Raw genomic sequence first — 230,686 nt, 5'->3', positions numbered from 1 at the left:
TCACCGATTTTATGTGTGAACCCTTGGCCCGGATGGTCTCTGTCTTCAGTTGGGGCAAAAAGCGTACCCAAAAACAGCATAAAGCCATCAGGATATTGATGGTGGCGACCAATGACCTGAGATACGAGATCGGCAGGATCTCTGCTGATTTCCTTCATCGAACTATGACCACGCATCACATAGTCATCGTCACCCTCGACAAGAAGATCGACCTCGGCTTGTCGGATGTCATCCAACGAAAAAGTATCGTCGAAAAGTCGAATAAATGGTCCAATTGCGCAAGAGGCGTTATTGTCTTTTGCTTTGGACAATAAAAGCGCAGACCTACCTTCGACATCTCTTAGGTTTACGTCGTTCCCAAGGGTTGCACCCTTGATTTCACCTGTTGAAGCAACGGCCAACACAACTTCAGGTTCAGGATTGTTCCAGTTCGAGATTGGATGGATGCCAACCTCTGCACCTGATCCAACTGCTGAAAGCGTTTGAGCTTTGGAAAACACTTCCGCATCAGGTCCAATTCCAACCTCTAGATACTGGCTCCAAAGCCCTTCATTTTGCAGTGCCTGTTTGACTTTTTGCGCTTCGGGCGAACCTGCTTTTACGTTGCGTAGGTTCGCACCGATTGCGTTGCCAATCCTTGCTCTTATGGCATTGGCCTTGTCGGCATCACCTGCAGCCTGCTCTTCGATCACGCGTTCTACCATGGAACTTGCAAAGGTAACGCCGCACGCCTTGACCGCTTGTAAGTCGCACGGAGCAAGCAGATGGAGATCGTTTTTGTTCACACTATTCGCAGCGGCCAATTTTTCGACGGTGCAAAGCTCGGCGCCGGCAACAGTTCTTATATAGTCCGCAGGATTAGGCATTTCCAAAACGTCTCGGACTGTCGGCGCCTCAAATGAAGTGATATCAAAAACGATACCACCGCGAACGGTGACTACCGATGGCCCCTGGACTTCTGGATTCCAAACGCGACCAACATGAAGGCCTTTGCGATCTAACGTGAACATTTTTCCATTCCAGTTTGCTTTCTTTTTGGCCTGTTTTGTTACTAGTGGTTGTTGCGAGGCATTGATTTTTTAGCGACAGAGCGGAACTCCGTAGCGCCTTCGAAGACCATGCCTTCGTCGAACTGTTTAACGTTCTCACGAAACAGTTTTTGCCATGGCGTCTGGCTTTCTGGCACTTTAAATCCCCCGGCTTTTTCAAGTTCCGCATATCTGCGATCAATTTCGTCGTCGTCTAACAGGACGTTTACAGAGCATTCATTGAGGTCAATTCTGATTGGGTCACCGGTCTTAAGAATGCTAAGCCCCCCACCTGCCGCAGCTTCGGGTGCCGCATTTAGAATTGATGGCGAACCTGAGGTGCCTGACTGACGACCGTCACCAATACAAGGCAAGGCCGTTACTCCACTTTTGAGCAGATAGGCCGGCGGTCTCATGTTCACGACTTCGGCCCCGCCCGGATATCCCAGCGGCCCTGTTCCCCGCATGACAAGGATGCTCGAGGCGGTTGCATTGAGGGCAGGGTCGTCTATTCTTTTGTTGAAGTCTTCGGGCCCATCAAAAACAATAGCGGTGCCTTCAAATGTCCCAGGCTCACCCACATTGTTAAAGTATGTCTCGTGAAACTCGTCAGAGATCACACTCGTTTTCATGATGGAGCTTTCGAATAGATTGCCCTTTAGGTTCAGAAAACCAGCTTTGGATTTCATCGGTTTAGAAACCGGACGAATAACGTCTTCGTTATGGCTTGGCGATCCGGCATAGTTTGCGGCCAGTGTTTGCCCATTACAGGTGATCGCATCCGGGTTAGGAATAAGGCCGGCAAAAAGCATGTTGCCTGCAACAGCGGGAACGCCACCCGCCCTATAAAAATCTTCGGAAAGATATTCCCCGGCAGGTTGGAGATTTACCAATAGTGGAATGTCATATCCGAAACGTTGCCAATCGTCATTCGACAGCTCGCACCCCAAATGGCGCGCTATCGCGTTCAGATGTATGGGGGCATTTGTCGAACCGCCTAACGCGGAACACATAACAATGGCATTCTCAAATGCTTCGCGCGTCATGATATCGGACGGCTTAAGATCCTCCCAAACCATTTCGACAATTCGCTGGCCAGTTTGGTATGAGACTTGTCCGCGCTCACGCAATGGTGCTGGGATAGATGCAGATCCGGGCAATTGCATTCCCAAAATCTCTGCAAGAGAATTCATCGTGCTCGCAGTACCCATTGTGTTGCAATATCCAACCGAAGGGACAGATGCAGCAGCCATCTCGAGAAACTGCTGATCGTCAATTTCTCCAGCGGCGAGTTTCTTGCGCGCCTCCCAGACAACTGTCCCTGAGCCCGCACGTTTTCCATTCAACCAACCGTTGAGCATTGGACCAACAGAGAGTGCAATGGCGGGTATATCTACGGTTGCGGCTGCCATCAGCAATGCAGGAGTGGTCTTGTCACAACCGATATTTAAAACAACGGCATCGATCGGATACCCATGCAAAGCTTCCACCAGCCCCAAATATGTTAGATTGCGATCAAGGTTGGCGGTTGGGCGTTTGCCCGTCTCTTGAATTGGGTGCACTGGGATTTCGAGCGGGGTTCCCCCCGCTGCAATGATCCCATCTCTCACCCGTTTCGTGAGTTCCAAATGGTGTCGATTGCATGGGCTGAGGTCGCTACCAGTCTGAGCGATGCCGATTATTGGCTTGCCGGACCGTAGCTCTTCCCAGGTTAAGCCATAGTTGATGTATTTTTCTAGATACAGCGCCGTCATTTCAGGGTCGTCTGGATTATCAAACCACTGCCGAGAGCGTAATTGCTGCGCTGTTATTCTTTTTGCAGACACTTTTGGACCCATTTTCTAAACTACGAAAGCATCGCAACCACAACTGGTATCGATACCGGTATCGATACATTTACCCCTACGGCGATGCGTGGTCAACACATTTTTCTGGCAATGCAACCAAACAATGTGGTCTAAAATCTCAGAAACATGCGTGGGGAGGCGATTCACCTCCTATCCGTGAAGGACGAGAATTTGAAAAAAGAAATAACGTTGAAGGATGTTGCTGAGGCTGCAGGAGTAAGTAAGATGACGGCCTCGCGCGCGCTCCGCGGCGCAAACGATGTTTCTAAGGTGAATGTTGAGAAAGTCAAAAAAGCCGCAAAAGAAATAGGTTACGTCGGCAACCATCTCGCCGCATCTTTGACGAAAACCAATTCAAATCTCATCGGCGTGGTCCTTCCAAACCTAACCAACATCGTTTTTTCTCATGTCATGAGCGGCATCACGGGTGCGCTGGACGATACAATTTTCCAACCTGTATTTGGCGTGTCGGACTACGATGAGGAAAAGGAGTACGAAGTCATCAAGAATATCCTTTCTTGGAGACCGGCTGGACTAATTGTCACTGGAACCAATTTTCCTGAAAGCACAAAACTAATCTTGAGGCAGGCAAAAATACCGTTGGTTCAAATTATGGATACGGATGGAGATATCATCGATTCTGTTGTCGGCTTCTCGCATGAAAAAGCTGGCTACGATATGGCTAGGGCGTTGTTAGAAACCGGTCGAGAAAGAATTGGGTTTATTGGTTGCATTATCGAGAATGATTTTCGCGCTGCCAAACGAAAAGCCGGATTTATACGCGCGCTTGATGAAGCGGGGCATAACCTGGTTTGCGACTACAATGTCGATTCTGTATCCACCATTTCTGTCGGCCGTGGACTTGTCGATGAAGCGTTATCAGCTCATCCAGAGTTGGACTGCATCTACTTTTCGAACGACGACATTGCAGCCGGTGCATTATTCAGGTGTATCGAAAAGCAGATTGCAGTCCCAGAAGATTTGGCATTGATCGGTTTCAACGGCATGGACATCTCAAATTGCTTTCCCGGCAAACTAGGCACTTCCGTAACGGACCGCGCAGGCATCGGGTCGGCAGCCGCGAAGATTCTATTGAGAAGGTGTACCGGCGAGATGAGCATTGAATCTGAAAAAATAGTTCTTGAACCACAAATTCGATTGGGGAACTTGCTGGAAAATTCATCTAGTTCGTAAAAAAGCATCAGCCAATCGGAGCAGTCTCTTGTTCGGCCTGCTTACAGCAAAACAACGCCTAAACAATCGATTAGTGTTAATATGGTGAGAATACTTGCCCCTCGTCACATAAGTATATGGGAGCACTAAAGGAACTAGTTGCTAGCTTCTTCCACATCGTGGATAGATTCGTCGAGCTTTTGTCGCAAGACTGGGTTTTGCCGCCAATTGGTGCGATTTTGCGCACCACCGTAGAAAGATATTTGCGTAATCATAAGATGGGCTATCCAAAACGCGTTCTGTCAACTTCGTCCTTTTTATTTACCTTGGCTACCATACGGAACACCAATGCTATCGCTCCCATTGCGAAGTCAGTGGCCGATGAATTCATGCGCCAAGGTGCAATTGCCCAAATTGACTTGGACTTAGATATTAGCGTTGAGACCTACTCGCTGTTAACTCGTCATGATCAGGTGCTAACCCCTGCTGCGAAGTTAGCTAAAGGTGAAGTAGAAAAAGTCTATGAGCTAGACAGCGCCATTTTTGAACAAATGAAATACAAAGGGCTCGCCGACTTGTCTTAGCAACCCCGTTAGCTGCCGAAATTGATAACCAAATTTACTCGCACTTGTTCACGAACATGAGTGAAACTATCGCATCCTTACACCCATTCAATACAGGCGAAAGCTGTGTTTCGGAGAGTAATAAATCAAGAAATTTGTTAGGGAAGGATTCCGACGAGGCTAACATGACAAACAGTATTGTTCACTACTTACAGCGAGACTGAGTTCGACATCTGGCGAACACTGATCACTAAGCCAAAAAATGATTACAGATACGAGCAATGTAGCGGGGGCGGCAGCGTCCCTACCAACAAGCACAACTTCACGTAAAAGTAATGGCGGAGAGGAAGGGATTCGAACCCTCGAGACAGTTACCCGCCTACGCCCTTAGCAGGGGCGCGCCTTCGACCACTCGGCCACCTCTCCACGGGCGCTTAAATCTCAATCCGGCATGCAAATCAAGTCTCTCGTCATATTTTTATGCAGATTCTGTTCAATTATTTTCGCGCGTTGCAATTTAGGGCAAGCGCAATCATATCATTGGATTATCGAGGCATGCATTGCCGCAACAAATGGGTCACTTAGCGAACGTTGAAATTTGGCCAAGTTTGAATGCTGATACAGATCAAGAAAAAGCCTTGTTTGGAGAAAAACTTTATCGAAATTCAATTGCTATCACTATGCTATTGCTAGCAATTCTGACTTCACCAGCTGCGTTGGCGAACGACCCAACTGGTACTTGGCTGACCAAAGACAAAGCCGAGATCACAATAGAGAGATGCGGGGACGATTTCTACGGCATAGTCTCTAAGCCGGCCAAATCGGGTTTACGCGACATTCGCAACCCTGACCCGGCGCTCGGTGGCCGACCGATATTGGGCATGCCTTTGCTTCGCGTGAGTGCAGATATAATTCAATGCAAATTGCCGGGAGAGCTCCACAATCCATTTGACGGCAAAATGTAACAAGGCAGTTTAGAGCTGCTGAGCGAGAATGAGCTGCGCGTGCGTGGTTGTGTCTTGAGAGTTTTGTGTCTTCTTGAAGATTGGGTCAGAATTGGATTCTGACCCCCTCTCCTGAATTCTTAGCGCTGGCCGAACAAAACCTTTTGAGCTTCTTTGTCAGATGCAATGTTCAGCTGCTCCCGTTCCTTTTTGCCAACGGCTAGCCCAACTTGCACGGCAGGACGCGCCAACATCCGATCAATCCAGTTTTTGACGTTTGGGTGTTCATTGATGTCAATTTGTTGACCTTCATGGCCAAGCGCCCAACCGATAATAGCCATGTCCGCAATTGAATAGTCATCAACCACAAAATCACGGCCTTCAAGGCGACGATTTAGTACGCCATATAGCCGGTTGGCTTCGTCGACATATCGCTTGATTGCATAAGGAATCTTTTCTGGCGCATATTTGCCGAAATGGTGGTTTTGACCGAGCATTGGGCCAAAGCCGCCCATTTGCCACATCAGCCATTCATCAACGGCAACCCGTTGGCGCAAATCGGCGGGGTAGAACTTGTCAAATTTCTCGCCCAGATATTTCATAATGGCGCCAGATTCGAAAACAGAGATTGGCTTGCCGCCCGGACCTTCAGGGTCAATTATCGCAGGCATTCGATTATTCGGCGCAATCTTGAGAAAATCGGGCTCAAACTGCTCGCCTCGACCAATATTCACCAACTTCAATGTGTAAGGCACACCCAGTTCTTCAAGTAGTATCGAGATCTTAAAGCCATTGGGGGTTGGCCAATAATATAGCTCGATCGGCTGCGTCTGAATTGCGGACATAATCTACCCTTTTCAAATAATACTCGTCTATTTATCGTACAATTACGATAAAGCTTCAAGTGACGCATAGACACGTTTTTGTGTTTGGACGATTTGTCACAACTTCGTCCTATCTATGGACGCGAACGATGGGCTATTGTGGGCCGAAATACACGTACGAGGCAACAAACGTGGAAATACTAATTCTCTTTGCCGCGGGCCTTTTGGCCGGCGCGCTGAATTCTTTGGCCGGCGGTGGCTCTTTTGTAATATTTCCAGCGCTTTTGTTTGTTGGCGTGCCACCAATCATGGCCAATGCCACCAACACTTATGCATGTTTACCAGGATATGGCAGTGGCGCTATCGGCTTTTGGCAAGATATTTTGCGTCACAAGGACAAACTGCTTGTCTATTCCATTATCGCACTTGTTGCTGGATTTTTGGGTGCCGAAGCATTGCTGCGGGTTTCAGACGCGCAGTTTGAAGGACTAATCCCCTGGTTGATGTTATTTGCGGTAGTTGCTTTTACTTTTGGTGGACAGTTCAATCAATGGATGGCGAACCGCCGAACAACCAGCAAAAATGGTGCACGTACTGGCGCGATTGTTACGACGGTATTCTTAGCGCTTATTTGCTTTTATGGCGGCTTCTTCAATGCAGGACTGGGCATAATCCTGCTGGCCTATTTAGTCCTTGCCGGATACCAAGACTTAAATGCCATGAATGGTCTTAAATTGCTCATCTCGTTTCTAGTGTCAATTACCGCGGTCGTACGCTTTTCAATGAGTGGCTCGATTGAGTGGCAAGCGGGCACAATTGCGTTGATCGGCGCAACAATTGGCGGGTTTGCAGCAGCAAAGCTCTCCTACTTATTGCCCGCATCGTCGATCAGAAACTTCGTTGTTGTTTATGGTTTCGGGCTTACCGTCTATTTCTTCTACACAACGTACTTCGCGTAAACAAAAAACCCGGCAACAAGGCCGGGCTTCAAAGCATCTAGCAATGGAAATTATTGGCTATGCATCACATTCGGTGCACTCAGGCTCAGATTCGGCAGGCAGTGTGCCGATGAACATGTCCAAGCCAAGATTTCTTGGGTCATCCTGACGGTGGCGATCGATCAAGGATTTACCTTCGTCGCCGAAGTAGGACTTGAACCCAACCGTTGCCCGCGTACCAAAGCCCTCGTCCCAAGCCAGTTTACCCGTCAATGAGAATGGCAAAGCAGACTCTACAAACGAATGCTCGACCGTGAAGTTGATGGTCTCTGTTCCCAAAATGGTGCCGCCGCCAACGCTGAGGCGCGTATTGTCGGTTGCATAGTACGCAATGTCGGCCAAAGCAAAATATCCACTCGCATCGGTTCTGAAGGGCGACACATAGTCAACGTTCGCCCAACCTGCCCAAGCTTCCAGCGTCAATTGATCGACATAGAGCTCAACCTCAGGGCCCACTGCGAACAGCTTCGCAGCATCGGTCATTACATAGCCAGCAGCGGCACCTGCCAAATAGCTTTCAGGGTCGCGTGTAAACAGGTGAATTGCACCGCCGGTGGTAACAGAGTTTGATCTGTTGTGAATTGCAGCATCAACTTGAATACCAAACTGATCACCCATCGGCGCAGCGAAGGAAACACCTGCTGCATATTGCCCCGCAAACGGATTTAAGTATCCGCCGCCCTCAAACTCAATTTTTCCGTTTGGTTGCGATACGGCTTGTTGTCCAAATGCGCTGGTTGACATCAACAATGCTGTCGCCAAACAGCCGAATGCAAGCGACGTCTTTTTCACTGAACAGCGCCTCCCTTGATTATTGTTAATCAAAAGTAACCATACATATTCAAAAATGTGAATAGTGAAATTGCTTAGTTTTTGCCAATTTCTGCGGTTTCTGGCCGCCGATTCCGTTTGGGAATGCATAGAGAATACAAATTAACTAGCTTCTACTTACCCACACCGCACAGTCATGAAAAGCAGCGCCACCAAACGGAGGCACCGGATCCGAGCCGATCAACGTGTTAATTCCGGAACTATCTGGATGTGAATCGTTCTTGTGGAGCCCTTCAACAATGATTACGCTCGTTTGGATTCCGTCGTAAAGCACAGCGGATAGAGTCACTTCCCCGCGTTTGTTGCCAACTTGAATCCAATCGCCGTTCCCAATTTGTAGTCGTGCAGCGTCTAGTGGATGCAACAACGCCTTTGGCTGCCCCTCCCGTTTTTGCGACCCGGGGGTTTCGTTAAACGAAGAGTTCAAGAAAGCTCGTGCTGGACTCGTTGCCAATCGGAATGGGTGCAATTCATCGCACTTTTCGTTAACATCCCAATGGTCCGCAAATTTTGGCATAATTGAAGGATCGCAAACCCACTCGACGCCTTTTGTTTGACGTGTTTCTTCCCAATTGGGGGCAAACCTATACTTACCGTCCGACCAAGCAAATCCACTACGGTAATGCGCAATGTCTTGCGCATTCGCCCGATCAACAAACCGAGTTTCCGCAAAATTAGACAGCGAACCGATGTCGGATTTAACAAAGGTGTGATCAATTAGCTCATCATCTGACATTTCAAACACATCAGAACTGACGCCTAGCCGTCGCGCCAATTGGGCAAAAAGCCAGTGATTTGATTTTGCTTCACCCGGCGCTTCAATCAGTTTCGGGCCGTATAAAATGCGCGTGTGTCCACCGCGCGTATAATAGTCGCTATGCTCTAAGAACATGGTGGCGGGCAACACATAGTCCGCCATTTTGGCAGTTTCTGTCATGAATTGCTCATGCACTACCGTAAACAGATCTTCACGAGCAAAGCCCTGTTTGACCTTAGCTTGCTCTGGCGCAACAACCATTGGATTGGTGTTCTGAATCAAAAGTGCTTTAACCGCACCGCCACCTTTGAGCGCTTGCTTCTCGCCGGTAAGGATGGGCCCAATCTCGCACATATCGAGCAAACGCGCAGATCCATCGGTCAAGTCTTTACCTTCAAGGTCCGTCTTATCAAGCGCCCAAGTGCCTGAGTTTGAATGGAAAGCGCCGCCGCCCTCTTCCATCCAAGCTCCGGTCATCGCGGGAATAGACAAAGCAGAATGCATTGCCACCGCACCATTGCGTTGCCTGGTGAAACCATAACCAAGCCGGAAATAGCTCTTGCGATTTTGCCCCACGAGCGCGGCAAACTCTTCAATTTGCTCAACTGCTAGGCCGGTGATTTGAGCAGCCCATTTTGGCGTTTTATCTTCTAGATGAGATTCAAATTCTGGATTGAAGTCTGTGAATTTACTCATATATTCACGATCGGCGAGCCCGTCGCGTAGGAGAATGTGCATCACCGCGCAGGCTAAGGCACCATCAGTGCCGGGTCGCAAAATCAATCCCAAATCGGCCTGCTGCATGGTTGCCGTATTGTATATATCAACCACAACAATCTTTGCGCCACGTTCTTTACGGGCACGCATGGCGTGAGTCATCACATTGACTTGTGTATGCACCGGGTTGGTTCCCCAAATGACCACCACATCGGATTTGGCCATTTCTTCTGGGTTTACGCCCATTAATTTGCCTGTGCCGGTAACAAACCCCGCCCAAGAAATCATGGAACAAATAGTGCCATATTGGCGCGAGTAGCTTTTTGCATTGCGCAGTCGCTCGATGCCGTCGCGCATCACATGTCCCATTGTGCCGGCGTAGAAATATGGCCAAATTGCTTCTGCGCCGTGCTCTTTTTCTATTTGCAGAAAACGCTCAGCAATATCATCTAGCGCTTCGTCCCAGCTCACTTGCTTCCAATGCCCCGCTCCCTTGGCACCGACTCGTTTCAATGGATGCGTAACGCGATTAGGGTGGTGCACGCGCTCAGCATACCGCGCCACTTTTTCGCAAATCACACCTGCCGTATAGGGGTCGTCTTTCGCCCCGCGTACCCGGCCAATTGTGTGGTCATCAAGAATTTCGACATCCAGCGCGCAGGTGGATGGGCAGTCGTGCGGACACACGCTACGCTCAACAGAGCGCACGATTGGTTTGTTCATTTGGGGTGCCTGTTGGCAAATTGGGTTTCGACAAGCCCATAGAGCCAATTTGAAGCTTGATTTGTCAAGCACGACGCATAAAAAAGGGCTGCAAACCCAAAGGAATGCAGCCCCACAAATTTTTGCAAGATACCTTGGCTAGTTAGCCAACGATCTCGTCGTCCGAGAAGAAGTATTTGATTTCTTCAGCAGCTGTCTCTGGTGCATCTGAACCGTGTACAGAGTTTTCACCGATTGAAAGCGCGAATTCTTTGCGGATTGTGCCGTCGGCAGCTTCTGCTGGGTTTGTTGCGCCCATAACTTCGCGGTTTTTCGCGATTGCGTCTTCGCCTTCAAGAACCTGAACAACAACTGGCTCAGAAATCATGAATTCTACAAGCTCACCAAAGAAAGGACGTTCTTTGTGTACAGCGTAAAAGCCTTCAGCTTGCTCTTTTGTCATGTGAATGCGCTTTGAAGCAACAACACGAAGGCCAGCCTCTTCAAATTTAGCGACGATTTTGCCAGTTAGGTTACGCTTTGTTGCGTCAGGCTTGATGATTGAAAATGTGCGTTCCAGAGCCATTTTATGTCCTTAAAGGTTCGGGGAAGAATTTGGCGGCGGTTTTACGCTGACTTTTGCCAAGACACAACCCTTGGAATGCCTCATTTTCAAAGCAAATTTCCAATCGCCTATTCGTTAGGTTCGATCCAAAGCTCGTTTCGCTCGATCTGCCCACCCTCCGGGTGCTCAACAACGACCGCAAGCACCTCGATTTCCTTTTTAATCTCAATTGCTTGGTCGTAAGTTAGAGCCGTTAGCACCTGCGCGCAGATTGCTTCTTTTATGCTTGGGACGATGGTAAGCACAGCCATGTCATCTTGCAAAGTCAAGGATTGGGTGTTGCCGTTTTGCCAACATTGGTTGGGCGCTGAATAGGTATATTGCAAAAACACTGTGTTATCGGCAGTGCGCCATGCGCGCTGAATGGCTTCTTTGGGCGCTTCATTTGGATTGAAATCTGCCCGATCATTCTGGGATATTCCCGTACTTTCCTCAGAACCGTTCCAAGCCAGCTGTGCGACCAAAAGTGCGAGCACCACCAGCCCTGTTGCGATGCGTATAATTTTCATATCTTTGGTCCCACGCAGGTAAATGCCTTTGTTTTCGCGAGGTTGTGGCAGAAAAACAATGGCCAACACCCCCTATCTTCACGTAAAAGCGCAAAAATCAAACATAATGAACTCTCGCCATACGTCTGGAACTGTTCCGCTTAGTTTCTTGCCGTGTGCCGCAAAACAAGCAAATTGGCCGCCATGCTGCAAATCACAAACCTGACATATCTAATTGAAGGTCGCACGCTTTTTGAGAACGCGACGCTGACTTTGCCCACCGGTGCCAAGGCAGGATTTGTCGGGCGCAATGGCTCAGGCAAAACCACGCTGTTTAAGATATTGCAGGGCGAAATCGCGGCAGATGGTGGTGACTTTGAAATTCATCAACGTGCGCGCATTGGCGCGGTTGCGCAAGAAGCGCCCGCAACGTCCGATAGTGTGATGGACATCGTTTTAAGCGCCGACAAAGAGCGACTGTCTTTGTTGCAAGAAGCTGAAGTAGCCACCGACCCGCTTCGGATTGGCGAAATCCACACTCGTCTTGCGGAAATAGAATCCCATTCTGCGGAGGCGCGCGCCAGTTCCGTACTAAAGGGTCTTGGCTTTTCGACCGAAAAGCAAGGCGAACCTTGTGCTAATCTTTCTGGTGGTTGGCGGATGCGCGTGTCGCTTGCTGGCGTATTGTTTTCAAAGCCCGATCTTTTGTTATTGGATGAGCCGACCAACTATTTGGACCTTGAGGGCACACTATGGCTAGAGCGCTATTTGGCGAACTACCCCTACACTGTTTTCATGATCAGCCACGATCGGGATTTGCTCAACAAGGCGGTGAATTCGATTGTGCATTTGGAACGCGGCGGCCTGACATTTTATCGCGGCCAATATGACCAGTTCGAAGCCAATCGTCGCCTGCAAATGGAGTTGAACAACAAGCAGCGCGAAAAGCAGCTCGAACAACTCGAGCATATGCAAAAATTTGTGGAGCGCTTCCGTGCCAAAGCCACCAAAGCCAAACAGGCTCAGTCGCGTCTAAAACGCATGGAAAAGATCAAACCGGTTTCCGCTTTGTTTGACGAGCATGTGTCGCCCTTTAGCTTTCCTCAGCCTAAACGCGCGGTGTCTGCGCCACTTATCGATCTTGAAGATGCCGCGACTGGCTATGGCAATACACGCATCCTAAGCAATATCAATGGACGCATCGACCCAGAAGATCGCATCGCTCTTGTGGGGATCAACGGAAACGGTAAATCGACTTTTGCGAAATTGCTCGCAGACGAGTTGGAATTGCAGGATGGGCGCCTGACCAAAGCGCGAAAGCTTGAGGTGGCGCACTTTGCACAGCACCAGATGGACAAGCTGAACCCAAAACAGACGCCACTTGAGCATGTTGAACCGCTAATGCCTTATGACAGCGAAGCTAAGCGCCGTTCGCGTGTCGCACAGATGGGACTTTCCACGTCGCGCATGGACACTTTGGCCGAAAACTTGTCTGGTGGTGAGCGTGCGCGTCTTTTGATGGGGTTGATTACATTTTCGGGTCCAAACATGTTGATTTTGGACGAGCCGACCAACCACCTCGACATTGATAGCCGCGATGCGTTGGTGCAAGCGCTAAACGAATATGAAGGCGCGGTGCTGATCATTTCGCACGACCGGCACTTAATTGAAGCCACTGTGGATCAGCTTTGGATCGCTGAAAATGGCACCATTTCCGTGTGCGATTACGATCTGGATACCTATCAGCGCTCGATCATTGGCAACAAGTCAGAAAAAAGCGACAAAACAAAAGACCAAAGCCCAGCCGACAAAAAGGCTGACCGCAAAGCGGCTGCCGCCCTCCGGGCCGAGCTTTCGCCTTTGCGCAAAGAAATCAAAGGCTTGGAAACATCCATTTCTAAACTGAATCAAAAACTTGAAAAGCTAGATCAGCAACTAAGTGACCCTGATCTTTTCCAGAAGGACCCGGACAAAGCTGTGCAATTGGGTAAAGACCGCGCCCAGTGCGAACGAGAAATAGAATTGGCAGAAACCGATTGGATGGATAAAGTCGAGGCGTTGGAAGAAGCAGAACAGGCGCAACAAGCGCGTTAGGGAGAAAATGATGAAAAAGCTGATTGCAGGATTGGTGTTTGCTGTTGGGTCACTGTTTGGCGCGGCGAGCCATGCGCAGGAATTGACTGACGAGCAAACGACTGAGGCGATCGCTTTTGCACAAAACGCAGCAGCTTATGTGCTTTATCATGAAGTCGGCCACATGTTCGTTTCCCAATTTGAGCTTCCGATTTTGGGCCGCGAAGAAGATGCGGCAGACAATATTGCCACCCTAATGCTGCTGCATGCCGAAACGGAAGAAAAAGACAATGTGCTGCTGGACGCTGCGCACAGCTGGTTCTTGTCCAACAACTCAGCCACAGATGATGTGATTTCAGATGCAGAGTTCTACGACAGCCACAGCCTAGACATCCAGCGCGCCTTCCAAATTGTTTGCCTAATGGTTGGCGCGGACCCTGACCTTTTTGCCAAAGTCGCCACCGACATTGGCATTGATGAGGATCGTCAAGAAGGCTGCGCGTTTGACTATCAACAACTCTCAGGGAATTGGATCAGGCTCAGCGACGCCTTCGTTAAGCAAGGCAATGCGGGCCAGCGCATTACGGTGGAGTACGAACCATCGGACCCTGAATTTGAGTATGCGGCAGAAATTTTCAAAGACGCGCAGATGCTTGAAGTTGTGTCAGAAGAAATCATGCAAACTTTCGAATTGCCACAAGCTGTTAAGTTTGTCGGCCGTTCATGTGAAGAACCAAACGCTTACTTCGACCCTGAGGCCAGCGAAGTCATCATGTGCTATGAACTCACCGCGATGTTCTTGGACCTGATTGTTGAAGATATTTTGGAAAACCCTGAAGGGTGATGGATTTCGCTGAGAATGAGCAAAGCTGAATCTACGGCCTTACTTGCTCGTCATACTACGCCCTAACCCGTCATACTCGGGCTTGACCCGAGGTTGACGAAGGATGTCATCTAGTGGTTGGGCACAATGACCGTTCTGGCGTTTGGGCAAAGCATCATTTCGCAATGGTTTGGCCAACGCCTGTATGTATGCGCATAGCAAGCCGAATAAGAAAATCTGAAAACCACTTCGGTGCCCAATGTCATAGATTTCACACCTGAAACGACAGTGACACCGCTGCATCTGCACCATCGCAATCACTTCTTAGGTATTTCGCCCGATAATTTGCCCTTGAATAGATTTGCTTGGGTTGGTTATTTTGGAAAAGTCCAAACTGGAAGATCGCTATAAGTTGCTTCAGATGCTGCAAAATCCAACAGCAGTGGTGAATGCGCATGGTGACGTCAGGGCAGCAAATGATGCCTTTTCGGCCCTACTCTCAACCAATATTTCTTACGAAGCGAGTGTTTTCGGCGAAACCTTCAAAAACTGTCACAATGTAAGCTTCCATTCTTGGGTGCTCGACCAGGAGTTTGGATCGACAAAAGACAGCAGAACCATCGTGCTCGAACTTGACGATGCGACCCAGGCATTTTCGATTTGTCCATTCGAAACGGGCAGCCAAAATGTTGAGTTCCTTATTGAGCGCTGCTCCCTTTGTGATGCAGACATCCGCCTCCAATATCTTCTTCGTCATTTGGAGCATGGCATCTGGGATTATGACGTTTCCAAGGAAATCTTCAATGTAACCAACGCTTGGAAAAGAATGCGTGGTTTCAACGAGAAGGACGACGTGAACGAAGAAGACCCGAACTGGTTGAACGATATACATCCCGAAGACAGAGAAGACTTGCAGGGGCTCTTTGAGGGCCAAATTGCCGGAGAATCCAGAAAACTTGAGCTCCAGTACCGCCGTTGGCATAGAATTGAAAAGCGTTGGGTTTGGATACTCTGCCAGGCCGGAGTCATGCAATACAGTTCTGACGGTAAACCGCGTCACATTGTTGGCACTGACACCGATATAACAGAGCTAAAACGTGTGGAGTTTGAGCTCAAGCAATTGCACAACAAAACGCGCCTCGCCATCGCAGCCTCAGAAATGGGTCTATTCGAATTCGACTATGCCAAAAACAAGGTTTTTTGGGATGATCGAATGCTCGAGATTTATGGCGTTAAGGACCGTGAAAACGAAAGAGAAGGCGACTATTGGGCCAGTAGAATCCATCCGGATGACCTGGCAGAAACGCTTTCAAAGACAGAACAAGTGCAAGTTGGTGTCGACTTGAATGCTGACTATCGCATTTTGCGCACTGACGGCGAGACGCGATACATTCGCAGCAAGGCCCAGTTCATTCCAGATGCAGGCGATAAGGGCATGCTGATAGGCGTGAATATCGATGTAACTGACGATGTTGAGCGGAGCAAAGAATTAGAGCAAATGCGCGAAAAGCTCGTTTATGAGTCCCGCCATGATTCGCTTACGGGCTTGGCCAACCGGAGGTTGCTCGATGCCAAATTGGATGAAATATCAGCAAGCATGGATGACAACGAACATGTTGGCATACTGTCTTTCGATTTAGACCATTTCAAAGCAGCAAATGATCGATTTGGACACGCGGTCGGCGATGACCTTTTACGTCAAGCAGCGACCCTGCTCGCTGAATTGTGCGGTGAAAAAATGCTAGTATGTCGTCTTGGCGGCGACGAATTCGTGGCCCTGTCCGGACCACAAAAAGAAAAACCGGATTTCGCAGACCTTGCGGCTACGATCATTCGTCGTTTCAGCAGTCCTTTTAGCGTTGGCGATCACTATTGCAAAATCGGTGTCAGCGTTGGTTCAGCCGTGGTTAGCGGCAAGGAACTAAATAAGGATGCATTGCTGGTTGAGGCAGACCGTGCACTGTATGCCGCAAAAGCCGCTGGGCGAAATTGTTTTCGAGAGCTCGTTGCGAACAAAGACTTGGAAACGCCAAGACATGACCCCAAGCGACCTGCGAGCATAGCTTAGCCGATCGACAAATTTGATTGTCGAGACAGTGTTTTAGTTTGCCAATCAAACAAAGCTGTCGATCTCGCGCGCGCCTTGGTTTCTGCAAAACACACAGAAAAACAACGGCCTTAGGAACGACAATACTTCTCAGACAAGGTGACCTGCGCTACCCTCTATCTTGTGATAATGAGGAAGACCCCATATGACTGCCTATCCCAATCTGCTCGCGCCGCTTGACCTTGGCTTTACTACGCTGAAAAACCGAGTGCTCATGGGCTCGATGCACACTGGTTTGGAAGAAACCAAGGACTGGCAGCGTGTCGCCCAGTTCTACGCCGAACGAGCCCGTGGCGGTGTGGCACTGATCGTAACTGGGGGTATGGCGCCGTCGAAAGAGGCTGGCGTATTTCCCGGCGCTGCGGGACTTTTTACGGATGAAGACATAAACAACCACAGGATCGTGACTGACCGCGTGCACGCCGAGGGCGGCAAGATTGCCATGCAAATCCTGCATGCGGGGCGGTACGCGTATGGTCCCGATTGTGTTTCGGCGTCACCAATCAAGTCACCGATCTCGCCCTTTCCCCCAAAAGAGTTGGATGAAGAAGGCATTGAAAAGCAGATCCAAGACTTTGTGACAGCCACCGTTCGCGCGCGTCAGGCGGGCTATGACGGCGTCGAGATTATGGGTTCCGAGGGTTACTTCATCAACCAGTTTCTCGTCACCCACACCAACAAACGATCCGATCGCTGGGGTGGACCATACGAGAACCGGATGCGCTTGCCGATTGAAATTGTGCGCCGTTGCCGCGAGGCAGTTGGCGAGGATTTCATCATCATCTACCGCTTGTCGATGATCGACCTGATCCCCAATGGCTCAACCCATGACGAGGTGGTGCAATTGGCGCAGGCAGTTGAAAAAGCGGGCGCGACGATACTCAACACAGGAATTGGTTGGCATGAGGCGCGCGTTCCAACCATTGCCACCTCGGTGCCGCGCCGTGCCTTTGCTTGGGTCACTAAGAAGTTGATGGGCAAAGTCGACATCCCGGTGATCACCTCAAACCGGATCAACATGCCAGACGTGGCTGAAGAGGTGCTAGCGGAGGGCTGTGCCGACATGGTGTCGATGGCACGCCCATTTCTGGCCGATGCCGATTTCGTCGCAAAGGCAGCGGCGGGCAAAGCCGAGTTGATCGCCCCTTGCATCGCCTGCAACCAAGCCTGTTTGGATCACACCTTTTCAGGCAAATTGACATCCTGTCTGGTCAACCCCCGCGCGTGTCACGAGACCGAACTCCGCATTGAGCCGACGACGAAAAAGAAGAAAATCGCTGTGGTTGGCGCAGGTCCAGCCGGGCTTTCAACTGCGATCACCGCAGCGCAACGCGGCCATGATGTTACCCTGTTCGACCGCGCTGATAAGCTTGGCGGGCAGCTCAACTTGGCTAAGCAAATTCCTGGCAAAGAAGAGTTTTGGGGACTCGTTAGCTGGTACGAAGAGATGGTAGCGGCAGAAGGCGTAACCGTGCGGCTTAACACCGAAGTAACAGCGGATGATCTGACCGACTTTGACGAAGTAATCGTTTCAACGGGCGTCGTACCGCGCGCGCCCGGAATCCCCGGCGAGGACCGTCCAGAGGTGCTCAGCGATCTCGACGTGCTGCGCGACAAGAAACACGTGGGCAAACGCGTCGCCGTTATCGGTGCGGGTGGGATCGGCTTCGACGTCGCCGAATTTCTGGTTCATGAGGGCAAAAGCTCGACCGAAAACCTTCAGGAATGGCGGAAAGAATGGGGTGTAGGCGATCCAGATGAGACACCCGGCGGTCTCGCACCTGCTGGACCAAAGCCACACGCTCCTGCGCGCGAGGTCACGTTGTTGCAGCGCAAAGCCAAAGCACTTGGTAAGGATTTGGGCAAGACCACGGGTTGGATACACCGCGCCGCGCTCAAGATGAAGAATGTCCAAATGATTGGTGGCGTCAACTATGAACGTATCGATGACGATGGCCTACACATCTCCTTTGGTGAGGAGCGCGAAAACCCGCAAGTGATTACCATCGACAATGTGGTGATTTGCGCCGGACAGCTTCCAGAACGATCTCTGGCTGACACGCTTAAAGCACGTGGCGTCAGCTGCCACATCATTGGGGGCGCAGATGTTGCCGCCGAACTGGATGCCAAACGCGCCATAAATCAAGGCACACGCTTGGCCATGTCGCTCTAACAGTTGGGAGTTACATTAAGGCATATTTTGCCGTTTAAGCTTTTTTCACCCATTTGCCGTTTGGCTCTTGCTGCCAATAGGTAAGATCATGATCCGGCTTTAGCGCTTTCCATGCCTCACGAGCGCGGGTGACTGCGTCTGGGTCGTGCCCATCAAACATGTAAACAACCCGCTCATAGTCGCCACCTTCTGATGGCACAGCGCCTTTGGCGTAGAACCGCAATTGTGCGCCGTTGGGGTTCACCTGACCTGCCACCAGCGCAATTGGGTGATCTGCAGCCCGCTCCCCGTCCCCAATACCATGGGGCAAAAAGCTATCATCACGATAGGTCCAAAGCGCAGCATCAAGCGGATCAAGTGCGCTTTCATCGCCCACTTCAACCACGGCTCGCCAACCACGCTCCAGTGTTTTTTCAAGCAAAAGGGGCAGCACCGCCTCTGCGGGGCGCTGCTCCAAATGGTAGAAAAGAATTTCGGTCAAGTTCGTTTACCGATCCTTTTTTGATTACTCAGCCTACTCGTAGTGGTCACGCACCATCTTGTCGAGCAGTGCCACGCCAAAACCTGTGCCCCAGCTTTTGCAAATTGGGGTGGCTGGCACATTCATTGCTGTCGACAAATCAATGTGCGCCCAAGGCACCTCGCCCACAAAACGCTTGAGGAATTGTGCTGCGGTGATCGCCCCTGCCCAACGGCCACCGATATTCTTCATATCCGCAAACTTTGAATTGATCAGCTTGTCATATTCTGGACCCATCGGCATGCGCCAAACGCGCTCGCCAGTGTCCAAACCGGCTTGGGTTAGATTTGCAGACAAGTCATCATCATTTGAGAAAAGACCCGCATACTGGTCACCCAGCGCCACCATGTTTGCGCCAGTCAATGTTGCCAAATTGACCATGAATTTAGGCTTGAAGTTCTCCTTGGTGTACCAAAGCGCATCGGCCAACACCAGGCGACCCTCAGCGTCAGTATTCAACACTTCGATGGTTTGGCCCGACATTGAGGTGATGATGTCGCTTGGGCGCATGGCGTTACCGTCTGCCATATTTTCGACCAAGCCAATGACGCCCACAGCGTTCACTTTGGCTTTGCGCAGCCCAAGGGTTTTCATAATGCCGGTCACGGCCGCCGCGCCGCCCATATCACCCTTCATGTCTTCCATGCCGCCGGCGGGCTTAATCGACAAACCGCCACTATCAAAAACCACGCCTTTACCCACAAAGGCGATTGGCGCATCGCCTTTTTTGCCGCCATTCCATTTCATGATGGCAAGATGTGAAGGGCGACGAGAGCCATAGCCTACCGCCAACAGGGCGCCCATGCCCAGTTTTGTCATCTGCTTTTCGTCAAGAATTTCAACTTCTAGGCCATGTTCTTCTAAGTCTTTTGCCGCCTGCGCAAACTCTTCCGTGCCGAGCACGTTGGCAGGCTCGTTGACCAAGTTACGCGCGCAAATGGTGCCTTGGGTCACCGCATCACGAATCTTGTCAGCTGTGGTCACAGCCTTTTTGTCCGCCACTTGCAATGTCAGCTTCAGTTCAGCTGGCGGCAAATCATCTTCTTTTTTGCCTGGATTGGTTTTGTATTTGTCAAAACGGTAGTGGCCAAGACGAAGCCCGGCCGCAAACGCGGCAATTTGTTCAGCGCTTGCCTCGATATCAAAAACAATTTCAGCACTATCAACGTTAAGTCCGCGCAGTTTGTTGACAATGGTGCCGCCTGCAGAAGCAAATTCTTTAATGTCTGTCTCAGCGCTCAAATCGCCTATACCCGCCAAAATCACATGATCGGCATCCAAACCATCCGCGGCGTAAATATTGAAAAAACTAGACTTTTTCGCTTCAAACTTCGCGGCTTTTGATAGCGTTGCAAGGTCAAGCCCGGTTGCGCTCCAAAGTTCGGCGCTCTGATCCGCCATTTTCAATTCATCTGCCACCAGCAAACACACATGTTTGGCTTTTGGCGCCTTAAAGCTATCGATTTTGAGCTTGAGAGTTTGGTCCATTTATCTATCCCGGAATTATTGGCTGGCCACGGTGTTGCGAGAACTCGCCACCAATGTTCGTTTTTCCACATCCTGCGCTGCGAAAATTGAAAGTTCAATGGCCAAATCCGCTTATCAACTTGTGTGATTGCAAATTGATGGCTTTCCCTTACTGAACCTTCATGGCAAAACAGCAAATATGACTTTGATTGCGCGTTATTTATTTTCAAAATATGTAGCCACTTCATTTGGCTTTATTGTGCTCTTGGCCTTTTTGGGCTGGATGGTGCAATTGTTACGCACGATTGATGTTGTCACCTCCAAGGGGCAAAGCATTGTCACCCTATTTACCCAGTCCGTTTTGGTCATTCCAGAAGTCATCAGCATCATATTGTATCTATGCGTCGCGCTTGGTGTCGCGCGCGGTTTAAAAGCCCTGCAAATCAGCAAAGAGCTGTTTCCAATCCACTCAAGTGTCGGCCTAAAGCCGCTGTGGCAATCTATCGGGTTGTTTTTGCTGGTTGGCGTCATTTTTGACGTGACGTTGGCACATCAATTGGTGCCAAAAACCAACCAACTCGCGGCGTTGCGAGCAGATGAAATCAATGCGGATTTGATTGCAAACTCCTCCCGCCCTGGGCAGTTTACAAGCATTGCCCCGAATTTGACTTTGATGATTGAGGGGCGCGCTGAAGACGGGACGGGTTTGGGCTTTTTCCTGCATGACAGCCGAAATCCTGAGAAAAACCAAACGACATTTGCTGCGCAATCGCAGCTATCCCGGGCCGATGACACGCTCTACATTAAACTCAAAGATGGCGCGATCCAGTATTTCAATACTAAGACGAACACAATGTCGACGTTGGAATTTGGCACCTACAGCGTTGCAGTGCGTGAACTCGCTTCTTCCAACCTTTTTGCAGCGGTTGAACCTTCCAGCTTAGAAGTTATGGCGCTCATTCAGGCAGGTGCGGCGAACCAACGTCATGTTGCCTTGCTGCATGACCGTTTTGCCTCTGCGATCTATTTGTTCTCGCTTGTGCTTTTTGCCTTCGCGGTAACCATGACCCCTCGCCCTATGCGATCAAAACGCTGGATAAGCGCCGACGTGGTCATATTGGGCACGGGCATATTTGTAAAAGTGCTTGGCGCCACCGCAAAGCAGCTTGCCGGCGGTGATGCGGGATATGTGGTTTTGATCTATCTGATCCCGCTGCTGCCGCTGATCCCAACGGCAATCATTGCTTGGAGAAATGGCATTTTTACAATTCTGCCCAAATCGCTAAAGGGGGCCCTACATGCTTAGACTTGGCCGCCATTTTGCTACCAACATACTACGCTCCGTTCTTTTGGTTACATTCTTGTTCTTCTGCTTGGTGGCACTGATCGAATTAGTGGAGGTTGGCAATCGCGCCGATCTTGGCTTATTTGAACGTCCTTGGCTAACGCTGTCATCCGTCGGATTGTCCGCAATTAGCTGGGCAAATGACTTGCTACCAATCTCAATTTTGGTTGGCTCTGTTTTGGCGCTTATTGACTTGCAAAACAACCGCGAATTGATCGTGGCTAAGTCCAGCGGCGTTTCCATTTGGGGCATATTGGCGGTGCCAGTCGCGACAATGGTTTTACTTGGGTTTTTCCTGAGTTATATCGGCGAATCCGCAATAATTTTGGGAAAACAAAAGGTTGAAGAACAGCTTGGGGTCGTAAAAGAATCGCAGCTTATCAGCCAAGGTAGCGGCCGCTGGATTGCGCAAAAAAATGGCAATCAAGCGTATTTCATTCGCGCAAAGCATTTGTCGGACGATGGTTTGCTAATGCGCGATGTCTCAGTCTACGAATACAGTGCAGAAAATGAGCTTGGGCGGCAGATTATCGCCGAAGCCGCAACTTATCAAAACAACAGCTGGATTTTGGAGCGCGGCATCAACATCACCACTGATGGTGAGCAACAACAGTTTAGCCGTTTGGAATTACCGACCACCGCCAGTAAAGAATCGATAAATCTGCAAATTGGTTCAATCCATCAAATGGATATATTTACGCTGCGCGAGTTCATCCAAACCGTTGAAAAAGATAACAATAACGTCGCTCAGGCATTTACAAAACTACGTCGTAGCGAAGCACTGCCTGCACTGTTTGTTGGTTCTTTGTTAATCGCGTTTGCATTTACCGTGGGCTACCGGCGGCATGGCACTTCCGGCAGCCAAGTTCTGTATGGTATTGTGTTGGGGTTTGTGCTTTATGTTGTCACGAAATTGCTTGAACGGGCGGGAAGCTCGGGAGTGATGGACGCAACATTGGCCGCATGGGGACCTGCAATAGTCGCAATTGTTATCGGGACAAGCGTGCTGTTGTGGAAGGAAGATGGATGAGTGTAGCGCGTAACCACGCGGGTTGGAGTAGCTGGCGACACCTATTGCTCAACACAAGTGCTGTGTTGGGTTTTGTTGTTGCGTCTACTCAAATCGCAAGCGCTGATCAGCTTCTTCCGACAAATTTCTTTGCAAATCAAAAGCTCTCCACCACCAGCCAAATGTTGGTTTCGGCCAACCATCTCACCGTAAACAATGTTACGTCGTTGGTGATTGCAACTGGGGATGTACGTCTGTCAGCCGATGGTTATTTGGTTGCAGCTGAGCGCGCCGAGTACAACCAAAAAACAGGCAAAGTACTACTCATTGGCGCTGTAGCAGTGCGTGGCCCAGATGGCCAACAATATATTGCCGAACGTGCTGAGCTATTCGGTGGATTCCGACAAGGCTTTTTAAAGTCGCTTGTTTTTGAGACCGGCGATGGGCTGCGTCTGACTGCTGCCGACGCTGAAATCCGACCAGGCAACACACTATTGCTTGATGACGCATCCGTGACGCCTTGTGGCAACTGCGTCGATTCGAATGGCCGACAGATTGGATGGCGCATCCGATCTGCGACGGTCGTCCGAGATACGGAAAAAAAGACCATCCACTTTGCGCAGGGCTCGCTAGAAATTGCAGGCATTCCGATTGCCTACTTACCTTGGTTGACGATCCCAGACCCCTCGCTTACCGACATAGAGAATCTGATGCGTAGCCGCGTTTCCTATAGCGCGGAAAAAGGGTTAGCGGTTGTCTATCCTGGATTTGTATTCCACTCGCCGGAATTGGGCGTAACGTTAACGCCTGAAATCTACACGCGCCAAGGCGTTTTGGGTGAGCTGAACTGGAACAAACAAATAGGGTTTGGAAACTACGCGGTTGACGCCTGGGGTATTTATCAACTCGACCCATCTGCATACGCTGGCAAGAATGGCGACACAAATTTTCGCGGTGGCGTGCAAGGCCGGGCCGATTTTTCGTTCAATGGTGGGTGGACAGCAGGCGTCCAAGCTTCGACATTTTCAGACCGCTCATTTCCGGTTGACTATACGAAGGGGCGTCGTGAAGGCGATTATGCGACACAACGCATTTTTGCAACCCAGCTCACCGACAACGCATATCTAGACGCACGTGCTGAGTACTATGTTGGATTAGGCGAAAGCGGTGCCACCATCGAAAGCCAGCAGGGTCAAGTCCTCCCCTCAATTGCTGGCCATCACGTCACGAGTGCCCCAAATGGATTTGGCGAGTTCTTGCTGGATGGTCAACTCATCCGAATTACGCGCGATGCCGATACGTCGTCGACCGTTGGCGGCACCGAATATGTTCAGGGGTTTGCGGGTGAAAAGACCCATGCCATGGTGCAGGCCGCCTGGCGCGATCAGTGGACCATGCCAGGCGGTGTTTTGATTTCACCCTATATTGGCGTTCGCGGTGACATCTCACAATATGATGGTGCAAGTGGTCATGCAGACGCTCCAGCTGCTGCTGTTACGCATTCCATCACGCCTATTGCCGCACTGGACGTTAGCTGGCCGCTAATGGGCAAAACGCAAGAAGCAACACACTTTGTGACCCCTCGCCTGCAGGTTGTATCGCGCGGCGGGAACGCGACACCTGGCATCACGAATGAAAATGCGCAAAGCTTTGTGTTCGACGATACCAACCTATTTAGCTTCAACCGCTTTTCCGGCACTGACCGTCAAGAAACAGGTACACGAGCGAGCTTTGGCGTCACTTATCACGCCGATCTAGCAGATGGTCGCTGGTTTGATTTGACGATTGGACAGTCCGTCCAAATTGGCGGCACCAACTCTGCCACAATTGCAAATCCAACTCAGACAGGCATAGGGTCTGGCGTGGTTGATGGCCTCTCGCACATTGTTATTGGCGCAAAGGGCGCGCCCCTCGTTGGTGTTGAGCTGGGCGGAAAAATACTTCTAGACCCAAGCGATGCGACAATCGAACGAGGCATGATCGCCGCAAAATACTCAGGTGAATACTTCTCAGGCGGTATCGACTATGCATATCAATCACAAGATATGGCACCTGGGGTCACGGCAGATCGACATGAAATCGGTGGCAACATCACCGTTCCAATTGACGATTATTGGAGCGTTAGTGGCGACGCACGCTACGATTTGATCACGTCACAAATCAGCAATTATGGCGTTTCGCTTGGCTATGACGACAACTATACCGAAGGCAGCGTCTACTACCGCTCAAACGGTGGTGGCTTCGAAGGTGACCGGATTGGCATCAAGCTGAAGTTAAAAATGCTGGCTGATGTTGGCTACGATCACAATTTGTAGGTCACCTGTTCAAAAAAAGGCCGCATTGTTTGCGCACTCATGCTAACACGGCAATCAAGCAAAAATTCAAACTGCAGGAATATCTGATGCGCATCGTTGGTCTGATCCTTATCGCTCTTTTGAGTTTGACATCTGTTACTGGCGCTGCCTATGCGGCACAGGTCAAAGTTGTTGTAAACGGCAAGACCATTACAGATCATGACATCAACCAGCGGGCCTTGTTCATGCGCTTGGAGCGCAAGGGCAAATCCAATGCGGATCGACGCAGACTTGCTGAAGAAGAGCTGATCAATGAAGCACTGATGCTGGCTGAAGCGCGTCGCTTGGGCTTTGAAGCCAACGAAAAAGCGGTCGACAAGGCGTATACACGCATTGCGATCAACGCAAAGCTGAGCGTGAGCAAGCTCAACCAGATTTTGAATGCAGCAGGTGTGCAAAGCAAAACCCTAAAAGACCGACTGCGCGCGCAATATGCATGGCAGGCCGTTGTTTCCCAAGTGCTACGCCAAAAGGTTCAGATTTCTGATTTGGACCTAGATTTGGCTGCCAAAGAAAAACTCGGCGACACAACATCTTACGACTACATGCTGACCGAAGTTGTCTTTTTGAACTCGGCTGGTGGTTCTGTAAAGTCTAGGACATCTCAAGCGAACCAATATCGGAAAAACTTCAACGGCTGTGACAGTGCCGTTGAGTTGTCGCTTTCTTATCGCGATGCTGCGGTGCGCAAACTTGGCCGCCGTCATTCAACGCAACTTCCAGATCCGGTTGCAGCTGAACTGGCGAAACTCCCTGTTGGTGGGATATCCAAACCGCGCACTGTTGCAAACGGCGTTCAAATGTTGGCCATTTGCCAAAAAAGTGCTGCGGAAGACCTCACTTTTGTGAAAAACAAGTTGCGCAACGAAGTGGGCACTGAAAAGCTTGAGGGCGAAGCAGATGCCTATTTAGAGAAGCTACGCAAAGAAGCGAGCATCGAGAAACGCTAGTTGCAGATGGCGCAAATCAAGAAACCAATTGCCATTACATTGGGTGAACCAGCGGGTATTGGGCCCGATCTTACCCTGCAATTGTTCGCAAACAAGCAGAAGAAACCATTGCCGCACATGGTGGTTTTTGGCGACGCGGCATTTTTAAGTGCGCGCGCCGAACGTTTGCAACTCGACCTAGATATTTGCCAGATCAGTAATATCTCTGAGGCTGTCGATCTCGAAAGCGATACCCTGCCCGTAATTGAGGTTGGTGCGACGGCCACAGATGCGCCGGGTTTCCTTGATCGAGAAAATGCTGGTGTTGTGACATCTTCAATTGAGGCTGCAGTTGCGGCGGTTCGGGGCGATGAATGTCGCGCAATTGTCACCGCCCCAATTCACAAATCCAACCTCTACGAGGCTGGCTTTAAATATCCGGGACACACGGAGTTTCTCGCAGCGCTTTGTGGCGAGAATGGTGTGTCGCCGCGCCCGGTGATGATGCTTGCGCACAAGGAAAAGCGCGCAATCCCTGTTACAATCCACATATCGCTAAAAGAAGTCTTTTCACGACTAACCGTCGGCAGAATTGTTGAGACGGTGCGTGTTGCGCACCACGATTTACAGCAAAAATTCGGAATCGCAGCGCCACGCATTGGTGTAACTGGGCTTAACCCGCATGCGGGCGAAGATGGTGCCATGGGTGACGAAGAAGAGACAATCATCAAACCAGCGCTTGCAGAACTCAAAGAGCGGTTTGACATTCGCACGGATGGCCCTTTGCCCGCTGATACGGCATTCGCGCCGCATATTTGGTCAGGTTACGATGTGATTGTCGCCATGTATCATGACCAAGCCCTTATTCCGGTGAAGGCGATTGGCTTTGATGCCGGGGTTAATGTCACCCTAGGTCTGCCAATCGTACGCACATCACCTGATCATGGCACGGCGTTAAGCCTTGCTGGCACGGGTGACGCATCGCCGACAAGCATGTATGAAGCAATTATGCTTGCTGACAAGATGACCAACAAGGGCGCTGCCTGAATGAGCCAAATTGATGATCTACCGCCGTTGCGCGATGTAATTAATCGCCACGGCCTGCGCGCCAAGAAAGAACTTGGGCAAAACTTTTTACTCGACCTCAATCTTACCGCGCGGATCGCGAGAATTGCGTCACCTCTGGACCAGTCCACCATCATTGAAGTGGGACCGGGGCCAGGCGGACTTACACGCGGCCTGCTGGCCGAGGGAGCAAAGAAAGTCATTGCTATTGAACGCGATGGGCGCGCCCTCCCCGCCTTACAAGAGATCGCAGATGCTTATCCCGGCCGATTGGAGGTCATCAGCGCAGACGCGATGGAGATTGACTATCGCCAACTTGCGGATGGCCCAACCAAATTGGTGGCAAACCTTCCTTACAACATCGCAACGCCGCTTCTGACAGGCTGGCTTCACCTCCAATTTGAGAAACCGCTTTTCGAAAGCCTCACTTTGATGTTTCAAAAAGAGGTTGCTGATCGGATTTGTGCAGAACCAAAATCCAAAGCTTATGGGCGTCTGGCCATTCTTTGCGGCTGGATGACAGATGCACACATCGCACTCAATGTGGGACCTGCAGCCTTCACACCGCCGCCAAAGGTCAGCTCCGCAATTGCACATTTGATCCCGAAAGAGATGACCGGGACGCCAAATATCAAAAGTATTGAAGCGATAACCCGCGCCGCATTTGGCCAGCGACGGAAAATGTTACGCCAGAGCTTAAAAGCGCTCAGCATTGAGCTTGAGCCGCTTTATGAAGCCGCTTCAATTAAGGGCACTGAACGCGCTGAAGAGCTGAGCGTTGAACAATTTGTGCAACTCGCGATTGCATTTGAACAGCACACAAAGGCTGCATAACGAAACCTACGGTTGTCCTGTCGCATTCATTGTTCGCATTTGTTGAACGAGAATCTGAGGATTTGGTTGCCGGACAAGCCGTCCGATTTGGACTAGAGGTTCAAAAAACTTACCCCTAAAACGCAAAACACCCGCTCGAACCACGAGCGGGTGGGCATAGCAAAATTTATGCCTGAACCAAGTATTGTGAGCGCTTACATTAAGCCCCTTATGGACAGATCAGGGTGAAGCAGAAAATTGTCTCCTCCCATCACTACCCGCCTAACGTGTAGCGACTTCACTGTAGCAGAGCGATACCAATTTGTACACACTCAAAAACCTGATTTTGCGAACCTATTCAAATCTTAGTAGACGAATGCAACTCATTTCAGTATTGATTCCAATTCGTCCTGCAAACCTTTGACAAAGCTAGACAAATTGGATTGGCGGCTACGCTGTATGCGGGCTGCATTGATGATTTCTGTTACCAATGTGCAAGATTTATCGAGATCATTGTTAACAATGACATAGTCATATTTGTTCCATTCTCTCAATTCTTGACGTGCTGTCTTTAACCGTCGCTTAATCACTTCTTCGTTGTCGTCCGCACGCCGTTCGAGGCGGTGTTTCAGCTCTGCAATTGAGGGCGGCAGCACGAATATTCCGATAATATCATCCGCGCATTTCTCGTATAATTGCAGCGCACCTTGATAGTCGATATCGAACAAAACATCCTTGCCAGCGTCCAAAAGCTCGTCGATTTGAGCCTTAGGCGTGGCGTAGAAATTCCCATGCACTTCTGCCCATTCGAGCAGCAACCCCGCCTCGCGCATTTGCTTAAATTCGTCAACAGTCTTGAAGTGGTAGTCTACCCCATCGACTTCGTTTGCGCGTTTAGGGCGCGTGGTCACAGAAACGGAGAGTTGGATATTGTCATCTTGGCGTAGAATCGCACGAGATATGGAAGTTTTCCCAGCGCCTGATGGCGAAGAAAGAATGAGCATGATGCCACGACGTTGAAACATAGATCCAATCCAACCAGTCAAAGTGATTCAGGTGGTGCACAACATAGCAGTGCAACTGGATTGAGAACATGCCGAATGCCACGGATAATTCAACCCCAAACGGCAGATTCGACGCAAACTTCTTGTGGGTTTTAACTTAGCCGCTATTCGATGTTTTGGATTTGCTCGCGCAGTTGGTCGATCGCCGCTTTTAGATCCAATCCGATTGCGGTGAGTTCCACATTGTTGCTTTTTGAACAAAGCGTGTTTGCTTCTCTGTTGAATTCTTGGGCAAGAAAATCAAACTTGCGCCCTACAGGGCCGCCTTGTTTGATGAGCTTGCGAGCAGCTTTCACATGGGCGTTTAACCGATCTAACTCTTCGCGTATGTCGGCTTTAGTTGCCAAAACAAGAGCCTCTTGATGAAGGCGTTCTTCGGAAAGACCTGTTTCTGATTCAGCCAGCGTTGAAACTTGTTCCTTTAAACGCTCAAGAATCGCCTCTCGGCTGCGAGAAGGGTTTTGTTCAGCCATTTCAGTGAGCTTTTCGATTTTTTGCAACCGATCAACAATCACCTCAAGCAATTGCGCGCCCTCTAGGCGACGCCCCTCTTCCAAATCATCGAGTGCTATATCGACCTCTTGCAGGATTACTTGTTTGAGCTCCTGCTTCGCCGCTTCAGTCAGCTCCGCTTCTTTGACTTCCAACACGCCCTTAAGCGCCAGAATGCCATCAAGTCGCGGGCGATCCGCTTCTATGCGCCCTGCAAGGGTATCAATGGCATCAAGCGCTGTGCCTAACGCTTGCTCATTAACAGTGACCTCGGTCTGCGCATTTTCATTGGTGATGTTGAGCGAAAAATTGACTGCTCCCCGATTTAGCCGATCCGATATTTTCTTGCGGATCAAATGCTCCAAATCATCCAAGCCTTGGGCGACGCGCAAGCGGATATCAAGGCCGCGGGCGTTGACGGTTTTGACCTCAATTGCAAAGCGACAGCCTTGTGCAACGCCGGACCCGCGGGCAAAAGCAGTCATACTAGCGAGTGGTTTGGTCATTTGTCGCATTCCTTCGCCTCACTGCTGGGGCAACCATTGCCCCTTTTCGAGCAGTGGCTATTGGTTTTCAGTTTGAGCGGCCTCGCCCTCTTGGCTTTCAGCCGCTTCTTCGGCTGCTTTCTTTGCTGCCTCTTCCGCTGCTTGCTGACGTTCTTTTTCGATCTTGCGCCAAGCTGCTACATTTTGCTGATGTTGCTTGTAAGTTGCGGCAAAAGCGTGACCGCCCGTACCGTCCGCCACGAAATAGAGCGCATCAGTTTCAGCAGGATTGGCAACAGCCTTCAAGGAATCCACACCGGGATTTGAGATTGGTCCAATTGGCAATCCATCAATCTGATAGGTGTTGTAATCGGTCTTTTTGTCGATTTCAGAACGCTTTAGGCCGCGCCCAAGTGGTCCCTGCCCCTGATTGATTCCGTAGATAATTGTCGGATCAGACTGCAAGCGCATACCCTTATTCAAACGGTTGATGAAAACAGCCGCAACCTGTGGGCGCTCGTCGGCAAGGCCGGTTTCTTTTTCAACAATCGATGCCAAAATGACAAATTCTTCAATTGTCTCGATCGGCAAATCTGCCTGGCGGGTTTCCCAAATCTGCGCCACAGTTTCATCGTGCGCTTTGGTCATCTCTTCGATGATTTTCGCGCGTGAACTGCCGCGTTCAAATGAATATGTGTCAGGCAGCAACGTGCCCTCAGCCGGCAATTCGGTGATTTCGCCAGTTAGATCTTTGCTTGAATTCAAACGCTCGACCACCTGCCAAGAGGTAAACCCTTCGGGAATGGTAACGCTATATTGAATTGGACGGCCCTCAATGAGCGTGTCCAGGATTTTGCGCATACTTGCATCGGCAGGCAGCAAATACTCGCCACGTTTTAGGCCGCCATTTAGGTCGGTCGCATAGGCTCCGAACCGGAAAACATAGCGGTTATCGATGACTTTTTCGTCTTCAAGCTTGCCAGCAATGGCATTCAACCCCGCGCCCTCGGGAACGACAAACACGGTATCGGCTTGAATTTGGCCAGGTTCATGGAATTTGGTCAGGCCAAAATACACAAGCCCAATAGCGGCCACCAAGCCAATGACGATCAATGTCAAAAAAGCATTGAGCGTTTGGATGAAACCGTTTTGTTGTTTTCTCTTCTTAACCCGCTTAGCCACTGCTTCTTTTACTCGCATTCGGTGAAAATGTTGCGCGCATTTTGGTGCCGCAATTGCGGCAAAACAAGGGGAAACTAGTGATTTTTACGGACTATTCAGCGCTTTATTCAGCTGTACGGAAAATTAGCGAAGCATTTGTGCCGCCAAACCCAAATGAGTTTGACAATGCAACGTTGATTTCCTTCTTTACCGGCGCATTTGCGGCCAAGTTAATCTCCGTCTCAACTGATGGATTTTCCAAGTTGATTGTTGGTGGCGCAATATTGTCGCGCATGGCCAACAAGGAGAAAATTGCCTCAACAGCACCTGCTGCACCCAAGAGGTGACCAACAGCCGATTTCGTTGATGACATAACTGCGTTCGAGGCGGCATCGCCCAACAGTCGAGTTACAGCACCAAGTTCAATCTCGTCGCCCAATGGGGTCGAAGTGCCGTGCGCATTGATATAGTCAATATCAGAAGCTGCAATGCCGGCCCGCTTCAGTGCTGCAGACATTGAGCGGAAACCACCATTGCCATCATCTGCAGGTGCTGTGATGTGATGTGCATCACCTGACAAACCATAGCCGATTACTTCGCCATAAATGGTGGCACCACGTGCTTTGGCATGTTCATATTCTTCCAGAACAACAATACCAGCGCCCTCTCCCATAACAAAGCCATCGCGGTCTTTGTCATATGGGCGAGATGCTTTTTCCGGCTGATCGTTGAACCCAGTGGATAGCGCACGACAAGCTGCAAACCCAGCCAGCGACAAACGGTTCACCGGCGATTCTGTGCCGCCAGCAACCATCACGTCCGCATCATCCAGCGCAATCAAACGTGCCGCATCGCCAATAGCGTGTGCGCCCGTTGAACAAGCGGTGACCACAGAGTGGTTTGGGCCTTTAAGGCCGTGCTTGATGGAAACATAACCAGACGCGAGATTGATCAAGCGACCTGGGATAAAGAACGGGCTGACCCGACGTGGGCCACGTTCTTTCAGGGTAATTGAGGCATCATAGATGCCGCCAATACCGCCAATGCCCGAGCCGATGAGAACACCGGCTCGTTCTTTTTGCTCTTCGGTCTTTAATTCAAGACCACTGTCTTGAATTGCCTGACCGGCTGCTGCCATTCCGTAAACAATAAACGGATCAACTTTACGCTGTTCTTTGGGCTCCATCCAATCGTCTGGATTGTATTTACCCTCAGAAGTGTCCCCGTACGGTATTTGACAGGCGATCTGGCAAGCCAAATCATCTACTTCAAAATCCGTTACGCGGGCTGCGCCACTTTTTGAGGCAAGAATGTTGCCCCATGTAGCATCAACACCAAAACCGAGTGGGCTTACAATTCCCAGGCCGGTTACGACGACCCTACGTAAAGTCATATAGGCACTCGCAGTTCGTTATCTTAGTTTACAGCTTTCTCAAGGAAAGAAACAGCATCGCCGAATGTTTGAATGTTTTCGGCAGCATCATCAGGGATCTCAACGCTGAATTCTTCTTCAAACGCCATAACCAGCTCAACCTGATCGAGCGAGTCCGCGCCAAGATCATCAATAAAGCTGGCTTTTTCTGTCACTTTGTCGGCTTCAACATTTAGGTGCTCAACAACGATCTTGCGAACGCGATCTGATACATCGCTCATATTTTATTCCTCTTCGCCAATTTAATTTTACCTAACGGCTTACTCTCACACCGTCATGTTTACAAGTTCCCCAATGTGGACCTACCACATTTTAGCCAACTTTGGCGCCTTGGGCCCGTGTTGGTTGGGGGCATTATCATACTTTGATGCGTTTGACCACATTCGTTAGGTATGTTGTGCACAAACCCGCAAATTGTGGCCAAAACGCGTCAAACTATATCATTGCCATACCACCATTCACATGGATGGTTTGGCCAGTCACGTATGCTGCTTCATCGCTTGCCAAAAATACTGCGCTTGCGGCAACTTCGTCCGCAGAACCCAAACGGCCCGTTGGAATTGTCGACAATATGGTGTCGCGCTGCTTGTCATTCAACTCATCAGTCATTGCAGAGGCGATAAAGCCAGGCGCGATGGTGTTCACAGTAATGCCGCGACTAGCAACTTCTTGCGCGATCGCTTTCGACATACCGATCAAACCTGCCTTAGACGCAGCGTAGTTGCCCTGTCCAGGGTTGCCAGTTACACCCACAACAGACGTGATGCCAATAATGCGGCCAGCACGTTGTTTCATCATGGTTTTAACCGCTGCGCGTGACAAACGGAAAGCTGCAGTAAGGTTCACCGCAATAACGTCGTCCCATTCGCTGTCTTTCATGCGCATGAAGATGTTGTCGCGCGTGATGCCGGCGTTGTTGACCAAAATATCCAAGCCACCCATTGCCTCGATAGCGGATGGAATAAGCTTATCCACGGCTTCAAGGTCTGAAAGGTTGCACGGCACGATGTGCGTTTTGCCTGAAATGGCACTCGCAACTTCTTCAAGCTTTTCAACGCGCGTGCCAGAAAGCGCAACTTCTGCGCCGCAATCGGCAAGTTTTTGCGCAATAGCGCGACCAATGCCGCCGCTTGCGCCTGTTACCAATGCACGTTTTCCGGTAAGATCAAACATATCTGTCGCACTTCCCCAATTTGGCTATTTATTATGTTCTACAAAGAAGCAACAAAGGCTTCAATGTCTGCTGCCGTGTTCAAAGGCACTGCCTTTACATCACGATTGATGCGGCGTGCAAGTCCTGAAAGCACTTTACCTGTGCCCAACTCGGCCAGTTCTTCAACACCACCTTCACCGCTGAGCCAAGCAACAGATTCGGTCCAGCGCACTTTGCCACAAACCTGCTCGACCAAGCGACGTTTAATCTCTTGAGGGTCGGTTATTGGTGATGCCAACACATTTGAGACAAGAGGCACAACCGGCGCCTGAAGGTCTGCATTCGCCAACGCACCCTCCATGGCTTCGGCCGCAGGGCCCATCATCGAACAGTGGAATGGCGCGCTAACTGGCAACAACATGGCGCGCTTTGCGCCTTTTGCTTTTGCCAACTCAATCGCGCGCTCAACCGCTGAAGCTGCACCAGAAACCACAACTTGGCCTGGCGCATTGTCGTTTGCCACGTCGCAAACGCCGCCCTGACCAGCAGCTGCAGCGACTTCTTCAACATCAGAAAGCTCAAGTCCAAGTATCGCAGCCATTGCGCCCTCGCCCACTGGTACTGCTTGCTGCATTGCGCGACCGCGCGTTTGCAACAGGCGCGCAGTATCCGAAATGGACAAAGAACCTGCCGCGCATAGCGCCGAGTATTCGCCCAATGAATGGCCAGCAACATAGTCCGCAATATCGGCAATTTTTACGCCCTTGGCCTCAAGAACGCGGACAACAGCCATCGAAACGGCCATCAAAGCAGGCTGCGCGTTTTCGGTTAGGCGTAATGTTTCTTCTGGGCCCTCAAACATGATGGCCGAGAGTTTTGTCTCAAGCGCTGCATCAACTTCTTCAAAAACGGCACGTGCCTCGGCAAATTCGATCGCCAAATCTTGGCCCATACCAACAGCTTGGCTGCCTTGTCCTGGAAAAGTGAGTGCTCTTTTTGTCATGCTTGTCGCCTTTTATCGGGATAACAAAGAATTTTTGTAACTGGCCGCTTTATAGCTGAATATCGTAGGTTAGCCAGTCTGTTTTGCGTGCAACATGGTCGTACAAACCACGTGCACGATAATTATTGTCAGCGGTAATCCAGCGCACGATCGTGTAGCCCTTGTCCACAGCCATTTGACGTATATGCGCAATCAAGGCCTCGGCAGCGCCGCTGCCGCGGCTATCTGGATCCACGAACAAATCATCAAGAAAAAGCCCAGTGGACGCCGCTAGAGGGCGTGCAAATTCACGACAATGCGCAATACCAACAAGATCGCCCTTTTTGTCCGTAGCCACGAGGCCAAACAGGCCGTTGGCTTCGTCTTGGAGCCATGCCCATACCGTATCACGCATCTCGTCAGTCTGAGGGGAATTGTAAAAGCGCGCATATGCACCATAAAGCTCGCCCCATTTGGCACGATCAGCGAGTTCAACAGCGCGGACTTGTACTTTAGACATATTATTGGCCTCTTTAACGCGTAATCGCGCAATTCAGAACTCGAATGCGCGATCAATTGATGTTCATTTTACGATGTTGGCATCTATATGTGCAAGTTAAGAGTGTTCTTTTTCACTGATCGGTCAGTTTGTCTATGAATGGATTATCTTCCCTAATCTCTTTTCCCCGCTAAATAACGCGGCAACTCCAAAAATTAACTCTTGTTTTGACCTTGGCTTTGCGAATGGCTTTCACAAACTGGTCACTAAAAAAAATTGCTGAATGCAAACGCGGTGCATCGGTCCATACATGTGGTCCATCAAGTGCTGCACGAGAAACCGCCACGTCTCCATCTTCCAACAACCAGTCTTGAAGCCCCCAAATGTCTTTTGGTGGATAAATTTGCTCTATGTGCTTTGATTGTTCTGGAAGAACAGCTTCCTTGTGTCCCTTGTAATTCAAAATAAAATATTCGCCTGGCACTGGCGTGATGCGATCATTTTCAAAAATTGGCAGCGGCAAAAACTTCCCACCGCCAAAATCCAAGTGCTCAACAGCTTCCTTGGCTTTTTTTGAGAAAGTCATAAAGCCATCCATCGAAAATAGATCCCAAGAAACTCTCTTGACCTTCTTGTCGGGATAGATCCCATAAGCCTCTGTCGGGAACCATTCATCTGGCGCACCACCACCACCTCGTTCGTGGGCTTCAAGAGCTTTCAACGAAGTTTTTGCGGCGGCAGAGTCAGAACCATTAAACGCATGATTTCCTCTCAAATATGTCGTCACTGTTGAATCCGAAGGGAAGTTGTTCACCCAAACTGTTTCTTCGCTCATTTCACTGTCTCCGCATCTGAATCATTGCTTGGGTCTAAGGATTGATTTTATCTCGTCGACATCGAACTACCACATGAGCCGTTAAAAACTCTTGCAATTCTGCGGGATGCCATGTAGGTAGCGCCAGTTCGTTTGGCCGGGGGCTGAACGGAGGGTCGGTTTGCTTTTGCTTACCGAATGATATCAGGAACGGTATCGGCCTCCCGTGTTCCCGCTCTTTGTGAAATTCTTTTGGACGCCTTTTCACGGTTTCCAAATTGGCTTTGCGCCGGCGGATGAACGTTGTTGAAAACAAACAAAAGGCGAAAGATATGCCACTATATGAGCATATTTACATGGCTCGTCAGGACGTTTCGACCTCACAGGTTGAAGAGTTGACGAAGACATTGAGTGAATTGATCACATCAAATGGCGGTTCAATCGGCAAAACCGAATATTGGGGTCTTAAGTCCCTGACATATCGGATTCGCAAGAACCGTAAAGCGCACTACACATTGCTAAACATCGAAGCGCCTGCTGCTGCAGTTGCTGAAATGGAACGTCAGATGCGCATCAACGAAGACATCCTTCGTTTCATGACTGTTCGTGTTGATGAGCACGAAGAAGGTCCTTCTGCAATGATGCAAAAACGTGACGACCGTGGTGATCGCGGTGACCGTCGCGGTCCACGTCGCTTCTAAGGAGAGATAAAGATGGCAATTCGTGATCTAACAACTTCTCAAGCACGTCGTCCGTTCCAACGTCGTCGCAAAACTTGCCCATTCTCTGGCGCTAACGCTCCAAAGATTGACTATAAAGATGTACGCTTGTTGGGACGTTATGTTTCAGAGCGTGGTAAAATTGTTCCAAGCCGTATCACCGCTGTATCTGCAAAGAAACAACGTGAATTGGCTCGTGCGATCAAACGCGCACGCTTCTTGGGTCTTATTCCTTACGTCGTGAAGTAAGCCCAGATTTTGGTTGGGGCCAACGGCCCCTAACCGCTTTTTATAAGCGGGACAGCATTGGAGAAATGAAATGAAAGTAATCCTTCTTGAGCGCGTTGGCCGCCTTGGCACCATTGGTGACGAAGTAGCTGTTAAAGACGGCTTTGCTCGCAACTTCTTGTTGCCACAAGGCAAAGCACTTCGTGCTAACAAAGCAAACCGTGCACGTTTTGAAGCTGAGCGCGACCAAATCGAGCAACGCAACGCTGAGCGTCGCGATAGCGCGATGGCGGTTGCTGAAGCTGTGAACGGCCGCAAAGTGACCATTATCCGCCAAGCTGGCGAAACTGGCGTACTTTACGGATCAGTTTCTTCACGTGACATTTCAGAAGCTTTGGCTGCTGAAAACGTTCAGGTGACAAAAGCGCAAGTTGACTTGAGCCTGCCAATTAAAACTGTTGGTCTGCACAATGTTGTGTTGAACCTGCACGCAGAAGTTGATTCATCAATTACTGTAAACGTTGCACGCTCTGCAGACGAAGCTGATCGTCAAGCAGCTGGTGAAGACATGACTGTTGTTTCTTACGACGAAGAAGTTGTTGAAGAAGCAGTGGAAGAAGTTGAAGCAGAAGCTGGCGAAGAAGCTGCGGCTGATGCAGACGCTGAAGAGCAATCAGAAGAAGCTTAATGCTGATCTGATTGATCCGAAAAGATTTTTAAGAGGCCGGGCTTGCCCCGGCCTTTTTGTTTGATACACAGTTTTTCCCCACTAATCACAGCAGTGCTGGCTCGAATCGAATACAATCGTTAGAGAGCGTTTGTTTTGCTTGTTTGTATGTGACCAATGGTCAACAGTGGGCAGTGATTGGAGGCGGAAATGGAAGCGGTTCAGCAATTACATCCACAAGAGGAAGAATATCGTCTGGCACCCCACAATGTGGAGGCCGAACAAGCCCTTCTTGGCGCGATTCTGGTCAACAATGAAGCGTTTGACCGTGTGTCAGATTTCTTGCTGCCTGAGCACTTCTATGAGCAAGTGCATGCCGACGTATTCCAAGTATTATCGAAGATCATTCGCACCGGGAAACGCGCAACCCCGATTACCGCCAAGACATTTTTGCCTGATGAATTTACTCAAGACATGTCGATGTCTCAATACTTGGCACGCTTGGCTGCAGAAGCAACAACCGTTCTGAACGCTTCAGACTATGCGCAGACCATTTATGACCTCGCGATCCGACGCAAGCTCATTGAAGTTGGTGACAATCTTTCTGCCCAAGCATACGAAGCTGACGTAGATACGCCTCCAAATAAGCAAATTGAAGAAACTGAAAAAGCGCTTTTCGAATTGGCCGAAAAAGGTCGCTACGATGGTGGCTTTGTCAATTTTGATTCAGCCCTTCGTGACGCTGTTGATTTGGCCGGCGAAGCGTTTAAACGCGATGGCGGTCTGTCAGGTATTTCCACCGGCCTAACCGATATGGACCGGGTCATGGGTGGCCTGCAAAAGTCTGACTTGATCATTTTGGCCGCGCGACCAGCGATGGGTAAGACATCGCTTGTGACCAACATCGCCTTCAATATCGCCAAGGCATATGAGCCCGAAACTTTGCCGGATGGCACCATTAAGGCAAAGAACGGGGGCGTTGTCGGCTTTTTCTCATTGGAGATGTCTGCCGAACAGCTCGCCACACGTATTTTGGCCGAACAAGCGGCCATTTCATCTTCTGATATTCGGCGCGGTACAATTCACGAAAGCCAGTTCTCAAAGCTTGTAGAAGCGTCCCAAGAAATGGCGAAAGCGCCGCTATACATTGACGACACCGGTGGTTTGGCAATTTCGCAACTCGCAGCACGTGCACGACGTCTAAAGCGACAAAAAGGTCTCGATTTGATGATCGTTGACTATTTGCAGCTTCTTTCCGGTTCATCAAAGAACGCTGGCAACCGTGTGCAAGAATTGACCGAGATTACGACCAGTTTGAAGGCTTTGGCCAAAGAGCTAGAAGTCCCAGTGATCGCCCTCTCCCAGCTCTCCCGTCAGGTGGAAGCACGAGATGACAAAAGACCACAATTGGCGGATTTGCGGGAATCAGGTTCTATTGAACAAGATGCGGACGTGGTGCTGTTTATCTATCGTGAAGAATATTATTTGAAGAATAAGATGCCCAAAGAGAATACGCCGGAGTTTTTCACCTGGCAGGCAGAGATGGAACAAGTGGCAGGACGCGCGGAAGTGATTATTTCCAAGCAGCGTCACGGCCCTACCGGCACTGTGCAACTTCACTTTAACGCCAACATCACTCGCTTTGGCAATTTGGCGCGGGAAGATTACCTGCCAGAACAGCTTGACTAATGGATCAGTTGGCCGCCATCAGCTCAGGGCATTTGCGGATCGACCTCGACGCGATTGGCCGCAATTGGTCCGCGCTTGATAAGATCTCGCCGGGCACACTGACCGGTGCGGTGGTGAAAGCCAACGGCTATGGCCTAGGTCTAGAGCCTGTGGCCAAGGCATTGGCAAAAGCTGGTGCGCAATTTTTCTTTGTAGCCAACCCAGAAGAAGGTTTGGTTTTGCGCAAGGCTCTGCCAAATGCGCATATTTTCATTCTTGGCGGCTTATGGCCGGGTGCATCCGACCTTTATGCGGCGCAACGTATGATGCCGATGCTGCACTCGATGGCTATGTTGGATGAATGGCTCAATTTCTGCGTGCAACGGGGCGAGGCTTACCCGGCGGCGCTGAATTTTGATACGGGCATGAACCGGCTTGGGTTCCGCATGAGCGATGTGAATTGGGTCCGCCAACAGATGCAACGCTCTGGCTATCAGCCTCAAGTGATCATGAGCCACCTGTGTTGCGCCGATCAACAAAATCACGAGAAAAATCGCACGCAGTTGGCGCTATTCCAATCAATCATGGCGCATTTTCCCGACACGCCTGCATCTTTGGCAAACTCAGCCGGTCTTATGGCCAACAAGGCCAACCATTTCCAGTTGGTGCGCCCAGGCATTGCGCTTTATGGCGGGCGGGCGATTGCTGGCCGAAAGAACCCACTTACCCAGGTGGTCAGCTTAGAAGTGCCCATTTTGCAAGTGCGCGACGGCAAGACTGGTGAAACGGTTGGGTATGGCGCTGAATACACATTGCAGCGCGATAGCCGGATCGCAATCATCTCACTTGGCTATGCTGACGGTTTCTTGCGCTCAGCAAGCAGTTCAAATTCACATCAAGGTGCACGCCTAGCAATCAATGGGCATTTGGTACCCGTGTTGGGCAAGGTATCGATGGATTTGGTGGCGCTTGATGTTACCGGTTTTGGCCACAACGGGCCGGTGCCGGGAGAAATGGTTGAAGTTCTTGGACCAAACGTCACCATCGACGATTTGGCGGACGCGGCGGGCACCATCGGCTACGAAATCCTTACAAGCCTTAAGGGGCGCTACAACCGCACCTATTTCGGAATAGAGCTAGAATAATTCATGGTAAAATCGCGCGCCCAATTTGTTTGCCAATCCTGTGGCAATGTCACCGGCAAATGGGCAGGCCGCTGCGAGAGCTGCAGCGAATGGAACACAATCGTTGAAGAACAGGTCAATTCTGGCGTTGGCAGCGGCCCAAAGTCCGCTGTGGCATCTGGCCGACCGGTTGAGTTGGTCGCCCTTTCTGGCTCCAGTGAAGACGCAAAGCGTGTCCAAACCAAGATCGCCGAACTCGACCGCGTAACCGGTGGCGGTTTTGTTGTTGGCTCCGCCATACTTGTGGGCGGCGATCCCGGCATCGGCAAATCCACCATTTTGCTGCAAGCCGCAGCAGCGCTCGCCAATCAAGGGCTCAACATTATCTACATCTCTGGCGAGGAAGCCATTGCGCAAGTGCGCCTACGGGCTGCACGTCTGGGCGTCAACATGTCGCCCGTTCAATTGGCCAGCGAAACTCACGTTGAAACTATTCTCGCCACGCTTGAAGCGGCGGGCAAACCTGACCTCGTTATTATCGATTCTATTCAAACGCTTTGGACGGAGCGCGTGGACAGTGCACCCGGCACTGTTACGCAGGTACGCACAAGCGCCCAAGCGATGACGCGATTTGCCAAGAAGTCAGGCGCTGCAGTCGTGCTTGTGGGGCATGTCACCAAGGACGGTCAAATTGCTGGTCCACGTGTTGTTGAACACATGGTGGATGCGGTTCTGTATTTTGAGGGCGATGCCAGCCACAATTTCCGCATATTGCGCGGCGTTAAGAACCGCTACGGCGCAACCGACGAAATTGGCGTATTTGAAATGGCGTCTGAGGGCTTGCGCGAAGTCGCCAACCCGTCCGCCCTATTCCTCGATCAGCGCGATAAAGACGCTTCCGGCTCAGCGGTTTTTGCCGGGATGGAAGGCACAAGACCAGTTTTGGTTGAAATCCAAGCACTTGTTTCCCCTTCGCCCTTGGGCACACCACGTCGAGCAGTCGTTGGCTGGGATAGTTCTCGCCTTTCAATGGTTTTGGCTGTTCTTGAAACCCATTGTGGCGTGCGTATCGGCGCAAACGATATTTATCTCAACGTCGCGGGCGGCTTGAAAATCTCAGAGCCTGCCGCCGATTTGGCGGTGGCGGCGGCGCTTGTTTCTTCGCTAACTAATGCCCCCCTACCCGCAGACGCGGTATATTTTGGTGAAGTGAGCCTATCAGGCGGTGTTCGGCCCGTGTCACACGGGCAAACGCGATTGAAAGAGGCGCACAAACTCGGATTTGGTTTGGCCGTGACTGCGATGAGCAAAGACAAGGACAAAGATGGTGCAATTGAAACGCGCCGTTTCAAACAATTGGCCGACATGGTTGCGCAAATCGCTTCGCGCGCCAAGCGCCCGATAAACCAAGATGAAGAGTGAGTGCTTGGCATTGGAGCCATTTGCGTTTAAATGAATTGCAAAATCGCACGCTTTTGTTTTCGTGAGGGAATAATCTTAAAATGATTACCGCATTTGACATCGCCGTTGGCTTGATCGTCCTTATTTCAGCCCTGTTGGCGACCATGCGGGGATTGACCCGCGAAGTTTTATCCTTGGCGACTTGGGGCGGCTCTGCCATCTTTGCCTGGTGGATGTATCTCAACTATCCAGAAATTGCCCGTGAATATGTGGCTGAGCAAACAGTTGCTGATATTGCGACGGTGATTGTCAGTTTCATTGTTGCGCTGATTGTGTTGCACCTTTTGACCATGTGGATCGCTGATTTGGTTGGCGATAGCAAAATTGGCCCTCTGGATCGATCACTTGGTTTTATTTTTGGCGGTCTGCGCGGCATATTAATTGCAGTGGTTTTTGTGATTTTCGGCCAGTGGTTATTCCAATCGGTGGTTGATGAATGGGGCAAAGAAAGCAAGACATTGCCTATGCTTTCACAACTCGGTGATGACCTTATCGCGGCTCTGCCGGAAGACCTTGAGGGCATGGTCAGTGAAACATTGCGCGGTTCTTCCGCGCGACCACAAGAACCAGTGGGTGAAGGTACCGACGAATTGGAAGAAGCACTGCCGGACGAAACTTCGACCTAATGGTCAAAGATTTGCAAAACCCGCCCGTCTTGTTGACTCCATTCGCGCATGGGCGTAATGACCCGACAAACATTGCATGACAATGAAATGACATAGGTGGAAACAGGTGGCGCACTCCTCTCACCCGGCTGGCAATGCTAGCGAAAATGACGTTTTTGACCTTGAAGGTGACACGTTACAAGAGGAGTGCGGTGTATTCGGCATCCTCCAACATAAAGACGCAGCGGCCCTAACCGCTCTTGGTCTTCACGCTCTACAACATCGCGGCCAAGAAGCCGCTGGTATCGTGACCTACGACGGTCAACGTTTTCATTCTGAGCGCCGCATGGGCCTTGTGGGTGATCACTATACCGACCCGCAAATGCTTGAGAAACTGCCTGGTGACGTAGCCGTTGGCCATAACCGTTACTCCACCACAGGCGAAGTCGCGCTGCGCAACGTTCAACCACTTTTTGCTGAATTGAGTGTTGGCGGCATTGCGGTTGCGCACAATGGTAATTTCACCAACGCGCTTAAATTGCGCAGAGAAATCATTGCTAAAGGCGCAATCTGTCAGTCCACATCGGACAGCGAAGTGGTATTGCACCTAATCGCTCAGTCTAAGCAACAAGGTTCTGCCGCACGGTTTGTGGAAGCCATCTCCCATATGGAAGGCGGTTACGCCCTTATCGCCATGACCCGCACCAAATTGATGGGTGCGCGCGATCCATTCGGCATTCGGCCGCTTGTGCTCGGTGACCTTGATGGCGCACCGATTCTAGCATCAGAAACATGTGCTCTTGATATCATTGGCGCGAAGTTTGTGCGCGACATCGAAAACGGTGAAGTGATTGTTTGCGAGAAACAAGAAGACGGCACCGTCAAGATTACCTCTTCCAAGCCGTTTGCGCCAAAACCCGAGCGCGTTTGCTTGTTCGAATATGTCTATTTTGCGCGCCCAGATTCAATCGTTGCTGGTCGCTCGGTCTATAATGTGCGCAAGGCCATGGGCCGCAACTTAGCGCGTGAAGCGCAGGTTGAAGGCGACTTGGTTGTGCCTGTTCCCGATGGGGGCACGCCTGCCGCAATCGGCTACGCGCAAGAAAGCGGAATTCCGTTTGAATTGGGCATTATCCGCAACCACTATGTGGGCCGTACTTTTATTGAGCCAAGCCAGCAAATTCGCGCGTTCGGCGTGAAGCTGAAGCACTCGGCCAACCGCGGTCAACTGGATGGGAAGCGAGTCATTCTGGTTGATGATTCTGTGGTGCGCGGCACCACGTCCACCAAGATTGTGCAGTTGGTGCGCGACGCAGGAGCGCGGGAAGTGCATCTTGTGGTCGCTAGCCCGAAAATCACGCACTCAGATTATTACGGCATTGATACGCCGGACCCTGAGAAATTGTTGGCCAACCAATATACTGACCATGATGAAATGTGTAAGTTTATCGGCTGCGATAGCTTGCAGTTCCTTTCTGTTGATGGTCTTTACGACGCGGTTGGTGGTGCACCACGTGATCCGAAAAATCCACAATTCACCGACCACTATTTCACCGGCGAGTACCCTACCCGACTTGTGGATTTGGAAGCGGAAAATGGCCCACTGAAACAACAATCTTTGCTGCGAGAGGCTGGATAATCAATGTCTGACGTTAAAGACCTTGCGGATCGCGTTATCCTAATCACCGGCGCGTCACGCGGCATCGGCTATTTCACTGCTCTTGAAGCTGCAAAGCGCGGCGCGCACATTATTGCTGTTGCACGCACGATTGGCGGCTTGGAAGAGCTGGACGATGAAATCCAAGACGCTGGCGGCACTGCAACGCTTGTGCCTTTGGACATTACCGAAGGCGACAAAGTTGACCAAATGGGCGGCTCCATCTTTGAACGTTGGGGCAAGCTGGACGGCCTAATCGCTAATGCGGGCTTGTTGGGCATCATCAGCCCTGTCCCGCACATTGCGCCCAAGGAAGTCGGCAATGTCTTTGATGTGAATGTTATCGCAAATTTCCGTCTCCTGCGTTCGCTTGATCCTTTGCTGCGTCAGTCCGACGCTGGTCGTGCTGTGTTTGTTTCATCGTCTTCGGCTGAAACTGGCAAGCCATTCTGGGGCCTTTATGGCGCCACCAAAGCCGCTGTGAACGCCATGGCAAAATCTTACGCCAGCGAAATGGAAGCGTCATCTGTGAACACCAATGTGTTCTATCCCGGTGCGGTGCGCACCGGCATGCGCGCAAAAGCCGTGCCAGGTGAAGATCCACAAACGATCCCGCATCCACGTGAGATCGTGTCGAAACTCGTGGACATGGTTACCCCCGACAATCAAATGAACGGCCAAGTGTTCGACATTCGCACGGGCGCTTATCGCCCGCTATGAAACGCGGCGGGATGATCCTTGGTCTCCTGATCGCGCTTTGCCTTGGAATTTGGCTGGGCATGCATATTGAACGCTGGCTGAATGTTAACGCTTGTCTTGATGGCGGCGGCGCGATCAATATTGACCGTGGTATCTACAACTGCCAATTTGAATAAGTTAGTCAGCGACATAGCGGCAAATCTTCATATCTAGAATCTCTTTTGCCGGAACGTCTTCCGCTGATAGTCCGATCTCAGCATAAGTGCGATCTTCTCTTACCAGATGCGGTGCGACATCAGACGCATTTAACGCCGACGCCCATTCAACGTCCTCGATGAAGCCGCGTTGGATGAGTTCTTGACCCGAAACACAGTCTGCCAGTTCTGCCCCAATATCATTGGCGATTGAGGTGAATGAGGCTTTTGCCAATTTTGTTTCTGCAGAGAGTTCTGCTGTTTCGTCGAAATATGAAGCGATGGCACCCGCTGCGATCCAATCTTCAAAAGCAGGCCGCAGCGAGTTGTCTTTTTGCCAGCGTTCACCGGCAGCCACAATGATCACATCTTCGCCCAACTTTGCCACGGCTTTCGCAACAACTTGGGCGTTGCGCAAAGCCCCACAAAATATTGTTTCCTGTTTGGCGAACATGGTCAAATGAGACCCATTGGGAGAAGGCAGAACTATTCGATCGCCTGCCGAAAGCCCGTTCAGGGACGGTGGCGACAAGGACAAGCCCTTTGCCTTGCGCTTACCGACGATCTGAAGCTGCATCCGATCAGCAAAGCGATGCGCTCCATCCCGCAGTCCAAATGGATAAACCTCCGCGCCGCGGGCACAAGCGACACTCAGCGCCGACGAGAAACTCAGGCAATCAACAATAATCGCAACGGGTGATGGGTCGTCCAGTGCCCGTTCGCCCCATTCGACATGTACTCGCATTTTTAATGCGCTCTGAGGCCGATCACGATGGCGGCAGTGCCGATAAGCGCGGCCGCGGTGCGGTTCATGATTTTATAAACGTTTGTCGATTTCAGCCATTCACGCGCACCGGTTGCAAGCAGCGCATAAGGCATTAAAACCACAAATAGAACCACGTAGGTTGCGGGTATGATCATCGCGAATTCCGCGACACCAATTGCAGTCAGATCAAGCAACACGGGCAACAACGCGAGATAGAACAACATAGCCTTTGGGTTGCCCATGGTGATCACATATCCATTTATTGCAGCGGCAATGGCTGTGCGTTTTGTGTCCGCCTGATCCGCCTTTAGCTCTGATGTATTGGTCCAGAACTTCCAAGCCAAGTAGAGCAGATACGCCACACCGATATAGCGTATAACGGTGAATGCCTCTGCGTAGATTTCAGCAATGGCTGCAAGGCCGAGCACAGCGAGCGTGAGCCAGGTCACATCGCCAAATGCGATACCGGCAATCATCGGGACAGCCCGTTTAAGGCCACCGCCCAGTGCGGTGCCAATGAGCGCCATCACACCCGGTCCAGGAATGGCAACAGCAATAGCTAAAGCGACGCAATATGTCGCGAGAGATGCGATAGTCATGGTGAAGAACCTTAATGAAAGTGGGAAGTCGAACTTAGGCGCAGTTTTGGTCGTGGTCAATTGTGTTTCTCCGCGCACCTTTGGCTCCACCGCCAATTGGCGAGCAGAGTTGAATTGCATTTTCAGGACGCGAGGCGTTTTAGGTCTCGTCATTAGTTTAGTTAGTAATGAGACGTAAAACGCCTCGCGCAAATGGCTTGCTGCTTGAAAAGATAATGCCCCGAGGTGCTCACCCTTCTATCCTCTTTAAATGCATCACAATCCGTGGTTCTGAACATTGCTGCTCCAGATTGCAGATCATCACTGATCCAATGGGAACCAACCCACTAATGACTGACATCTGCCTTCGGCGTCAGACTGGACATTTACTCTCAAGCGAAAGGCAAACGTCTTGCCTTTCAACCATCCCCTTTTCTTTGAAGGATGTTTTGTGACCCCGGATCGAGTCCGGGGTGGTATGGTTGGAGATTATGTCTCTCCCGCACCGTCCCGCACAACTAAGTGGCGTTTAAGCCACGAGAGGCTGATGCGGGACCTATTGGCGCCCAGAGCTCAACTCTCCTATCGTCACCCTCGGGCTTGACGAAGGAAAGAAACCCAGCGCCACACCAACAACCCTCACCGCCCGACATTCGTCAATGCCCTGAACGGTTTCAAGAAAAGGTGCGACCATCATCGCACAGGGTCAAAGAACGGGGATAAGTTTTTTCAAAATTGTCGTCCCGCGAACGGTCACCCCACCCTTAGTCCCTCCCCATCAAGGGGAGGTAAATTGGCGAATGGCGCCACCTTCTCCAAACTTTCAAGCGCAACGGGACTGGCCCCAGCCTCATCGAAAACTTTACGAAAAAATGATGCACTTTCGCTTATCCATCAATTTTTGTGATGTGCCATCTGAAAAATGAATTTCTCGCCTGGGAAAACCCATGGCAACATGATTTGATTATTGGAGAAAACACCATGCTGCTTGGCTTTATTATTGCAACGATCGTAATCACTCTTTCGCCCGGCCCATCGATCATTTTGTTGTTAGTCGTTAGCTTGCGCCAAGGGGCAATGGCGGGGATAAAGTACAGCGCCGGGGTGATTTCCGCCGATACAATTCTGATTTCGCTCAGCTTGTTGGGCCTTGGTGCGCTGATGCAAAGCTCTGTGTTGTTGTTCAACTTGGTCAAGTGGGCGGGCATTGCCTATTTGATTTATCTAGGCATCAAACAGTTGCGCGCCAGCAGCAAAGTCAGTGTTGAGGCAACCAAGGTGAGCGGTTCGCCTTACCTGCAAGGGCTTGGCACCACAATGCTCAATCCTAAAGCGATCGGTTTCTTTGTGGCCTTCTTCCCACAATTTATCGATCCAAACCAAGCGTTCTGGCCACAATTGATGCTGCTTGGCCCACTATTCCTAAGCATGGTTTTTGTGATGTTTTCGATCATCGCCCTGCTTGCTTCGCGCACGAAACTTCTATTTGAAAGCAGCAAAGGGCAAATCACGCTTAAATATGGTGCAGCTTTTGGGCTGATCGGCAGTGGATTTGCAGCCGCTTTTGCCCAACGGGCCTAATCGATAGGCGTTAGCCTTGAGGGGGTTTGGGCCCGATGGTCGCTGAAGCCCAGTATGAGCCTTCTCTTCGATCTATGTGATAGAGCAAATGCTCGCGAACTTCTTCCAAAGTGCCTGATTGGACGGCCTGCGCCATTTCCACATGCTCTTTGTAAGATTTTTGAAGGTGGTCAGGCAAGCCTCCGATGCGACACCTGATTGCTGCCATTTTTTGCGCGAAGGCCTGATAGGCATCATTTAGAAATCTGTTTTGACAGCAGTCAAAAAAGCACTGATGAAAAGCCGTGTCGAGCAGCAAATAGGCAGTGATGTCATTTGCTGCCAGGGCATTTTCCATTTCGCGAACGCAGTCCGTCAAAGCGTGGTGCAATGCCTGCTTGTTGCTAAGGAATGCCGCTTCAAGTGCAGCGGTCTCAAGTGTCACGCGCGCATCGCATAATTGCGCGAGTTCATCCGGTGCCAACGAAAAGACAAAAGTGCCGCTTTGTGGCACCACGCTTAGCAGGCCCTCGATCTCTAGCCTGTTAAATGCTTCTCTCACTGGCGTGCGGCTGACTTGTAATTCCTTGGCAATTCGCGCTTCGGACAATTGCTCGCCCAATTGCAGTTCTCCAGAAACAATCAGTTCCCGCAGCTTTTCCGTGACCAACTCGGTCAGAGACTTTGGTCTTTTGATTGATTCCATCGCACGCAACTCCCTGTCGCACTCATACATCATTGCCGTACTAGCATACAACATACTGCGCACAATATTGACAACTAGCATACTGTATGCCAATTATCTCTCGATTAGTTTGCGGACGGGCCTGTTGGTCTCTTCAACCCCATGAAATGGAGAAGTTTAGTGAAGTATTTGCACACCATGATCCGTGTGAGTGATTTGGAAAAATCAATTGCGTTTTTCGAGTTGCTCGGTTTTGCGGAAACAGCTCGTTATGACGAGCCAGATTATCGTTTTACAATTGTAATGATGGCCCCTCCGGGCGGCGAAGACACCCCGGTTGAATTGACATGGAACTACGATCCTGAAGAGTTGGGTGAAGCCCGTTTCTTTGGGCACTTAGCGTACGAGGTCGACGACATTTATGCGCTTTGTGCAGAGCTTCAGGACAAAGGCGTGGTCATCAACCGCCCACCTCGTGATGGGCGAATGGCCTTCATTCGTACGCCTGACAACCAATCCATAGAGTTCTTGCAAAAGGGCGAACCACTCGAAATCAAAGAACCTTGGGCTTCTATGCCAAACACAGGCAAATGGTGATCACACCAAAATCTGTCCAGTAACTGCAAAAGGCGCGCCATAACAGGCGTGAAGACAAAATGCGTGCAGTCGGTTATCGATGCAATTATGCATCATATCATATTGAAACCTCGATGCTGGCCCAATTGGGGATTGAGTTTCAACACGTGTCCGACTGCGCGCTAATCGACGATCTTGAAGATGTCCTTGCGCTTTTTGTGCGACAAGAAATCATCGACAAGCCAATGCTTGATTTGTTCCCAAATCTGAAGGTTGTGCAACGCTATGGTGTCGGCGTCGACAATGTAAATGTCGAATACGCCAACAAGCGTGGAATTGTTGTTTGCAACACGCCGCAATATGGGCAACAGCACGAAGTCAGCAACCACGCTGTCGCGCTTTACCTTGCCTTGTCGCGTCGTTTACTCACCAGAGACCGAGATGTCCGCGCAGGCAAATGGGATATCGGCCAAGCCGAGCCTATTGCTGGCTGCCGTGATGCGACCTTGGGGTTGATTGGCTATGGGCAGATTGCCCGCGCAACAGCCAAGAGGTTTCGCAGCCTTGGCTTTAGCTCGGTGCTTGTGGTTGACCCTGCCCTCACTCACTCGACAGCGACTGCCGAAGATGTGCAGATTGTGGCCATTGAGGAACTCTTCAAACGATCAGACGTAATCAGCTTGCACGCTCCGCTGAATGCTTCAACAAAGCATATGATTGGCACGCAACTATTAAGCAAGGCGAAGCCTTCGGCTTTTCTGATTAATGTTTCGCGCGGCGGTTTGGTGGACGAAAATGCTCTCTCGGACGCCCTGAATATGGGTCAACTTGCGGGTGCTGGCATTGATGTGTTCGAAACTGAACCACCAAACACGAGTAACGCACTTCTTGGTGCGCCAAACACAATTTTGACAGACCATGTGGCGTGGTATTCCGAGGCGGCGGTTACAAATCTGCAAACTGCAGCGGCGGAACAAGTGGTTCGTGTATTATCTAACGAAAACACTATTTAGCAGCAAATTTGTTCTGCAAATACTCGCTGGTCAAATGCTTCGAAACATCCAGAGGATCGCACCTCCCATCGGGGTCAAAATCAATCGGACCAATCTTGTTAGCAACCTTAAGGGCGGCCGCATTTAGAGACTTGCTTCGCTTGCCAATACCCATCAATGCTGAAGCCATTGACATAAGTGTTGAGATGGACTGGGTTTCAAACGTCTCGTCAATGCGCTGAACATGGCCAAGAAAATATGTTTCCGCTGGCGCACTCTTTTTCTTGTTCTTAGAGATTTCGTAGAGTAGCCCGTAACCACATTGAATTCGGACAGGATCAACGCTGTAGATCCACTTATCGGCAAGTTCAACAGCAAACGGCACTTTTGCCAGCGTCGCATCGCAGGACGAGAATACGTGCGCCAAGTATCCTCCTTGTAAGTGCTCAACTTGTGCTTCTGCCTGCTCGATGGTTACCATTTTTGGATCATCTATGAGCAATGAGATGATTTTCATTTCATAGATGTTGGATTTCCAAAGCCGGCGCGAAAGAGCAGCGTCTTTGCCAACAGATTTTGCAAACTTTCGCAGCTTCGTTAGCCCAATACCGTAGCTTTTCAGCCCGCCGGACTTCTCTTTGTGCTGCTCCCAATGCGCAATACCACGCGCGTCCTGATTGTTTTCTAGGTACTCAAGAATGTCTTTTTCGGTCATTCCCTATTGTACTCCAAATTTGGACACATACAAATACGCGCGGCGCGCACCCGTTTTTGATGAACGCGGGGAAGCCAGCACTCCCAGGTGGTGCCAGCTATCCTTAAGGAAGGCACTTCTGTTAACACTCACAACCATGAAGAGAAAACCATGCTGAATTGTAGATCGGCATGGAGTGTGTTGCGACCCTTGCTGTATTATTTTAACTATTAACCACAAGGATTTAGCTGATTTTTCTTCTGTCCGTAATAGGCAGCAAGCAGCTTTGCCTTTTCTACTTTCACCTCGTCGTTAGTATAGACGCCAGCAGCCAAAACGGCACGAAAGACTTCTGTTATTGCTACATTTTTTGGTTGCCCAATGAAGCTTTCATCTCCACCACACGTTCTTGAATTTTGCGACGAGTTGAGACGCCCGCTGCGGTCAATCAGCCTTATCAACCAATCGACAGCAATTTCCATTTCCGCAGCCAATCTTTCAGGGTCATACCCAGCAGAAATCAAGTCAAAGCCCACACGGACCGCCACTGCCTGATAGGAGGTGTCTGTGCCACCGCCCTCTTCGAAGGAGCCATCTGGGCGCAAAAGTTCAATTGCGTTAGATACAAATTTTACCGCAGCGGCCTGCATGTCTTTGTCATCTGCGAGCTTGCCGCATGAATAGAATGCCAACGCATCAAACAACAAACGGTTCGGTGCTTTTTTATCCGCCACAAGCAAAATATGCTGTTCGGATAAGAGCCAGTTCGCAGCACGAACCAACTTCCCCTCTAAATCCGCAAGACTGTCCAAGCCGACCATTTGGGCTTGTTTGGGTTCCTCTCGCAGCGCAGCGATAGCTAGACACGCATCACCAAGATAAAATGCTGCGGCGCTCGCCAAATCCTGCCGCTTCAGTTTGTACTTCGCAGCAATTTCAGGCGGTAAGCTCGAGTTGACCGCGCCGTTTTTGTCGATTGCTGTTGCCCCTTCTTTGATCGCACCGAACGCCAACAGAACTGCGCTGTTGTTCTTTGCCTGAAGAGATACTCTAAGCGCATACCCCGCACCAACTTGGAAACGGGGACTAAACATTGCCCCCCATTTTCGATTTCTACCGAGCAAAGGAGAAACCTTTGCTGGCAAAAAAGCGACTGCAATTGCAGTGACTGCTTTGGGCGCGATGGCGAAACTATGCTGGTCCAAGTAGGGCAAGTAACGCTCTGAACGAGCTGCACCTACAGAGACGTAGAAGAGCACAAGAAAAGCAAGGGCAACCCTAGTCAGCATCCGGACCCTTCTTGAAGCTATTACCAGCGCTTGGCTTTTTCTTTGTCGTGGTATGGGTTATCGCCTCCGCGCAGCCACATACGGATCGGCACACCGTCCAAATTGAACGCTTCGCGCAGACCGTTGGTCAAATAACGCTCATAGGATTTCGGCACCGCATCTGGGCGCGACGAAAAGATAATGAAGCTTGGTGGCCGGGTTTTGGCTTGTGTCATATAACGGAAGCGCAAGCGACGACCCGACACGGCTGGGGGTGGATGACTTTCGGTCATGCCGGTCAACCATCGATTCAAACGGGCGGTGGAAATCCTTGAATTCCAAGTCTTTTCTACCTTTAGAACCGCTTCCATTAATCGGTCGATATTTTTACCGCGCAAGCCAGAAAGGGTGACAAGAGGCACGCCCTTAAGTTGCGGCAAGAGCCGCGCGCACGCTTCTTTCATAGACTTGAGGTGTTCTTGTTTGTCCTTGACCAAATCCCATTTGTTCAAGGCGATCACCATGGCACGCCCTTCGCGTTCTACAAGGTCTGCTAATTGCAAATCTTGCTTTTCAAACGGGATCGTTGCGTCAAGCATCAAGACCACAACTTCAGCATATTGAATAGAGCGCAGCGCATCGGCAACAGATAGCTTTTCGAGCTTTTCCTGCACTTTGGCGCGTTTGCGGATACCGGCTGTGTCCACCAAATTGATGGTACGGCCATGCCAATCCCACGGCACCATAATTGCGTCGCGTGTAATGCCCGCCTCTGGGCCAGTCAGCACACGTTCTTCGCCGACCATCTTGTTGATTAGCGTCGACTTGCCAGCGTTCGGCCGACCGACAATTGCAACGTTGAGAAAACGTGTTGGGTCGTAAGTGCCCTTGCCGTCTTCGACGCCTTTGCCATCTTCATCCAACTCAACGTTGATTTCTGGCATCATGGATTCGTCGAGCTGTGAGACAGCTTTTTCAAACTCTTCGTGACCTGCTTCCAGGTCTTCAGCCGCTTTTTCAATCGCCGTCGCAACAATATTGTAAAGGTCGGCTAGGCCAAGTCCGTGCTCAGCAGACAAAGCGACTGGCTCGCCAAAGCCAAGCTTGAAGGCTTCATAAAGCCCTGCGTCAGCAGCGCGACCTTCTGCTTTGTTCGCCAAAAGCGTAACGCGTTTGTTGGCCTTGCGCAGCAATTTGGCAAAATGCTCGTCCATTGGCGTAACGCCAGCGCGTGCATCAATCATCAGCAAGATCACGTCAGCGGTTTGGATAGCCGCTTCAGTTTGCTGGCGCATGCGCCCTTCAAGGGTCGCATCGTCCGCATCTTCATATCCAGCGGTGTCGATGAGGGTAAAAGCAAGGTCGCCAATGCGGCCCTCGCCTTCGCGACGGTCACGGGTTACACCCGGTGTATCATCAACCAGCGCCAGCTTTTTGCCCACCAAGCGGTTGAACAAAGTAGATTTGCCGACATTGGGACGCCCAACGATCGCAACAGAAACAGACATTTAAGGGCTCCAAGAAAGGCGCGTCAGATTATTCTGACGCCGCCTCAGCAGTTGGGCCAACACCTTGTGCGGTGAGTTGGCCAAGATAAAGAGAAACGCGCAAACCAAGGTCGCGTTGTGTTGCAGGATCGGCAGCAATTGCATCAAACAACACGCGCGCATCCACATAGTTGCCAGCTTTATAGTGGGTCAGGCCAATGGCTTCGCGTGCCGCGTTGCGCATTGGGTGGCTTTCAACCTGCATATCGCCGACCCGTTGCGTTACCGCTAAAGGATCGCCAGCATCAACCAACAAGTAGGCTGCAAAGATGGCTGCAAGTTCGCGCAAACGCTGATCAGAAGAGGTTGTCATCAATGCATCATATGCAGCGACCGCCTCGTCGATTTTGCCTTGTTCAGCCAATAATGCAGCAGAACGGAACTCAGCAAGCAATGGATATTGGCCAGGGCCGCTTTCAACAACATTGTTCAACGCTGCCTGTCCGCCATCCAGATCACCACTTTCAACGCTTTCAAGCGCTGCGCTAAACTGTTCAGCACCTGCATTTGCAGTTGATGTCTGCCACCAACGCCAAGCTTCGTTGCCCGCAACCAGCAAAATGATAACAACGGCGAGGCCAATGACATATGGGCCAAACTGGCGCCATAGCTTGTTCATGCGCTCATTGCGCAACTCTTCATCGACTTCTTTAAACGCTGTATCTGTATCAGACATATTGGATGCTCATTTTTTCAGCCATATTCAGGTCGTGCACCATAGTGCGGGCTTTTGCAAAAAGCAATTTGTGATTGGGCCATTTGACCCTAAATTTGCACGAATTCACGTCCCAATTGCCAAAGCGGTAAATGCTGGGCAAGATCGGCGGATGACTGAGAAGCAAAATACGGCTGGCGGGCTGGAAAAATTGCCGCTCGCAAAAGTGCCGTTTGAAATTGATGACTACGTCGCGCGCACGCGAACTGACTCCTGTTTTATTTGTGAGCTTGTCGCTGGGAACGCAAGTTTCAAACATCATATTGTTTGGGAAAACAAGGAGTTCATAGCCTTTTTGAATAAATACCCGACCCTGCCCGGATACCTGATCGTCTGCCCGAAAGAGCATATCGAAGATTACGCGGTAGACATGGAGTTGCAAAGCTATCTCAGACTACAAACGCTGATCCATAAAATCTCAAACTCGCTCAAAGGTGTCTTTGACGCAGAACGCATTTACCAACTCTCGTTAGGCAGCCTGCAAGGAAACAGCCACGTTCATTTTCACGTCGCACCACTACCCAAGGGTGTTCCATACGAAAAACAACAATACCATGCTCTCATGGCCGAGAACGGTATTCTGCGTCTCTCCGAAGAAGAATTTGCGACGATGGCTGAACAAATAGGTCTCGCAATTGGCGAATTCGAACTGGGTTCTTGAATGTCTAAAAACAAAGAGCACTTCAAGACATTGCTGTTGGCACGCAAAACCGAGCTTGAGGAGTTAAATGCCATCAGTGCGGATGCGCGTGATACGGTGACGCTGGATCAGCAGTCGGTCGGGCGGTTATCGCGCATGGACGCAATGCAGGGCCAAGCCATGGCGCAAGCGCAGGAGCGGCAGCGTGGTGCCCAACTGATGCGGATTGAGCAGGCCCTCACCCGTATTGCTAACGAAGAATATGGCTATTGCGAAGATTGTGGTGACGAGATCAATGAAAAACGGCTGGAAGTCGATCCAGCCGCTCTATTTTGTCTAAAATGCGCTCGTGCGAATGAGCGCTAGGTGATTGGTGCAACACCGATCAACCATTCGTGCAGGAAGAATACAAACAGCAAATACAGTACCGTACCGCCAACAATGGCCTTCACATCGTTGCTAACAGGTCCTGCGACAGGTGTTGGATCGCCACGGCGCTTCACGGCAATGCGATTCCACACGGACCATGCAAGGAATGAGCTGAACAAAATCAGCGAAGCCAAGTCACCATTTGCCAACAGATGCGCAAATGCCCAAATCTTCACACCAACCAACATTGGGTGCTTCAATGCGGCTTTGATTTTGCCGGCAGGGGTGCTGGATGCAGCTAAAGCGACAAACGAAAACCACATCAGCGTTAGCGTGATGTGCTTTACAAATGTTGGCGGCTCATAAATGAACATCGCTTCTGGTCGAGCTTGAATAAAGCCCCAAATGATCAGCGCAAGGCCAACAAAAACCCCAAGAGCATATGGGCCTTTCCAGCCCTTTTCACCGCGTGCAGCGATTTGCTTTTCACGCCATTGAGGCGCGACCATCCGAATTGAATGAACGCCAAGAAAAATGACGATACCGAGTATTAGCCAAACCATTATTATCCCCCAATTGAACTATTCAGCCTTGTATCTAGGCGTCCGCTTGTTGTTCGACAACCGCCTTGAGCATTTTAAGTTGAACACTATCGGCTTTTTTGATGACTGATTTCAAAAGTGGTTGCATTAACACCATCAGACCTTTTGCTTCGCAACTCGCATTCAGGGAAATGCGCGTGCCGCTTTCGTCCGCATCGATCTGATAGACATAGGTGGCGGAAAAGTTTCCGCGGGTTGACCGATAAGCAATCAGCATCAACGGTACATAATCCACCACCGGCGAAAACAATTCCTTGCCACCCGCACGATAGCGCAGCGGATTTTCAGGTGAGGTGTGCTCGCCATTTGCGGTATGCACATGTTCAATGGCCGGCATCCACAGGCCCAGCTTTTCAGGTTCCGTCAAATGCGCCCAAACCACGTGGACTGGCGCGTTTATAGTTTCTTCAACCGCAAAGATTTCCGACATAATGTTCCCCTTGCCCTTTTGGTGGCAAGGTTAGTGCACAAGGCATCACAATGGCAATCTTTGTTAAATTCACACATCCCATTTCGGGCACCATGGCCCGTCCACCAGACGCATATTCTTTTCAAAAGCACGTATTTTCATCATGTCTGCATCAGAAAGATTGATGTCCTTGGCGTCAAAATTTTCCTTTATGCGTTCATAGCTGCCTGCAGATGGGATCACCACATGCCCTTCTTGCATCAAAAACGCCAATGCAATCTGCGCAGCACTAGCGTCTTGGGTCTTGGCAATTTCTTGCAAGGTTGAATCGCCTGAAACCGCACCGCGGGCCAACGGTGAATATGCTGTCATTGGAACACCCAATGATTTGCAATATTCAACAATTGGTTTGTTTTGCATAAAGGGATGAATCTCAACTTGATTGGTCACCAATTGACGTTCGCCGAGCAATTCTTTGGCGCGTTGCATATGACGAATGGTGAAGTTTGAAACTGCCAGATTTTTGGTCAGTCCTTTGTCATAAACCTCTGCAAACTGAGCCATATAGTCTTCGATATCATATTCATCGTCTATGGCTGGATAATGCAAATACAGCATATCCACCTGCGGTGTTTGCAGTTTCTCTAGTGACACTTCGACATGGCTCATAATCTGGCCGGGCGCGAAACTCTCAGGTGAAACTTTCGTGGCCAAAAAGATATCGCGCCGCGCAATGCCTGAATCAACAATGGCTTTGCCAACGAATTCCTCGTTGTTGTAGCCTTCAGCGGTATCGATATGGCGGTAGCCTATTTCCAGCGCAGCTTTCACGCCATCATAGGCCGCCTGCCCATCTCGGTTCCAAGTGCCATAACCTATTTGAGGAATTGGGCCGATGTTCTTTACAACTGCCATTTTGCATCTCCTTCACAATCAGCATGTAATCGATTGCAATCTAACTAGGCTATTGGACCTGCTCCAAGTCAACAAAAAAGCATCAGAAAAAATCCGACGCTTTTTACGTATAGTGAAATGTGATCCGTCCGTCGATCGAGCTTGGGGCGCTCGTCAATGACGCCCTACCCTGCGCCGCGCTGTATTTCTTAGAGTTCGCGCCACGCCAACATCGTTTAGCGTTCGCGCCACGCAGGCTGGCTGGCTTCGGTGTTCGCCTTAAATACCCAGCTCTTCGCCGCGCTTCGCTGGCTACGAGCATTCGGACCTGAAATCGCTCCACTGGAGCGTTTTTACACTACGCGTTGGCTTGGCCCTGCGCTAAGGCTCCGGGCGTTCGTCGCTTCTGTCCTGCCCTCCGCCGCGCTGCGCTGGCTTCGGGCGTTCGCCTGGAAAACAGGACATTTAGTCCTGTTTTCTAATCCGGCTCACTCCCATTCAATTGTACCGGGAGGTTTTGACGTTACGTCATAAACGACACGATTTATTCCTTTTACTTCGTTGATAATCCGCGTTGCGGTGCGGCCAAGGAAGTCCATATCGAACTGATAGAAATCAGCTGTCATGCCATCAACAGATGTTACGGCCCGGAGCGCACAGACAAACTCGTATGTGCGGCCATCGCCCATAACGCCAACGGTTTGCACTGGCAGCAATACGGCGAACGCCTGCCAAATTTTGTCATACTGACCAGACTTGCGGATCTCATCGAGGTAGATCGCATCAGCTTTGCGCAAAATGTCTGCTTTTTCTTTATTGACGCCGCCTGGGCAACGGATAGCCAGACCAGGTCCTGGGAATGGATGGCGCCCAACAAAGCTTTCAGGCAGGCCAAGTTCACGGCCTAGCGCGCGCACCTCGTCTTTAAACAGCTCACGAAGTGGCTCAACGAGTTTGAGGTCCATCTTTTCAGGCAGACCACCCACATTGTGGTGAGATTTGATGGTAACGCTTGGACCGCCAGTGAATGAAACACTTTCAATCACGTCAGGATAGAGCGTGCCCTGGGCCAAGAATTTCGCGCCGCCAACTTTCTTGGCTTCTTTGTCGAATGTTTCGATAAACAAACGACCGATGATTTTGCGCTTTTCTTCTGGGTCGGACTTTCCGTCCAACTCGCCCAAAAACTCATCAGCTGCATCTACATGCACAAGCGGAATGTTGTAGTGATCGCGGAACAGGTTCACCACCTCTTCCGCTTCGTTCAGGCGCAGCAAGCCATGATCAACAAAGATACATGTCAGCTGGTCGCCAATCGCTTCGTGGATCAATACCGCAGCAACCGATGAATCAACGCCACCAGAAAGTCCGCAAATTACTTTTGCATCGCCGACTTGATCGCGGATTTGCTGGATTGCTTGTTCGCGATAGGCGCCCATTGTCCAATCGCCAGTACAGCCACAAATATCGATCACAAAATTCTTATAGAGTTCCGCACCGTTTGGCGTGTGGTGCACTTCTGGGTGGAACTGCACAGCCCACATGCGCTTTTCTTCATTCGCGATAACCGCTAATGGCGCGCCCGCGGAAGTGGCAACAACTTCAAAACCTTCAGGGATCTGCGTTACGCGATCACCGTGGCTCATCCAAACTTGCTGTTCTTCGCCAACAGCCCATTCGCCACTAAAAATCGAGCAAGGTTTGTCGATATTCAGTGTCGCGCGCCCATATTCGGCATCAAGTCCAGCTTCAACATTGCCTCCCAACGCCATACAAAGCGCTTGCTGACCATAGCAAATGCCCAAAATCGGCACATTCGCGTCGAGCAATGCCTGGTCGATATGCGGGGCATTTTCATCCAGCACGCTGGCAGGTCCGCCAGAAAGGATGATACCACGAGGGTTCATGTCTTTGAGCGCAGAGGCCGCGCTCGAAAATGGATGGATTTCGCAGTAGACATTTAGCTCCCGCAAGCGCCGCGCAATAAGCTGGGTCACTTGTGAACCGAAGTCTACGATGAGGATGGCTTGGTGGTCTTTTGCTGTCATGGCGAGGCTTTACCGCCAAACGTTAGATTCCGCAATATGCAATTGGGATAAATCCGCGCAAAAAGGCTATGTTTTGCAGCCTATCGAGAAAATACCAGTGCTAGTCCCGCCATCATCAACAACACACCTGCGGTTGATTTGAAATTTATGCTGCGTTGCTCCAATTCGAACCAGCCGAACTGATCATAAAACTGCGCTGCAACGACTTGCCCAAATACCACCAACAAAACGAAAGGACCAACGCCAAGTTTGGGCACCGCCGCGATAGAAACCAGCACTTGAAATACCCCAACAAATGCGCCCAACCAGACCCATTTTGGTGCCGTTGCAAGTTGATCCATTGTTGGCATTGGCGTACGCGTTGCAAGCACGATAATTGAAATCGCAGTGGTTGCGATGACAAATGCCAGCATGGTCGCGACGATAGAACTATCAAACGCTAAAGCCATCCGCGCATAGATAGGCCCCTGCGCCGCAATGAGCGCGCCGCCTAAGACCGAAGCAAGGACTAGCCAAAAATTGGCGCTCACGGTCCAACCTGTTTGTACATATAGGTCGTTGCGTGGAAATCATTACCGACGGCGTTCTTTGCATAGTTGGGGATGATGCCTGCGGTCTTGTAACCAAGCGATTTATATAATGGCTCGGCATTGTCGCCAGTTCGGGTATCTAACGTAATCAGAGAACGGCCTAGAGACACAGCTTCTTGCTCGAGCGCCGACATGAGCGCGCGAGCGACCCCGCGCCTGCGAAACTTTGGGTGAACCATCAGCTTAGAGATTTCGGCGCGGTGTGGTTGATTGTTTGGCATACCAACGATCAATTGCCCGGTGCCGGCAAAATGATCATCAATGAAAGCTGCATGCATGATGCGCTCCCCCGAAAGCAGCGCTGGCTGAATGTTGTTCAACCAAAAGCCCTCGGCTGTTGCTTGGTCAATTGGCAAAACGAAACCAACGGCGCCATCACCTTCAACAGTTTTGATGAGCGTTTCAGTTAGTTCGGCCATGTAATTTGGCAGTTCTTGGGGCGAGATTTGACGGGCAATCATTTTGCTCCATCCCTTACACGAGGAAAATGAAATAGCTTGCGGCGCTATCAGACGGTGTGGAAAATTTTGAACGTCCGCTGAGCTGGTAGCGCAAACAGTCGCCAGGATTTAGCGCGTATTTTTGGTCGTTGACCTCAATGTTTAGGCGGCCAGCGCGGAGAACAACATGGTGTTCCATATTGGCCCGAGGCGGTTTGTCATATGAGATCGACTGCCCCGCCCCCAAACGACATTCAATCACTTCGCCGCCAAGGGCTTGGGTGGGCGGTGACACTGATTTGCGAACAAACGCATTATCCTCGTCATGCCAAACTTCTTGCGCGTCCGCATCCACCAAAGGCGTAAATTCTTCTTCGACCATTGCAAGCAGACGCGACATTGGCAGACCGTAAGCGGCACACAGTTTGCCAAGCACTTCAGCGGTTGGGCTAACGTCTGCTTTTTCCAGACGCGAGAGCGATGCACGGCTGACGCCGCTTTTTTCCGCCAACTGGTCGAGTGACATATGGCTTTCCAGGCGCAATCGCTTTAATCTTTGGGCCAGTCTGTTGGATAAGTCAGGCAATGCGCAAATCCCATAAACAAGAATATTTCTCATATATGAGATATTTCATTTACCCTTTTGCGTCAATAGGCGTTGGCCAATCAAACGCATGGCTGTGTTGCACACAATAGCGCTTGACTTATTCGATGGGTTTCGACAATAAAGCGCCACCTTGAATTCGGTCGATGTTGGCCGATGCGTCGACTAGCGGCAATTGCCGTTTTGCAAAATCGATCAATGATGATCAAATGCAATGTAGTAGGCGTCAAAAATTGGAAAGATGCCTCCTTTGACATTTGATATGTTCGGTTTTAGCCAACCGATCCTAAACTGTTTGGCTGCCCTAAATTACTCAGAACCAACTCCAATTCAGTCTAAAGCGATCCCTGCGGCGCTTGAAGGCCGTGATATTGTTGGTCTAGCGCAAACCGGCACCGGCAAAACTGCCGCGTTTACATTACCGACCATTGCGCGTCTTGCAGAAGACATTCCGAAAACCAAAAAACGCAAAATCCGTGCTTTGATCGTTTCGCCCACTCGCGAGCTTGCGGCACAAATCCACGATACCGTGAAACGCTTCACCCCGAAGGTGCCTTTGCGCTCAGCAATTATTGTTGGTGGTGTTTCGTACCACAAACAAAAACATGCATTGCAGCACGGCGTTGATATTCTTGTTGGTACACCTGGCCGTTTGATCGACATGATCGACCAAGGCGTTGTGGACCTAAGCGAAGTCGAAACTGTGATTTTGGACGAAGCTGATCAGATGCTTGATATTGGCTTTTTGCCAGCGATCACATCGATCTTGGAGCTTTTGCCAAAAGAGCGGCAGACGATGCTGTTCTCGGCAACAATGCCAAAAGAAATTCGCAAGCTGACCAACAACCATTTGACCAACCCTGTTGAGATTTCTGTTATCCCAGAAAAACGCACAGCAGACCGGATTGAGCAAAAGGTAATCTCCATTGGCCAAAAAGCCAAAATGGAAGCGATTAGCGATTTGTTGCTTGAGTATGAAGGCGAGCAAATCATCGTCTTTACGCGTACTAAGCATGGTGCGGATAAGGTGCAAAAGCGTTTGTCTGTTTCAGATATTCGCGCAGCGGCCATTCACGGCAACAAATCACACAACCAGCGCGAGCGGGCGCTAAACTCGTTCCGTCGTGGCAACACACGTGTTTTGGTTGCAACTGATATTGCTGCACGCGGCATTGACGTGCCGGGCGTTGGCTTGGTTGTAAACTACGACATGCCTGAAGTTGCTGAAAGCTATGTACACCGCATTGGCCGTACAGCGCGTGCAGGCGAATCTGGCGTCGCCATCTCTTTGGTTTCAACCGAAGAGCTTGGATTGCTTGGTGATGTGCAGCGTATGTTGAACATTTCAATTCCTGCAACCGACGCCAATGGCGAACCTGTTGAGTTGGAAATTCCACGTTCATCAGGCAAAAAGCAGCCTTTCCGTCGCCGCAAGAGCGGTGGTGGTGGCCAACGTCGCCCACGCGGGTCAGACGGCAACCACCGCAAAGGCAATCGCGGCGGTCCTAAAGGGGCAAAGCCTGAAGGTCGCGGTGGCGAGCGTTCAGAAGCTAAACGTGGCGATAAACCATTTGCACGCAAGCCGAAGCGCGATGATCGCGGCGGCCAAAAGCGCAATGGCCCTCCAGGTGGCAAGCGCAAAGGCGGCAATGGCGGTGCTGGTGGCGGCAACCGCAATCGCGGACCAAAAGTTGCCTAACGTAAATACAGATTATTAAGTTTAAGAAGGTCGGTGAATTTCACCGGCCTTTTTTGTAGGGGGTATGGTGGGTTTGAGCCCAGAGCGGACCTCCCAAATCCAACAACGAGCATCGTGCGCGGCACTCCACTCTCCGCGATTCTCATTTTGTGGCTTGGTTCAGCTGTTGCCGTTTCAAACTTTCAGCTTTTGAACGGACGCATTTTCGTATATGTCACCGAGATGAAAATTTTGGCTATTGTGTTTTGGATCGTTGTTCTGGCGGCAATCGCTTGGTGCGGTATGCATTCCATAGAGATGATGATCTACGCTAGTTATCATCCTATGTATGCACGCGGCGATCTTTTATATCCATTACGGGTCTCATCGATCCCATTATTGATATTAACTTCAATTGTTGTCGCTAGTTTGTGGCTTTGGCGACGCCCACTGCAGCACCTAATCTACGCTCTAGGCATGTTTGTGGCTGCATCGATTTCACTGACCATCGTTTTGCCCAGAGTCGAAAGCGGCTATAAACAAATCTATTACGTTGGCGAAGAGAGGTTTGAGATCCCGTGGCAATTCTCCCCATATAGCGGCAGTCCAGATCTCGGAGGCAAAGACTTCCGAATAATAGCAACGATTCCAGAACTCATTCCAGAATATGACACTCGAGAAAAAACAGTAACAATTGGGATATCAATCAAGGAGTTCCCTGAACGGGCTGAAACAAATTCAGGCTCAACTTGTAGCCTAGCAGATTCTTACGGACGAATTAGTTGTCGTTGGCCGTATGGCAAATACTTTTTGGATGTTTCGGGCGACCAAAGGCTTTTTGCTGAGGATAAGTCTGGCTTGTATCCAGCGATATCAGCACTTTTCGATAGCTTTCGGGTTGAAGCAGAGTAGTTGTGACGCCTGCAATTAGATCACGATAATTTGGACGTCGAAATTTGAGGTCGCTTTGTCCGCATAGCGGCCATCAAGCGCCCAAGCATCGCCTTCCCCTTCCCTCGTCACCCTCGTGCCACGAAGTGGCGTTCGCGCCACGCAGGCTTGACACGAGGGTCCATGATGAGGGGCCTAGTCGCTCAGCTGGAAAAATCACTAAGGCTTCGGCGGGTTTGCGACGCCGCATGGATAGTCGGGTCAAGCCCGACTATGACGCGTGGCGGTGGGAGTTTGAGAATAGCGCGTTATCACAAGGGCGAACTGTCTAAAATAGCCCCTGTTGCAGTCTATGCGGAGAAGAACTGGCACCCCGAACAAACTACCCCGTTCTTTGCATCACCGAGAAGAAGAACCCGTCTGTGTTGGTTGAAGCTGGTGTAAGCGTGACGGATTTCAAATCAGATGACCATGGCATTGGCTTGTCAAAACCATAAAGGTCTTGCCAAACTTCGCCTGCGCTGAGCAGCTCAAAGTTCGGGTTTTCGTCCATAAAGGCGTAGATTTGGCCTTCGTTCTCTTCCGGAAACACTGAACAGGTGATGTAAACGAGGAAGCCACCAACTTTGACGTATGGCACGGCTTGAGACAGCACTTCCTCTTGCTCCTGCAATCTTTGATCCAAAAGCTGTTTGGTTAGACGCCATTTCGCATCTGGGCGGCGTCGCCACGTGCCTGAACCTGTACAAGGTGCATCCAAGACCACGCGGTCCATAGCGCCAATCAGGTCTGTCAGCGGATCATCATGATGAGGTTGGCGCACTTGCACATTGTGCAGCCCTGCCCGCTTAATCCGATCCCAGATAGGCGCTAGTCGGTTCTTTTCACTATCATAGGCGAAAAGCTGGCCTTTGTTTTCCATCATGTCGCCCATGGCAAGAGTTTTGCCACCAGCGCCTGCACAAAGGTCGAGAATTTTCTCGCCCGGCCGCGCAAAGATCAATTCTGATACAATTTGGCTGCCTTCGTCCTGGATTTCAAAACGCCCTTTTTGGAATGCTTCTTCGGCTTGAACGTTTGGTGTTCTTGAATCTCGCTTGCCCGCTTCAATACGAATGCCGTTGGTGGCGATATTGGTGGGTTGCGCGCCGGTTTTCTTCAGCGCCTTCAGCACTTTTTCCCGGGTCGACTTGAGCGTATTGACGCGCATATCGAGCGGCGGGCGCTCGGCTAATGCCGCGCCTTCGGCAATCCATTCTTCAGCAAAGTTGCTTTCAAATGATGGTTGCGCCCATTCTGGAATGTCCGCCTGAACATGCTCGGGTGCATCCACCAGCGCGTTAGCCCGGGTTAGGTGCTCAATCTCTTTTGCAGACAATGCTTCTGGCGCGAATTTGTCGTCGCCAAAGCTTGCGTTGAGCGCCTCTGGGTTTTCACCCCAATCGCGGACCAAGGTTGCAAACGCCAAGCTGCGTGCGCTTTCAGATCGGGCCACATGGGCGTGAGACAGCTTTTTGCGCAATGCATCATAGACAATGTTGCCAATGGCTGCACGATCGCCTGATCCTGCGAAGCGGTGCGACAATCCCCAGTCTTTCAAAGCATCGGCGACGGGGCGCTTGCGCTTTTCAATATCAGCCAGAACTTCAATAGCGGCACTTAGCCGACCGGGTAAACGCATTTACGCCTCATAACATTAGAGTTTGAACGGCAAAACCAAGCCACATAATTGCCAGTATGGTCATGCCGGTCACATAAGCAAGAAAACGGCGAATTACGCGGTTTCTTGTGATGTGGATCGCTGTGTGTATATAGCGAGAAATCACAAATAGCACGGCCAGAATTGCAAGCCACAAGTTTGTTTGCTGCGTCGCCAGATTAATGGCTGCCAGCGCGTAGAAAAGGATTGGCAGTTGGAACTGGTTTGCGAAATTGTTCGAAGCCAGTTTGGCTGATAGCGGCCATGCGTCACCATCTATCGCAATATCGGCCACCTTGATTTTTTCGCCGTAAACCAAGGGGACGCGGCGATGGCCAAGAATGATCAGCACCGCAAATGTCAAAAAGACCTGCGCGAACACCGCGACCAATAAGAGCTTTTCCGCGCCCGTCATGGGTTAACGTCCACCGCGATAATTAGGGCTTTCGCGTGTGATCGACACGTCGTGGACGTGGCTCTCGCTCAACGCAGCGCCAGAGATTTTCACGAACTCAGCGTTTTCAGCAAAGTCCTTCAGGTTCGCTGCGCCGGTATAGCCCATTGACGCTTTCAAGCCACCCGCCAATTGGTGCAGCACAGCGCCAGCTGGGCCCTTGTAAGGCACTTGGCCTTCAATACCTTCAGGCACCAATTTCATTGAATCTGAAACATCCTGCTGGAAATAGCGGTCGGCTGATCCGCGTGCCATTGCGCCAACTGACCCCATGCCGCGATAGGATTTATAAGAGCGGCCTTGGTAAAGATAAACCTCACCCGGGCTTTCGTCTGTGCCGGCCAACAACGAACCGACCATGGCGCAATTTGCACCACCGGCCAATGCTTTAGCCAAATCGCCTGAGAATTTGATTCCGCCATCAGCAATGATTGGAATGCCAGATTTTGCCGCTTCTTCAGCACAGCCCATAACGGCTGCAAGCTGAGGCACGCCCACGCCAGCGATGATGCGGGTGGTACAAATTGATCCTGGACCAATGCCCACTTTCACCGCGTCAGCGCCAGCATCAATCAGGGCGCGTGTTGCGGCAGCCGTTGCCACGTTACCCGCGACGATGCGGACTTTTGAATTCTCTTTTTTGAGACGCGACACGACTTTTGCCACTTCCACATTGTGGCCGTGGGCTGTGTCGATGACCAACAAATCAACTTCAGCGTCGATAAGCTGCAAGCAACGATCGTAGCCTTTGTCGCCAACGGTTGAAGCCGCAGCGCAGCGCAAGCGGCCCTTGCTGTCTTTAATCGCATTTGGGTGCAATTGCGCTTTTTCAATGTCCTTAACGGTGATCAAGCCAACGCATTTGTAGGCTTCGTCGACAACGAGCAGCTTTTCGATCCGGTTGGCGTGGAGCAAACGCTTGGCTTCGTCCTGTGTTGCACCATCGCGCACCGTGATCAGATTCTCGTGGGTCATGAGTTCTGAAATTGGCTGATCTGGATTGGACGCAAACCGCACATCACGGTGGGTGAGAATACCAATCAGTTTGCCGGTGTTGCGACCGCCAGAGCCGCCACCTTCAACCACGGGAATACCGGAGATGTTGCGGCTTTCCATAACGTTGAGTGCATCAGAAAGCGTTGCGTCTGGGCCAATGGTGATTGGGTTGACGACCATGCCACTTTCAAAGTGCTTTACTTGCTTTACTTGTTCGGCTTGCTGTTCCGGCGTCAAATTGCGGTGGATAACGCCCATGCCACCTGCTTGCGCCATGGCAATCGCCATTTTTGCTTCTGTGACGGTGTCCATCGCGGAGGAAAGAATAGGCAGGTTCAGTTCGATGTCCTTCGTTACCTTGGTCTTTAGGTCAACGTCAGCAGGCATCACGCTTGATTCTGCGGGTTGCAACAATACGTCGTCGAACGTCAGTGCGGTATCACCGGTTGCTGTAGAAATGATTTTTGCCACGGGCGTGACCCTCCGTCTAAACACGAATGAATGGGTATGCTTGAGACTGGTGGAGAGCTTCGCCACCATTCTACTGGTTGGCGAGGGTCAATACCACGCAGTTTGCACTTTGCATAGGGGCGTATTTCACAAAAATTGTATGACAATTGCATCACACTCTGGCCCGTGCCACACTAGTGGTCCAACCACTGAGTCTTATAGGTATTATGTCCAATCGCATCACACCGCTTATTCTAGCGGTGGCACTATTCATGGAATTGATGGATGTCACCGTCATTTCGACCGCTCTCCCAGCGATTGCGGCCGACATTGGCACCGATCCAATTTCGCTTAAACTTGCCCTCGCCTCTTACCTTGTGGCACTGGCGATCTTTATCCCGATCAGCGGTTGGATGGCGGACCGGTTTGGTGCGCGCAACGTTTTCCGCGCCGCGATTGCAGTGTTTATGCTTGGATCACTGGCGTGCGCATTTGCCGACTCGTTGTTTTCGTTTGTGCTTGCGCGCTTCCTGCAGGGAATGGGCGGATCCATGATGACGCCTTTGTCGCGGCTGATCCTGATCCGTACAACGCCCAAAAAGGACTTAGTGAATGCTTGGGCATGGCTGACTATGCCTGCCCTATTTGGCCCACTGGCCGGGCCGCCAATTGGCGGTTTTTTGACCACCTATTTCTCCTGGCATTGGATTTTTTACATCAACATTCCAATTGGCATATTCGGCATCTTGCTTGCATCAAAATATCTTGGTGGCACCGGATATCGTGAAAAGCGCAAACTGGACTGGGTTGGATTTTTATGGTCCGGACTTTGCTTTTCCGGCCTCATCTTTGGTTTATCGGTAATCAGTTTACCTGCCTTGCCGCCAATTGTTGGCATTGCCACAACGCTTGCCGGCGTTGGTTTTGGCGCCATTTACTTGCGGCACTATCGACGCGTTGAGAACCCAATCTTGGACCTAAGCGTGTTTGACGAGCCGATATTTCGCACCTCAATCTCCTCAGGGTTCATCTATCGTGTGGCTGGTGGCGCGGTGCCGTTTCTGTTCCCACTAATGCTGCAGGTGGGCTTTGGCTACTCGCCATTTGAATCGGGCATGATTTCATTTATCGGCGCGGGTGGCGCCATCTTGATGAAGTTCTGCCTAAAGCCCGCATTAGCAGCGGTTGGATTTAAGGCGTTGCTGATCGTTGGCATTATCGTGCCCGGTTTACTGACCATAACGCACGGCTTTTTCACGGCCCAAACGCCAATTTGGATCATAATGTCCATCCTGTTGTTCATGGGCTTTTTCCGCTCGATGTTTTACACGTCGCTTAACACCCTCACCTACACCAAAACGCCCGACGAACAGTCTGGCTCAGCTACGGTGATCAGTTCGGTTTCGATCCAACTAGGATTCGCATTAGGTGTAGCATTCGCTGCATTACTGCTTGATGCCTTCGCTGCCATCCGTGGCACTGAGGTCGGCGTAACCGAAATGCAGCTGGTGTTCTTTGTACTGGCAGCAATTACCCTAGCGGCAATCGTGCCAATATTTAGTTTGTCCAAACAAGTGGGCGATGACGTATCGGGGCATGTGGCGAAGGTGAAGCCTAGCCTTTGAAGCCTTTGGCGATCAAATAGGTCTCAGCGCTGTCTTGCCGTGATGCGGGTGGTTTTGCGTGGAAAGTTGTTTTGAAGTGCTTCTTAAGTTCACCAAGCAACTCATGCTCGGTGCCACCTTGGAAAACTTTAGCCACAAACGTGCCGCCGGGGTTGAGAATTTGAATTGCAAAGTCCGCGGCCAGTTCCACCAGCGCAATAATGCGGATGTGGTCGGTGGCGCGGTGTCCCGTCGTTGGCGCAGCCATATCTGAAAGCACAAGGTCCACTTTGTTTCCGCGCAAGGCTTCGATAAGTGCATCAGGCGCATCATCGTCGTTAAAGTCTTTTTGCAGGAAGACAACGCCGGGCAATTCGCCCATTTCCAGATAATCGATGCCAACAACTTTAGGATCTTCTGCGTCGACGCCTAAAATTTCGGTGGCGACTTCACACCAGCCGCCTGGTGCACAACCTAAATCAACAACCCGCATTCCAGGCCGCAACAAGTCATGTTTTTCGTTGAGTTCTATAAGTTTGTAGGCAGCGCGAGATCGACGCCCCTCATGCTTTGCTTTACGCACATATGGGTCATTCAACTGACGTTTGAGCCAGTTGGTTGAAGATGTGGTGCGGCCTTTTGCGGTTTTTACACGCGCATTTAGTCCACGAGCGTCAGTGCGTTTAGATTTGCCCGACGCTTTCAGCTCTTCTTTGCGCGCTTCCTTGCGTCGTTTGGCATCCCGCTTTTGCGCAGCTTCGTTCATTTTTGCCTTTTTAACGCCGCCCGCTTTGGAGCCTTTTCGCTTTGTGCCTTTGACCGGCTCTTTCATGAATCAGTCCCTTGTATTGCGTTTTGACGTTGCGGTTTTGGCTTGCGGCGGCGACGTTGGCCTGAGGGCCCTCTTGACCAAACGCGATCTTGAGACATGAGTGAAATCAAGATGCCTTCTCGCAAACCTCTGTCGGCCACGCGAATACGTTCACATGGCCATTCACGCCGGATGGCTTCAAAAATCGCGCAACCTGGCAAAACCAAATCGGCTCTATCGCGCCCGATGCACGCATTGGCCTTGCGGCGCTCGTAATTCATATTGATCAAAACACGCATTGTGTCTTCGACTTGGTCTGTGCGCATCCACAGCCCGTCAACTTTTGACCGATCATAGCGCTCAAGCCCCAAGTGTAGGCCAGCAAGCGTTGTCACTGTGCCCGAGGTGCCCACCAAATGCAAAGGATGCTCTTCCAGCGTGCGTTTGAGTTTTTCGCGTCCTTTGAATTTCTTCAAATGGCTAGCGACGTAGGCAACCATTTCTTCAAAGCTCTCAGGCGTTACATTTACGCCGTCAAACTTCTCTGCAATGGAAACAACGCCAACTGGCAAGGACTGCCAAGAGCGAATGGACGACGCCATTTTGCCAGGGCTTTTGGGGCGACCACCGCGAAAATCGAGCCACGCCAGTTCAGAAGAACCACCGCCAATATCGAATATGATTGCGCCAGCAACACCGGGCTCCACTAGGTCAGCACAACCTGTCACAGCCAATTGAGCTTCGGTTTGGCGATCTACAACTTCTAGGTCTAAGCCAATTTCGGATTGGATTCGCGCAAGAAACCCTTCAGCGTTGTCTGCGGAGCGACAGGCCTCAGTTGCGATCAAGCGGAACTTTGAAACCTTTTGGTTTTCAATTTTTGATTTGCAGGCACGCAACGCATCAATTGTGCGCTCCATCGCTTCATCCGACAGGCGACCTGAAGCGGTTAACCCCTCGCCCAGCCTAACGATGCGAGAAAAGCCGTCCACGACTTTAAAACCTGCAGCGGTTGGACGCGCAAGCAAGAGCCGACAGTTGTTTGTGCCTAGATCTAAAGCCCCATAGAGTTCGCTCTTTTGCCCTGACGATGCACCGGCATTTTTGAACTTATGGTTGCTTTTGCGTGCCCGCTTTTTATTGGTGCCTTGCGAATTTGATCGGTTCTTGGGCGCATTGTGCCCGTCCGTGTTTGAATTTGGACGGTCTTCGGGCGGCGTCGAACTCGGTTTTTTCGCACCAATTACGGGCCGATTCTCATCGACCACATTTTGCTCCGTTGCCTTCGTCGCATGCCATCAAGGGCGCGCCGAAGGGCATTTTGTTTACATGTTGGATGCGATGATAATTCAATCGTTTCGAATGCGCAATTGTCCAAACCAAATATAAAAGTGATACCAATCGCCCCCACTCGTCATGATTAACGTTACGAAAACGCAGCAAGCCGCTGACATTGAACAATAAAATTGTCTGTAAAATTTTTTTGAAATGTCACGATTATTAAAGGTTTTAACTACATTGATATATTTAACCGATATATTTCGCGCGATATGTTAGATAGGTACTTGTTATGTTTGGCCGCCTTTTAAAAACCATTCAATCAGAACGACAACTCTCCGCCGTCATTCGTGCACACCTTGTGGACGGCCTGTTTCACCCCTTCGCATCATTTGTAACTGGCGTCATTATCGGCGTTGCAATCACCGCTTTGATGTGGATTTTTACTGACGATATCGTTATCCGCGATTTGTCATCTGGTCTTGCAATAATCGCTATTTTGCGCCTGTGCGTTGGCCTTCTTTATCTGCGACGCAATCGGCCAATTGGCATCGAAGAATCAAACAAGTGGGAGATCGCCTTTTTTGTTGGCGCAGCCGCATTTGCGCTCTGCTTGGGTCTATTGACGCTCTTCGCGCTCATCAGAGTGCCTGATATTGAAGTCCACCTTATTCTGACCATCACCTGTGCTGGTTATGGCTCAAGCATTGCAGCGCGCAATGCAGGTCGCCCGCTCTTAGCAGTTGGCCAACTCTATCTCACCACAATCCCGATGTGGATTGGTCTGATTGTTCAAACCCAATACACTTCGCTTGTGTCCAGTTTTGGCTGGTGCGGTTTATTCCTGTTCACCATCGGCATCAGCGACATTACCCTAGCGATGCGCAAAACGATTATCGACGCGCTCGAGCACAAACAGCGCAACGCAGAACTTGCTGCTTCCTTTAGAGAACAAGCAGAACGTTTTGACGCCGCATTGACCAACATGTCGCATGGATTGTGCATGTTCGATCAAGACAAAAAGCTGGTCGTGTGGAATGAAAAGGTTGCTGATATTATTGGCGCCGATCAGTCACTGTTCACAACTGGCACCAGCATGGACAGCATTATCGCGGCATTTCATCCTGACGATCACTCAAAAATTGTCGATCAGACCAAAGACAATGTTCATAGTGAATGGAGCGAAACAGCGAAGCTTAGCGACGGGCGATTTGTTGCAGCCTCCACCCGCACGATGGAAAACGGCAATGTCGTTATCGTGTTTGCCGATGTTACGGAAAAAGAGAAAGCGGAAGCTCGCATTCGCAACCTAGCTTGGGTTGACCAGCTGACAGGCTTAATGAACCGGGTTTCTTTGCACGAGTTGTTCGTCGAGAAGCTTGAAAACCTGAATGTATCATCTGAACTGGCTGTGCACTATATCGATCTTGATCATTTCAAGAGCGTCAACGACACCCTTGGCCACCCGATCGGCGACATGTTGCTGCGCCAGGTCGCGGATCGAATTTGCGACGTTTGTCTGGATGAAGGTGAAGTTGCACGCATGGCCGGAGATGAGTTCTTGGTCATTCAAACACTTTCGCCACAAGCTCGTTCTCCCCGCGATTTGGCTCAGCAAATTGTTGATGCGCTACACCAGCCATTCAACGTCAATTCGCATTTCATTCAGATTGGTGCATCCGTAGGCATCGTCATTGCTCCTAAAGATGGCAATGACGCCGATCTTTTGCTCAAACGCGCGGACATGGCGCTTTATGCGGCAAAGAAAGCTGGCCGCAATAAGTTTGCATATTTCGAACCACAAATGGATCAGCGCTTGCAGCAAATGCGGGCGTTGGAACTCGACATCAAACAAGCGCTTGAGAAGAACCAGTTCAAACTCGCGTTCCAGCCAATTGTTGATGCTGAAGATCAGAGCGTTGCCAGCTTCGAATGCCTAGTTCGTTGGACACACCCAACAAACGGCAAAATGATGCCGGCTAAGTTTATACCCGCTGCGGAAGAGACTGGCCAGATTATGGAAATTGGTCGCTGGGTGACCAAAGAAGCGATTAAAACTGCTGCTGCATGGCCCGTACGCAAGCAAATTTCGGTGAATTTCTCGGCGGTTCAATTCCAAGATTCTCGTTTCGCCGACTTCTTGCGCCGTCAACTCAAGCGATACAATTTCCCGGCGGATTTGCTCGAATTAGAGATTACCGAAACGGCGTTTATCGTCGATATGGAAAACAGCCTCAAGCAATTGCAACAACTCAAGGATTTGGGTGTTAAAATCTCGCTTGATGATTTTGGCACAGGCTATTCATCACTTAGCCAATTGCAGCGCTTTTCATTCAACAAGATCAAGATCGACGGTAGCTTTGTACGCGATCTAGAGACCAATCCAAGCTCCGCCGCTGTTGCAACCGCTGTTGCAGAAATCGGCAAAGCATTGGACATCACCGTGGTTGCAGAATGTGTTGAAACACAAGAACAATTGGACTTCTTGCGATCTGTGGGTGTAACGCGCATCCAAGGTTACTTCACAGGACGCCCTATGGACGCAGAGGCCGCTGAAGCCCTTTTGATTAAAGAAGCCCCAGCGGTTGGAGAAGTTGGATAAAGGTGCTGGCTTAGGTTTTATTTGTCTGAGCCATCACCAAACGCTTCATGATTTTGAGTTCCTTTGGGGTGATTTCCATAGCGGCATCAACCCAAAGCTTCACAATATCCTCTAACTCATCAAACGATAGTCGGTTCGCACGCTTTGCCGCCAAATGGTAAGCACAGGCCGCTTTTTGACGACTTCCCGTGCGTGCAATAAACTTCTTGATGTCTTTTATGCCTTCGCCCGGTTCGGACAGAATTTGGATAACGCCCAAATCGTAAAGCTCTTCAGCGGTCATGGTTTGCCCTGTGCGCACAAGTTGCTCCGCCTTGGCAAAACCAAGTTTACGCCCAAGAAGCGTTAGGCCGCCCATACCCGGGAACAAACCAAACAAGTGCTCAGGAAAGCCAAACTTAGCGCCCTTTTCTGCGCAGATCATATCGAACGAGAGAAGCGACTCAAATCCGCCACCCAGTGCATCGCCCTGAACCAGCGCAATTGAGATCACACCGTGAAAAGTGATCTGCCAGGTGCGATAAAGGATCTGGACGCTCGAAAGACCATATTGGAACAGCCCTTCCCTGTCCTTGTTGGCAATGCACGCCGAGAAATGATCGAGATCGCCACCGAGACAGAAGAAGTCTGGATGACGCGAACCGAGAACTAAGAATTTAAAATAGTCAGGCTGTTCCTGTTTGAACCGCGTGATGTTGTTGTGCATGTGTTGGAAATCATCAAGCAGATCAGGATTGAAGGCAGCGCGCCCCTGAAACTGCATAAATGACCAAACGGTTGCGTTTGAAATATCGAAATTACTTTCGATTTGACCTAGATTTCCCCAGAACCGCTGACGGTCCTTTGGGAGGTGAAATGGAAGGTCGGATTGGGGGAGAAGTTTGTATCGTAACTCTTCTCGACCAACCGACCGATTTTGTACGGCGAGGTTTTTGGTCATATGAACACTTCAAAATATACTAAAAAATAACTAAAGTTAACGACATCCAGCGAGCAATTGCAAATGCGTTCGCTAAAAAGAAATGATTTTCCGCCACTTCCAAGAAGCACCGCTTCGGGAGAGAGGTAGGTTTTGATCTTGAATCTAGAAAACTAGCTAGAGGTTTGATATTTAAGCAAAATGACCAACCGACCAATCCTCTACAGTTTCCGTAGATGCCCCTACGCAATGCGCGCTAGACTGGCGATTGCCTCTGCTCAGGTAAATTGTGCGTTGCGCGAAATCATATTGCGAAACAAGCCCGCACATATGCTCGAAATCTCACCAAAGGGCACTGTTCCGGTTCTGCAGTTGCCAAATGGCACGGTAATTGATGAAAGCCTAGACATTGCGCTTTGGGCGTTAGAAACAAATGATCCAGAGAATTTGCTCTCACCCGAGAAGGGCAATAAGGCGCAAATGTTGGCGCTGATAAATGAAATGGATTCTGCGTTCAAACCTTTGTTGGATACCTATAAATATCGGTTCCATTCTGAACCCGACATCGCACGTGCTGCGCGTGATGACGCGCTGCCATTTTTGCAGCACTTAAATTCATTGTTGGACGCACAGGATTTTCTGTTTGGCGGCCGCATCTCGTTGGCTGATATGTGCATTTTGCCATTTGTGCGACAGTTTGCATTTGTCGACAAAGAATGGTTTTGGGCCCAAGACTTCACGCACGTGTTGGCATGGTTGGACATGTTTCTAACGTCTGACCGCTTTGCGACAATCATGCCCAAGTTTCCGCTTTGGGCGCCCGGAGACGAAGAGATGGCCTTTCCGCCCGTCGACATGGCAAGCTAGTAATTCTGGTGTTTTGCTTGCAGGCAGACAAAAATCCACTTAAAGCAACGTCAAGACATTATTGAGGTGCCCTTTTGATGAACTCGCCCGCACACCCAGCAGAACTTGCCGCCCCACTAATTGAAGGCGCAGTTCGAAATGCGCTTTTGGAAGATTTGGGGATGGCTGGCGATGTAACCACCCAAGCCACATTGTCAAAAGAAGCGGTTGCCGTTGCGGTGATGAATGTGCGTGAGAAAGGCGTGATTGCCGGGATTGACCTTGCGCGCGAGGCTTTTCGCCAAGTTGACCCTACCCTAAAATTTGAGGCGCTCGTTTCTGATGGTGACATCGTAGCGCCAGGCGACAATATTGCGCGAATCTCAGGCAATGCGCGGCACATTATGTCCGGTGAGCGCGTTGCACTAAATTTCATGTGCCACATGAGCGGAATTGCAAGCTACACCCGTGCTTTCACCAACGAGGTTGAAGGCACTGGCGCAAAGATTTGCTGTACACGCAAAACCACGCCGGGACTGCGCGCATTCGAAAAATATGCAGTTAAGTGCGGCGGCGGCTCAAACCATCGTTTTGGCCTAGACGATGCAATTTTGATTAAAGACAATCATATTGCGGTTGCTGGCGGCGTTGCCAAAGCGGTACATGCGGCGCGCGCATTCGCTGGCCACCTTATGTCTATCGAAGTTGAGGTCGACAATTTAGATCAGTTTGCCGAAGCACTTGACGCCGGTGCAACCGCTGTATTGCTAGACAATATGCCACCCAAAGTCTTGCGCGAAGCCGTGCAGGTGAACAAGGGCCGTGCACGGCTTGAGGCCTCTGGCGGCGTGGATATCAAATCCGTACGCAAGATCGCTGAGAGTGGCGTCGAGTATATCTCAACAAGCAAAATAACCATGGCAGCAATGCCGCTTGATATTGGCCTAGACATCCAAATCGACAGTTAAGCGAACGGAACTCCCCCGTGATCAATCCACTGACCGAATTAATGCTAAGCGCTGCGCGCATGGCCGGCGAAGAAATTATGCGCCACTATGCAGATGGAGTGGATATTGATCGCAAAGGAGACGGTTCTCCCGTTACAATTGCTGATCAGAATGCAGAAGACATCATCGTCGCGGCTCTAAAAGACACGGGCATCCCATTGCTTGGTGAAGAGAGCGTTGCAGCGGGCCATATTCCTGAACTTGGCACACGCTTCTTCGTTGTTGACCCGCTAGATGGCACCAAAGAATTCATCAAACGCAACGGCGAGTTCACCGTCAATATTGCTTTGGTAGAAGATGGCGTGCCGGTCGCAGGCGTGGTGACTGCCCCTGCCCTAGGACTTGAGTTTGTGGCGGATGAAAGCGGCGCATTTTCTGTTTCCATTAATGATGCAGGCACCGCAAATTTCACTTCAATTCGTGCAGAACCAAACGGGCCCCGAAAAATTGTCGCCAGCCGTTCACATGGCCACGCTGCCCTTGCGCAGTTGTGCGAAGACCTTGAAATTGAAGAAGATATCAGCGTTGGTTCATCGCTAAAGCTCTGCTTGGTGGCGCGTGGCGATGCACTACTCTATCCGCGATTCACACCGACTTGCGAATGGGACATTGCGGCGGGTCAAGCGATCCTGTTGCGCGCAGGCGGAGTGGTTTTGAAGATGGATGGTACGCCGCTCAACTATGGCAAAACCAAAGACAATTTCTACAATCCATTTTTTGTTGCCGCAGCAAATGCAGAAATTGCTGAAAATGCAGCGAGAATTATGACACGGCTTGTCTAAAAGTTAAGCACTGCCCCTTAACATGCCCAGAATTCGTTAACCGAACACGCAAAATTGCGTGTTGGGCGGTTACTTTCTGGCAAAAGACTCTTGTTCTTAACACTCATATACCTATATTGGCTCGATATATATCGAACGAGCATGAGTCATGAATGTAAAAACCGTCTGCCTTGCCATCCTCACCCAAGGTGAAACCACTGGATATGAAATTCGGAAACGCTCCACCGAGGGCGATTTTTCGTTTTTCTTGGAAGCCAGCTTTGGCTCCATCTACCCGGCCCTGTCCAAATTGGAAGAAGACGAGCTGGTTACCAGTCGCGTCCAAGCGCAAGAAGGCAAGCCTGCCAAGCGCATATACTCGATTACGGATGCGGGGCGCGAGAGCTTCATTAATTCACTTTTTGAAGATCTAAACGACGACGTATTTCGTTCTGAATTTGTGTTGTTTTTACGATTTGCAGAAGAATTACCACGAGACCTGGTTGAAAAACGGATTTTAGAGCGTATCTCCAAAGTCGACGAAGAAATTAAGTCGATTGAAGAGATGGGCGCGGATCTGGAGGCTAAAGCAGACCGTTGGGTATTGGAATACGGTCTAACTTGTATTCGGCAAGCCAGAAACTATCTCGTTGAACATAAAGATGAAATTATCGCCATGGCGCAGCCCGTAGATGTTGCTGCTAAGGCTGCCGAATAGGGATTATAAACATGCGCTTTTTATTGTCATATGGCGTGGCGTTTCTTTTGATAGTAGTTATCGGTGTCTGGATGGCATCCGGCACGTTGGTTCAAGGCGGTAAGGGTCCGGGCAACGGCGAAACCGCAATTCTGGACATTCTGGACTTGCCTGCCGACAGCGGCATTCGCTCAACATTGGAGCAGGCAGGACTGGTAACACCGGTCGACGTTGAAGCGAAAACGGCAGAAATCGCGGTTGAAGCGCCAGTAGAACCACTAGAAGAGCTTCAGTCCGTTCGCACACGTAGCTTCGTTGCACAAGACTTGCCGATCACTGTTTCGTTGCGCGGCAATACTAAAGCAAGTGCAACAGTTTCCATTCGTGCAGAAACAACTGGCATTTTGAAGTCACGTCACGTTGACAAAGGTGACCACGTAAAAGCCGGCGATTTGCTGTGTGAGATTGATGCGGGAACCCGCGCCGCGCAATTGGCGCAGGCAGAAGCATCTTTGGCAAAGGCTGAACTTGATTATTCTTCAAATAAGACATTGCGAGAAAAAGGCCTGTCTCCTGCAAATTCCGGTCGCCAGTTCGAAGCGGCACTTGAAGCTGCGCGCGCATCCGTCGACAGTGCGAAAGCAGAACTAGACCGCACTGTTATTTACTCGGAAGTTGCGGGCATCGTTCAGGACCCAATTGCACAGCCAGGCGACATGTTAAGCGCCGGAGCGGCTTGTGTAACGTTGGTTCAACTTGACCCAATCTTGTTTGCTGGCGACATTCCTGAATCGCGCATTGGCGCAGCCGTTGTTGGCTTGCCAGTAACCGTGAAAACGATCACAGGCCAAGAAGTTGTGGGCAAGCTAAGCTATGTTTCCCCGACTTCTAACACAGCTACACGGGCGTTCCCTGTGGAAGTTGAAATTGAGAATAGTGACTATTCAATCCGTGCTGGGCTGACCGCAGAAGCGATTGCAGTTCTGGGCACAACAAAGGCACATTTGGTGCCGCAATCAGTACTGACGTTGGACAATGAAGGCACGATTGGCGTTCGCGCCGTTCATGATAGCGAAGTGGCGTTTCATGAAGTGCAGATTTTGCGAGATACAACTGAAGGTATTTGGGTGACCGGCCTGCCCGACAATGTGGATATCATCACGTTTGGGCAGGAATATGTAATTGCTGGACAAAAGGTCGTTGCTGATAATCAAAGCAACGAAAAAACATCATGATTGGTGCGCTAGAAAATATACTAAGACGGCCGAAATCGGTCGTCACAATTATGCTGGTGTTGTTGTTGGCGGGTATTTCCGCCTACATCACGCTGCCCAAAGAAGGGCAACCAGCTATTGATATTCCTTATCTCTACGTTTCAATTTCGCAAACTGGTGTTTCACCCAGCGATGCTGAACGGTTATTAGCACGGCCAATGGAGACTGAGTTGCGCAACCTTGATGGGTTGAAAGCAATGACGTCGACATCTTCAACGGGTCATGCGTCGATCTTTTTGGAATTTGACATCAATTTCGACAAAGATCAGGCCATCACAGATGTACGCGAAAAAGTAGATCGCGCGAAGTCGCAGCTACCTGAAGATGCAAACGAGCCAACTGTCAATGAAATTGCGATCAGCAACTTCCCAACCGTAACGGTTGCTGTTTATGGCGACGTGCCTGAGCGCGCGCTTTCTCAAACTGCACGTAAACTTCAAGATCAACTTGAAGGCATTGCTTCGGTTCGTTCAGTCGATATGTCTGGCCACCGCGAAGAAGTGCTTGATGTTGTTGTTGATTTGAACAAACTCGAATCTTACAACCTCACCACCAACCAGTTGTTTGACGCTTTGGCGCGCAACAACCTTGTGGTGCCAGCGGGTACATTGGACACCGGCCAAGGCAAGTTCGCCATTGAGGTGCCGGGTCTTATCCAATCTGCCTCAGATGTTTACAATTTGCCGCTCAAAACAGATGGCAGCTCGAATGTGACATTCGGCGATGTTGCAACAATCCAACGCACCTTCAAGGATGCGACTTCGTTTACACGTGTGAACGGCCAGCCTGCGATTATCCTAGGTGTGTTCAAACGCCTAGGCGAAAACGTAATTGAGCTTTCAGACGCTGTTCGCGTCAAAGTCGAAGAAACCGCTCCAGATCGCAACCCAGCGATCAAGACAAGCGTGATGATCGACCAAGCCAAACCAGCGCAAGACATGCTCGGCTCTTTGCAGTCTGCTGTTTTGACTGCGGTTGCGCTTGTGATGATTGTTACGATTGCGATGCTTGGCATCCGCCCTGCCCTGATGATTGGTTTGGCGATTCCCACGTCATTTATGATGGCTTTCTTCTTCCTCCAGCTGATCGGGATGACCGTGAACATGATGATCATGTTCGGTTTGGTTCTCACGGTAGGTATGCTCGTTGATGGCGCGATTGTCATCGTTGAATATGCCGACCGGAAAATCTCTGAAGGGATGGAACGGCGCGAAGCATTTATTCGCGCGGCCAAACTGATGTTCTGGCCGATTGTATCGTCTACTGGCACAACGCTAGCGGCCTTCCTCCCGATGTTGTTGTGGCCGGGTATCATCGGCAAATTTATGAGCTATTTGCCGATCATGGTGATCATCACGCTGATTGCGTCATTGATTACTGCCATGGTGTTCTTGCCAGTTATCGGTGGTTTGCTCGCCCGCAAAAAAGTCAGCGAAAAAGAGAAGCTTGCCGCGCAAGCCCTGTCTGGCCGCGACAATTTTGATCCTAAGACCGTACCTGGTTTCACAGGTGGATATGTTCGTTTCCTAAATGCGATTATCCGCCGTCCAATCATGGTGCTGGTTGTTGGCGTGGGCATGATTGTTGGTATCTTCATGTATTACGGTGCCAACAGCACCGGTGTTGAAGCATTCCCTTCAATTGAGCCTGAATACGCCACGGTGGCCGTGACCGGGCGTGGCAACTACTCGCCTGTCGAAATCCGCGATCTGCTGATTGAAGTGGAAACAGAAGTACTTAAAGTTGGCGGCATCAAAGAAGTCGTTATGAACTTTGGCAGCACTGGTGCTGTTTCTGATACGCCACCAGATACATTGGGCAACCTACAACTTGAGTTTGAACCGTTTAAAGACCGTCGTTTGGCGTCTGAGATTTTTGCGGATATCCGCGAGAACATCAAAGACATCAAAGGCGTAGGTGTTGAACTGCTCGAAATTGAAGAAGGTCCACCGACAGGTAAAGACATTTCCATGCGGGTAACCGCGCAGTCATATGATGATTTGGCGCCCGTTGTTGGCAAAATTCGCAACTTTGTTGAGTTCGATCTCGGCAATACGATGGAAGTTGAGGACGGCCGTCCCCTGCCCGGCATTGACTGGAAGATCAATGTCAATCGGGAAATGGCTGCGCTTTATGGTATCGGTGTTCGTGATCTGAGCCCGTATGTTCAGCTTGTGACGTCTGGCGTTAATCTTGGCACCTATCGTCCAGATGATGCGATTGACGAGTTGGACATTCGTGTTCGCTTGCCGAAAGAGCAACGTAGCTTTGAAGCGCTAGATAGTTTGCGGATCATCACGAATGCAGGCCTTGTTCCAGTATCAAACTTCATCACACGAGAAGCTGTGCCAAAAGTTGCAGCGATCTCTCGCCGCGATTCCAAATACACAATGGGTGTGCGGGCGAACGTAACTGGTGAAAAGGAAGATGGCACACCAGTCATGGCCGCTGACAAGGTTGAAGAGTTGAAAACCTGGATTGGCGAACAGACTTGGCCGCAAGGCGTTGAGTTTGAATTTGCTGGTGCCGATGAACAGACCAACGAAACCAATGCATTTATGGCACAAGCCGGTGCGGCGGCAATGTTCTTGATGTTCTTGATCTTGCTGACACAGTTCAACAGCTTCTATCAGGTGGCGATTACGCTTTCGACAGTGGTTATGTCGGTTGCTGGTGTGTTGCTTGGTATGCTGATCACCGGGCAGTCGTTCTCGGCAATCATGACCGGTGTCGGCATTGTATCGCTAGCAGGTATTGTGGTGAACAACTCGATCGTGTTGATCGATACGTATAACCGTTTCCGCCATGAAGGTGCTGACCCGATTTCCGCATCCTTAATGACAGCATCGCAACGTCTTCGCCCCGTGTTGTTGACGACAATTACAACAGTGATGGGCCTGATCCCGATGGCGATGGGCGTAAGCCTTGACTTCTTCGGACGCTCAATAATTGTTGGCGACCCATCAGGTGCATGGTGGATCCAGTTGGCAACAGCCGTTATTTCTGGCCTCACCTTCTCCACTTTGCTGACACTGCTTATGGTGCCTGTATTGCTGGTCGCACCAACGGTTTGGAAAGAGCAATTGATCCATCTGTGGCAGATGATCACCTATCCGTTCCGTGCAATCAGCGCGCGCCGTGCAGCCAAAGCTGAAGCAAAAGCGGCTGAAGCGGCGGAAGCAGAGACCAATGTTGTTGACCAGCCTGCGACTGCTGAAATTCCTGCGGGTGCAGACAGCGCGAAAGCGTATATCACCGGGGATTTGGTGACAGAAGAGAAACATGGTGTAACCATCGTGTCTCGACCAACACCTGAGGCTGCTGAATAGCTTAGCTTTCGAGGACAGACAGAAATAAAAAGGGGCGTCGCAAATATCTGCGACGCCCCTTTTGTTTGTTCAAGACAAGCAAAACTATTTGACGGGGTCTTGCTCGCTTTGCTTGATCAGAAAACCCTCAGTATCTGTTTCGCGTGCCAAGCGAAGCTTTTCACCAGCTTCATCAACCTCGCGCTGACGGTTCCACATTTGGGCATAAAGGCCATCTAGCGCCAATAATGCCTCGTGGTTGCCCCGCTCGGCGATTTCACCTGCACGCAGCACGATGATTTCGTCGGCGTTGATGACAGTTGAAAGCCTGTGGGCAATCACCAATGTGGTGCGGTTCTGCGATACATGATCCAACGCTGACTGGATTTCTCGTTCAGTTTGCGTATCCAGCGCCGAAGTGGCTTCATCCAAAATCAAGATCGGCGGGCTCTTTAGGATTGTACGCGCGATCGCTACACGTTGTTTTTCACCACCAGAAAGCTTCAAACCGCGTTCACCCACTGGCGTATCGAACCCTTGCGGCAAACCATCGATAAAGTCTGAGATTTGCGCCAGCTTTGCGGCCTCCCGCACTTCCTCGTCCGTCGCTTCAGGTCGGCCATAGCGAATGTTGTAGGCAATTGTGTCGTTAAACAGCACTGTATCTTGTGGAACCATGCCCACAGAAGCGCGCAGCGACTTTTGCGTAACATCGCGCACATCTTGGCCATCGATCTCCACGCTGCCCTCAATCGCATCATAAAAGCGATAGATTAGCCGCGAGATTGTCGACTTACCGGCACCCGAAGGGCCAACCACCGCGATGGTTTTGCCAGCAGGGACTTCAAAGCTCACGCCCTTTAGGATTTCGCGATCTGGATCATAGTGAAACTTCACATCGTTGAACTTAAGGACCGGCCCACTGACTTCAAGCGGCTTGGCGTCTGGCTTGTCTTTGATCTCGGCGTCTTTATCGAGCAGCTCGAACATATTCTCAATGTCGGTGAGGCCCTGACGGATTTCGCGATAGACGAAGCCAATGAAATTTAGTGGACGATAAATCTGCATCATATACATGTTGATCAACACAAAATCGCCAACGGTAATGTCGCCCGCCAAAACGCTGTTCACCGACATGATGGAAATGACAATCATGCCGATCCAGAAAATCACCGCTTGTCCAAAGTTGAGGAAACCGAGCGACGTCCACATGCGGATCGCTGCGCCTTCATAGACCGCCATAGATTCGTCAAAACGACGCGCTTCCATCTCTTCATTGCCGAAATATTTGACCGTTTCGAAGTTTAGAAGACTGTCGATGGCTTTTGAGTTGGCTTCAGTATCGCTGTCATTCATTTTGCGGCGAATGCCGATACGCCAATTGCTGGCCTTAACGGTGAAGTAGATATAACCAACGACGGTAAGCACCAATACAGCAAGATAAGGCAGCCCAAAGCGCCAAACAAAGATCGTCGAGATTATGACGAACTGCACTAGGGTTGGTGCGGTGTTGAGCATTGTGAAACGCACAATTGTTTCAATGCCCTTGGTGCCACGCTCAATGACCCGTGATAGGCCACCTGTTCGGCGCTGCAAGTGATAGCGCAGCGACAAGGCGTGCAAATGCACAAAGGTGCGATGTGCAAGCTGTCGGACAGCGTGCTGGCCTACAGAGGCGAACAACACGTCCCGCAGCTGCATGAACAGGCTCTCGGTAATTTGACCAAGGCCATAAGCAATGGCGAAAGCTATTGCGAGCGTAAGGCCGAACATTTTAGCTTGTTCGATGCCGTCGCCGATTTCTAGTGAATCGATCACCTGCGAATAGAAATAGGGCGCCATAGTTGCGGCACCCATCGCAGCGAGCAGCGCCAAGAGGGCCAGCATCACGCGTGCTTTGAGATCGGGACGATCAGATGGCCACATATAGGGCCATAGGTTCTTAATTGTAGCAAACGGCGAGCCTTCGTCGGCGTTCACGGTTTGTTTTTTGGAAACAGTGCGACCTGTTGGCGCTACGGCCATGTATTACTCCGCGTTTTGAGGAAGTGATTTAGCTGTGAGAGGAGACACAGTCCGATCGAAAAGTGACTGCACAGCGCTCAGTTTATCCGAGCAAATGCTGTAACAGTTTTTGGTGCCTTGCCCTTTTCTTTCAATCAGCCCCGCCTCTAAAAGCACTTTTAGGTGCTGCGAAACCGTGGATTGGGCAAGATCAACGCATGACATTACATCGCCACAACAAGGTGTACTAATGTCGGAAAGATAGCGCAAAATCGCTAGGCGAGCCGGATGTGAAAGGGCACGCATGGCTTTAGCGAGTTGCTGGTCTTCGGGCGAAATCTCATTCATCGTAATATTACGATAAAGCAATTCCGCCCGAAGTTCAAGCTCTATTCTTGGTTTGGCAATTCAAACACTTGACCTGGGAAAATCAGGTGTGGGTTTGAAATGTCATTCGCATTGGCTTCGTAGATCGTGGTGTACTTCACACCGCTGCCATAAACGCGCCGAGCAATCGTCCAAAGATTATCGCCCTTGCGGATAATCGCCTTACCCGAAACGAAACGTTGTTCATCGCCCTCGCCCACAGCAACGGCGGTGATGGTTGTCACACCACCCTCGTCTTCTTCCGCAGTTACTTCCGCCTCTACGGCCTCTGCAGCCGCCTCGGCGTTGCCTTCAGCTTCTTGTGTAGCTTGCACGATATCAGTAGCGTCTGTTGCCGGTTCAACTGGCGCGTCAGCGACGGCATCCTCGACCAGAGCAACTTCTTCAGGCGTTTCGACTGTTGGCGTCTTTGTTTCGCTGGTCACAGCTTCAGTGTCGGCAGTGGTAGTTGCCTTTTCTGTCACCGTATCAACCGAAGTTGGTTGCTCAGCCACTTCGTTTGAGGCCGTCTCAATCACAGACGATTCTTCACCCATAGTTTCAGGTGCGGCTTGCTCTGAAACAACTGGCTGTTCCACTGCCTGTTCAACAACTGGCGTTGTTTCTTCTTGGGCAGTTGGTGCCGTTTCCACCGGTGCGGCAGCATCTTCGACAACCGCCTCTTCAGTTGCCGTTAGAGCTGTTGGCTCAACTTGCTCGACTTCAGCGCTTGCCACCTCGGTCGTTTGCTCAGGCGCTGAAGTATTATCAGACGCATCAGCGGCCTCGGTTGGCGCGTCACCAGACGTATCAGCGTCAGCCACTTGAGTTTGCTCCGCTGGCGCGACCGGAATTTCAACTAAATTCTCAATGACAAAGTTGACTTCGGTTCGCGCTGTCACCTGAGACGTGTCAGCAACCAACATGTCCGCACGGACACGCTGCGACTTCTTAGTGAGCACGTTCTCGGTTTCAACAAGCCAACGGCCATCGGCTACGACCGCATCGGCGACATATTCGTTGTCCACATAGATGCGCATGATCGCGCCATCGGGACCGCCGCCGGCGATAAAGTTCATCGCACCGTCAATTTCAATGGCATCAATCGTGGGTTGTACGAAACGCTCGATAGCCTCAATCGCGGCTTCTGCTGCTTCAGCAGTTGCCACTTCTTGCTCAGTTTGCGGTGTCGATTGTGTTGTTGCCTCTGGGGCTTCGTTTTCAGCCACTTGTTGCGCTGCCTCTGGCTGCACTGCCTCAACGGCTTCAACAACTGCCTCTGTGGCATCAACAACAGCCTCAGCCGTTTCAATTGTTTCAGCTTCTACAGCTTCGGTAACAGTTGTTTCTGGTTGATCTGCAACAACTGTTTCTTCAGACGCTACAGGCTCAACTGACTGATCGTCAACAACAGAACTTTGCTCTGCCTCACTTGTGGTTTGCTCTGGGGCGGCTTGATTCGCCGTATCTGCAACAACGGCAACAGGCTCAGTTGTGTCTGTGTTTTCATCGGCAGAAGTTTCAGTATTAACAGCAACGTCAGTCTGTTGCGCTTCAGCCTCCGCAGCGCTCTCAACAGCAACCGCTTCCTCAGTGGTTTCAACAACGGCCTCAGCCGTTTCAATCACTTCAGCCTCGACAGTTTCAGCAACCTCTGTTGGCGTTGCAGGTGTTTCGGTCTCTGCTGTGGCCGCAGGTGCTGCCTCTTCTGTGCTCTCAGTTTCGGCAGCAGCCGTCGTTGCCTCTACAGATTTCTCTGTGTCATTTGAATCACTTGCAGCGGGCTGTTCGGTTTCAGATTCAACTGCTTCAGGCGTTGATTCAACTTCTGCTTCGGCTACTTCGACGACTTGAGGCGTCAAACCTTGAATGATAGATGAGGCTTCGCCCGGCACTGAAGCCACGACGATTGGCTCTTTGTCGCGACCTTCGTGGATTAGCACAATCTCTGATTTTGCGGATGGCGTGAAGTTGCCTTGCGCATCTTGCGCTTCCACAGTGATTTCGACGCCGCCTGTTGGCAGCGGATTTTCTGGCACGAACACCCATTCGCCTGTGCGCTCGGGCTTGGTCTTACCCAAAATCTGGCCATTTGATTTCACAATGACGGTATCGCCAACTGCTGCTGTTCCAACAATAACAACAAGACCATCGGCGGCGGCGCGCGCAATGGTGAAATCGGGAACGACAATCGCGTCTGCGGCGGTTGTTGTCTCTTCGTCATTGGTCTGTTCTGCGCTTGTGGCTGCTGGTGATGATTGTTCTGCATCCGCTTGATCGGTTGGCGTCGTCTGGGAGGATGAACTCACTTTGGCATTGTCGTCGGTGCGTCCAAACACCTGACCGATGACGCAACTCAGAAACGGCTGGTCGGCATTTTGAGAACAAGATGAAATGGCAGGAGCGGAAACCACTCCTACGACTACTGCGGCTGTTGCTGCTGCAAATCCAAGCGCAACAAACAGATTGGAATTAGACGTCGATTCAGCCAGGGTTGCCTCCCATTTTTTCGCGTTCTCGACCTAGTGAAACGCCAGACTACCCTCTGTCTGGCTCGGTCTTTAGCAGTTTATACGTAACAGACTCATACAGCGCCTCGAACGATGCATCAATGATGTTTGCAGAAACGCCGACTGTAAACCATCTTTCGCCCGATTTATCCCGTGATTCAACCAGCACACGGGTTACCGCGCCCGTGCCACCGTTTAAGATACGCACCTTAAAGTCCACCAGTTCCAAATCATCAATTCGGTCAGAGTATTTGCCCAAATCCTTGCGCATGGCGAGATCGAGCGCATTGACAGGGCCATTGCCTTCCGCCACCGACATCAAAATCTCGCCGTCAACTTCTAGCTTCACCACCGCTTCTGACATGGTGACGAGTTCGCCGCGCGCATTGTAACGGCGCTCAACTGATGTGCGAAAACTATCAACGCGGAAATATTCGGGTACCTGCCCTAGCGCCTTGCGTGCCAACAAAGCGAATGATGCGTCCGCACCATCGTATGAATAACCGCGCGCCTCACGTTCTTTTACGGCGCGCAACAAACCATCAAGACGCGGGTCTGACTTTTCAACGCTTATGCCAAGCTTGGCCAAGACGGTCAGTAAGTTGGACTTACCCGCTTGTTGGGAAACCATGACGTTGCGTTGGTTCCCCACCGTTTCCGGTTCAATATGCTCATAGCATGACGGGTCTTTTTGCAGGGCTGAGGCGTGAATGCCGGCTTTAGTCGCAAAAGCAGATGCGCCCACATAAGGCGCTTGGCGCGCCGGGGCACGGTTTAGCAACTCGTCAAAGCCGCGCGATGTGTTCGTCAGATCCTGCAATTGTACGTCTGAAACGCCGATTTGAACTGTTGAGGCAAACGGCTCTTTCAATGCCAAAGTCGGGATCAACGAAACCAAGTTGGCGTTGCCGCAACGCTCACCAATGCCATTTAGCGTGCCCTGTACGTGGCGAACCCCGGCGCGCACCGCCGACAATGTATTGGCTACCGCCTGTTCGGTGTCATTATGGGCGTGAATGCCCAAATTGGACCCCGGAACAAGTTCTTTGACCTTCGACACGATATCGAAAATCTCGCTGGGCATGGTGCCGCCATTTGTGTCGCACAACACGACCCAGCGCGCACCAGCATCGAAAGCAGCTTTGGCGCAATTCAGCGCATATTCTGGATTTGACTTGTAGCCGTCAAAAAAGTGCTCACAATCGACTATCGTTTCGCGACCTGTATCGGCAGACGCATGCACCGACGCATCTATTGATTGCAGGTTTTCGTCCAAACTGATGCCCATGGCCAATTCAATTTGCCGATCCCATGCCTTGGCCACAAAACAAATGGCTTCCGCCTCACTTTGAAGCAACCCTTGCAGTCCCGGGTCATTGTCTACTGATCGCCCTGCCCGCTTGGTCATGCCAAAGGCGGTAAAAGTGGCATTTTTCGTGCGCTTTTTGGAGAAGAACTCCGTATCCACAACGTTGGCGCCGGGATAGCCGCCTTCAATATAGTCAACGCCAATCTGATCCAACATATTCGCAATGGTAATCTTGTCTTCAACTGAAAACTCGATGCCAGCGGTTTGCGCGCCATCGCGCAATGTTGTGTCAAACAGATATAGGCGTTCTTTGGTCATGGTTTCTCTTTACGGCCAGTTTTTCGTGTCGTGGTCTGGATGTTGATGATTGATCACCTCAGGCCCGTCATCGCCAAATGTTTTGACGGGCAGTTCGTGCAACGTATCAAACGATTTGATGCGCGCCTCCACATCCAATTGCTTGTTGGGCGCGACCTTGTTTGGGTCATCAAATGCGCCAATTGCCAACGAAATGCCATCACCGTGCCATTCATATGTCAGCGGCGTGCCGCAATCTTTGCAAAAGCCGCGTTTTGCAATGTTTGAGCTTTCAAAATAGCTCACCTCACCGCGCGTCCATGTCACCAGATCGTCTTTAAAAGTCGCAAAGGCGCCAAAATATCCGCCGGTTTGCTTTTGGCACATACGGCAATGGCAAATTGAGGGCCAAAAATCATCGCCATGCGCTTGGAAGCGCACGGCGCCGCATTGGCAGCCGCCGCTATGGATTGTCTCAGTCATTAGCAAACCTCCCAATTGGTGATGCGGTTGCCCGCATCGTCCTTACCGTCTTTTAGTTTGACGCCCATTGCGGCCAGCTCGTCGCGAATAGCATCAGCTTCGCCCCATTCTTTGGCGTTCAAATGATCAAGCCGCGCTGCAATCTTGGCTTCAATCTCATCAGCATTTTTGTGGCTTGGTGCCGCGCCTTGCGCCTCTTCAAATGCTTTCATGCCATCAAAGGTCACCAAACCAAGCAATTGCAGCGATCCGAACAAGCGCCGCGCATTGTGTTCGCGATCACCGCCTGCGTGCCGGTGCAGTTCCGCCAGCACACCCGACATGTTCAAGTCATTCGCCAAGAGCGCGAGCAGTTTCGAGCATGGACCAAGTGCCTGATATTCTTCGCGGTTCTCTTCACAGAAATGCAGCCCCAACTTCAGCATGGTTGTTTTCCAACGATTGAGGTTTTTCTCCGCCTCCTCAAGCCGCTTTTTGGTGAAATCGATCGGCTCGCGGTGGTTTGTCATCAGCATCGCCAAGCGCAACACATCTCCGGGCCATACCCGTCCGCCGAACTTGTCTGTTTCGAGCAGGTCAGCGATGGTGTAGAAATTGCCCAAACTTTTGGACATTTTCTCGCCTTCGATTTGAAGGAACCCATTGTGCATCCAAACGTTTGCCATATGGCTTGAGCCGTGTGCGCAACGAGATTGGGCTATCTCATTTTCGTGGTGCGGAAATACCAAATCGATGCCGCCACCATGAATATCAAAATGCTTGCCGATATAGCGTTCGGACATGGCTGAACATTCTATGTGCCAACCTGGTCGGCCACGACCCCAAGGGCTATCCCATCCGGGCTGATTTTCATCAGAAAGTTTCCAGAGCACAAAGTCGCCCGGACTTTTCTTATGTGCTTCAACTTCAACACGTGCGCCCGCTTGCATGTCATCCAAGTTGCGATTCGACAATTGGCCATAATCAGGCATTGAAGTGACGTCGAATAGCACTTCACCGCCCGCCTGGTAGGCGTGGCCCTTTTCGATCAAGGTTTCGATCAAAGTGATCATTTCGGCGATATTGTCGGTGGCGCGCGGTTCAATTGTTGGGTCCAAATTCCCAAGTGCTAGCATGTCTTTGCGATATTGATTGGCTGTGCGTTCCGTCACTTCGCGGATCGCTGCGTTCAATTCCATACCGGGATGCTCTTTGACGGCGCGCGCGTTGATCTTGTCGTCAACATCAGTGATGTTGCGCACATAAACCACATGCTCCGTGCCATAAACATGGCGCAAAAGTCGGTAAAGCACGTCAAAGACGATAACCGGTCGCGCGTTACCAATGTGCGCATAGTCATAAACGGTCGGGCCACACACATACATACGCACATTGCTGGCGTCGATTGGAACGAACTGTTCTTTCGTTCGTGTCAGTGTGTTGTAAAGTTGTATTTCAGTCATTTGCCTCAACCATAAACCGAGTTTGCCCGTGGGGCAGCGAGGTCAAATCTGTCTGAAATTGTCAAAGAAGAACCACGCCGCCAGTGTAAATTAGCGAATAATAATGCAGCCGATGATACAGATTGCGTTTTGGTTCATCATAGTGGGCGCACTTTGCAATGCATGTTGAAATAAATCAAGCACCATCTCATGAAAAAGCGCCTGCACGCTCCCGACTAGCGCCCCGTCACTCTTTTCACCGCGCGCACACCACTAAAACACAAGAAGCCAAGCGGGCCGAACAAAAATGTTATCGGCAGGCATGGTAATATCGCCCAAAAACTTATGCATTCACGACGCCCTGCACGACATATCCACGCTCCAACGAGCAAATCAAATGCCAAGAAATGAACCCAACCAGCCAATACACTTGAAGGATGTGTGAATAGCTCCAACACTTCATCGAATGTACCAAATCCTCCGGCATCGGCGGGATAGAGCACCAACAAGGTTAAATAGCCAAACGACAGGATGGCCGGCAAAACGATCCCAGCAATTCTGTCCGACCAAACCGGCATAAGAGGCGAAGCAAGCAGTACAAGCCATCCAACAATCGCCAAAATACCAGCAACACTAAACGCAAACTGAAAGTCCATAACCCACTCCTGAAATTATACAAGAACACCTATTGCATATTCCTTGCATATGCAAGCATTATGCAATAGATATGGTTTATGGATGATTTGAACGTTATAAATGCCTTACGTCTTTTACAATCGGCTGAAGAGTTGCGCGCAAGGCTCGCCGGCGAGTTTTCATCGGTTCACGGCATATCGGTAAATGAGTTTTTTCTGCTTATGCAGCTAAGAAATGCACCGAAACAGAGGCTCTCTCGCACTGAACTCGCTAAACGTATGCATGTGAGCGCCTCCACTGTGACACGCATGGTTGCTCCCATGGAGAAGATTGGGATGGTTGATCGAATGATTGACGATCGCGACGCCCGTCTGGCATTTGTGGTGCTAACTTCGGCGGGTCAAGACCGACTGAGTGAAGCACTAGCGACTTTTGCCAAACAAGCCGGGTATGCATTCCAAGACAGATGGACGGACGCAGAAATGAAACAATTTTCCGCTTTGCTTTTCCGGTTGGTCGCGGGAACACCTGCAAACCTAACATAAAGAAAAGCGCCGCCAAATGGCGACGCTTCAAATTCAGTTCTTGCTTTGGTTAAGGGATTAGCCCTTTTTCACACGATAATTGTCGTGGCACGCTTTGCAGCTGCCGCCCAAAACTGGAACGGCTGCACCAGCAGTCGCATCTGCTTCCAACTTGTCAAAGATCGCGATGAAGTCATCCCACTCTTCCCAAATTTTTGGGCTAGCTTCGGATTTTTCGCTCATCGATCCTTCAGGAAACAACAATTTCAATTCAGCTGCCTTGGCAGCAACGGTTGCAGTGTCGCCCGCTTTGAGCGCCCCGCCCATTGCTTTCATCGCGGCTTGCCGCGCGGCGATTGGATCATCTTGCGCCACAATCGGTGCGCTTATTGCAGTCAATGACAGGCCGATTGTTGCGGCTAGAAGCAGTTTAAATTTCATGGTGCATCCCTTCTCCAAAGTATTCTCCAACTACAGTATTAATCGCAACTGCGGCAAAACAAAGTTACATTTTAGAAAGGAGACCTCACAAACTCGTGAGCGGCAACAACAATTAACTAGACCTTTTCCAGCTCTTTGGCGTGCAACCAATCAGCGTGTTTTGGCGCTTTTTTGGTCTTCGACCACTCTTCCAACATGTCCCATTTCACGCTATCGAGACGATTTAGCAGCTCTTCTTCTTTGGGGTCGGGACAAGCCAGTTCAACACGGTGTCCGTTTGGGTCGAAGAAGTAGATTGAATGGAAAATTGAATGATCGGTGACGCCGAGCACGTCAACGCCATTTGCTTCCAAATGCTCCTTGAATTCGATTAGCTCATCACGGTCTTTCACTTTAAACGCAATGTGCTGCACCCATACCGGGGTGTTCTCGTCACGTCCCATTTCTGGCTTTGTTGGAAGCTCAAAGAACGCCAGCACATTTCCATTCCCTGCATCTAAGAACAAGTGCATGTAAGGATCCGGCTCGTGGGTTGATGGCACGTGGTCTTCTGCGATTGCTAAGACGAAATCCATATTGAGCATCTTGGTGTACCACTCAACGGTTTCTTTGGCGTCTTTACAGCGATACGCAACATGGTGGATTTGTTCGATCTTCATTTTGTCCTCGCAAAATTAGTTTCATCTGTAACTATATATGCAAGATAGTTTCATTTGTTACTAATTGCAAGCTTTGGTTATTTGCTGATTTCGATTTGCTGTTTGATCTCGCCCAAGGGGCTTGAACCATCGTCAGCGACGAACTGAATTGAAACTTCGTCACCCGCTTTTAGAAAAGGCGTGGTTGCTTTCTCGTTCTTCTGCTTTTCCGCTGTGCGTGCTTCGACAATGCAAGAAAACCCGACACCATCTGATCCGATCGGCAATATTTCATCATGCGTGTTGGCCACGGTTCCCGAGCCCAGAATTGTCCCTGCCCCAAGGTTTCGGGTGCGCGCAGCTTCAGAAATAAGCTGAGTGAAATCAAACAGCATATCGACTTCCGTGCGCGGCTGGCCGATCATTATGCCATTCACGCGGGACTGCAGCTTACCTGATAGTTTTTTGCCGTCCCAAGCGTCGCCAAACTCATCAGGCGTTGCAACAACTGGCCCAAAGCTGGATGAAGGCTTAGCGTGGAAGAAACCAAATCCACCCTGTAAGTCATCTGCGACCAGGCGGCGCAATGAAACATCATTGCAGATCGTCACCAGTCGAACAGCGTCGGCAACATCCTCTGGCGCGCTTCCCATTTTGACGGGCCCGAGAATCACCGCAAGCTCCGCCTCAAAATCAACGGCCAAATCATCGCTAGGCACCACCACATCATCGTGCGCGGCAAGCAACGTGTCTGAACCACCTTGATACATAATTGGACGCTCAGCCTGAAGCTCGGCATCTTTTGACCCTTTTGCTGATCGAACGCGTTCGAGATGGCTCATATAGGCGCTAGCATCAATCCACTGAAAAGCCCTTGGCAATGGTGCCATGGCGGCAGATGCGTCGAAGGGCTTACCAGAGATGTCGCCGCCATTGAGTTGATCACTGAGCTTTTGCAGTTGTGGCGCGACCTCATCCCAGTTGTCTAATGCGGCCTGCAATGTCGGCGCAATTGCACTTGCCTGCGTAAAACGCGAAAGATCTTTTGAGACAACAGCAAGTTGACCATCGGGTGCGCCATTGCGCAAAGTTGCAAGCTTCATAATTTCTTCTCAGCCAAGGATTATTGAGTCAAATTTAATACGGTTTTGAGAAGCTTGTGCCAAGAACATTTAATCTTTGCCATCAAATCGGCAGATTGATGGATTATTTGGGCCTAATTGGGAAAATTTGTGAGTAGATTCGTGCAGCGTTTTCTGGCGGTTATTGTTGCTGTGGTTGTTTGTTTGGGCGCGGGTGCCGAAGCAATGGCCCAATCTGATAGCTGTAGCGCACTTCAGCGCAAGATTCGCGCTTATGAACGCAACTCCGATTTTCGCGATGGTCGAGAAAATGACCAGATCGCTCGCGAAGCGCTTGCCTCGGTTAAAAAGTGGGAAAGCGAATTTGTGCGCGGAGGCTGCCAAAAGGTTCTCAATGCCGGCGGCCGCCTTAACCGCACGTGCAGATCAATTGCTCGCCGGATTAAGAGCGACAGAAGTGACTATACAAACGCGGTTGCACGCGTCAAAAAAGGCAGCCAAGTCGCTGCAGCCCGAGAAGCCGCTTTGCTGCAATATGCACGCTTTGGCTGTGCAAACCGCTCAAGTGGCTCGGTTACGCGTACTGAAGTAAAACCAGAACGCAAAACCTTGTTTGAGCGTCTTTTTGGTGGTGGCGACGACCGCATTAATGATGGCGACTTTTACGATTTCAACATGACCACTTATCGCACGGTTTGTGCGCGAACATGCGACGGCTATTATTGGCCAGTTAGCTTTTCGACCGTCAAAGACAATATCTACAGCGATGCGGGCACATGCGAATCTCAGGCTGCTGTCGGCGAGGTCTCATTGTATTATTATGCCAACCAGGGCGGCTCGCCTGAAGATATGGTCGACATCAATGGTCAGCGCTATGCTGACAGCCCAAACGCGTTCAAATATCGCCGCGAATATGATGCAGCATGCAACATTAAACAAACAGAGGTGTTTGGGATTATTCAGGCGGGTGAAGATGGTGACTATTCACAAGCCATCATTTCGTTCGGCGATATCAGCTTCCCGTTACCGCGCCGCGATCCACGCCAAGTCCAAGAAATACAAGTAGCGACGGCAAGCTACGTTCCCTTGCCGCGCCCCCGCCCTAATCGCGAGGGCGAAAGCGTCGTTGCAGTTGTCGCTCAGCCTATGGACAGCGCGCTGCGCGTTGTCACCGTTGGCAACAAACAGGTTAGGATAGTCGGTCCTGACACGCCTTACGCCCCAGTAACGGCAGCAGGGTCTTAAGTTCTGGACCGTGCGATTGACCTGTTAGGGCTAGACGAAGTGGCATAAAGAGCCCCTTGCCCTTGCGACCGGTTTCACTTTTCAGCTGATTGGTCCACTCGCCCCACGTGTTTTCGTCCCATGGCTCAGCGGGCAGCATTTCGCGCGAAGCATCGATAAACGCGCGGTCTTCATCAGCCACAACAGAATCAACATCGCCTTTGACCAAGTCGCGCCAAACCGTCACTTCGTCGAACTTTGAAAGGTTCTCGTGCACGGCATTCCATAGCGCCTCCGCATCTTCCAAACCAAGTTCGTCCAAACGATCCTTTACGTCTTCGTAGCTCAGGTGGTGAACCATGCGGGCGTTAAAACCATCAAGTTCAGCCGGATCAAAACGTGCCGAATTGCGCGACACCATTGAAACATCAAATGTCTCTGCCAATTCTTCAAGCGAGGCATGCGGCGCAACCGGCTGGCTAGTGCCAGTCAAAATAGCAATCAATGCAACCGCGAGTGCCTCATAGCCTTCTTCACGCAAATTGGTGATTGAAAGCGAGCCTTTGCGCTTAGAAAAGCCTTCGCCTGTCGCATCGGTGAGCAAATTGTGGTGACCAAATGTAGGTGCCTTAGCGCCCAACGCCTCAAACAGTTCAATTTGAGCGCCCGTGTTTGTCACATGGTCCTCGCCGCGGATGATGTGGGTTACGCCCATTTCAATGTCGTCAACAACAGATGGCAAAGTGTACAAATAACTGCCATCTTCGCGGATCAACACTGGATCTGACATGGTGTCTGTATGCACTTTTTGCGCACCACGCACTACATCTTCGAACACGACTTCTTTGCCCTCAAGCTTAAAGCGCCAATGCGGCTTGCGGCCCTCGGCTTCTAGCTTGGCTTTGTCTTCATCGGTCAAGTCTAGAGCGGCACGATCGTAAATTGGAGGTTTGCCCATGGCGCGAGCGCGGGCACGGCGACGATCAAGCTCATCAGATGTTTCGTAACATGGGTACAAACGCCCTGCTTCGATCAGTTTGTCGCGTGCCGCATCGTGAGATGCCTTTCGCTCTGACTGGCGTTCCAAGCGGTGTGGTTTGATGCCAAGCCAAGCAAGATCCACTTCGATTGCGTCGGCATATTCTTTTTTCGAACGTTCTAAATCGGTATCATCAAAACGCAGAATGAACTGACCACCCGTTTTGAGTGCAAACATCCAGTTCATCAAGGCAGGACGGGCGTTGCCCAAGTGGATATAGCCTGTTGGAGAAGGCGCGAAGCGCACAACTGTCGTCATTGAATTAGTTCCCTTGGTCTCGATAACCGTTGGTGATTGGATATTTGCGGCCAAAACCAAACGCTTTTGCGGTCAATTTTGGACCTGGCGCTGATTGGCGACGCTTATATTCGGCGATATAGAGCAATTTTTGGACTTTGGCGACTATTTCCGCATCAAAGCCTTCGGCAATTATCTCTTCAACAGATTCTTCACCTTCTACAAACTTTTGCAGAATAGCGTCTAGCATTGGATATGGCGGCAAACTGTCTTGGTCTTTTTGATCTTCACGCAATTCAGCACTTGGTGCCTTGGTGATGATTGAAGTTGGAATTACCTCACCTTTAGGCCCCAAACAATCATCTGGCATATTGTTGTTGCGCCATTCAGCAAGGTGATAAACTTGCATCTTGTACAAATCTTTGATGGGATTAAAGCCGCCATTCATGTCGCCATAAATGGTTGCGTAACCCACAGCCATCTCCGATTTGTTGCCGGTGGTCAAAAGCATCGAGCCAAGTTTGTTGGACACACCCATAAGATATGTGCCGCGCATCCGCGACTGAATATTCTCCTCTGCAAGGCCCGGCGCAAGACTTTCAAAGATCGGCGAGAGCGCATCGTTTGCTGCTTCAACGGCGTCGCCAATTGAAACAACATCATAGCGCACGCCAAGTCGTTCAGCGCAGTCCTTGGCGTCTTTGAGGCTTTCTTCAGATGTGTATCGATAGGGCAACATGATGCAGTGTACGTTCTCAGCGCCCAAGGCATCGACTGCGAGCGCTGCCACTATTGCGCTATCAATGCCGCCAGAAAGACCCAGCACGACTGATTTAAAGTGGTTTTTGTGAATATAGTCACGCAGGCCCACAACACACGCGCGCCAAGGGGCTTCGTCTTCAGAACCAAGATTGGTCACCTGCGGTTCATTGCAAACCCACTGCTCATCTTCACGTTCCCAATCGGAAATGAGCAATTGCTCTTCGAAGCTCTTTGCTTGGAACGCTAAGGAACGGTCCGCATTCAATCCAAATGAGGCGCCATCAAAAACCAGTTCGTCTTGGCCTCCAACCTGATTGAGATAAAGTAGAGGCAAATCTGTTTCAACAATCCGCTGCACCACTTCATTCATGCGCACATCTTGCTTGTTGCGCCAGTAAGGCGAACCGTTTGGACAAAGCAGCATTTCAGCGCCGGTTTCAGCCAAGCACTCGCAAACGTCCGGCCACCAAATATCCTCGCAGATCGGCACGCCGATACGCACATCGTGAATATTGAAGGGCCCGGGCAATCCGCCAGCTTCGAAATAACGCATTTCGTAAAAAACATCGTCGTTGGGCAAATCATGCTTAGCGCGCCAATCAACAATTTTTCCATTTTGCGCCAAAAGGACAGCATTAAAAAGCTTATCGCTTTCGCGCCAGACGCAAGGGATTAACGCAGCGATGTGTTGACCCTTGGTCTCTTCTGCCAACAGGCACGCGGTTTCCATTGCGTCTGCCACAAACTTTGGCTTGAACAAAAGGTCTTCGGGGAAGTAGCCAGTGATAAACAGTTCTGGATAAAGGATGATATCGGCTTTGGCGGCAATTGCTTCGGCCAGCGCCTTTTTTCCTTTTTCAAGATTGTTTGATAGCGCGCCAACGGTGGGGTTGAGTTGAGCAAGCGCGATGCGCAATTTATCAGTCACAAAGAAGGTCCAGAACTGGTCAAAAACTGCGCTAGATGTAACGATTCAGCGGTCGATAAGCAAGGCGTGCCATCGCAAACAAAAAACGCGCCCCTAGTCGGCGCGCGTTTTGAGAAACTCTCGCTTTGTGTTTCGTCTAAAAATCAACAGAGATCTCGGCCAGAATGCCGTAACGCCACATTGAGAATGCATCGATGTCGCTTACATAGTCCTGCAAGGTTACACTGCCATCTGTTTCGTAAACTGAATCGGTGTCAGTATCCGTCGCATCTGTAATTGTGGCGACCTCGTATCGAGCTTCGCCCCGGCCATTTAGATACCAAGCACGTCCGCCAACGCGGAAGTTCCAGTTGTCCATTTTGGTTCCAACCATGAGTTCGCCAGCTGCACCATAACCGACGCCTTCAAATGTTGTTGGCCCCGACTGGACGCTAACGTAACTGCCCGCATCAACCGTTGGAAACAACGTGGCAGCGGTCGTTCCGCTTATCATTGCATAAGGAATTGCTGCGACTTCGCCCGAAATGCTAAATGCGCCAAAGTCTGCATCACCAGACACGCCAAGTCGCAATGCATTGATACTAATGTCGTTTTCAGAACTATCGCCACCATAAACCGCTTCACCGGTGGTCGAACTCCATGAGACATCTGATGCACTATCAATTGCTGCGTAGTTCGCTCGCCCCATGTCAGGTGAATCGTTCCAATACTGGTAGCCGACAATTCCGCCAAAACCGGTTCTTGTCTCGCCTTCTTCCCAGACCAAGGGCTGATATCCAAAATCGACGACAGCATAAGCTACACGCCCGTCGATAATGGCACCGCTGCTTGGTGTTGCGGTGTTAGTATAATCACCTGATATCAGCGCAGAGTAACCACCATATGCCTTCAGATAACTGTTCGTCGCCAGATCATTCAGACGAAGGTAGCCTTCTGCGATGTGCGAAGTATCGCTGGCATTAAATGAATATCCAAATAGCCCAACATCTTGCGAGCCCATGGAATACCAGTATCGAACACCTGCTTCGAATTCCATATCTGGAGACATTGACTCGTCCCAGCTATTGTAGCTGCCACGCATCTCTGGGTAGTCCAAATCAGCTGCCAAAGCCTGGCTTGCGCACCCAAGTGCTGCCACTGAAACCATCAATCCAAAACCAAGACGCCGCATTGCTATCTCCAACTGCGCAGAACAAATCACTCGGTTATATTTATGGTTGATTAAGGTTAAGGGGGCGCTAAAAGTCCCTTAACAAACTGATAATACAAGAAAAAACACCGCCCTATTTCTAAGGCGGTGTTCGGTATAATTTTTGCTTTATATTGACCCGTTAGATCGCAGCCAAGTTGCGTGGACGAATTGGCCGCTGGTCGCGCATTTCTTCTGCAACCAAAAATGCCAACTCAAGCGCTTGCGACGCATTGAGGCGTGGATCGCAGTGCGTATGGTAGCGGCTTTCAAGATCCGCCTCAGTCACTGCGGAGGAACCACCGACACACTCGGTCACATCTGCACCAGTCATTTCCACATGAACGCCACCGGCATATGTGCCGAGCTGGCGATGCACTTCAAAGAAGCTCTTCACTTCTGAAAGCACAGAGTCAAACGGACGTGTTTTATATCCGGTTGAGGCTTTGACCGTGTTGCCGTGCATTGGATCGCAAGACCAAACAACGGTACGACCTTCGCTTTTAACAAGCTCGACCAAACGTGGCAACTCATCATTGATTTTTTCTGCGCCAAAGCGCGTAATCAATGTAAGGCGACCTGCTTCGTTTTCTGGGTTCAGCTTGTCCAACAAACGCTTGAAATCGTCGTTAGACAGCGATGGACCACATTTCAAACCAATCGGGTTTTTGATACCCGAGAAGAACTCAACATGGGCTTCACTCGGATCGCGTGTACGGTCACCAATCCACAGCATATGGCCCGAAGTTGCGTACCAATCATTGGTGATCGAATCGCGACGGGTCAGCGCCTGTTCGTAGCCCAAAAGCAATGCTTCGTGGCTCGTGTAGAACTTGGTTTCGCGCAGTTGCGGCGTATTTTCGGCCGTAATGCCCAATGCGCGCATAAAATCAATCGCGTCATCGATCTTCTTCGCCAGCTCTTCATATTGCTGGTAAGAAGATGTGTCTTTGATGAATTCCATCGTCCATTCGTGCGTGCGCTCGAGGTTAGCGTAGCCACCTGATGCGAAAGCACGAATTAGGTTTAGTGTCGCTGCTGACTGACGATAGGCCATGGACATACGGTTTGGATCAGGCACTCGAGATGCCTCATCAAAGTCGATGCCGTTAATAATGTCGCCGCGATAGCTTGGAAGCTCGACGCCATCAATGGTTTCGTTGTCAGATGAACGTGGTTTAGCAAATTGCCCTGCAACTCGACCAACTTTTACGACAGGTTTTGAACCGCCAGAAGTCAGTACGACTGCCATTTGCAAGAACACACGGAAAAAATCACGGATGTGATCTGCATGGTGTTCCGCAAAGCTTTCGGCGCAATCGCCGCCTTGCAACAAAAATGCTTTGCCGTGCGCTACATCGGCCAGCTGCTCTTTGAGTCCGCGCGTTTCGCCTGCAAATACGAGCGGCGGAAATGATGATAGGCGCTCTTCAACAGCTGCCAGCTCCGCCTTATCTGGATAAGCCGGAACCTGGCGGATGTCTTTCGATCTCCAGCTATCAGGTGTCCAGTTACTCATTATTCTACTCGCTTTCAAATCTATTTCGACTAATGAACCCGAAGGATTTAGCAAACTTTTGTCCAGCAAACTAGTAACGATTGGCAAAACCCGTCCAAAATTATACTAAAAGCGACCTTGCACCACATTCTTATAAATATTTGCCATGTTATTGTCTGACAAAGAGAAGTTGAAATTGGCCATATGGAGCGGATATGCGTGATCTCGACCACAAGCACACCCATGAAGCAATCAGAAAACGCTTGGGTGCTGGCCCGAACATTTCATATTTGCGCGATTGGATTTATGGGGGCATTGACGGCGCTGTAACAACATTTGCCATCGTCGCTGGTGTAGTTGGAGCTGAGTTATCCGCGGGTATTGTGCTGGTGCTCGGCGTGGCAAACCTACTGGCGGACGGCTTTTCGATGGCAGCCTCCAACTATTCGGGAACCAAAGCAGAAATTGATGATTATGAGCGGGTTCGTGCAGCGGAAATCCGACACATCAAAAACCACCCCGAAGGTGAACGCGAAGAAGTGCGTCAGATTTTTGCTGGCAAGGGGTTTGAAGGTGCAGAGCTTGAAGAAATTGTCCACCTCGTGACCAACAACCAAGAAATGTGGTTAGAAGTAATGCTGGCTGAGGAATATGGCATTGCGGCGGTGCAACGTTCGCCTGCGAAAGCGGCGCTCGCGACATTTTGGGCATTCATCGTTTGCGGCGCGGTGCCACTAGTCCCCTATTTGTTTGGCTTGCCAGCCAGCGCAGCGCTTGCAGCTGCAATGACTGGCGTTGTGTTTCTAGCTATCGGCGCCGCCAAATCGCTCTGGTCCACTTCAAGCTGGTACATGAGCGCATTGGAAACATTCGCCATTGGCATGTCGGCTGCAGGCATGGCTTATGCCGTCGGCGCATTGCTTAAGACAGCATTTGGCGTCGCGTAACAACGCTACTCGACGCGCTTGCCGTTTTCGATCACATAGCTCGGCGCCTTCAGCGTCACCAGCTCTTCAGCAGCTGTTGGGTGCACCGCAATTGTACGATCAAAATCGGCTTTTGTTGCGCCCATCGAGACGGCGATGCCTACCATCTGGATCATTTCGCCGGACGCAGGGCCAACAATGTGTACGCCAAGCACCTTGTCTGTTTGTGCATCTGTGATCAGCTTGAACATCATTTTTTCTGGACGCGAAGTAAGGGTGTTTTGCATCGGCCGGAATGTCGAAACATATACATTTACCTTGTCGTGGGTGCTCGCGGCGTCTTGCTCGGTCATCCCAACAGTTCCGATTTCGGGCTCAGAGAACACTGCGGTTGGTATAATTGAATGGTCGACCGCGGTTGGATTGTTGTTGTAAACCGTTTCAACAAATGCTGCGCCTTCTCGGATAGCGACCGGCGTCAAGTTCGCTCTGTTGGTCACATCGCCAACTGCGTAAATTGATGGGCAGCTGGTTTGTGAATATGCATCCACATGAATAGCGCGCCCAGCGTTTAGCTTAACGTCCGCACTGTCCAAACCAAGACCTTCAATATTTGGGATGCGGCCGGTAGCAAACATCACCTCGCCAAATTCGGTGACTTCGCCCGACGAGAAACTGACATCTATATTCCCCGATGCACAACGATCCATACGCGAGATTTCTGCACCAAGTTTGATATCGACGCCTCGATCTTTCATCTGCTGAGCCACCATTTCGCGCACATCTTGGTCAAAGCCGCGCAAAATTTGGTCGCCGCGATATAGCAGCGTTGTTTCAACGCCTAAGCCCGCAAAAATGCCTGCAAACTCTACTGCAATGTAGCCGCCACCATTAACGAGGATTTTCTTCGGCAGCTTTTGAAGGTGAAACGCCTCGTTCGAAGTGATCCCCATTTCCGCGCCCGGAATATTTGGCACGAACGGACGTCCACCTGTTGCGATGAGAATGCGCTCAGCTGAGAGTTCCTCGCCCGCTTTAGCGAGTTTGACGCTGCTTGGACCGGTTACCACACCGCGATCGCGGATGATTTCAACATTCGCGCCGCCCAAAATGTTACCGTAAATGCCTTCAAGGCGGTCAATTTCCTTGTCCTTGTTCGCAAGAAGCGTTGACCAGTCAAATTCTGGCTCGCCAAATGACCAACCAAAGCTCTGAGCGACTTCAAATTGCTCCGGGTATCGGCTTGCAAGAACAAATAGTTTCTTTGGAACACAACCACGGATTACGCAGGTCCCACCCAAACGGTATTCTTCAATAATTGCCACTTTCGCGCCGTATGTTGAGGCCATGCGAGCTGCGCGGACGCCGCCAGAACCTGCGCCAATAACAACCAAATCGAAATGACGTGACATGAAGATACTCCGGGAAATGAAAAATTGTTGGCTTGGATTGAACATAAAAAAGCCCCGCAAACAAGATGCGGGGCTTCACGAATTCGGGAACGAGACGATTTGACTAGATGTCAAAACCCCGTTCTTTGAGAAGGGTGCGAAGTTTAATCGCAATTTCAGTTTCTAGATTTGACTTCCAGATACCTGCGGCTGCTTCCAAGTTTGCGCCAACGGCTTGGTTGTTGGCCAAGAGTTTCGTGCCGACTGGTGTTTCATAAAAAGCAATAATTTCATTTAGCTCTTCAACCGAAAAGCGAGCTGCGTAAATTCGGGCAAAGCTATCATGAAGTTCATTGGTACCATCAAAATAGCTAGTGGCGACGTCTTTAGCAGCCGTTGCAATTGACGCTGCGATTTCTGGATTTTGTTGAATAGTCAACTCCATCGCCTTTTTTGAGATTTCAACGATCACTCGTTCATAGAGATGACTGGTGTCAGTCATTTGCACGTATTTTTTTGCCAACGCCAAATGCTCAGGGCCAATTTCTTGCGCCTGTGCGCTGAAAGACACAACCATTGCTGTCGCTGCAGCAATAATCCAAGTGGTGAGTTGTTTCATCAAAGCCATCAATTTGATCCTATTAAACCGTTTCGCCCATTGTGACGACGCCCTCTGGGCTTGCCAAGTATGCAGCTGCACATAGGTTGATAAATAGCCCATGCTGCACAACGCCCGGCACTTCCAGCAGTGCACTTGATAGTGCTTTTGCATCTGAAATGCGGCCAAAAGATGCATCAAGGATAAAATGGCCGCCATCTGTTTCAAATGGTTGACCGTCGCTGCCGGCACGCAAGACAAGATCACCCTGCGCCTTAAAGTCATTCATGATCTTTTTGACAAGGTTTGTCGTCGCTCCAAGACCGAATTTATTCACTTCAATCGGCAGTGGGAAAGCACCAAGCTGGTCGACAATCTTACTTGTGTCGGCAATCACGACCATTTTGGCAGAAGCTGCTGCTACAATCTTTTCGCGCAACAAAGCGCCGCCGCCACCTTTAATCAAAACCTGATTGCTATCGATTTCGTCCGCTCCGTCGACGGTGACATCAAGTGCATCAATTTCATCAAGTGTGGTGAGCGGAATGTTCAGCGACCGTGCTTGCGCCGCGGTTGCTTCGGAAGTCGGCACGCAAAGGCACTCAAATCCGTTTGCCACTTCAGCACCGAGATAGTCGACAAAATGCTTGGCTGTGGAACCTGTGCCTAGACCGATGCGCATCCCCGAACGCACTTCTTGCATCGCTGCCTTTGCGGCTTGTTTTTTTAGATCGTCACTCATAAATGTGCGCCCTTTAGTCTGTGTCCTAGCCAATTTTTTCCTGCCACATAGCAGTGATACAGACCGCTTCACAATAATTTTATAAGAATGAGTACAATAAACTGAACAATTGAAGTTTGCGCAAACGATGTGTTAACCATAATATCTCAATTGTGGAATGCTTATTATTGGACGTGCTCGTGCGCCGGTGCACTAGAGCTTGAGGAAATGAGATGAAGATTTTTAAGATTGGGGCGGCAGTATTGATGTCGCTAGTGATGTTGTCATTTGTGACAACAACCGCACAGGCAAAACGGGTTTATGATCCGATCAAAAAAGAATGGTACGACACCGACGATGTCACACGTGGCGCGCGCGGCGGATCAAAGATCAAACGCCAAGAAGTTGCGTACGAGACAAAGTACAAGGCTGGCACCATTATTGTTGAGACATCCGAACGTCGCTTGTATTTGGTTTTGGGCAACGGCCGCGCAATGAAATATGGCGTTGGTGTTGGTCGCGACGGCTTCCGTTGGGCAGGCACGCACCGCATCACACGCAAAGCTGAATGGCCAGGTTGGACACCACCACCAGCCATGCGCAAACGCGTACCAGGGCTGCCGGCCTACATGCCCGGCGGGCCGAAAAACCCTCTTGGCGCACGTGCACTTTACATCGGCAGCACCATCTATCGTCTTCACGGGACAGCTGAGCCGTGGACAATTGGTCATGCCGTTTCTTCAGGCTGCATCCGTCTGACAAATAATGATATTGTTGACCTGTACAATCGTACAAAGGTTGGCGCCCGAGTGATCGTTCGTCACTAGCGTTTACAAGATCACCAAATTTTGAAGGCCGTCACGCAAATTGTGGGCGGCCTTTTTTGTTGAACCAATTGCCAACTCCCGGCGAGCCAAATAGATTACTGCACATGATAAAGCCTTCTAACAGCAATCGCCCACTCATCGACAATTTTGGCCGACACGTGGAATATTTGCGTATTTCAGTGACCGACCGCTGTGATTTCCGTTGCACTTACTGCATGTCGGAGAACATGAGCTTTCTGCCCAAAAGCCAAGTGCTGAGCCTAGAAGAAATCGAACAGATAGCCTCAGTGTTTATTGCGCGTGGCGTGAAGAAACTACGTCTAACGGGTGGGGAACCGTTGGTTCGTCGCGATATCATGACTTTGGTTCAGCGCCTCGGTGCACATTTGGGAAATGGTTTGGAAGAACTGACGCTAACAACCAACGGCAGCCAACTGCGCCGACACGCCACTGCATTGGCTGAAAGTGGTGTTCGCCGCGTAAATGTCTCGCTCGACACGAGAGACGCTGCAAAATTTGCAGAAATTACCCGTTGGGGGAGGCTTAGCCAGGTTCTTGACGGCATTGATGCCGCCCTAGAGGCCGGACTAAAGGTGAAAATCAACATGGTCGCGCTCAAAGGCGAAAACGACCACGAGATTGCCCCTATGCTCGAATGGGCCCATTCAAAGGGCATGGACCTAACGCTAATTGAAACGATGCCAATGGGCGCGGTCGATATTGAACGGGCGGACCAGTATTTGCCACTTTCTACGGTCCAAGAAGAACTATCGCAATCTTACACGCTGCACGATGATCTACATAAGACCGGCGGGCCTGCGCGCTATTTACGCATTGAAGAGACCGGCGGTCGGCTGGGACTAATCACACCCCTCACCCACAATTTCTGTGAAGGATGCAATCGAGTTCGCATGACGGCAACTGGCGATCTTTATTTGTGTCTTGGACAAGACGATATGGTGCGCCTGCGTGATCCATTGCGCGAAGGCGGCGTTGAAGCCGTCGACAAGCTGCTTGATCATGCAATGGATATCAAGCCCAAAGGGCATGACTTTGAAATTGATCGCAAAAAGCCGCAACGCAGCGTTTCTCGTCACATGTCAGTAACAGGCGGATAGACACCTAGTCGTCGTCTTTTCCAACAAATTCAAGCGGCAGCGCCGTTGTGTATTTGATCTGCTCCATAGCAAATGATGAGCTAACATCACTCATCGACATTTCTGCGATAAGTTTTTGGTAGAAGCGGTCATAGTGCGCGATATCTGGCACGACGACGCGCAACACATAATCAACGTCACCGCTCATGCGATAAAACTCGACCACCTCGTCATGGGCTTCAACGACGGCCGCAAACTCTTTGAGCCATTTGTCATGATGCTGGTTGGTGCGCACTGAAACAAAAACGGTAACGCCCGCATTTACCTTCGCGGGGTCCAAAATCGCAACGCGACGTTTGATGACACCATCTTCTTCCATCTTTTGGATGCGGCGCCAGCATGGTGTGGTTGAAAGGCCAACTTTTTTGCCAATTTCTGCCACAGGAGTTGTGGAGTCTTTTTGCAAAAGCGCGAGGATTTTTCGATCAATCTTGTCAAGCACGGAAATGCCTTTCATAGGAAATCATGCTAAATGGAGCTGCGTTTCTACACTGAATTGGAAAATCTAGCAACCTATTCACCCATTGATGGAATTGACTTCTTCTTAGAGAAAATTCGCCAGCCATTCAAAAACACTGAACCCGCCACCTTGAATTTGTGATTTTTGTCGCCAGTTTTGTGGCGTATCAAATTCACCCTGCCAAATGCCAAAACCGCTTCTTCGCGCTATTGCTTCGTCAAACTCATAGTCGCCATAGCTGATAGCCCAACCGTGGGTGACCATCCATTTGCCAATGTCTTTGCCCTGCACTTCGCAAATTGCCAAGTACCGGCGATACTTGTCGCGTCCACTTACGCGGCATTGGACTAGATCGCCGCCGATCAATTCGGTCAAAGCCCGTTTTGCACTTTGACCGCACGCCCAGGCGGCTCCATTTGCGTTACATTCTTGATCAAGTTCGGGGGCGTCTATCCCCTTTATTCGGACATTTTCACCGGCAACTTCAAGGCTGTCGCCGTCGACAACTCTTGCAACACCACTGATATTGCTGGGCAATTCGTCACTAGTGGCCAATACCATCCAAATCAGCGCAGCCCCAAACAACAGCGCAATCGCAAAGCGCATGGCAAATTGAAGAAGTTTCAAAATTCTTGGCAGCTGCATCAGGACCGTAACCAGAGATTAACCATCATTGGCTAGTCTTTTGATATCAGAGATTTGCGCTCAGCGCCGGACAATTTGTGAGTATTGCGTTTCATGTCCACAACATCACTGCAAAACCAAGCAGGAAAAACACGTCCTAGCGCGTCACGGTCGCGTCAGCGGACGGTTAGTGATGCGCGGCAAAAACTCACATCAAGTTCCGGCACCAAAGCGTCTTACGACTTTGAATTGCTTAGCGAATATGCGAACACGCGTTTGTCAGGCGCATGGGGCATGCCGGTATTGATAATCGTGCTCGCACTTCTGGCGCTTTTGTGGGTAAAGCCCCTCGCGGTTGCCATTTGGTCAGGCGCAGTTATTGCCACACACCTCTGCGTTGTTTTGACATGTCGCCAATTTCTGAATGCCGAAAAAATTGAATTTGAAGCGCGACGCCGCACGACAACCTTTATTATTGTTGAAAGCGTTTATGGGTTGGCATGGGCCAGCTTGGCCGTTTTCCCTTTTATGAACCTAAGCCCGGATGTATTTGTTATCCAATGGGCCATCTTGATGGTGGGAATTGCGGCAAACGCTATTTCTAGTCGCGCGATTCCTGCGGCAACGCTTGCAAATTCTCTTCCAGCGATTATCGCCGTGGGCGCCACGCTAGTTCTACATGGTGGCATGCTGAGCTACGCTTTGGCTGTTCTCGCCATTGGTGGTGGCGTGTTCTTCAACTATCTATCGCGCACCTTGCATAGTTCTGCGCTTAAATCGATCGAACACCGTGCTGAAAAAGATTCTCTGATCTTTGAGCTTGAAGAAGCCAAGCTCATGTCCGACGAAGCACGGCGCGAGGCAGAGCAAGCCAACATCGCCAAGTCACGTTTCTTGGCCACAATGAGCCACGAACTGCGCACACCGCTTAACGCAATTATTGGTTTTTCAGAAGTTATGAAGTCTGAATTGCTGGGTCCAATGGAAAACCCACAATATAAAGACTATGCGGGTGACATCCACGCATCTGGCGAACATTTGCTTAATCTCATCAATGAATTGCTCGACCTGTCGCGCATTGAAGCGGGCAAGTATGACCTAAGCGAAGAAGCCATTTCCCTCGTCGATATTGGTGAAGACTGTCGTCGTATGTTGGAAATTCGCGCCCGTGCCAAGAGCATCGAACTTGTTGCAGACTTCAACGATGATTTGCCGCGTCTTTGGGGCGATGAACGCGCCATCCGTCAGGTTTGTCTGAACCTCTTGTCGAATGCCATCAAATTTACCCCTGAAGGTGGACGGATCATATTCAAAATAGGTGAAGGCGAAGACAGCACTCAAATCATGTCTGTGCGCGACAATGGTCCTGGTATTCCTGAAAGCGAAATCGCCACAGTGCTCTCGTCATTTGGGCAAGGTTCGCTTGCGGCGAAAACGGCTGAACAAGGCGCGGGCCTTGGCCTGCCGATCGTTCAGAAGATTATGGAATTGCACCAAGGTCGCTTTGATCTATTCTCAAAACTTCGCTTTGGCACTGAGGCCATTGCAAGCTTCCCGAAATCTCGGGTGATGAATGCAATGGCGCCAGTTGTCAAAAAGCGCAAGCTTGAAATCTACGCAAAGTCATAGACTTACAGTTTTTAGTTTTGTGACTTACCTGCTACCGCAGCTTCTTCGAATGTCGCCATGTTATTGTGGACATGCAACGCTGTCTTAACAATTGAAGCGGCGATTGCGGCACCTGAGCCTTCACCCAAACGCATACCTAAATCGAACAGTGGCTTCTTGCCCATCTTAGCCAACACACCACTGTGCGCTGCTTCTGCGGATTGGTGCGCAAAGATGCAGTGATCAAGCGCCATTGGGTTGGCGGCATAAACAACTGCCGCCGCTGCAGTGGCCACAAAACCATCAACGATCACCGGAATCTTATTGTGGCGCGCCGCAATGATCGCACCTGCCATAGCTGCAATCTCGCGCCCCCCGAGCCTTGCCAGCGCGTCAAATGGTGTTTTCAAATGGTCTTTGTGTATTTCAAGACCGCGATCAACTGCATTTGCTTTGCGCGCCAGACCTTCATCGTCGACGCCTGTGCCTCGACCAACCCAGTCTTCGCCAGAACGGCCAAACAGCGCTGCATAAACAGCTGCTGCTGATGTTGTGTTGCCGATCCCCATCTCACCGATACACAACAGGTCTGGCTTTCCAGCGATTGCTTCCATTCCGTAAGCAAGAGTGGCGGCACAGGTTTTGTCGTCCATTGCCGCTTCTTGCGTAAAATCACCGGTTGGCAATTCAAGTGCCAGTTCAAACACCCGCAAATTCAACTCGTGCAGCGCGCAAAGCTGAGAAATTGCAGCGCCGCCATTTGTGAAGTTGGCGACCATTTGCACGGTGACTTCGGGTGGAAATGCGGAAACACCTTGTGCGGTCACGCCGTGATTGCCAGCAAAAATCGCAACCATTGGATTGTTCAGTGTTGGCTTGCCTTTTTCCTGCCAGCGGGCCAAATGCTCGACCATTTTTTCCAACTCACCAAGCGATCCGGCTGGTTTGGTCAATTGTGCGTCGCGCGCGCGGACTTCATCCACAGCTTGTTCGCTGCCAAGTGGCAAAAGCGCCAACAATTCTTCAAAATCGGCGAAAGGACTTTTTACGGTAGGTTCTGACATGCTATCGACTCGTGGATCAGTTAATGGGGTCGCTCTTCTTACCCCAGTTGTGAGGAAATGCAATTGACCAAAAGCGGCAAGACGTCTGCACCAAAGCCACGAAACGACAATCGCGGCGATGCGCCACAGGATCAAACCAAAACCAACTTGGTTGAAGCCATGCTGATGGGATTGCGGTTCTATTCGCGTTTGCCAGCCGGTGACTATGGCCATGATAAGTTTGATTTTGCGGCTATGGTGCGCCCTCTTGCTTTCCCAAGCCTGATTATTGGAGCTGGACCAGCTTTTGTTTTGCTACTGCTGTGCGTTCTTGGCGTTCCTGCCTATTTTGCGGCAGCGTTCGCAGTGGGTCTTTCTGCAATTGTCACCGGCGCCATGGCCGAGGATGCATTTGCTGACGCGATGGACGGGCTCTTTGGTGGGCAAACGCTAGAGCGCAAGCTTGAGATCATGCACGACAGTCGACATGGCACCTATGGTGTGTTGGGCATCGTTGCACCCTTTGCGTTGCGTGTTTTTAGCCTTGGCGCCCTTGCAACGGTGGCCCCTGTTGCGGCGGCAGCCATCTGGCTGGGTGCTGGCGTTTTGGCTAGATCCGGCGCAACTTGGATAGCGCAACAGCTCCCCCCTGCCCGCGCTGACGGTATTTCGGCAAATGCAGGCAGTTTAGAAACCAAATCATGTTACATTGGTATCGCGCTCGCAGTAGCCGTGTCGTTTCTACTTATGGTGCCGCTTGGTGGCTTGGGTCGCTGGCTATTAGCACTGATCTTTGCCTCTGTCGCGCTGTTTTTGTGGCGCATGTTGCTTGGCAAAATGTTGGGCGGACAGACAGGCGACACAATAGGTGCTGCGCAGTTGCTACTTGAAATCGCCATATTGTCTTCCTTTATGTTGGGTGTGGGGCAATAACCGCGCGAGCTTCGCGCCACCAAGGAGATAATGATGCTCTTTATCGGGATGGCCCTGATTGTTGCAGTGGCACTTGCGTTTTTGATTTCCGCTGACGTGGGCTCACTAATTGGCCTACAGCAGGATCAGTTCGGTCAACTAGTGGTTATGGTCGCTGTACTTGTTTTGGTTGCAGGCGGCAGCTTTGGTCGCCGCATCCGTTTCAATGAAATGCTTTCTGGCGCGATTTTGTGGGTCGGCATTTTTGCGCTCGCGATCTTTGGCTACAGCTTTCGCACAGAACTCGAACAATATGGATCGCGCTTTCTTTCGGAACTAAACCCAGGTTCAGCATATGTAAGCGAAGCAGGAGACACAGTGCGCTTTCGGCGCTCCATGGGCGGCTCATTTATCGTGGCAGGAGAGGTAAATGGTGGCGATGTGCGCTTCATTTTCGACACAGGTGCAACCTCTGTCGTTCTCACTGTTGATGATGCAAAACGTGCTGGCGTAAACATTGAACAATTGCGCTACAATGTCCCCGTGCAAACGGCAAACGGCGAAGCGCGTGCAGCATTCACACGGCTTGAAACGATCAAGGTTGGCAACATTGAACGGCGCAATATTGATGCGTTTGTGGCCGAACGCGGACGGCTGGAAACCAGCCTTTTAGGCATGACTTTTTTGGAGACGCTGACATCTTACACCGTCACCAAAGACGCACTCGAATTGCGAGATTAGCTGGCTTCGGCTAGCAAACGACCAGCTTTCAATATCTCAAATGCATCCGCAATAAGTTGCGGCGATGCCCCCGGCTTCACCGCCTCAACAGTGAGCAACTGGCGGTAACGGCGCGCACCAGGCTTGCCGAAACCAAGGCCAAGCATATGGCGCACAATTTGATTCAATTTGGCGCCCTTAGTCATTTGAATTTCAGCATAATTCATCATCACTTCACAAAGTGAATCAAGTGAGATGCTTTCACTTTTGTCACCGAAATACCGCTGATCGACGTCAAACAACAATCCCGGATTATGATAAGCGGCGCGGCCAAGCATCACGCCGTCGACATGCTGCAAATGCTCGTCGCACTGCTCTAGGGTTTCAATGCCGCCATTGATCATTAGCGGCAGATCACCGACATGTTTTTTGAGCCGATAGACACGGTCATAGTCCAGCGGTGGAACTTCTCGGTTCTCTTTCGGCGACAAACCTTTCAGCCACGCTTTGCGCGCATGGACATAAAGCGCGCCCACCTTGGCTTCGAGCATGTGGTCAACGAAAATGCGCAAGTCCTCTTCGCTGTCCTGATCATCAATACCAATACGGCATTTAACGGTGACGGGACGGTCTGTGGCGTCCCGCATGGCGCGCACGCAGTCGGCAACCAATTCTGGCTCAGCCATCAAGCATGCGCCAAATTTTCCTGACTGGACGCGATCAGATGGACAGCCCACATTGAGGTTGATCTCGTCATATTTGAATTGGTCACACAAAGAAGTCGCTTTTGCTAACTCAGCCGGATCAGAGCCGCCCAATTGCACCGCGATTGGATGCTCCACATCGTCATTGTAATTGAGCAACCAGTCAGCGCCACCGCGGATCAGTGCCGCACTGGTCACCATTTCGGTGAACAACAACGCATGCCGCGACAAATGGCGGTGGAAAAACCGACAATTTTTGTCTGTCCATTCCATCATCGGTGCAACGGAAAATGTACGTGCTTTGGGGTCCAAAATCACTGCCTAGCTCTGCAAACTCAAGAATGGGGCGCGTTATAGGACCAAAAGCTGAGTTTGGCAAAGACATAAAACTAGCTTTGATCACACGCGCTGACAAATGCAGCGAAAATTCTTTTGCTATGGTTTGTCGACAACATCTTTTCTGGGTGCCACTGCACCCCAACGGCGAACCGATATTTGGGCAACTCAATCGCTTCGATAATCCCGTCCGGAGCATAAGCACTGACTTGCACTTCATCTGACACTTCCACAAGCGCCTCGCGGTGAAAGGTATTGGTTTCAATTTTGTCGACGCCAAGGATTTGATGAAGCTTGGTACCCGCAACAATGCTGATCCAGTGCGCGCGACCGTCTTGGTCATGAATTTGCGCATCCGGTTCTGTAGCGACTAGGTCCGGGGTCATTTTTGCGCCATGCAAGCAGCCAAGAAGCTGCATGCCCGCGCATATGCCCAAAACAGGCTTGTCGAGGGCAAGTAAACCTTTGATCAGCGCTGTTTCGATCGCCAACCGGTCAGAGGACGGCGAATTCGAAGTTAAGTCATCCCTGTAACAGCTATCAGCATAAGCAAACCGACCACCGGGACACAAAAGCCCATCGCACTTAGAAATAATGTCTGCCAATATCTCAGTTTCATACGGCACACCGAGCGGTAAGGCACCGGCCTGGGTGATGGCAGTGAAATACCCCTTCCCCATGGCGTATTGGTTGCCACCGGAACTGGTGTTCTCGTCCATCAAAACAGCAACAATTGGTTTGGTCAGGTTCTGCATAATTCCTTCGCTTGTGAACAATAACAACGCTAGATGTGCCGCAACAGTCTCATCAACTCAACTTGCGTACTTACACCCATTTTTTGCATCGCATTTTTCATTTGATTGCGCACAGTATTTACACTTACCTGCCTTTGGATGGAAATGTCCCGCAATGGATGCCCACACGAAAACCGTTCTATAATGCTCGCCTCGGCAGACGTAAGGCCAAACCGCTTTTCGAGTCGTCCGGCTTGATCAATTGAATGTCGGTGTTCCGCTAAAGTTATCAGCAACACAGGTTTGTCGGGAGAAAATGAAAACGGAATTGGAACTTCAAACGGTTCAATTTTGGCGAACCTCATTTCAAACGTACCGAGTTCTGGCAAAAATCCCGTCGTGATTGTTGGGCGAATAGAGCTTGGCGACAACATGCCGAATAACGCAACTTGATAGTCAAGCGCACAATTGACATCAAGCATATGTAATCTATCACTTCGCCCAATTGCAAAAACCTTCTCTTTTTCAATAAGCGATTTTGCGACATCATTTGCATAAATCAGCATTCCTGCTGCGCTTACCACGCAAATTGCTCCAACCCTGCTGCCGTGTCGTTCAGTCTCAACATTTGCTTTGATTTGTTCTTCGCCAATGACCAACGACATCGCGAACGCTTGGCGAATATGTGGAATAAGAAACTCCGCAGTTGCTTGCCATTCCCGTTCCAAAAAGTCGTTATCGTTCCGACGAATATTTGCGCCCAAAACGATCGTTCTAGAATACTCTCTGGAAACAACACCGCCAACGCCGCGTACAATGTCTTCTTGTGGGCGCAACCATTCGTTATATAACACTGATCGCTCCACTTCCCGGCGACCAAGTACCTCATCGGTACTCCAAATCTTGTTGGCGCCAAGCTGCTGAAAAGCCTGCAACCAGGAATCGTGTCTGCCATAGGTAGAACCATATGAAGCAAGGAATTCAGGGCTAAGGTTTGGCGTGATAGGCTGGAAAGGTTGCTGTGCATTCGCACCAATTCCAATCAGGAATGACTGTGGAACACCAGTCACTTGCGAAAGCATGCCAACAAACTCGCTCCAATACTGCCCGTCCATTGCCGCCTGATATAAGAGTTTTGTTAGGCTCGAGAATTGCTCCAAACTAACCACTTTTGCTACAACTCACCTGAAAGATTCGATCCATTGCGATCTGGTTTACTGTTAGCCTTTGACGTTTGTTCATCATCAAAGTTGTTCGAGCTTTTTAATCAATTCGATCTGACTGGAAACGCCCAACTTCTGCATTGCCGACTTTATCTGGTTTCGCGCAGTAAATATGCTCACATCGCGATCTTGAGAAATCTCTCGAAGTGTCTTTCCCGAGCAAAATGCGCCTACTATTTCCACCTCCGCTTTAGTAAGACCAAATTGCGCCAACCGGTCATATTGTTGAGAGTTGGAACCGACCTTTGCGATCGAAATCAAAAGGTGCGGGCGGTCCAAAGTTATGGGAAACGGAAGCAGCGGATTATCAGGCGATATTCGCAAAATCCTGACTTCAATTGGACCCAAAAATTGATCGGTCGCCGCAAGAAAATGCGAAATCTCGCGGTCATTTCGGAGCAATGACTTTGTTGCCCTTGTAAGTAGCGCGTTTAATTCCAACAAATTGAATCGAAACCGCCTACCCAACGTCCATTGAGCGGGCCCAGAAGTATCCAACATCTTCTCTCCCGCTGCATTGCTGTAGCTAAGGTGCGATTTTTCATCGACAACATAAAGGGCGACAGATTTGTCTCCACGCAGGTTGATAGGTAAGCTCGATGAAAGCTCATGTTCGGCAATTATGCGATTAAATTCAAACGCTTGACGAATATGTGGTCGCAGTATGGCCAACGAATGCAACCAATTACTTTCCAGTGCATCTGCGTCTTTCCGCCGAATGTTCCCGCCAAGCATAATTGTACGATTTCCACCTTTGAACAACATGACGCCACCACCTGCACACACATCCTCTTGTGGCTTCACCCATTCATGATAAAAATCAGTTTGTTCAAGCAGCTCTAGACTCATCATTTGCTGTGAATGAACGACAGCGCCTTCCATTGCGTTTGCGAACCCAGGTGCCCAGGCATTTTTTTTGTAATAATGGCGACGATAGACATCAATCGCTTCGTCTGAATAACCGTGGCCGATCAAATTGAAAGTTTGATGTGTCTGGCGATCAAATCCAAACATATGAGTTTTGATGTCGCCCGTGTGACGTGACAGCACAGCAATGAAGTCCTGCCATTTTGAACTATCCAATGCTGCTTGAAACAGAACATCTGTTACTTGTGAAAACTGTGCAATATTTAATGGCTCATCTGGTGTCATTTTATCATACAGCAAATTAAACATGTAAAAATTTATACGTAGTCTAACTGTATCATGCACAAATGCAATAGATGCGCAATTCTTCCCAAATCCGCCTATTAGCGAGCCATGTGATCGATACTTCACACATGAACCTTCTAATTCGCCGCGGAAAAAATGACTTTTGCCACTGAATCAACCAGCAAAACCGCGAAACGCTGGGGAACGAACGTAGGGCAAGAGAAAGAATAAAACTCTAAGGGGAGACAAATATGTCTACAGAATTACTTACGCAATTATACGTTGGTTACTATAATCGAGCACCAGACCCCGACGGACTGGAGTATTGGGAAAATAGACTTGAAGAAGGAATGACTCCTGCAGAAATTGCACAGTCATTTGCTGTTCAAGCCGAATCCAAAGCAAACTACCCATACTTGGATGACCAAGACAGCAACGACGCAGGTGCGTTCATCAACAAGATTTACAAGAATTTGTTTGATCGCGCGCCTGATCCAGAGGGACTTGCTTATTGGACAGCCGAGCTGGACGCTGGCTATCCCATCGGCGTCTTCATTCTTGCTGTTATAAACGGAGCACGCAACACAGAAGATGGGCAAGACAAAACAATGCTCGCCAACAAAGTCCAGGTTGGCATTGCCTTCAAAGATGCCGAAGCTGGGAATGACAACCCTGATGTCATAGCGGATGCAATGGCTGTAATGTCGGGCGTAAATCACTCCGAAGCATCAATTGCAATGGCTTTGGGCAAAATTTCAGATAAAGCTAGCGGGGTGACCACCCGGTTTACTGGCGACGACCTTAGCGACATCGTAGACGGATCAACCCAATATGATGGGGACAAATTCACCTATTCCTTACCGGAAGAAGACCCCACCAGCATTCTTGTAACCAACGGCGCTGACTTTGAAATGAGCGGAATTGTTGGCTTTGGAGGGGCGGCAAGTGAGCTTACAGTTCGCGGCACAGGCAGCTCTGCAACCTTCAAGGCAGAGCATAGCGACGACGAGGGATCAGAATTTGGTCGTTTCTCTGGCGATGTATCCATCGTCAATGTTGCCGACAGCGCAGAGCTAACTTTCTCAAAGGGGGTAAACTTCGGCAAACTCAGAACAAAAGAGGGCTATGGTACTGCGGGTTCCGACACAAGCGCTGAGTTAAACATATTAGGCGGCGCAAAGGTTTTTGTTGGAGAAGATGCTAGATTTTCCTACGGCGGCGCCGATGAAGGGGGCGACAATGCTGCAACATCAACGAGCACGATCCTAATCCAAGGAAAAGGCTCACAGTTAAAGATCATGGACGAACTTAAAGGTGGCGGTTCAGGCGGAAAGGTTGTCATCGACATTCGATCCGGCGGATTACTTGAAGTGGAAAATGACATACGGATCGGCAATGTTACCGAGTACAATCTCGACATTGGCGGCACGGGCGTATTGGAGGTTCGTGGAAGTGAATCTGAGGTCAACGCTGGTGAGTTGAAGCTCGGACAAGGTGTAGGTTCTAACGGAACGCTTTTTGCAGATGATGGCGCGACGATCAGCGTTGCGGCCGCTAAGTTTGCAGAAGATGGTGGCTCTGCATCATTATTGATGACCGATGGAGCGACGTTGAACACCGAGTATCTTGAAGCAGCAATGAACTCCGGCTCGGTTGCAGATTTAGAGGTTTCCCGCGGTGCAAAAATCGCTGTTTCTGATTCTCTGTTATTGGGGCAGTTCAACAATGGCTTTATGAAAGATGATGGGTCGATAAGCCTAAGCGTCCCTGATGGAGCGACAAAAGTTGACTTTACGATATCGGACGGCGGCGTCGTTGAAGTCGCAAACAACATAAATGTCGCCTCCCGCTGGAAGATTGATGAGGAAATCACGCCAGGAAACGAAAGCTCAACAGTCAATATAACTGTTGCCGGCGAAGGCTCGCTTCTTGAAAGTAAGAAGGATTGGTCCGACTTTGGCCTTTCAAAGAACGCTAAAGCAACCTTGAGCATTTTGGACGGTGGCAAGGCAATTCTGGGCGAAGGTGCGAATTTCGGCAAAAACTCAGATCGGCACGACCAGTTTGGCGGTGAAGGCAACCTGATCATTGACGGCACAGGATCCAAAGTAGAGTTCATAGAGGACAGCAACAAATCTATTGACTTCGGTCGAGGTCAAGGAACTGTCGGTAACCTGACCATTTCCAACGGCGGAACATTGGACGCGAAGCAGATTGAAGCGGGTCGCGAAGGCGGCACATCCACCATCAATGTGACCGGAGATACTAGCATACAGTTGAACGAGATTACCGCGGCGCGATTTTCCGGTTCTACCGCAACGATAAATATCGCCGATGGCGCAATGGTCGAACTTGAAAACCGTCTTGATCTAGCAAGTTTTGCGTTTGGCGAAGTCTATGATGATGGCAATTCAGATTTTGGCATTGCGAATGCCGCAACGACAGCGGAACTCAATATTACTAACGGTGGGATACTAAAACTAGGCAAACAAATTGATGCTGCCACTCGATGGGAAGATCAAGACGGCATAGATGTGGGCAAGGAAAGCGCAACCGTAAACATCAATGTCTCTGGGGTTGGCTCCAAAATCGACTCCGCAGACAACACCAGCTTTTTTGGCGTATCCAAAGACGCGGTTGCAAATGTCACCGTTTCTGATGGTGGTGAGATCATTTTTGGCGACGGAGCAACTTTTGGCGAAGCAAGCGACGACTTTTCGCTCAAAGGCGGTGAAGGCAATCTGACAGTCACCGGCGATGGGTCAAAGGTGTCGTTCGCGAAAGACGACTACAATGAAATCAAGCTTGCCCATGGCGAAAATACAAAGGCAAAGCTTGTCGTAAGCGATGGGGCCAATCTGACTGCCGGTGGCATTCGCGCCGGTAGAGATGGTGGTGTTGCGGACATCGACATCGATGGCGGCACGGTGACCATTGCATATACAGGCGATGACAATGATCATAGTAGCTCCCTCATCCTAGGTAGAGATTCAACTGCAGGTGCAAGCACGCTCGACATAACCAATGGTGGCAAACTGATAATTGATGGCAATGGCACCTACTTGCCGATGCTCAGTGCGGGCCGAAATGCGGAAGACAAAGGAGAAGTCACTGTGTCCGGTGCGGGGTCAATCATTCAAATCATAGATGACAACCCCATCTCAGATACACAAACAGATTTTCGCAATGGGTATATCCGCATTGGCAGAGAGGGTGAAGCTTCCCTATCAATTTTGGATGGTGGAAAAGTCGAGAATACGAAGAATGGCGTCTCGTCATTCGGTGCCAGAGAAGGTGCAGAAGCAGCAATCACAATCGATGGGAATGGCTCCGCATTTGACTACGGTGCAGTCATGTTTGTCGGAGCATATGAATCGCAAAGTGACACAAACGTTGTAATTTCAAATGGTGCCACAGTGCAACACAGCGGCTCATCCTATTTAGCAGAAGACGGCAACAGCTATTCTGGCATCCTTTTGCAAGGCGGTGGCGCAAAGCTTACTGTTGATGCCGCATCTACTGTGAATAGCGATTTAGAAATCCTAGCTGGCAACTTCATAGTTTCCGACGCAGTTGAAACCGTGGATATCAATGGTGCGCTGTCACACACAGGCGGTGAGATTGATCTGCAGATCGCAAGCACAGCGTCGTTTGACAAGCTAGTCACGACAGGCAGTTCAAAACTTGAAGGCGAATTGAACATAGCTTTCCAAGAAGGCTTTGGCGGCGCTGCGGGCGACAGTTTTGAGTTGTTCAATGCGTCAGAATTTGAAATCGGGGGCGGTTTTACATTGGATGTAACCGGCATGGGTGCGGGTTTGGATGCCCAGCTTCAAGTGAGCGGCGGCGTCGCTTCGCTTGTGCTTTTTGATAGTCAGGTCGCGGACTTCGCTATCATCTAGTCTCCCCGGGACCAGCCCAACACAAGAGCCCGCGCTCCTCTTCGGCGAGAAGGAGTGCGGGTTTTTCATGCAAAAAGGTGGCTAAACAGGACAAACCTTACCCGTCAGCGGAATGCCGCGGGAAACGGTCATGGCGTTTGGGCTGAAATCAACCGCGCTGCGCTCAATTTCCGCCAAATCCTCAAGTGAGGCGTCGGCATCAATGTGGATTTCATATTGAATGCCTGACATTTCGACTTTCGCATCGTCGCGCAAGTCTAAGAAACCAGCGAGATCAAGACCACCGGTCACTTTTACGTTGAGGCTTTTGATCTCAATATTCTTGATTGAAGCGTGCACAACAAAGCCAACCATGATGCAAGCGCCAACGCCTGACATAAGGAATTCTTGTGGCGTTGGGCCTTTGCTTTCGCCAAGCAATGCAGGCGGTTCATCAACAACCCAAGAGAAATCGCGCGGAATCTCTTCGCCGCCCACATTCATGGGCAATGTGGTGACATTAGCGCGCACGCCAGATTGCCAGTTTAGGTTCACGCCATAAGTGGCGATACCTGCAGCAGGCGTTTCGCTGATCGCAGCTTTTGCGCCTTCAAGACCTTCAAGGTCAATATTGTTGAGCATGATGTTTCCTTCGATGCTTGTTGGTTGATTTGTTTATGCGGCGCAATTCGCCGCCCAGTTCTGGCCAAATGCCAGTTCGCTCAAATCAAAAGCATGAAGAATGGTGTTTCGTCCCACCCGCTCAAGCGGATGTGAGGTACGGTTTCAGCCCCTTGCGAATTCTCTCTTTATTGTGAAGACAGGGTCCAGTTTTAGCCGGCCGCCAATGTTTTGCTGGAAGGCAACAGCTTCAATTTTTCATTGATTTCGTGCAAAGCAAGGCGGAACAATGCTTCAAGCGGCAATGTATGCCCGCTTTCCTGCTCCCGCAGGCGCACTTTTGCCCAAACGTCATCATCACGTACAGCATCCAAAAAATCATGGCCATGCCATGTCAGCGAATGGGGATACCAAGGGGCCGAATTATCAAACCCGTGCCCTTCAATTGCATGGATCAAATTGCCCTCATGCATCATGCGCACGTGCTGATAAATCGTGACGTCATCATAGTCTTTGTGGGGCAAATGGATTGTGCCCGGTTCATCATCTACGCTGTTTTCAATCGCAATCAAAATGGTGCGAACCAAGTCCATATTCCGCTTCATCGATCACCCTCTCCTTTTGCCCTAACGATTTAGAGAGTATGTGAATTTGAACAGATGTGCTTTGCGGTGGATCAAGTTGCATTTTTCTTACGTTCACGAAAACGGCGAACCTTATCGGTATTCCCACACGCAGCGGAACTGCACCACTTCTTTGACCCGTTTTTGCTTGTATCGTGAAAGGCCCACAAACAAGTATCGTTCGCACAAAGCTTGAAACGTTTAATTCCATAATGTGCAACGCTCCGGGCAAAATCATGTGCCAAAAACTCGTGAGGACTATAGGTATTCTCTTTTGTTGTTTTGGTTTCAACAATTGTTTTTTCGCTAGCAATCAACTCCAGAAGACGAACTTCGGGCTTTATTACACTGTTGATAAAGGCAAGATCCTCGGGCTCGACCGTTCCCTGACGAGAAACCTGAAACAGTACATTTCGAATTGCAGTTCGCAACGCCAGTAGCGAGTTCATATCTTCAGTCAATTCGGTATCGGTGAACCCCCATTCGTTAGCACGACGAGACAAATAGCTGGGATCATGAAGATGGTCCGTTCGCGTATCTATGCTTGAGATATGTAGCGAGTTAACGAATTTCACAAAAAACGGCGAATCCACCATTGTAACCACCTAAAATTTTTAATAGGTTACATAATATCATTCCAGATAAAATTAGACAATGAGAACGTTGGAGCCAGCTGAAAAATGAATTTTGAAAAGAATGTGGACACCGTAATAATAGGCGGCGGAAATGTCGGTGCAGCAATCGCTCACCATTTGGCAGACCTTGGGAAAACAGACGTCTGTGTTCTTGAAAGGGGAACAATTTCAAATTTGCAGGGCTCCACTGGCCACGCCCCCGGTTTGGTCGTGCGAAACAACTACTCCACCGTCATGTCAGAATGGGCGGATTATTCAACCAAGCTATACACGTCACTTCCAGACGGCGGCAGCCATATGGAATTGGTTGGAAGTATTGAAGCATCACGCCACGAAAAAAATACACCAGTCTTTGAAGCAAAATTGGCGGCGGCAAAAAGCCGAGGTTTTAAGGCAAAACTTTTGGCAAGCAACGAAGTCGGCGAAATGTTGCCTTATGTGGACGCGGGAAAACTAGCATTGTCATTGCTCGTAGAAGGTGACGGAGTCGTGGACGCCAAGAGCACGGTCCAGTCATTGTTGAAAAACGCTGAAAGCAAAGGGATAGCCGTTCACGAAAACACGGAAGTATTGTCCATCACCACACACAACTCACGCGTGACTGCGGTCGAAACGACAGGTGGAAGAATTGCATGCAACACCGTTGTGCTCGCGGTAGGAATTTGGGGTGCGGTGTTTCTCGAAAAAATGGGTGTTAAATTGCCACTTGTACCCGTGCAGCACCCATATCTTTACACTAAGGCCGCTCCAGTTCTAGGCGAACCAACGAGTGCTGCTGTACGCCCTATGTTTCGCGATATGGACAATCTTTTCTATCTTCGAGAACATGGAAATCAGTTTGGCTACGGGTGGTATAATCATGCCCCGTTGGGAGCAGAAATGCAGGACAATCGAGCCGCCGAGTTGCCTTATGTCGAACAGGTATTTGATAGCAAACTCCCTTTCGATCTTTTGCCAGTTCTTAGGACGTTACCCGTCATCGATCAACTCAACGGCGTGTTCTCAATGACACCCGACGGTGGTCCCTTGTTAGGAGAAATTGACGAAGTTGTTGGGTTGTTTCTGGCGGAAGCCGTTTGGGTTACTCATGCAGGCGGAGTTGGTCGCTCGGCTGCTCAAATGTTGACAGGCAACACTTTAACCCAAGACGTGTCTAAATTCGACGCTAACCGGTTCTCGTCGTATGATGCACAAAGGATATATGCGGACGCATTGTCACTTTATAACAATATCTACCATTGGCCACTTACGGTTTGATGCCGAACAAGTTGAACTAGGCCGACAAGAAAGTTTGGCGCGGAACAAAGACCGCGACAAACCACCCCACCCCACACACCAACAATTGACAAATATCAATTATTGAATCATCGTTTCTGCATGGCCACTTGCGCTCGCCGACAGTTTTGAGGCGAACAAGGGATGAAATGCCACGGGTTAGCTCGTGGTTGTCTCTTGAGGAAAAGTGGAATCCCACAAAAATCCCTCATCAACCACCGCCACGGGCTTGTTTGAAGCATTCAAAGTGGAGCGTGATGATGACTCACCACAACACAAGCAACGAAGTTTGGGCTGAACCGTTTAAGATCAAAATGGTTGAGCTTTTGAAGGTCACCAGCCGTGAGGATCGCGAAAAAGCGATCAAAGAAGCTGGGTACAATACATTTTTGTTGAAATCAGAAGATGTCTATATCGATTTGCTGACTGATAGCGGCGTCGGTGCCATGTCGGACCGACAATGGGCGGGCATGATGATGGGGGATGAGGCCTATGCAGGCAGCGCCAACTTCTATCGCCTTGAAGCAACGGTGAAGCAATATTATTCCTATCAATACACCGTACCGACCCACCAAGGGCGTGGCGCTGAGAACATCCTGTCGCAAATCCTGATCAAAGACGGCGACTATGTGCCGGGCAATATGTATTTCACCACTACGCGGTTGCACCAAGAATTGGCCGGTGGCAAATTTGTCGACGTGATCATTGACGAAGCGCACGACCCTGCATCCACCCATCCGTTTAAGGGCAATGTGGATATCGCCAAGCTCGACAAATTGGTGGCTGAAGTTGGCGCAGAGAAGATCCCATATGTGTGCATTGCCACGGCGGTGAACATGGCAGGCGGTCAGCCAATATCCTTGGGCAATCTGAAAGAGTTGCGCGTTTGGGCCGACAAGCATGACATCATGATTGTGCACGACATGACGCGGGTTGCAGAAAATGCCTATTTCATCCAACAGCGCGAAGACGGTTATCGCGAGAAATCTATTGCCGAAATTGTGCATGAGATTTGCTCGCTGACTGATGCAGCCACCATGTCTTCGAAAAAAGACGCAATGGTGAACATTGGCGGCTTTCTGGCGATGAACAGCGAAGCGCTTTACGAAAAGGCATGCAACCTTGTGGTTGTTTATGAAGGCTTGCACACCTATGGCGGCATGGCAGGTCGCGATATGGAAGCGTTGGCAATCGGCATCACGGAGAGCTTGCAAGATGCGCATATTCGCGCACGTGTTGGCCAAGTTGAGTATTTGGGCAACCGCTTGATCGATCGTGGTGTACCTATTGTGCGCCCGATTGGTGGACATGCTGTGTTTTTGGATGCGCGGGCGATATTGCCGCATATTCCGCAAAGTCAATATCCAGCGCAAGCGCTTGCTTCTGCACTCTATGTCGACGGCGGTGTACGCGTGATGGAACGCGGTGCGGTGTCCGCTGGACGCAACAAAGAGACTGGCGAAGAGTTTATGCCCAAGCTTGAACTTGTCCGCCTCACCCTGCCCCGACGGGTTTATACACAGGCGCATATGGATGTGGTTGTGGAGAGCGTTTGTCGGGTAATGGAAAATGCCGACAAGATTAAAGGGCTCAAATTCGCATACGAGCCGGAATATTTACGCTTTTTCCGCGGCAAATTTGAAGAAATTGACGCCTAATTATGCCCTATGTGGTCGCCTCAATTGGCGGCCACAAACTACCCTTGCGTTTTTAGCATAGCAGAGGGTCTAAAACCGGACCAAACTTTTGCAAGTTTTCGCTTGCGCTCTTGCACAAAGAGCATAAAGAGCATTTCATTGAAATCGTGGATTTCAGTCGGGGGCCGGAACGTATGTTCGTTGGCGTGCTCACATTTCACCACATGAGGAGATTGAAATGAAGATTGCCATGCTGGCGAGAAACGCAAACTTGTATTCGCACAAGCGACTAAAAGAAGCTGCAGAGCAACGCGGCCACGAATTACAGATTATCAACACGCTACGCTGCTACATGAACATCGCATCGCGTCGGCCAGAGATTTTCTACAATGGCGAAAAACTCAAAGGCTTTGATGCCGTCATTCCGCGTATTGGTACTTCGATTACCTTTTACGGAACGGCCGTGCTGCGCCAATTTGAAATGATGGGCGTTTACCCGCTAAATGAAAGCGTTGGCATTGGTCGCTCACGTGACAAATTGCGCTCCATGCAGCTGCTCGCTCGCGATGGAATTGGCTTGCCCAACACAACTTTTGCGCATGACCCGAAGCAAACTGAAGAGGTGATCAAGCTGGCAGGTGGCGCCCCGTTGGTGATCAAGTTGCTTGAAGGCACCCAAGGCGTTGGCGTTATGCTGGCTGACACGGACAAATCGGCACAAAGCGTGATCGAGGCCTTCCGTGGCGCTCAAGTAAACATTTTGGTGCAGCAATTCATCAAAGAAGCTGGCGGCGAAGACATTCGCGCGTTCGTTATTGGTGGCAAAGTGGTTGCAGCTATGTTGCGCAAAGGCGCTGAAGGCGATTTCCGCTCTAATTTGCACCGTGGTGGCTCAGCTCGCTCGATCAAAATCACACCAGAAGAGCGCGCAACAGCGGTCAAGGCTGCAAAAGCGATGGGTCTCAATGTTTGTGGTGTCGATATGCTGCGCTCTTCAAGCGGTCCTGTGGTGATGGAGGTTAACTCGTCTCCTGGCCTTGAAGGCATCGAAAATGCGACTGGCATCGATATTGCGGGCAAAACTATTGAGTTTTTGGAAAAGAACGCGAAGCCAAACAAAACCCGCACACGAGGTAAAGGCTAATGACCAAACGCGCCCCTTTTAAATTGGGGACACACGAAATTCCTGCAGGTCGACGGCGCACCGTTGACCTGCCGGTGAGTGTTTTATCTGACCACACGCCGGTCAATATGAGCGTTCATGTGGTGCATGGACGTTTGCCCGGGCCGACAATATTTGTTTCGGCGGCAGTGCATGGCGATGAAGTCATCGGCGTTGAAATTGTCCGGCGTTTGCTCAATTCCAAAAAGCTGGCTGGCTTGCGCGGCACTTTGTTGGCCATCCCGATTGTCAACTCGTTCGGATTTATGAACCATTCGCGGTATCTACCGGATAGACGCGACTTGAACCGATCGTTTCCTGGCAGCCCGCAGGGTTCGCTGGCGGCCCGGTTGGCCTATATCTTTGTTGAAGAGATCGTCCAGAAGTCAGACTTTGGCATCGATTTGCACTCGGCTGCGGTGAACCGCTCGAATTTGCCGCAAACGCGTGTTTCGCACAAATCGGAAAAAGCCAAGGAACTGGCCAAAGCATTTGGCGCGCAAGTGACTTTGCTTTCGCCTTTACGCGAAGGGTCATTGCGCCAGGTTGCCGATGGGCTTGAAACCCCAATGGTGCTGTATGAAGCCGGTGAAGGCCTACGTTTTGATGAATATGCCGCCAAAACCGGCGTCACCGGCATTTTGCGGGTAATGAGCCACTTGGGCATGCTTAGCGCAAAGGCGGTGACACAGCCAAAGGTGAAACCGTTGCTATCGTCATCAAGCTACTGGCTGCGCGCCCCGGCGGGCGGTGTGTTGCGGACCTTCAAAGGCAATGGCGAGATCGTGCAAGAAGGCAGTGTGCTCGGCATCATATCCGACCCATTTGGGGAAAAGGAAGTCGAAGTGACGGCAACCTATCCTGGGTTAGTCATTGGGCGCACAAACTTGCCTGTTGTGCATGAAGGTGATGGATTGTTCCATATTGCCAAAATCAAACGATCTGACGAGCAAGCAGAAGCCGCTCTTGACCATTTGCAAACGCAAGTGGAAACCGAGGCTGAAGCTTTGTTCGACGAGGACGAAATTATTTAGTCCAAAGATATTTTGTGCGCTGAAGATAATCGTCAAGAGTTGCCGGGTCATTTCCCGTCAACTCTTTGACTTTTCTCGTGATTGTTGCCGCTTTTCCAAAACGCTGGACGGAATATAGAGCAGTCATCACAAGCGCCAAAGGAAACGGATATCCGCTTTGGACCTTGCGCCAAATGAATCCAATTATCGGCGCTGGTCGATAGTTTATTGCTTTTCCAGCTGCTACGCTCAATTTATCAGCCACTTCAAAAAGGCTAAGCGCTTGCGGTCCTGTTAGATCAAACCCCTCACCGATGTGAACATCGTCGCAAAGCGCAACTTCAATGCACTTTGCGATATCATCAACATCAATAAATGACGACTTTCCATCGCCAGCAGGCACTGAGATTTCACGTCGCTCCAGAATATCGTTGCGGTGAACGGTTTCGAGATTTTGCATGAAATCACTTGGTCGGATCATGGTCCAAGCAAAGCCCATCTCCTGCACCAATTTTTCCAGTTTGTGGTGCGGTAGAAAGCTATTGTCTGCCGCACCTAAAACCGAGAGCACAACAACACGCTTAATGCCGCGCGCTTTTGCAGCATTGAGAAAAGGGCGGAAGATTTCTGGCTTTGTGATTTGGGGCGGGCGCATAAGAAAGATAGCGTCAACACCGCGCAACGCAGCATCAAAACTATCCTCATTTTCAAAGGAAAACTCAATCCATTCAACATCTTTGGTGGTTTGCATCGCGCGTTGACTTGCTGCAACAATTTCGCACTTGCCGCGAAGTTGCTTGATCAGCGCGCCACCAACACGCCCTGTGGCACCTGTTATAAATATCCTAGAATAATCCATTGAGCCCTTCCCATCTTATTTAGATGTAAGGTGTTTTGCGTGCCAGGCAACATGCTCGTGCATAAAGGTTGATACAAACGGGTAATAATGGTCGTACCCCTCTTGAATACGCATGGTCAGATCAATGTCGGTGCCTTTAGCCGTTTCAACCAGTGCTTGCGGCCGGCACCCCTCTTCCATCCATTCGTCGACATCTCCTTGATCAACCAAAATAGGCGAAAATCGATGCCCATCCGCGATCAAATCGCACGTATCATACTGACGCCAACTGGAACGGTCACCGCCCAAATATTTTTCAAATGATGGTTTGGACCAACTCGCATCTGAAGGCCGACAAATTGGTGCAAATGCGGAACAACTTTTAAAACGATCAGGATTTTTCAGTGCAATGGTGATGGCCCCGTGCCCACCCATCGAATGCCCCGTGATCGATTGGCGCGACATATCTGCGTTGAAATTTTTTCCGATCAGCTCGGGCAACTCATCCACCACATACGAATACATTTTGTAGTTCTTGGAAAAAGGTTCTTCTATCGCGTCTAGGTAGAAGCCTGCCCCGCTACCAAATTGCCAGTTGTCGGGTTCATCTGGAACATTTTCACCGCGCGGTGACGTATCTGGGCAGACAACAATAATACCCTTTTCCGCAGCCATCTGCCGATACTCGCCTTTGTCCATCACGTTGGAATGATCGCAAGTAAGTCCCGATAGATACCACAGCACCGGGCATGGTCTTTCTTCTGCTTGCGGCGGCACAAAAACCGCAAATGTCATCTCGCATTGGCAAGACATTGAAGCGTGCGTGTACACGCCTTGCATACCGCCATGCGAGCGGGTTTCAGAAACGATTTGCATATTGGTCCTTAAAACTTCACAACGCCGCGAATGCTTTCGCCTTTGCGCATCAAATCAAAACCGTCATTGATTTTGTCCAAGCCCATCGTGTGCGTAATCATTGGATCTATTTGGATTTTGCCATCCATGTACCAATCGACAATTTTTGGCACATCTGTACGTCCTTTAGCACCACCAAAGGCAGTGCCACGCCAGTTGCGACCTGTGACCAGTTGGAACGGACGGGTCGATATCTCCTGTCCGGCGCCAGCAACGCCAATGATAATAGAAGTACCCCAGCCTTTGTGGCAGCACTCGAGCGCCTGACGCATCACATCAACATTGCCAATGCATTCAAATGAGTAATCTGCGCCGCCTTTGGTGAGATCAACGATGTAGGGCACCAAATCGCCTTCAACTTCTTTCGGGTTGACGAAATGCGTCATGCCAAACCGCTCACCCCATGCTTTGCGCGCCGGATTAATGTCAACACCTACGATCATATTGGCACCAGCCAAGCGCGCGCCTTGGATAACATTGAGACCGATACCGCCAAGGCCAAACACAACAACATTGTCGCCAGGCCGAACCTTTGCTGTGTTTATGACCGCGCCAATGCCTGTTGTTACCCCACAGCCGATATAGCAAATGCTCTCAAACGGTGCGTCTTCGCGCACTTTGGCGAGCGCAATTTCAGGCACAACGGTGTGATTGGCAAAGGTCGACGTCCCCATATAGTGAAAAGCAGGTTCGCCTTTGATTGAAAACCGTGACGTGCCGTCTGGCATAACGCCTTGGCCCTGAGTTGTGCGAATTTTTTGGCACAGATTGGTTTTCCCAGATGTGCAATAATCGCACTCACGACATTCCGGCGTATAGAGGGGAATAACATGATCGCCCTTTTTGAGCGTTGTGACGCCGGGGCCAACATCAACAACAACGCCAGCACCTTCATGTCCTAGAATAGCGGGGAAGATTCCTTCAGGATCAGCACCGGACAGCGTAAATTCATCCGTGTGGCAAATTCCCGTGGCACGAATCTCAACGAGCACCTCACCCTCTTTTGGGCCTTCCAAATCCACCTCGATAACTTCAAGCGGCTTTCCGGCTTCAAATGCAACTGCTGCTCTGGTTTTCATCAATGCCTCCACGATAATCAAAAAAGTACTTGTGCCGCACGTCATGCGCGCAAAGAATCTTATAGTTAGTGTATGCTAGCAACCCGGAACCGACATTCACAATGTTGTTTTTGTGTTTGTAGAATTTGAAAGCGGCAGCATCGCAACTCGTCGCTCAGCGTTGGCAAGACGTATTGGCAAAAACCGACCTTGTGCCCATCGACATTCACACGCCATTGTGGCTGTGGAGTCGTGGTGGATTTATCGAGATTGGGAAATAGAATGAGCGCAACAATTGAACATTTGGGCGAGATTGATGGCAAACCATTTCAGCGCATAATTCTAAAAAGTGACCTCGCTGAAGTGGCCATTTTGTCGCTTGGCGGGATCACTCAGAGCTGGAACATTCCGACAGCAACGGGGTCGCTTGATGTGGTTTTGGGTTATGATGATCCGTTCGATTACATGCAAAACCCAGACTATATGGGCACGACTGTTGGCCGTGTCGCCAACCGGATATCAGGTGCAGCATTTGAGCTAGATGGCGGAGTGTACAAACTCAGCGAAAACGGACCTGGCCTGACCTTACATGGCGGGGTAAATGGACTTTCCAAACGCAATTGGACGGTCGAAGAAGCCACAGATACCAGCGTGAAACTAAGCTATCGCTCCCCCCATCTCGAAGAGGGTTTTCCCGGCAATGTGGATTTCACCATGCGCATGACGCTTTCTGGTGCGCGGCTAGTATATGAAGTTAGCGCAACCACAGACCGCCCTACCCCGATCAATTTTGCACAACATAACTATTATAACTTGTTAGGAGGCGGACCAATCTGGCAGCACCAAATGCAGGTGAATGCTGATCAGTACATGCCTACCAACGATGAGTTGCTGCCAACGGGTGAGATCGCGACTGTTGCGGGCACGATTTTTGATTTCCGCAAAAAATTCAGCTTTGAACAGGCTGATCCGAACCAAAATGGGATGGATATGGCTTATGTTCTGCCCGAAAACAGAGACAAAGCTGAACCTGTTGCTCGGGTTGAAGCAGCAAACGGTGTTGCCTTGCAGCTATGGACCGACCAGCCGTGCCTGCAGGCCTACAACGGCAACAGCCAATCTGTCGAAACGAGCGGTGCAAAGGGCCGCTTGTTTGGACCAAACTCCGCGATTTGTTTGGAGCCGCAAAAGCACTCCGATGCCGTCAACATTCCTGATCTCCCAAGCATTATTGTACAGCCGGGTGAAACTTACACCTATTTTGCCGCGATTGAGATCACTGGAAATTGAGCGCCAAACGGTTGACCAAAAACGTTTTGAAGCCCATCATGTAATCGTATTCATTGTGTTTTGCGTCGTTCGTCAGCACTTAGTCGAATAGGGTTCGACTAGGATATCATGTTATTGTTTTATTTCAGCTTTCTTCAAACTCATTCGGGGCACCTGTATGTATAATACCGACATTATTCGCGATTATCACGCCCATATTTACTATGGAAGCATGACGCAAGCTTTTGCGTCTCAACTCTGCAATCAAGCGGTTGATCTTTTTGGCGTTGAAATGGGTCGAATGCACGAGCAACCTGTGGGACCTCACCCAATGTGGTCGTGCCAGCTTACCGCGACGAAGGAACAATTTGCCAAGTTGCTACCTTGGTTGGCGCTCAATCGCGGTGACTTGGTTGTATTCGCTCATCCTCAAACGGGACAAAACCTTGAAGATCACCGCGACAGAGGCATTTGGCTTGGCGCAGGACTGGAACTAGATATTAGCGTGTTCACAAAGAATGGTGCCTCTGCTTAAGCTCTAGTCGCCAGTGCGCTGGAACTGCCCGCGTACGGTTGCTTTGCATTCTGTACCCATGCCTGCAAGTGCAGCAAGCGCGGCGGGGAGTTCCACTTTGACCTCAGCCCAGCTATTCACTTGGGTTTCGCTAACGGCACTCATCGCATAGCGAACCGTCGCCTTTACGCCTTGGTTTTCAGCTTTTGCTTTAGAAAACTCATAGATTACAGAGGCATAACCACGCTCTCCGACCTTGCGCCATTCATAGTTGGCGAATTCCGCTGAGAAATCTGTTGGCACATAAGGGGAAGAGAATGTGATGTGCTTGTTTAGCGGGTTTTCGCTAAATCGCGATGCCATCTGATCCATACCGGGCGGGCAACCAGCAATTTTGCGATCTGTCATTTTCGAGACCCAAACGCCGTCTTTCAGCGCGAACGCCACTCCGGTTTCGAAGAGCTCGATCGGCACACCCTCAGGAATATCATCGAGGCTGACTACTGGCTTCTGTGTGAAATCTGCAGCCGTGATTTTGCGGCCACCATCCGTGCCAGGCGCCAACACTTCAACTTTTCCGTCGCCGCCCATTAGCCTTTCGATCTCAGCCAAAGGTTCGCTCGTCAAACGCGCGGGTTCACCTTCCTCCAATATAACTGCCGTGGGCACGACCCCATCGGGCAAGCCATATTCATCGCCAAGCAGCACTCTTGCTTCATCAACGCTCATTTGCTTCTGCTCATAAACGGGTTCGCCATTTGCATCGCGGGTCACCACAATAATGTCGCCAGATGCTGCCATTACTGGGCTTGAGAGCATCGCTAAGGCGGCAATCATAAGGGGTCGGTTCATTTGGATACACCTTGTAACAATTTGCCTTTGGGAACGACCTCAAATTGCGGCCGCCCGTTCAGAACCAAACAAGTAGCACCACATCATCAGAAATCTAGCTATGGATTTTCGTAGGTGATTGAGTATGTTAACAGATCAACTGAAAAGGCGTAGAGGGAGCGCCAACCGCCTATGCCGTCCAGTTTAGAATTTGCCCAAGACCTGTTTCGCGCCAAAACTCGCACGCAAATTTGGCAGGATTGCCAGACCTTTTTTGCACAGTTTGGTTTTGACGGATTGATCTATTTGGATGCCACGGCAAAGGGTGTCTATCTGCTTTCTAATTTGCCTTCGGATTGGCTCGATCATTATGTTGAACAACAATATGAGAAAATCGATCCTTTCCTGACGCTTTGCTGCGCCACAAACCAGACAACCTTGACGGGTTCGGCCTTCCTTCATCGCTATAATTATCTGCGAAGAGATCAAAAGCAGTTGATCAATGAGGCTGGTGAAACCGGCTATATCGCCGGATTTGCTTCGCCATTTCGTCTATTGGGCCCGAACGGCGCCGGCGGCTGGAACCTGTTGAGCGAAATGCCTGCAAAAGACGTTGAAGCGACAATGCAGCAACATGGCGACACCCTGCAACTTGCTGCCATGTTTGCGCATACTGCAATTGGCAGCGCAAACGCTGCATCACCCACTGAGGCTTTGACTGCACGAGAGCAAGAAGCAATGTGTTGGCTCGCCGCCGGATTGCGCGGTCAACAAATCGCGCACCGAATGGGCTTGGCCGCAGTTACGGTTGATTTTCATCTCAAAAATGCGCGCACCAAACTGGGTGCGCAAACGAGAGAACAAGCCCTCGCCATTGCGATTTCGAAGGGCTTGATCTCGATCTAGCCATCGTGACTGGAAGTCTTAGCCTTGCGCAGGCATCCCTGTCTCAACCAGTTTGACCATATAGGAGCAACCGGTTGGGATGATTTCATCATTGAAATCATAATCAGGGTGATGCACGCCTGCAGTATCGCCTTGCCCAAGGAAAATGTAAGCACCCGGGCGCGCATTGAGCATGAACGAAAAGTCCTCTGCGCCCATCACTGGATCGGTGTCATCAACGACTTTATCTTCGCCCACAATCTGCTTGGCCACATCAACAGCAAATGCCGCGCGTTCGGCATTGTTCACGGTCACTGGATATTCGCGGTTATATTTGCAGGTTATTTCAGCGCCATGCATTTCACCAACTGATTTGCAAATTTGCTCGATCCGTTCTTGCGCCAAATCGCGCACGTCTTCGTCCAGCGTGCGCACGGTGCCAGAGATATTCGCCGTATGCGGGATCACATTGTCTGTGTCGCCAGCGTGAAATGTAGTGACTGATACGACCACAGATTTGAGCGGGTCAGTGTTGCGTGATGCGATTTTTTGAAATGCTTGCACCAGGTCCGTACCGATGATGATCGGGTCAATGCCTGAATGTGGGCGCGCCGCGTGAGAGCCTTTACCCACAATGTCGATATAAAACGTGTCAGCCGCAGCCATCAAAGAGCCAGGCCTTGTGGCGAAGTGCCCAACCGCCCTGCCCGGCGCGTTGTGCAGGCCATAGACTTCTTGGATGCCAAAACGGTCCATCAGACCATCTTTGACCATCTCATTACCGCCCCCGCCGCCTTCTTCGGCGGGTTGGAAAATCATGATTGCAGTGCCATCAAAATTGCGAGTCTCGGCCAAGTATTTAGCGGTTCCAAGCAAAATAGTTGTGTGCCCATCATGGCCGCAAGCATGCATAACGCCCGGGTTTGTGGATTTGTGCTCATGGGGTTGCGCTTCTTCAATCGGCAACGCATCCATATCTGCACGCAGACCAATAACCCGGCCAGACTTGTTGGTTTTGCCCTTGATTACGCCCACAACACCCGTGCGACCAATCCCGGTTACAATCTCATCGACGCCAAACTCTTTGAGCTTTTCGGCCACCAGCGCGGAAGTGCGGTGTTCTTCAAATCCCAATTCTGGGTGTGCGTGAATATCGCGACGGATTTCGGTCAATTCATCATGATATTCTGCGATGCGGTTGATAATCGGCATAGTATTCCCCTGACATTTGTTGCAATTGGTGCAACCAATTTTTGTGCATTCGATCATGACAAAAAGTGAAATGCAATCGCAAAAACCGCATCAACACATGAGCTGATCACAATCAATTGCCTTGAAGCTTTGTTGGTCGCATCCTAAGTGAGGCAGTGACGGCGATTTACGATAAGTTTAGGCGAATCATAAACTGTCCGATACAAATTGCATTGCGTTTGATTTGCGGCCATGTAAATCAAGCAGAACACAAGCGCACCTTGGGCGCGAAGCTGAATATGGGATGAAACATTATGGCTGAAGAAAAAGATAAAGCGAAGGACGAGCAGGACAACGCATCGGTTGAAAAGCTGCTTTTTAAAAGCCGTACCGTCCTGATTACCGGCGAGATCAACGACAAGTTGGCGCGCGAAGCGACATCACGTTTGTTGGCCCTCGCCGAAGACAATGATGATCCGATCAATGTGTTTATTTCGTCGCCAGGTGGCCACGTGGAAAGTGGTGACATGGTGCATGACGTGATCAAGTTCATCAAACCTACCGTTCGCACCATTGGTTCTGGCTGGGTTGCCAGCGCTGGCGCTTTGATCTTTATCGGTGCGCAAAAAGCAAACCGCTTGTGCCTACCAAACACGCGTTTCTTGATGCACCAACCTTCTGGTGGCGTTGGCGGACAGGTTTCTGACATCCAAATCCAAGCCGATCAAATCAAGCAAATGCGTCGTCGTTTTGAAGAGCTGTTTGCTGAAGCAACTGGCCAAACAGCGGACAAGATTGCTGAAGACACAAAGCGTGACTTCTGGATGAACACAGACGAAGCGTTGGCGTATGGCCTATTGGGCAAAGTGATCAAAAGCGCAGACGAATTGAAATAGTTCGGCGCTGCCTTATAAAGTCTGAATTTTCAAACGCGCCCTTTGTGGCGCGTTTTCTTTTTTGAGGAAACGGGATGAACAACTTCATTGTCGATTTAGAATATGTGGCACCGATTGAGGAAATCGAAAAACACTTGGACGCGCATATGGATTACATCCATGACGGGCGCGACAAGGGCACGTTTATCACTTGGGGACCAAAGGTGCCCCGCACCGGCGGCTTGATCATCGCGCAAGCCAACAACTTCGAAGAGCTTGAGGCTTTCTGCAAAACCGATCCGTTTGTTGTCGAAGGTGTTTCCAAGATGACGATCACAGAATTTGTGGCACGTCGACCGATCACGCACAAATAGGCATTATTCGCTCGCGCGGCTTTGCATGACCAAAATAAAGGTCACTTCGTCCGACACCGCCTGGTAAACATGCTGTTCGTCACCAGGATAGCGGAAGTAGTCGCCTGACTTTAGACGTTCTGGACGATCTGCGGGGCCGACTTCCAACTCGCCATCGATCACAATCACATGCTCAACTGAGCCTTTGGGATGCGGCACTGCTTTTCGCGCCTCCCCTTTTTTCAGGTGGACGCGATATAGGTCTCGGTGTGCATTGGGCGGACAACTGGCCAGCAAGGCAGCTGTGAGATCAGTCATCGTGCTGTCGATCAGCTCACCCTCATCAACCCTGATCAAAGTCACATCCGGCTCAGCCACCTCAAACAAATAGCTAAACGGCACATCCAATGCATAAGCTATGGCCCAAAGCGTTTCGATGTTGGGATTGCCCTGCCCGCTTTCCAATTGGGACAGTGTGGACTTGGACAATCCAGCCTTTTTGGCCAATGCGGACAGGCTAAGTCCCGCCTTTTCTCGCTCACGGCATACGGCTTTGGCTATAAGCGCATTTGGCGTCACAAAAATCTCTCCAACAGAATGAACAACGTTCGGTTTGACGAACAATGACAATGTGCATTATAACGAACAACGTTCGGTAAGGCAAAAGTGATTTGCCGATGGAGAAGTAAAATGACGACGTCTGTTCAGAAAACGGTTGGGAAAGCGGAATGGTTGCAGGGCCTAACTGATGCCCTGCCCATCTTAGTTGCAGTTATCCCATTTGGCGCACTATTCGGCGCGGTTGCTGTAAAATCTGGCCTAGACATTCCAACTGCGGTTTTTGCGTCCGCTAGCATTTATGCTGGGGCTAGCCAATTTGTAATGCTTGATCTGCTGGGTCAACAAGTGCCGGTTTGGTCGATCATTTTGGCAGTGTTTGCGGTGAACTTCCGGCATGTCCTTTACTCCGCATCGATCAGCCAACACCTTGACCGCTTCACTCCACTACAGAAGGCCCTGAGCTTTTTCTTTTTGGTTGATCCGCAATTCGCAACTGGCGAAGCGCGCGCGGAGCAAGGCAAACTCACGCCTGCATACTACTTCGGATATGCGGCACCACTCTATTCCGTTTGGATTTTGGTGAGCTGGATGGGCGCCCTATTTGGCGGCCTCATTGAAGACCCCGCGGTTTACGGCATTGATTTTATCCTGCCGCTTTACTTTATGGGCCTTGTAATGGGCTTTCGCCAGCGTCGGTTCTTCTGGCCAATTTTAGGCGTCAGCGCAACCGTCTCGATGATTGCCTATTTCACGCTCGGCAACCCTTGGCATATAGCTGCTGGTGGTATTGCGGGCATGCTACTTGGCGCTGCTATGAGCAAACCGCCGGAGGCCAAATAATGTCCAACACAGTTCTTATCATCATTGCTTGCGCGGCCGTCACATACCTCACGCGATGTGGCGGACATCTGATTATTTCGCAATTTGGAGAAATCCATCATCGGTTGCGCGCAGCTCTGGCCGCCGTGCCGACTGCTGTTTTGACGGCGCTCGTGGCGCCGTCTTTTGTCACGCATGGCATTGCTGAGGGGCTGGCACTTTGCGCCGCTGCGCTTATCGCCATGCGCTTTTCAATCATCATCAGCACGTTCGCCAGCCTTTTCATTCTGGTTGGCTTACGCACTCTGATTGGCTGATCTTCACTTAGCGCAAGATCAGCTTTTCAATTTCGCCACCAGCAATTGATTTGCCAAGCAACGAGAAATCACCGTCACCAAACATTGCGTTTGCCGCATCAAAAATTGCGCGATGTGTAATGCGCGCAAGACTTGATCCCAAACTAATGCGTGCAACGCCAGCTGCTGCATAATCAGCAATGGTGTTCTGAGTGAACGGTCCAGCGCAGATTGCGTTGATTGGCCCATCCACCTCTTTGCATATCCGCGCCACATCTTCCATGTCGCCTGGCATTGGCGCAAACAGCACGTCTGCACCCGCCTTCTGGAAGGCTTGCAGGCGTCGAATGGCCTCATCTAAATCATATTTGCCATGCATAACACCATCTGCGCGGGCCGTTAGCACAAAATCATATGGCAGTTTACGCGCCGCATCGGCAGCGGCTTCAATCCGCTCGACAGCCCGTTCAAACGCATATGGCTCTGTGCTTGGCAAATCCATATCTTCGATCCCGCAGCCTGCGATCCCGATACTTCCTGATGCATTGATCGTATCAATCACATCATCTAGCGACGGTCCAAAACCATTCTCGAAATCCCCATTTAGCGGCAGCTCCACCGCTTTGTTCAACTCATCAGCGTGGGTCAAAGCGTCGTTACGGCTGATGTCACCTAAATCGCTCTGCCCTTTCACAAAGGCAAGTGCCGCGGACGATGTGGCCACGGCCTTTGCACCAAGTGCTTCCAACATACGGGCAGAGCCGATGTCCCAAGCGTTCGCCAAAATGAACGGCTCACCCGGCTTGTGTAGTTTTCGAAATTCAGAAGGCGTTGGCATGGCTATCTCCTCAAATTATGTCAATAATGCTGACATAAATATTACAAGATCGCAAGTCCCTTTGCCGCCTTCAATCAGGCGTTGATTGTAAAATCCTGCCAATCAAGGCTTTCAAGCTCTTCGCGAAATGCAAAACGCACGAGATGGCTTTCGATTACGACTTTTGTGCGCGCCAGCGCTTCATCATCATTTGCTTCCACAGCCATGTGCAATCCTTCCGCATCTGCACTCAAATTGGCTTTGCCAAAATCAAACTTCGCATATCCGCGATCACCGTCCAATTGTGCGTCAATTTTGTGGGCAAAATGCTTGACCAATTGACCCAGATAACGTTCGCCTTTTTCAGTTTTAAAGATTGATGTTGAGCGTTTCATTATTCATTCCCCTAAGTGGCTTGTTGATGTGAACGTTTGGCAGATTGTTTGGGCCAAATGTGATGTCCGCATCGATGTGATAGATTTTTGCAAGGTTTTCGCGCGTGATCACTTCGGCGGGCGCTCCAGCGGCGACCAGTTTGCCCTGATCAATGATGGCTATATGAGAACAATATCGCACCGCTAGGTCGATATCATGCAGCGCAGCAATGGCAATGGCGCCGGTTGAGCGCACATGCTCAGCCACAAGGTCGAGCACGACCATCCGCCAATAAAGATCAAGAGCCGACGTTGGTTCGTCGAGCAAAAGCACTTGTGGTTGCCGCAGCATACAAAGTGCGAGGCCAACCAATTGCCGCTTGCCCCCGGATAAAGCATCAAGTGGTTTCATAGCGAAATCGTTGAGTTCAAGCGCATCAAATATTGATTCAATGTGCCCCGCCAACTGCTTGTCAGAGAACGATATTCCCAGCGACCTGGTTGCGCTCCACATCAATTCAATGGGTTTGAGTGCCGAACCTTGCGGCGGTGTTTGCGGCATAAAGGCGACGCGATTGTGCCAATCTGTTTGCTTGTGCTGCTGGCGGTTCTTACCGTTTAATTGGACAGTGCCCTTGTGGTTTTGGGCACCAGTTACCGCGCGCATCAATGTGGATTTTCCAGCTGCGTTCGGCCCCAAAAGGCCAAGCACATCACCTGCTCGCAAAGTTGGCAAGCTTACATTGTTCAATGCACAGTTCTTGCCGTAATGCACGCTTATGTCTTTTACCGATAACTCAATCATAGTTGCCGCCGCCTCATGGTGATGAGGGCTAAGAACATGGGCACGCCAACTAGGGCAGTGAGTATCCCGACAGGGATGACAATTCCGGGGATCAGCGCCTTGGAGAGATAAGAAGCAAGGGACAAAACCAGCGCGCCACAAATGGCAGAACCGGGCAACAAGAAGCGGTGATCCTCGCCCAAGACAAGCCTTGCAATATGTGGTCCTACAAGGCCGATAAACCCAATCGCCCCCACAAAACAAACCGCAAACGCAGTGAGGACGGAAACACGCGCAATGGTCATTGTACGCAGGCGATTGATGTTCAACCCAAGGGAAACGGCTTGTGCCTCGCCCGCGCGCAGCATCGTCATTGTCCAGACATGGCGAAGCGAAAGCGGCAAGATTAGTAAAAAGCAGAAGCTAACCAGTTGCACTTCAACCCAGCCAGCGCGCGTCAGGTTTCCGACGGTCCAAAAAACGATTTCTTGAACCGCTTCAGCGCTCGCCACATATTGGAACATGGCGGTGATTGCATTGCACAAAAACACGAGCGCAATACCGAACAAGATGATGGCCTCACGACCGCCGTGAACGAGGCGCATAAACCCCAAGATTAGCGCGCCAGAGCCAAGTGCAAACAACAGGGCCATTATAGGCAAAACAGCCACCGGTGAAACAAAAGGAATCGTTGGCGCGACGACAATCGCTATGCTTGCGCCCAGAGTTGCAGCTGCGGAAACGCCCAAAGTGAATGGGCTGGCCAACGGATTATTCAAGATTGTTTGAGTTTCAGCCCCAGCCAAGCCAAGCGACGCGCCAACGGCGAGCGCAATGAGCGCATCTGGCAATCGAACTTGCCACAGGATTATGGCTTGGCGTTGATCTAGGTTTTGCGGCGACGCAATTCCTTTTATGACTTCGATTATGCCAAGGCCGGACGGCCCTGTGGCCAAATCAAGTAAGAGCGCAATCACAAGCGAAGCGCCGAGAACGCAAAGGATAATGATCCTTTGCGCCTCGGACTTCTTATATTGCTGACCAAAGGTCGCAGCGTCAGCAACATAATTAGCGGAGTGAAGCGACATAGGTCCCTTCAACTTCAAACGGTGTGAAACGTTCAAATATCTCGTTGTAAGTGGCGGCTGGGTCTAGATCGGCAAATGCTTCTGGGTGGATCCACTTCGCGAAAGCTTCCAGCGCCACAATGTTGAATGGCGTATTGTAGAAATTGTGCCAGATGGCATGCGCGCGTTTGTTCTTTACCGCATCCAAAGCGGCAAATTCTTCCGCACTTACGCTTTTTGCCAGGCTCTCATATGCGAGAGTTGGATCTACATCTCCCCCTAAAGCCATAGGAGGTTGGCCCTCGCTCCAGCTTTTTGCTGAACCTGAAGCTGTGCCGATCCAAACATCTGGATTTTCGGTCAGCAAAAACTCTGCGGTGTGTTGTGCAGTTGGCCCCGGCGCCACTTTGTCGGCAATATTGTTGCCGCCAGCAACTTCAACGAATGGTCCAAGCATACCGTCAGCCATTGCCCAACAGCAGTCAAACCGACCCACATGGACTTGCAAGAAGACATTTGGACGCTCTTCTATTTTGGCCACACGCTCTTTGATGAGGCTTAGCTTGGCACCATAAAAATCATTGAACGCTTTTGCGTTCTCCTCATGCCCTAGCACTTTGCCAAGCAACTCAACCGACTTTTGCGTGTTGCCCAACGGGTCCATGCGGAAGTCGATGAACACAATCTGAGTGCCTGCCGCTGTAAGCTGATCAATCAACTCCTTATTTTTCGCGTCGGGGCCATGATCGTTGATGCCGAAAATCGCGAGCTGTGGCGCTAGATCAATAATCTTTTCAACGGACACGCTTTCCTTGTTGGACTTGCCGAACAGCTGGATGTCTTTTGCTTTGGGGAACTTCTCAAATACCTGACGTTCAAACACTGGGTCTGTCCAACCGATTGAATTCATCATCCCAACAATTCCCTCAAGCGGGTTTTCTGGGTTTAAAACTGCAAGCAACGGCACATAACGGCCTTCGCTAATGACAATCCGTTCGGCAGGTGCATCCAATGTGACGGTGCGGCCAGCGATGTCTGTGACAGTGACGGGTTCAGCGGTCGCAATCGCTGAGGTTGCGGCCACCAAAAGGGCAGCAAATGTTGATCGAAGCATGGAGCTCTCCAAAATATGATTATTATACTCTTGTTTGCGACGCAGCTTCACTAACGGAACGAAAATTCAGAATCAACAAAAAAATCAATAGTTTAGAACGATTCTAAAAAACAGGATTATTCTAGTCCTCTTTTTCCACATCGTGATGCAAAACGGGTTTTGCGTGATCGGGGAGCGTGGGTAAGTCTGGCGTCGTAAGCTGCGCACTGTCTCGCCAGGTGACGAAACACACAACTTTGGATGCCGTTGCTGGAACTGTTGTTAGATAGGGTTGGCGCAGGCTTTTGCGTCGACGAATGATCGTATCGGACATGGCGTGTCCCTCATATAATATGGCTATAAATGCCTTCATCTATATTATCATGATTATAATAGTCAAGTTAATGCAATGCGACACGCAGCGCCACATTACAAAGATTTAATATGATTGACTCTATTGTGCGTTTGACCTGATCAACGCTCACGCGTACCGATAGGCCGCTCATTGGTACAACGGCATGGAAATTTCTAGATGGGGCTGCGCCAACAACTCGCTTCAAAGTCTGCGATCCTGTTCGCTGTAAGGATTACTGGTGCCGGCACTATTTTTTTGGCCCAAGCGGCGATTGCCCGCCTATGGGGATCAGTGCAACTTGGCGAGTACTTAATTGCTATCGCAACTATCAACTTGTTGGCGATCATGCTGCCTTTGGGCATGCAAACGGTTGGCTCCTATTTTGCAGCTGAATATGCGGCTAAGGGCGATGGCAAAGGATTGCGCGCATTTGCATGGCTTTCCTACGGTTTAATTCTATTCCCAGGTTTGCTGATCGCATATTTGGCGGGCCAATTGATTCACTTTCTGGGTGTGACGGGCGAACATCTTGAACATATGTGGTGGCCCATCAGCATCATGGCGGTTGGCTCTTCGGTCTTTTTTGTTAATGCTGGAATTTTGGTTGGCCTAAAACGCCCATTTATGGGTTTCTTCGCAGATACAATTTTTAGACCTCTGCTTATCGTTGCTGCCCTGATAACCAGTTATGCAATGGCGGCGCCTGGAGAGAATATTCGGGTGCTATTGTGGGTTCTCGCTATAACCTATTGCGTTGTAATCGGGGTACAAACCGCCATTACCTTGCGTCAACTGTCGGCTCTGCCGACGAACGACAATGCCACAGCGCCAGATTGGCGCCGTTGGTTCTATTTCGCGTTGCCTTGGATCATCATCACCCTATCTACCGATTTCTTTTTCGATGCAGATTTGCTGGTTTTGGCGAATTTTCTCAGCAAAGAACAAATTGCCGTATTCGGTGTCTGCACACGCATATTCGTGCTCGCATCTTACGGCATTACGGCTGTCTATGCCGTAACAATGCCTGGTATGATGGAAGATGCGACAAAAAACGACATGGACGGGTTGGGCGCAAAAATTGGCGATGCGAACCTGATGGCAACGGGACTAGCTGTTGTGCTAACCCTAGTAATAGCCATCGCCAGCCCATTGGTCCTTTCCATATTCGGCAAAGACTTCTCCGGTGGCTACTGGCCCCTGGTCATCTTGTGCATCAGCTTGGTCGTGCGGTCTGCCTTTGGCCCGGGCCCGCTAATTCTTTCCGCCCGCAACCGCCCTTACGCAACGCTGCCGGCGGTTGGCACGGGTCTAGCAGCGCTGATAGTCTGCAACATTGTTTTGGTGCCAATGCTTGGCCTTGTTGGCGCAGCACTTTCTGCAGTTCTTTCCTATTTTGCCGGTTCATTTATGGTTTGGCGCACCACAAAACGCGTCACTGGAACAGATGTTTCGTTGTTGCCTGTAATGCAAAAATACTTGGTGCGTCGCACCTAACGATCTACTTAAAGTGAGAACAAATGCTGGATCAAAACAACCGCCCCCAAAAATGGGAGGTGCTGGATAGTCAAACCCGCGTCAAGGACAGATTTATCGATGTGCGTACGGACAAATGTCGCGCGGCAAATGGTGATATTCTTGACTATCATGTGTTCAGCTATTCAGACTGGGTGAATGTAATCCCATTTGATGCCACAACTCATGAGCTAGTGTTGGTCGATGAATATCGACACGGCATCGGCGAGCCCGTGCTTGGTTTGGCAGGCGGCGCGGTGGACAAAGAAGAGGGCCTGAGTGCAGAACAAGCGGCGCGCGCGGCAGCAATTCGCGAACTCAAAGAAGAAACTGGCCACAGCGTGGACGCAGCGCAGCTGGTACTTAAATCGATGACCAACCCGGCCACCCACAACAATTGGGTTTATAGCTTCATCGCGTTTGACGCGATTGACGAAGGCGAAACCGCTTTTGATCCTGGTGATGGCGAGTTCTGCATCACGGTGAAGCGCGATTTTGTGGAGGTCATGCAAGCCATTTCAACGGGCGCATTGCACTTGCAGGCCATGCATGTTGCGGCGCTTTGGTCTGCGGCCAGCTTCATCTTGAAAGCCGACGATCTCCCCACCACCTACGAACCACTACACACACGCGTTCGGGCTTTTCTATTGGGCTAGAAATAGGCAAGCGGGCTAACGCCGATCAGGTATTCATGCCCGAATAGTAGTAAGAAGAAAAACGCCAGCCCAGCAACGATTTCGACATATAGCTTTGGGCTGGCAGCGCGCGCAATCCGTTCCCTGAGAGGGCCAGCGGCGACAGCATGAAAGCGTTTGATCTGCTCATCCGTCAGTCGTTTTTCAGCGCGTTTTTGCGCAATGCGCATACCCAAAACACTGAAGAGCAGCATGCCGCCGAACAAGATCACGCCAACCACATCTCCGTTGACCAATAGGTGCGCAGCCGACCACAACAAGAAGCCCAAAATGATGGGATGCCGCACAAGGGCCAGAATACCTGGCCGCTCAATATCGGTTTCGCCGCCCCGAAATGAAATTGATAGGCTATTGGCGCGGGTTACGCCGGTGGCGAATAGGATGCAGGAGACCAACATCATCATAATAGCCAGTGCCGCCGTCGCTTGGGTGGTCATCCACAACCCAATATAGGGCGCGTTGAGGGCAGCAATCACCAGCCAGGCCAGCAATGCTAACGACATGACCGAATAGAAGGTCATATAGGCTTTTCGGCCAACGCGCTCGATTCCCCAATCACGAAAACCAGTGGCACGCGGCACCACATGTGCGGCCAAAAAAGCAATCAGCGCGGCAGCAAAATTGAGCATAATATTCCCCTATTCGATCAGCGCTAGAATTTGTGCAAACGCACGGAAAAATCAATGCGGCATTTCACCTTTTGATTTTTGTTGCTATAAAGCTGAGGGTAAAAGTCAAGGATTCACCGATGCGCCTCACCAAACAGTCCAATTATGCGGTTCGTATTTTGATGTATTGCGCGAGCAATGATGGCCTTAGCCGCATTGCGGACATCGCAGAGTTTTACAAAATTTCCGAGACATTCTTGTTCAAAATCTTGCAGGTACTCAACCACGGCGGCTTTGTCGAAACTGTACGCGGTCGGCACGGCGGCATCAAACTTAGTCGCCCCGCGTCTGAGATGAAACTAGGCGAAGTTGTGCGCTCAACCGAGGACAATTTTGCTTTGGCCGAGTGCTTTGAAGGCGGCGATGATATCGCCTGCCCCCTCACCGGCACATGCGGTCTCAACCACGCGCTGCATCGCGCTTTGGTGGCGTTTTTAAACGTGTTGGACGAATACACAATTGAAGACCTGACCGATAATCGCCGAAACATCAATGTGCTCTTGCAGCTTGAAATGGCAATGAAAGATGCACCCAAGAAAACAGCCGACGCCTAAGGCTTGACGTTTTTCACAGAGTCAGATCATCTGTCCGCATATTTTAAGATATTGCGGAGCCTATTTGCGCGTGAAAAGTTACGAAGAAAAGCTGTTGGCGGCGGCGAATGAGTTGTACGAAAAACGGGTATTTTGGTCCCCAAAACCCAAACGTGTAGCGGGTGTTCCACTTTGGCTAAACCGCACATTGGGTTGGGAAATGCCATCTCTTTTTCACATGACATTCTGGCAAATCGTCATTTTCAACGGCGCTCTATTCGCACCAACTAAACTTCTTTTTGACTACACGCTGTTTGGCAATCAGGACCTGATGAAGACGCAAGGCTACTGGGTAGGGTTTGCACTATTTCCAGTTTTGAACTGCTTCCTGCTAGCCAGCTTTTTCCGACTCATTGCTTGGCGCAAAGGTCTTTCACGTTGGGAGGATTTGTGATTTTGAGTGATTTTGAAGAGAAGTATGATCGCGCATTGGTCGAGTTGGAGCAAAAGGGAATGCGTACAGATAAGTTTCGCCTGCTCAATGCATTAAACAAGCCATTTGATTTTTGCGTTAGGAAGCTCCAATTGCGCCCAATCTATTACGCGAGCTACTTCGAAATGTGGCTGAGATCCGCCCCGTTCTATTTCATTGTTATGGCGGCGGTTAGCCTGTTACTGCTGCGTGACAAATCTAGTTGGTTTGAACAAGAACGATGGGTTGGTTGGGTAGTTAGCACTCTAGTATTTGCAACGATCATTCCGGTGCTTCTTCGACATCAGGCAAAACGGGCCAACCTCTCGCGCTGGGAGGATTTGTAGTCCACAAACCCGTTCCTGCAAAAATCGTCATCCTCGCGAAAGCGGGGATCCAGGGCTGACAATCAACAACAACCAAGTCATCGGCTTTGGCCCTCACCACATGGATCCCCGGGTCAAGCCCGAGGATGACGAAGGTGAGAGAATGCAAGCGTATATTGCGTATCCAACGCATCAGAGACAATAAGGTCGCGGCTCAAGGGCCGGCACGGCCAGCACCCATCTAAATGAGTTATGCAGAATACAGGGCAACCCCAGACTTGATCCGGGTTCTTGTTTCCCTCCCCTTGATGGGGAGGGATTAAGGGTGGGGTGAGAATTACCCCTGCATCGGCCACGTATCGCTCAACCGATAGCCTTCTGGCCAAGGGTCGGAAGGGTCGAGCATGTGCTGGTGGGTGCCGGTTATCCAGGCGCGGCCATTAATACGCGGAAGGATGGCGTCGCGGTCGCCACATGTGGTGACTTCTGCGATGTCGCAATTAAATTGAGAGCCCGTGATTGAGGTGGCGACATATTTGTCGCTTTCGTTCATCTCACCCTTGGCCAGCATCAGCGCCATGCGCGCGGAGCAGCCAGTGCCCGTTGGCGAGCGGTCGATTTTGCCCGGGCGGATCGCCACTGCGTTCGCGCCTGTGAGCGTGTCACCTTTACGGCTGATGGGGCCCATGAATTGGCAGAACGAAATGTGATCCCAATCCGGATTTTCGGGATGGGTGAAACCCAACTGATCGTTTGCGGCAGCAGTGATGCGCATACCAAGTTCCGCGATTTTCTTTGCGTTTTCTGGCTTTATCTCAACGCCCAACGTTGCTGCATCAACCATCACAAAGCTATCTCCGCCATAGGCGGTATCAACGATGATTTCGCCTAAACCCTCAACATTTAGAGGCACTTGCAATTGATCTACAAAGCTTTTGACGTTGGTGACGGTAATGCTTTGGGCTTTGCCGTCTTTGCAATGTGCCACCACATTGATTAGTCCGCCCGGCGCTTCCAGCGTGAGATGCGTTTCAGGTTCCGTCATTGGCAAAATGCCACTATCGAGCAACACGGTGGAGACGCAAATTGAGTTTGAGCCAGACATGGGCGGCGTGTCTGCCGGTTCCATGATGATGAAGCCCATTTGCGCTTTTGGATTTTTTGGCGGCACCAACAAATTGACATGGCGGAACACCCCGCCGCGCGGTTCGTTGAGCACGAAATTGCGCAAAGTTTCGTCTTGCTCAATATATTTGCGTTGCTCCCAAAGGGTTTCGCCCGGTGGCGGCGCAACGCCACCGACGATCACATCCCCCACCTCGCCTTCTGCGTGGCAAGATACAACATGAATAGTTTTGCTTGATCGCATCACACTGCTCACATTTCAAATTCGGGTTCACCCAGCACATCAAAATCTGGTTCAATGCCAAGCCCCGGCGCATCATTTGCTGACATAAAGCCATTTTCGCGCTTTGGCGCGCCTTTGGCGAAATCAACTGTCACATAAGAATTGAAATCTGTCGCGGAGAAGCTGAAGGTTTCAGGCGTTGACGCAGCCAAGTGTGCAATGGTTGCGGTAACGATGTCACCGCCCCAAGTGTCCTCAATGGTCATCGCCAGTCCCGCATTCACGCAGATGTCCCGCATCAACCGCGCTTTGGTGAGCCCCCCAACCTTTGAAATTTTGAGGTTGATCGCATCCATGGCATCATCGGCCAAGCCTTTGCGCAGCATCGCTTCATCAAAGATGTTTTCATCCATGATGAATGGTCGCGCTGTGCGACGACGGATCGAAAGGCACTCTTCGTAAGTCATGCAAGGCTGTTCGATATATACATCCAAATTGGCCACGGCGGCGGCAACGCGTGCCGCCTCATGGCGGTTCCAGCCCGTGTTGGCATCGGCCACCAGCACTTCGCCATTGTCCAGCACCTCGCGGGTTGCGTGAATGCGCGCGATATCGTCGTTGGCATCGCCGCCTACTTTGAGCTGAAACTTGGTGTATCCCTCTTTGCGATAGCCATCAATTTTCTTAGCCATCACATCTGGGTCTTCTTGGCTGATCGCGCGATATAGCGCCACTTTGTCTTGCTGTTTGCCGCCGAGCAACGTGTAGACCGGAAGCCCCGTCGACTTGCCCAAAATATCCCAACACGCAATGTCGATTGGCGCTTTGGCATAGGGATGGCCGCGCAGGCCTTCATCCATTGCTTTGTTGATCACATTGAGGTCACGTGGATCAAGGCCGATCACATGCGGAATGAGTTCTTGCAGCCCTGTGCGCACGCCAAGCGCGTAGCTGGGCAAATAGGCTGAGCCAAGCGGGCAGCATTCAGCATAGCCAGTAATGCCAGCATCCGTTTCAACGGCGATCACCGTTGAATCAAACACTTCCATGTAGTTGCCGTTTGACCAATTGTAGCGCCCTTCAACTAGAGGCAAATCAATTTGGTATACCCGTACGCCTGTGATTTTCATTTTTGTGAACTCCCTTATTGCTGCCTATTAAGGCAGGATAAATCCGTGTTTGAACGGGTCGCGATCATCGATATAAATGGTGTTATCGCCGGTCTTGCGTGCCCAGCCGCCGATCGATGGGATAATCGCATCTCTATCACCGACTTTGGTGGCGGCTTCAACTCGACCGCGGAACAGCGAACCGATTATGCTTTCGTGAATAAAATCTTCGCCAACTTTCAAATCACCCATGGCCGCCCAATGCGCCATCCGCGCCGACGTGCCTGTGCCACAAGGTGATCTGTCGATTGCCTTGTCACCATAAAACACCGCGTTGCGGGCAGATGCCTCAGGGTCGCGTGCGGCTCCCGTCCAAAGGATATGGCTTAGGCCGTTGATCTGTTCATGTTCAGGGTGCTGAAATTCATATTTCTCATTTAGCGCGGCACGCAATTTGGGCGACCATCGGATCAAATCGAGCGAGGATAGTCCTTCAATATCTTTGAAGTGACTTTGCGGTTCCACAATCGCATAGAAATTGCCGCCATAAGCCACATCGACTGTTATTTCACCCAGTTCTTCGATTTCGGCGGTCATGCCAGTTGCGTACAAAAAGCTCGGCACATTGGTGATGCGCACTTCTTCGACGAACCCGTCGGCCATTGTATATTCTGCCTTGATGCGGCCCGCAGGGGCGTCTAGCCACAAGGTGCCCGGCTCTTTGGGCGTTACCAAGCCCTCTTCAAGCGCCATGGTGACAGTGCCGATGGTGCCGTGTCCGCACATGGGCAAACAACCCGATGTTTCGATGAACAAGATGGCGATGTCGCAATCATCGCGTGTGGGTGGGTAAAGGATCGACCCAGACATCACGTCGTGACCACGCGGCTCAAACATTAGAGCTGTGCGCACCCAATCATATTCGGCCAAAAAGTGCGCGCGTTTTTCGAGCATGTTTGCGCCTTGAAGCGACGGTCCACCTTCGGCCACCAGCCGAACCGGATTGCCGCATGTGTGTCCATCAATGCATCTAAAAGTGTGCTTCGCCATAATATGTTCCTAAAAGCGAGACGGGTTAAACGGGGTCATATCAATTGCCGTCGGGCGTTCAGCCACCAGATCAGCAACCAGTTTTGCCGTGGCCAAACTTTGGGTCAGCCCCAAATGCCCATGACCAAACGCATAGGTGATTTTGTTGCTTGCTGTGGCGTGGCCGATTGCAGGCAATGTATCTGGCAGCGAGGGGCGAAAGCCCATCCATTGGGTGCCGTTTGAGGTGCCTAAACTGGGCAAGAATTTTTTGGCTTTTTGCAGCATGATCTCGGAGCGCTTGTAGTTCGGTTCTGCTTCCAAACCGGCAAATTCCACCGCACCACCAACGCGGATGCCTATGGAAAGCGGAGTCATAACAAAGCCGTGGCTGCCAAAGATCAACTGTCGCTTCAAATCGAACGCACCAATTGGCAGTGTGGTGTTGTACCCACGCTCAGTTTCAAGCGGTATTTTGTCACCCAATTGAGCCGTCAGCCTGTGTGACCAAGCGCCAGCAGCAATGATAATGTTCTTGCCCTTCAGGACTGTACCATCGCCCAGAGTTATCGCTCCATCGCGCGAAACGGTTTTCACCTCTTGCGTGATCAGTTCGCCACCGTCCGAGCGCACCATTTCCCACACGGACATGGCCCAATTGAATGGGTCATCAACGGTTTGCCAGCTTGGCAAAAAGGTAGCGCTTTTGATGTGCGGCGATAGTCCCGGCTGAAGCTCAGCCAGTTCATCACCTGTCACATGACGAAATGGGATGCCATGCTTTTTGCGCATTTCACTATTTTCAACGTTGGCATGCTCGTCGGCTTCATTTTCATACAAATGCAACGCGCCATCTGTGCGGATTTGATTGCCCATTTTCGGCATTTGCGCAATTTTTGATATCTCATCGCGCGCTAAGTTCATCAAATCTGCCTGCGCACTGATGGAACGCTGATATTGATCAGGCCAACTAGCGCGGAAAAACTTGAGTAGAAACAGTGTGATTTTCGGCAAATATGATGGTCGTATAGACAAAGGCCCAAGCGGGTCCATCAACCATTTTGGCGCCTTGAGCAACATACCAGGCGATGCCAGGGGCAAAAGGTCAGTCACAGCAAAAGCTGCCGCATTACCAAAACTTGCTTCTTGCGCGATGCCCTTGCGGTCAACCAGCGTGACGCGGCGGCCTTCTTGTTGCAAATAGTGGGCGATGGAAAGACCGATAATCCCTGCCCCGACAATAATCACATCATGTTGCGTATCAGTGTTGGACATAAGCATTCCGACCTAGAAATATGGGGAGCTTGTGCCCGGCGACGATCCGCCGAGCACAATGATGTTTATTATGGAAGCGTGTAAGCTGTTTTGACTGTTGTGTAGAACTCAGCCGCATACGCACCTTGTTCGCGTGATCCAAAGCTTGAGCCTTTGGTGCCACCAAATGGCACGTGATAATCAACGCCCGCAGTTGGCAAATTCACCATCACCATGCCTGCTTCGGCATGCGCCTTGAAGTGGCTTGCATGCTTTAGCGACGTTGTGCAAATGCCAGACGACAGACCAAACTCAGTGTCGTTGGCCACTGCCAAGGCTTCGTCATAATCCTTTACACGGATAACACTTGCTACAGGGCCAAACACTTCTTCTTGGTTGATGCGCATGCCATTGGTGGTTTCGGTCACCAATGCTGGCGCCATAAAGAAGCCTTCTGTGTCGCGGTTAAGGCGCTGACCGCCAACAACCTTGCTGCCTTCTTTGGCTGCAATATCGACATAGTCGAGATCTTGCTGAAGCTGGTTCGCATCAACTACCGGGCCAATTTGTGTGTCCGACCGCAATGCATGACCGACATTAAGCGCGGTCATTTTCTCTTCCAACGCCGCAACAAATTTGTCGTGAATACCTTCCGTGACAACCAAACGAGACGAAGCTGTGCAACGCTGGCCAGTTGAGAAGAACGCACCATTGAGCGACGCATCAACCGCAATGTCCAAATCAGCATCATCAAGCACAACCATTGGGTTTTTGCCGCCCATCTCTAGCTGTACTTTTTTCAACAATTGACCACATTCTGCTGCAATGCCGCGACCTGTTGGTACTGAACCGGTGAAGCTGATGGCGTTGACTTTGTTCGAGCCGATCAGTTGCGGACCGACTTTTGAGCCGCGACCAAACACGAGGTTAAACACGCCTTCAGGCAAGCCAGAACGCGAAATAATATCAGCCAAAGCATGTGCGCAACCAGGCACCAACTCAGCGGGTTTCAACACAACCGCGTTGCCGAACGCTAGTGCTGGGGCAATTTTCCATGCTGGAATCGCAATTGGGAAATTCCAAGGGGTAATGAGACCAACAACACCTACCGGAGAACGGGTGACGTCTACGTCGATACCCGGACGCACAGATGCCAAATGATCACCTGTCTGGCGCAACGTTTCGCCTGCAAAGAATTTAAAGATTTGGCCTGCGCGTGCAGCTTCGCCGATGCCTTCAGGCAAGGTCTTGCCTTCTTCGCGCGACAGCAATTCACCAAGTTCTGCTTTACGTGCCAGAATTTCATTGGCGATAAAATCCAAAACATCAAAGCGCTGTTGCGGCGTTGAAGCGGCCCACTGTACAGCGGCAGTGTGAGCCGCATCAATTGCACGGTCCATATCAGCTGCTTCTGAAACGGCAGCGTGGCCCAAAATGTCAGATGTGTCCGAAGGGTTTATGTTTGGTGTCGACGCGGAAGTTTCTTCCCACGCGCCGCCGATAAAGCTTTTATATTCCATTGAGTTGCTCAACTTTCTGGGCAAATTGATTCTGATGAGTTCAGCTTACGCTGCAAGCGCGATCACGTCAGGCTGCTGGCTCCAGCTTTTGTACCATGTTTGGAACAGGTCAAATTGCTGCTTCGCATAGTTGCGCTGACTGTCTGAGAGTGCATCTGTTTCGTTGAAATGCAATTCATATTCAGCATCGCCTTGCAGCACCATCAGATATTTATAGTAGAGCACCAAATCTGCACCTTCATCGAACGAAGAGAGAACTTGGAACGCAGTGTCCAATTCAAGCGCGCGAACACGCGCTACAGCATCGCCTTGAGCCGCTTTTTCACACAGCGCAACAAGGTGCAATGCTTCTTTTGGCAGTGCGTTACCGATGCCTGTAATTGAACCACCAGCGCCACAATTCACATAGCCGTGGAACACTTGGGTATCCACACCAATCATCAGGTTGACGCTATCATCCTTGCTGGTGATGAATTCAGCCGCATAGCGCAAATCATCAGCGCCACCAAACTCTTTGAAGCCAATCAGATTTGGATAGTCTTTACGCAAGTCAAAGAACAAATCAGCGCGGGTTGCAAAGCCATAATAAGGGCTGTTGTAAATCACAGCAGGCAAATCAGGTGCCGCTTCCAAAATCGCAGCAAAGTGATTGCGTTGCGCCGCCATTGAACTGCCGCGCGACAAAACACGTGGAATAACCATCAGGCCGTGTGCACCAACTTTTTGCGCATGGGCTGCATGTTCCGCTGCAATTTTTGAATTTACCGCGCCAGTGCCAACGATTGTTGGGATGCCGGCTGCAACAAGACGGGCAACACCTTCCATGCGGTCAGCGTCTGTTAGCAAAGGCCAGTCGCCCATCGAACCGCAGTAAACCACTGCAGACATGCCTGCATCGATCAGCTCTTTGCCCTTTTTCACCAACGCATCGAAATCAACGGAGCGGTCCGCTTTGCAAGGTGTCATCAATGCTGGAATGCAGCCAGAAAAGATATTTGCGTTCATTTGTAGTTCCTTTGAAGATCGCTTTTGGGTGCGCGCACCAAATTGTCCGCCCATCCGTATATTGGATATAATGTTAATCAGACTTATCGAACGTTGGCCAAGAATTTCGCCGTATGTTCACTCGTTGGTTCACCGAAAATTTGTTTTGGTGGGCCTATTTCTTCCATGATGCCTTGGTGGAAGTAGGCGACACGGTCACTCACATCACGGGCGAAGCCCATTTCGTGGGTTACACAAATCATGGTCATGCCCTCTTCTGCCAGCAAGCGCATCGTATCAAGCACCTCACCCACAAGCTCTGGGTCCAGCGCCGACGTTGCTTCATCAAACAGCATATATTCTGGCTCCATTGCCAGCGCGCGGGCAATCGCCAAGCGTTGCTGCTGACCACCTGAAAGCGCTGATGGGTAGTTGTCGATTTTGTCGCCAAGACCAACATGCTCGAGCTGCGCACGGGCAATTTCTTTGGCTTCTGCTTTTGATTTTCCCTTAACAATCTTTGGGGCCAACGCCACATTTTCGAGCGCCGTGAGGTGTGGGAACGAATTGAACTGCTGGAACACCATGCCCATTTTTGTGCGCAACTTGTTCAGGTCCGTGTCTTTGGCGTGCACAGACACGCCGTCAACCAGCACTTCGCCTTTTTGGATCGCTTCCAGCCCATTGATGCAATAGAGCAACGTGGATTTTCCGGAACCTGATGCGCCGATGATGGAGAGCACTTCGCCCTTTTGCACGTTCAGATCGATGCCTTTAAGCACATGCAGATCACCGAAATATTTGTGTAGATCTTTAATCTCGATCATGACTGCCACTTCCTTTCAAGATGTGCCGCATAGCGTGAAATCGGATAAGAAAGCGCGAAATAGAACGCGCCAGCTACCGCAAGCACAAGCAAGGGTTGTTGGGTGCGCGTGATGAGATCCCGCGCGACTTTCAATAGTTCTGGATGGCCAAGCACTGACACAAGCGCGCTATCTTTGAGCACACCAAGCGCAACGCCAACCCAAGATGGGAACACGGCGCGCAAGCCAATGGGCCAAACCACATGTTGCATGGTTTGCAGGTAGCTCAGGCCAAGTGATCGCCCTGCCCGGCGCATTGGTGCCCCCACCGCTTCAATACCACCACGGGCGACATTTGCGACCAGCGCTGATGTGTAGACACCCAGGATGATCACGCCTGCCCAAAACGGGTTCATTGCCAAGCCAACGACGTTGAACAAGTTGTAGAATAACACCAGTTGGATAATCAGCGGCACCGAACGGAATGCATCGAGCACAAAGCCGAGCGTGATTGCGCCTGCGATTTTGCTTTCGGACAAAATCCAGCCAAAGAAAATGCCAAGCACAGTTCCCGCTGAAATCGACAGCACTGAAATGATCAGTGTTTGCCATGCAGCTTGCGCCAAAAACCAAAGGTCTTTTGGGCCAAAGCCGGAGAAGAAAGAAATCGGTTCGTTCATCGAATTACTCCTCCCTAGTACCGGAACATGCGCCAGGCGATAAGCCGGGAGATGCCGAGAATGATTTTGACCATGGCGTAATAAATAAGCGCCGTGACTGCGAAATATTCAAAGATGCGGAATGTTTTGAACGCCAGAGCCTGAGTTTCGCCAGCCAGCTCGCGGAAACCGACAATCATTGCCAATGAACTCATCAAGACTGCCCACACCAACTGGTTGGTCATTGGGTGATAAACAATGCGGAATACTTGCGGGATAATGATCCGCGTGTAGCTTTGCCAAGCTGACATGCCAAGCGAACGCGCAGCCCGTAATTGTGTATCAGGAACGGCTTGAAAGCCACCACGGAAGTTTTCCGCCAAATATCCTGCATTGTTAAACGTTAGGCCAAACAAAACGATCAAGTATGGCGTTAAGTGCATGCCAAATGCACCCAAACCAAAAGAGAAGAAGAAGAGTTGGAACAAGGCAGGCGTGTTGCGTGCTGTTTCCACCCATGCGCTTGCAATCCACGCCAAGGGTTTTGGACCGTTCATGCGCAATAGCGCCAACACCAAACCTAAGACAATGCCAATAATCATGGAGAGCACAGAGACTTGCAGTGTGACCAAACTTGCTTCGAGCAAGTCGGGCAGCTTGCGCATCACCGGACGCCAATGGAATGTGTATTCGAAATTCATCGGGCCTCCTCCTTTCCTTTTGGTTCGAACTCTGCCCGCGACAAATGCCGCGAGCAGAAGGGTTTAAAGGTTAAGGGATTAGTACAATACGCCTGGGATACGCAGCTCAGGTGCTGTGTCGCCAACATATTTCTGCCATAGCTCTTCGTAACGGCCTGAACGCACCTGATGGGTGATGAACAGGTTGATGTAGTTGAGCCATGTTACGTCTTTACGTGGACCTGCAACTGAAGTGTAATCAGTTGTCCAAGGCATACGTGGGCCAGGCACTACAGTGTCATACTGATCCGTGATCGGCTTAACCGCTGTGTTGGTGGTGATGCCAGCGTCTGCTTTACCTTGTGCAACAGCCAAGAATACTTCGTTCTCACTCTGATAGCCTTGATAAAGGTTCTCTTCACCCCACTGCTCAGCAATCTTCAGCCACTCTTGCTCAGGTACGGTACCTACTGCAGCTGCAACGCGTTTGCCCTTCATATCTTCAAAAGATGTGATGCCGCTGTCTTTACCCACAACTGCTTGCGCAAAATAGATTGCGTAAGGAATTGAGAAGCCGACTGTTTTTGCACGCTCAAGTGAATCTGATGTGCCACCAAATACGATGTCTGCACGGTTGGTCACAATCGCTGGCAAACGCTCAGCCCATGTTACGGGGATCACTTCAGCATCAACGTCCAACGCTGCGGCCATATCGTTACAATATTCAACGTCAAAACCAGCAGGTTCGTTGTTCGCATCGCGATAGCCAATTGGTGGAAAATCCAACACAACCGCGCAGCGCAACACGCCATTGTTAATTACGTCGTCGAGTTTGTCAGCAAGCGCTGCTGGCGTTGCCAATGTTGCAACAACTGCCGCCGCAGCGGCCAATTTCAAAAATTTCATTTTCTTACCTCCCGGGTGTTTTCTTGACGAAACAATCCCGCGTCCCGCTGAGCGCCGCCTGCCCCACAATTTCAACCCACGCCAACAGCGGATGTTCAATTAACAGGCGGCTAACTCAGCAAAGGAAACGCGACAGGCGTCTCGCCCTTTACAATTCCGTCTATAACACCAAGATTGGATACAATCTACAATATTCTTTATTTTTTATTCATTCTCGGCGGACAACCAGAACCTAAAAACTTAAAAAACCGCTATATTCCAGTCAGTTGCATTCAAAGCTCGGCTCGCAAAAAATTGGATACAATCTTTGGCCAACGCGCAACTTGGCGCGAGATTTGGGTAGGTAAGGTCGCATTCTTTGATCAGATTGAAGGTTTTGTTTTGAAAAAGAGAAGCAACTAAGCCTGCTTTAGAACCTGCTCAAGCACATCAAAGACCAAGCGAATCTTTTTCGAGGTGTGCAGTTCGCGGTGCGTTACCAGCCAAACAGGAAAGTCAAATGCAGGGACATGGGGCCAAATACGCTTCATTTGGGGGTCGTTTCTCGCAACATTCTCCGCGACTATCCCTACGCCAAGCCCTTCACGCACCATCTCATAAGCCACGAGCGCGCTAGTTGTGGGCATCGTGAACTGCTCAAGCCTTAAATCGATACCTAAGTCGGCGCACATTTTTTGAAACGGCACCGGATCTCGCGGCCCTACAATTTCTACCGAATCTGCGTTCTTGCCATCTATCAGCAATCCTGATTGCTCAATATAGGCTGGCGAAGCGTGAAAACTTGCGGACCAATTGGCAATCAGTTTTGCCATCAATTCAGGGTCCTGCGGCCGGACATGACGTATTGCGATATCGGCATCTCGATGTCTAAGGTCTTGAACTTCGTCGGAGGCCAGAACCTTAATCCGCAAATTTGGCGCCTGCTTTTTCAGCCGCCTTATGGCTTCAATCAGAAACTGAACGCAAACAAAGTCGACCGCTGTAATTGAGACTTCGCCTGCAATATCGGTATTGAACCCCTGAGCAACCATCGAAATACGACTGGCTGCGCCACCCATATCCTTTACATGTTCAAACAGCAGGCCTCCTGCCTCAGTCATCGTCAGACCGCGCGTGCTCCTTTCAAACAAAGTCAATTGCAGCGACTTTTCCAACCCCGCGATCTGCCGCGTAATGGTGGGCTGTGTCGTCGATAGCGCGCGCGCCGCACCGCTGAAGCTCCCCGCTTCGGCCGTTGCCAAAAAAGCGCGAATTTGGTTCCAATCGAAGTCTACTTCCTGCCAGTTCATATGTTTACGTATATCAGAACCACGTTTTGAAGCAATTCCTATGATATCCGCGCATAGCTATCTTATCTCCAAGACTGGAGAGAGACCGGACATGATCACATTTTGGCGCCATTGGCGCATCACATTCCTGCTGTTGCTAATCGTATTCATCCCCGTGGCACTAACCATATCCCGGCTGATCTGGCTGGCGGGTGGTGAGCAAAGTTTGGCGACAGAACCCGGCTTTGCGCACATGCTGGAAATTCCCGCACCCATTATTCTGCACATCGTTTTTGGCAGCATTTTTTGTCTTATCGCGTGTTTTCAGTTTAATCCCCACTTTCGCGGCAAGCATCCTCGGGTTCACAGAGTAGCCGGTCGAATTGGCGCAACTGCTGGCCTTATCTCGGCAATAACTGGATCAATGATGACAATCATCTATCCAATTGGAGAAATGTCCACAGTGCCCATGGCAGCCGTGCGCTTCGTATTTGGGATATTAATGGTGGTCACGATTATTCTTGCCGTTTCCCATGCAAGAAAGCGCGAGTTTGTTGCCCACCGCGCCTGGATGATCCGCGCATTTGCCATTGGCGTTGCTGGCTCAACGCAAGGGATATTAATCGGACTGTGTTTTTTGATCCTGGGCGGTATCGACAAATATATTGTCACATCCATGATATGCCTTGGATTTGGGATCAACTGGGCAATTGCAGAAATAAGAATTCGCACTACATCTAGCAGACGTAATCAGCGCAACAGGAGTGCCGCATGACAACGCAAACCGCCACATTCTGGGACAAGCAGGCCAAGGGCTATGCCGCCAAACCTGTAAAAGACGTTCAGTCCTACGAAGAAATGCTGGCTGCAGTCAGCAAGTACCTCTCGCCTGAAGACAAGGTGTTGGAGATCGGTTGCGGCACAGGTAGCACTGCTGTGCGCATGGCAAAACATGTCGCAAACTGGACCGCATCTGACATTTCACCTGAGATGATCGGTATTGCGAAAAGCAAGCAGGCACCGGATAGCGCTAAATTCTTGGTGGCAAATGCTGACACGGCGTTTGAAGATGCTCCATTTGATGTTGTCACAGCCTTTCACATTTTGCACTTGGTGCCAGAGCCAAACAAAACGATCAAAAGCCTGTTCAAACAACTCCGACCTGGCGGCCTTTTTCTCTCGAAAACAGTTTGCCCTGGGGAAATGGGGATAATGCCGCGTTTGATTATTCCGGTGATGAACTTGTTTGGGGTCGCGCCGCCAACGCTGCACTTTCTCACGACAAATGAGCTTGAAAGCATGGTGATTGAGGCCGGTTTTGAAATTCTAGAGCAAAAGTTCTTTGGCAAAGCCAAAGCTTCGCCCTACATCGTGGCACGGCGCCCAGAATGACGCAAAATCGGGTCAAATCGGATATTGTTTAACATTGAGGCTTGGCGAAATTCATAAGTGTCAGATATGTTGTCGCAAAATATTTGATTTGAATTGAGCAAAAAAACATGAAGTTGAGCACCGTAAATGTGCGCGCCGCAGCCTCCGCCGCAGACCTGATTTTTGAGGCCCTGCGCGAAGCGATTTTCACTGGTGAGCTGAAAGCTGGCGAGCATTTGCGACAAGATGCTCTGGCGGAAATGTTCAACACGTCACGTATCCCCGTACGCGAAGCGTTGTCTCGACTAGAACAGCAGGGCTTAGTGAAAACCGAGCGTTTTCGCGGCACCACCGTTTCATCATTGTCTGCCGACGAAGTGCAAGAGATCTTTGAATTTCGCGCGTTACTTGAAGGCGAAGTCATCCGCTATGCCGTTGAAAACATGGATGATGCAACGCTGGCGTTGGCAAAGAAACACTGTGACGCTTTTTCGGAAGAAACAGATTCCGCCAAATATGGCGAACTCAACCGCAACTTCCACTATGCGCTATATGAGCGGGCGAACCGCCCCTATCACTTGCATATTGTAAAGACCACGCTTGACCGCATAGAAAGCTATTTGCGCGCGCAATTGGTGCTAACGGACGGGATGAGCCGCGCACGGCGAGAGCATATTGGCATTTTGGAAGCGTGCATTGATCGCAATGCCGAACTGGCAGCCAAGCTCACGCAAGATCACATTCTTGGCGCATCCGACTCGTTGATCAATTATCTGAAGAACCAGGAAGCAAAATAAAGGGCGAGGATTTCTCCCCGCCCTTTGCATTTCTCAAAATTAAATCGCTTTTGCTGTTACGCGACTTGTTCTTTTGCGAATGGCTTATTGTCTTGCAGCCAAGTCAGCACATATTCAGGTGCTGAAAACTCATATGGATCGCTGTCGATATCGTCTTGGAAGCCAGCTTCTTCGAACCAACCAACAATCTCGCCATCGTCAATCACGGCTGCATAGCGCCATGAGCGCAGGCCAAATCCAAGATTGTCTTTCTTGACCAACATGCCCATTTTGCGGGTGAACTCACCAGAGCCATCTGGGATCAAACCAACATTCTTCACGCCTTGCGACTCACCCCATTTGTTCATCACAAATGCGTCGTTCACAGATAGGCAATAGATCGCGTCGATGCCTTCTTCTTGGAAATCGCCAAACATTTTCTCGTAATTTGGCAATTGGTATGTCGAGCAAGTTGGTGTGAATGCACCTGGAAGCGAGAAAAGCACAACGCGCTTGCCAGCGAAATAATCCGCAGTTGTTTTGTCTTCCCAACGGAATGGGTTTGGACCTTCAATAGATTCGTCGCGTACACGGGTCTTAAACACGACATTTGGAACGTTTTTGCCAACTGTAGCCATCATCACACCTTTGATAAATCACTTTGTTCTTCGCAACTTCTGGCACAAACTTGAATCATCACTGCAAGTGTTGACTTGCAGTGTTTAAAGCTATGCCTGTTGTGAAGTTCGTGAGATGTTAGATAGCGCACTGCGCTGTTGAAAACAAGAAGCGAGAAACCTTTTTTGAACGATTCTAAACAAGCATTTTGACGCACCACTTGGCGAGCGAAAGTCAGGCAAACAAAGCCACCAACTCAAAAAACCTGACTAAATGGTCAGAAAATGTTTGACCTTTTGGTAAAAATATCAAATGATATATGATGAAGGAAAGTGTTGCCGGCATGCTTTGGCGTTTAGGTTTGAGGAGACCTGATCGCGTTTATACAAAGTACCGCGGCAAATCTGGGGAGGACTATTGATGAGCGAAACTGATTTCGCGACGCGGGATATCCGCACCGGTCGCCTTGACCAAATAGACTATGACAACAATTTTGAGGATCTGCACGCGCCGCTGTCGCGCCATGAAGCCATGGTCGAAGCCGAGCGATGCTATTTTTGCTATGACGCGCCCTGCATGACAGCGTGCCCGACCAGCATCGATATTCCCCTCTTCATCAGGGAAATCGCGGCCGACAACCCATCAGGTTCAGCAAAGACAATCCTGAACCAGAACATATTGGGCGGCATGTGCGCCCGGGTTTGCCCAACGGAAACACTTTGCGAAGAAGTTTGCGTGCGCGAAGAAGCCGAAGGTAAGCCAGTTAAAATTGGCCAACTTCAGCGCTATGCCACCGACCATTTGATGGCCACCGCGAAAGAGCATCCCTTCAAGCGCGCCGCTTCGACTGGCAAGCGCGTCGCCGTTGTTGGCGCAGGTCCTGCCGGTCTTTCATGCGCGCACCGCTTGGCGATGCATGGTCACGATGTCACGATATTTGAAGCGCGCGCAAAAGCAGGTGGCCTCAACGAACATGGTATCGCCGCTTACAAGACAACTCACAACTTCGCTCAGCTAGAAGTTGACTTTGTATTGGGCATCGGCGGTATTGAGATCAAAAACAACCAAGCGCTTGGCCGCGACATCTCTGTTGAGCAATTGCGCGACGACTTTGACGCTGTATTTATCGGCGTAGGACTTGGCAACACCAACGATCTAGGCCTTGAAGGCGAAGATAATGATGGTTGCCTAGACGCTGTTGATTACATTGAAAAGCTTCGCCAAACCGACGATTTGAGCTCCCTGCCTGTTGGGCGCGATGTGGTGGTGATCGGTGGTGGCATGACCGCCATCGACATCGCCATTCAAACTAAATTGCTTGGCGCCGAAAACGTCACCATCGCTTACCGGCGCGGGCAAGACGGAATGAACGCCAGCCTTTATGAGCAAGAGTTGGCGCAAACCCATGGGGTTGTCATTCGCCATTGGTTGCAACCCACAGCGCTCATTTCTAACGATGCGAATGAAATCACAGGCATTGAGCTTGAATATACGTCGCAAGAAAATGGCAAGCTCTCTGGAACCGGCGAAAAAATAAAACTCGAAGCGGATCAGGTATTTAAGGCAATTGGTCAAAAGTTTGATTCAAGCGTTTTGAGCGATGCTGGCATCGAGCTTGAAGCACGTCGCATAAAGATCACCGAAGACGGAAAGACGTCACTCGCCAAAGTTTGGGCGGGCGGCGACTGCGTTGCAGGTGGCGAAGATTTAACTGTTGAATCTGTGGAAGACGGCAAACTTGCCGCCGAAAGCATCCACGCTTTTTTGACACGCTAACCGAATAGGAGAACAAAAATGGCTGATCTTACGACCGACTTTTTGGGCATCAAATCGCCAAACCCTTTTTGGTTGGCGTCTGCTCCCCCAACTGACAAAGCATACAATGTCGAGCGCGCATTTGAAGCGGGCTGGGGTGGCGTAGTATGGAAAACTCTTGGCTCAGAAGGCCCACCAGTGGTCAACGTAAATGGGCCGCGCTACGGCGCCATTTTTGGCCCTGATCGCCGCTTGATGGGCTTGAACAACATCGAGTTGATCACAGACCGCTCTTTAGAAATCAACCTGCAAGAAATGACCGAAGTGAAAAAGCGTTGGCCAGACCGCGCGATTATCGCCTCGATCATGGTGCCTTGTGAAGAACAAGCTTGGAAGGACATTCTGCCCCGTGTCGAAGAAACGGGCGTTGATGGCATCGAATTGAACTTTGGCTGTCCGCACGGCATGAGCGAACGCGGCATGGGCGCTGCAGTTGGCCAAGTGCCCGAATATATCCAAATGGTCACCGAGTGGTGCAAAAAATACTACTCCAAGCCAGTGATTGTGAAACTCACGCCAAACATCACCGACGTTCGCTACCCTGCCCGTGCGGCGAAAGCTGGCGGCGCGGACGCTGTGAGCTTGATCAACACCATCAACTCGATTGTTGAAGTCGATTTGGACAATTTTGCGCCGGTGCCAACAATCGATGGCAAAGGCTCTCACGGCGGTTATTGCGGTCCAGCAGTTAAGCCGATCGCGATGAACATGGTTGCCGAAATTGCCCGCGATCCGGAAACAGCCGGCTTACCAATTTCAGGCATTGGCGGCATCTCCACATGGAAAGATGCGGCCGAGTTCATCTCACTTGGTTGTGGCAATGTCCAAGTCTGCACAGCCGCGATGACATATGGCTTTAAGATTGTGCAAGAAATGATCTCTGGCCTGTCCGAGTGGATGGATCAAAAGGGATATGACAGCATCGACGATTTTGTCGGACGTGCTGCGCCAAACGTGACAGATTGGAAATATCTCAATCTCAACTACGTCACGAAAGCGAAGATCGACCAAGATTTGTGCATCAAATGTGGTCGCTGCCACATTGCTTGTGAAGATACGTCTCACCAAGCAATCACTGATTTGGTGGATGGCGCACGCAAGTTTGAGGTGATTGACGAGGAATGCGTTGGGTGTAACCTGTGCGTAAATGTCTGTCCGGTTGATAGTTGCATTACAATGGAGCAAATCTCCGGGGTCGACCCGCGCACCCAAAAAGAGATTGATCCAAATTATGCCAACTGGACCACGCACCCAAACAATCCAAGCGCAGTCACAGAACCTGCCGAATAATACTGAAACCACCCGCTCCCCACATCATGGGCAGGTGATTGATGGCCGCGAAAAACTTCGCGGCCATTTTGCTATGATTCTGTTTGCCTTGCTGATATCCGCAAGCTTCTCATTTGGTGCTTTGGCCGCGCCGCACATCGATCCAGGCGCATTGAGCGCGTCGCGGTTTATGCTGGCTGCAATTGTGATGGGCCTAATCGCCTTTTTCACCGGCAACAAACTGGTCGAACGCGGCCAGATCTTGCCCAAATCGCCCCAGCGCTTCCTGGTTCTCGGCGCATTAATGGGTGTTTATTTCGTCACCATGTTCGAGGCGCTCAAAATTGCCTCTCCCGTTTCAACGGGTGCAGTCTTTACCCTAATGCCAATGATTTCGGCGGCGTTCGGTGTTCTGTTTTTGGCGCAACGCGTATCACCGCGCATGATGATTAGTCTGCTGATCGCAGCAGCAGGTGCCGTATGGGTAATTTTCCGTGGTGACTTGAACGCACTGTTGTCGTTCAACATTGGTACTGGGGAAATGACCTTTTTCGTCGGCGTTGTGTGCCACGGGGCCTACGCGCCGCTTGTACGCAAACTCAATCGAGGCGAACCAGTGGTGATGTTTTCTTTCTGGACATTACTTGCCTGCGCCGTGGTTCTAACTATCTATGCGGCGTGGGGCATAGTTTCGACCGATTGGCTCAACCTGCCTGCAGTTGTTTATTGGGCGGGCTTGTACCTCACCATTTTCACCACTGCCCTCACCTTTTTCCTGCTGCAATATGCTAGCCTGCGGCTGCCTGCGTCCAAGGTGATGAGCTATGGCTATCTTACGCCTAGCTTCATCATTGTCATTGAAGGCGTTTCGGGGCGCGGCTGGGTAAATCCAAGCGTCGCCTTGGGCGCATTGGTCACCGTTATCGCTTTGTTGGTTTTGGCGTTCGCTAAAGAAGGTTAGACCTTCAACATAGATGTGAACATGTTTTCCAAATAGGCTTTGGTGTTCTCAAATTCGGCAGGATCATCAATGCCGCGACCAAGCACTACGCGCACCTGCTCTTCAAAATCTGAGTAATGCTGTGTCGTTGCCCAGATCGAAAAGATCAAATGCTTGGGGTCGACTTTTTTAAGCTTACCCTCTTCCATCCAATTGGCGATAATTGCTGCTTTTGAGTTCAAAAGATCGTTGATCTCTCCGCCCAGGATTGGCTTTATCCGTGGCGCGCCTTGGATAATCTCATTCGCAAACAAACGGCTTTCCCGAGGATAGTCGCGGGCCATTTCAATTTTGCGACGCACATAGTTCAGAATTTCTTCGAGCGGATCACCGTCGGCGCTTAGTTCGCGCATCGGGTCCAGCCAGCTATCCAACAAGCGCGACAACAATGTCTCGTGAATGTCTTGCTTAGATTTGAAATAGTACAAGAGATTGGGCTTGGACATGCCGGCTTCTTCTGAAATTTGATCGATGGTTGATCCACGAAATCCGTGTTGTGAGAACACTTCCAGTGCCGCTTCTAGAATCTTTTGTTCGTTTGCACGCTGAATACGTGTCTTGCGCTGCGGTTTTTCCACTTCAGTGGTCGCCATCATCACCCCCAGTTTGAAGCCCCACCCCTGCGAGAATGATCTTTTTCACATCTCGGGTGGCGGCTTGCCATGCCCCATCATCAAACGGTTGTCCATCGTTCAAAGTTTGAACCTGATGCACGAAATCCGCATAGTGCTGGGTCGTGGCCCATATCATATATAGAAGGTGCTTTGGATCGATTTTGTCCATACGCCCTTCGTCTATCCAGCTCTGAATAACGGCTTCGCGAGAGGTCGTCCACTCTTTTAAGGTCGTCTCCAAATAGTCTTGAATAATCGGCGCGCCGTGCATCACTTCGTTGGCCCAAACCTTGGACCCATTTGGATGAGCACGCGAAATTTCCATTTTTTTGTTGATATAACTTGCGAGCGCAATCGCTGGATCCATATTTTGATCAAAAGAATCGGCCGCTTCCAACCAGATATCAAATATGTTCTGCACCACCTGACTATAAAGGGCTTCCTTGGTGGGAAAATAGTAGTGCAAATTGGCCTTTGGAATACCCGCAAAATCAGCGATCATTTGGGTTGTAGCCCCTTTAAACCCGTACTCTGCAAAGATTTTCTCTGCTGCATCCAGGATCGCCTGCTTCTTTTGATTGCGCGTACTTGGTTTTTTAAAGTTGCCGTTGGTCATTTGTTATGATTTGATCACTTTTGTTCACCGCCATTTATGGCATTTTATCAAATTTTTGCTGCATGCAAATAAAACTTGACCAAATGGTCAGATGGGTTAAGGTTTTATCAAATAGTCAATTTTTGGGTAGCACAAAAATCAGCTGTGTCCAAACTAGACTATTCCGCAGCGAACGAGGAGGGGGAGGTGCGGAAATGACTGACACTACCACTGTGCCTAACGATCTAAACGCGTTTTGGATGCCGTTTACGGCAAATCGCCAGTTTAAGAAACAACCACGTATGTTTGTGGGTGCAAAAGACATGCATTACGCAACGGCGGACGGTCGCGAAGTGCTTGATGGCACCGCGGGCCTATGGTGTTGCAATGCGGGCCACTGTCGCCCAAAAATTACTGAAGCGATCCAAAAGCAAGCCGCCGAGCTGGATTATGCGCCGGCATTTCAAATGGGTCACCCGAAAGCCTTCCAGCTGGCAACTCGTCTTACTGACATTTCGCCCAAAGGCATGGACCATGTGTTTTTCACCAATTCAGGCTCTGAGTCGGTGGATACGGCGCTTAAAATCGCCCTCGCCTATCAGCGCGTCAAAGGCGAAGGATCACGCACGCGCTTGATCGGTCGTGAACGCGGCTATCACGGCGTAAACTTTGGCGGCATTTCTGTGGGCGGCATTATGCCAAACCGCAAAATGTTTGGCACATTGTTGGGTGGCGTTGATCACCTGCCGCACACTCACCTGCCCGACCAAAACAGCTTTACGCGCGGCATGCCAGAGCATGGTGCAAACTTGGCGGACGAGTTGGAGCGCATTGTGGCTGTGCATGACGCATCCACGATCGCAGCGGTAATTGTCGAGCCTGTTGCGGGTTCAACTGGCGTGCTTATTCCGCCCAAAGGCTATTTGCAGCGCTTGCGCGACATTTGCACTAAGCACGGCATTTTGCTGATCTTTGATGAAGTGATCACCGGCTTTGGCCGATTGGGATCACCATTCGCGGCGCAGCATTTTGACGTAATGCCAGACATTATCACCACGGCCAAGGGCCTCACCAATGGCGTGATTCCAATGGGTGCGGTATTTGTGCGTGATGAAATCCACGATGCCTTTATGACTGGTCCAGAACACCTTATCGAGTTCTTCCACGGCTACACCTATTCGGGCAACCCAATTGCCAGCGCGGCTGGTTTGGCCACACTTGAGACATATGAAGAAGAAGGTCTTTTAGACCGGGCTTCTGATGTCGGGCAATATTGGGAAGATGCGCTGCATTCACTTAAGGACGCGAAGCATGTGATTGATATTCGCAATATCGGGCTAATTGGTGCGATTGAGCTGGAACCAATTGCTGGCGAGCCAACTAAGCGCGCATTCTCTTGTTTCCTAGACGCTTATGAGCGTGGGCTTTTGATCCGCACCACCGGCGACACGATTGCGTTGTCACCGCCACTTATCATTTCCAAAGACCAAATTGATCAGCTTGTGGATACGCTCCGCACTGTTCTGAATGAGGCCGACTAATGACTATTATTCAAAATGCCATCAACGGCCAACGCGTGACTTCCGCTTCGACAAACCGGGTGCCGGTGTTCAATCCGGCAACTGGCGAGCAGAGCGCTGAACTGCCGCTTTCCACTGTGGAAGAGGTAAATTCAGCGGTTGCAGCAGCGAAAGCGGCCGCGCCTGAATGGGGCGACACCCCATCCTTGAAGCGCGCGCGCTACATGTTCAAATATCTTGAACTGCTGAACAAGCATGCCGACGACATTGCCCGCGAAATCTCTAAAGAACATGGCAAAACCCATGATGACGCCTTGGGCGAAGTCCAGCGCGGATTGGAAGTGGTGGAATTTGCTTGCGGTATCCCTTCGCTTCTTAAGGGCGATTATAGCCGCAATGTTGGCCCATCAATCGATACTTATGCTGACCGCAAGCCGCTTGGCGTCGTGGCGGGTATTACCCCGTTCAACTTCCCTGCAATGGTGCCCATGTGGATGTTCCCCGTGGCAATTGCGTGCGGAAATACCTTTGTGCTCAAACCCTCCGAGCGTGACCCATCGGCGCCCATGTTGACTTGGGACTTGTTCCAAGAAGCTGGGTTCCCCGATGGTGTTCTTAACGTTGTGCATGGCGATAAATTGGCCGTGGATACGATCCTTGATCACCAAGACATCAAAGCGGTTAGCTTTGTGGGCTCCACCCCAATCGCGGAATATGTCTATCAACGCGGCACCGCTGCGGGCAAACGTGTGCAGGCTTTGGGCGGCGCAAAAAACCACATGATCATCATGCCGGATGCAGACATGGACAAAGCCGCTGATGCTTTGATGGGCGCGGGCTATGGTTCAGCAGGCGAGCGCTGCATGGCAATTTCAGTTGCGGTGCCAATTGGTGAAAAGACCGCCGACACGCTGGTTGAGAAGCTTAAACCTCGCGTGGAAGCGCTCAAGGTAGGCCCAGCGACCGACAAAGACGCTGAAATGGGGCCCGTCATCACCAAAGCGCACAAGGAAAAGGTTGAAGACTATATCAACCAAGGCGTTGCTTCTGGTGCAGACCTTGTGGTCGACGGTCGTGGTTATTCTCCACAAGGCTATGAAAATGGCTACTTCGTCGGCGGCACTTTGTTTGACAAAGTGACCACCGATATGTCGATCTACAAAGAAGAGATTTTCGGCCCCGTATTGTCAGTTGTGCGTGCCAAGGACTATGGCGAAGCGGTTGATATGATCAACGCGCACGAATATGGCAACGGCACCGCCATTTTCACCCGAGATGGTGACGCGGCTCGCGAATTTGCCGACAAGATTGAAGTGGGCATGGTGGGCGTAAACGTGCCGATTCCGGTGCCAGTGGCATTCCACAGCTTTGGCGGTTGGAAGCGTTCAAGCTTTGGCGCGCATGGCATGTATGGCCCAGAGGGCGTGCATTTCTACACGCGTCTTAAAACCGTGACCACAAGATGGCCCGAAGGCATAAAAGAAGGCGCAGTTTTCACCTTCCCTTCTTAATGGACACAGATAAACTATAGGCAGAATCTTAAAGGAAAAGATCGATGGCAGCACCAGGCACTAACCAGCGTATCAACGGCGACCGTTTGTGGGACAGTTTGATGGAGATGGCGAAAATTGGCCCGGGGCTGCGCGGCGGCAATAATCGTCAAACCGTCACCGACGAGGACGGTGAAGGCCGCCATCTTTTCCGCAAATGGTGCGAAGAAGCCGGCATGACCATGGGTGTTGACCAGATGGGCAACATGTTCATGCGCCATGAAGGCACCGACCCAGACGCCCTGCCCGTCTATGTCGGTTCGCACCTTGATACCCAACCAACCGGCGGCAAATATGACGGTGTGCTAGGCGTTTTGGCCGGGCTTGAGATTATTCGCACACTGAACGACCTCAACATCAAAACCAAGCACCCAATTGTTGTGACCAACTGGACTAACGAAGAAGGCACCCGCTTTGCACCTGCCATGCTGGCCTCTGGCGTTTTTGCTGGCATGCACACGCAAGATTGGGCTTATGACCGTACCGATGCCGAGGGCTTAAAATTTGGCGACGAGCTAGAACGCATCGGCTGGAAGGGCGAAGAAAAAGTTGGTGATCGTAAGATGCACGCCTTCTTTGAATTGCACATTGAGCAAGGCCCAATTCTTGAAGCTGAAGGTAAAGACATTGGCGTTGTGACTCACGGTCAGGGCCTTTCTTGGACCCAAGTAACCGTGACGGGTAAGGAAAGCCACACTGGCTCGACTCCAATGCCAATGCGCAAAAATGCAGGGCTTGGCATGGCCAAGATATTGCAACTTGTTGATGAAATCGCATGGTCGCACAAGCCAGACGCGGTTGGCGCGGCTGGCCATATCGATGTTTACCCAAATTCACGCAACGTGATCCCCGGCAAAGTCGTGTTCACCGTGGATTTCCGCTCGCCAGAATTGAGCGTGATTGAGGATATGGAAAAACGCCTCGCCGCTGGTGCAAAAGAGATTTGCGACGAAATGGGCTTAGCTGTTGAGCTTGAAAAAGTTGGCGGCTTTGACCCCGTCAAATTTGACGAAAAATGCGTCACCGCTGTGCGCAACGCGGCCGAACGGCTTGGCTATTCGCACCGCAACCTGATTTCTGGCGCGGGACATGATGCATGCTGGATCAACCGCACCGCCCCAACCGCGATGGTGATGTGTCCTTGCGTTGACGGGCTAAGTCACAATGAAGATGAGGAAATTTCACCCGAATGGGCAGCGGCCGGCACCGACGTTCTGTTCCACGCGGTTGTAGAGACTGCGGAGATTGTTGAGTGAAAGTAGGCGATCGTGTGCGCTTGGCAAGTATGCTTGGGACAACTTCCCCGCCATCCGACGTCGAGGCACATGAAAATTATTGGAAGCTCATTGGTGAGGCTGGACAACTGCTCGAAGAAGGAACAGAAAACGACTTTCTAGGGCGGTTTTTGGTAAGGTTTGATGAAAACGTGACTTCTTTGGGTCTTGAGTGTCACAACCCAATCCCAAACACGTTATGGATATTATCAACAGACCTTGAAGCTAAAGGTGTGTCGAAATCAGACTAATTTAAGGTGGCCCCGCATCAAGTGCGGGGCGGTACGGGATGAAGGAGGCGACTTGTGAGAACTGAAGTGTGCACTGGAATGCAAAGCGCAGAGCGTTGTTGAAATGGGTCTATGTTTTTCCTTTCGCACCGTCCCGCACTTGATGCGGGACCAATGAAAAATGTCTCACTACGTCTACATTCTTGCGAACAAGCCGAAAGGTGCGATTTATGTGGGGACGGCGCGAGAACTAAGACAAAGGATCGAACAACACAAAGCAGGGAAAGGCTCAACGCACACACAAAAATACAATATTCGGACACTCGTCTATTTCGAAAAATTTGCCACAGCTGTTGAAGCAGTTCACCGAGAAAGAACGGTAAAAAAATGGCGACGCGAGTGGAAAGATGAGTTGATCGAAAAGGTAAACCCGGAATGGCGCGATGTATCCGCTGACATTCCATATTAGGCTTTGAATTGGCCCCGCATCAGGTGCGGGGCGGTACGGGGCAGAAACTGAGAGCTAGGCCGACAAACGTCGGATAAATGAATGCGGTAAAACGAAATTATCGAAAGCGGAATTTGGCAACACACCGTCCCGCACTTGATGCGGGATCAAAAAAGTAACAAAGAAGGTAGCAAGAACTAAATGACACTTACCATCCTCATCAGCTTTGCCATCATGGCGTCCCTTTTGGTGATTTCACCTGGCCCTAACGGCTTGTTGATCGCCAAAATCGTGCCAACGTCGGGTCGCAATGCGGGCCTTGCGGCGGTGATGGGGTTTATGGCGTCATTTTATTTGCAGGGTGCGTTTGTTGTGTTCGGCATTGCGGTGATCTTGGTGCAAAGCGCCACTGCGTTCACCATCGTCAAACTCTTGGGTGCTGCCTATCTGATTTACATTGGCGTCAAAGCGCTGTTGCAGGCCATTCGTGGTGAATTCAAAGTCTCCAAGACTGCACCCGCGAAGAGAACACGTACGATTGTTGCAGCGTTCGGTGAAGGCTTTCTCACCAACATTTTGAACCCCAAAACCTCGATGTTTTATCTCGCTGCCGTTCCGCAGTTTTTGCCTTTGGGTGAAGTGACGGCAACCAATGTGTTTTTGCTGGTGTTCATCCACTCATCGATAAACGGCATTTGGTTTTTCGGCATGGTGATGTTGCTTACAAAGCTTGTTGGCGTAACCCAATCAACGGCAGTTCAACGCTGGATCAAAGGCATAACAGGCACCATTTTCATAGGATTTGGCGCAAAACTGGCCACATTGAGGGCCTAGAAATAATAAAGCTCGAAACCGAGCGTACAAAAACAAGAACGCCAAAAGGCGCGACAAAAGAAACAACGAATAATAGCCCATCTCAATCGCGGGCAGACGAAATTGTAGGAGGAACAAATGGCATCAAAAGTGATCAAAGGCGGGACAATTGTCACCGCAGACCTAACCTATGACGCAGACGTCAAAATTGAAGGCGGGGTGATCACCGAAATTGGGCCGAACCTTTCGGGTGATGAGGTGCTGGACGCGACCGGCGCATATATCATGCCAGGTGGTATCGATCCGCATACCCACCTCGAAATGCCATTTATGGGCACCTATTCTTCTGATGATTTTGAAAGTGGCACCCGCGCCGCAGTTGCCGGCGGCACTACGATGGTGGTGGACTTCTGCTTGCCAGACCCAAACCAATCTTTGCTTGAAGCGATTACCCGTTGGGACAACAAATCGAGCCGCGCCAACTGCGATTATTCATTCCATATGGCGATTACATGGTGGGGTGAGCAGGTTTTCAACGAAATGCCTGAGGTCACCAAGCGCGGCATCAACACGTTCAAGCACTTCATGGCCTATAAAGGCGCGCTGATGGTGGATGATGATGAAATGTACTCGTCGTTCAAGCGCTGCGCTGAAATCGGCGCCCTGCCCCTCGTTCACGCCGAAAATGGCGATGTGGTTGCGCAAATGCAGGCGCAATTGCTGGCAGAAGGCAATAATGGGCCAGAAGCACACGCCTATTCTCGTCCAGCCGCGGTTGAAGGCGAAGCCACCAACCGCGCAATTATGATTGCCGATATGGCGGGCGTTCCCGTCTACATTGTGCACACTTCAAGCGAGCAAGCGCATGAAGCGATCCGTCGCGCACGCCAAAACGGCATCCGTGCTTATGGCGAGCCGCTGATCCAGCACCTCACGCTTGATGATAGCGAATATGCGCACCCAGATTGGGACCATGCTGCACGCCGCGTGATGTCGCCGCCGTTCCGCAACAAAAAGCACCAAGACAGTCTTTGGGCAGGTCTTCAGTCTGGCAGCTTGCAAGTTGTCGCCACAGATCACTGCGCGTTCACAACAGAGCAAAAACGCAACGGTATCGACAATTTCACACTAATCCCGAACGGCACCGGTGGCCTTGAAGACCGCATGCCAATGCTTTGGACGCATGGCGTTGGCACGGGTCGTTTGACCATGAACGAATTCGTGGCGGTCACCTCCACCAACATCGCAAAAATCCTTAATATGTACCCGAAAAAGGGTGCTGTTTTGGTGGGTGCCGATGCTGACCTTGTGGTTTGGGACCCGAATAAAGAAAAAACCATCGTAGCCGACACGCAGCAATCCGCAATCGACTACAATGTGTTTGAAGGCAAGCATGTGAAGGGCTTGCCCCGCTTTACCTTAAGCCGCGGCAAAGTGGTGGTGGATGATGGCGCCGTTAAAACCGAAGAAGGCCATGGCGAATTTGTTGGCCGCGAGCCATATACGGCGACCAACAAAGCACTTTCCAAGTGGAAACAAGTCACCGCGCCGCGCAAAGTAGAGCGCACTGGCATTCCGGCAAGTGGGGTTTAATTGAGTATGGCCGAAAATACGGTGATCCAGTGCAACAATCTGGATCTCACATTTGAAACCAATGACGGGCCGGTGCATGCGCTCAAAGGCATTGATCTGACTATCGATCAAGGCGAGTTTGTTTCGTTTATCGGACCGTCAGGTTGCGGCAAGACCACGCTTTTGCGGGTGATTGCGGATTTGGAAAAGCCTACGGGCGGCGACATTCAAGTCAATGGCATGTCGCCTGAAGAAGCACGGATGAAACGCGCTTATGGCTATGTGTTTCAAGCCGCCGCACTGTACCCTTGGCGCACGATTGGCGGCAATATTTCCTTGCCGCTGGAAGTGATGGGCATCCCCAAATCTGAACGTGAAGCTCTGATCAAGAAAAACCTTGAATTGGTCAATCTGGACGGGTTCGAGAAAAAGTTTCCTTGGCAATTGTCCGGCGGCATGCAACAGCGCGCTTCGATTGCCCGGTCGCTAAGCTTTGACCCGGATATGCTCTTGATGGATGAACCGTTTGGCGCGCTCGACGAGATTGTGCGGGATTATTTGAACGAGCAACTTTTGGAACTTTGGGCTAAGACCAAGAAGACCGTGGTTTTCGTCACCCACTCCATTCCTGAAGCGGTATTTTTGTCGACAAAAATTGTGGTTATGAGCCCGCGACCTGGCCGCATCCATGAGATTATCGATTGTGATTTGGGCGACAACCGCACCCTTGATATTCGCGAAACACCGCGATTTATCGAAATTGCGCATCAGGTCCGCGAAGGCTTAAAGCTGGGGCATGCCGATGAGCATTAAACGAGAGGGATTTGCCGCAATATTGCATGATCGGCTCATCCCGATCGGCACCGTTCTTTTGGCGATTTTTGCGCTTTGGTATGTGTTCACCGTGGTCTTGAATGCACCGTTTGAGCGCGATCAGGCGGAACGCGCCGGCGTTGAGATTTCCACCAGCGAATTGATTTCCAAAACCATGGCGCAGAAGCGCCCTATTTTGCCCGCCCCACATCAAGTGGCGGTAGAGATTTGGGAAACGACGGTTGAAAAGAAAATCACCTCTAAGCGCTCGCTGATCTATCACACGTGGGTGACCCTTTCATCCACCCTGCTCGGCTTTGCGCTTGGCACGGGGTTGGGCATTTTGTTGGCCGTTGGTATTGTGCATTCCAAAGTGCTCGATAAAAGCCTAATGCCGTGGATAATCACCTCACAAACCATCCCCATATTGGCCATCGCGCCCATGGTGATTGTGGTGCTGAACGCCATCGGTATTTCGGGCCTTTTGCCCAAAGCGATTATTTCAATGTATCTCTCGTTCTTCCCTGTGGCTGTTGGCATGGTGAAGGGCTTACGCTCACCCGAGGTGATGCATTTGGATTTAATGCGCACTTACAACGCAAACCGTTCCCAAGTGTTCTGGAAACTGCGCTGGCCAGCGTCCGTGCCGTTCCTATTCACCTCGATGAAGGTCGCCGTCGCCATCTCGTTGGTTGGCGCGATTGTTGGCGAATTGCCCACTGGCGCTTCTGCCGGTTTGGGTGCGCGTTTGCTCTCAGGTTCTTACTATGGGCAGACCATTCAAATCTGGTCGGCGCTAATTGCTGCCGCTGTTCTCGCGGCACTTTTGGTGATGGTGATTGATCTAATCGGGCGCTCTGTCACCCGCCGGATGGGGGTAGTCGCATGAGCATGGTTTTCATTGTTACAGCTTTGGTCTTTTGGATTGTCACATGGGCGATCAACAATGCATTGGCCAAAAGACGCTTTAAAGACAGAACCGTACAGGCCGGTGTTGATATTCTGATTCCGGTTCTGTTTGGCGCTGCGTTGCTGGTTTTGTGGGAAGGTATTTGCCGCGGCTTCTCGGTTCCAACCGTTTTGCTGCCACCACCTTCAATGATATGGGCGCGGATCACCTCCTCGCTCGACATCTTGTGGGCTGACTTCCAGCAGACATATATGAAAGCAGTTTTGGCCGGATTTGTCATGGGTTGCGGCTCTGGCTTTATCGCCGCGATCATTGTGGATCGCATCCCGTTCCTGCGCAAAGGCTTGCTGCCGATTGGCAATCTGGTTGCTGCATTGCCGATTGTTGGCATGGCGCCGATCATGGTGATGTGGTTCGGTTTTGACTGGCCGTCAAAAGCGGCGGTTGTGGTCATCATGACCTTCTTCCCAATGCTGGTGAACACGGTCGCCGGGCTTGGGGCCACAGGGCATATCGAGCGGGACTTGATGCACACATATGCATCCAATTACTGGCAGACGTTGATTAAGCTGCGCCTACCCGCAGCAATGCCGTTTATTTTCAATGCGCTTAAGATCAATTCCACTTTGGCTTTGATCGGCGCGATTGTTGCCGAGTTTTTCGGCACTCCAATTGTTGGCATGGGCTTCCGCATTTCCACAGAAGTTGGGCGGATGAATGTCGACATGGTTTGGGCTGAGATTTTTGTCGCAGCTCTTGCTGGCTCCCTTTCCTACGGGCTTTTGGCCCTGCTGGAACGGGCAGTCACATTTTGGCACCCCTCGTATCGATCCAAATAACAATAATAAGGGATCGTTGAGGTCGCTCACAGTTTATAGGAGAGGAAATAGAAATGAAAAAGACATTAGCACTAGGCCTAGGGCTGGCCACCAGCCTGATGGCGGCCACGGCAGGCTTTGCCGCGGATAAGCTGACATTGCAGCTCAAATGGGTAACGCAAGCCCAATTTGCTGGCTACTATGTGGCAAAGGACAAAGGCTTTTATGAAGAAGCTGGTCTGGACATCGAAATCAAAGCCGGTGGCCCAGATATTGCCCCACCACAAGTGATTGCTGGCGGCGGCGCCGACGTGATTATTGACTGGATGCCATCTGCTTTGGCATCACGCGAAAAAGGCGTGCCTTTGGTCAATATCGCGCAGCCATTTAAGCGCTCTGGAATGATGCTGACTTGCCGCAAAGATACAGGCATCAAATCACCAGACGATTTCCCAGGCAAAACACTCGGCGTTTGGTTCTTTGGTAACGAATATCCGTTCCTTTCATGGATGAGCCAGTTGGGCCTAGCCACAGATGGCAGCGATGGCGGTGTGACCGTTCTAAAGCAAGGCTTTAACGTTGACCCAATTCTGCAAAAGCAAGCAGACTGCGTCTCAACAATGACCTACAACGAATATTGGCAGATCATTGATGCGGGTCTATCTGAAGATGATTTGGTGACGTTCAAGTATGAAAATGCTGGCGTGGCAACATTGGAAGATGGCCTATATGTGCTTGAGGAAGACCTTGCAGACCCTGCAATGGTGGACAAGCTTGCACGCTTTGTACAAGCCTCAATGAAGGGCTGGCGCTATGCGGAAGAAAATCCGGATGAAGCGGCAGACATCGTTTTGGAAAATGATGACACTGGCGCACAAACAGAAGAGCACCAACGTCGCATGATGCGTGAAGTTGCGAAGCTGACAGCGGGCACTGATGGCCGTCTAAGCGAGGACGACTACAACCGTACTGTTGCAACTCTGTTGGCTGGTGGTTCTGACCCAGTGATTTCTGGCCCACCACAAAACGCATGGACTTCAGTTGTTACTGACAAAATGATGTAGGGATTTTTCCTAAATCAAGAATTACAAGAACGCGGTCTTCTGGCCGCGTTTTTTGCGCAGTGGCGGAAGCGGTTTTTACCGCAATCACTGTTCAAGCGATCTGGCAGCTACCCTCTCCGATCTTGAAAGTCATTCTGTAAATGTCGACAGGATGTTGATGATCTTTCTCGTCACAGGTAGTTCCAAATAGTTTTGCGTCAGTCGTCGGGCATATGTTGGGTCATCGGCGATAAACCCATCGGCCCCCATAAAGAATTCTCGTTGAAAATCCTGCTCGAGCCCCGCAAATGTCCAGAAATAGGCCTTACGGCCCAAGCTGTGTATTTGGCGCATTTGGTTAAAAGAACTTGTGAGCGCATTTAGGAAATAGATATCGACGTCATACGCTTCAGGAGGGGTAACGCTTACCGTCAGAATGATCCCTCGGCGGATCTCAGGTGCGATCTTTTGAACCTCTAGTAGCACGTTGTAATCAAGGGAAATTACAAAGGACTTTTCCTGCTGATCATATTTGCGCATGAGCCGAATGGTTTCGCGAACCAATTCTTCCATGCGCTCTGGGGCTGTGTTCTTAATTTCGACAGCGAAGGCAATGTCGTCACCAACCGCTTCAAACACATCTTCCAACAAAGGAATTTTGGCGCTAAGTACAACATCCTCCCCGTCGACAACCTTGTCCTCGGACACTGTGTAGGTTGCTATTTCGGCGTATTCTCTTTGCGATGGAATGCCGACCTCTCCAGTGAGGTCTTCAAAGTTTGGATCATGAAATACAATGATCTTTCCATCTTTGGTAATCTGAACGTCGAGTTCAATATAGTCAGCCTTACCAACAGCTGCTTCGAATGCCGCCAGTGAGTTCTGCACCTTATTAATTGACGCGCCGCGATGTGCAAGCACCTGCCGTTCAGCATCTGTTAGCGCCACCAAAGGCTTTGCGTTGTAAACGCCTGTTATGGTCATACTGCCAATTACAACCAGAAAGACCAGCACTGGCCCGATGATGCTCAACTTCTGAAAGAACACGCTTTTTCTGTTTACGCTGGGCGCCGGCGGTTCCTTATCGGTCAGCACTTGGATTGTGTCGCCATATGAAAAAACCGACAGAATACTAGCGACCAAAACGCTAAGAGCCGCCATTGTTGAGATGAGCAACACCAACAAGAACAGTTCAACGCCACCCCAACTCAAAATATCGATTATCCAGGGCACTGCCGTGGTGATTGCAGCTGCTAGTCCAGCAAAAAGCAGTCCAAGAACAAGGTAGAAAATCCAAATCCGAACGCATTTAAACAGGATACCGCGTGGCACCCCACTTGCCAATTCGGCGAAAACGGTTGGTTTTTTTACGTCCGCCGAGAACAAGTTGAACAACGCAAAGATGAACGCCAAAAATGTTCGCGCCCACAAAAGAAAACCAACGAGCAAAACGGGCAGTAAGAACAAGAAAAGCCACGCACTTAGGTCGAACATCAAGAACAGCAGTCCGCCAACCATCAACACAAAGACGAGAAGGCCAAAATAGATGACATATTCGAGCAGGAACAATTTAACCTGACGGGGCAAGGTACCGACAAATCCGCGTAATAATTTAGCCGCACTAATTCTTTCGTCCTGATAGCGTTGGGCGAAATAAAAAATGATGATGTTGCGCTCGAAAATAAACGACAGGACCAATAGAGCGACAGCCAGCAGCAAGGACAAGACTGCACTCAGATCAACCGCCTGAGCCAAAATGCCGAAATCGTATATCGGCTCGTTGCCTACACTCAGATTGGATTTAACTTGCGCATAGACCGCACCAAGTAGCGCGACCATTAGCAAGCGCATCGCAAAGTACCAAGGCAGAACAGCAAAATCCTGATAAACGCGGCTTATGGATGGGATCTTCGATAAGAACTGATTGAAAACCTGCTTGGGCTTGATCACGTTTTCGCACACTCCAAAATGCTTTTTGGCCAAGCTAAACCAAGTCCACGCTGATGGCTACTGCCCGCATGCCTGACCTTTTGCAGCAAATTGAATTGCAGCTGGTACACACCGAATGTCAGCGGAAGCCTCATCAGCTTTCGGGTATAGTTATCGCCCCGCCCCAAACAGCGGCACAGCAGTCAAATAATAGGCGACGCCAATAAAGCCCGCACCGCCGATGACATTACCCACAGAGACCCAAGCCAAATTGTATACACCGCCCCAAATGGTCACACTGTCAGGGTGGGTGGTGAGCAATGAGATGGTGAACACCGTCATGTTGGCTATGGAATGCTCGAACCCGGCGGCGACAAAGGCAAATAGACACCAAAATATCAATATGCATTTTGCGGTGTCATCTTTAGCGCGAGCGGTCATCCAGATGGCAAGGCAAATAAGCCAGTTGCACAATATGGCACGGGCCAGCAGCTCAAGCACCGTGCTATTCATCTTTGCGTCAGCGATTTGGTGCACCAGCGACGCCTCTTCGCCGACCCAACCGCCACCATTGCCAGCAACCACAAGAATGGAAAGCGCCATCGCGCCAACAAGGTTGCCCCACCAACAGATGAACCAGTCTTTCACAACCGAGAATGCGGACATTTTCTTGTAGAAATATCCAAACGTCATAAACATGATGCGGCCGGAGAAAAGCTCCGCACCGGCAAACACGATCAGGGTTAGCGTGATGCCAAACAACGCACCCATCACCAATTTGCGTGACGCGGGGTCAACATCGTTGCCCACGGTTAGGATCAACGCAATGCCGACGCCCACATAGGCACCGGCCATTATGGTGAGAATGAGAAACCCCAGTGGGTTTCGCTTCACATAGTCGAGTTTGATTACCGCATCATCGGCAAACTTCTCGGTGATATCTTTGTTCATTGCCGCTTTCCAAAAAAAGCGCCTCGCGTTTAAACGATATCAGTTACAAATGAAACTATCTAGCAAGTTTTTGTCGACGCCTAACAGTTAACAGCGCGGCAAACGACAGGTGAGAATTTGAGATATCTACTTTCAAGAAATTTCAGAAAATTATGGGACCGTTGAAACAACGAGGAAAATGAGGAGATTACTATGTGGCTCAAGTCCCTTTCCATCATTGCAGCAATGTCGCTGGCATTGATTGCAACCCCAGTAATGAGTGAAGACACCACCAATTACGATCAATTTGAGTGCCCAAATAGCGGCGGTAGCGCAGGCGGTGGTGAAATTTGCATTTGTGGATGTGGGTCTTTTGCCAATGGCAATTTCTGGGATTGTAGCCCAAATGGTTGTGACGCCAAGGACGGCAAGACCTGCACGCCAACCACGCGCCCCCCAAATTCACGCAAGTCGACCGTTAAAGAAATGACGATTATTGCAAAATTGTTCCCGAAAGCGCCGAAGAAATCGATGCAGACCTGCGTAATGAAACGAAAATAGCGCTATTCGTTAGGTTTCCTGAACAACGGGCCGTCTAAAACGCCGTAATTTGGCAGCCAGCGGAAACTGAAAATCAAGAAAGGGCGTGGAAAGTTACCCCCGCCCCTTTTTCATGGCTTATGCTACCTACAGCTTTTTCAAAGACCCATGCGAACAGCGGACGCGGTGTTGGGGTCGATTGGCAACAATTAGAAAAAGCTGGCTAAATGAGCTGCTGGTCGCAGTTGCTCGCTTGGCAAGCATATGTCCAGTCTGACACCGAAGGCAGGCGTAAATCATCGGGCGGCAAGTTGAAGCCGTTCTTGGAAGTTTTTTTGCCTCACGGGGCCGGGGAAGCGGTCGCAAGACCGCGAAGGCGGTTCAAAAAAAAGCTTCTCAAATGATCGATCAACGGATCATGATGTAGCTAAGAGGATAAATGGGTTTAGCCCCTCGGGGTATTTGCTTGCACTCGCAGAGATTTGGCCGCGCGAGGCGTTGAAGCGTCTCACACATATTTAGCGCATTCATAGAGACGTCAAACGCCTCGCGCATCGCACCATAATTACCATTTTGGCCTTCGCTAGAGGCGCAAAGGCGCTTCGTCCTGCGTGCTTAAATGGTCTTCGTATACGGTGAACGACCAGTAGTCATCGCCATTGGATGACATCATGCGCCAGTGATTGTTGGCCAAATGGTTGGCGATCATTCGGTTGATGATGCCATGCCCGATCAGCATAACGTCGCCATGTTGTTGCGCCTGATCAACCAGAGATTGCGCGGCTTTGTGCGCACGGTTTCCAATATCTCGCACACGCTCGGCATTTTGGTGGAAGCCCATCATCCAGCCAATGCGAAACAACACGCTCCACACACCAATTGGCAGTCGAACAAATTTCCAGTTGGCAAATGGCATAGACGCTTCGTCAAAAACCGGATCCGCGTGTGACACTTTGGACACGCCCAGCGCTTCACAGGAAGAAACCGCGCGCCGCAATGTGCTCGACACAAAGACTTGGCAGGTCGCCGCAACTTGCACAACGTCCGCTGGTGGCTGTTCATCATCCGCTAAATCGCTTTGTTGGTAGGCGCTTACGACTTGGCCAAATTCATTCGCCGTCACCCAGTCTTTATTAAGAGCGGTGAGATCAATTTCAGGACGACCATGGCGAACAAGGATTATTTTCATAAGTTCAAAAACAAGGAGCGCCATAGTCGGCGCTCCCTCACCATCTGTTATATTGCGTTGATGAAAAGCTTACGCCTTATTGCCCGTGCTTGGCAATTGCGGCTTTGGCTTTGCTCAACAAATCTGCACCATCAATTCCGGCGCTATTTGCTTCTTCAACCCAGCGCTCAATTACGGGTTTCAATGCCGTTTCAAATGCATCAGTTTGCGTCTGATCTAGCACGATGTGCGTGTTGCCCGCTTCGACCGCCATGGCGATACCTTTGGTGTCGGTTTGCGCCCAGACATCGCCTAAATGCGCCAGCCATTTTTCGTCAGACGCCGCGCGGAATGCTTGCCTTACGTCATCTGGCAAACCGCTCCAGCGCTCATGGTTCATCGACATTTGGAACACAAGCGTGCCAAACCGCACGCCATCAGCGCCCTCGATTTGATATTTGGTTTGCTGTTGCAATTTCAGTGCAGGGATAATTTCCCACGGCACAAATGCGGCATCCACCGCCTTGGTGGCCAGAGCTTGCGGTAGTGCTGGCACAGGCATTGCTGCGGCCGATGCGCCAAGTGCTTCGATGGTCCAAGCCCCGGTACGCGAAGGGGTGCGGATTTTGAGGCCCTTCACATCTGCAGGCGCATGAACGGGCGTATCAACCGTGTGCAAACCGTTGCCGCCATGCACATGCAAAAACATCACTTCAAGGCCCTTATATTCATCACGCAATTCAGCGTCGAACAATTCGGCCATGGCAAGATTGGTCGCGCCAGGATTGTTGGTGTGCACAAATGGCAATTCGAAAACTTCGGTGCGTGGGAACACGCCCGGCGTATAGCCGTTCACTGTCCATATGATGTCGACCACGCCATCACGTGCTTGGCCCACAAGTTCAGGCGGGCGGCCCCCCAAAGACATTGAAGGGAAAATTTCGATGCTAACTTTGCCGCCTGATGCTGCTTCAACAGCGCGGGCCCATGGCTCAATGGTTTCGGTGTGCGATGGCGAAGTTGCGCCAAGAAAATGGTGGAGTTTGAAATTGTATTCCGCTGCTGCAACAGTCGCTGCTGACAATAGCGAAATGGCTGATCCAACGACCAGCACTTTGAGAGATGAATGCATTTTAAACCCTATGCGGTTCCTTGTTGGAACTCATTCAATTGGGATGGACAATCGCCCATCAATTGCGCGCACCTTGATAAATTTCAAGGGTACGCGCAACCGTAAAATGCAATCTGCGGCAATTGTTGTAACAGATTTGGACCTAGCCGAAATACTTGTCGTAGTCGCTGACCAAAAGATAAAGCGGGTCTTCATCTTCTTCGATTGTCGAGAACCGACCGATTGGGTCGCGGAACACATTGTCGGTTTTATCGTCGTTCACGGTGGAGACTTCGCCGATCAAGACGTCAGCGCCCTCGCCCCAAAATGCGTGCCAGATGCCTGGCATCAACGTAACGCTTTCGCCCGGATCAAGCCGCAAAATGCCGCCGGCAGGCAAGGTGCGCATCACACCATCCACAGGCACCGTCACATCAGCTTTTTCGTCGATCGATCCATCCTCAGCAGGCGAAAAGAGTTCGAGCGTCAGTGTGCCCCCACCCCGGTTGATAATATCCTCAGCCTTCACATTGTGCCGGTGCATTGGCGAGATTTGATCTTTGCGCGAGATCATAATCTTCTCAGCATATAGCATGCCCGTGCCCTTGGTCAGATCTGCTGCATCACCATTGCGGGTGGTGAACAGAAAAAGGCCAAGCTCGTCGAATTTACCTTGGCCGTAATCGGTGATGTCCCAGCCCATTCCGGCTTTGATCAGCCCTTGCATATCGTCGGCGCGGTCTTTCATTTGCCCCGGTGTCCAATAGGCAAATGGTGGCATGATATAGCCAAACGAGCGGATGAATTCGTCACCCTCACGGATGATCTGATTAATTGTGGAGCGTTTCATGTAGTGATCCTAGTTTTCAGCTCCGTCATCAATTTTGACGGTAGATTGGCGTTGTCGATTTACGTTCAATTGCGTGATATCGGGACGAGAATAATGTCCAACAATATCTAAGTTCTGTCGTTCCTCGCGCACTCGAGCGTGGTCCAATTCAACAGTGTAAATGCCCTCGTCACCGACTTGTGGTTCCAACACCCAGTTGCCGTCTGGCCCAGCGACTGCAGATCCACCATCGGCAAAATGCTCTGGGGCATTCGTGGTCAGTTCGTCGTAAAAATGGGTACAGGAAGGAATATCACTTGGGCGCAATAGCCCAGAAACGGAAACCACATAGGAGCGGCTTTCAAGCGCGATAAAGCGCGTAATGTCTTTTGTATTGTGCAGCCCGCCGGGCCAAACGGCCACGCGCAGATCTTCGCCCTGTCCATAAAGTGCGGCACGCGCCAAAGGCAACCAGTTCTCGTAACAGTTCAAGCCGCCAACTTGGAATTCACCAAGTTTATGCACTTGCAAACCATGCCCATCACCTTGTGCCCACACCAAACGCTCTTCGTATGTTGGCTGCAATTTGCGGTGCACAGAGGCAATTTGCCCGTCGCGACTGATGTGCACTAGTGAACAGTAGAGGCTATGACCGCCGCGGTCGGGCGCGCGCTCCATAATACCGACATAGGCCGCCATGTTGTTTTGCGCGCAGACCTTACAAAGCGCATCCAAGTCACCGCGCTCTACAACAACACCTTGCTCAAGATAGTGCGCGTACATCTTCTTTTGAGCAGGCGAATTGAACCTTGCGCCATCTGTCAACTCAACCCAAAACGGATATCCGGGCACCAAAGCCTCGCCAAATGTGACCAGATCTGCGCCTTTCGTCGCTGCATCAGCAGCGTACTGAACTACTTTTTCGATGGTCCTGTCGCGATCGAGCCAAACCGGCGCAATTTGCGCCAGCGATACTGTCAATTTGTCATTCGCCATCATGATTTCCGCAATTAGGTGAGCATACTACCTTAGTCTAAGGTGTACGGGGATAATTACGATATTTGATGACTTGTCAAATGCAGCCCGTGCGAAATCCGTCAGTTTCGGTGCGGTTTCGTTACTTGGCGTTACCTTGTGCGGCATTGGCCAAAGTAGTTTGGGTGCACGTTTCCGGCGCCACAGCGCAAATTGCTTGGTATTGGCTGAGGAATATCTGCCCTGTCAGATGATGCATAAAATCTGTGCGTTTCAGCTTATCCATCACTGGTCCTTTGATCTCGGAGAAGTGAAGTTTCACGCCCAAAGAGTCGAGGCGTTCATTAATTGCCTCAAGGCTTTCAAGTGCCGAAGTGTCAATTTCGTTGACGGCTGGGCACATCAAAATCACATGTTTGAGTTCGGGGCGATCCGCGACCAGATCGTAGACGCGATCTTCAAGGAAACGGGCATTGGCAAAGTAAAGGCTTTCATCAACACGAAGTGACAAGACATGCGGATTGGTGCGCACATCATGGCGGTCTATATTGCGAAAATGCTCGGTGCCTTCCACCAATCCAACAATCGCCGCGTGCGGACGAGATGTCTTATAGAGATGCACGGCAACGGACACCAAAACACCAGTCGTAACGCCCAGTTCAACACCGAATAGCAACGTAATCGCCATCGTCGTCGCAACAGCTGCAAAGTCAGCTTTGGAATAGTTCCACGTGCGCTTTAGGATCGAGAAATCAACCAAAGTCATCACCGCGACAATGATGGTAGCGGCCAAAGTCGCCTTGGGTAAAAAGAACAATAGTGGCGTTAGAAACACGGTCGCCAATGCAATACCAACGGCAGTAAAAGCACCAGCTGCTGGAGTTTCCGCGCCAGCGTCAAAATTGACCACTGAGCGCGCAAAGCCCCCTGTGACGGGATAACCACCGCCGAAAGCGGAAGCAACGTTGGATGCGCCAAGGCCAATCAGTTCTTGGTTGGGTTCGATCCGCTGGCGGCGCTTGGCCGCAAGGGTTTGGGCAACCGAAACCGATTCAACAAACCCAATAATGGAGATGAGAGCGGCAGAGCCCGCCAGCGAAAACACCAATTCTAAATCTAGTTTGGGCACTTGAAGGCCCGGCAAACCTTGGGGCACCTCGCCAACCAGCGCAACGCCCTGCCCGCCAAGTCCAAAGCCAAATGCGACCAATGTTGTTGCAGCAACCGCAAATACGGGCCCTGTTTTTGCCAAAATATCAGCAAGACGCGGCTTCAATCCCAAATATAGCAACCATGGCTTTAAGCCCTTCCGCACCCAGAACAAAAAGGCTGTGGCAACGACACCAATTGCCAATGTGAAGGGGTTTACCTGGTGAAGATGAGCAACAATTGAGGTGAGCAATTCATATAGATTATGCCCGTGCGCATCGATGCCCAAAATGTGCTTGAGCTGCGACGTCGCAATGATGATGCCAGATGCCGTAATGAAGCCTGATATCACCGGATGCGACAAAAAATTTGCCATGAAGCCGAGGCGCAACAACCCCATGACCAACAGCATCAGGCCAGAAATTAGCGCGAGCGCCATGGCGGCAAATATATATTCTTCGGTCCCCTGCAAGGCGAGCTTGCCAACAGCTGCGGCGGTCATAAGGGAGATCACCGCAACCGGGCCAACCGCAAGTGTGCGGCTGGAGCCAAACAATGCATATGCCAGCAATGGCAGAATGGAAGCGTAAAGGCCCATTTGTGGCGGCAAGCCCGCCAACAAAGCATAGGCCAAGCTTTGCGGGATCAGCATGATTGTGACGATGATCGCAGCAACCAAATCGCTGGTGAGCACGTCGCCATTATATTTGCTGCCCCAATCAAAAATTGGCAGCTTTTTCAATCGCTTGATGATTGGTGACATGGCGTGATCCCGCATTAGATGTTATTTACCCATTGGCACATGCATTGCGGTCGCTTCTTGGTTGAGCTCCCACAAAGAATGCGCGCGCATGCCTGAACGGCAATAGCCAAGAATGGGTTTGGGCATATCGAAATAGCCTTTGGCGAACTTGTCGACATCGGCACCACATGCTTGGCCGGGGCGAATAGGCACATGCAGGGCTTCAATCCCCAAGGCTTTGGCTTCGCGAGCAATGTCAGCAAATCGTGGTTGGTTGCCTTCTTCGTCGTCTGGACGGGCGCAAATGATAGATTTTACGCCCTGTTCGGCCAATGTGGGTAGATCAGAAAAGCCAACCTGGCCGGAAATATAAAACTCGTCGGTGATGCGTTTGATGTTCATTTTGGACATACGCTCCTTGAATTTGGCGAACGCCTTGAAAGGCGCTGCCAAAGGTTTGAAAACAGAAACAATGGTTTGCATAAATTAGAGCTTGTTCACTGGAACTTTGAAGAACACGTCGCCTTGCTCATCCGCTGGGGGCATTTTGCCAGCACGCATGTTCACCTGCAGTGAGGGAATGATGAGTTTTGGCATATCCAACGAAGCGTCGCGCTCTTCGCGCATCTTCACAAATTCATCTTCAGAAATGCCGTCTTTAACGTGGATATTGTGGTTTCGCTCTTCAGCTACCGAAGTTTCCCACTGAATGTCGCGACCATTTGGACCATAGTCGTGGCACATGAACAATCGCGTTTCATCAGGAAGTTGCAACACGCGTTTTACCGAACGATATAGAGTGCGTGCATTACCACCTGGGAAGTCGGCACGCGCCGAGCCTCCATCTGGCATAAACAATGTGTCGCCAACAAATGCGGCATTGCCAATTGTGTGCGTCATACAAGCGGGTGTGTGGCCCGGCGTATGCATAACATATGCGGTGAGATTGCCGATTTGATAGCTATCCCCATCTGTGAAGAGCTGATCGAACTGCGAGCCGTCGCGTTGGAATTCGGTGCCCTCATTGAACACTTTTCCAAAAACGTCTTGCACAATGGTGATGTTTTCACCAATGCCCAATTTGCCGCCCAATTTGCCCTGGATATAAGGAGCTCCAGACAAATGGTCCGCGTGCACATGGGTTTCGATCAGCCACTCCAATTCAAGTTCATTTTCTTTGATGAACTTGATGATCTGATCGGCTCCACCGTAGGAAATCCGACCTGCGGCATAGTCAATATCCATCACGGAATCGATTACGGCGCATTTGTTGCTGGTTGGATCTTGGACCACATACGAGATGGTGTTTGTCGGTTCATCAAAGAACGCCGTGACAGTAGGTTGCACATCAAGTTGCGGTGTAAATGGTAGTGGCTCGATCATAAATCGCTCCTATTTCTTAGTTGTGTGTTTTGACGGTCTTGAACGCGTTTCTTCCGCGCAAGAATTTCGCCAATGTGATGCCGACAATCATTGAGCCGACAAAAATGAATGGGTCTGGAATGGCCAAACCAAGGGCCGGAATTGAGCCACCTGGGCAAAATCCGGTGATGCCCCAACCCACGCCAAACGCGGTTGAACCAGCGATGAGTGGCAAATCAATTTGTTTTGCTGCAGGCAGCGAAAACACATCTTCAAACACTGGATGCGGGCGTTTCAAAACGAAGTAATAGCCGACTGCGGTTACCACTAACGCCGAAACCATCACGAGCAACAAGCTCGGATCCCAAGTGCCAGCAACATCGAAGAAATTGATCACTTTTGCTGGGTTGGCCATGCCACCCACAGTAATGCCGATGCCAAAAATCAGCCCAATGATAAAGGTTGAGATCAGTTTCATTTTAGATCCCTCCTAGAATGTGGCGCACCACATAGACGGTGATAAATGTTGCGGCCATAAAGGTCGCTGTTGCGGTGATTGAGCGCAGCGAAAGGCGCGCCATGCCGCAGACACCGTGACCAGATGTACATCCTGAGCCATAATTGACACCAACACCGACAATGAAACCGCCAACGATTACCGCGCCGAGTGAAACAGGATTTTCAAATGGAACCGCAGTGCCGGTGATTGCGGAAACCGCAACCGGTCCAGCAATTGCGCCAAGCAGGAATGTCGCCCGCCAAGCCCAATCGGCTTGGATAGGTGGCAAAATACCTGCCAAAATACCGGTCATACCGGCAATACGACCGTGAAAGGCCATAAGCAAAACAGAAGCGAGCCCAATCAGGCTGCCCCCCAAGATTGCTTCCAACGGCGTAAATTCCGTCATAGTTCTCTTTACCTCGCTTTACACACTGCCTACAAAGGGCAGAAAATCATCCCTTGCATTTCTATATGCTTATATTCTAATATAGTCAACATGAACATTGAAGAACTTGAAAAAAATGCTGACCAGGCCGCCGAATTACTCGGCGCTATGGCTAATGCTAAACGCTTGGCAATTTTGTGCAATCTTGTTGGCTGTGAAAAGCCGGTGACCGAACTTGTGGAGCTGGTGGGCCTTAGCCAACCGGCACTTTCACAACATTTGGGCAAGCTGCGTGCATTGCGGCTGGTAACGACAAGACGGCAAGGCAATGTGATTCACTATTCGCTGGCATCAGCGGAGGTAGAATCAGTGCTGGAGACGTTGCACGACATTTATTGTGCGCCTAAAGCCTAAACAGCATTTGTTGATTTATTTGGCGATCCGCTCTATTTAGGCGATTGGCTCGGTGTGGGGTTGAGCCTAATGTTTGTTCGGTCAATCGGGAACCAATATGAGTGCGTCAACCAGCAAGAAACCCATGAGCGCCAAGAAAATTTTGGACATGAAGGGCGGCGAGCCCATTGTGTGCATCGCGGCCTATACAACCCCTATCGCCAAAATGGCGGACAAGCATTGCGATTTAGTCCTTGTTGGTGACAGCGTCGGCATGGTGCTGCATGGCCTCCCCTCTACCCAAAGCGTTAGCGTTGAGATGATGGTTATGCATGGCCAAGCCGTGCGACGCGGCGCGGACCATGCGCTTGTGGTGGTAGACATGCCGTTTGGCAGCTATGAGGCCAGCCCCGAGCAGGCGTTTGAAACCGCTGCGTATATCATGCAAGAAACTGACTGCACCGCCATCAAGCTTGAAGGCGGCGCGCATATGGCGGAAACCATCGACTTTTTGACCACGCGCGGCATCCCCGTAATGGCGCATGTGGGTCTAACGCCTCAGTCCGTTAAAGGAATTGGTGGCTATGCCGTGCAAGGCCGCGGCGAAGATCGTCAGCGAGTGCTTGACGATGCGAAAGCAGTGCAAGATGCCGGTGCGTTTTGTGTGGTTCTGGAAATGGTCACAGAAGAGTTGGCCAATGAAGCAACCAAATTGTTGGACATTCCAACCATTGGTATTGGCGCATCCAACCAGTGCGACGGTCAAGTGCTGGTCATCGATGATATGTTGGGCATGTTCCAGGATTTCAAACCTAAGTTTGTGAAGCGCTTCGCGGACTTGGGCGCCGATGCAGAAAAAGCAATTGCAGAATATGCGCAAGATGTGCGCTCACGCGCTTTCCCGGCGGCTGACCACGTATATGCGGACAAGAAATGAAACCGTTGATCGTTCGCACTGTCAATGAATTACGCGCGCAAATTGGCGCGTTGCGCAAGGCGGGAAAGACAGTCGGACTGGTGCCGACAATGGGGGCTTTGCACGAAGGCCATTTGAGTTTGGTGCGAGCTGCAGGGGCAGCTAATGACGCGGTTGTGGTGTCGATTTTTGTAAATCCAACACAATTCAATGACCCAAACGACTTAGAGAAATATCCGCGCGACGAAGCAACCGATGTGGCGCTGCTTGAGCCTTTGGGTGTGGACATTGTTTGGGCGCCTCAAGTTGACGAGATGTATGCCGATGGCTCTGACACCAAGGTAACTGTTGAAGGGGTAAGCGAGGGGCTTTGCGGCGCGACACGCCCAGGGCACTTTGATGGCGTTGCGACGGTGGTCACAAAGCTTTTACTGCAGGTGTTACCGGATACAGCCTATTTTGGGCAGAAAGATTATCAGCAATTGGCGGTGATCAATCGCTTTGTCAAAGACCTCAATATCCCGGTGGAGATTGTTGGTTGTCCGATTTTACGTGAAGATGACGGCTTGGCCATGTCATCACGAAATGTGCGGCTGAGCGACAATGGTCGTGTGCTGGCACCTGTGCTGTTTCAAACACTTAGCGAAACTGCTGCGCAAATTGATTCAGGAAACGAGGTAGTTTCTGCAATTCAATTGGCTGAGAAAAAGCTGCTAGATGCGGGCTTTGAAGGCATTGATTATCTTGAAATGCGGAGTGCCGACGACTTGTCGCCAATGACAGAATTTGACCGGCCTGCCCGCCTTTTCGTCGCGGCGTTTTTGGATGGCGTGCGCCTAATTGACAATGTGGTGGTCAAGGGTCGATAATTTCATCTCAGATGCACGCAGGACGTGCAGAAAGGGGATGAGATGAGTGAACACACACGCGACAATCCCAATGGGGTGATTTTTCCACCGCTTCTTCTATTGATTGGTTTTGTGCTGGCAATATTGCTGGAATGGCTGCTGCCGATTGTGTTTCTGGCACCGGCATTTCAATCCAAATTCCAAACGGGATTCAGCGCAATATTGGCGCTTGTTGGCGTTTCGATTGCCATTTTGGGGGTCACAGAGTTGCGCAAACATGACACGCATGTTGAACCGCACAAACCCGCATTGTTTTTGGTCAATTCAGGCATCTACAAGCTGACCCGTAACCCAATCTATCTCGGTATGGTCATTTTCTTTTTGAGCACCAGCATTTTCTGGAATCTGGAATGGGGGGTGATTATTACGATCCCCGTGTTCCTGACGCTGCACTACGGCGTGATCAAACGCGAAGAAGCTTACTTGGCGAACAAGTTTGGCGCCGCCTACATGCTGTTCCGCAAAGAAACGCGCCGCTGGCTTTGATACTTGGCGGCGCAGACATTCTGCGCCACCAATCTCAGGTTTGTTAGGCGGTGAGTTCTTCTTCATCCGCTGGGTTGATGAACCCGCCGGATTGGCGCTTCCAAAGCTGCGCGTAAACGCCGTCTTTTTGCAACAATTCGTCGTGCGAGCCATCTTCAATGATCTTACCCTGATCCATGACAATTAAGCGATCCATTTCGGCAATGGTGGACAAGCGGTGCGCGATGGCAATCACGGTTTTGCCTTCCATCAAGCGATGCAATTGCTCTTGGATCGCTGCTTCAACCTCACTATCGAGCGCTGAAGTCGCTTCGTCCAAGATCAGAATTGGTGCGTCCTTCAACAGCACGCGCGCAATAGCAACACGCTGACGTTGACCGCCTGAAAGCTTAACGCCGCGTTCGCCCACATGCGCATCATATCCTTTGCGTCCCGCTGGGTCTGTCAGCTCTAGGATGAAGTCATGCGCTTCTGCCTGTTTCGCAGCGGCGATCATCATCTCTTCGGTTGCATCAGGGCGACCATAAAGCAAGTTGTCGCGCACCGAGCGGTGCAAAAGCGAGGTGTCCTGGGTCACCATTGCCAAGTTTTTGCGCAATGTGTCCTGTTGTACTTCTGAGATGTCGTGCCCATCAATAGTGATGGTACCCTGCTCCACATCATAAAAACGCAGCAGAATATTCACTAGCGTAGACTTGCCGGCGCCGGACCGACCAACCAGACCGACTTTCTGGCCGCGCGGCACGGTAAGGTTTAGCTTTTCGATGACGCCCTTTTCGCCGCCATAATTGAAGGTCACATCGTTGAAGTTGATGTCCCCGGAAACCGGTGGCAATGGCTTTGCATTTGGTTTGTCAGACACAAGACGCGGCAACGAAATCGAGTTGATCCCGTCTTGAACCGTACCGATATTCTCAAACAGGGCCGCCATTTCCCACATAATCCAGTGGGACATACCCCATATCCTCAAGATAATGCCAAGCGCGATTGCCACAGCACCAGGCATGACTGCACCATTCATCCACAAGCCGATGCCGATCGCTGCGACTGAGAAGAACAAAAATGAGTTCATCAGCGTGATGCAGATCTCAAGACCAGAGCTGAGACGCATTTGGCGGTGAACCGTGTCCAAGAACATATCCATGCTTTCTTTGGCATAGGATTGTTCTCGGTTTGAATGGGAAAATAGCTTCACCGTTGCAATGTTTGTGTAGCTATCCACTACTCGCCCGGTCATCAAAGAACGCGCGTCCGCCTGTTCAGCTGAGATTTTGCGCATACGCGGCACAAAATATCGCATTGCTGCTGTGTATGCAGCCACCCACACAAGAAACGGCACCATCATCCGCCAATCGGCAGCCAATGTGACGAACAGAATGCCCAAGAAATAGGTGACGACATAGACCAGAATATCGAGGACTTTCATCACTGTTTCACGCACAGCAAGTGAAGTCTGCATCAATTTTGTGGCGATCCGCCCAGCAAACTCATCTTGGAAATATGACATCGACTGGCGGATCAAATAGTTGTGCACATTCCAGCGAATACGCATGGGGAAGTTGCCCAAGAATGTCTGATGCAAAACCAAAGATCCAAATGCACTCATTAGAGGGCGCGCGACCACAACAACTAGGCCCATAAACAATAGGCTGGGCCATTCATTGGCTAGAAAAGTCTTGGGATCGGATTGAGATAACCAATCGATAATGCTGCCCATAAAGCTGAACAACAAGACTTCTGTCAGCGCGATCAAGGCAGAGGTGAGCGCCAGCATGATCAGCCAAAACTCCATACCTTTTGTGTAATGGCGACAAAACGCATAAAGCGTGTTTGGCGGCCGCGTTGGGTCCTCGGAGGGATAGGGTTCAATTTGGCTTTCGAACCAATCAAAAATTTTGCGCATTGTGACGACCTATTTAAGAAGTTTTTTCTTTTTTTATATTCATAAGGCGGAAGGAGCAACCCATTAAGTCGCTCCAACCTCTATTCTGCAGCTGCAAACCCGCCAGACTGACGCTTCCACAACTGGGCATAGTGCCCATCTTGCTCGAGCAGTTCATTGTGCGTGCCTTCTTCCACTACTTTGCCTTCATCCATGACCAGCAACCGGTCCATGGCGGCGATGGTAGACAAGCGGTGTGCAATGGCGATGACGGTTTTGTCGGCCATTAGCTCTTGCAATTGCTCTTGGATGGCTGCTTCAACCTCACTATCAAGTGCCGAAGTTGCCTCATCGAGCACCAAAATTGGCGCATCTTTGAGGAGCACACGGGCTATGGCAATTCGCTGGCGCTGACCGCCAGAGAGTTTCACGCCACGTTCGCCAACTTTTGCGTCATAGCCTTTGTTGCCATCTTCATCCTGCAAGCCAACAATCACATCATGGATTTTGGCGCGCTTTGCTGCCTCAACCATTTGCTCATCTGTTGCATCGGGCTTGCCGTACTTGATGTTGTCGCCAACCGATCTGTGCAGCAGCGAAGTGTCCTGCGAAACAAACCCAATGGCTTGGCGTAGACTGTCTTGCCCGACCCGTGAAATGTCTTGCCCATCAATGCTGATGACACCCTTTTGTGCATCAAACAGACGAAGCAGCAAATTGACAATGGTCGACTTACCCGCACCTGAACGACCAATCAGGCCGACCTTTTCGCCCGGTTGAATGCTGAGGTTCAATTCATCGATGACCCGTTTGTCTTCACCGCCATCATAGTTGAACTTCACATCCTCAAAGCCAATCGCCGCTTGTTGAATTGCCAAATCAGGCGCGTTTGGTTCGTCGACCATGGTAAGCGGCTTTGAGATGGTTTCCATACCGTCGCGCACTGTGCCCATATCGCGGAAAATGCCGGACGCAACTTCCAAAATCCAACCAGAAATGTTGAGCAACTGCCAAACAAACGGAACGATCATGGCGAACTGTCCTGTTGTGATCAGGCCCTTGTTCCACCAAGACAGGGCCAAATAACCTGTTGTGATCAGCAATGCAGTGTTGATGACAAACAAGCTCATCCACATGCGTGAGAACACGCGCATCAAAAGTCGGAACTGCTTGATGTTCTCGTCAACAGATTCAGAGACATATTTGTCTTCTAGATTGCCGGTGGCAAAGGTTTTGAGCGTCTGGATATTTGAATAACAATCCACCATCCGCCCGGTGACGACCGACCTAGCGTTGGAGTTGATCTTTGATTGTTTGGCAATCGCAGGCAGCGAGAAATACATCAAAAGCAAATACGCCGCTGCCCACCCGAGAAGTGGGAACAAAAACACAATGTCTTGGTTCGCCAATACGCCCGATGCGACGATGAAGAACACGATCATGTACCAAACCGCATCAATCACTTCCATGGCGCTATTTTCAAGCGATGGACCGGTTTCAAAGATTTTTGAGGCAATACGACCCGCAAAATCCTTCTGGAAAAACGTCCAGCTTTGGCGCACCACATGCCAATGAGATTGCCAGCGGATACGGCCAACCAACGAAGGCACAATGGTGTGATACTGGATCAAAATGTCCAAAATAAAGATCGATGGACGCAACGCCAGCGTGATGGCCATTGCCAACAGCAAAGTGCCTTGATCTTTGAACAAGGTTCCCGGCTCGGTGCCAGACACCAGATCGACAATAGTCCCTAAGAAAATTGGAATCATGGCATCAATCGAGGCGCCAATTGCCACGATGATCACTTTAAAAATGATCGGCGTGCGGAACTGGCCCAGAAAGTACCAATAGAAATTCATCAACCCCATCGGCGGATGGGGATCTTTTTCGATATGAGTCGGCGAATAGTGCTTCTCAAACCAAGCAAAAATAGTGTCAAACATGTCGATTACGCAAAAAAGGTTGGCAAGCTGGTTTGAATCAACCAGCCTTTCAGATTATATGCGGTGGACGGATTTGGCTGTAGCGGTTCTGCCACAGTAATTCACTTTTAAACTATATCGCCGATCAGCTGGCGCAAAAATACAATGGGGACAACAGCTTACCATGGCTAAAGACGACAACACCACTTACATGAGTGACTATAAACCAAGCGATTATGTGCTTGCGACCACAGAACTAGACGTGGTGTTTGCGCCTGATGAAATGGATATTAAGGCTCGCTTGGATTTTAGTTTGCGCGAAGGCGTTGCGCCGGGCACACCCCTTAAACTTGACGGCGAGCATATGGATTTGGTTGCTGTTGCAATTGACGGGCGGGCGCTTGATGAAGACGAGTATGAGGTGACTGAAAAGCACCTCATTGTCAAAAAACCACCGGAAGAATTTACCCTTTCGACCATTGTGCGCGTAAAACCAGAAGCCAACAAAGCGCTTGAAGGTCTTTATCGTTCCAGCGGCGTGTGGTGCACCCAATGTGAGGCCGAAGGGTTTCGCCGGATTACATATTCCTACGACCGCCCTGACGTGATGTCGGTATATACCGTGCGTATGGAAGCGGACAAAGCGCAGGCGCCAGTGCTGCTCTCCAACGGCAACCCAGTTGAAAGCGGCGAACTTGAAGGCAATCGCCACTTTGCAGTTTGGCACGACCCGCATCCCAAACCTTCTTATCTCTTTGCGATGGTTGCGGGTGACCTTGCCCATATTGAAGACAGCTTCACCACCATGTCGGGCAAAAATGTTGATCTCGCCATTTATGTCGAACACGGCAAGGAAAGCCAATGCGACTGGGCGATGGATAGTTTGAAACGTTCCATGAAATGGGATGAAGAACGATTTGGTTGCGAATATGACTTGGATGTTTTCAACATTGTTGCCGTGTCCGATTTCAATCTCGGCGCGATGGAAAACAAGGGCCTCAACATCTTCAACGACAGCTGCATTCTTGCTGATCCACAGACTGCGACTGACGATGATTATGAAAAAGTCGAAGCGATTATTGCCCACGAATATTTCCACAACTGGACCGGCAACCGCATCACCTGCCGTGATTGGTTCCAGCTTTGCTTGAAGGAAGGTCTGACGGTTTTCCGCGATGAAGAGTTTACAAGCGATGAGCGCTCACGCGCGGTGAAACGCATTGTGGATGCGCGCGACCTACGCGCTTACCAATATGCAGAAGATTCTGGCCCATTGGCACACCCGCCTCGCCCAAATCAGTTCAAAGAAATCAACAACTTCTACACCGCCACTGTTTACGTAAAAGGCGCGGCAATCGTACGCATGATCCAGACTTATCTGGGCAAAGACATGTTCCGCAAAGGGATGGATATCTATCTCGAGCGTCACGATGGCGATGCGGCAATCATCGAAGATTTCGTGAAGTGTTTTGAAGATGCGAGCGGCAAAGACCTTTCGCATTTGCAAAAGTGGTACACCGTCGCTGGCCGTCCTGAGGTCAATGTTACGCATAGTTATGATGGTGAAAACAAGCGTCTGACCATCAATCTGGAGCAAGTGAACAAGCCAACTCCAGGCGATGAACACAAAGACCCGAAGTTCATTCCAATTCGATTTGGTTTGGTCTCCGATAATGGCGAAGATTTGAGCTGGGACAGCGTGACGGGCGCAACAGTTGAAGACGACTTGATGATCCTTGATCAAGCCAAACAAACGGTCGTGTTTGAGGGCGTTTCGAGCAAGCCCACATTGTCGCTCTTCCGAGATTTCTCTGCCCCTGTGAGCGTTGTTTCGGACCTCACCATGGCGGATAAGCTAAACCTTGCACGTTTGGACAAAGACCCATTCAACCGCTGGGACAGCCTACAAAATGTGGCGCTGGATATACTTGTTCCGGCCGCAAAACTTAATGGCGAAGACCCAACGGCTGAGGATTTATCGGCTTTGGCGGAAGCGTTCCGCTCAATTTTGACAGACAACGCACTTGATGAGGCGTTTAAAGCCCTCGCCCTAAGCCTTCCGACGCAAAATGTGTTGGCGGAGCATATTGGCCAAGATGTAGATCCAGAACGCATCTACAATGTACGGCGTACGGCGCTTTCTGCCATCGCAGCAAAGATTGAGCCGGAGTTGGCCCAAACTTACAAGTCATTGGTGGAAGAGGGCGACTATTCGCCGGACGCGCGTTCAGCTGGTCGCCGCGCATTGAAAAACCAGTGCTTGAGCCTGTTGCTGGCGGCTGATGAAGATAAAGGCGGTCAGGTGGCCGTTGCGCAATATCATGCTGCGACCAACGTTACGGATCGTCGCGCAGCGCTTGCGACATTGGCGGCATCCAACCATACAAATGCGCCAGAGTTGCTACAGCACTTCCGCGACAATTACTGCGATAGCGTGTTGGTGTTTGATAAATGGCTCAGCCTTAACGCCATTATTCCAGACGATGCGGCGCTTGATCGCGTTAAATCGCTTATGAACGACGAGAAGTTCAACATTGAAAACCCGAACCGGGTGCGCTCGCTGATTGGCGGTTTTGCGGCCAACCAAGTGCAGTTTGGGCGCAAGGATGGCGAAAGCTTCCAATTTGTTGCTGACTTGATCGCAGACATCGATACGCGCACGCCACAATTAGCGGCACGTCTTTTGACGCTTTTCCGGTCGTTCAAGAACTACGAATCAATTCGTAGAGAAGCGGCCAAATCAGCGCTTGAATCGTTGCAAAAATCGCCGAAACTTTCGCCTGATTGCTCAGACATTTTGGAACGCACTTTGGCCGGGTAAATTTTTTTACCCATTAAGTGATTCAAAAGACTCAAAGTTTTTTGAGACCATTAAGAAGTTATGAATTGGGGGCTCGACAGGAGTCCCCTTTTTGATCCAAACTCTTAGCAACGAGCAGAGCCGAATATGCTTTGCGGGGGCTTTATTTGATACTGGAGAAAACAGATGTTGACGACGGAGCAATCCGACGGCGCTGATAAGGGATTCCGAGCATCACAGAATGTGATGGTTGACCCAGCGGCAGATCAGAAATTTTCACTCAGCATTTTATCTTGGCGTGATCTTTACCCGCCCTCGCGTGACACAGTTTTTGACGCCACGAAAATCCTCATCGCCCTGTTAATTGTTGCAGCGGCGATTTTCTTTTCGGAAAATTTGGACATCGCACCGCGCGCAGCAATCGCCATCGCGGCAATCATTTTCGCCATCGCACTTATTCAGATGGTCCGCCTTGACAAGATCGAAGCAGAAGCAGACACGACCCCACGTATTTTACATGACACGTTGGAGCACATGCCACATGGCTTGGCCCATTGGGATGCGAACGCTCAGCTGTTGTGGTGCAACAAAGCCTATCGCAAGTTGATGGGTTTGGATGCAAATAAGGCCGAGCAAGGCGCACCCTATGCCGAGATTATGACCGAAGCGGCAAACCCAATTTCATTTGATGCGCGCAAAGATGACGAACACCATCGCGTGGTCATGGCAAAATGTGCAGATGACAAAGTAATCCGGATTGAGGACATATCTGATCCAGACCATCATTTTGTGACCGTGATCACGGACAATACCGAGCATCACAAAGCAGCGCAGGATAAGAAAAACCTAGAGCAACAGTATCGCGAGCTTGCAAAGCAATATCATGCCGAAAAAATCGCTGCTGAAGCCGCAAGCCGATCAAAAACAAGCTTCCTCGCACACCTTAGTCACGACATGCGCACGCCGCTGAATCACATCATTGGATTTGCAGACTTAGTTCAGCACGAACCATACGGGCCGCTAGGCGACAATCGCTACGCCAACTATATTGCGGACATCAAACGATCTGGCGAAGCCCTATTGGATAGTTTCGCATCAATTCTGGATCTTGCGCAGCTTGAAGGCGGCGAAACGGTTCAGAACAACCAAGATGTCGAAATGTACAAATTCGTTCAGCAGAGCCTGCGCCGCCATGCGGCACGAACCAAGCGGGCCGGCCTGAAGCTAGAAGCAGTGAATGTTTGCGAAAGTCATGTGGAAGCAGACCCTGCATTACTGCGCCGGATGATCGACAATCTGATCGACAATGCAATCCGCTTTACGCAAGAAGGTGGCTCGATTGTGCTGAACTGCTGGTGCGGCAATGACGGTGTGGTTCTGGAAGTTACCGATAGCGGCATTGGCATGCCCAAAGAACGAGTTGAGTTGCTTTCGCAACCATTCATTTTAGGCGAAGCAGCCTTTTCCAAAGAGCATAATGGGCTTGGGCTCGGCATCGCAACATCGCGCGCTATTGCGGAGCTTTCAGGTGGCTCCTTGGTGATCGACAGCAACCCTGGCATCGGTACCACCGTCGCTATTACGTTGCCGACAAAGACTGCAGATAGCACTTTAGAAAAAGCCGCTTAGCGATTCTTTTATTTGACAAATTGGTCAAACCGCAACGCCGAGTTTTCTTGGCGCTGTGCCAGTTCATCCTGCAGCATATCTAGGCTTGGAAAGTTAGTCGTTCGGGTCAACAACTCGACAAAGCCATCACCCCAATTGTCCACTTTAACTGTTTCGTTTTGGCAAGCGGCGGTGAGTTGCAGCACTGTATTGTAAAGCGCATGTGTCTCAATCAGCCGCGCTGCGTCTTCGATCAACTTCGCTTTTTCCAGCGCTTGAAACACCTCTATTGGTGGCACCTGTGGCGCTGCTATTTTTTGACCATGGGCCAACTGGCCAAACTGAGCGATAAATTCAAGGTCGATCAAGCCACCATTCGCAAGCTTAATGTCCCAAACCGATTTTGGCGGCCGCTCTTCAAGTAGACGCTGGCGCATTTCACGAACATCGGTCACAAGCTTTTGACGGTCTCTGGGGGAACTAAGGATGCTCGCGATTTCATTATTGATACGCGCGTCCAAATCACCATCTGCGAGTACGACGCGCGCTCTTGAGAGCGCCATATGCTCCCAAGTCCAAGCGTCTTCACGCTGATAACGAGAAAACCCGCGCAAGCTGGTAGCCAAGGGCCCCGCATTGCCAGATGGGCGCAAGCGCATATCGGTCTCATACAACACACCCTCAGCCGTTGGTGCTGAAATAGCGGCAACCAAACGCTGGGTCAATCGAATGAAATAATGTGACGTCGCCAGTTGTTTCTCACCGTCAGAAGCATCGCTACCTTCAGGGGCGTCATAGATCAGGATGAAATCCAGATCAGATTGCGCATTCATTTCGCGGCTGGCCATTTTGCCAAAGGCCAACAAAGCAACTTGTGCGCCCGGCACTTGCCCATATTTGCGTTCAAACTCTTGCCGAACCGCTTCAAACACCCAGTTGAGAAGAATTTCCGCCAATGCGCTATATTGTTTTGCAGCGGCTTCCGCATTCAAGGTTCCAGCGACCAAGCCAGCGCTAATCAGGAATATCTGCTCTTGTCCAAATATGCGCGCACGATCGATTAAATCCTCATAAGAGCGCGCCTCGCCCAAAAACTCTTGCGCACGGGTGTCTATCGTCTGCGCACTAGGCACTTCGTCATAAAAGGCAGGATCGATTAGCCCATCAACAATGTGTACGCGACGCAAAATTGCATCGGTCATGCGCGGCGCCGCAGCCATAAAATCAATCAAAACCTGCTGAAGACGTTGATTGGAATGCAACAGCGCGAAAAGCTGAACGCCTGCGGGTAGCTTTGAAATGAAGAAGTCGAAATGTCGAAGCGCTTCGTCTGCATTTCGGGCATTGGAAATATTGCGCAACAAGCTGGGAATTAGCGCTGTGAGCGTCTGACGGGCTTTGTCAGCGCGCGTGGCTGCATAGCCGCCATAATGCCACCGCTTGATGGTCCTAATCGCCTCTGAAGGGTCTTGGAACCCGATTTCCGACAATTTGGTCCATGTGGAGGGATCATCATCGCTACCGGTGAACACCAGATTATCGAGCTCCCCATCCTCTTCGTCATCGATAAACAGATCGCCATAGTGTTCAACGACCGCGTCTAGGCATTCGCGATAAGCTGTTTTGAAGGTTTCGACATCGTCAAATGGCAACAACGCAACAATCGGTTCAAGCTGTTGGTCCGTGTCGGGCAGCACATGAGTCTGTTCGTCATTCAGCATTTGCACGCGGTTTTCAACAGATCGCAGAAACCAATAGCGGTCGATCAATCCGTGTGCGACGTCGGCTGATATCCAATTTGTGGCGGCCAATGCATTTAGAGTGTCGCAGGTTGCACGTGTGCGCAACAACGGGTCACGACCGCCAGCAATCAGTTGTTGAACTTGCGCGAAAAACTCAATTTCACGGATGCCGCCGCTGCCCAACTTCACATTGTGCCCAAGGACCGTGCGCCCAGCGACGTTTTTCGCGGTGTTGATTTGTCGTTTGATGGTTTTGATGTCGCCAATGGTGGCGAAATCCAGGTGCTTGCGCCAGATAAACGGCGCCAACTCTTTCAGGAACAACTCCCCTGCCTCGATATCGCCAGCGCATGGACGTGCCTTTATCCAGGCGGCGCGCTCCCAGTTTTGGCCGCGCGATTCATAATAAGCAAGTGCGGCGCCCGTCGATATAGCAACCGGAGTTGAACCCGGGTCTGGACGCAAGCGCAAGTCCGTGCGGAAGACGTAGCCGTTTTCATCGCGTTCCTGCATGATGGCTGCAAGATCTCGCACGAGTTTTTCATAGATACGGCCAACACGCGGATTGTCAGCAATCGGTGAGCGCGTCAAATCGTAGAACGTCACCACGTCAATGTCAGAAGAATAGTTGAGTTCGAGACCGCCATGCTTGCCGAGCGCCAGAACCGTTAGGCCAGACTGCCGCGCAGCGGAAAATGCTGGATCAAGCTCAACACCTAGTTCGGCGAACCGGTTCGTAACAAGAAAATCAAGAGCAGCATCCAAGCTTTTATCTGCAAACAAAGCCAGCCACTCTGTTGTATCTTTGGCGGTCGAAGCGCCTACGATCTCTGCAACAGCGGAAATCAGCGCCATTTTTGCTTTGAGTTGGCGCAAATGCGCCCGCAATCCCAGCTCATCGAGATCAAGCGATGCCGCGCCTTCTGTTTCGGAAAGGATGGATGCAATTGTGTCGCCCACGGGGCGAGTTAGCGCACTGTCAAACCATGACAAATGTGTGTGCGCGCAATCAAAAAGATAAGGCGCAGCGGCAAAGATCGGCCGCAGATTATCCTTGCAGTTTTGCAGATTTTCCAGCGGCACCTCAATACTTGAAAGCGCCCCTTCCCATGCCATGTCATTTCCAAATGATGAGTTGAACGATTGGACATAACTGGCAAGTGATTGCATTTAGTTTTCCGTTGGCAAAATGAGCCGAATGCGCGCACCCGGCTGATTGTCGAGAATCTCTATCTCTCCTTTATGCAACCGCGCGACGGCGGCGACAAGGCTTAGGCCCAATCCTGAGCCAGGTTCTGAACGTGACTTTTCCAACCGCACAAACCGTTCCAACACGCGCTTTCGTTCAGCTTCTGGAATTCCTGCACCATTGTCGGCGACTTCAATGAGTGTGTTCCCCGCTTCGGCGCGCAATTCAATTGTGATTGCTGGTTCGTCCTTCGCGTCCGTGGCATATTTGATGGCGTTTTCAACTAGGTTCACCAGCGCCTGACCGATCAATTCCTTATTGCCTTTAAATGCAGGCAACTTGGCGGTTTTCGTTGAAATCGTGATTCCACTATCTTCGGCAACCGGTTCATATAGTTCGCAAATGTCGGCAATGACATCGGATAGATCAATCTCAGTGAAGGCACTTGAAGGAGATCCCGCTTCAACGCGCGCAATCAATAATAACGCGTTGAATGTGCGGATAAGCTGATCACATTCTTCAATCGTTGTCTCCAGGGCCTCGCGTTGTTTTTCGGGTGGCGTGCCATCTTTAAGTGCACCTTCAACTTTATTGCGAAGTCTGGTGAGCGGCGTTTTTAGATCGTGCGCCACATTGTCTGTGACCTCTTTGAGGCCCTGCATCAACTGTTCAATACGCTCAAGCATGGCGTTCAAATTTGTAGCGAGACCGTCGAATTCGTCATTGCGCTTGGTTACCGGTATGCGTTCGGACATGGACCCGGACATGATTTTGCGCGCCGTGTCGGAAACAGTATCAATGCGCTTGAGGACGGAACGGGCCGAAACCACGCCAACCACTACGGAAAGCAGGATTATCCAAACCACGCCCCAAACGAACGCTTGGAAGATGGCGGCACTAAACCCTCGTCGTTCAACAATATCGCGCCCCACAACGAGGCGAAAACCGTTTGGCAGATGAAAGCTTTTGACCAGCGCGACGCCTTGAGCCTTCGGATCATCATCGTTCAAACCATCGCCGCGATCATATTTGAAGGTGTGTGTGCCCGGATTCTCCAAAACGTCATTTGGGATGCTCTGCACATTGCCCGCAGTTGCAGTGCCCGCAGGATCAGAAATGTAATAAATTCCCGGACCAGGTCTGTTTGCCGAACGTTGCAATGCGATGGCTAGGCCGCGCATCCCCTGTCGTTGATACTGTCGATTTAGCTGGCTGATTTCATTATCAATCGCTTGCAGCTGTTGGCGCTGAATTAGTATCGAGGTTTGAAAGGCAATGTAGGCCAAAATCGCAATGGCGAAGACGACAAACATTGCAATAAGCAACGCGGTCAGTCGAAATGTGGTGGTTCGCCAAAGTTGCCAGAAGCTATGCACGGATCATATATCCCGCACCACGAATGGTGTGCAGTAGTTGGGTCTTGCGCCCTTTATCAATTTTTGTGCGTAAGCGCGACATGTGCACATCAATAACGTTGGTTTGTGGATCAAAGTGATAGTCCCACACATTTTCCAGCAACATGGTGCGCGTCACCACTTGGCCGGCATGTTTCATCAGATATTCAAGTAGGCGAAACTCGCGCGGCTGCAAGGTGATTTTTTCACCTTCTCGTTCCACATTGCGGGACAAACGATCAAGACTTAAGTCGCCAACTTGGTAAGCCGTGGATGCTTCAGACGGAGAGGAGCGCCGCGCCAGCACTTCAATGCGCGCGAGCAACTCAGAAAATGCGTAAGGCTTTGTGAGGTAATCATCGCCCCCTGCCCGCAAACCGGTGACGCGGTCGTCTACCTCGCCTAGTGCAGAGAGAATTAGTGCGGGCGTTTCGTCATTTTCCGCCCGGAGCGACTCAATAATTGAAAGCCCGTCTCGGCGGGGCAACATGCGATCAACGATTAGGATGTCATAATCCATGGAGCTGGCCATGGCGTATCCGGTTTCGCCATCTGCAGCGTGATGCGCAACGTGACCTGCCTCATCCAAGGCTTGAATGAGATAGTTGGCCGCTTCGCGATCATCTTCAATCAAAAGAATCTTCATGGGGGCCAAACTACCTCTTACTTAGATCAAGAACAATTGCTGGCCGCCCGTTTTGGGCGACCAGCATATTTGTTTACTCTAGTGGCAAGCCAACAAAGCGGGAATTGCCATCACGGGATGTTTTGATCAAGATCGTACCGCGACCCGCATCTTTCACTGCTTGCATCGCTGCTTCAAAATCAGCCACGCTATTCACAGCCTTTGAATTAGCCTGCAAAATAACGTCCCCTGGTGCGAAACCTTTTTCAGCGGCAATGCTGCCATCCACAATATCGACCACAACAAGCCCGTCGCCTTCATCGTTTGGCACGAGAACAAGACCTGTTTCCATTTCTTGTGGCTCCATCGGATCGATCGGAGCCTCTTCCTCTGGCTCTACCAAAGCTTGCTCGTCGGTCAGTGTTGCCAGTTTCACATCGAGCTTTTGACGAGCGCCGTCACGCCACAATGTAATTTTGACCTCAGTTTCCGGGCTGAACTGACCGATAATCCGCGCAAGATCTCTGGCATCGTCGATTTTCTCGTCATTGACGCGCAGGATAATGTCCCCGGATTGAATGCCCGCTTTTTGGGCTGGTGAATCTGGGCGCGGTTCGGTGACCAATGCGCCGGTTGCTTTATCAAGGCCAACGCTTTCTGCAATATCGTCGCTCACATCTTGGATAGACACGCCCAAATATCCACGGGTCACTGTGCCATCATCCATCAGGTCAAACACGACCTGTTTCACAACTGATGCGGGGATAGCAAAGGCAATGCCGACATTGCCGCCACTGGGTGAGAAGATCGCGGTGTTCACACCAACAACTTTGCCTGTTGTATCAAACGCAGGACCACCCGAGTTGCCCCGGTTAACTGCAGCGTCGATCTGGATAAAGTCGTCATATGCGTTGGCGTTAATGTCGCGACCACGCGCCGAAACGATACCGGCTGTCACTGTGCCGCCGAGACCAAACGGGTTACCGATGGCCACGACCCAGTCGCCGACGCGTGCTTCAGCTTCTGAAAACTCGACGAACTCAAGATCGTTCGCAGCTTCAATTTTCAACAATGCCAAATCTGTGCGTGGGTCAGTGCCGATGATCTTGGCATCCATTTCCGAGCCATCATCCATAACCACGACAACTTCCGCAGCGTCTTCAACAACATGGTTGTTTGTTACGACAAAGCCGTCGGCTGAAATGATAAAGCCTGAGCCCATGGACTGGCCAAAGCGCGGACGTTGTTGGCGGTTTTGATTGCCATTGCCGCGTGGGCCAAATTGGTCATCAAATCGCTTGAAGAAATCCTCAAACGGATGACCTTCTGGCAGATCCGGCATTTCAAAGCGATCGTCAAAACGCGGTCCGCGTGTTTGAACGATTTCGGTTTTGACGCGGATCGATACAACCGCAGGACGGACGGCTTCCACCAAGTCAGCAAAGCTGAATGGCGCCACGTTTTGCACTGCGATTTGTGCGTTTGCAGGAATGGAAGTCGAAGCCACTCCAACAAGAGCGGTTGTTGAAATTAGTGCTGCTGCGGTAATCGCAGCGATTTTCTTTGTTTTAGGCAATTTCATCAGGTTCATGAAGGTGTTCTCCCAAAAAGAATCCGTTCCCAATCGAATTGCCCTATATTTGGAATATGTCCCCTTTCGGCATCATGAAAGGAACATTAAACTTTTGTAATGTTGGGGGCGAAACTGTGGCTTGATTGGGGCTTTTAGATGGATCGGTAGATCAGGATGGCCGCGATGATCGTCATGGCGATTTTGAACGCCTGGCGGAAGGCTTTTTCGGGCAACCGATCTAAAAGCTTGCCGCCGACCCAAGTGCCAGCAAACCCCGCAACTACCATGGCGAAAAGTAGCGCTGCGTAATCGTAGAAAGAAAAACCCAGGAAGATAAAAACCAGGATTTTGGCGACATTTTGGAACGTCATCAAAAGCGCATGGGTTGCTACGAACTGCTTGCGGTCCTCTATGAACTTTAAAAGGCCAGAAACGATTGGCCCACTCACGCCTATAATCATGGAAATGAACGCTGCAAAGCCACCAAATCCAAACAGAGCAATGGGCTGGCGGTTTCTTGAGGATGGCTTGGGTCCCCAAACAGAATAGAGAAGAAATGCGGCGATCAACAGAGTGAATAGTCGATTGGGCATCCATACCGCAACCTGACCGCCAAGGATTGCCCCTGGAATGCCGCCCAGTGCGAACCAAATGGCATATTGCCACTGCACATCTTTGCGCCGTAAATAGGCGCGCCCGGCATTGGAGCCAAACTGCGCTACCCCATGCATGGGCACAGCAATCGCTGCGGGCAGGAAGAATGTCAGAATGGCAATCAAAGCGATCCCGCCGCCAAGGCTAAGCGCAGCGGTCAGCCCGGACGTAAAGAACGCAGATATGATCAGAATAAGTGATGTCCAACCGTCCAAACCGGCAGGCACCACCATGGAAAACAGGTTGGCCATAGCGACTTGATAGCCCTATGGCCAGATTCGCGCAATCTTGAGGTTATTGACCCAGCAGCGTTTTTATCACCGAGCTTTTTTCAAGCGTAAGGTGTACCGGACACTTATCCGCAATTTCCAACATTCGGTGGCGTTGCTCTTTGTCCAATTCGCCCTCAATGTGAATAAAGCGCGTAAACACATCAACGCGGCCCTCTCGGCCCTCGCCGCACGCTTCGCAATCTTCGGCGTGATGCTTTTTGTGTTCGACCCGCGTCTCAATATGATTGACTGGCCATTTCTTTCGGTCCGCATACATGCGTAACGTCAGCGTGGTGCAGCCACCCAACGCCGCTGCAAGTAAATCATAAGGTGTGGGACCACGATCGCTGCCGCCAACGGCCAATGGCTCATCAATTGTGAGTGGATGGCCGGACGCATCGACGTTTAGATGGAATTTACCTTCGCCGCTTTCCGCCGCAAGCACATGACCTTCGTTCTTAGTATCGCTTTTTTCCATAGGGATATATCGTTCTGCCCATGCCGCGATCACCTCTGCGGCATATGATGCATGTTCTAGTTTTGTTAGGAGGTGATCTGCGTCATCAAGGGAGATGAAGCTTTTGGAATGCTTTGCTGACTTGAAAATACGTTCGGCGTTGTCAATGCCCACAACATTATCGACTGGGCTATGAAGGATAAGCTTCGCACCACGGAACTTGGCGATTTGCGCCCCGAGGTCAAATGAACGGACATCATCAAGAAACTGCTTTTTGATCTTGAATGGACGCCCGCCCAGATCCACTTCGCCTTCGCCGTTTGCTTCGATGTCTTCAATCGAGCAGGTGAACTGCTGCAAAACGTGAACCGAATTTGACGGAGCGCCGATGCTGGCAACTGCCTTGATTGAGGGAATTTCGGGTGCGGCGGCAAAAACAGCAGCGCCGCCTAGTGAGTGCCCAACAAGCAAAGAAGGGGCATCATAGTTCTCTTCCAGCCAGCTCGCAGCGGCAATCAGATCTTGGACATTTGTAGAGAAATTGGTATCGGAAAAATCGCCACCAGAGCGACCAAGTCCTGTGAAATCAAATCTTAAAACGGCAAAGCCATGTTCAGTTAGAGCATTTGACAGGCGGCGACTGGCGACAAAATCTTTGGAACAAGAAAAACAATGCGCAAACAGCGCAAAGGCCCTCGTCTTGCCTTGGGGCCAGCTTATCGCCGCCGCTAGCCGCTCACCAAGCGCCCCATCAAACTCTACCTTTTGGTTCGTCTCCGCCGCCATTATTGTCTCCTTCAGAACCAAGCAGCTTCGCGAGCGTGGCCTCTTCCTCTTTCGAAAGCGCTGCGAGTTTGCTTTTCCTGTTCCTTTGAACAGATATCAACGCTAACGCGCCAATCACAAAAAGGATAGGCGCAGTGAGCCAAAGTACCAAATTGTGGCCTGCAAATGTTGGTTTTAGCAAGACAAATTCGCCATACCGCGCAACGACATATTCCAACACCTCACTATCGGCGTCTCCTGCCAACAGACGTTCGCGGACAACGATGCGCAAATCTTTGGCTAGGTCGGCGTCGCTATCATCAATGGACTGGTTCTGACACACAAGGCACCGCAAACCTGCAGAGATTGAGCGAGCTCGTTGCTCAAGGAGAGGGTCCTGCAACACTTCATCCGGTTCGACTGAAAATGCTGGACCCATCAACGCAAGAATTAGGGTGAAGATGATCACAATCCGATTCATGTTGGTTCACCAACCATTTGTTTTTGCGCACTTTTCTTTGATCTATTTGGCGCAGCCACCCGGAACCTGCGGTCAGATAAAGAATAAGCGCCTGCCAACGACATAATCAGGGCACCAATCCAAATCAGCGTGATCATTGGCTTGTACCAAACCCGCACAACGCGGCCGCCATCTTCGGTTTTCTCTCCTAGCGAGACATAAATTTGAGAGAACCCAAAGGTCTTAATTCCCGCCTCTGTGGTCGGCATACGACGGGCAGTGTAATTGCGTTTCTCCGATGCGACGACACGCGGCGTTCCCGTGCCCTTTGAGACTAGGAAGTCGCCATGTTCAGTGATGTAGTTTGGCCCTTGCAGTAAGCGCTCCCCTTCAAACTCAATCGTGTAGCCAGACAATTGTGCTTGCTCGCCTGGACGCATGGTTGTGATCAATTCCGTTTCGAATCCAGAAACAACAACGACACCTAAAACCGTCACGCCGAGCCCAAAATGAGCACCCGCCGTGGACCACACGGTTTTGGGCAATCCTGCCAAACGCCGTAAGCTGGTGGAAAGTGCCACGCGGAACAATTTTGCCCGTTCCGCAAGATCGGCCAACGCGCCAACCATTACCCAAAAAGCCAGTAGGAAGCCCAGCGGCAACAGGCTCGCGCCTTGCCATGTGTAGGCGGTGAAAATGATCGATACAATGACAGCTACAAGAACTGCACCAAACAAGCGACGCACAACACTCATCAATTCGGCACGTTTCCAAGAAAGAAATGGGCCAAAAGGAACGACAAGCAACAACGGCACCATTAGCGCGCCAAAGGTGAGATTAAAAAATGGAGCACCTACTGAAATCTTGATCCCTGATGCTGCATCCAAGATGAGCGGATAAAGTGTTCCAACGAGCACTGCGGCCGTCGCAGTTGCGAGGAAAAGATTGTTGAGTACCAATGCTGCTTCACGTGAGATTGGTGCAAATACCCCCCCTGCCCGCAAACTCGGGCCGCGCAGCGCAAACAGGATAAACGCACCACAAATAAAGAAGGTCAGAATGCCCAGAATAACCAGGCCACGAGCCGGGTCCGAAGCAAATGAATGTACTGAAGTCAAAATACCAGACCGCACCATGAAGGTACCCAAAAGCGATAATGAGAAAGTCATGATCGCCAGCAGCACGGTCCAGATTTTCAGCGCGTTTCGTTTTTCCATTACCAGGGCAGAATGAAGCAAAGCTGTGCCCGCAAGCCATGGCATAAAGCTAGCATTTTCCACTGGATCCCAGAACCACCAACCGCCCCAGCCGAGTTCATAGTATGCCCAGTAAGAGCCCATGGCGATTCCAAGCGTGAGGAATATCCAGCTGGCCATGGTCCACGGTCGAACCCAACGTGCCCAAGCTGCGTCAATTTTTCCAGAAATCAGCGCCGCCATTGCAAAGGAAAAACAAACCGAAAACCCCACATAGCCGATGTAAAGCAGCGGCGGATGAATGGCCAAGCCGATATCTTGCAAGATTGGGTTTAGGTCGCGCCCTTCAATTGGTGGTGCAGCAATGCGCGCAAATGGGTTGGAAGTGAAAATCGTGAACCCAACAAAAGCAGCGCCAAGCAATCCCTGATTGGCAAGCACCAGCACATGCAACTTGCGCGGTAAGCGACCACCGAAAAGAGCAACAGCTGCACCGAACAATGTCAGGATAAGTACCCACAAGAGCAGCGAGCCTTCATGGTTTCCCCAAGTACTGGTGAGCTTGTAAAGCATCGGCTGTTCAGAATGCGAGTGCTCATATGCCAAAAGCAGAGAAAAATCTGATGTGGCGAATGCAAACATCAGCGCAGCAAAAGATGCCGCAACCAACACAAATTGAACAACCGAAGCGTTGCGCATAAATGCAACGCCGCTATTCGTTGCGGCACGCCAAATTGCAATCCCGACGCCAACCTGCCCAATTGAAATTGCAAAGGCTAGGATGAGTGCAAAATGTCCAAGTTCAATCGTGTACATATGTCATCGCTTCCTAAGTCGCGTCCGTATGCCCTGGGCAAAGACCTTTTTCTTCAAACTTATCGGCCATGTCTTTTGGCACATAATTTTCATCATGCTTTGCCAGCACGTTGGTTGCCTCAAACGTTCCTTGGGCGTTCAACGCGCCTTCCAAAATGACCTCTTGGCCCTCGCGGAACAAATCCGGCATGATGCCTTCAAAATGAGCGGCGACGTCGACTATGCAGTCAGTCACCAAGAAATCATGCACAGTGTCAGTTTGTTTCCAGCTATCCGATTTAACAATACCGCCCAAGCGGAACGCCTGACCTGCGGCTAGCTGACGTTCTTGAACTTCGCTTGGCACCACAAAGAACGCTGCGGTACTCGACATTGCCAAAGCAATGAAAACAACGGCTGCGAGAACAACTGAGCTTAAGCCCGCAATGATCGTCAGTCTTTTTTGTTTTCGTGTCATCTCGTTTTACTCTTTCAATTTCTCAATTTGAGCAATATCATTGGCTGCAAGCTTTTCAAACTGCGCCAATTGCTCTGTATTGTCTTTCAAGTCATCCCGCGCGCCAGACAGCGCCTTTTCGGCGCTTTCAGTATTGCCCTGAACTAGTCTTGCGCGCAAAAGCCGCTGCCATTCTTCCGGTGAACCGCCGGCAGACATAAGTCGCTCCTCTAGACCCGAAACCATATCTTCGATCATTGCGCTACGATCAGCCTCGGACATTTGCATAGCCTGATCAACTTGTTCTTGTGTTGGTCCGCCTTCTGTACCCACTTGAGCTTGGAAGTTTTCTTGTGCGACGCGCAATCCTTCACGCGCAGTTGGCAACCAAGGTTCGTCACCCACAACATCAGTCAAAATGCTGGACCACAATCTTATCGCCGTTTGATTGTCACCAGTTCGCGTTGCTTCACCAGCTAAATAGAACTGCGCTCGCAAATGGTTTGGCTCGATAACCAAAGCGCGTTGCAGCAACTCGATCGGTTCGCCTTGGGCATTACCTTCCTGCTCCAAAACCACGGCTTCAGCCAAATCTGTAAGATTGTTGGCGCTCTCGCCTTCAAGTCGGATAATATTTCTGAACGCTAGCGCGGCCTTATCGAAAGCTTGCTGACGCATATAGATCGGCGCGACAACTTTCCATCCCTGCAAATCATCTGGCACATCAAAGAGGCGCTTTTCGATTTTTGTTATTGCATCGGCCAGATCAATATTCTCGCCTCGCTCGATGCGATCAGCCAAAGGTGCGTTATCTAACTCTGGATTGCCAATGCTGAAATAGGTCACCCCAGCAATAATGAGAATGATAGGAACAGTCACACCAATCAGCAGTGTCGGCCGGGCAACGGCGTCGGCCCGCACCGATACAGCCTTGCTTTGCTGCAACAGTTCGCGATCAAGTTCTAGCTTGGCAGATTCGAATTCTTCATCGCCCAATTTTGCGGCTTCCAAATCAGCCTTTAGCTCTGCAAGCTGTTGCTTATAGAAGTCACGCGCCGCCTGAAGACTATCCTCTGCGATCGCATCTTCTTCGCCACCAGCCAGCGGCGCACGCAGCGGCAGAAGCAAATATGCAGTCGAAATCAGGGCCACCGCCGCAACCGCAATCCAAATTACCATTTTTTTAGGCTCCCTATCTGAGCTTTGCTTTCCTTATATCGAGAAATTGGCTTCAATGCAGCAGATAACGAATTTATGATTGAATTCATCACGGACCGATTGACGCACGCGCCTATAAGTGTTGCATAAAGAACATGGGCGGGGGCGTTGCTGAGTGAACTATGCAAGTTGAAGAGTTTGATTTCGCAATATTTGGCAGCGGGATAGATGCCGCATTGCTGGGTGCTGAATTGGTGAAACGTCACGACTGTCGCGTCTTGTTGATACGTGATCATGTGAACGACTATACGCTTGACCATCAGCAGCAATTTTCAATGTCGGGCATCGCAGATCCGGACACGATTGATCAACTTGCTTCAGGACTAGACAATTTCCATCTACACTTTGGCGGCAAAACAGGCCGTGCATGTTACGAGCGAACCCAACTGGCGTTGAAAATCTCTTGTGCCGAACGATCCGATCTTTTGCATTTTATCGAAGGCGCTCTAATTGCCTGCGACATGCAATCGGAGCGCAAAGCCGCTCGCAATGGGGACGAATTCTTGTTGCTAAGAGACGTTATTGCGCCGCGCCGTCGTGAGGCACTTGAGTATCTACATCATGCTTATGTGGGCGTTGGAATGGAAGTGTTTGATCGCACAGACTTTGACCAAGTCAAACGTTTGAGAGATGGTCGCCTAAACCTGAAATTGCATGACAAACGAATGTATGCCGCTCACTCCGTTGTGCTAGACGACGACCTCGTTGATCAATACGCAGACGACGAGTTTAGGCAATTCATTTCCCCGGTGGTCGGCACGAAAATGGCGCTTAAAACCATCTCAAAATACACCAAACCGCCAGCATATTATGTCGATACGGGATTTAGTCTTTTTGCTACGGATTCGGCGAGTATTCTAGCATTTGCGCCAATGACCTACGGCGCATTTGTTCGTAACGCAAAGAGCGACTTTGTTGGCGTTGAACATTTGGATTTGGCCGCACAAGGCGCTTACAAAGCACACGTCACCAAAGATGGTGCTCCAATTCTGCACTTTCTTAGGGAAACAAAGACTTGGCTTTTTGCTGGTGGCGGGAATGTCAGCGCTTTCCTTATGCCAAGCATCAGCGACCAAATTTGTAACAAATCCAGCCCTCAGGATAACAAATACTGGGCCAATAGAGGAACAAAAAGCCGGAAATGTGCTGACATCAAATTGATGCCGCCCAGCAAGGGGGACAACAATGCAGCCTTATAGATTTGAAAAGAAGCCGGGGTCGCCATTTTCGGGTACATTGATCGACCGAAGCAAACCAATTTCTTTCACAATCAATGGTCGTGAGTTCCCGGCGTTTGAAGGCGACACGTTGCTAAGCGGGCTGCTGGCAAATGGATGCAAGAGTTGGCGTAGGAGCGATGGCACCATAGTTCCACTCAACTCTCGCACGATAGAAGAGTTGAACACGCGCGAAGCTAAAAACGGAGAAGTTGAGTTCTGGTGTGGTGATCGCACTTTACGTAGCGGACTTGTATTGGAAACAGAGCCGACGCGTGGACTTGTTAGCAAGCTTGCAAGGTCAATGCAGTTCGGGCGCGATTTGTGCTTGGCAACAAAAAACAAACATCAACACACCCCTTATGAATTGCCACTAGCGGCGTCGCAGACAGCTGATTTTGTTGTTATTGGAGGGGGAATTGCAGGCATGCAGGCAGCGCTCGCCGCTGCAAAGAGAAATCACAGCGTTACAGTTTATGAGTGCAGCAGTCGGCTAGGCGGAATGTGTGATTATTACGGGCAGGCTGAGGATGAAGAAGCACCGGAAGCGCTAATAAGTCGACTTTCCTCACAAGTCTTGTCGCACCAGAAAATCAGCGTAAAGCTACTTTCAAAAGTGCTCGACGTTCGTCCGGGACGCGCACTCGTTCTTTCTTCTGATGTGGCTGGAAACTCTGGCGCAAAACAATCACTGTTTTGGACAAACTACAAGTTTCTTGCGATTGCCGTTGGCGCAGACTACGGGGATAGGAATCTAAACGGTCACTCCGCACTATCATCTGCGCACCATGTATTTCGCATGGCTGCTGATTACGGTGTCAAACCAGTAGCGCCACTTAGTATTATGACAGGGGGCAACTCTGGTTTCCGTCTCGGGCAATTATTGCTTGAAACAGGGATTGAATTTGGCGGGATATATGACCCGCGTGTCGAACCAACATCGCGGCATATAGATTTTGCCAAAGCTGTTGGCGTTCATATGCACTTCGGGCAAACACCTTCTGCGCTTCACGCTAGCCCACGTGGCATTGAGGTCGAGTTTTCTTCGGCAGCCTTTTCAGGTGGGCCGAGCACGAAAAAGCAGTTCGAAAACTTGATCGTTTCCCACGCACCCGCCCCAAATTTGGATTTTTGGGTAAGGTCCGGTGGGCACTGCGAGCTAGACGCTGACGGCAGGATTAAACCCGCCACGAAAGTCTACTCAAATGTTGCACTTATCGGCGCTGCCAGCGGTTCAATGACGCAAATTGCGTGCATATCGGAGGCGGAGGAGCGCACAATCCAATTGTTGGGCGAAAAATGTGGGGCGCGGCGGATTTATACAGGTCTCTACAAATATGAGAGTGATCCGCAGCCTCTCACCTTTTTGACGCGTGCAGCGACTGAAGAAGGAATAAGGGCATCTGCAAACGCGCCCAAGTTTTCGGCGAAACCTGGCAGAAATGCTTTGAGTGAGTTTCTTTTCGAACGTTCAGCGGCGGGTAGATCAATGTCACAGATCCAAGCAATCGGTGCCTTCGCGATTCAAGACGACAACACAGCTGGAAACGTTGCGTTGGACTTTTCTGAAACTATAAAGTCGCGTTTTGAAACGCCTTGCGTTGCCGCAATTTCTCCGCAAGGCTATCTCAACCTTTCAGTCGGCCAACTTGTTTACGACGCTGATGGCGTGAACCAAACCCCATCACTTCGCGGTGTAGTTGTTGAAATTGATGGTGATTTCGCGGTTGTCATGGACAATAGCTTTTACCAGACAGGGCAAAACGTGTTTGTGCGAACGCGAGGTGGCTTTTTTGCTGCTACGGTTGGCGAGCCGGCTGACGCCTAACCAGGCATCCGCATTCCGCCAGAGCGTTTGATGATATTGTCTTTGTTTTTGCGAAGGATAGCTGCGTATTCTGCGCCAAAGCGGATCGAACAAAATTTGATCGCAATGTCGACTTGTGCGTGATCGAATTGATCGCCACCAGCTGATTGCTTGAAGTGTTCAAATATCCGGTCAACCATCGCCTCGAGTGACTTGCCGACATCGCGCCAAACTCGATCAACAATGGCATTTACGGCCAAGGACTCGCGCGCAGTTCTTGTGGCTGCCAAAATATACAAACCATTATACGCCTGCAATACATCCGCCGGATCCAAATGAGGTGCGGAACCATTACTTGGTTTGGGGCGAAGCACCTTATTTACATCGACCAAGATGTCAGAGAACTTTCCATTGAGCGAATCCGCACCCCGCTTGATCAATCGTTCCAGAGCGACGTTCCATTTGGACGTTTTTGCCAAATCCAAATGGAATTGCAGTCCTCTAGCAATCTGATGGAAACGGTCGATCGCTCGACAGGTCAAATCAATATCGCGAAACATGCCGGATTGGTTTTCAATGATCTCAATCTGTTGTTGCGCGTTGGTTATGAGCGCATCGACAAACTCGGCAAATCCAGATTTCTTAATCGCGTCTTCAGTTGTCGCGAAACTGAGCTTTGAAATGGTTGCTGCAAGACCATCAGCGCGAAGCAACTTAGAAGCAAACGACTGACACCAAAGGCTTTTGATATCGTTGGAGGGAAACTCCATATGCTCCAAGGCATAGCCAAGCGCTTCATTGTCTTCTTGGGAATTGAGTTCTTGGCCCAAATCGAGGCCGCTTTTGATGTAACCGACATAGCTGAACGCAAGTAATATCGTAGGCACAGCTTCAAACACGTCCAACCCGCCCATTTGGATGGTCAAGCGTCGTTTTAGCTCAGTGTCATTTTCGCTTTTTTCCAGAAGTGGCGTTACTAGCTCAACAATGCGATTGAGCGCGATCTCAAGTTCTCGTTCGTCAGGTTGGTGCTGACCGCCAATTGTCTTGTTAATCTCGGCGATTTGCTCAACATCCAAATCTCTTTGAGCCCATTCCCAAAAATGTTCAAGAGCTTTGCGACTTATGCTAGCACCAAAGATCTCGGGTTTTCCCTCTACGATCAACACAGTTAGCTCATTCGAAATACGCTCAATTGCCATGTCTTTGTGGACAGCGGCTATCGCGTCTTCATCTGTTTTTTTTGCTACTGGTTCGGCGGCTGGCTTTTCGGCGGTGCGCCGGCCGCTCAACGCGTCTAATTGCTCTAATGGGGAACGGCGCATCAATTTACCAAAATGTTTACAAACTCACTTAACGGATACTATCAAGTATAAGTAAACAAACACTTTTGGCACACTAATCTAGCCAACTACAGCCCATTGTCCGTCTTGTTCTCGACATGACGTACCGGATTTCATGAAACGTTCCCCGCTCAGGATAACTGTATGCGTGAACTCGCGACAATCCAGTTTGTTGACTTTGATGTACGGTCCAACACTAATTTCACCACGTGCGGCGCTATCAGCTGTCCATTCACGAGTTGCGCCAACCCGTCCGTATTGTAGCGCAAAGAACTGGGCACTCGCGGCTTCCGATTTTTCGCGTGCGCTCAGCTTGGCAACAACATCAGATGGCAAGAATGACAAAATCCCCTCATCTGCAAATTCATCACTTGGAGCAACTGTTGCGGTTTGAACTGAAGTTGAGACTTGGCTCGAAGCAGAACTGCTTGAAGATGAAACTGGCACGTCGAAACGAGCACATCCAGAAACCAAAAGTGCGGCGGCCAATGTAGCGACAATAGACTTGTGCAATGCAATCATACTCATCTCCTACCTGACACATCCCCACATTTTGCGGCAGAAATGTGTTTTCTAAGACCTATTCGTAGCGGGCAGTTGCATTTTCACTTGCAGTCCACCCAATTTCGCAGTCCCAAGTTCGATTTCACCTCCATATACAGAGATGAGTTCACTTACAATACCAAGTCCAAGGCCGGAACCCTGAACTTGCTCATCTAGTCTGCGACCGCGTTGGAATACCGCGCGTTTCTCTTGTTCCGAAAGTCCCGCGCCATCATCTTCGACGACGATTTGAAGTAAGGACGGACTTGGTTTGGTTATGTGGACTTCAACGCGCGTGCTTGCCCATTTCATTGCGTTGTCAATGATGTTGCCCGCCAACTCGTCAAAGTCTTCTGCATCTCCCAAAAAGGAAACCGCAAACCCGTCTTCGACAATTAGTTTTGCATGTTTGTCCCGATGCAGCTTGTTCATCACTGAAACAATTCTACTAACAGCAGCAACGACATCTGTTTTTTTGCCACGGGCGGCAGTGCGTGCCGCGAGCTGTGCCCTATCTAGATAGCGAGAGACAATGGACTGCATTTTGTCGAGTTGTTGCGGTACTAACTTCGAGTTTGAGTTTTCTGTCTCATTTCGAATAACGGCAATTGGCGTTTTGAGCCCATGTGCAAGATCGCCCACTTGGTTTTTTGCGCGGTCAAGTATCTTGTCGTTTACGTCCAGCAAGGCGTTAATCTCAGATTTCACAGGTAATATTTCTTTGGGGAAATCACCAATTATCCTTGAGTGTTCACCTGTCCGCACGTCTTCAACTTCAGAAGACAGGCGCAGAAGCGGACCCAAGCTCAGTCTTGCAACTAGCGCACACAGAGACGCAAGGAATAGCCCAATCACGACCAACGCCATGAATGCTTGGTTTTGAAAGCTCGAAACTTCGCCAGCAACTTCGTCCCAGTCCGCGGTAACAGTTATCGTAACTTGATTTTGCTCTTCGACGAACAATTTGCGTTCGAACAATCGCAATCGCTTGCCATCTTCATCGATCGTGTTCCCTCGCCTTTTGTTTTCCTCGTCAAATGGAATATCAAGATGCGGAATAACCACACCAAATGCAGATGTTGAAACGTTTGAAATGCTGCCCGTTGAATCAACAATTTGCCAGTACCAGCCAGAGTTCGCTTGGGTATATCTCGGATCAATTGATGGAAGGCTTTGTTGCGCGTTTTCGTCCTCAACCAAAAGCCTAGCAATTAGCGCATCTGTTTGGCGAATGGCGATGTCATCAATGTTGCGCGTCAGCGCCTGCGAATAGAGATTAGAGAGCAACAAGCCCGTTAGCAAAAGCCCAACCGTCAAACCAAGGGCGGTAAAAATGAACACCCGCCAAGCTATCGAAAGATTTTTAGGGATCACTGTTTTGCGACTTTGTAGCCTAGGCCACGAACCGTTTGTATGAAGTCCTTCGGAAGTTTTTTCCTGAGCCTACCTACAAAAACTTCGATCGTATTAGAATCGCGATCGAAGTCTTGGTCATAAAGATGCTCGGTTAACTCGGTGCGTGAAATCACTTTTTCTTGGTGATGCATCAAATATGAAAGCAATCGAAACTCATGTGACGTCAATTTCAATGCCATCCCATCGACGGTGACTTTGCTGCCAGCCGTATCAAGTCGAACGGCGCCAATCTCAATCTCATTTGATGCAATACCGGCAGAACGTCGGACAAGTGCACGAATACGTGCAAGCACTTCTTCCATGTGAAATGGTTTTGCCACATAGTCGTCAGCACCCGCGTCGATGCCCTGGACCTTGTCGCTCCAACGGTCTCGCGCTGTCAGCATTAGCACTGGCATGTTTCGGCCAGCTCGACGCCACTCTTCGATAACAGAAATGCCGTCTTTTTGCGGCAGTCCAATATCTAGGACCACGGCATCATAAGGCTCTGTATCACCTAAAAAGTGGCCCTCTTCACCGTCAAAAGCTTTGTCGACCACATAGCCTGAATCTTCTAGCGCAGTACAAACCTGCCGATTCAAGTCAACATCATCTTCAACGACAAGTATACGCATAAATCCCCCGAGGCCCTTTGACCAACTACTGGCTCAAGTAAGGCGTTCCGTCGTCGGCATGAAGCGCAAACTTCTTTGCACGCCCATAGGCATCGACAACTTTGAAGAAATATACATATTTGCCATTTACTTGGCAAAGCTGCTGGCCAAAAATCTTTGTGCCCTTCTTCAGACGCAACATTTTTTCTATTTTTGCGAACGACGTAATCTTTTTGGATTTCACCAACGGAATGATCACTTCGTTTGGGATGCATTTTTTTTGAGCCTGTGCGTGGACGGCGTTGGGCGCAACCAAGGTCACACCAACGACCAATAAACTCGCAATCAGGTTTCTGAGAAGGATTTTTGCTTTCATAGGCATTTTCATATCAAATGCCACATGAATGTAAAATGAATGGGCTAGGCATTCGAAATTTCGGTCTTAATACCTTTGCGCAAGAATATGATCGCAAGCGCTTCCATAACCAAATGCGTCGCATTCCCTGAATTGATGCTAGGTAGATTGATACCTAGCATCTCCAAAGCACCTGCAAGTAGCATAAAGACCGCAACCAAATAGGTTTTGTAACCCGAGAGTATATTCATTTTTTTGTCTTTCTGTTTGTGAGATTGTTTTCCAACCATTTGCAGCGCTGCTGCCAAAACACGTTGCAACCGATTTCGCCATCCACGCCCAAATACCGCGTAGGTGCTCAGCTTCTTTAGGAAACCCAGACGTTGTCGAATGTAGAGCTCGACGAGCTTTTTCTCGGATTGCTCTGCACAAAAAGTACGAACAGCTGCTTTTGTAACTGGTCCAACTTTTCCATCTGGTTTGATCTTCAACAGGCGTTGCAGGCATTTAACGGCTCTAGAAGGACCGCTGTTCACGGCAAAATCAAACACGGCGAAGCCTATTGCGTCAGGCAAAGCATTCCCCCCGCACGGCTCCCAATATCGCGCATAATAGATTTTTGAAGTTTCCAGGCGCCCCAAACGCTTCACAGCCGATTTTGGCAGTTTCCACCACGGGTTTACGCGTCGCCAGCTGGCCAAGGTTTTGCGCGTGATGCCAAACTTGGTCGCACCGCCAGGGTCCCGTGGATGGTCCACATAGCCGCCTTCGAAACGCAGAACATGATCGAGCGCCCTCTGAAATCGAGGGTTGTGATATGAAGAATGCATCTTACTAAACCGCCACGGTCAGAGAGGGGATGATCCCTTCATCTGGCCCAACCCTTACAGCGTCCGGCATTATTGCTGGCAGAGCCAACAATATCTCGTCGCCCAGCGAAGCGAACAACGGCAAAATCTCGGCAACCTGTTGAGAGGCCAAGCGCGGTTGATAATCGACAATTGCATTGACATGTTGCCAGCCATCGGAAGATGTCAGCTCCGCAAAATCATCGATTTTTGATCCGTTTAACCAAAGCAAATGATTTGCAGCCGAAAGGATCACTGTGCCTGACAACACATAAATGTATGCACTTAACGACTGTTGATGTCTGCCGATACGGTCGTACGAGCACATACGATATTTGCTTAATGTGCCTTGATTGTTGAGAAATGCCGTGCCCAATCCTGCGGAGATCTTTGCAACGTGAAACTCCGCAAAATAGCGAGCAGATGCTGGTTCTCTTATCTGATCGACCAGCAGTTTTGTTGTCGCTTCATTTGCTGCGTTTGGGCCACCATAGTCGCTGCTGTCAGAAACGAACTGCGAGAAATGTGAGATTGTGGCACCGTTTTCCATCTGCAAATATGTTGGCTGCACGAACCCATTTATCTGGGTTGTTTTTTCTGATGCAAACCGACCGGAATCAGCAAGCAGATTGAGCTTGTTGGCCACGCTTTTGCTATTAGGCGACAAGCCATGCTGTAGAGTGAGTTCACCGGTAGCAGAGTTGATAGTGGCCGCCGATTTCCATTGACTACCATCACTGCTCACTTTAATCGCGAAATCGTCGTTCCCCGACAGTCCCATTTCGGCGCGAGCGGACCAAGTGCTATTGAACACTAAAGACGCAGTGTTCGGCTCTGCCGTTTTGTTCAGCGAAAACCTTGTATCGCCAGAACCTCCATCTTGTGCCGACAGAAATGCAGCCTCTGCTTTTACTGCTAGTCTGTTGTATGTATCAGCGACCGCTCCTATCCCGATAAATTGAGCGTTTGCGATTGCGGAAGGCGCTTGATCCAGCCGCGACCAGTTTGAACCATCAAACACATAGAGCTCTTGATCAGACTTCACCCACGCGACCATTCCATGCTTTGGATCGAGATACTGCCATCCGTCACTATCAAATGCCGCTATTTTTTTGTCGTGCAATGCCCAAACGCCAGTTGGGGTTGCTCCAACAACCCAGATTTGGCCAATTTGTGGAGACGCAGGCGGGTCGTTTAGATGCAACTCATCAATCGTCAAGTGCAGCATCGCATCAACAATTCGAAGCGCTTCATTATGTGTAATGTGCTTTTGAGCTTGGTTCGATTCAATAATCGGCAAAGCTAATCGACTAGTTGAGGTCAATTGAAGTCTCCTATGGCGACGTGGCCGTGTCCAAGCATGGCGCTGTCCTGGGTCACGCTGAATTCGAACTGATCGGGCGGCGTACCAAAATCAGAAACTTGGTCAGAAAGAGCGTAGTTGAATTGATTGGAATTGATGGAGACAGAGCGCAGCGCGGTACCTGAGTTATATACCTTGATAGTGTATTGTTTGGTCAAACTATCCATTGGAACGTCTACGGGCGGCCAACGATTTCCAGCAAGCCGGCTACGCCGTCGCCAACTTATCAGAATGTCGCCATTAGGCTGCTTTTCTGCTCTTAGGTGGGTCGGCGCCAGGGGCAAATTTGGGAGGTCGCCAACACCCGAATATGGGATTGATGCACCTTGATCATCAGCCCCAGCGATTGCCTTGAATGCAGATTGCTCAGCATCCAAGCTCATGTGGGTTGCGTCAGATAGTGATATTACCCTCGCCCCAGCCTCGGCGGAAACCGCGGCTGCAAATTCGGTTTTGTTTAGACCACGCAGCAGATTGGTTAGGGCGTAGGTCTTATCGTCAATTAAGTTGGCTTTTTCATATCCGACCTCTTCCCAATGGCCATCAACATTTTGGACCAAAAGTCGGTTTTCTCCTGCAAATACACGAGCCTTGCTTGCCGAACTAAGGTGTCCGGCGATCAATTCGACGATCAGCGTGTTCTTTGTGTCCCAGTTTGCGAAGCGATCGGTTTTCGGGAAGCTCGACTTAAGGGTGCCAATAGTTGTCGGCGCAGACAAACGCACGATCTCGCTGGAATACTCATCAATAACCGAGATTCTGCCAGGCCATGGCCTTGCATACCCGCCAATTACAATCGATGAGCGAATTTCTTCATCGTCAAGCGGCGGCACGCGCGCAATATAAACAATCGGATCTGAGGCAGGTGGAAGCGTAATTGGCGGCACTGGGCGACTTTGAGCATTCGCGGTGCCATCTAAGTTTTTCTTTCCCAAACGTACAGCAGTGATTTCACGAAGATTCCCATCAACAATCTTGGCGATTACATATTTCTCAGGGTCGTTAGGGACAGCAACTACATCACCCACCTCGAAATGCAACTGGGATGGCGGCAGTGCGAATTTTATTGTCTTGACGTCTTCGGCTGATCGATCAACTTGGTTTCGGGCGATACGCATTGCCATGCGCCGGTCAATAGTGAGCGGGAGGTTTGTTCCTGATACACTGCCAGCTTGGTTGGTTGTGGTGTGAAAGGCCGACGAGACATCGTAGTCTGCAAGTCGATCTCGATAATTTACATTGAAGCGTCGAAGGCGGTCTCCAATATCTAGATGCGATCGTTCAAACAAGCCGTTCAGGTTTAGTGCGCAGCTATCAGGAGTAATACTCGTCACCAAATTATCTTGAACGCGGGAAAGTGCAAGCCCCTGTGCGCTGTCGTTGAGCGTGAGTTGATCTGTTTCCAAAAGCAATTCAATATCATTGCGAACTGAACTTGGAGTGCCAACTACGCACCCCTCAACAAACGCAGAAGCACTATCGATTGCATGTAGGTCTACACCAATGTCGCCTGCAATCGAAACGGCCATTTCACCTACAGTAGCACAACCAAACCGGCCTGTTGTCCAGTGCCCTGTATGATAGGATAGCCCGTCAGACCAGACGTCCTCGCGCAATGGAAAAGCAGGAAATGGTCTGGCGTCCCATGCCCAAACATAAAACCGATCTGGGTCGAGCATTCGCCGACCATCAATGGCTGACTGTGGATTGTCGTTCTCATCAAACCCAACTCTATCGGCTTGCCAATGGTCATAGTGCGCCCGCAAGAACTGACGCTGAATTGCGGGCTCGTTTTGACCATCGGAGTTGTATGGGGATTTATTTTCGGCGCTTTTTGGGTCAGAAAATGCATTTGGTTGATTTGCACCATTGCCGACCGCGCCGCATCCGATCTCCGTAAACCAGAATGGTTTGGATTGCGGCTGCCAATTCGTTGGCGTTGCATTACGGCTCCCGCCAATACGATTGTGATGCGGCTTTAGCCACCAACTCTTCAGGTCCTTGTATCGCCAAACCCAAGGTTCATCATGCTCGCCATCAGTAATGGGTGTTCGGATTTGAGCTGCCCGATCGTCATCAGACGCGTAGTACCAATCAAACCCCTCTCCCCCGGCAATATTTTTTCTCAAATAGCTCAAATCATGGACAATGCTTTGACCATCAAAATCACTGTTGGCGCCATAGTCGCGCCAGTCTGCAAGCGGCATATAGTTGTCAATTCCAACCGCATCAATGTTATCATCGGACCAAAGCGGATCTAGGTGGAACAACTTGTCACCCGCTGCATCTGCTGGCTGATATCCATGATATTCGGTCCAGTCTGCAGCGTATGTGAGTTTGCATTCGCTACCTAGAATTGAACGTGTTTCGCTCGCAATGTTTTTGAGATGATCAACAAATGGAAAGCTGGTTTGTCCATCGCGCACAGTCGAAAGCGCAACCATTTCAGACCCAATGATGAACGCATCAACACCCCCTGCCGCTTTGGCAAGGCTTGCGCAATGTAGGATAAAGCGGCGGTAACTCCACTCTTCAGGTCCGTTATATGCGACGTTTTCGCCGACGACGCTGTAATCCGTTGCAGATGCGTTGCCGACGAAAGCTTGCACCTGGGAAGATGCGGCACTAGTTTGATCAGCTGTTGCCGGTCGACCTATCGCAGGGTCACATGTTATGCGACCTCGCCAAGGGTAGTTCGCCTGGGTTTCAGCGTCGCTATAGGGATCCGAAAGCAGATTGTCAGCTGGGATATCCATCATCATCAATGGATAAATTGTAACTTTGATTCCGCGAGACTTCAGATCTTTGATTGCCGCGATCACCGAGTTATCACTCGGCGTGCCACCATATGCAGGTCCTCCATCCGTTTGAGAACAAACCTCTGCCTCTGCGCGGCTTAGACCTGCAACACTCCATTCCGTATCTTTAATCGTCCTGTCACGCCCCATTACCCGTGGCGTTACAGTGCAATTGGCACATCTCAAATCATTGCCAAACCAGCTAATCACCAATGCGACGTGTTCAAGGTTTGGACATAGTGCCGTTAGTTCGTCGACAGAGACTTCCCAATCCGACTTTCCAACGGTCTGATGACTGTTTTCAGAAACAACGCTTCCATTTCCGAGTAGACGAACACGAGGAACAGGATCGTAGCCAAATTCGGTCGCGCCAGGGATTAAACAAACCGCCTTGGTTCGAGTCTCTACGTCACCGACGGGACGACACAATTCCACAGAAATTTGCGGTATGCGATTGCCAAATGGTGTCAAATCGAGCTGTTCAAATACAAGATAGGCGAGCCCTCGATACGCTGGGGCATTGCCGCTACCTTGCTTAGCTTCGATAAGGCTATCAGGTTGTTGGGAGGTTTCCCCCGAATAGTATCGGTAGTTTACCCCACGCAAATCCATCAGTTTTCCATCGGCCCATATTCGACCAATATGCGGAACGGGTCCTTCGCAAAGTCCAATTGCAAAATTGGCAGCGAAAGACTCATCGTTGCCAGCGCCGATGGATTTGAGACCGCTACCTGCCTTGTCGAGACGTTCGAGTTCGGTTGCCCAAATCACATTACCAGCAATCCGTGTCCAACCATAAATTCGTGGAACGGGTTGACCTTCTTTCGCATTCAAAAGATAGGTTTCGCCAGATGACGGCGCGGCTGATTGACCAAACAGTTGATCATCCAATGCGCTGCCCGCCATTGCGCCAAGCGCTCTTCCGATAGTTGCGCCAATTGGGCCGCCGAGTGCACCACCAATAAACTGGCCGCCAGCGGCTAGGAGTAAAGTTGCCATAAAGGGTTCAAGTTCTTTCTGGAAATTCGAATTGCGCGACGATGCGTCGACGCCACCAGTTGCTAATCGGCACTTCGACAACACCGACGCGTTCCTGTGCGTGGATGAAGCGATTAGGCTCCGTCACAATCGCACAGTGCTTAGCAGGTAGCCCTGTATGCATCCGCAGCAACACCACTTGTCCTGATTTCAAGTCAGCCTTCTCTAAAAGCATGAGGTGTCTATCTGCCAACGCGCGAAGTTGCGCCGCATGCGATTGATCGCGCCAATTTCGCGAATATGGTGGCAACTCAAATTTGTGGTCACCAAACAATTCACGCCAAATGCCGACGATGAGACCCAGGCAATCACAACCGGAACCCTTTGTCGCTGATTGATGCCGATATGGCGTGCCGAGCCATTCTCTCGCGCGAGAGACAATCTCTGAATTCTCGCTGCTCAATTGACAAGCACACCTCCATCTAATGGATTATCGGCGCTTGGATATTTCAGAATAAATGCTTCGCCCGGGATGTGGGGAAACCCTTGGAAATTCAGTTGGTTTGCGAATTTCTCTCTGCAAGTGGCGAATTCTTTATCGCAGCCAAATGTGATGCGAAGTTGGTCGCCAATTTCACTTAGAGTGTGGTTAGTTCCGTCCAAGTAGAGCACATCAGTGCCATCCAGCTTTTCATGCCTCAATATGCGCATAGCCTTATTTTTCCTTTGGCCCGACAACCATTTTACCTGCCCGCCACTTGCCCAACCGCTATCTCGACTGCCTAGTCCCGACACAACGAGAGCGTTGTACGCGGTGATTTGGGTGATCGAACAAATGCTTGAATATTCGGAGCCAATTGAATTGAGCGTGCAAGAACCATCGCCAAATTCAGCGTTGCAGGTTCGCTGGAATAAGCGTCCCCTCGCCTGATTTAGCAACACATGCTGCGAACGCAGTTCGGCCCTAAAGACACCATCGCGCTCTATAATTTCTCCGATGAAATCGCGTCGAAAATGGTGTCTGCAGGTTGGATCACGCCAATTGACTTTAAATGTATCAACAATCGCGCCAGCAAACTGTCCGTCTTGAATGTGCGCTGATTGAATTCGATCATCATCCAGCCACCCCATCACATCAGAGGTATCAACTGCGCTTTCAGCTTTTTGAACAGTTGCGGAAGGCGAGAAACCCGCGCTCGGCATGAATTGGTGACCATTGAAACTCAGCATCTGATCGTGGTCGGTGAAACCCAACGCTACATCATTCTTTTTCGTTATGAGCCAGCAAGTGCAAAGTGTGGTCGCACCCGACTTAATGTGCGCATCAAATTGAGCATCAAAATGCCTCATGCACGCACCTCAACCAGTTTAATAGTGGGCGCGTGCGCTGCGTCAAAACTGGTAATTTCAACGTCTAATCGATCAGCGGCAAATCGGACGGGCACGTTGAATATGAAACCAGCGGTGACTTGAACACCGGATGCAGGAGGTGCATCTAATGTCACCATGCCTGTTGTTTCATCCACTGCAAAGGCAGTCGTTGGAACACCGTCGAGCGCGATGAGAACACTGTTCTCTTCAGGCTTCATGATATTGCGCACATATGGGTCAAACGTTGCCCCATATGTCTTTACAAGATGAAATGTGACTTTGGTGCCATCACCTATCCCAATTTTTTGATCGTGAGCGGAGATGGCGCCATCGGCAGAGCTATGGTCGATCGGATCGCGAAACAAAAAGCTGTGAAAGCTGCCACGACGTTCTTCAAAGAAAGAAAGCACAACCCGCAAATCCGATTTGGATTTCACACCAAATCCAGCATCATATCGTCGACGTGATTGTGCCCACCGCGAATTTCGCTCTTCTGCACCCGATGCGAGTTCGACAATATCAGTTGCCCATTCTGGCCCCCCGCGCGCGCCAAGGGCAATGTCCAAAGGAAACAGCACATGATGAAAACCCATTAGCTTGCTCTCCGCCCACGGCGAACTGCACCTAAAAGGGAGGCACCAATTTCTGCCTCAGCGCGTTGAAAGCTTTGCGCGTCAGTTGCATTTACAGTCATCGAAATATGAATTGGCGTTGTCGCATCTGAAGCGACACCTAGCTGTCCTGAGCTGTTTCGCCGCAATGGCAAAATGGCTTCTGCACCGGCTTCACCCGCCAAACCAATACCACCAGAAATTGGGAAGAAAGTGGGGCGATTTATGACGCCGCCTTTTGCGAAAGCTTGGACGTTTGGCAACCCTGGGTTTGCGCCGGCAAAAATGCCTTGAACCAAATTAGAAATCATTCCACCAACGGGCTTAAGCGCAGCTTTTAGCGCAATATCTGCAAAGCTCTTTGCTATGTCGTGCAAAACCGACTTTAGCGACTTTCCCTTGCCAATCGCGTCCGCAAATCCGTTGGTTATGGTTCTACCTACGTCGTCAGCAAGCGTTTTGATCCGTTCGAATTCCGCGCCGACATCGTCAAGTTCGTTCTGCCAATTCGGCAGTTGAATTGTGCTATCCATTTTGCTCATCCTTATCGGGATATTTTTGCGCAAGTTGTTCAAAACTATTGCGGTCAAGTCCCTGAACATCTTGTCCGAAGGCAATAGCGATCATGCGCAACTCAAGGGGTGTAAGCTGCCAAAACTCTTGTGGCGAAAGGTTCAGCAGGCCAAATCCGATTTTGGCCGCTTCGGCCCATGGAAATCGGTTCATCAATCAGATTGAGGTTCACCAAACGCGGCAGCAAGAAGTTCAGCTGCAATTTTGGCTGCACCGCGCGCGCCACCAGCAATATTCATCGTTGCCAACTCATCATTGCTGATTGCGTGGCCAGCCCCCCGCAGGCCTGCGCCAATAATTGAGAGCAGATCTCGGGCTGATACGCGCCCCTTCTCGAACCGCTCAATCATGCCATTCAAATCATTAGCTTGAAGTGCTGCTTCTAGTTCGGCCAAGGCACCAAGCGTCAGGCATAGAATATAGGTTTTATTGCCAATCTTGGCCTCAACCTCGCCTCGCATCTTATTGACCATTAAGCAGCCACCGTGAACGTGATTGCCCCGGCACTTTCGAGCGCGATCTCAAAGCCGACCTCGCTGGTGTGGTCTGCCGAAAACTCAAGCGCGGTAATCTGAAAAGGCCCCTGGATAGTACCGAAATCTGGGATGATCAGCTGCCAGTTGCGCAGGTCTCCTGTAAAGAACAGTTCTCTAATTTTCGCATCCGAGCTGGCATCTTTGAACACCCCCGCCCCGCTCAATGAAGCCGTTTTGATCCCGCCACCCGCGAGCAATTCCCGCCACTGACCAGAAGAATAGCTATCGGTTGTATCGATAGATTGAGCGTTAAATGCAAGTTGCCTTGTTCGAATGCCCGCGACCGTGGCAAAACCACCTGCGCCGCTTTCGTCGAGTTTTAGCAGCATATCACGACCGCTTTGTGCACTCATTTGGCTGTTCCTCAGTTTCTAGTTGTTTTCAATTCGGAATTGCGTTTGCACGAGAACACGCGTCCAGCCATTGCTTGGAACAATGGTGCTTTCAGTCCTTGTGTGGGCGGTTTGGATCAACTTCATATTGCCGCCAACTATGGTCACTGCTTCCAGCGCTGTCCAAAGCCGCGCCGCAATATCAAAGCCTTCGCAACGATGCGGTTTGTCCAACCAAATATGCCAATCCAACACATGACTGGAGATAAATAGATCCTGAGCAAGTTGGCGCTGACAATCGTGACGACCGACGACAATATATGGTGGGCGCAATCCTTTGCCAGGTGAATCGAAAACTCGATTTGTGCCAATCGATGCGGTCAATTCGCTGTCCGCTTTTAGCGCCGAAACCAAAGCCGTTTGCAGCTGTTTCATTGCCTCATTCATGTCGGGACCCTGTTACAATAGGTCTGGAACAAATGAGTTTCTGATAGGCTTTGTGACCATTGATGTCGGCGATGCTGTCGACATCCAAGGGCTGCCCGTCAACCATCAGCCGATCACCTGGTGCAATGTCGGATCGAAAGCGGATTGTGACGTGGGTTTTGTCCAACTGCGCAATGGCATCCGCAATGGTTTGCGCAACGCTGGGGCCCGAACGCACTTTCGCCCAGACATTGCCTAAGCTGGTGTAACTGCTAGTTTGTCCGCCGGTTGCATCATTTGTGGTCGTACGTTTTAGCAATTCAATGCGTTGATTCAATTCCCCAAGGGACGGCATGCGAATGCTCATATGTTCATAACCTTGTAAGAGGCGATTAGCTGATCGAACCCGTGCGGCACGATCGCGCCGCTGCCGGCCATCACCACCGCTTCGCGGTTTTGGAACCAATGCCCGATCAATGTCAGCAATGATTGTTTAAGCGCGCTGGGCACATCAACTGCGCTGTTGCCGAAGCCGACTTGGTAGTCAATTTCGATGGCGGCTTTATCGCGTTTGATGGGTTGCCCCGCGATCATTTGGGGCAATACAATTCGCGCTGGCCGAGATTTTTCATCTGGCAAAAACTGGGCTAGCGGCAAAATGGATGCATCGCCAGAAGCGTCATAAACCCGAATAGCCTGCAAGGAGTGAAATGGCCCAAGTGGCAGCTCGATTTGTTTTGAATTCGGCCAACAATCCAGCACTTTGCGCCAGGTCTGGGTGATCATGGCACACCGGGTAAGCGTTTCAACATGGACGCGAGCAGCTGCGATCAGGGTTGTAATCAACTGATCATCCGCAGCGTCGCTGACCCGCAAATAGGTCTTGGCTTCTTCTAGCGAAATTGGCTCAATTGCTGGCCCGGTCAATAAATATGACGTCATTTCTTCTCCTTAAATAGAAGCGGCCCAACCTGCGGGAGGGAAACAGGTTGGGCCGACAAACTCGGTAAAGCTATTGGAGGCTTAGCTGACCGAGTATTTGAGAAGTTTGATCCCATCGAAATCAAGTACGCCGCCGCCTACGCGTTTCGTTGTGTAGAACAGCACATAAGGCTTTGCAGAATATGGGTCGCGAATGACGTTCACACCTAAGCGATCAACAATGAGATATCCGCGGCGGAAGTCACCAAACGCAATCGCGGTTGCATCAGCGGCCACATCTGGCATGTCCTCAGCTTCCACAACCGAAAAGCCCATAAAGCTCGGGCGCATGCCCGGCTGATTGCTCGGCTGCCACAAATAGTTGCCGTCAGCATCTTTGATTTTGCGCAATTGTGCTTGCGTGCGACGGTTCATTACCCAATTGGCGTTTTGGCGATACCCCGCTTTCAGTGCGTAGACCAAGTCGATCAACACATCGCTTG

At 50.5% G+C, this 230,686-nt stretch carries 224 protein-coding genes and 1 tRNA gene (2 of these 225 cut by a window edge); 90 read left to right on the top strand and 135 right to left on the bottom strand.

Features of this window, described 5'->3' with window-relative positions; translation table 11 throughout:
* Both QQL65_RS12045 and QQL65_RS12040 read right to left on the bottom strand, forming a co-directional pair.
* Positions 1-1,010, bottom strand: partial view of a fumarylacetoacetate hydrolase family protein gene (locus QQL65_RS12045; protein ID WP_284364879.1) — the 5' portion only. 130 nt of this gene lie to the left of the window's left edge; 1,010 of the gene's 1,140 nt are visible here — the first part of the coding sequence; its start codon is at positions 1,008-1,010; its stop codon lies beyond the left edge, outside the window.
* A gap of 41 nt (positions 1,011-1,051) precedes the next feature.
* Complete coding sequence (locus QQL65_RS12040; protein ID WP_284364850.1) at positions 1,052-2,854, bottom strand: IlvD/Edd family dehydratase; 1,803 nt, start codon at positions 2,852-2,854, stop codon at positions 1,052-1,054.
* 192 nt (positions 2,855-3,046) lie between these two features.
* On the opposite strand from QQL65_RS12040, the gene QQL65_RS12035 reads away from it, so the two are divergent.
* Both QQL65_RS12035 and QQL65_RS12030 read left to right on the top strand, forming a co-directional pair.
* Positions 3,047-4,069 carry a LacI family DNA-binding transcriptional regulator gene (locus QQL65_RS12035; protein ID WP_284364849.1) on the top strand — a complete coding sequence of 341 codons (1,023 nt, stop codon included), beginning with the start codon at positions 3,047-3,049 and terminating at the stop codon, positions 4,067-4,069.
* A 116-nt stretch (positions 4,070-4,185) separates the two neighbouring features.
* Positions 4,186-4,632 (top strand): LysR substrate-binding domain-containing protein, encoded by a 447-nt coding sequence (locus QQL65_RS12030; RefSeq protein ID WP_284364847.1) that lies wholly within the window; start codon positions 4,186-4,188, stop codon positions 4,630-4,632.
* 315 nt (positions 4,633-4,947) lie between these two features.
* Here QQL65_RS12030 and QQL65_RS12025 read toward each other — a convergent pair.
* Positions 4,948-5,037: transfer RNA gene (locus tag QQL65_RS12025), tRNA-Ser, on the bottom strand.
* Between the two features lie 134 nt (positions 5,038-5,171).
* Between QQL65_RS12025 and QQL65_RS12020 the strand changes: the two genes are divergently transcribed.
* The gene (locus tag QQL65_RS12020; RefSeq protein ID WP_284364846.1) at positions 5,172-5,576 is read left to right on the top strand and encodes a DUF2147 domain-containing protein; all 405 of its coding nucleotides are present in this window, start codon (positions 5,172-5,174) and stop codon (positions 5,574-5,576) included.
* 119 nt (positions 5,577-5,695) lie between these two features.
* Here QQL65_RS12020 and QQL65_RS12015 read toward each other — a convergent pair whose 3' ends face one another.
* A complete protein-coding gene (locus QQL65_RS12015; protein ID WP_284364844.1) occupies positions 5,696-6,400 on the bottom strand; it encodes a glutathione S-transferase N-terminal domain-containing protein in 705 nt (234 codons plus the stop codon).
* Positions 6,401-6,570: 170 nt separating this feature from the next.
* Here QQL65_RS12015 and QQL65_RS12010 point away from each other — a divergent pair, with 170 nt between their 5' ends.
* Positions 6,571-7,338: a sulfite exporter TauE/SafE family protein gene (locus tag QQL65_RS12010; protein WP_284364843.1), complete on the top strand. Its 768-nt coding sequence runs from the start codon at positions 6,571-6,573 to the stop codon at positions 7,336-7,338.
* A gap of 57 nt (positions 7,339-7,395) precedes the next feature.
* On the opposite strand, the gene QQL65_RS12005 is transcribed toward QQL65_RS12010, so the two are convergent.
* The 4 genes from QQL65_RS12005 to QQL65_RS11990 all read right to left on the bottom strand — a co-directional run bounded on the left by QQL65_RS12005 (position 7,396) and on the right by QQL65_RS11990 (position 11,518).
* Positions 7,396-8,169, bottom strand: coding sequence for a hypothetical protein (locus tag QQL65_RS12005; RefSeq protein ID WP_284364842.1), 774 nt, complete (start codon positions 8,167-8,169; stop codon positions 7,396-7,398).
* A gap of 145 nt (positions 8,170-8,314) precedes the next feature.
* The gene (locus QQL65_RS12000) at positions 8,315-10,405 is read right to left on the bottom strand and encodes a molybdopterin-dependent oxidoreductase (RefSeq protein ID WP_284364841.1); all 2,091 of its coding nucleotides are present in this window, start codon (positions 10,403-10,405) and stop codon (positions 8,315-8,317) included.
* Positions 10,406-10,547: 142 nt separating this feature from the next.
* Positions 10,548-10,970: a nucleoside-diphosphate kinase gene (ndk, locus tag QQL65_RS11995; protein WP_284364840.1), complete on the bottom strand. Its 423-nt coding sequence runs from the start codon at positions 10,968-10,970 to the stop codon at positions 10,548-10,550.
* Between the two features lie 107 nt (positions 10,971-11,077).
* Complete coding sequence (locus tag QQL65_RS11990; RefSeq protein ID WP_284364839.1) at positions 11,078-11,518, bottom strand: hypothetical protein; 441 nt, start codon at positions 11,516-11,518, stop codon at positions 11,078-11,080.
* Between the two features lie 183 nt (positions 11,519-11,701).
* Here QQL65_RS11990 and QQL65_RS11985 point away from each other — a divergent pair, with 183 nt between their 5' ends.
* The 4 genes from QQL65_RS11985 (at position 11,702) to QQL65_RS11970 (ending at position 18,673) form a co-directional block, all read left to right on the top strand.
* Entirely contained in the window at positions 11,702-13,591 is a 1,890-nt protein-coding gene (locus QQL65_RS11985; protein WP_284364838.1) for an ABC-F family ATP-binding cassette domain-containing protein, read from the top strand.
* Between the two features lie 10 nt (positions 13,592-13,601).
* Positions 13,602-14,414, top strand: a complete 813-nt coding sequence (locus tag QQL65_RS11980) for a DUF4344 domain-containing metallopeptidase (RefSeq protein WP_284364837.1) — start codon at positions 13,602-13,604, stop codon at positions 14,412-14,414.
* 358 nt (positions 14,415-14,772) lie between these two features.
* Positions 14,773-16,461, top strand: coding sequence for a sensor domain-containing diguanylate cyclase (locus QQL65_RS11975; protein ID WP_284364836.1), 1,689 nt, complete (start codon positions 14,773-14,775; stop codon positions 16,459-16,461).
* Between the two features lie 184 nt (positions 16,462-16,645).
* On the top strand, positions 16,646-18,673 hold the full coding sequence (locus tag QQL65_RS11970) for an NADPH-dependent 2,4-dienoyl-CoA reductase (RefSeq protein ID WP_284364835.1): 2,028 nt from the start codon (positions 16,646-16,648) through the stop codon (positions 18,671-18,673).
* Between the two features lie 34 nt (positions 18,674-18,707).
* Here the strand turns inward: QQL65_RS11970 and QQL65_RS11965 are convergent, their stop codons facing one another.
* Entirely contained in the window at positions 18,708-19,154 is a 447-nt protein-coding gene (locus tag QQL65_RS11965) for a DNA polymerase III subunit chi (RefSeq protein WP_284364832.1), read from the bottom strand.
* A 33-nt stretch (positions 19,155-19,187) separates the two neighbouring features.
* Positions 19,188-20,681: a leucyl aminopeptidase gene (locus QQL65_RS11960; RefSeq protein WP_284364829.1), complete on the bottom strand. Its 1,494-nt coding sequence runs from the start codon at positions 20,679-20,681 to the stop codon at positions 19,188-19,190.
* 178 nt (positions 20,682-20,859) lie between these two features.
* On the opposite strand from QQL65_RS11960, the gene QQL65_RS11955 reads away from it, so the two are divergent.
* The 6 genes from QQL65_RS11955 to rsmA all read left to right on the top strand — a co-directional run bounded on the left by QQL65_RS11955 (position 20,860) and on the right by rsmA (position 28,196).
* A complete protein-coding gene (locus QQL65_RS11955) occupies positions 20,860-21,966 on the top strand; it encodes an LptF/LptG family permease (protein WP_284364828.1) in 1,107 nt (368 codons plus the stop codon).
* Positions 21,959-23,035 (top strand): LptF/LptG family permease, encoded by a 1,077-nt coding sequence (locus QQL65_RS11950; RefSeq protein ID WP_284364826.1) that lies wholly within the window; start codon positions 21,959-21,961, stop codon positions 23,033-23,035. The genes QQL65_RS11955 and QQL65_RS11950 overlap by 8 nt, the downstream gene beginning before the upstream one ends.
* Positions 23,032-25,329: an LPS-assembly protein LptD gene (locus QQL65_RS11945; protein ID WP_284364825.1), complete on the top strand. Its 2,298-nt coding sequence runs from the start codon at positions 23,032-23,034 to the stop codon at positions 25,327-25,329. The genes QQL65_RS11950 and QQL65_RS11945 overlap by 4 nt, the downstream gene beginning before the upstream one ends.
* 86 nt (positions 25,330-25,415) lie before the next feature.
* Positions 25,416-26,318 carry a peptidylprolyl isomerase gene (locus QQL65_RS11940; protein WP_284364820.1) on the top strand — a complete coding sequence of 301 codons (903 nt, stop codon included), beginning with the start codon at positions 25,416-25,418 and terminating at the stop codon, positions 26,316-26,318.
* A gap of 6 nt (positions 26,319-26,324) precedes the next feature.
* On the top strand, positions 26,325-27,344 hold the full coding sequence (pdxA, locus tag QQL65_RS11935; protein WP_284364818.1) for a 4-hydroxythreonine-4-phosphate dehydrogenase PdxA: 1,020 nt from the start codon (positions 26,325-26,327) through the stop codon (positions 27,342-27,344).
* On the top strand, positions 27,345-28,196 hold the full coding sequence (gene rsmA / locus QQL65_RS11930) for a 16S rRNA (adenine(1518)-N(6)/adenine(1519)-N(6))-dimethyltransferase RsmA (RefSeq protein WP_284364815.1): 852 nt from the start codon (positions 27,345-27,347) through the stop codon (positions 28,194-28,196).
* Positions 28,197-28,558: 362 nt separating this feature from the next.
* Here the strand turns inward: rsmA and gmk are convergent, their stop codons facing one another.
* The 9 genes from gmk to QQL65_RS11885 form a co-directional block, all read right to left on the bottom strand.
* Complete coding sequence (gmk, locus tag QQL65_RS11925; protein WP_284364812.1) at positions 28,559-29,200, bottom strand: guanylate kinase; 642 nt, start codon at positions 29,198-29,200, stop codon at positions 28,559-28,561.
* 143 nt (positions 29,201-29,343) lie between these two features.
* Entirely contained in the window at positions 29,344-30,237 is an 894-nt protein-coding gene (locus QQL65_RS11920) for a YicC/YloC family endoribonuclease (protein ID WP_284364810.1), read from the bottom strand.
* 57 nt (positions 30,238-30,294) lie between these two features.
* Entirely contained in the window at positions 30,295-31,398 is a 1,104-nt protein-coding gene (mltG, locus tag QQL65_RS11915; RefSeq protein WP_284364808.1) for an endolytic transglycosylase MltG, read from the bottom strand.
* A gap of 103 nt (positions 31,399-31,501) precedes the next feature.
* The gene (fabF, locus tag QQL65_RS11910; protein WP_284364806.1) at positions 31,502-32,770 is read right to left on the bottom strand and encodes a beta-ketoacyl-ACP synthase II; all 1,269 of its coding nucleotides are present in this window, start codon (positions 32,768-32,770) and stop codon (positions 31,502-31,504) included.
* 23 nt (positions 32,771-32,793) lie between these two features.
* Positions 32,794-33,030 (bottom strand): acyl carrier protein, encoded by a 237-nt coding sequence (locus tag QQL65_RS11905; RefSeq protein WP_269392120.1) that lies wholly within the window; start codon positions 33,028-33,030, stop codon positions 32,794-32,796.
* 214 nt (positions 33,031-33,244) lie between these two features.
* Entirely contained in the window at positions 33,245-33,982 is a 738-nt protein-coding gene (gene fabG / locus QQL65_RS11900) for a 3-oxoacyl-[acyl-carrier-protein] reductase (protein WP_284364803.1), read from the bottom strand.
* A gap of 38 nt (positions 33,983-34,020) precedes the next feature.
* Positions 34,021-34,965 (bottom strand): ACP S-malonyltransferase, encoded by a 945-nt coding sequence (gene fabD / locus QQL65_RS11895; RefSeq protein ID WP_284364802.1) that lies wholly within the window; start codon positions 34,963-34,965, stop codon positions 34,021-34,023.
* A 49-nt stretch (positions 34,966-35,014) separates the two neighbouring features.
* Positions 35,015-35,464: a GNAT family N-acetyltransferase gene (locus QQL65_RS11890; RefSeq protein ID WP_284364800.1), complete on the bottom strand. Its 450-nt coding sequence runs from the start codon at positions 35,462-35,464 to the stop codon at positions 35,015-35,017.
* 169 nt (positions 35,465-35,633) lie between these two features.
* Positions 35,634-36,257, bottom strand: coding sequence for an imm11 family protein (locus QQL65_RS11885; RefSeq protein ID WP_284364799.1), 624 nt, complete (start codon positions 36,255-36,257; stop codon positions 35,634-35,636).
* 332 nt (positions 36,258-36,589) lie between these two features.
* On the opposite strand from QQL65_RS11885, the gene rpsF reads away from it, so the two are divergent.
* The 10 genes from rpsF (at position 36,590) to QQL65_RS11835 (ending at position 45,261) form a co-directional block, all read left to right on the top strand.
* Entirely contained in the window at positions 36,590-36,958 is a 369-nt protein-coding gene (gene rpsF, locus QQL65_RS11880) for a 30S ribosomal protein S6 (protein ID WP_284366282.1), read from the top strand.
* A 12-nt stretch (positions 36,959-36,970) separates the two neighbouring features.
* Positions 36,971-37,225, top strand: coding sequence for a 30S ribosomal protein S18 (gene rpsR / locus QQL65_RS11875; protein ID WP_379863329.1), 255 nt, complete (start codon positions 36,971-36,973; stop codon positions 37,223-37,225).
* 70 nt (positions 37,226-37,295) lie between these two features.
* Positions 37,296-37,892 (top strand): 50S ribosomal protein L9, encoded by a 597-nt coding sequence (gene rplI, locus QQL65_RS11870; protein ID WP_284364798.1) that lies wholly within the window; start codon positions 37,296-37,298, stop codon positions 37,890-37,892.
* Positions 37,893-38,081: 189 nt separating this feature from the next.
* Positions 38,082-39,560, top strand: coding sequence for a replicative DNA helicase (locus QQL65_RS11865; protein WP_284364797.1), 1,479 nt, complete (start codon positions 38,082-38,084; stop codon positions 39,558-39,560).
* Positions 39,560-40,684 (top strand): alanine racemase, encoded by a 1,125-nt coding sequence (alr, locus tag QQL65_RS11860; RefSeq protein WP_284364795.1) that lies wholly within the window; start codon positions 39,560-39,562, stop codon positions 40,682-40,684. The genes QQL65_RS11865 and alr overlap by 1 nt, the downstream gene beginning before the upstream one ends.
* A 3-nt stretch (positions 40,685-40,687) precedes the next feature.
* Complete coding sequence (gene radA, locus QQL65_RS11855; protein WP_284364794.1) at positions 40,688-42,085, top strand: DNA repair protein RadA; 1,398 nt, start codon at positions 40,688-40,690, stop codon at positions 42,083-42,085.
* A gap of 80 nt (positions 42,086-42,165) precedes the next feature.
* Complete coding sequence (locus tag QQL65_RS11850) at positions 42,166-42,750, top strand: CvpA family protein (protein WP_284364793.1); 585 nt, start codon at positions 42,166-42,168, stop codon at positions 42,748-42,750.
* 106 nt (positions 42,751-42,856) lie between these two features.
* Positions 42,857-44,368: an amidophosphoribosyltransferase gene (purF, locus tag QQL65_RS11845; RefSeq protein WP_284364792.1), complete on the top strand. Its 1,512-nt coding sequence runs from the start codon at positions 42,857-42,859 to the stop codon at positions 44,366-44,368.
* A 3-nt stretch (positions 44,369-44,371) separates the two neighbouring features.
* Positions 44,372-45,106 carry an SDR family NAD(P)-dependent oxidoreductase gene (locus QQL65_RS11840; RefSeq protein ID WP_284364791.1) on the top strand — a complete coding sequence of 245 codons (735 nt, stop codon included), beginning with the start codon at positions 44,372-44,374 and terminating at the stop codon, positions 45,104-45,106.
* Between the two features lie 11 nt (positions 45,107-45,117).
* Entirely contained in the window at positions 45,118-45,261 is a 144-nt protein-coding gene (locus QQL65_RS11835; protein ID WP_284364789.1) for a hypothetical protein, read from the top strand.
* Position 45,262: 1 nt separating this feature from the next.
* On the opposite strand, the gene QQL65_RS11830 is transcribed toward QQL65_RS11835, so the two are convergent.
* Together QQL65_RS11830 and QQL65_RS11825 are read right to left on the bottom strand one after the other, a co-directional pair.
* Positions 45,263-46,024 carry a 2-phosphosulfolactate phosphatase gene (locus tag QQL65_RS11830; RefSeq protein ID WP_284364786.1) on the bottom strand — a complete coding sequence of 254 codons (762 nt, stop codon included), beginning with the start codon at positions 46,022-46,024 and terminating at the stop codon, positions 45,263-45,265.
* A gap of 2 nt (positions 46,025-46,026) precedes the next feature.
* Positions 46,027-46,764 carry a LysE family translocator gene (locus tag QQL65_RS11825; protein ID WP_284364783.1) on the bottom strand — a complete coding sequence of 246 codons (738 nt, stop codon included), beginning with the start codon at positions 46,762-46,764 and terminating at the stop codon, positions 46,027-46,029.
* Positions 46,765-47,604: 840 nt separating this feature from the next.
* Between QQL65_RS11825 and QQL65_RS11820 the strand changes: the two genes are divergently transcribed.
* Positions 47,605-48,204 carry a LysE family translocator gene (locus QQL65_RS11820; protein ID WP_284364781.1) on the top strand — a complete coding sequence of 200 codons (600 nt, stop codon included), beginning with the start codon at positions 47,605-47,607 and terminating at the stop codon, positions 48,202-48,204.
* Between the two features lie 10 nt (positions 48,205-48,214).
* On the opposite strand, the gene QQL65_RS11815 is transcribed toward QQL65_RS11820, so the two are convergent.
* The gene (locus tag QQL65_RS11815; RefSeq protein ID WP_284364779.1) at positions 48,215-48,889 is read right to left on the bottom strand and encodes a GntR family transcriptional regulator; all 675 of its coding nucleotides are present in this window, start codon (positions 48,887-48,889) and stop codon (positions 48,215-48,217) included.
* Between the two features lie 159 nt (positions 48,890-49,048).
* On the opposite strand from QQL65_RS11815, the gene QQL65_RS11810 reads away from it, so the two are divergent.
* Together QQL65_RS11810 and QQL65_RS11805 are read left to right on the top strand one after the other, a co-directional pair.
* Positions 49,049-49,465, top strand: a complete 417-nt coding sequence (locus tag QQL65_RS11810; protein WP_284364776.1) for a VOC family protein — start codon at positions 49,049-49,051, stop codon at positions 49,463-49,465.
* A 113-nt stretch (positions 49,466-49,578) separates the two neighbouring features.
* A complete protein-coding gene (locus QQL65_RS11805) occupies positions 49,579-50,457 on the top strand; it encodes a C-terminal binding protein (protein WP_284364774.1) in 879 nt (292 codons plus the stop codon).
* Here QQL65_RS11805 and QQL65_RS11800 read toward each other — a convergent pair.
* From QQL65_RS11800 to QQL65_RS11785, 4 genes are all read right to left on the bottom strand, one after another.
* Positions 50,450-51,151 (bottom strand): DNA alkylation repair protein, encoded by a 702-nt coding sequence (locus QQL65_RS11800; protein WP_284364771.1) that lies wholly within the window; start codon positions 51,149-51,151, stop codon positions 50,450-50,452. The genes QQL65_RS11805 and QQL65_RS11800 overlap by 8 nt on opposite strands.
* A gap of 209 nt (positions 51,152-51,360) precedes the next feature.
* Positions 51,361-52,419 (bottom strand): hypothetical protein, encoded by a 1,059-nt coding sequence (locus tag QQL65_RS11795; RefSeq protein ID WP_284364769.1) that lies wholly within the window; start codon positions 52,417-52,419, stop codon positions 51,361-51,363.
* 20 nt (positions 52,420-52,439) lie between these two features.
* Positions 52,440-53,906, bottom strand: a complete 1,467-nt coding sequence (gene der, locus QQL65_RS11790) for a ribosome biogenesis GTPase Der (protein ID WP_284364767.1) — start codon at positions 53,904-53,906, stop codon at positions 52,440-52,442.
* Between the two features lie 28 nt (positions 53,907-53,934).
* A complete protein-coding gene (locus QQL65_RS11785; protein WP_284364765.1) occupies positions 53,935-54,621 on the bottom strand; it encodes a tetratricopeptide repeat protein in 687 nt (228 codons plus the stop codon).
* Positions 54,622-54,772: 151 nt separating this feature from the next.
* Here QQL65_RS11785 and QQL65_RS11780 point away from each other — a divergent pair, with 151 nt between their 5' ends.
* Together QQL65_RS11780 and QQL65_RS11775 are read left to right on the top strand one after the other, a co-directional pair.
* Positions 54,773-55,321: an HIT family protein gene (locus QQL65_RS11780; protein WP_284366278.1), complete on the top strand. Its 549-nt coding sequence runs from the start codon at positions 54,773-54,775 to the stop codon at positions 55,319-55,321.
* On the top strand, positions 55,322-55,666 hold the full coding sequence (locus tag QQL65_RS11775) for a TraR/DksA family transcriptional regulator (protein ID WP_284364763.1): 345 nt from the start codon (positions 55,322-55,324) through the stop codon (positions 55,664-55,666).
* Here QQL65_RS11775 and QQL65_RS11770 read toward each other — a convergent pair.
* The 7 genes from QQL65_RS11770 to QQL65_RS11740 form a co-directional block, all read right to left on the bottom strand.
* Entirely contained in the window at positions 55,663-56,232 is a 570-nt protein-coding gene (locus QQL65_RS11770) for an NnrU family protein (RefSeq protein WP_284364762.1), read from the bottom strand. The two genes, QQL65_RS11775 and QQL65_RS11770, sit on opposite strands and share 4 nt — an antisense overlap.
* Before the next feature lie 34 nt (positions 56,233-56,266).
* Positions 56,267-56,701, bottom strand: coding sequence for an SRPBCC family protein (locus tag QQL65_RS11765; RefSeq protein WP_284364760.1), 435 nt, complete (start codon positions 56,699-56,701; stop codon positions 56,267-56,269).
* Positions 56,702-56,770: 69 nt separating this feature from the next.
* Positions 56,771-57,595 carry an aldo/keto reductase gene (locus QQL65_RS11760; protein ID WP_284364757.1) on the bottom strand — a complete coding sequence of 275 codons (825 nt, stop codon included), beginning with the start codon at positions 57,593-57,595 and terminating at the stop codon, positions 56,771-56,773.
* A 467-nt stretch (positions 57,596-58,062) separates the two neighbouring features.
* Positions 58,063-59,622 carry a glutamine-hydrolyzing GMP synthase gene (guaA, locus tag QQL65_RS11755; RefSeq protein ID WP_284364754.1) on the bottom strand — a complete coding sequence of 520 codons (1,560 nt, stop codon included), beginning with the start codon at positions 59,620-59,622 and terminating at the stop codon, positions 58,063-58,065.
* A gap of 80 nt (positions 59,623-59,702) precedes the next feature.
* Complete coding sequence (locus QQL65_RS11750; RefSeq protein WP_284364753.1) at positions 59,703-60,152, bottom strand: DMT family transporter; 450 nt, start codon at positions 60,150-60,152, stop codon at positions 59,703-59,705.
* Entirely contained in the window at positions 60,149-60,673 is a 525-nt protein-coding gene (locus tag QQL65_RS11745) for a GNAT family N-acetyltransferase (RefSeq protein ID WP_284364752.1), read from the bottom strand. The genes QQL65_RS11750 and QQL65_RS11745 overlap by 4 nt, the downstream gene beginning before the upstream one ends.
* Positions 60,674-60,686: 13 nt before the next feature.
* Entirely contained in the window at positions 60,687-61,271 is a 585-nt protein-coding gene (locus QQL65_RS11740) for a helix-turn-helix domain-containing protein (protein WP_284364751.1), read from the bottom strand.
* A gap of 247 nt (positions 61,272-61,518) precedes the next feature.
* On the opposite strand from QQL65_RS11740, the gene QQL65_RS11735 reads away from it, so the two are divergent.
* A complete protein-coding gene (locus tag QQL65_RS11735; protein ID WP_284364750.1) occupies positions 61,519-62,955 on the top strand; it encodes a DEAD/DEAH box helicase in 1,437 nt (478 codons plus the stop codon).
* A 114-nt stretch (positions 62,956-63,069) separates the two neighbouring features.
* Complete coding sequence (locus QQL65_RS11730) at positions 63,070-63,846, top strand: hypothetical protein (protein ID WP_284364748.1); 777 nt, start codon at positions 63,070-63,072, stop codon at positions 63,844-63,846.
* Between the two features lie 361 nt (positions 63,847-64,207).
* Here the strand turns inward: QQL65_RS11730 and QQL65_RS11725 are convergent, their stop codons facing one another.
* Genes QQL65_RS11725 through guaB form a run of 3 tightly spaced genes read right to left on the bottom strand, consistent with a single transcriptional unit; the run spans position 64,208 to position 67,445 of the window.
* Positions 64,208-65,506: an RsmB/NOP family class I SAM-dependent RNA methyltransferase gene (locus QQL65_RS11725; protein WP_284364746.1), complete on the bottom strand. Its 1,299-nt coding sequence runs from the start codon at positions 65,504-65,506 to the stop codon at positions 64,208-64,210.
* A 7-nt stretch (positions 65,507-65,513) separates the two neighbouring features.
* Entirely contained in the window at positions 65,514-65,939 is a 426-nt protein-coding gene (locus tag QQL65_RS11720; RefSeq protein ID WP_284364745.1) for an MAPEG family protein, read from the bottom strand.
* Between the two features lie 3 nt (positions 65,940-65,942).
* Positions 65,943-67,445, bottom strand: a complete 1,503-nt coding sequence (gene guaB / locus QQL65_RS11715; RefSeq protein ID WP_284364743.1) for an IMP dehydrogenase — start codon at positions 67,443-67,445, stop codon at positions 65,943-65,945.
* A 206-nt stretch (positions 67,446-67,651) separates the two neighbouring features.
* On the opposite strand from guaB, the gene QQL65_RS11710 reads away from it, so the two are divergent.
* Positions 67,652-69,049, top strand: a complete 1,398-nt coding sequence (locus QQL65_RS11710; protein ID WP_284364742.1) for an MDR family MFS transporter — start codon at positions 67,652-67,654, stop codon at positions 69,047-69,049.
* Here QQL65_RS11710 and QQL65_RS11705 read toward each other — a convergent pair.
* Together QQL65_RS11705 and QQL65_RS11700 are read right to left on the bottom strand one after the other, a co-directional pair.
* Positions 69,039-69,860 (bottom strand): RlmE family RNA methyltransferase, encoded by an 822-nt coding sequence (locus QQL65_RS11705; RefSeq protein ID WP_284364741.1) that lies wholly within the window; start codon positions 69,858-69,860, stop codon positions 69,039-69,041. The genes QQL65_RS11710 and QQL65_RS11705 overlap by 11 nt on opposite strands.
* Positions 69,857-71,107, bottom strand: coding sequence for a Ppx/GppA phosphatase family protein (locus tag QQL65_RS11700; protein ID WP_284364740.1), 1,251 nt, complete (start codon positions 71,105-71,107; stop codon positions 69,857-69,859). Before QQL65_RS11700 ends, QQL65_RS11705 begins: the two co-directional genes overlap by 4 nt.
* A 302-nt stretch (positions 71,108-71,409) precedes the next feature.
* Here QQL65_RS11700 and QQL65_RS11695 point away from each other — a divergent pair, with 302 nt between their 5' ends.
* A complete protein-coding gene (locus QQL65_RS11695) occupies positions 71,410-73,719 on the top strand; it encodes a putative bifunctional diguanylate cyclase/phosphodiesterase (RefSeq protein WP_284364739.1) in 2,310 nt (769 codons plus the stop codon).
* Positions 73,720-73,729: 10 nt separating this feature from the next.
* Here the strand turns inward: QQL65_RS11695 and QQL65_RS11690 are convergent, their stop codons facing one another.
* Entirely contained in the window at positions 73,730-74,659 is a 930-nt protein-coding gene (locus QQL65_RS11690; protein WP_284364736.1) for a crotonase/enoyl-CoA hydratase family protein, read from the bottom strand.
* Positions 74,660-74,839: 180 nt separating this feature from the next.
* On the opposite strand from QQL65_RS11690, the gene QQL65_RS11685 reads away from it, so the two are divergent.
* The 6 genes from QQL65_RS11685 to QQL65_RS11660 all read left to right on the top strand — a co-directional run bounded on the left by QQL65_RS11685 (position 74,840) and on the right by QQL65_RS11660 (position 82,552).
* On the top strand, positions 74,840-75,505 hold the full coding sequence (locus QQL65_RS11685) for a glutathione S-transferase (protein ID WP_284364735.1): 666 nt from the start codon (positions 74,840-74,842) through the stop codon (positions 75,503-75,505).
* Between the two features lie 77 nt (positions 75,506-75,582).
* On the top strand, positions 75,583-76,452 hold the full coding sequence (gene nadC / locus QQL65_RS11680; protein ID WP_284364733.1) for a carboxylating nicotinate-nucleotide diphosphorylase: 870 nt from the start codon (positions 75,583-75,585) through the stop codon (positions 76,450-76,452).
* Between the two features lie 17 nt (positions 76,453-76,469).
* Positions 76,470-77,273, top strand: a complete 804-nt coding sequence (cysQ, locus tag QQL65_RS11675) for a 3'(2'),5'-bisphosphate nucleotidase CysQ (RefSeq protein WP_284364730.1) — start codon at positions 76,470-76,472, stop codon at positions 77,271-77,273.
* Positions 77,274-77,421: 148 nt separating this feature from the next.
* Entirely contained in the window at positions 77,422-77,970 is a 549-nt protein-coding gene (locus tag QQL65_RS11670; protein ID WP_284364729.1) for a PadR family transcriptional regulator, read from the top strand.
* Between the two features lie 11 nt (positions 77,971-77,981).
* Positions 77,982-79,184: an efflux RND transporter periplasmic adaptor subunit gene (locus QQL65_RS11665; RefSeq protein WP_284364727.1), complete on the top strand. Its 1,203-nt coding sequence runs from the start codon at positions 77,982-77,984 to the stop codon at positions 79,182-79,184.
* Positions 79,181-82,552: an efflux RND transporter permease subunit gene (locus tag QQL65_RS11660; RefSeq protein ID WP_284364724.1), complete on the top strand. Its 3,372-nt coding sequence runs from the start codon at positions 79,181-79,183 to the stop codon at positions 82,550-82,552. Before QQL65_RS11665 ends, QQL65_RS11660 begins: the two co-directional genes overlap by 4 nt.
* An 84-nt stretch (positions 82,553-82,636) precedes the next feature.
* On the opposite strand, the gene QQL65_RS11655 is transcribed toward QQL65_RS11660, so the two are convergent.
* The 7 genes from QQL65_RS11655 to QQL65_RS11625 all read right to left on the bottom strand — a co-directional run bounded on the left by QQL65_RS11655 (position 82,637) and on the right by QQL65_RS11625 (position 91,577).
* A complete protein-coding gene (locus QQL65_RS11655; protein WP_284364722.1) occupies positions 82,637-84,556 on the bottom strand; it encodes an ABCB family ABC transporter ATP-binding protein/permease in 1,920 nt (639 codons plus the stop codon).
* Between the two features lie 3 nt (positions 84,557-84,559).
* A complete protein-coding gene (locus tag QQL65_RS11650; RefSeq protein WP_284364719.1) occupies positions 84,560-84,883 on the bottom strand; it encodes an ArsR/SmtB family transcription factor in 324 nt (107 codons plus the stop codon).
* Positions 84,884-84,924: 41 nt separating this feature from the next.
* Positions 84,925-87,210 (bottom strand): LysM peptidoglycan-binding domain-containing protein, encoded by a 2,286-nt coding sequence (locus tag QQL65_RS11645; RefSeq protein ID WP_284364716.1) that lies wholly within the window; start codon positions 87,208-87,210, stop codon positions 84,925-84,927.
* 229 nt (positions 87,211-87,439) lie between these two features.
* Positions 87,440-89,038, bottom strand: a complete 1,599-nt coding sequence (gene cimA, locus QQL65_RS11640; RefSeq protein ID WP_284364713.1) for a citramalate synthase — start codon at positions 89,036-89,038, stop codon at positions 87,440-87,442.
* 9 nt (positions 89,039-89,047) lie between these two features.
* Positions 89,048-89,500 carry a GFA family protein gene (locus QQL65_RS11635; protein ID WP_284364711.1) on the bottom strand — a complete coding sequence of 151 codons (453 nt, stop codon included), beginning with the start codon at positions 89,498-89,500 and terminating at the stop codon, positions 89,048-89,050.
* Positions 89,500-90,942 (bottom strand): cysteine--tRNA ligase, encoded by a 1,443-nt coding sequence (gene cysS, locus QQL65_RS11630; RefSeq protein WP_284364709.1) that lies wholly within the window; start codon positions 90,940-90,942, stop codon positions 89,500-89,502. The genes QQL65_RS11635 and cysS overlap by 1 nt, the downstream gene beginning before the upstream one ends.
* Before the next feature lie 215 nt (positions 90,943-91,157).
* Positions 91,158-91,577 (bottom strand): ABA4-like family protein, encoded by a 420-nt coding sequence (locus QQL65_RS11625; protein WP_284364707.1) that lies wholly within the window; start codon positions 91,575-91,577, stop codon positions 91,158-91,160.
* A 78-nt stretch (positions 91,578-91,655) separates the two neighbouring features.
* Here QQL65_RS11625 and QQL65_RS11620 point away from each other — a divergent pair, with 78 nt between their 5' ends.
* The gene (locus QQL65_RS11620; RefSeq protein WP_284364705.1) at positions 91,656-92,102 is read left to right on the top strand and encodes a MarR family winged helix-turn-helix transcriptional regulator; all 447 of its coding nucleotides are present in this window, start codon (positions 91,656-91,658) and stop codon (positions 92,100-92,102) included.
* Positions 92,103-92,159: 57 nt separating this feature from the next.
* Here the strand turns inward: QQL65_RS11620 and QQL65_RS11615 are convergent, their stop codons facing one another.
* The 3 genes from QQL65_RS11615 to QQL65_RS11605 all read right to left on the bottom strand — a co-directional run bounded on the left by QQL65_RS11615 (position 92,160) and on the right by QQL65_RS11605 (position 94,263).
* Positions 92,160-92,522, bottom strand: coding sequence for a c-type cytochrome (locus QQL65_RS11615; RefSeq protein WP_284364703.1), 363 nt, complete (start codon positions 92,520-92,522; stop codon positions 92,160-92,162).
* Between the two features lie 116 nt (positions 92,523-92,638).
* Positions 92,639-93,181, bottom strand: a complete 543-nt coding sequence (locus QQL65_RS11610; RefSeq protein ID WP_284364700.1) for a VOC family protein — start codon at positions 93,179-93,181, stop codon at positions 92,639-92,641.
* A gap of 77 nt (positions 93,182-93,258) precedes the next feature.
* Positions 93,259-94,263 (bottom strand): fumarylacetoacetate hydrolase family protein, encoded by a 1,005-nt coding sequence (locus tag QQL65_RS11605; protein ID WP_284364697.1) that lies wholly within the window; start codon positions 94,261-94,263, stop codon positions 93,259-93,261.
* A gap of 129 nt (positions 94,264-94,392) precedes the next feature.
* On the opposite strand from QQL65_RS11605, the gene QQL65_RS11600 reads away from it, so the two are divergent.
* Positions 94,393-95,487, top strand: a complete 1,095-nt coding sequence (locus QQL65_RS11600; protein WP_284364695.1) for a DUF2865 domain-containing protein — start codon at positions 94,393-94,395, stop codon at positions 95,485-95,487.
* Here QQL65_RS11600 and gltX read toward each other — a convergent pair.
* From gltX to QQL65_RS11580, 4 genes are all read right to left on the bottom strand, one after another.
* Complete coding sequence (gltX, locus tag QQL65_RS11595) at positions 95,432-96,763, bottom strand: glutamate--tRNA ligase (RefSeq protein WP_284364693.1); 1,332 nt, start codon at positions 96,761-96,763, stop codon at positions 95,432-95,434. The genes QQL65_RS11600 and gltX overlap by 56 nt on opposite strands.
* Positions 96,764-96,767: 4 nt before the next feature.
* Entirely contained in the window at positions 96,768-98,432 is a 1,665-nt protein-coding gene (locus QQL65_RS11590) for an NAD+ synthase (RefSeq protein WP_284364691.1), read from the bottom strand.
* A 136-nt stretch (positions 98,433-98,568) separates the two neighbouring features.
* The gene (locus tag QQL65_RS11585; RefSeq protein ID WP_284364688.1) at positions 98,569-99,603 is read right to left on the bottom strand and encodes a hypothetical protein; all 1,035 of its coding nucleotides are present in this window, start codon (positions 99,601-99,603) and stop codon (positions 98,569-98,571) included.
* Positions 99,604-99,763: 160 nt separating this feature from the next.
* Positions 99,764-101,143 carry a class II 3-deoxy-7-phosphoheptulonate synthase gene (locus QQL65_RS11580; RefSeq protein WP_284366276.1) on the bottom strand — a complete coding sequence of 460 codons (1,380 nt, stop codon included), beginning with the start codon at positions 101,141-101,143 and terminating at the stop codon, positions 99,764-99,766.
* A 191-nt stretch (positions 101,144-101,334) separates the two neighbouring features.
* Between QQL65_RS11580 and QQL65_RS11575 the strand changes: the two genes are divergently transcribed.
* A complete protein-coding gene (locus tag QQL65_RS11575) occupies positions 101,335-102,066 on the top strand; it encodes a VIT1/CCC1 transporter family protein (RefSeq protein ID WP_284364685.1) in 732 nt (243 codons plus the stop codon).
* Between the two features lie 5 nt (positions 102,067-102,071).
* On the opposite strand, the gene gor is transcribed toward QQL65_RS11575, so the two are convergent.
* From gor to rpiA, 3 genes are all read right to left on the bottom strand, one after another.
* Complete coding sequence (gene gor / locus QQL65_RS11570; protein WP_284364683.1) at positions 102,072-103,457, bottom strand: glutathione-disulfide reductase; 1,386 nt, start codon at positions 103,455-103,457, stop codon at positions 102,072-102,074.
* A 103-nt stretch (positions 103,458-103,560) separates the two neighbouring features.
* Positions 103,561-104,064, bottom strand: a complete 504-nt coding sequence (locus QQL65_RS11565) for a DUF2059 domain-containing protein (RefSeq protein ID WP_284364681.1) — start codon at positions 104,062-104,064, stop codon at positions 103,561-103,563.
* 13 nt (positions 104,065-104,077) lie between these two features.
* The gene (gene rpiA / locus QQL65_RS11560; protein ID WP_284364679.1) at positions 104,078-104,776 is read right to left on the bottom strand and encodes a ribose-5-phosphate isomerase RpiA; all 699 of its coding nucleotides are present in this window, start codon (positions 104,774-104,776) and stop codon (positions 104,078-104,080) included.
* Between the two features lie 212 nt (positions 104,777-104,988).
* On the opposite strand from rpiA, the gene QQL65_RS11555 reads away from it, so the two are divergent.
* Both QQL65_RS11555 and moaA read left to right on the top strand, forming a co-directional pair.
* Positions 104,989-105,582 carry a L,D-transpeptidase gene (locus QQL65_RS11555; protein WP_284364677.1) on the top strand — a complete coding sequence of 198 codons (594 nt, stop codon included), beginning with the start codon at positions 104,989-104,991 and terminating at the stop codon, positions 105,580-105,582.
* 104 nt (positions 105,583-105,686) lie between these two features.
* A complete protein-coding gene (gene moaA / locus QQL65_RS11550) occupies positions 105,687-106,700 on the top strand; it encodes a GTP 3',8-cyclase MoaA (RefSeq protein WP_284364676.1) in 1,014 nt (337 codons plus the stop codon).
* A gap of 4 nt (positions 106,701-106,704) precedes the next feature.
* Here moaA and QQL65_RS11545 read toward each other — a convergent pair whose 3' ends face one another.
* A complete protein-coding gene (locus QQL65_RS11545; RefSeq protein ID WP_284364674.1) occupies positions 106,705-107,196 on the bottom strand; it encodes an Lrp/AsnC family transcriptional regulator in 492 nt (163 codons plus the stop codon).
* An 87-nt stretch (positions 107,197-107,283) separates the two neighbouring features.
* Positions 107,284-107,826, bottom strand: coding sequence for a thermonuclease family protein (locus tag QQL65_RS11540; RefSeq protein WP_284364672.1), 543 nt, complete (start codon positions 107,824-107,826; stop codon positions 107,284-107,286).
* 111 nt (positions 107,827-107,937) lie between these two features.
* On the opposite strand from QQL65_RS11540, the gene QQL65_RS11535 reads away from it, so the two are divergent.
* Positions 107,938-109,452 (top strand): sensor histidine kinase, encoded by a 1,515-nt coding sequence (locus QQL65_RS11535; protein WP_284364670.1) that lies wholly within the window; start codon positions 107,938-107,940, stop codon positions 109,450-109,452.
* Positions 109,453-109,463: 11 nt separating this feature from the next.
* Here the strand turns inward: QQL65_RS11535 and cobT are convergent, their stop codons facing one another.
* Positions 109,464-110,495 (bottom strand): nicotinate-nucleotide--dimethylbenzimidazole phosphoribosyltransferase, encoded by a 1,032-nt coding sequence (gene cobT / locus QQL65_RS11530; protein ID WP_284364668.1) that lies wholly within the window; start codon positions 110,493-110,495, stop codon positions 109,464-109,466.
* Positions 110,496-110,552: 57 nt separating this feature from the next.
* Here cobT and QQL65_RS11525 point away from each other — a divergent pair, with 57 nt between their 5' ends.
* Both QQL65_RS11525 and QQL65_RS11520 read left to right on the top strand, forming a co-directional pair.
* A complete protein-coding gene (locus QQL65_RS11525) occupies positions 110,553-111,407 on the top strand; it encodes an adenosylcobinamide-GDP ribazoletransferase (RefSeq protein ID WP_284364665.1) in 855 nt (284 codons plus the stop codon).
* 30 nt (positions 111,408-111,437) lie between these two features.
* Positions 111,438-112,127, top strand: coding sequence for a retropepsin-like aspartic protease family protein (locus tag QQL65_RS11520; RefSeq protein ID WP_284364663.1), 690 nt, complete (start codon positions 111,438-111,440; stop codon positions 112,125-112,127).
* Here QQL65_RS11520 and dusA read toward each other — a convergent pair.
* From dusA to QQL65_RS11500, 4 genes are all read right to left on the bottom strand, one after another.
* On the bottom strand, positions 112,124-113,122 hold the full coding sequence (dusA, locus tag QQL65_RS11515; protein ID WP_284366274.1) for a tRNA dihydrouridine(20/20a) synthase DusA: 999 nt from the start codon (positions 113,120-113,122) through the stop codon (positions 112,124-112,126). The two genes, QQL65_RS11520 and dusA, sit on opposite strands and share 4 nt — an antisense overlap.
* A gap of 77 nt (positions 113,123-113,199) precedes the next feature.
* A complete protein-coding gene (locus QQL65_RS11510; protein ID WP_284364660.1) occupies positions 113,200-113,901 on the bottom strand; it encodes a gamma-glutamyl-gamma-aminobutyrate hydrolase family protein in 702 nt (233 codons plus the stop codon).
* Positions 113,902-113,930: 29 nt separating this feature from the next.
* A complete protein-coding gene (locus tag QQL65_RS11505) occupies positions 113,931-114,995 on the bottom strand; it encodes a helix-turn-helix transcriptional regulator (protein WP_284364658.1) in 1,065 nt (354 codons plus the stop codon).
* A gap of 129 nt (positions 114,996-115,124) precedes the next feature.
* Positions 115,125-116,255 carry a helix-turn-helix transcriptional regulator gene (locus QQL65_RS11500; protein ID WP_284364657.1) on the bottom strand — a complete coding sequence of 377 codons (1,131 nt, stop codon included), beginning with the start codon at positions 116,253-116,255 and terminating at the stop codon, positions 115,125-115,127.
* Between the two features lie 251 nt (positions 116,256-116,506).
* On the opposite strand from QQL65_RS11500, the gene QQL65_RS11495 reads away from it, so the two are divergent.
* Positions 116,507-120,157, top strand: coding sequence for a DUF4214 domain-containing protein (locus tag QQL65_RS11495; protein ID WP_284364656.1), 3,651 nt, complete (start codon positions 116,507-116,509; stop codon positions 120,155-120,157).
* An 81-nt stretch (positions 120,158-120,238) separates the two neighbouring features.
* Here the strand turns inward: QQL65_RS11495 and QQL65_RS11490 are convergent, their stop codons facing one another.
* The 3 genes from QQL65_RS11490 to QQL65_RS11480 all read right to left on the bottom strand — a co-directional run bounded on the left by QQL65_RS11490 (position 120,239) and on the right by QQL65_RS11480 (position 121,976).
* Positions 120,239-120,778, bottom strand: coding sequence for an OsmC family protein (locus tag QQL65_RS11490; RefSeq protein ID WP_284364654.1), 540 nt, complete (start codon positions 120,776-120,778; stop codon positions 120,239-120,241).
* A gap of 191 nt (positions 120,779-120,969) precedes the next feature.
* Positions 120,970-121,362 (bottom strand): DUF2513 domain-containing protein, encoded by a 393-nt coding sequence (locus tag QQL65_RS11485; RefSeq protein ID WP_284364652.1) that lies wholly within the window; start codon positions 121,360-121,362, stop codon positions 120,970-120,972.
* 71 nt (positions 121,363-121,433) lie between these two features.
* Positions 121,434-121,976 carry a CGNR zinc finger domain-containing protein gene (locus QQL65_RS11480; protein ID WP_284364649.1) on the bottom strand — a complete coding sequence of 181 codons (543 nt, stop codon included), beginning with the start codon at positions 121,974-121,976 and terminating at the stop codon, positions 121,434-121,436.
* Between the two features lie 84 nt (positions 121,977-122,060).
* Here QQL65_RS11480 and QQL65_RS11475 point away from each other — a divergent pair, with 84 nt between their 5' ends.
* The 4 genes from QQL65_RS11475 to QQL65_RS11460 all read left to right on the top strand — a co-directional run bounded on the left by QQL65_RS11475 (position 122,061) and on the right by QQL65_RS11460 (position 127,123).
* Positions 122,061-123,272: an NAD(P)/FAD-dependent oxidoreductase gene (locus tag QQL65_RS11475; RefSeq protein ID WP_284364648.1), complete on the top strand. Its 1,212-nt coding sequence runs from the start codon at positions 122,061-122,063 to the stop codon at positions 123,270-123,272.
* A gap of 275 nt (positions 123,273-123,547) precedes the next feature.
* Complete coding sequence (locus QQL65_RS11470; protein WP_284364647.1) at positions 123,548-124,948, top strand: tyrosine phenol-lyase; 1,401 nt, start codon at positions 123,548-123,550, stop codon at positions 124,946-124,948.
* Between the two features lie 217 nt (positions 124,949-125,165).
* Complete coding sequence (rimK, locus tag QQL65_RS11465; RefSeq protein WP_284364646.1) at positions 125,166-126,071, top strand: 30S ribosomal protein S6--L-glutamate ligase; 906 nt, start codon at positions 125,166-125,168, stop codon at positions 126,069-126,071.
* Complete coding sequence (locus QQL65_RS11460; protein WP_284364645.1) at positions 126,071-127,123, top strand: succinylglutamate desuccinylase/aspartoacylase family protein; 1,053 nt, start codon at positions 126,071-126,073, stop codon at positions 127,121-127,123. The genes rimK and QQL65_RS11460 overlap by 1 nt, the downstream gene beginning before the upstream one ends.
* On the opposite strand, the gene QQL65_RS11455 is transcribed toward QQL65_RS11460, so the two are convergent.
* The 3 genes from QQL65_RS11455 to QQL65_RS11445 are packed head-to-tail and all read right to left on the bottom strand — an operon-like array spanning position 127,116 to position 129,934.
* On the bottom strand, positions 127,116-127,961 hold the full coding sequence (locus QQL65_RS11455) for an NmrA family NAD(P)-binding protein (protein WP_284364644.1): 846 nt from the start codon (positions 127,959-127,961) through the stop codon (positions 127,116-127,118). The two genes, QQL65_RS11460 and QQL65_RS11455, sit on opposite strands and share 8 nt — an antisense overlap.
* Positions 127,962-127,976: 15 nt before the next feature.
* Positions 127,977-128,816, bottom strand: a complete 840-nt coding sequence (gene fghA, locus QQL65_RS11450) for an S-formylglutathione hydrolase (protein ID WP_284364642.1) — start codon at positions 128,814-128,816, stop codon at positions 127,977-127,979.
* 8 nt (positions 128,817-128,824) lie between these two features.
* Positions 128,825-129,934 (bottom strand): S-(hydroxymethyl)glutathione dehydrogenase/class III alcohol dehydrogenase, encoded by a 1,110-nt coding sequence (locus QQL65_RS11445; RefSeq protein ID WP_284364641.1) that lies wholly within the window; start codon positions 129,932-129,934, stop codon positions 128,825-128,827.
* A gap of 261 nt (positions 129,935-130,195) precedes the next feature.
* Here QQL65_RS11445 and QQL65_RS11440 point away from each other — a divergent pair, with 261 nt between their 5' ends.
* Positions 130,196-131,203: an aldose epimerase family protein gene (locus QQL65_RS11440; RefSeq protein WP_284364639.1), complete on the top strand. Its 1,008-nt coding sequence runs from the start codon at positions 130,196-130,198 to the stop codon at positions 131,201-131,203.
* 157 nt (positions 131,204-131,360) lie between these two features.
* Entirely contained in the window at positions 131,361-131,717 is a 357-nt protein-coding gene (locus tag QQL65_RS11435; protein ID WP_284364638.1) for a DOPA 4,5-dioxygenase family protein, read from the top strand.
* A 3-nt stretch (positions 131,718-131,720) separates the two neighbouring features.
* Here the strand turns inward: QQL65_RS11435 and QQL65_RS11430 are convergent, their stop codons facing one another.
* Positions 131,721-132,548 carry a hypothetical protein gene (locus QQL65_RS11430; RefSeq protein ID WP_284364637.1) on the bottom strand — a complete coding sequence of 276 codons (828 nt, stop codon included), beginning with the start codon at positions 132,546-132,548 and terminating at the stop codon, positions 131,721-131,723.
* A gap of 171 nt (positions 132,549-132,719) precedes the next feature.
* On the opposite strand from QQL65_RS11430, the gene QQL65_RS11425 reads away from it, so the two are divergent.
* Positions 132,720-133,433, top strand: coding sequence for a helix-turn-helix transcriptional regulator (locus QQL65_RS11425; RefSeq protein ID WP_284364636.1), 714 nt, complete (start codon positions 132,720-132,722; stop codon positions 133,431-133,433).
* Positions 133,434-133,451: 18 nt separating this feature from the next.
* Here QQL65_RS11425 and QQL65_RS11420 read toward each other — a convergent pair whose 3' ends face one another.
* On the bottom strand, positions 133,452-134,624 hold the full coding sequence (locus tag QQL65_RS11420) for a M20 aminoacylase family protein (protein WP_284364634.1): 1,173 nt from the start codon (positions 134,622-134,624) through the stop codon (positions 133,452-133,454).
* A gap of 293 nt (positions 134,625-134,917) precedes the next feature.
* Here QQL65_RS11420 and QQL65_RS11415 point away from each other — a divergent pair, with 293 nt between their 5' ends.
* Positions 134,918-135,499: an ATP-dependent Clp protease proteolytic subunit gene (locus tag QQL65_RS11415; protein ID WP_284364631.1), complete on the top strand. Its 582-nt coding sequence runs from the start codon at positions 134,918-134,920 to the stop codon at positions 135,497-135,499.
* A 74-nt stretch (positions 135,500-135,573) separates the two neighbouring features.
* Positions 135,574-135,852: a YciI family protein gene (locus QQL65_RS11410; protein ID WP_284364629.1), complete on the top strand. Its 279-nt coding sequence runs from the start codon at positions 135,574-135,576 to the stop codon at positions 135,850-135,852.
* 3 nt (positions 135,853-135,855) lie between these two features.
* Here QQL65_RS11410 and QQL65_RS11405 read toward each other — a convergent pair whose 3' ends face one another.
* Positions 135,856-136,410, bottom strand: a complete 555-nt coding sequence (locus tag QQL65_RS11405; protein ID WP_284364626.1) for a helix-turn-helix domain-containing protein — start codon at positions 136,408-136,410, stop codon at positions 135,856-135,858.
* Positions 136,411-136,521: 111 nt separating this feature from the next.
* Between QQL65_RS11405 and QQL65_RS11400 the strand changes: the two genes are divergently transcribed.
* Positions 136,522-137,232 (top strand): AzlC family ABC transporter permease, encoded by a 711-nt coding sequence (locus QQL65_RS11400; protein WP_284364624.1) that lies wholly within the window; start codon positions 136,522-136,524, stop codon positions 137,230-137,232.
* A complete protein-coding gene (locus QQL65_RS11395; RefSeq protein ID WP_284364621.1) occupies positions 137,232-137,528 on the top strand; it encodes an AzlD family protein in 297 nt (98 codons plus the stop codon). Before QQL65_RS11400 ends, QQL65_RS11395 begins: the two co-directional genes overlap by 1 nt.
* 7 nt (positions 137,529-137,535) lie before the next feature.
* Here QQL65_RS11395 and QQL65_RS11390 read toward each other — a convergent pair whose 3' ends face one another.
* The 6 genes from QQL65_RS11390 to QQL65_RS11365 form a co-directional block, all read right to left on the bottom strand.
* Positions 137,536-138,345, bottom strand: a complete 810-nt coding sequence (locus QQL65_RS11390) for an isocitrate lyase/PEP mutase family protein (RefSeq protein WP_284364619.1) — start codon at positions 138,343-138,345, stop codon at positions 137,536-137,538.
* Positions 138,346-138,419: 74 nt separating this feature from the next.
* Positions 138,420-138,719, bottom strand: coding sequence for a DUF2218 domain-containing protein (locus QQL65_RS11385; protein WP_284364616.1), 300 nt, complete (start codon positions 138,717-138,719; stop codon positions 138,420-138,422).
* Complete coding sequence (locus tag QQL65_RS11380) at positions 138,694-139,503, bottom strand: ABC transporter ATP-binding protein (protein ID WP_284364614.1); 810 nt, start codon at positions 139,501-139,503, stop codon at positions 138,694-138,696. Before QQL65_RS11380 ends, QQL65_RS11385 begins: the two co-directional genes overlap by 26 nt.
* Positions 139,500-140,570 (bottom strand): FecCD family ABC transporter permease, encoded by a 1,071-nt coding sequence (locus QQL65_RS11375; protein WP_284364611.1) that lies wholly within the window; start codon positions 140,568-140,570, stop codon positions 139,500-139,502. The genes QQL65_RS11380 and QQL65_RS11375 overlap by 4 nt, the downstream gene beginning before the upstream one ends.
* A complete protein-coding gene (locus tag QQL65_RS11370; RefSeq protein ID WP_284364608.1) occupies positions 140,551-141,663 on the bottom strand; it encodes an ABC transporter substrate-binding protein in 1,113 nt (370 codons plus the stop codon). Before QQL65_RS11370 ends, QQL65_RS11375 begins: the two co-directional genes overlap by 20 nt.
* 121 nt (positions 141,664-141,784) lie before the next feature.
* Complete coding sequence (locus QQL65_RS11365; protein WP_284364607.1) at positions 141,785-142,015, bottom strand: hypothetical protein; 231 nt, start codon at positions 142,013-142,015, stop codon at positions 141,785-141,787.
* A gap of 159 nt (positions 142,016-142,174) precedes the next feature.
* On the opposite strand from QQL65_RS11365, the gene QQL65_RS11360 reads away from it, so the two are divergent.
* Positions 142,175-143,491, top strand: coding sequence for a lipopolysaccharide biosynthesis protein (locus QQL65_RS11360; RefSeq protein ID WP_284364605.1), 1,317 nt, complete (start codon positions 142,175-142,177; stop codon positions 143,489-143,491).
* Positions 143,492-143,514: 23 nt separating this feature from the next.
* Positions 143,515-144,165, top strand: a complete 651-nt coding sequence (locus tag QQL65_RS11355; RefSeq protein ID WP_284364604.1) for an NUDIX hydrolase — start codon at positions 143,515-143,517, stop codon at positions 144,163-144,165.
* On the opposite strand, the gene QQL65_RS11350 is transcribed toward QQL65_RS11355, so the two are convergent.
* Positions 144,162-144,833: an NnrU family protein gene (locus tag QQL65_RS11350; protein WP_284364603.1), complete on the bottom strand. Its 672-nt coding sequence runs from the start codon at positions 144,831-144,833 to the stop codon at positions 144,162-144,164. The genes QQL65_RS11355 and QQL65_RS11350 overlap by 4 nt on opposite strands.
* 119 nt (positions 144,834-144,952) lie before the next feature.
* Here QQL65_RS11350 and rirA point away from each other — a divergent pair, with 119 nt between their 5' ends.
* The 3 genes from rirA (at position 144,953) to QQL65_RS11335 (ending at position 146,224) form a co-directional block, all read left to right on the top strand.
* The gene (rirA, locus tag QQL65_RS11345; protein WP_284364601.1) at positions 144,953-145,426 is read left to right on the top strand and encodes an iron-responsive transcriptional regulator RirA; all 474 of its coding nucleotides are present in this window, start codon (positions 144,953-144,955) and stop codon (positions 145,424-145,426) included.
* A 70-nt stretch (positions 145,427-145,496) separates the two neighbouring features.
* Positions 145,497-145,859, top strand: coding sequence for a DUF6404 family protein (locus QQL65_RS11340; RefSeq protein WP_284364600.1), 363 nt, complete (start codon positions 145,497-145,499; stop codon positions 145,857-145,859).
* Positions 145,856-146,224 (top strand): DUF6404 family protein, encoded by a 369-nt coding sequence (locus QQL65_RS11335; protein ID WP_284364598.1) that lies wholly within the window; start codon positions 145,856-145,858, stop codon positions 146,222-146,224. Before QQL65_RS11340 ends, QQL65_RS11335 begins: the two co-directional genes overlap by 4 nt.
* 316 nt (positions 146,225-146,540) lie before the next feature.
* Here QQL65_RS11335 and QQL65_RS11330 read toward each other — a convergent pair whose 3' ends face one another.
* The 11 genes from QQL65_RS11330 to QQL65_RS11280 form a co-directional block, all read right to left on the bottom strand.
* Positions 146,541-147,572 carry a trans-3-hydroxy-L-proline dehydratase gene (locus QQL65_RS11330; protein ID WP_284364597.1) on the bottom strand — a complete coding sequence of 344 codons (1,032 nt, stop codon included), beginning with the start codon at positions 147,570-147,572 and terminating at the stop codon, positions 146,541-146,543.
* 8 nt (positions 147,573-147,580) lie between these two features.
* Complete coding sequence (locus tag QQL65_RS11325) at positions 147,581-148,681, bottom strand: cis-3-hydroxy-L-proline dehydratase (RefSeq protein WP_284364595.1); 1,101 nt, start codon at positions 148,679-148,681, stop codon at positions 147,581-147,583.
* 27 nt (positions 148,682-148,708) lie between these two features.
* Entirely contained in the window at positions 148,709-149,710 is a 1,002-nt protein-coding gene (locus QQL65_RS11320; RefSeq protein WP_284364594.1) for a 4-hydroxyproline epimerase, read from the bottom strand.
* A 9-nt stretch (positions 149,711-149,719) separates the two neighbouring features.
* Positions 149,720-150,964: an NAD(P)/FAD-dependent oxidoreductase gene (locus QQL65_RS11315; RefSeq protein ID WP_284364592.1), complete on the bottom strand. Its 1,245-nt coding sequence runs from the start codon at positions 150,962-150,964 to the stop codon at positions 149,720-149,722.
* Positions 150,965-151,032: 68 nt separating this feature from the next.
* On the bottom strand, positions 151,033-152,463 hold the full coding sequence (locus QQL65_RS11310; protein ID WP_284364588.1) for an aldehyde dehydrogenase family protein: 1,431 nt from the start codon (positions 152,461-152,463) through the stop codon (positions 151,033-151,035).
* Positions 152,464-152,508: 45 nt separating this feature from the next.
* Positions 152,509-153,468 (bottom strand): dihydrodipicolinate synthase family protein, encoded by a 960-nt coding sequence (locus QQL65_RS11305; protein ID WP_284364586.1) that lies wholly within the window; start codon positions 153,466-153,468, stop codon positions 152,509-152,511.
* 83 nt (positions 153,469-153,551) lie between these two features.
* Complete coding sequence (locus QQL65_RS11300) at positions 153,552-154,274, bottom strand: amino acid ABC transporter ATP-binding protein (protein WP_284364584.1); 723 nt, start codon at positions 154,272-154,274, stop codon at positions 153,552-153,554.
* Positions 154,271-154,933 carry an amino acid ABC transporter permease gene (locus QQL65_RS11295; protein ID WP_284364581.1) on the bottom strand — a complete coding sequence of 221 codons (663 nt, stop codon included), beginning with the start codon at positions 154,931-154,933 and terminating at the stop codon, positions 154,271-154,273. The genes QQL65_RS11300 and QQL65_RS11295 overlap by 4 nt, the downstream gene beginning before the upstream one ends.
* Before the next feature lie 14 nt (positions 154,934-154,947).
* Positions 154,948-155,613, bottom strand: a complete 666-nt coding sequence (locus tag QQL65_RS11290) for an amino acid ABC transporter permease (RefSeq protein ID WP_284364579.1) — start codon at positions 155,611-155,613, stop codon at positions 154,948-154,950.
* Between the two features lie 78 nt (positions 155,614-155,691).
* Positions 155,692-156,498 carry a transporter substrate-binding domain-containing protein gene (locus tag QQL65_RS11285; RefSeq protein WP_284364576.1) on the bottom strand — a complete coding sequence of 269 codons (807 nt, stop codon included), beginning with the start codon at positions 156,496-156,498 and terminating at the stop codon, positions 155,692-155,694.
* 398 nt (positions 156,499-156,896) lie between these two features.
* Entirely contained in the window at positions 156,897-157,787 is an 891-nt protein-coding gene (locus QQL65_RS11280) for a LysR family transcriptional regulator (protein ID WP_284364574.1), read from the bottom strand.
* A 91-nt stretch (positions 157,788-157,878) separates the two neighbouring features.
* Between QQL65_RS11280 and QQL65_RS11275 the strand changes: the two genes are divergently transcribed.
* The 3 genes from QQL65_RS11275 to QQL65_RS11265 all read left to right on the top strand — a co-directional run bounded on the left by QQL65_RS11275 (position 157,879) and on the right by QQL65_RS11265 (position 159,934).
* The gene (locus QQL65_RS11275; RefSeq protein WP_284364572.1) at positions 157,879-158,541 is read left to right on the top strand and encodes a DUF2306 domain-containing protein; all 663 of its coding nucleotides are present in this window, start codon (positions 157,879-157,881) and stop codon (positions 158,539-158,541) included.
* The gene (locus QQL65_RS11270) at positions 158,538-159,158 is read left to right on the top strand and encodes a class I SAM-dependent methyltransferase (RefSeq protein WP_284364570.1); all 621 of its coding nucleotides are present in this window, start codon (positions 158,538-158,540) and stop codon (positions 159,156-159,158) included. The genes QQL65_RS11275 and QQL65_RS11270 overlap by 4 nt, the downstream gene beginning before the upstream one ends.
* 107 nt (positions 159,159-159,265) lie before the next feature.
* Positions 159,266-159,934, top strand: a complete 669-nt coding sequence (locus QQL65_RS11265; RefSeq protein ID WP_284364567.1) for a GntR family transcriptional regulator — start codon at positions 159,266-159,268, stop codon at positions 159,932-159,934.
* Positions 159,935-159,990: 56 nt separating this feature from the next.
* On the opposite strand, the gene QQL65_RS11260 is transcribed toward QQL65_RS11265, so the two are convergent.
* Complete coding sequence (locus tag QQL65_RS11260; RefSeq protein ID WP_284366272.1) at positions 159,991-160,551, bottom strand: peroxiredoxin; 561 nt, start codon at positions 160,549-160,551, stop codon at positions 159,991-159,993.
* Between the two features lie 400 nt (positions 160,552-160,951).
* Here QQL65_RS11260 and QQL65_RS11255 point away from each other — a divergent pair, with 400 nt between their 5' ends.
* The 3 genes from QQL65_RS11255 to QQL65_RS11245 are packed head-to-tail and all read left to right on the top strand — an operon-like array spanning position 160,952 to position 164,576.
* Positions 160,952-162,307, top strand: coding sequence for an NAD(P)-dependent oxidoreductase (locus tag QQL65_RS11255; RefSeq protein WP_284364566.1), 1,356 nt, complete (start codon positions 160,952-160,954; stop codon positions 162,305-162,307).
* 18 nt (positions 162,308-162,325) lie between these two features.
* Positions 162,326-163,636, top strand: a complete 1,311-nt coding sequence (gene preA, locus QQL65_RS11250; protein WP_284364565.1) for an NAD-dependent dihydropyrimidine dehydrogenase subunit PreA — start codon at positions 162,326-162,328, stop codon at positions 163,634-163,636.
* Positions 163,578-164,576 (top strand): DMT family transporter, encoded by a 999-nt coding sequence (locus QQL65_RS11245; protein ID WP_284364564.1) that lies wholly within the window; start codon positions 163,578-163,580, stop codon positions 164,574-164,576. Before preA ends, QQL65_RS11245 begins: the two co-directional genes overlap by 59 nt.
* Here the strand turns inward: QQL65_RS11245 and QQL65_RS11240 are convergent.
* Positions 164,573-165,208 (bottom strand): TetR family transcriptional regulator C-terminal domain-containing protein, encoded by a 636-nt coding sequence (locus QQL65_RS11240; protein ID WP_284364562.1) that lies wholly within the window; start codon positions 165,206-165,208, stop codon positions 164,573-164,575. The genes QQL65_RS11245 and QQL65_RS11240 overlap by 4 nt on opposite strands.
* Entirely contained in the window at positions 165,195-165,845 is a 651-nt protein-coding gene (locus tag QQL65_RS11235; RefSeq protein WP_284364561.1) for a TetR family transcriptional regulator C-terminal domain-containing protein, read from the bottom strand. Before QQL65_RS11235 ends, QQL65_RS11240 begins: the two co-directional genes overlap by 14 nt.
* A 194-nt stretch (positions 165,846-166,039) precedes the next feature.
* Between QQL65_RS11235 and aptA the strand changes: the two genes are divergently transcribed.
* From aptA to QQL65_RS11180, 11 genes are all read left to right on the top strand, one after another.
* On the top strand, positions 166,040-167,365 hold the full coding sequence (gene aptA / locus QQL65_RS11230; RefSeq protein ID WP_284364560.1) for an omega-aminotransferase AptA: 1,326 nt from the start codon (positions 166,040-166,042) through the stop codon (positions 167,363-167,365).
* Positions 167,365-168,855: a CoA-acylating methylmalonate-semialdehyde dehydrogenase gene (locus QQL65_RS11225; RefSeq protein WP_284364557.1), complete on the top strand. Its 1,491-nt coding sequence runs from the start codon at positions 167,365-167,367 to the stop codon at positions 168,853-168,855. The genes aptA and QQL65_RS11225 overlap by 1 nt, the downstream gene beginning before the upstream one ends.
* Before the next feature lie 44 nt (positions 168,856-168,899).
* Positions 168,900-170,150: a Zn-dependent hydrolase gene (locus QQL65_RS11220; protein WP_284364555.1), complete on the top strand. Its 1,251-nt coding sequence runs from the start codon at positions 168,900-168,902 to the stop codon at positions 170,148-170,150.
* Positions 170,147-170,419, top strand: coding sequence for a hypothetical protein (locus tag QQL65_RS11215; RefSeq protein ID WP_284364554.1), 273 nt, complete (start codon positions 170,147-170,149; stop codon positions 170,417-170,419). The genes QQL65_RS11220 and QQL65_RS11215 overlap by 4 nt, the downstream gene beginning before the upstream one ends.
* A 160-nt stretch (positions 170,420-170,579) precedes the next feature.
* Positions 170,580-170,867 (top strand): GIY-YIG nuclease family protein, encoded by a 288-nt coding sequence (locus QQL65_RS11210; RefSeq protein WP_284364552.1) that lies wholly within the window; start codon positions 170,580-170,582, stop codon positions 170,865-170,867.
* A gap of 180 nt (positions 170,868-171,047) precedes the next feature.
* Positions 171,048-171,680 (top strand): LysE family translocator, encoded by a 633-nt coding sequence (locus QQL65_RS11205; RefSeq protein WP_284364551.1) that lies wholly within the window; start codon positions 171,048-171,050, stop codon positions 171,678-171,680.
* Positions 171,681-171,797: 117 nt separating this feature from the next.
* Positions 171,798-173,252 (top strand): dihydropyrimidinase, encoded by a 1,455-nt coding sequence (gene hydA / locus QQL65_RS11200; protein ID WP_284364549.1) that lies wholly within the window; start codon positions 171,798-171,800, stop codon positions 173,250-173,252.
* Positions 173,253-173,258: 6 nt separating this feature from the next.
* A complete protein-coding gene (locus tag QQL65_RS11195; protein WP_284364548.1) occupies positions 173,259-174,044 on the top strand; it encodes an ABC transporter ATP-binding protein in 786 nt (261 codons plus the stop codon).
* Positions 174,034-174,933, top strand: a complete 900-nt coding sequence (locus QQL65_RS11190) for an ABC transporter permease (RefSeq protein WP_284364547.1) — start codon at positions 174,034-174,036, stop codon at positions 174,931-174,933. The genes QQL65_RS11195 and QQL65_RS11190 overlap by 11 nt, the downstream gene beginning before the upstream one ends.
* Positions 174,930-175,793 carry an ABC transporter permease gene (locus tag QQL65_RS11185; protein ID WP_284364546.1) on the top strand — a complete coding sequence of 288 codons (864 nt, stop codon included), beginning with the start codon at positions 174,930-174,932 and terminating at the stop codon, positions 175,791-175,793. Before QQL65_RS11190 ends, QQL65_RS11185 begins: the two co-directional genes overlap by 4 nt.
* A 53-nt stretch (positions 175,794-175,846) precedes the next feature.
* Positions 175,847-176,836 (top strand): ABC transporter substrate-binding protein, encoded by a 990-nt coding sequence (locus QQL65_RS11180; protein WP_379863357.1) that lies wholly within the window; start codon positions 175,847-175,849, stop codon positions 176,834-176,836.
* Positions 176,837-176,965: 129 nt separating this feature from the next.
* Here QQL65_RS11180 and QQL65_RS11175 read toward each other — a convergent pair whose 3' ends face one another.
* Entirely contained in the window at positions 176,966-178,765 is a 1,800-nt protein-coding gene (locus QQL65_RS11175; RefSeq protein WP_284364545.1) for a glycerophosphodiester phosphodiesterase family protein, read from the bottom strand.
* A 150-nt stretch (positions 178,766-178,915) separates the two neighbouring features.
* On the bottom strand, positions 178,916-179,695 hold the full coding sequence (locus QQL65_RS11170) for a formate/nitrite transporter family protein (RefSeq protein ID WP_284364543.1): 780 nt from the start codon (positions 179,693-179,695) through the stop codon (positions 178,916-178,918).
* Positions 179,696-179,887: 192 nt separating this feature from the next.
* Between QQL65_RS11170 and QQL65_RS11165 the strand changes: the two genes are divergently transcribed.
* Positions 179,888-180,235, top strand: coding sequence for a hypothetical protein (locus QQL65_RS11165; protein WP_284364542.1), 348 nt, complete (start codon positions 179,888-179,890; stop codon positions 180,233-180,235).
* A gap of 562 nt (positions 180,236-180,797) precedes the next feature.
* Here QQL65_RS11165 and QQL65_RS11160 read toward each other — a convergent pair.
* The 9 genes from QQL65_RS11160 to QQL65_RS11120 form a co-directional block, all read right to left on the bottom strand.
* On the bottom strand, positions 180,798-181,427 hold the full coding sequence (locus QQL65_RS11160) for a histidine phosphatase family protein (RefSeq protein WP_284364541.1): 630 nt from the start codon (positions 181,425-181,427) through the stop codon (positions 180,798-180,800).
* Positions 181,428-181,479: 52 nt separating this feature from the next.
* Positions 181,480-182,514: a TRAP transporter substrate-binding protein gene (locus tag QQL65_RS11155; protein ID WP_284364537.1), complete on the bottom strand. Its 1,035-nt coding sequence runs from the start codon at positions 182,512-182,514 to the stop codon at positions 181,480-181,482.
* A gap of 142 nt (positions 182,515-182,656) precedes the next feature.
* Positions 182,657-183,343, bottom strand: a complete 687-nt coding sequence (locus QQL65_RS11150) for a D-lyxose/D-mannose family sugar isomerase (protein WP_284364534.1) — start codon at positions 183,341-183,343, stop codon at positions 182,657-182,659.
* 9 nt (positions 183,344-183,352) lie between these two features.
* Positions 183,353-184,321, bottom strand: a complete 969-nt coding sequence (locus QQL65_RS11145) for a carbon-nitrogen hydrolase family protein (RefSeq protein WP_284364533.1) — start codon at positions 184,319-184,321, stop codon at positions 183,353-183,355.
* A gap of 118 nt (positions 184,322-184,439) precedes the next feature.
* Entirely contained in the window at positions 184,440-186,209 is a 1,770-nt protein-coding gene (locus tag QQL65_RS11140; RefSeq protein ID WP_284364530.1) for a SulP family inorganic anion transporter, read from the bottom strand.
* 21 nt (positions 186,210-186,230) lie between these two features.
* A complete protein-coding gene (locus QQL65_RS11135; protein ID WP_284364528.1) occupies positions 186,231-186,599 on the bottom strand; it encodes a protein tyrosine phosphatase family protein in 369 nt (122 codons plus the stop codon).
* Positions 186,600-186,674: 75 nt separating this feature from the next.
* Positions 186,675-187,571: an MBL fold metallo-hydrolase gene (locus tag QQL65_RS11130; protein ID WP_284364526.1), complete on the bottom strand. Its 897-nt coding sequence runs from the start codon at positions 187,569-187,571 to the stop codon at positions 186,675-186,677.
* Between the two features lie 16 nt (positions 187,572-187,587).
* Positions 187,588-188,028, bottom strand: coding sequence for a DUF6691 family protein (locus tag QQL65_RS11125; protein WP_284364523.1), 441 nt, complete (start codon positions 188,026-188,028; stop codon positions 187,588-187,590).
* Between the two features lies 1 nt (position 188,029).
* Positions 188,030-188,458: a YeeE/YedE family protein gene (locus tag QQL65_RS11120; RefSeq protein ID WP_284364519.1), complete on the bottom strand. Its 429-nt coding sequence runs from the start codon at positions 188,456-188,458 to the stop codon at positions 188,030-188,032.
* A gap of 90 nt (positions 188,459-188,548) precedes the next feature.
* Between QQL65_RS11120 and QQL65_RS11115 the strand changes: the two genes are divergently transcribed.
* The 4 genes from QQL65_RS11115 to QQL65_RS11100 all read left to right on the top strand — a co-directional run bounded on the left by QQL65_RS11115 (position 188,549) and on the right by QQL65_RS11100 (position 191,140).
* Positions 188,549-188,851 carry an ArsR/SmtB family transcription factor gene (locus QQL65_RS11115; protein ID WP_284364518.1) on the top strand — a complete coding sequence of 101 codons (303 nt, stop codon included), beginning with the start codon at positions 188,549-188,551 and terminating at the stop codon, positions 188,849-188,851.
* 97 nt (positions 188,852-188,948) lie between these two features.
* The gene (panB, locus tag QQL65_RS11110; protein WP_379863365.1) at positions 188,949-189,767 is read left to right on the top strand and encodes a 3-methyl-2-oxobutanoate hydroxymethyltransferase; all 819 of its coding nucleotides are present in this window, start codon (positions 188,949-188,951) and stop codon (positions 189,765-189,767) included.
* Positions 189,764-190,615, top strand: a complete 852-nt coding sequence (gene panC / locus QQL65_RS11105; protein ID WP_284364515.1) for a pantoate--beta-alanine ligase — start codon at positions 189,764-189,766, stop codon at positions 190,613-190,615. The genes panB and panC overlap by 4 nt, the downstream gene beginning before the upstream one ends.
* Positions 190,616-190,657: 42 nt before the next feature.
* Complete coding sequence (locus QQL65_RS11100) at positions 190,658-191,140, top strand: methyltransferase family protein (RefSeq protein ID WP_284364513.1); 483 nt, start codon at positions 190,658-190,660, stop codon at positions 191,138-191,140.
* 43 nt (positions 191,141-191,183) lie between these two features.
* Here the strand turns inward: QQL65_RS11100 and QQL65_RS11095 are convergent, their stop codons facing one another.
* Both QQL65_RS11095 and QQL65_RS11090 read right to left on the bottom strand, forming a co-directional pair.
* Positions 191,184-193,043 (bottom strand): ABC transporter ATP-binding protein, encoded by a 1,860-nt coding sequence (locus QQL65_RS11095; RefSeq protein ID WP_284364511.1) that lies wholly within the window; start codon positions 193,041-193,043, stop codon positions 191,184-191,186.
* An 80-nt stretch (positions 193,044-193,123) separates the two neighbouring features.
* Positions 193,124-194,968 (bottom strand): ABC transporter ATP-binding protein, encoded by a 1,845-nt coding sequence (locus tag QQL65_RS11090; protein WP_284364510.1) that lies wholly within the window; start codon positions 194,966-194,968, stop codon positions 193,124-193,126.
* 163 nt (positions 194,969-195,131) lie between these two features.
* Between QQL65_RS11090 and pepN the strand changes: the two genes are divergently transcribed.
* Together pepN and QQL65_RS11080 are read left to right on the top strand one after the other, a co-directional pair.
* Entirely contained in the window at positions 195,132-197,768 is a 2,637-nt protein-coding gene (gene pepN / locus QQL65_RS11085; protein ID WP_284364509.1) for an aminopeptidase N, read from the top strand.
* Between the two features lie 165 nt (positions 197,769-197,933).
* On the top strand, positions 197,934-199,376 hold the full coding sequence (locus QQL65_RS11080; RefSeq protein ID WP_284364507.1) for a sensor histidine kinase: 1,443 nt from the start codon (positions 197,934-197,936) through the stop codon (positions 199,374-199,376).
* An 8-nt stretch (positions 199,377-199,384) separates the two neighbouring features.
* Here the strand turns inward: QQL65_RS11080 and QQL65_RS11075 are convergent, their stop codons facing one another.
* From QQL65_RS11075 to ccmI, 10 genes are all read right to left on the bottom strand, one after another.
* The gene (locus tag QQL65_RS11075; protein WP_284364506.1) at positions 199,385-202,213 is read right to left on the bottom strand and encodes a bifunctional [glutamine synthetase] adenylyltransferase/[glutamine synthetase]-adenylyl-L-tyrosine phosphorylase; all 2,829 of its coding nucleotides are present in this window, start codon (positions 202,211-202,213) and stop codon (positions 199,385-199,387) included.
* Positions 202,214-202,267: 54 nt separating this feature from the next.
* Complete coding sequence (locus tag QQL65_RS11070) at positions 202,268-203,662, bottom strand: HAMP domain-containing sensor histidine kinase (RefSeq protein ID WP_284364505.1); 1,395 nt, start codon at positions 203,660-203,662, stop codon at positions 202,268-202,270.
* A complete protein-coding gene (locus tag QQL65_RS11065; RefSeq protein WP_284364503.1) occupies positions 203,655-204,326 on the bottom strand; it encodes a response regulator transcription factor in 672 nt (223 codons plus the stop codon). The genes QQL65_RS11070 and QQL65_RS11065 overlap by 8 nt, the downstream gene beginning before the upstream one ends.
* Positions 204,327-204,399: 73 nt before the next feature.
* Positions 204,400-205,896 (bottom strand): Do family serine endopeptidase, encoded by a 1,497-nt coding sequence (locus QQL65_RS11060; RefSeq protein WP_284364501.1) that lies wholly within the window; start codon positions 205,894-205,896, stop codon positions 204,400-204,402.
* A 134-nt stretch (positions 205,897-206,030) separates the two neighbouring features.
* Complete coding sequence (locus tag QQL65_RS11055; protein ID WP_284364498.1) at positions 206,031-206,783, bottom strand: sulfite exporter TauE/SafE family protein; 753 nt, start codon at positions 206,781-206,783, stop codon at positions 206,031-206,033.
* 43 nt (positions 206,784-206,826) lie between these two features.
* Positions 206,827-208,047 (bottom strand): bifunctional alpha/beta hydrolase/OsmC family protein, encoded by a 1,221-nt coding sequence (locus QQL65_RS11050; RefSeq protein ID WP_284364496.1) that lies wholly within the window; start codon positions 208,045-208,047, stop codon positions 206,827-206,829.
* Positions 208,013-208,507, bottom strand: a complete 495-nt coding sequence (locus QQL65_RS11045) for a cytochrome c-type biogenesis protein (protein WP_284364494.1) — start codon at positions 208,505-208,507, stop codon at positions 208,013-208,015. Before QQL65_RS11045 ends, QQL65_RS11050 begins: the two co-directional genes overlap by 35 nt.
* Positions 208,504-210,498 carry a heme lyase CcmF/NrfE family subunit gene (locus QQL65_RS11040; RefSeq protein ID WP_284364492.1) on the bottom strand — a complete coding sequence of 665 codons (1,995 nt, stop codon included), beginning with the start codon at positions 210,496-210,498 and terminating at the stop codon, positions 208,504-208,506. The genes QQL65_RS11045 and QQL65_RS11040 overlap by 4 nt, the downstream gene beginning before the upstream one ends.
* 13 nt (positions 210,499-210,511) lie before the next feature.
* A complete protein-coding gene (ccmE, locus tag QQL65_RS11035; protein ID WP_284364491.1) occupies positions 210,512-210,955 on the bottom strand; it encodes a cytochrome c maturation protein CcmE in 444 nt (147 codons plus the stop codon).
* Between the two features lie 6 nt (positions 210,956-210,961).
* Positions 210,962-212,113 (bottom strand): c-type cytochrome biogenesis protein CcmI, encoded by a 1,152-nt coding sequence (gene ccmI / locus QQL65_RS11030; protein ID WP_284364490.1) that lies wholly within the window; start codon positions 212,111-212,113, stop codon positions 210,962-210,964.
* Between the two features lie 161 nt (positions 212,114-212,274).
* Between ccmI and QQL65_RS11025 the strand changes: the two genes are divergently transcribed.
* Positions 212,275-213,351 (top strand): hypothetical protein, encoded by a 1,077-nt coding sequence (locus QQL65_RS11025; RefSeq protein ID WP_284364487.1) that lies wholly within the window; start codon positions 212,275-212,277, stop codon positions 213,349-213,351.
* Positions 213,338-215,197, top strand: a complete 1,860-nt coding sequence (locus QQL65_RS11020; RefSeq protein WP_284364486.1) for an FAD-dependent oxidoreductase — start codon at positions 213,338-213,340, stop codon at positions 215,195-215,197. Before QQL65_RS11025 ends, QQL65_RS11020 begins: the two co-directional genes overlap by 14 nt.
* Here the strand turns inward: QQL65_RS11020 and QQL65_RS11015 are convergent.
* The 19 genes from QQL65_RS11015 to QQL65_RS10925 form a co-directional block, all read right to left on the bottom strand.
* Complete coding sequence (locus QQL65_RS11015) at positions 215,194-216,501, bottom strand: hypothetical protein (RefSeq protein ID WP_284364484.1); 1,308 nt, start codon at positions 216,499-216,501, stop codon at positions 215,194-215,196. The genes QQL65_RS11020 and QQL65_RS11015 overlap by 4 nt on opposite strands.
* Positions 216,502-216,579: 78 nt before the next feature.
* Positions 216,580-217,041: a hypothetical protein gene (locus tag QQL65_RS11010; RefSeq protein WP_284364482.1), complete on the bottom strand. Its 462-nt coding sequence runs from the start codon at positions 217,039-217,041 to the stop codon at positions 216,580-216,582.
* Between the two features lie 51 nt (positions 217,042-217,092).
* A complete protein-coding gene (locus QQL65_RS11005; RefSeq protein WP_284364479.1) occupies positions 217,093-218,403 on the bottom strand; it encodes a sensor histidine kinase in 1,311 nt (436 codons plus the stop codon).
* A 29-nt stretch (positions 218,404-218,432) separates the two neighbouring features.
* Positions 218,433-219,092: a response regulator transcription factor gene (locus QQL65_RS11000; RefSeq protein WP_284364477.1), complete on the bottom strand. Its 660-nt coding sequence runs from the start codon at positions 219,090-219,092 to the stop codon at positions 218,433-218,435.
* A 25-nt stretch (positions 219,093-219,117) separates the two neighbouring features.
* Complete coding sequence (locus QQL65_RS10995; protein WP_284364474.1) at positions 219,118-219,447, bottom strand: hypothetical protein; 330 nt, start codon at positions 219,445-219,447, stop codon at positions 219,118-219,120.
* A gap of 44 nt (positions 219,448-219,491) precedes the next feature.
* On the bottom strand, positions 219,492-220,256 hold the full coding sequence (locus tag QQL65_RS10990) for a glycoside hydrolase family 108 protein (RefSeq protein WP_284364472.1): 765 nt from the start codon (positions 220,254-220,256) through the stop codon (positions 219,492-219,494).
* A 4-nt stretch (positions 220,257-220,260) separates the two neighbouring features.
* Positions 220,261-221,598, bottom strand: coding sequence for a DUF2793 domain-containing protein (locus QQL65_RS10985; protein ID WP_284364470.1), 1,338 nt, complete (start codon positions 221,596-221,598; stop codon positions 220,261-220,263).
* On the bottom strand, positions 221,595-225,434 hold the full coding sequence (locus QQL65_RS10980; RefSeq protein ID WP_284364468.1) for a baseplate multidomain protein megatron: 3,840 nt from the start codon (positions 225,432-225,434) through the stop codon (positions 221,595-221,597). The genes QQL65_RS10985 and QQL65_RS10980 overlap by 4 nt, the downstream gene beginning before the upstream one ends.
* 7 nt (positions 225,435-225,441) lie before the next feature.
* Entirely contained in the window at positions 225,442-225,876 is a 435-nt protein-coding gene (locus QQL65_RS10975) for an NlpC/P60 family protein (RefSeq protein ID WP_284364466.1), read from the bottom strand.
* The gene (locus QQL65_RS10970) at positions 225,873-226,763 is read right to left on the bottom strand and encodes a DUF2163 domain-containing protein (RefSeq protein WP_284364463.1); all 891 of its coding nucleotides are present in this window, start codon (positions 226,761-226,763) and stop codon (positions 225,873-225,875) included. The genes QQL65_RS10975 and QQL65_RS10970 overlap by 4 nt, the downstream gene beginning before the upstream one ends.
* Complete coding sequence (locus QQL65_RS10965) at positions 226,760-227,377, bottom strand: DUF2460 domain-containing protein (protein ID WP_284364458.1); 618 nt, start codon at positions 227,375-227,377, stop codon at positions 226,760-226,762. Before QQL65_RS10965 ends, QQL65_RS10970 begins: the two co-directional genes overlap by 4 nt.
* The gene (locus tag QQL65_RS10960) at positions 227,377-227,928 is read right to left on the bottom strand and encodes a phage tail tape measure protein (protein WP_284364456.1); all 552 of its coding nucleotides are present in this window, start codon (positions 227,926-227,928) and stop codon (positions 227,377-227,379) included. The genes QQL65_RS10965 and QQL65_RS10960 overlap by 1 nt, the downstream gene beginning before the upstream one ends.
* The gene (locus QQL65_RS10955) at positions 227,921-228,121 is read right to left on the bottom strand and encodes a rcc01693 family protein (RefSeq protein WP_284364455.1); all 201 of its coding nucleotides are present in this window, start codon (positions 228,119-228,121) and stop codon (positions 227,921-227,923) included. The genes QQL65_RS10960 and QQL65_RS10955 overlap by 8 nt, the downstream gene beginning before the upstream one ends.
* Entirely contained in the window at positions 228,121-228,441 is a 321-nt protein-coding gene (locus tag QQL65_RS10950) for a gene transfer agent family protein (protein WP_284364451.1), read from the bottom strand. Before QQL65_RS10950 ends, QQL65_RS10955 begins: the two co-directional genes overlap by 1 nt.
* Positions 228,441-228,857, bottom strand: a complete 417-nt coding sequence (locus tag QQL65_RS10945; protein ID WP_284364449.1) for a phage major tail protein, TP901-1 family — start codon at positions 228,855-228,857, stop codon at positions 228,441-228,443. Before QQL65_RS10945 ends, QQL65_RS10950 begins: the two co-directional genes overlap by 1 nt.
* An 18-nt stretch (positions 228,858-228,875) precedes the next feature.
* Entirely contained in the window at positions 228,876-229,271 is a 396-nt protein-coding gene (locus QQL65_RS10940; RefSeq protein WP_284364448.1) for a DUF3168 domain-containing protein, read from the bottom strand.
* A 4-nt stretch (positions 229,272-229,275) separates the two neighbouring features.
* The gene (locus tag QQL65_RS10935) at positions 229,276-229,629 is read right to left on the bottom strand and encodes a phage head closure protein (RefSeq protein ID WP_284364446.1); all 354 of its coding nucleotides are present in this window, start codon (positions 229,627-229,629) and stop codon (positions 229,276-229,278) included.
* Positions 229,626-230,204: a head-tail connector protein gene (locus QQL65_RS10930; protein WP_284364444.1), complete on the bottom strand. Its 579-nt coding sequence runs from the start codon at positions 230,202-230,204 to the stop codon at positions 229,626-229,628. The genes QQL65_RS10935 and QQL65_RS10930 overlap by 4 nt, the downstream gene beginning before the upstream one ends.
* An 81-nt stretch (positions 230,205-230,285) precedes the next feature.
* Positions 230,286-230,686 carry the end of a phage major capsid protein gene (locus QQL65_RS10925; RefSeq protein WP_284364442.1) on the bottom strand. Its footprint extends 838 nt past the window's final position, so only the last 401 of its 1,239 coding nucleotides appear in the window; its start codon lies beyond the right edge, outside the window; the stop codon is at positions 230,286-230,288.

The sequence above is a fragment of the Maritalea porphyrae genome (assembly GCF_030159895.1).
Lineage (GTDB): Bacteria > Pseudomonadota > Alphaproteobacteria > Rhizobiales > Devosiaceae > Maritalea > Maritalea porphyrae.
This window is presented reverse-complemented; position numbering and strand designations above follow the sequence as displayed.

Coding starts and splice junctions, on each gene's coding strand:
- QQL65_RS12030 (WP_284364847.1), top strand. CDS start 4,186: ATGGGAGCACTAAAGGAACTAGTTGCTAGCTTCTTCCACATCGTGGAT.
- QQL65_RS12015 (WP_284364844.1), bottom strand. CDS start 6,400: ATGTCCGCAATTCAGACGCAGCCGATCGAGCTATATTATTGGCCAACC.
- QQL65_RS12000 (WP_284364841.1), bottom strand. CDS start 10,405: ATGAACAAACCAATCGTGCGCTCTGTTGAGCGTAGCGTGTGTCCGCAC.
- ndk (WP_284364840.1), bottom strand. CDS start 10,970: ATGGCTCTGGAACGCACATTTTCAATCATCAAGCCTGACGCAACAAAG.
- QQL65_RS11990 (WP_284364839.1), bottom strand. CDS start 11,518: ATGAAAATTATACGCATCGCAACAGGGCTGGTGGTGCTCGCACTTTTG.
- QQL65_RS11985 (WP_284364838.1), top strand. CDS start 11,702: ATGCTGCAAATCACAAACCTGACATATCTAATTGAAGGTCGCACGCTT.
- QQL65_RS11980 (WP_284364837.1), top strand. CDS start 13,602: ATGAAAAAGCTGATTGCAGGATTGGTGTTTGCTGTTGGGTCACTGTTT.
- QQL65_RS11970 (WP_284364835.1), top strand. CDS start 16,646: ATGACTGCCTATCCCAATCTGCTCGCGCCGCTTGACCTTGGCTTTACT.
- QQL65_RS11960 (WP_284364829.1), bottom strand. CDS start 20,681: ATGGACCAAACTCTCAAGCTCAAAATCGATAGCTTTAAGGCGCCAAAA.
- QQL65_RS11955 (WP_284364828.1), top strand. CDS start 20,860: ATGACTTTGATTGCGCGTTATTTATTTTCAAAATATGTAGCCACTTCA.
- QQL65_RS11950 (WP_284364826.1), top strand. CDS start 21,959: ATGCTTAGACTTGGCCGCCATTTTGCTACCAACATACTACGCTCCGTT.
- QQL65_RS11945 (WP_284364825.1), top strand. CDS start 23,032: ATGAGTGTAGCGCGTAACCACGCGGGTTGGAGTAGCTGGCGACACCTA.
- QQL65_RS11940 (WP_284364820.1), top strand. CDS start 25,416: ATGCGCATCGTTGGTCTGATCCTTATCGCTCTTTTGAGTTTGACATCT.
- pdxA (WP_284364818.1), top strand. CDS start 26,325: ATGGCGCAAATCAAGAAACCAATTGCCATTACATTGGGTGAACCAGCG.
- rsmA (WP_284364815.1), top strand. CDS start 27,345: ATGAGCCAAATTGATGATCTACCGCCGTTGCGCGATGTAATTAATCGC.
- gmk (WP_284364812.1), bottom strand. CDS start 29,200: ATGTTTCAACGTCGTGGCATCATGCTCATTCTTTCTTCGCCATCAGGC.
- QQL65_RS11920 (WP_284364810.1), bottom strand. CDS start 30,237: ATGACCAAACCACTCGCTAGTATGACTGCTTTTGCCCGCGGGTCCGGC.
- fabF (WP_284364806.1), bottom strand. CDS start 32,770: ATGACTTTACGTAGGGTCGTCGTAACCGGCCTGGGAATTGTAAGCCCA.
- QQL65_RS11905 (WP_269392120.1), bottom strand. CDS start 33,030: ATGAGCGATGTATCAGATCGCGTTCGCAAGATCGTTGTTGAGCACCTA.
- fabG (WP_284364803.1), bottom strand. CDS start 33,982: ATGTTTGATCTTACCGGAAAACGTGCATTGGTAACAGGCGCAAGCGGC.
- fabD (WP_284364802.1), bottom strand. CDS start 34,965: ATGACAAAAAGAGCACTCACTTTTCCAGGACAAGGCAGCCAAGCTGTT.
- QQL65_RS11890 (WP_284364800.1), bottom strand. CDS start 35,464: ATGTCTAAAGTACAAGTCCGCGCTGTTGAACTCGCTGATCGTGCCAAA.
- rpsF (WP_284366282.1), top strand. CDS start 36,590: ATGCCACTATATGAGCATATTTACATGGCTCGTCAGGACGTTTCGACC.
- rpsR (WP_379863329.1), top strand. CDS start 36,971: ATGGCAATTCGTGATCTAACAACTTCTCAAGCACGTCGTCCGTTCCAA.
- rplI (WP_284364798.1), top strand. CDS start 37,296: ATGAAAGTAATCCTTCTTGAGCGCGTTGGCCGCCTTGGCACCATTGGT.
- QQL65_RS11865 (WP_284364797.1), top strand. CDS start 38,082: ATGGAAGCGGTTCAGCAATTACATCCACAAGAGGAAGAATATCGTCTG.
- alr (WP_284364795.1), top strand. CDS start 39,560: ATGGATCAGTTGGCCGCCATCAGCTCAGGGCATTTGCGGATCGACCTC.
- radA (WP_284364794.1), top strand. CDS start 40,688: ATGGTAAAATCGCGCGCCCAATTTGTTTGCCAATCCTGTGGCAATGTC.
- QQL65_RS11850 (WP_284364793.1), top strand. CDS start 42,166: ATGATTACCGCATTTGACATCGCCGTTGGCTTGATCGTCCTTATTTCA.
- QQL65_RS11840 (WP_284364791.1), top strand. CDS start 44,372: ATGTCTGACGTTAAAGACCTTGCGGATCGCGTTATCCTAATCACCGGC.
- QQL65_RS11835 (WP_284364789.1), top strand. CDS start 45,118: ATGATCCTTGGTCTCCTGATCGCGCTTTGCCTTGGAATTTGGCTGGGC.
- QQL65_RS11830 (WP_284364786.1), bottom strand. CDS start 46,024: ATGCGAGTACATGTCGAATGGGGCGAACGGGCACTGGACGACCCATCA.
- QQL65_RS11825 (WP_284364783.1), bottom strand. CDS start 46,764: ATGCAATTCAACTCTGCTCGCCAATTGGCGGTGGAGCCAAAGGTGCGC.
- QQL65_RS11820 (WP_284364781.1), top strand. CDS start 47,605: ATGCTGCTTGGCTTTATTATTGCAACGATCGTAATCACTCTTTCGCCC.
- QQL65_RS11815 (WP_284364779.1), bottom strand. CDS start 48,889: ATGGAATCAATCAAAAGACCAAAGTCTCTGACCGAGTTGGTCACGGAA.
- QQL65_RS11805 (WP_284364774.1), top strand. CDS start 49,579: ATGCTGGCCCAATTGGGGATTGAGTTTCAACACGTGTCCGACTGCGCG.
- QQL65_RS11800 (WP_284364771.1), bottom strand. CDS start 51,151: ATGACCGAAAAAGACATTCTTGAGTACCTAGAAAACAATCAGGACGCG.
- QQL65_RS11795 (WP_284364769.1), bottom strand. CDS start 52,419: ATGCTGACTAGGGTTGCCCTTGCTTTTCTTGTGCTCTTCTACGTCTCT.
- der (WP_284364767.1), bottom strand. CDS start 53,906: ATGTCTGTTTCTGTTGCGATCGTTGGGCGTCCCAATGTCGGCAAATCT.
- QQL65_RS11785 (WP_284364765.1), bottom strand. CDS start 54,621: ATGTCTGATACAGATACAGCGTTTAAAGAAGTCGATGAAGAGTTGCGC.
- QQL65_RS11780 (WP_284366278.1), top strand. CDS start 54,773: ATGACTGAGAAGCAAAATACGGCTGGCGGGCTGGAAAAATTGCCGCTC.
- QQL65_RS11775 (WP_284364763.1), top strand. CDS start 55,322: ATGTCTAAAAACAAAGAGCACTTCAAGACATTGCTGTTGGCACGCAAA.
- QQL65_RS11770 (WP_284364762.1), bottom strand. CDS start 56,232: ATGGTTTGGCTAATACTCGGTATCGTCATTTTTCTTGGCGTTCATTCA.
- QQL65_RS11765 (WP_284364760.1), bottom strand. CDS start 56,701: ATGTCGGAAATCTTTGCGGTTGAAGAAACTATAAACGCGCCAGTCCAC.
- QQL65_RS11760 (WP_284364757.1), bottom strand. CDS start 57,595: ATGGCAGTTGTAAAGAACATCGGCCCAATTCCTCAAATAGGTTATGGC.
- guaA (WP_284364754.1), bottom strand. CDS start 59,622: ATGACAGCAAAAGACCACCAAGCCATCCTCATCGTAGACTTCGGTTCA.
- QQL65_RS11745 (WP_284364752.1), bottom strand. CDS start 60,673: ATGATTGCCCGTCAAATCTCGCCCCAAGAACTGCCAAATTACATGGCC.
- QQL65_RS11740 (WP_284364751.1), bottom strand. CDS start 61,271: ATGAGAAATATTCTTGTTTATGGGATTTGCGCATTGCCTGACTTATCC.
- QQL65_RS11735 (WP_284364750.1), top strand. CDS start 61,519: ATGTTCGGTTTTAGCCAACCGATCCTAAACTGTTTGGCTGCCCTAAAT.
- QQL65_RS11725 (WP_284364746.1), bottom strand. CDS start 65,506: ATGCGTTTACCCGGTCGGCTAAGTGCCGCTATTGAAGTTCTGGCTGAT.
- QQL65_RS11720 (WP_284364745.1), bottom strand. CDS start 65,939: ATGACGGGCGCGGAAAAGCTCTTATTGGTCGCGGTGTTCGCGCAGGTC.
- QQL65_RS11710 (WP_284364742.1), top strand. CDS start 67,652: ATGTCCAATCGCATCACACCGCTTATTCTAGCGGTGGCACTATTCATG.
- QQL65_RS11705 (WP_284364741.1), bottom strand. CDS start 69,860: ATGAAAGAGCCGGTCAAAGGCACAAAGCGAAAAGGCTCCAAAGCGGGC.
- QQL65_RS11695 (WP_284364739.1), top strand. CDS start 71,410: ATGTTTGGCCGCCTTTTAAAAACCATTCAATCAGAACGACAACTCTCC.
- QQL65_RS11690 (WP_284364736.1), bottom strand. CDS start 74,659: ATGACCAAAAACCTCGCCGTACAAAATCGGTCGGTTGGTCGAGAAGAG.
- QQL65_RS11685 (WP_284364735.1), top strand. CDS start 74,840: ATGACCAACCGACCAATCCTCTACAGTTTCCGTAGATGCCCCTACGCA.
- nadC (WP_284364733.1), top strand. CDS start 75,583: ATGAACTCGCCCGCACACCCAGCAGAACTTGCCGCCCCACTAATTGAA.
- QQL65_RS11670 (WP_284364729.1), top strand. CDS start 77,422: ATGAATGTAAAAACCGTCTGCCTTGCCATCCTCACCCAAGGTGAAACC.
- QQL65_RS11665 (WP_284364727.1), top strand. CDS start 77,982: ATGCGCTTTTTATTGTCATATGGCGTGGCGTTTCTTTTGATAGTAGTT.
- QQL65_RS11660 (WP_284364724.1), top strand. CDS start 79,181: ATGATTGGTGCGCTAGAAAATATACTAAGACGGCCGAAATCGGTCGTC.
- QQL65_RS11655 (WP_284364722.1), bottom strand. CDS start 84,556: ATGGCCGTAGCGCCAACAGGTCGCACTGTTTCCAAAAAACAAACCGTG.
- QQL65_RS11650 (WP_284364719.1), bottom strand. CDS start 84,883: ATGAATGAGATTTCGCCCGAAGACCAGCAACTCGCTAAAGCCATGCGT.
- cimA (WP_284364713.1), bottom strand. CDS start 89,038: ATGACCAAAGAACGCCTATATCTGTTTGACACAACATTGCGCGATGGC.
- QQL65_RS11635 (WP_284364711.1), bottom strand. CDS start 89,500: ATGACTGAGACAATCCATAGCGGCGGCTGCCAATGCGGCGCCGTGCGC.
- cysS (WP_284364709.1), bottom strand. CDS start 90,942: ATGACTGAAATACAACTTTACAACACACTGACACGAACGAAAGAACAG.
- QQL65_RS11625 (WP_284364707.1), bottom strand. CDS start 91,577: ATGGACTTTCAGTTTGCGTTTAGTGTTGCTGGTATTTTGGCGATTGTT.
- QQL65_RS11620 (WP_284364705.1), top strand. CDS start 91,656: ATGGATGATTTGAACGTTATAAATGCCTTACGTCTTTTACAATCGGCT.
- QQL65_RS11615 (WP_284364703.1), bottom strand. CDS start 92,522: ATGAAATTTAAACTGCTTCTAGCCGCAACAATCGGCCTGTCATTGACT.
- QQL65_RS11610 (WP_284364700.1), bottom strand. CDS start 93,181: ATGAAGATCGAACAAATCCACCATGTTGCGTATCGCTGTAAAGACGCC.
- QQL65_RS11605 (WP_284364697.1), bottom strand. CDS start 94,263: ATGAAGCTTGCAACTTTGCGCAATGGCGCACCCGATGGTCAACTTGCT.
- gltX (WP_284364693.1), bottom strand. CDS start 96,763: ATGACGACAGTTGTGCGCTTCGCGCCTTCTCCAACAGGCTATATCCAC.
- QQL65_RS11585 (WP_284364688.1), bottom strand. CDS start 99,603: ATGCGGCGTCTTGGTTTTGGATTGATGGTTTCAGTGGCAGCACTTGGG.
- QQL65_RS11575 (WP_284364685.1), top strand. CDS start 101,335: ATGCGTGATCTCGACCACAAGCACACCCATGAAGCAATCAGAAAACGC.
- gor (WP_284364683.1), bottom strand. CDS start 103,457: ATGTCACGTCATTTCGATTTGGTTGTTATTGGCGCAGGTTCTGGCGGC.
- QQL65_RS11565 (WP_284364681.1), bottom strand. CDS start 104,064: ATGGCTTTGATGAAACAACTCACCACTTGGATTATTGCTGCAGCGACA.
- rpiA (WP_284364679.1), bottom strand. CDS start 104,776: ATGAGTGACGATCTAAAAAAACAAGCCGCAAAGGCAGCGATGCAAGAA.
- QQL65_RS11555 (WP_284364677.1), top strand. CDS start 104,989: ATGAAGATTTTTAAGATTGGGGCGGCAGTATTGATGTCGCTAGTGATG.
- moaA (WP_284364676.1), top strand. CDS start 105,687: ATGATAAAGCCTTCTAACAGCAATCGCCCACTCATCGACAATTTTGGC.
- QQL65_RS11545 (WP_284364674.1), bottom strand. CDS start 107,196: ATGAAAGGCATTTCCGTGCTTGACAAGATTGATCGAAAAATCCTCGCG.
- QQL65_RS11535 (WP_284364670.1), top strand. CDS start 107,938: ATGTCCACAACATCACTGCAAAACCAAGCAGGAAAAACACGTCCTAGC.
- cobT (WP_284364668.1), bottom strand. CDS start 110,495: ATGTCAGAACCTACCGTAAAAAGTCCTTTCGCCGATTTTGAAGAATTG.
- QQL65_RS11525 (WP_284364665.1), top strand. CDS start 110,553: ATGCAATTGACCAAAAGCGGCAAGACGTCTGCACCAAAGCCACGAAAC.
- QQL65_RS11520 (WP_284364663.1), top strand. CDS start 111,438: ATGATGCTCTTTATCGGGATGGCCCTGATTGTTGCAGTGGCACTTGCG.
- QQL65_RS11510 (WP_284364660.1), bottom strand. CDS start 113,901: ATGCAGAACCTGACCAAACCAATTGTTGCTGTTTTGATGGACGAGAAC.
- QQL65_RS11505 (WP_284364658.1), bottom strand. CDS start 114,995: ATGGACGGGCAGTATTGGAGCGAGTTTGTTGGCATGCTTTCGCAAGTG.
- QQL65_RS11500 (WP_284364657.1), bottom strand. CDS start 116,255: ATGACACCAGATGAGCCATTAAATATTGCACAGTTTTCACAAGTAACA.
- QQL65_RS11495 (WP_284364656.1), top strand. CDS start 116,507: ATGTCTACAGAATTACTTACGCAATTATACGTTGGTTACTATAATCGA.
- QQL65_RS11490 (WP_284364654.1), bottom strand. CDS start 120,778: ATGCTCAACAATATTGACCTTGAAGGTCTTGAAGGCGCAAAAGCTGCG.
- QQL65_RS11485 (WP_284364652.1), bottom strand. CDS start 121,362: ATGAAGCGGAATATGGACTTGGTTCGCACCATTTTGATTGCGATTGAA.
- QQL65_RS11480 (WP_284364649.1), bottom strand. CDS start 121,976: ATGGTGGATTCGCCGTTTTTTGTGAAATTCGTTAACTCGCTACATATC.
- QQL65_RS11475 (WP_284364648.1), top strand. CDS start 122,061: ATGAATTTTGAAAAGAATGTGGACACCGTAATAATAGGCGGCGGAAAT.
- QQL65_RS11470 (WP_284364647.1), top strand. CDS start 123,548: ATGATGACTCACCACAACACAAGCAACGAAGTTTGGGCTGAACCGTTT.
- rimK (WP_284364646.1), top strand. CDS start 125,166: ATGAAGATTGCCATGCTGGCGAGAAACGCAAACTTGTATTCGCACAAG.
- QQL65_RS11460 (WP_284364645.1), top strand. CDS start 126,071: ATGACCAAACGCGCCCCTTTTAAATTGGGGACACACGAAATTCCTGCA.
- QQL65_RS11455 (WP_284364644.1), bottom strand. CDS start 127,961: ATGGATTATTCTAGGATATTTATAACAGGTGCCACAGGGCGTGTTGGT.
- fghA (WP_284364642.1), bottom strand. CDS start 128,816: ATGCAAATCGTTTCTGAAACCCGCTCGCATGGCGGTATGCAAGGCGTG.
- QQL65_RS11445 (WP_284364641.1), bottom strand. CDS start 129,934: ATGAAAACCAGAGCAGCAGTTGCATTTGAAGCCGGAAAGCCGCTTGAA.
- QQL65_RS11440 (WP_284364639.1), top strand. CDS start 130,196: ATGAGCGCAACAATTGAACATTTGGGCGAGATTGATGGCAAACCATTT.
- QQL65_RS11435 (WP_284364638.1), top strand. CDS start 131,361: ATGTATAATACCGACATTATTCGCGATTATCACGCCCATATTTACTAT.
- QQL65_RS11430 (WP_284364637.1), bottom strand. CDS start 132,548: ATGAACCGACCCCTTATGATTGCCGCCTTAGCGATGCTCTCAAGCCCA.
- QQL65_RS11425 (WP_284364636.1), top strand. CDS start 132,720: ATGCCGTCCAGTTTAGAATTTGCCCAAGACCTGTTTCGCGCCAAAACT.
- QQL65_RS11420 (WP_284364634.1), bottom strand. CDS start 134,624: ATGCCGATTATCAACCGCATCGCAGAATATCATGATGAATTGACCGAA.
- QQL65_RS11415 (WP_284364631.1), top strand. CDS start 134,918: ATGGCTGAAGAAAAAGATAAAGCGAAGGACGAGCAGGACAACGCATCG.
- QQL65_RS11410 (WP_284364629.1), top strand. CDS start 135,574: ATGAACAACTTCATTGTCGATTTAGAATATGTGGCACCGATTGAGGAA.
- QQL65_RS11400 (WP_284364624.1), top strand. CDS start 136,522: ATGACGACGTCTGTTCAGAAAACGGTTGGGAAAGCGGAATGGTTGCAG.
- QQL65_RS11395 (WP_284364621.1), top strand. CDS start 137,232: ATGTCCAACACAGTTCTTATCATCATTGCTTGCGCGGCCGTCACATAC.
- QQL65_RS11390 (WP_284364619.1), bottom strand. CDS start 138,345: ATGCCAACGCCTTCTGAATTTCGAAAACTACACAAGCCGGGTGAGCCG.
- QQL65_RS11385 (WP_284364616.1), bottom strand. CDS start 138,719: ATGAAACGCTCAACATCAATCTTTAAAACTGAAAAAGGCGAACGTTAT.
- QQL65_RS11380 (WP_284364614.1), bottom strand. CDS start 139,503: ATGATTGAGTTATCGGTAAAAGACATAAGCGTGCATTACGGCAAGAAC.
- QQL65_RS11375 (WP_284364611.1), bottom strand. CDS start 140,570: ATGTCGCTTCACTCCGCTAATTATGTTGCTGACGCTGCGACCTTTGGT.
- QQL65_RS11370 (WP_284364608.1), bottom strand. CDS start 141,663: ATGCTTCGATCAACATTTGCTGCCCTTTTGGTGGCCGCAACCTCAGCG.
- QQL65_RS11365 (WP_284364607.1), bottom strand. CDS start 142,015: ATGAAGGCATTTATAGCCATATTATATGAGGGACACGCCATGTCCGAT.
- QQL65_RS11360 (WP_284364605.1), top strand. CDS start 142,175: ATGGGGCTGCGCCAACAACTCGCTTCAAAGTCTGCGATCCTGTTCGCT.
- QQL65_RS11355 (WP_284364604.1), top strand. CDS start 143,515: ATGCTGGATCAAAACAACCGCCCCCAAAAATGGGAGGTGCTGGATAGT.
- QQL65_RS11350 (WP_284364603.1), bottom strand. CDS start 144,833: ATGCTCAATTTTGCTGCCGCGCTGATTGCTTTTTTGGCCGCACATGTG.
- rirA (WP_284364601.1), top strand. CDS start 144,953: ATGCGCCTCACCAAACAGTCCAATTATGCGGTTCGTATTTTGATGTAT.
- QQL65_RS11330 (WP_284364597.1), bottom strand. CDS start 147,572: ATGCGATCAAGCAAAACTATTCATGTTGTATCTTGCCACGCAGAAGGC.
- QQL65_RS11325 (WP_284364595.1), bottom strand. CDS start 148,681: ATGAAAATCACAGGCGTACGGGTATACCAAATTGATTTGCCTCTAGTT.
- QQL65_RS11320 (WP_284364594.1), bottom strand. CDS start 149,710: ATGGCGAAGCACACTTTTAGATGCATTGATGGACACACATGCGGCAAT.
- QQL65_RS11315 (WP_284364592.1), bottom strand. CDS start 150,964: ATGTCCAACACTGATACGCAACATGATGTGATTATTGTCGGGGCAGGG.
- QQL65_RS11310 (WP_284364588.1), bottom strand. CDS start 152,463: ATGGAATATAAAAGCTTTATCGGCGGCGCGTGGGAAGAAACTTCCGCG.
- QQL65_RS11305 (WP_284364586.1), bottom strand. CDS start 153,468: ATGAACGCAAATATCTTTTCTGGCTGCATTCCAGCATTGATGACACCT.
- QQL65_RS11300 (WP_284364584.1), bottom strand. CDS start 154,274: ATGATCGAGATTAAAGATCTACACAAATATTTCGGTGATCTGCATGTG.
- QQL65_RS11295 (WP_284364581.1), bottom strand. CDS start 154,933: ATGAACGAACCGATTTCTTTCTTCTCCGGCTTTGGCCCAAAAGACCTT.
- QQL65_RS11290 (WP_284364579.1), bottom strand. CDS start 155,613: ATGAATTTCGAATACACATTCCATTGGCGTCCGGTGATGCGCAAGCTG.
- QQL65_RS11285 (WP_284364576.1), bottom strand. CDS start 156,498: ATGAAATTTTTGAAATTGGCCGCTGCGGCGGCAGTTGTTGCAACATTG.
- QQL65_RS11280 (WP_284364574.1), bottom strand. CDS start 157,787: ATGAACTGGCAGGAAGTAGACTTCGATTGGAACCAAATTCGCGCTTTT.
- QQL65_RS11275 (WP_284364572.1), top strand. CDS start 157,879: ATGATCACATTTTGGCGCCATTGGCGCATCACATTCCTGCTGTTGCTA.
- QQL65_RS11270 (WP_284364570.1), top strand. CDS start 158,538: ATGACAACGCAAACCGCCACATTCTGGGACAAGCAGGCCAAGGGCTAT.
- QQL65_RS11265 (WP_284364567.1), top strand. CDS start 159,266: ATGAAGTTGAGCACCGTAAATGTGCGCGCCGCAGCCTCCGCCGCAGAC.
- QQL65_RS11260 (WP_284366272.1), bottom strand. CDS start 160,551: ATGGCTACAGTTGGCAAAAACGTTCCAAATGTCGTGTTTAAGACCCGT.
- QQL65_RS11255 (WP_284364566.1), top strand. CDS start 160,952: ATGAGCGAAACTGATTTCGCGACGCGGGATATCCGCACCGGTCGCCTT.
- preA (WP_284364565.1), top strand. CDS start 162,326: ATGGCTGATCTTACGACCGACTTTTTGGGCATCAAATCGCCAAACCCT.
- QQL65_RS11245 (WP_284364564.1), top strand. CDS start 163,578: ATGCCAACTGGACCACGCACCCAAACAATCCAAGCGCAGTCACAGAAC.
- QQL65_RS11240 (WP_284364562.1), bottom strand. CDS start 165,208: ATGGCGACCACTGAAGTGGAAAAACCGCAGCGCAAGACACGTATTCAG.
- QQL65_RS11235 (WP_284364561.1), bottom strand. CDS start 165,845: ATGACCAACGGCAACTTTAAAAAACCAAGTACGCGCAATCAAAAGAAG.
- aptA (WP_284364560.1), top strand. CDS start 166,040: ATGACTGACACTACCACTGTGCCTAACGATCTAAACGCGTTTTGGATG.
- QQL65_RS11225 (WP_284364557.1), top strand. CDS start 167,365: ATGACTATTATTCAAAATGCCATCAACGGCCAACGCGTGACTTCCGCT.
- QQL65_RS11220 (WP_284364555.1), top strand. CDS start 168,900: ATGGCAGCACCAGGCACTAACCAGCGTATCAACGGCGACCGTTTGTGG.
- QQL65_RS11210 (WP_284364552.1), top strand. CDS start 170,580: ATGTCTCACTACGTCTACATTCTTGCGAACAAGCCGAAAGGTGCGATT.
- QQL65_RS11205 (WP_284364551.1), top strand. CDS start 171,048: ATGACACTTACCATCCTCATCAGCTTTGCCATCATGGCGTCCCTTTTG.
- hydA (WP_284364549.1), top strand. CDS start 171,798: ATGGCATCAAAAGTGATCAAAGGCGGGACAATTGTCACCGCAGACCTA.
- QQL65_RS11195 (WP_284364548.1), top strand. CDS start 173,259: ATGGCCGAAAATACGGTGATCCAGTGCAACAATCTGGATCTCACATTT.
- QQL65_RS11190 (WP_284364547.1), top strand. CDS start 174,034: ATGAGCATTAAACGAGAGGGATTTGCCGCAATATTGCATGATCGGCTC.
- QQL65_RS11185 (WP_284364546.1), top strand. CDS start 174,930: ATGAGCATGGTTTTCATTGTTACAGCTTTGGTCTTTTGGATTGTCACA.
- QQL65_RS11180 (WP_379863357.1), top strand. CDS start 175,847: ATGAAAAAGACATTAGCACTAGGCCTAGGGCTGGCCACCAGCCTGATG.
- QQL65_RS11170 (WP_284364543.1), bottom strand. CDS start 179,695: ATGAACAAAGATATCACCGAGAAGTTTGCCGATGATGCGGTAATCAAA.
- QQL65_RS11165 (WP_284364542.1), top strand. CDS start 179,888: ATGTGGCTCAAGTCCCTTTCCATCATTGCAGCAATGTCGCTGGCATTG.
- QQL65_RS11160 (WP_284364541.1), bottom strand. CDS start 181,427: ATGGCGCTCCTTGTTTTTGAACTTATGAAAATAATCCTTGTTCGCCAT.
- QQL65_RS11155 (WP_284364537.1), bottom strand. CDS start 182,514: ATGCATTCATCTCTCAAAGTGCTGGTCGTTGGATCAGCCATTTCGCTA.
- QQL65_RS11150 (WP_284364534.1), bottom strand. CDS start 183,343: ATGAAACGCTCCACAATTAATCAGATCATCCGTGAGGGTGACGAATTC.
- QQL65_RS11145 (WP_284364533.1), bottom strand. CDS start 184,321: ATGATGGCGAATGACAAATTGACAGTATCGCTGGCGCAAATTGCGCCG.
- QQL65_RS11140 (WP_284364530.1), bottom strand. CDS start 186,209: ATGTCACCAATCATCAAGCGATTGAAAAAGCTGCCAATTTTTGATTGG.
- QQL65_RS11135 (WP_284364528.1), bottom strand. CDS start 186,599: ATGTCCAAAATGAACATCAAACGCATCACCGACGAGTTTTATATTTCC.
- QQL65_RS11130 (WP_284364526.1), bottom strand. CDS start 187,571: ATGATCGAGCCACTACCATTTACACCGCAACTTGATGTGCAACCTACT.
- QQL65_RS11125 (WP_284364523.1), bottom strand. CDS start 188,028: ATGAAACTGATCTCAACCTTTATCATTGGGCTGATTTTTGGCATCGGC.
- QQL65_RS11120 (WP_284364519.1), bottom strand. CDS start 188,458: ATGACGGAATTTACGCCGTTGGAAGCAATCTTGGGGGGCAGCCTGATT.
- QQL65_RS11115 (WP_284364518.1), top strand. CDS start 188,549: ATGAACATTGAAGAACTTGAAAAAAATGCTGACCAGGCCGCCGAATTA.
- panB (WP_379863365.1), top strand. CDS start 188,949: ATGAGTGCGTCAACCAGCAAGAAACCCATGAGCGCCAAGAAAATTTTG.
- panC (WP_284364515.1), top strand. CDS start 189,764: ATGAAACCGTTGATCGTTCGCACTGTCAATGAATTACGCGCGCAAATT.
- QQL65_RS11100 (WP_284364513.1), top strand. CDS start 190,658: ATGAGTGAACACACACGCGACAATCCCAATGGGGTGATTTTTCCACCG.
- QQL65_RS11095 (WP_284364511.1), bottom strand. CDS start 193,043: ATGCGCAAAATTTTTGATTGGTTCGAAAGCCAAATTGAACCCTATCCC.
- QQL65_RS11090 (WP_284364510.1), bottom strand. CDS start 194,968: ATGTTTGACACTATTTTTGCTTGGTTTGAGAAGCACTATTCGCCGACT.
- pepN (WP_284364509.1), top strand. CDS start 195,132: ATGGCTAAAGACGACAACACCACTTACATGAGTGACTATAAACCAAGC.
- QQL65_RS11080 (WP_284364507.1), top strand. CDS start 197,934: ATGTTGACGACGGAGCAATCCGACGGCGCTGATAAGGGATTCCGAGCA.
- QQL65_RS11075 (WP_284364506.1), bottom strand. CDS start 202,213: ATGGCATGGGAAGGGGCGCTTTCAAGTATTGAGGTGCCGCTGGAAAAT.
- QQL65_RS11065 (WP_284364503.1), bottom strand. CDS start 204,326: ATGAAGATTCTTTTGATTGAAGATGATCGCGAAGCGGCCAACTATCTC.
- QQL65_RS11060 (WP_284364501.1), bottom strand. CDS start 205,896: ATGAACCTGATGAAATTGCCTAAAACAAAGAAAATCGCTGCGATTACC.
- QQL65_RS11055 (WP_284364498.1), bottom strand. CDS start 206,783: ATGGCCAACCTGTTTTCCATGGTGGTGCCTGCCGGTTTGGACGGTTGG.
- QQL65_RS11050 (WP_284364496.1), bottom strand. CDS start 208,047: ATGGCGGCGGAGACGAACCAAAAGGTAGAGTTTGATGGGGCGCTTGGT.
- QQL65_RS11045 (WP_284364494.1), bottom strand. CDS start 208,507: ATGAATCGGATTGTGATCATCTTCACCCTAATTCTTGCGTTGATGGGT.
- QQL65_RS11040 (WP_284364492.1), bottom strand. CDS start 210,498: ATGTACACGATTGAACTTGGACATTTTGCACTCATCCTAGCCTTTGCA.
- ccmE (WP_284364491.1), bottom strand. CDS start 210,955: ATGACACGAAAACAAAAAAGACTGACGATCATTGCGGGCTTAAGCTCA.
- ccmI (WP_284364490.1), bottom strand. CDS start 212,113: ATGGTAATTTGGATTGCGGTTGCGGCGGTGGCCCTGATTTCGACTGCA.
- QQL65_RS11025 (WP_284364487.1), top strand. CDS start 212,275: ATGCAAGTTGAAGAGTTTGATTTCGCAATATTTGGCAGCGGGATAGAT.
- QQL65_RS11020 (WP_284364486.1), top strand. CDS start 213,338: ATGCAGCCTTATAGATTTGAAAAGAAGCCGGGGTCGCCATTTTCGGGT.
- QQL65_RS11015 (WP_284364484.1), bottom strand. CDS start 216,501: ATGCGCCGTTCCCCATTAGAGCAATTAGACGCGTTGAGCGGCCGGCGC.
- QQL65_RS11010 (WP_284364482.1), bottom strand. CDS start 217,041: ATGATTGCATTGCACAAGTCTATTGTCGCTACATTGGCCGCCGCACTT.
- QQL65_RS11000 (WP_284364477.1), bottom strand. CDS start 219,092: ATGCGTATACTTGTCGTTGAAGATGATGTTGACTTGAATCGGCAGGTT.
- QQL65_RS10995 (WP_284364474.1), bottom strand. CDS start 219,447: ATGAAAGCAAAAATCCTTCTCAGAAACCTGATTGCGAGTTTATTGGTC.
- QQL65_RS10990 (WP_284364472.1), bottom strand. CDS start 220,256: ATGCATTCTTCATATCACAACCCTCGATTTCAGAGGGCGCTCGATCAT.
- QQL65_RS10980 (WP_284364468.1), bottom strand. CDS start 225,434: ATGGCAACTTTACTCCTAGCCGCTGGCGGCCAGTTTATTGGTGGTGCA.
- QQL65_RS10970 (WP_284364463.1), bottom strand. CDS start 226,763: ATGAGGCATTTTGATGCTCAATTTGATGCGCACATTAAGTCGGGTGCG.
- QQL65_RS10965 (WP_284364458.1), bottom strand. CDS start 227,377: ATGGGTTTTCATCATGTGCTGTTTCCTTTGGACATTGCCCTTGGCGCG.
- QQL65_RS10960 (WP_284364456.1), bottom strand. CDS start 227,928: ATGGATAGCACAATTCAACTGCCGAATTGGCAGAACGAACTTGACGAT.
- QQL65_RS10955 (WP_284364455.1), bottom strand. CDS start 228,121: ATGAACCGATTTCCATGGGCCGAAGCGGCCAAAATCGGATTTGGCCTG.
- QQL65_RS10950 (WP_284364451.1), bottom strand. CDS start 228,441: ATGGTCAATAAGATGCGAGGCGAGGTTGAGGCCAAGATTGGCAATAAA.
- QQL65_RS10945 (WP_284364449.1), bottom strand. CDS start 228,857: ATGAGTGCACAAAGCGGTCGTGATATGCTGCTAAAACTCGACGAAAGC.
- QQL65_RS10940 (WP_284364448.1), bottom strand. CDS start 229,271: ATGAAACAGCTGCAAACGGCTTTGGTTTCGGCGCTAAAAGCGGACAGC.
- QQL65_RS10935 (WP_284364446.1), bottom strand. CDS start 229,629: ATGAGCATTCGCATGCCGTCCCTTGGGGAATTGAATCAACGCATTGAA.
- QQL65_RS10930 (WP_284364444.1), bottom strand. CDS start 230,204: ATGACGTCATATTTATTGACCGGGCCAGCAATTGAGCCAATTTCGCTA.